The sequence below is a fragment of the Rhodococcus sp. 05-2255-3B1 genome (assembly GCF_002258545.1).
In the GTDB taxonomy this organism is placed as follows: Bacteria; Actinomycetota; Actinomycetes; order Mycobacteriales; family Mycobacteriaceae; genus Rhodococcoides.
This window is the reverse complement of record NZ_NOZC01000017.1, coordinates 1-217899: the sequence shown is the minus strand read 5'-3', so window position 1 is coordinate 217899 and position 217899 is coordinate 1. Positions and strand designations below refer to the sequence as shown.

The following is a 217899-nucleotide window of genomic DNA, read 5'->3' as shown; positions in this document are numbered from 1 at the left end:
CACAAGCGGATGGCTGATACATCGAATGCTTTCACCAAAATAAATTCGGCACTGACATTCATCGACACACTGTTGAGTTCTCAAAGAACACGCACACACCGTCGCTGCCGTTTGCACGGTAACTTCGGGGCTTACACGCTCGAACCCCAGGCATGGCTGATACCATCTCGCCTTGCCTGGGTTGTTCAGTGCACACTCCGTACAACCTCGTTGTCCCAGTCCGTGAAGACCGGGTCGGTGTCCGTGTCGCTCTGACTCGACAAAAGTTACGCGAAGACCAACGCTTACGCAAATCGCCTGGTCAGATGTAATTTTCGTGTGAACATCTGCCGCCGGACTCGGTCAGACGATCGCGACGGCGTCGATTTCGACCAACATCTCTTCTCGTGGCAGGCCCGTGAACACTGTCGTGCGGCTCGGTAGGACGTCGCCCGAGGTATGCGCCGACACGAACTGTCCGTAGGCGTCGTTCATGGTGGAGAAGTCTTCGCGCTTGGTCAGATAGACCCTCAGCATGACGACGTCGTCGAATGTCGCACCGCTGGCCTCGACGATGGCCTTGACGTTCTCGAGAGTGCGGGTCGTCTGTGCGGCAACATCGTCTGGGTACAGGTACTCGCTGGTGACCGGGTCGACCGGTCCCTGCCCCGAGACCTGAACGAACGGTCCCTTCCGGACTCCTTGAGAAAAGGTGTGAGCCGGTGCGGGCGCGTCTGTGGTGCGGATTTCGATCTTTTCACTCATTGTGTTCCTTCCGTCGAGCTCTCGTCCTGTGTCTTGCAGTCCTGGGTTTTTCACGGTCGCCAGCCCAATCCCTCGGAGATCGCGGCCGCGGCGCGCTGTACTTCGGGGAGTGTTGCGAGGACTTGTTGGTGATCGAGCACCATGTCGGGAACAGACATCGACACCGCTGCCACGACCTCGCCGGTTCCGTCGCGCACTGCGCAGCCGATGCAGTTGACGAACGACTCGTGCTCCTCGCGGTCCTCGGCGAACCCCTGCTCGCGCACGAGGTCGAGCTCGCGCAGATAGCGCTCGGCCGTCGTGATCGTTCGTTCGGTGAACGGTGTGTATGTGATGCCGTGTGCAATCTGCGCTCGTTCTGCCTCGGGACGGGCCGAGACCAGAACCTTCCCCACAGCTGTGCAGTGGAGTGGTGCGGGCTTTCCGATTCGCGAATACATCCGCACACTCTGTTGGGCGTCGAACTTGTCGATATAGATCACGACGCCTGCCTCGTAGGTGGCGAGATGGACGGTCTGACCGGTGATCGAGTTCAGTTCGGCCAGATGCGGCCGCGCGATGCTCCGAACGTCGCGCTGTTCGAGCGCTCGGTTGGCGAGCTCGAACAGCCTGGATCCGAGCTGATAGCGGTGATCCACGTCGTGCTGGACGAATCTGTCGGCTTCCAACGTGCGCAGCAGGCGCAGCACGGTCGTCTTGTGAACCTCGAGGACCGACGCCAACTCGTCGAGTGACCGCGGGCCGTCGCCGAGCAAGCCGAGGAGTGTCATCGCTCGCGCGAGACTTTGACTCACTGCGATACCCCCGAGTGACGCGCGGTGGTGACTGCGTAGTCCAGCCTCGCCCAGTCGGCGTCGTGCAGTTCGGCCAGTTCGATCAGCACCGCCAGGGGCAGCACCGAGGCGATGTCACCGTGCCCGGTCAAGGCACCCGCCGCGCAGAGATGCCCGAACCGAACGCGCTCGACGGAACTCCTACCCAACATCAGTCCGGTCAGATACCCGCCCGCGAACGCGTCTCCGGCACCGATCTTTTCGACTACGTCGAGCTTCAGCGCCGGTACGTCGACCCGAGAGGTTCCCTCGAACGCCGTCACGGTGTGCGCGTCGTTCTTGATCACCAGATGGCGTGGCTGCGGGAACATCTCGCGCAGCTCGGCGGGATCGGATGTGCCGAACACCAGCGCAGCTTCGTCGGCCCCCATGGACACCACATCGCTTCCCCGAACATGTTCCCCGAGCACATCTGCAGCTGCGTCCGGCCGAGACTTCCACAGCGCCGGCCGATAGTTCAGATCGAAGCTGACGACGGTGGGTAGATCCATCAGGGACCTCGTCAGGTCGGCCGCGGTATCGGAGATCGCCACGGTGATCCCGGTGAAGTGGATCAAGTCGGCACGATCGACCAAGGTCGCCGCACGCCCGTCGATGTCTCCCGGCGACAGGGCGCTCGCAGCCGAGCCGGTACGGAAGTACGTCATGGCACTGTCTCCGCACGCGAGGTCGTGTCGATCATCGGAACCCGAGCCGCGTTGCTTCACATACATGCCCGTGGGTCGCGCGTCGTCGACCGTCACACCGGAGGTGTCGACACCTGCCGCGTCCAATTGGCCGACGAGGTACCGGCCGAATCCGTCGTCGCCCACTCTCGAGATCCACGATGCATCGACGCCCAGTTGACCGAACACCCTTGCCACGTTGGCTTCAGCGCCACCGGCCGTGCGATGGAAGGTGTCCGAATTCTCCAGTGGGCCAGGCTCGGCGACCAGAACGACGAGGCCTTCGCCTACGCACACCGCTCGTGGTGCTTTCACGTCGATCTCCTCGAACTCTTGCGGGAACGCTGGCTTTCGTTGCAGACTACAAATCATAAACACATTGCGCAACTAGCGTTGCACAATACGCAACGCATTCGATCGAGACCCAGGAGACGACCGTGATCGACACCGATGCCGTCGAGGCACTCAGCCGGCGAGTGCTCGGACCCGAGCACAAGGCGCTGCCACCCAGGTCGTGGGGGCACACCATCGAGAGCTTTCTCGCCACGTCGCCACGACTCTCCGAGTTCACGACGCCAGTACTCACTCTCGACCGCGCACGCATCGCGTCGAACATCTCGGTCATGGCCGAGTGGTCGGCGCGCGCGGGAGTGCTGCTCGCGCCCCACGGCAAGACGTCGATGGCACCTCAACTGTGGAAACAGCAACTCGATGCGGGAAGCTGGGCGATCACCCTCGCAACGGGATGGCAGGTTCAGGCAGCGCGTGCGTTCGGGGTCGAACGGGTCGTTCTCGCCAATGCCGAGATCGATCCTGTCGCACTGACATGGATTGCGGCCGAACTGGATTCGCATCCGACATTCGAGTTCTATTGCTGGGCGGACAGCGTCGCGACGGTGCACGAGATGGACCGCATCCTGGCGGCGCAGGGAACACGCTCGATCCCGGTCATCGTCGAACTCGGTGGCCCGCACGGTCGCACCGGAGCGCGGACGACCGACGAGGCGATCGCGGTCGCTCGTGCCATCGCGTCGTCGCCGCGGCTGATCCTGGCCGGGGTCGGCGGCTACGAGGGCGCACTCAGCCACGACCGGACCGACAGCGGCCTCGCGGCGGTTCGGACCTACCTCGACAACGTCGCCACCCTTCATCGCGCGCTCGATGCCGAAGGGTTGTACGGCGACCATGCGATCGTGACTGCCGGCGGTAGCGCCTACCAGGACCTGGTTGTCGAGCGGTTGCACTCCCTCACCACCGGCGAGGGTGTACCTACCGACGTGGTGCTGCGCTCGGGTGCCTATGTGGTGCACGACGACGGCTTCTACTCGCAGATCTCACCACTGACTCCCGCCCGCACCGACGCGCCGCTGATGTCTGCGATGCACGGATGGGCTCGGACGGTATCCCGGCCGGAACCCGGTCTCGCGCTGCTCGATGCAGGCAAGCGGGACTTTCCGTTCGACGAAGGTCTGCCGGTCCCCCAGCTGGTTCGAGGAACCGAAACCCTCGATTCCGGTGCCGATGTCACAGCGCTGAACGATCAACACGCGTTCCTTCGCCTACCGGCCGAGGACGCCGCGGCGCTGCCGGTCGGATCGGTGGTGCGGTTGGGCCTGTCTCACCCGTGCACCGCCTTCGACAAATGGCGTCTGGTTCCCGTCGTCGACGACGCCGATGGCGATGATCCCCGCGTCGTCGATCTCGTGCACACATTCTTCTAGAAAGCCGAAACCCTTGTCCGATATCCTCATTCGAGGTGCCGACGTCATCGACGGCACCGGGTCACCGCGGCAGCGTCGTGACGTTCTCGTACGCGACGGTCTCATCGCCTCGGTCGCCGAACCCGGCACCGTTCACGGTGCCGACAGAATCGTCGACGCCACCGAGGGGCACGTCCTGTCCCCCGGGTTCATCGACATGCACGCCCATTCCGATCTGCGTCTGCTGACCGACCCCGACCACTTCCCGAAGATCAGTCAGGGCGTCACCACCGAAGTCATCGGACAGGACGGAATCGCCTACGCTCCGATCGACGACGCGACGCTCGATGTGGTGCGGCGTCAGATCGCCGGATGGAACGGCAATCCCGTCGACCTCGACTTCTCGTGGCGTTCGGTCTCGGAGTACCTCGCTCGCCTCGACCAGGGCATCACTCCGAACGCTGCCTATCTCGTTCCCCAGGGAACACTGCGATACCTCGCGGTCGGCCCTGATCAGCGACCTGCTTCGCCGTCCGAGATCGCCCACATGCAGCAGTTGTTGGCACAGGGGCTGCAGGAGGGTGCCGTCGGGATGTCGAGCGGTTTGACGTACACGCCCGGAATGTACGCGGACACAAGCGAATTACGAGCGTTGTGCGAGGTCGTCGCCGACTTCGGTGGGTTCTATGCGCCGCACACTCGGTCCTACGGCGCGGGCGCGCTCGACGCGTATCAGGAGATGCTCGATCTCTCCGAGCAGACGGGATGTGCGCTGCATCTGACTCACGCGACGATGAACTTCGGCGTCAATCGGGGCCGGGCACGCGAGTTCTTGGACCGCGTCGATTCGGCGATCGCGAACGGCTGCGACGTCACCCTCGACACGTATCCCTATCTGCCCGGAGCCACCACCTTGTCTGCGCTGCTTCCGAGTTGGGCGATGTCGGGTGGCCCGGACCGCGCGCTGGAACGACTCGACGATCCGGACATGCGTCGACGCATCGCACGAGATGTCGATGTCAACGGGTCCGACGGCTGCCATGGCGTCACCGTCGAGTGGGAGACCATCCAGCTCAGCGGGGTCGCGAACCCCGACCTCGATCGGTACGTCGGACGCACGATGTCCGACATCGCGTCCGAGGCGGGTAGGTCCCCGGTGGACGTGTTCTTCGACTTTCTTCGACGAGACGCGCTGGCCACCACCATCCTGCAGCACGTCGGACACGAGGAGAACGTGCGCGAGATCATGGCGCATCCACGCCATATGGGCGGCAGCGACGCGATCCTGGTCGGCGAGAAGCCGCACCCGCGCGCCTGGGGAACGTTCCCCCGCTACCTGGGTCACTACGCGCGAGACGAGCAGTTGCTGTCACTGGAGGACTGCGTCAATCACCTGACCGGCCGTCCCGCTGAGCGACTCCGCCTGCGCGCCCGCGGCACGATCGCCGAAGGGTACGCAGCCGATCTCGTCCTGTTCGACCCGGCCACCGTCCGCGACACCGCCACGTTCGAGAACCCGAAACAACAGGCCCAAGGCATCAGCCACGTCATGGTCAACGGCGCGTTCGCCATCGACGAGCATCGCCCCACTCATTCTCTGGCAGGCCACGCCCTGCGGATGAACCCCACCGGAAGGCAAACATCGTGAACGCCATGACGACCATTCTCGAGGATCGCACACTGTCGGTGGTGCGCGCCCCGCACATCTCGGATTCTGCTGCGTTGGCAGATGCGCTCGCGCGCGGAGGAATTCGCGCGCTCGAGCTGACCTTCACCACGCCCGGCGTCCTCGCGCTGATCCGCGCGGCATCGGACGCAGGTGCAGTCGTCGGGGCGGGCACGGTCCTGACCGCCGACCAAGCCCGGTCCGCGATCGACGCCGGGGCGCACTTCGTCGTGACACCCGGGCTGCGTCCCGACGTTGCCGCGATCGTCACCGACGCCGGAGTCCCGCTGATGATGGGCGCACTCACCCCGTCCGAGGTGATGACCGCCCTCGATCTCGGAGCCGATGCCGTGAAGATATTTCCGGCTCGGACCGTCGGGCCCGCGTATTTCAAGGATCTGCTCGGCCCCTTCCCCGACGCACAACTCGTTCCGTCCGGCGGAGTCAACGCGGGCAACGCTGCTCAGTTCCTGACATCAGGTGCCGTCGCAGTGACTGCAGGTACCGATGTGGTCCCACCGGCGTCGGTCGCGGCCGCCCAGTGGGACGACATCACCGTGCGAGCGCAGGCGTTCGTGGCGGCTATCAGTGCACACATCAAGGAAGGCTCGTCATGAATTCTGTCGTCGACTGGCTCAGGACCTCGACTCCTGGTCTACTCGTACTGTGCGGCATCGCAATTGCCGTACTGCTCGTAGTCATCATCAAGGTCAAGCTCGAACCGTTCATCGCACTTCTCATCGTCGGCCTCGGATTGGCTCTGGCTGCCGGTTTGCCCGTCAACGAGATAGTCGGCACCGCGATCAAGAGCAACGAGTCGCTTCTCGAAACCGGGTTCGGCGGCATCCTCGGGCACATCGCAGTCATCATCGGACTGGGAACGGTCCTGGGGGCGATTCTCGAAAAGTCGGGTGGTGCACAGGCTTTGACCGCCAAACTACTCGGGATCTTCGGCGAACGCGGAGCACCCATCGCAATGGGACTGCTGGGGCTGATCTTCGGTATCCCCGTCTTCTTCGACATCGGCATCTTCGTGCTGGCACCGCTGGTGTACGTGGCGGCGCGTCAAGGCGGAAAGTCGTTGGTGCTCTATGCGCTGCCGATGCTGGCCGGGTTGTCCATGACGCACGCCTTCCTGCCGCCACACCCAGGTCCGGTCGCCCTCGGCGGGTTGCTCGAGGTGAACCTGGGCTGGCTCATCCTGTTCGGATTCATTTGCGGGATACCAGGATTCATCGCCGCCGGCCTGGTCTGGGGTAACTGGATCGGTAAACGCGTCATCGTCGACGTCCCCGAGGACTTCATCAACGACGGCGACGACGCAAGCACCACCGAGAGTGGAGGCGCAGGCACGGTCGCAATTAAGCGCCCGGTCGTCACGACGCCGCCGTCGGTGGGCACGATCGGAGCGATCATTGCCGTTCCACTGGTCCTGATCCTCGGGGCCACGTTCGGCAGCATTCTGCTCGATCCCGGAAACCTCCTCGAAGTACTCACCTTCTTCGGCACACCGGCCGTCGCGCTGCTCATCGCAGTTCTGATCGCGTTCTACGTTCTGGGCATTCGACGCGGATCGACAGTCCAGGAACTCAGCAAGCTGACCGGAGAGTCACTTCGTCCGGTGGGCATGCTGTTGCTGGTCGTCGGAGCTGGTGCGTTCTTCGGGAAGGTCATCTCGGCCACGGGTATCGGCACGGCGTTGGCCGACACCATGGCAGCCGCGGGCCTACCGATCATCGTCTTGGCCTACATCATCAGCTGCGCCCTGCGCGTGGCGCAGGGCTCGGCCACAGTGGCCATCGTGACGACCGGCGGAATCGTCGGACCCCTGGTAGCGGCGCAGGACTACTCGGCTCCGGCCGTGGCGCTCATCGCCATGGCCATCGCGGCGGGCTCGATCATCGCCAGCCACGTCAACGACGGCGGATTCTGGATCATCGCGAAGTTCTTCAACCTCACCGTCAAGCAGACACTGCAGACGTGGACGGTCCTCGAGACCATTCTGTCCGTGGTCAGCTTCGCCGTCGCGGGGATTCTGTTCGCAATCATCGCCTAGAGCCGGTGGCGCGATTCAGTGGCCCGAACGGCAGTGAATCGCGCCTCTGCGCCGATGGTGTCATTCAGTCGCGCCACTGTGTCCGCACTTGATCACCGACGAAGTGCGTGTTCTCGGCAGACATCTCCCGGCTCCCCGACCGCCCGACGAGGTCGTCGATCCGATCGTCCAGGCTGTGCGCACGGGCCATCGCGTCGGAGGTGCGTGCCTCGGTCTCCGAGGACTCGACCACGTTCGCGAGCCGAACCAGCGCAGCCACCCGTCCGGTCAACTGTTTCCACACCACTTCCAGTGCGACACGGCGGGATTCGACCTGTGCTGCTGTCTCCTCGTCGACCATCGTTTCACCGATCCGATTCAACTCGGTCGCTACCGTATGCAACGAGGTGGCATCGACCGAGATCTCGGTGAGTTCGACGAAAAGGTCCAGCTGTTTGCGTTGGATCTCGAAGTACGTCGACTGCCATGCCGGCGACCGACGCACCCGATCGAACGCCGTGCCGGCAAGGAACAGCAGGGTGTCGTAACGATCGACGAAGCGGTCGTCCTTTCGATCCACGAACTGATCCACCACTCCTGTCGCCCACTCGACCCTGTCGGCCACCGGAGTTCTGCGCGCCAGCGTGCTCACCCGATCCGTGGCCGCGTCCACCAGCGAGAGGCCACGCTCGGCGATCGGGCCGAACTTCTGTGGTGCAGGCGTTTTCGTCAACGCATCGAAGATCGTGTCCCGCTGGTCCAGGTCCAGATGCACACCTTCCCTGCGCTCTTTGCGCGCCGCGCGTACCCCGGTGGCGTAGTGGCGATTCGACATCACCACGGTGGTGCGGTGGTGATTGACTCGTTTGGTCAACTCGGCAGCACGGAGTTTGTACACGAGCGCCGATCCGGGCTTGTTCGTCGTGTCCTTGCCGAGCCAGCGATCGCGCTCGTCCACCAGATTGCGCAGTGCGCCGAATCCTCCGATCGACGGCAGCGAGCGTCCGGCATGCCATCGGCCGACGAGGACTGCTCGAGTGGCCTCGTCCACTCGTCCGGCCGCGATGGCGACAGCCGCCGCGTCGGACAGCTGCTCGGAGCGACCGGGCAGCCGGCAGTCGGCACAGCGGCGATGGACCTCGTCGTCGAACCGGGCACGCTGATCGGCCGACTCACTGCGATCGAACTCGGACATCGTCTCTCCTAGGTCGCGCCGAATCGCCGGCGTCGTCGACGGATCGCTTGCCATCGAGTGTTGCAGAAGGTCAGATAAGTCCGCGCAACGATTGTTCGGTCTGCGGCTTCTTCTCCGCCAACAGGCTGCGCGCCACGTCGAGCCCCTCCCAGACGTTCCACATGAGCACGCCCCGGACGACGGCATCGTCGTCGAGGTAGTAGACGACGCCTTCCTTCCCCACCGATTTCCAGTCCTCGACGACGGTCAGCGTCGTGGACACCGTGCCGATCGCTTGATAGCCGTCGTCGTACACGTCGGAGTAGAAGTACGGGGTGTACGTGTAGGGATCTGCGGCACCGGCCATGTTGCGTCCGGCAGCCTTACCCATCTCGGTCGCATTGTCGACATGCTCTATGCGTCGGCGTCCGAGAATGGCGTCGGGGTAGTTCGCCACGTCACCGGCGGCGTAGACGCGTTCGTCCTCGGTGCGAAGAAACTCGTCGACGATCACGCCGTCGTCGACTGCCAGCCCCGCAGCCTCGGCCAGTTCGGTGTCGGGTCGCACGCCGAGTCCGAACACGACTCCGTCCGCCTCCACGGTCGAACCGTCGTCGAGTTGCAGTTGTACGCGCGCCGACGCCTCGGCTCCGGAAACGACCCTCGTTCTCCGGCGCACGGTCACACCGTGGCCGGCGAAACCCTTGTCGAAGCCGGCAGCCAGGCTCTGCGGAAACATGTGTCCACCGAGCACGGAGTCCGACGTGACCAGTGTGACCTTCACATCCTGGAGAGACAGCGCAGCTGCGATTTCGGTGCCGATGTACCCGCCGCCGACCACGGCGATGTGGTCGGCGGTCTTCGTCAGTTCACGCAGCGCCCGGTAGTCGGCGAAGGTGCGGAAGTACACCACGCGCGGGCTGGGGGTCAGTTCGATGCGCGTCGGCGTCGCCCCCGTTGCCAGGAGCAGCTTTCCGTACTCGTGGGTGTCTCCGGATTCCGTGGTGACCGACGAGTTCGAGCGGTCGACCGATAACACCCGAGTTCCGGTGTGCACCGATGCGTCGGTGTCGGACGCCGTGTCGAGCGAGACCTGATCGCGGCCGAATTCCGGGTCGGTCCACAGCTTCTTCGACAGCGCCGGCCGGGTGTACGGCGCGTCGGGGTCCGCGCCGAGTATTCCGATGGAGCCCGTCGCGTCCTGCTCGCGGATTCCGCGAGCTGCACTGTCCGCAACCATTCCCCCACCGATGATCAGGTAGTCGTAACGCATCGTTCACTCCTCGAAAGTCGACGTATCCGCTCCGCGGCTACCCGGAACATCGCGAGAAGAATCCTTCGAGCCGTTCCGTCCGAAGAACCCGCAGGTAGCGGAACCGACCGGACTGTATGCAGCATCACACCCCGAAGAGGTTGGCCCAGGCCCGTCGAGTGGGCATGTTGGTTTGGGCGACGAAACATCGTTTTTACTCGGATGGAGCTGTAACGGTTCCGGCCGACCGAACGACTCACACCTCAGGACGCGAACAAAAGGAGACGATGTGACTGTTCAGATCGATTCGCTCGCAATTGGCACCGACAGTGCCGACATCGCGACAGCTGACGTCGACCAGCTCTTCGACGAAGTTTCAACGCTGGACGCCACCATCCTCGACGCCATCGAGCGTCGCACCCGGCTGGCGCGCACGCTTGCTGCGGCAACGCCCGGCACCACCGAGTCGGACGAGGCATCCGACCCCTACGCAGATCTCGGCAACGACGGCCACGTCTTCTCGCGCATGCTGTCGCGCCTCGCGCAGATCACGCGATAGCCAGCAGATCACGCGATAGCTACACGCCCCCTTCAGCTTCGCAGTCCGCGACCCCGTCGAGCACCCGCTCGGCGGGGTCGCGTCGTGTCGGCACATCTTCACCCGATGACTTTTCGGATCGACAGCTGTCAGTACGAGCAGACCGTTGTTCGACGGTTCGACGCAGCAGGTCTTTACGGAAAAGGTGTGTACCCATGTCACGTTTGTTGTTCGCCAACATGCCCGTTCGCGACGTCGTCGCCACCCGCGCATTCTTCGAGGGTCTCGGCTTCGAGTTCAACGACATGTTCAGCGACGAGAACACCGCTTCCATGATCGTCAGCGACCGGGCGACGGTGATGTTCCTGGCCACCGCGCGATTCGAGGACTTCATCTCGGACTCGATCTGCGACACCGGCTCGGCCCGAGAGGTGCTGATGTGCATCTCTGCAGACAGCCGCCAAGAGGTCGATTCGCTCACCGACGCGGCGATCGCCGCGGGTGGATCGAAGTGGATGGAACCACAGGACCACGGGTTCATGTACGGAAGGGCGTTCCGAGATCTCGACAATCATGTGTGGGAAGTGATGTGGATGGACCCGTCCGCCGTCTCGGAGAGCTGACCGACCTTTGTTCTAGAGGCGGTCGGGCAATCCGAATCGATCGAACAGAGTCAGATCGAAGAAGCAGGCCACGTGTCCGACCCCTCTGGCATCGACATCGAGCACGTGCAGCTGGAACGGCCGGTGCACACCGTCCTCACCCAGCATGTACAACCCGTACGCCGGTTGTCCGTTGGCAGATGTCGACACCATCCGCATATCGCCTGCGCCGTTTGCCGGGCAGTTGTTGCGGATGAGCGATCCGATCGTCTCGCCGCCCTGGTACCACCCGACGAACGGCGGCATCTCCCACACCGCGTCGGTGGTGAACAACGTGACCAGCCGGTCGATGTCGTAGGCCTCGAAACAGTCCACGTACTGGGCGAGCAGTTGCTGCAGTTCTGCCGATTCGATCGGCTCGATGTCGTCCAAATCGGGCGCGATCTCGTCGAGACGCTCCCTGGCTCGCTGCAGGAGGCTGTTGACCGCGGTCGTCGTCGTGGCGAGAACCTCGGCAACCTCCGACGCTTTCCACTGCAACACTTCGCGCATCAGCAGCACCGCGCGTTGTCGCGACGACAGATGTTGCAAGGAGGCGACGAAGGCGAGCCGCACGGATTCCTTCGCCACCACGATCGATGCGGGATCACTCGCATCCGCCAGATCGGAATCTGCAATCGGCTCCAACCACGGAATCTCGTTGTTCTGCACGAGTTCGTCGGTGGGGCCTGAACTCGGTGCACCCAAGCCCGTCGGCAGGGGACGCTTCGCCCGGCCGTCCAGAGCGGTGAGACAGGTGTTGGTTGCGATTCGGTACAGCCATGTGCGCAGGGACGAACGGCCCTCGTACTTTGCGTACCCCCGCCAGGCGCGAATGTACGTCTCCTGCAACAGGTCCTCGGCATCGTGGATCGACCCGGTCATGCGATAGCAGTGCGCGAGCAACTCACGACGGAAGGGATCGAACTGCTCGACGAAGTCGTCCTTCTGTTCCGAAGCCACGGTCATGCGGTAGAGCGTAAACCGCACACAGTCACGCCACAGCTCAAATGCGCGCCGCCGACAGGATTGGCGGTACTTCTGCGTTAACCTCGGCATCGTGACATCGGCAACGAGTATCGACGACTTGGTCGAAGAGCTGTACCTGCAGCGTCGTCGAGCGTGGGAAGCCGCTCTCGTCACCGCGCAGAATTTCCTCGAGACCATCGCCGACGAGATTCTCGAGGACGTCGATCGAGACCGACTGAATGCGCAGACGGCACGCATCAAGGACCCGGGCAGATCGGCCGACAAACTGCGCCGCTATCTCTCCGAGGGCCGCATCACCGAGCCGACCGACGCCGATGCCGTCGCCGAGGCTCTGCCCGATCTCGTCGGCGTCAAGGTGCTCTGCAAGACCCCGCGCGATCAGCTGACGTTCGTCGCTGCTCTCGAGCGTGCGTGCAACGACCCGGAATGCTCTGTTCGGTTCGCGCAACCACCGACCGATTACGTCGCCTTTCCCAAGCCGAGTGGCTATCGCGCGTACCACGCGGTGCTGGTCGTCCGAGTCGCAACGCATCAGGGTGATCTCGATGTGAAAGTGGAAGTTCAGGTCAAGACGCGCTTGCAGGACGCCTGGGGCGAGCTGACCCACGAAGACATGTACAAGCCCGGTGAGGCGCTCAAGCCGACCAAGAAGCACACCGACTACGCCGCACACATGGCCCACCTGCTCGATCAGGTGGATGCGATGGCCGACGATCTGGCCGCGCAGCTCGACTCGTTGACGGCCGCGTCGAAGGACGGGGGTGTGCTCGCGGCCGACCCGATACCGAAGGACCCGGACTTCATCAGCGCCAGGGTCACCCGTACCGGTCCACGCTATGCACTCGCCGTCGGACCGGACGGCCGTAGGGGCCTCGTTCCCGCTCGATCGGTGAAAGCAGTCATCGGCTCGACCGACCGGATCGCCGTCGACGATTACCTCGAAGTCGGCGACTTCATCGATGTGGTGGTCGAGGACTCCGAGGATGCGCTCTACTACCACCTCACCTCGCAGCCGCCGCGCCGCAAACCAGCGAAGAAGCGCAAGCGCTGACCGGCGGTTCTCAGGAACATCTCACGTCGGTCCGGTAGACATGCCTTCTCGTGACCACTACCGAGAAATCCACGGTCGTCACCGATGCCGACAGTGTCGACACAGCGACCGACGAAACAGCCACCACAGACCGGCGCTCGGCGTTCCGTTCCGCCGAGACGCTGGTGCCGGTCGTCTCCTTCGCCGTGCTGGCGACCCTGTATTCGGTGATGTCCGTCCTCGGCCATCGCCAGCTCCGTACGTCCGGATTCGACCTGGGGATATTCGTCCAACAGATCGCGTCGTACTCGCAGTTTCGCGCGCCGACATCCGACCTGCTCGGCACCGGCTACAACACGCTCGGCGATCACTTCTCGCCCATCACCGCGTTGCTGGGGCCCCTCTACCGACTGTTCCCGCACGCCGAGACACTGCTGATCGCACAAGCGGTGCTGTTCGCGCTCGCAGTGATTCCGATCAGCCGACTGGCGGTACAGAAATTCGGCACGGTCGTGGGCATCGTGACGGCCGCGGCGTTCGGACTGTCGTGGGGCGTGCAGGCCGCGCTGAACTTCGATTTCCACGAGGTGGCGTTCGCGATGCCCCTGCTGGCCATGTCGATGGTCGCGCTGGTCCGACAGCATTGGCTGCCGGCCCTGGCCTGGGCTCTACCGTTGGTGTTCGTCAAAGAGGACATGGGCCTTACGGTGATCGTCATCGGGGCGTTGGTGGCGCTGTGGACGACCGGCCGAACGCGCCTTGCGGGGGCCCTGACTGCTGTGTGGGGATTGACCTGGGTAGTGCTCGCGGTCAAGGTGATCATCCCGGCCCTCAGCTCGGACAACTCGTACGATCAGGGCTCGAAGCTGCCTCCGCTCGGCGAGGGCATAGCCGACACCGCGCACGGTCTGGTTGCCGGCGATTCACGGGCGGCCACAGCATTTCTGCTTCTCGCGGTCACCGGCTTCTTCGCCCTGAGATCGCCACTGCTCCTGATCGCGGTCCCGACGGTCGCATGGCGCTTTCTCAGCGACAACACCAACTTCTGGAAACCGATCTACCACTACAACGCGATCCTGATGGTCATCGTGTTCGTCGCCCTGCTCGACGCGTTGGTGCGTAGCCACCGCCACGGTCAGCTCACCGAACGTGGCCGGAAGCTGATCGTCGCGTTCGTGGCAGCCTTCGCGGTCATCGCGCTGCCTTTCCTGCCCATGTCACGTGTGGTGCACGCGCAGGAATGGACGATCGATCCGCAGGCCGCGACCGCACGAGAGATCTCCGAGTGGATTCCCGCCGGTGATCGGGTTGCGGCGTCGAACAATCTCGTGGCTCAACTCGTCGCCGACCACGAGGTCTCGGTCTTTCCGCAGCGTACGACCGATTCGACCGTCCCGGATTGGATCGTCGTCAACCGGCAACGACCTGCGGGGTGGCCGACGGACGAGACCGGCGACCGTCAGGCGATCGACCGGGCGCTGGCGAGCGGATACGACGTCGTCTTCTCCGTCGACGGAATCGAGGTCCTGCACCGCGAGTGAGTGGCCCCGATTAGTGTTCGAACGAGTCGACCTCCCAGTCGGCTCACAAGACGACTACCGCAAGGCAGGTACAGGACATCGACGCTCGAACCGGCGATCTCGGCGCCACCAAGACCGCATCGAAGCGCTCACCGTGGAATCGGAAGAATCCCTATCGCGCGCAGATTCTGGGCAACCGACGTCTCTCCGGCCCCACGTCGGCCAAGGAAGTTCGACACTTCTCGATCGCGCTCGGCGAGAGCGGCATCGCCTACGAGGCCGGCGACGGATTCGGCGTCAAACCCGTCAACGACGCGGCGCTGGTCTCGGCCGTGATCGAGCGTCTCGGAGTGCCTGCCGACACCGCTGTCCACACCAAATCCGGTGAGATCACCCTGGCGGATGCCTTGACCACGGACTACGAGATCGGCATCCCGTCCATGGATCTGATCGAGGCCGTGGCCGAACGCGCCGGTGACGCCGAGCTCGATCACGTTCTGCAGAACGGCGACCGCGCGTCGTTCGACGCCTGGACGTGGGGTCGGGACGTCGTGGACGTTCTCGACCTCGATCGGTCGGGAGCGTTCGATCCAGCCGAGTTCCTCGGACTGCTGCGACCACTGCAACACCGGGTGTACTCGATTTCCTCGTCCCCGATCGCGCACGAGGGCACCGTGCATCTGACCGTGTCCACGGTCCGATATCGGTCCGCCGAGCGTGATCGCGGCGGCGTCTGCTCGACGTATCTGGCCGACCGCGTCGGGGAGCAACAGCAAGCCGGGGTGTTCCTGTCGGCCAACAAATCGTTCCGCCTTCCATCCGACGACACCCCGATCATCATGATCGGGCCGGGAACCGGAGTGGCACCGTTCCGAGCTTTTCTGCACGAGCGTCGAGCCCGGGGCGCAACAGGCGAGAATTGGCTGTTCTTCGGCGATCAGCATCGAGCGAGCGACTTCCTGTACGAGGACGAACTGGTCGATTTCGAGCGCGACGGTCTGCTGACTCGACTCGATCTGGCCTTCTCCCGCGACCAGCCCCAGAAGATCTACGTTCAGCACCGCATGCGTGCGGCAGGCAAGGAGCTGTACGGGTGGCTCGAAGCGGGTGCGCTGATCTACGTGTGCGGCGATGCGGCTCGGATGGCCAAGAGTGTCGACGAGGCACTGCACGAGATCGTCGCAGAGCACGGTGGCCGCTCCCCCGACGCCGCCGAGGACTACGTCAACGACCTCAAGCGATCCAAGCGCTACCTTCGCGACGTTTACTGACCCAGGTTCTTGTCGGACCCTCTCGCTACGGTCTCGGATACAGGCATCAGTTCTCGTCCGAGAAGAGGGTTCGCATCGTGACCGCATTGCAGAACGGCCATTTCGACTCCGCCACCGCGCTCGCGTGGGCCACGTTCACCGAAAACCTGCACGCCCGTCTTCGGACCCTGCCGAGACGGGACTACATCACGGTTTCCGCTGCCCAGGCGAGCCCCGGCGAGCGCGGATTGCGGCCGTACATCGACGTGGCAGCGACGGACGGCGGCGTGCTGGTGTCGGTGGCAGCGCTGCCGTCACTGCTGTACCCGGATGCCCCGGACGCAACGGCCATGGATGTGCAGCTCCTCGACTTCGGTTGGCTGGATCGAGGCAAGCCGGTCGCAGACGGGTCGATCATCGATCTCACGCGCACCGACACCCGAGCAGATGCAGCGCTCGTCGCGGAGATGATCACTCGCGCGTTCCGGGAGCTCTGGAACGTCCCACATCCATCGTTCCTGAGCGCGTGGAGCGTCGCGGCCGACGCTGCGTCGTCGGGACCGGTCGACCTGCAGCGCGGGTTCGTCGGTAGCACAACCGTCGCAACGACCGAAAGCCCGTCGGAGACATCCGAGGACGTGCCTGCCGAGCTGAGGTCACTGCAAGCGTTGTGCCAGTTGGTCGGTCGACGCGTCGATGCGCACACCGTTCGATCGGTGTGCGCCGACGGCGATATCGACGCGTTGAAAGCGCAAGCACTGTCGCTGCATCGATCGGCCGCCGTCCGGGCTCGCCCCTCCGCCGACGCGACTGGCAACAACTCGATCGGGGTATGGAAGAACCTGGCCCGCACGTGGCTTCTGGTCGCACACAGCATGGACGTCGTGACGAGGGCAGACCGGCATGCGTGCCGGTGACGAACACGATCGGACGAGCTACAGGATCTTTCGGCGCAGCCCGCTCGCCCGCAGCACCTGACGTTCGACGCCCGCGCGGATGGCCTCCTCGGTACCGATCACTCGAACGTGCGATCGTGCGCGGGTGATGGCGGTGTACAGCAGTTCTCGCGTCAGCAGTGTCGATGCCTCGGCCGGCAGCAGAACCGAGACCGTGTCGTACTGACTGCCTTGGCTGCGGTGGATCGTCATTGCGTACACGGTGTGTACCGAGGAGAGCACATTCGGGTGAATCAACACGTGGCCACGACCTCGAGCAAACGCCGCCATCGGAGTCCCGTTGTCTCCCAACACCACAACGCCGGTGTCTCCGTTGTAGATCCTCGCCTCGTGGTCGTTGGCCGTGACCAACAACGGCTGACCGGGATACCACAGCGAAGGGTCGAGAAATGTTCCGGTGCCTTCTCCTACCCACTCCATCGCTTGCCGATCCCACCGCGAGACTCCCCATCGCCCCTCGCGGTGCGCACACAGGAGGCGATGTTTCTCGAGCCCGAGCAGTGCTTCGGTGGCATCCCCGCGTACGGCGGCGGCGGTGACCTCGGCTGCGGTGTCGATCACGTCCGAACGTAGAGCGTCGACGTCGTCGGGGCTCTGAAACGAAATCTCCTCCGCGCCGGATTCGAGCAACGCCATCACGTCGTCGGCCCGGCCGTCCCTGACGGCCACGGCCAAGCGAGCGATGGCTCCGCCGAAGCGTCGGCCACGACTGAGCCGAACGACGCCGCCGCGCAATCGGTCTCGCTCGAACGCGCTCAGCGCCGCTTCTTCGGGATCCTCGGCGGCGGCGAAGTCCGCGTCGACGAGCTGAGCCAGAACCGGGTTCTCCCTGCCGGTGACGGGCCTGGCCACCAGATCGGCCAGCACCGCGCCTGCATCGACCGACGTCAGCTGGTCCGGGTCGCCGACGAGAATCAACCGAGACTCGGGACGTACGGCTTCGAGCAGCCGACACATCATCGTCAGAGACACCATCGAGGTTTCGTCGACGACGACGACGTCGTACGGCAGCCGATTCTCCGCATCGTGCCGAAACCGCGTCTTGCTTCCGGGCTTCCATCCCAGAAGTCGGTGCAGCGTCATTGCTTTCAGGTCCGCAGGAAGTCCGAGTAGCCCGGCTTGTTCGGACACGGATTCCTGCAGTCGGGCTGCGGCCTTACCGGTGGGTGCGGCCAGTCCGATGCGCAGATCGCTGCCGTGTTCGCGTACGAGGAGCGCCAGAATTCTCGCTACGGTGTGAGTCTTTCCGGTTCCGGGTCCGCCGGCGATGACCGTGGTCCATTGCGTCGCTGCCAGAGCCGCCGCTATTCGCTGCCGATCGGGGGCGGCCGTGGGTGCACCCGATCCATCCACGAACAGCGCGGCCAAGGCCCCGCCGATCTCGACGGCATCGGCGGGCGGGTGGGATTGCGAACGCACGTCGAGGAGATCCCGAACGGTGCTCTCCTGCAGATGGTATCGGTCCAGATACAGCAGCTCACCCTGATCGGTGTCGACCAGTTTCAGCGGCCTCAACGGCCCATTCGAGCTGCCGACCACCAGTGGACTCACCCTCAGCGCTCGGAGCACGTCGTCGAGCTCGGGCCACGGGAGTGCGCTCGGATCGACGTCCGAATCCTCGTCGACGGTGACGTCTTGCAGTCGTCGCAGATCCAGGCACACCGAGCCGGATCGCACCGAGCGCACCGTCAGAGCCGTGGCGAGCAGCACGTGCTCCGACGATTCCCCGGCCAGGGCACCGAGCCGCAACGCAACGTGCACGTCGGATGCCGACAGCACACCCACGTCGTTGAACGTACGTAGAATTCCACTGCCGCGCAGCGCAATCGAGACACCGGTCATCGGCTCGCCTTGCCCGCGAGCAGATCCGACAGCTCGACCACCAGAGCTGCGGGCGGATCCCAGTCGAACACTCCGCATCCCGCGGGAGTCTGCGGTCCGACCATGCCCCGCACGAACAGGTATCGGATGCCGCCGAGATGTAGTTGCGGGTCGTAGTTCGATTGACGCCACCGTAGATATCGATGCAGCGCAACGGCATACAGGATTGCCTGCAGCGGATAATGCGAGCGGATCATTTCCTGGGCCATCTTCTCGCGGGTGAAGTTGCCGGTGGTCAGATCGCCTCTCGCGATTCGATTCGTCTTGTAGTCCACCACGACGTATCGAGGTCCGGCCACGCGCAGAACCGAATCGATGCTCCCGGTGAGGAAGCCGCGAAGCGGTGTTGCCTCGAGATCGTCGAGCAGATCTGCGTAGGACGCGAGCACGTCCGTCGGTTCGAGATGGCGACGCAACAGGCGCGCCACGGACTTCAGCGTGACCGTGTCCGCCACCGGATCGTCTCCGCCGGCCAAGGGCAGCTCGAAGTCGAGCTCTGCCAGATGGTCGCACGGTGCTACGTCGGCCAGCGTCCCGAAACCCAACGGTGTCTGCATCACCGGTAACAGAGCCTGGGCCAACGCCATCGGATCGACCTCCGCCATTCGCGACGCGACCGCCGCAGCGCAGCGACCTTCGAGTTCCGCGAGCAGGTCCGGTGCGGACGTGTCGACGTGTTCGAGAGCCTCGTGGACAAGAGTTCCGAACGCCGCACCGGCAGGCATGCCGTTCATCGGTGACGCGATTCCGTCCAGCTGTTCGTCGATGTACTCGCTTCCTGGATAGTCGCCGCCGACCGACGTCTCGGCGGGCTCGTCCGTCTTCTCGGGATGCTCGGCCTCGCTGGTCACTCCTACTTCGAGCCGGCCGGGCGCGGCGTCGTGAGCATGAGCTGTCAACGCGGAGTAAGACGTCCGACGCCACAGTAGGTCGAGGGTTCGATCGAAGCGTGCGGCGGCAACGTCGAGGTGCGGTTGCTCGGGACGAATCCAGTGTGCAGTGGACGGCTCACCGGGCCCCACCGGTTCGACCGAGATGAGCCCGGCTGCCGACCCGACCCAGGATTGGAGCCGGTTCGCAGTCGTCGCGTCGTCGAGAACCTTGTACGACGGCTCGGGGAGAGCGATTCCGGGGATGCGTCCGAACAGCATGCGGTGCAGCGAGGAGGTCGCGGTGTTTCGGCCCGGTGCCCACCACAGCACGATCCGGCACTCGGCGCGGGTGAGACCGACGTAGAGCAATCGCAGTTCCTCGCCTGCCTCCTCCTGATCGTTGAGGATCTTCCTGGCCGCGTACCCCGCCCCGGACGGTCCGCCGACGTCTCGGATTCGCTTGCCGTTCTCGTGCAGCAACAGCGTCGACGGCTTGCTGAAGAACAACGTGTCCCAGGCGTAGGGCAGGTAGACGACAGGGAATTCAAGCCCTTTGCTTCCGTGTGTCGTCATGATCTGCACTGCTGCGGAATCACTGTCCAGTCGACGGCTCCGGTCGGTCGACCCGCCCGCTGCCGGTTCCTTGATGCGGTCGGTCAGCCAGCGAGTGAGGGCGGTGATTCCGTAGGACTCGGATACCGCTGCGCGATTGAGCAATTGGGCGATGTGTCGCAGATCGGTCATCGTGCGCTCACCGGATTCGACCGCGAGCAGCCTCGCATCGAGTCCGGACTGGGCCGACACGCGCTCGAAGACTGCTGCGAACCCGGCCTCGTCGAACAGCACCGAATACTCGCGCAGACGACTGCTGACCTGGGACAGCGCGTCCTCGGCTCCGGAGTCGAGTCGCGCGGCGGTCCACCCGAGCAGCGGAGTCAAGGCGGCCAGACGTACGCGATCGGTGCGATGAGGTTGCTCGATCGCCTGCAGCAACCACAGCCAGTGTCGTGCACTCTCGGTGCCGAACACGCTGGTGCTGCTCGATACGACGGACGGCACCCCGACCGCGTCGAGTGCGTCCCGAATCAACGCCACCTGCTTGGTCGTTCGGGTCAACACGGCAATGTCCCGCGGTTCGATCACCCGAGGGCCGTCGGGACGCTCGATCACGGCATGTCCGGACAGCAGCTCGACGATGTCCGCCGCAACGTCCGCCGCAACCCGGGATCGGAGGCGGTCGACCGTGGGAAAACCCTGTCGCAGTGGACCAGCGCCGGTTCGGGGAAGATATCGCAACCGCAGGGGAGGATGTCCGACCATGCGCGAGAGAGGGTTTCGAGCCTCGACTCGGTGCACCACGATGTCGTTGTGACCGAGGGCTGCGCCCCCGTACAGATGATGCAGGGCGTCGAGCAGCCCCGAATCACTACGCCAGTTGGCAGTGAGCTCGTAGAGGTGGTCCGCGGTCTGCACCGCGTCGAGGTAACTCAGTACCTCGGCTCCACGGAACGCGTAGATGGCCTGCTTCGGATCGCCGACGAGGATGAGCGTGGTGAATCCGTGAAACGCCCGCCGCAGAATGTCCCATTGCATGGGGTCGGTGTCCTGGAATTCGTCGATGAGCACGACGCGGAATCGGTCTCTCACTCGGGCGCAAGCGGCCTCGCCGTGGACGGGGTCGGACAACACCGAATGCAGAAGTCCCAGCAGATCGTTGTAGTCACGCACCCCGAGCAGGCGTTTGCGACGTTCGATTTCCCGGCGCGCTTCCCGGGCGAACCGCACACGCAGTCCAGGCTCGCGGTTGCTGTCGTCCAGGTCCTCGATGTCGGGGTACAGAATCGACTGCGGGTCACCCACGGCCGCCAACGCCAACTGCTGAGCGTCCCGCCTACCGAATGCCGGCGCCTCGTCGTCACCGCTGAACATCTGCAGATACAGGTCGTCCACGACCTGTTCGAGCAGGTCCGAGACCGATTCGACGAAGGCCGATTCCGGTTCGCGTTCGCCTGCGATGCCGAGCCCGTCGAGCATGCGCTGGCAGAAACTGTGAGTGGTGACGATGGTTCCGGCGTCGAAGTCCGACAGTGCCCGTCGCAACCGTCGACGCCGCCGGTCCACTTCGGCGTCGTCGACTTCTGCCAGAAACGCCACGAGTGGATCCCGAGATGCGCGAGCGGTGTCCGGATCTGCCAGGTCCCGGGCGATCGAGGCGAACCTGCTGCGGGTGCGGTCTCGGAGTTCCTGGGTCGCGGCCCGACTGAACGTCACCAGGAGCAGGTCCGAGATCTCGGCGATCCCTTCGGCGATGTAGCGCGCGGCCAATCCCACGATCGCGTACGTCTTGCCGGTCCCGGCGCTGGCTTCGAGGACGGTAGTTCCGGTCGGCATCGGACCGAGCAGGTCGAATCCGCGGGCGGCAGTCATGCGTTCCCCATGTTCTCGGCGGTCAGCAACGGGTCCCACAGCTTTCGAGCGAGAATTCCGAAACGGCTCTTCTCGTTCGACGGCTCGGTCTCGTCGGCATGCGGGGTCGCGGCGAGCAACGTCTGGAACGACAGTGTCGACCCATGGACGTAGCGCAGCGACCGGTCGGTCGCGTCGCCGAAGTCGCCCCGCCACGCCCACGTGGCCGATTCGTAGCCGTCCTCGATGGTTCCGCCACCGAAGCGCTTCTCCGCGTAGGCCGACGCGGTACCGGTCGATATCGGCAGCGGCGAGGTCATTCCGCGATCACGCAGGTCCACCAGGTCACGCAGCACGGCTGCGGGGTCCCGCGGGGCGATCAACCGGGAGCGACGAGGCGGGCGCATCCCGCTCGCTCGGCCGATGGTGACTGCGCTCCACTCCCCTGGCTGGGATGCGGCCACCGCCAGCAACCGCACCCACGCGGCCAGTCGATGTTTGGCGGCCAGGCGCGAGTAGGACGATCGCGTCAGCGTGCGGCCGTGAATTCCGGTGACGGTGCCGGTCAGGCGGCGTCCGTCGCCGAGATCGACCGCGACGTCGACGGTCTCGGCCGGACCCTCGTGGAAGGGAGCGGCCGCGTCGGCGATGATTCCGACGATCTGCCGAATGTCGGACATCTCTCTGCGGCCCTGATGGAACGGAGGAAGGGTGCCGCGCCGCCACTCGGCGTCCGCGAATTCCCCGATGTCCCCACCGGCGAGCACTGCCGCGAGCATTCGATCACCGATGTTCCACCGGGACAACGGGTCCAGCTCGATGTCCAGACTGTCCGCCAGGTCGTCCTCGAGCTCCGGAACTCGGAATCCGAGCCGTTGCCGCAGAAAGGCCTGCACCGGGTTCTCGACGAAGGCGATCAGTTCGGCGAGCTCGACGTCCCCGCGATCGGTCGGAGGTAGTGCGTGGAGCAGAAACGGTGCCACCGGATCGGGCGTCCGTTGCTGGGAGACCGCTCCGGCCAGGGCAACGGTGTCGAAGCTGAACGGGTGTTCGGCTTCGAAGTTGTGCGGATCGAACGGCTGCAGCGGATGCCGGTGTTCGACGCTTGCGCCCGCCGTCACCTCGAGCACGTCCATCAACTCTCGCAGCGGTATCGCGGGCGGCTTGGCGGACCCGTCGACGGGGTCTGCTCCGGTGTAGAACAAGAGCAGCTTCTCCTCGGCGGACATCACCGCGTCGAGGAGGAGTTGTCGGTCCTCACTGCGGATATCTCGTTCGCCGACGGCCGGATCACGGGCGAGGATGTCGTCTCCGTCGGTACTGCCCACTCGGGGGAACACCTCGTCGTCGAGCCCGAGCAACACCACCACTCGGTGCGGCACCGAGCGCATCGGCACCATGGTGCACACGGTCAGTTCGCCGGTGCGAAAGTTCGCACGGGTGGGTCGACCGGCCAGTCTGCCGGCCAACATGGCGCGCACGTCCGCGAGCCGTAGCTCGGCGGTGCCGCCGTGTTCGGTGGCGTCGGAGATCTCTCGATGTGCCTGTGCCAGTTGCCATTCGTCGGCGGTGGGCACGTCTGCGAGGAGATCGAGGGCGCGTCCCAGCTGCCGCGTCCATTCGGTCACCGATGCCGGACCGGCAAGTGCGCGGAGCACCGAGGCAAGCCGATCGACGAGCTCGGCGAAGCGGCCGGCGAGGGTGATGTCGTTGCTGTCGACGTCGTCGAGAGGCAGCGCGAGGTCGAGGTATTCGTTACGAGTCTCGTCCGCGGCCACTCCCAGCAGGATGCGGTCGAGCGCAGATTTGAATGTGTTCTGGCGAAAACCGTTCAAGCCGTATGCTTCTCGTTGCCGAACCGTCAGTCCCCAGCGAGCACCGGAGCTCGCCACCCACTCGCGCAGGCGCTCGAGATCGTCGTCGGTGAACGAGAACTTCTCCCGCACCGGGCCGCTCGCAGCGAAGTCCAACAGCTCGCTCGCCGTCACCCGCCCCTCCGAGAAATCCAGCACCGTGGCGATGACATCGAGGACGGGGTTGGTGCGGCGCAGGCCTCGATCGGCCAGGCGCACCCGCAACCGGTGTCCAGGATGCACCAGCGCCGCCTGCCCGAAGTTCGCACGGATCAGCGGCGCATAGGTCTCGACATCCGGACACATGACCAGCACGTCCCGTGGTTCGAGCGTCGGGTCGCCGGTGAACAGATGCAACAACGACTCGCGCAGCACTTCGACCTGTCGAGCAGGTCCGTGACAGGCGTGAATCTGCACCGATCCGTCGACGAACGTTGTGCCGTCGTCGAATTCGGGAGACGGAGGCGAATCGGCGGTGATGTCGTCTTGAATTCGACCGAGTAGGGTGTTCGCCGTTTCCGGGCCCTGGTGATGCACGGTGTTCGTCGCCACCGACGCGATGGTGGCCTGGAGTTCTCGCACGTCTCGCGAGAGGCCGGCCAGCAGTGGGTGCTCGACGGCCAGAGCCGTCGTATCGTCTCGTCGGCGCGTCACCGCCGGAATCTCGGCGAGGGTGCGCCACATCGACGGGCTGGGATGCGGAACCCAGACGTGCACATCCCGAGCCTGCGACAGTGCACTCAGTATCTCGAGCTGATCGGTGGTTAGCCGGGTCGGACCGAACACCGACAACCGGCTCGGTAGGTCCACCGACTCCGGTGTATCCCTGAGTCGCGCGCAGGTCTGCGGCAGTCGTTCGGCCGGGCTCGGGCTGCCGATCCGCTCGCGCATCGCGGCCCACACCCGCGGTTGCCACAGCAGGTCCTCGTCGAGATCGCCGCCGTGGCCGTCGGTGAAACGCCCGTCGAACCAGTCGCGCAGCATCTGAGGACGTTGTGATCCGTAAGTGCGAAACAGTTCTGCCACATGCGAAGCCGTCGACCAGCGGCGTCCCACCCGGTGATCCTCGGAACCGGCACCGAGGTGCTTGAACAGAACGGCCGCCCAGGGTTCGGTTCGGCACTCGTCGATCACCTCCAGCGCCGTCCAGAGAACCCGGCCAGGGGCCCACGGATCTTCGTCGGGGTCGATGTCGTCGACCGCCGCGATGGCGCGCGATACCAATCGCGTCGGGCTCGGGAAGTCGATGTTCGCGGCGATGCCGTCGCCGTGCGAACCGCCCAGGGTGCTCGACAGTCGCTGGGTGAGCCAACGCTCGACGCCCTTGGCCGGGACCGACACGATCTCGGGTACGAACGGATCGTCCAACGGAACGGACAGGATCTCGGCGAGTGCAGCCGCGAGTGTTCCGGCGCGTTCGGCGCGGTGGAGCGTCAACACCGTTGCGGTCCCCTGCCTGCTCGTATCGGTGCCCGATTTCGGACTCGTGACGACCCTACTCGAGCCACCGACAGATTCTGCGCGATGAGTCGGGCCGCCGGATCCGGTCCATATCTGCGAACCCGAACGATTGTGAGGAGAACGCAATGATCGAACATGTGCTTGCCGTGGTGGCGGTGCGCGATATCGACTCGGCACGACAGTGGTACGAGCAGCTGTTCGACCGCCGCCCCGACAACAATCCGATGCCGAGTCTGGTGGAGTGGCGGCTTGCTTCGGCTGCGTGGCTGCAGGTGACCGTAGATCCCGAGCGGGCAGGCTCGTCGTTGTTCAACGTTGCCGTCGGAGACATCGAGGTGTTCGTCGATGCCGCTCGTTCCCGCGGTATCGACTTCGGCACCATCGTCGACGCGAACAAGGGGGTCCGACTGTCGTCGGTCTCCGATCCCGACGGCAATTCCATCACTGCCATCGGCGGCTTTCGCGAGCTCTACTGATCGGGCGGTTGGCGTTCTCACACGGGATGTAACGAGGAGCCCGGTCGGTGCGACATGGTGAACGGAAATGCGACCGACCGGTTCGGACAGAACGAGACGGTAGCTTCCGGTCTCGCGGGTGACATCTCGGCCGCGGCATCGACACCCCTCGCGACCCGAACGGACCCTCGACATGACCAGTGCCTACCCACCACCCTTTCAGCGCCCGGCACCCGAGCCACAGACGCCTCGCCGCCCCCTGTTCGGGAAGATATTCGCTTGGGTCGCAATTGTTTTCGGTGCACTTTTTCTGATCGGGGCAGTGGTCTCGTTCGAGTTCGGTGCGCTACTCGTCGGCGCGTTGCTGGTCGGCAGCGGAGTCACGTACCTTCGCTCGTCGCCCGCGCGGGGTCGCAAGGTCTGGGCGGTACCGGCCATCGCCGTCCTCCCCGCCCTGTTCGTGATCGGGCTGACCACCACGACCGAAACCGAGACCCCGACCGCCATCGCACCGGTCGCGGCCGTGCCCGCGTTGCCGACCGTCACGACCACCACCGCACCGCCGTCGACCACAACACCGGCCCCGACCACGACGACCGCGGCTCCGACCACCGAGCCGGTGGCCGCCGCCGTCGAGATACCGACGACCACGGAATACATCCCGTTGCCCGAGCCCGAACCTGTGTACATCCCGGAGCCCGTCTACACGCCGGAACCGGTGTACACACCCGAGCCCGTCTACACCGCTCCCGCGCCGTTGGCCGCAGTGCCTTCCGCTGTCTCGTACGCCAATTGCGATGCGGTCCGTGCGGCGGGTGCAGCCCCGATCTACTCTGGGGATCCGGGCTACAGCATCAAACTGGACCGTGACGAAGATGGCGTCGGCTGCGAGAACTGATGACAGTCAACCCACCAACCGCCGCGTCAGGTCTACGGCTTCGTGGGAGTAGGCGACCAGCATGACGAGGTCGACCGACGGCCGGGCAGCTTTGACTGCCAGGACTTGTTGGGTGACTGCATCCTGCATCGGCCATCCATAGGAGCCGCCGGAAACCAGTGGAAATGCGATGGACTTCATGTTCATCGACGCTGCCAGCGCCAGACTCCGGGCATAGCACAGTCGCAGCAACTCCGATCTGTCCTCGTGCGGGGAGTAGCGCGGGCCGACGGTGTGGATGACACAGCCGGCTCGAAGTCGGCCCGCGGTGGTGGCGACGGCTGCCCCGATGTCGAGGCCGTGGGGCAGGGTGGTGGCCCGCAGCGCCTTGCATTCTGCGAGGATCTCGGGTCCACCGACTCGATGGATGGCACCGTCCACTCCCCCGCCGCCGAGCAATCGCGTGTTGGCAGCGTTGACGATCGCGTCTGCCGCCACGTCCGTGATGTCGCCCTGGACGACGTCGATGACTGTCATGAAAGCTCCTTCGCTGCAATGATGTTCGAGGTGATTCGGTCGAGGTCGTCGGCGCGCAACCCCGGGTAGCCGTGGACGATGTCGCGCCATTCGCTCGGCACCGCCGATGCGCCCCAACGCGCTCCGAGGAGTCCTCCGGCTATGGCCGCCGTGGTGTCGGTGTCGCCGCCGGCGCGGACGCACAGTTCGAGAGCGGCGGGCAGGGGCCGCTCCGCGTCGGCAGATCGGTGGATTGCCCACCACGCCGTTTGCAGAGCATGGACCACCCAGCCGTTGTTCGGGAAGTCGGACGGCTGCCCCTCCTGTGCCTGACGAAGCAGGGGCTGCCAGAACTCGCGGACGTCGGCTTCGGCCTCGTTCAAGAACTCGGTCACGCCGTCGTAGGTGGAGTTCACAATCGCGTATCGAATTGCGTGACTCCACAATTGACACGCTTGACCGGCACGGGGATCGGAGTGGGTGAGGGCACTGATCCGCGCCGCAGCATCTCGACAACCGGCCGGGTCGTCGACGTAGGCCAGGGCAATCGGTGCCGTTCGCATGAGTGATCCGTTGCCGCCGGTTCTACCGGCCAACGACGCTGCCGCCGCAGTCATATCGGCACCGTCGAGTGTCGGCTGCGACAGCACCAGCCGAGTCTGGTTCCCCACGTCCGGAGGGTTCTGGTCGAACCAGTCGCGAAAGTACCCGGCTATCTCGTCGACGTCACCGCCCTGCTCGAGTGCGCGCGCGATGCAAAGCGCCATCGAGGTGTCGTCGGTCCATTCGCCCGGAGCCCAGTCGAATGGTCCGCCACCGATCATGGCGATGGTCTCCTCGGACGTGGGATACCCGAATTCGTATCCTGCGCCCAACGCATCGCCCACCGCGGTTCCGAGCAGAACCCCTCGCGCCCGATCGTGCTGAATGTCGGTCAACCGCATCTCTACCCCTTAGATTGATATTGCGCTAACCATAGATCACATCGACGCTAAGATGCAAGGCATGACGTGGCGAGACAAAGACGGCAAGGCTCTGACCGACTATCCGCGCCCCTCGGTGGCCGTCGACGTCGCAGTACTGACCATCCGCGAACGCCGACTGCACGTCGTCGTCGTTCGGTCGGACCGCGGCCTCGCGTTACCGGGCACTTTCCTGCGGCCGTCGGAGACTCTCGCCGACGCGGCCGACCGCGCGTTGAGGACGAAGGCAGGCCTGATCGATCTCTCCTTTCATCAGCTGAGGATGTTCGACGGTCCTGATCGCGACGACCGCGGATGGGTACTGTCGATGGCGCACAGCGCAGCGATATCGGCTCGATCACTTGCTCCCACAACAGAATCGATGCCGATCGACGGCTCGGAACCGGTCTCGTCGCTGGCCTTCGATCACGGCGACATGGTGACCGAGGCGGTGCTCGACCTCCGTCATCGCTACGCGCGTGAGGTCGATCCCGCGCTGTTGACGGACGCTCGATTCACCCTTCTCGAACTCCGTGAGCTGTACGAGATCGTGTTCGATCGCCCGCTGCCGAAAGACACTTTCCGACGCCACGTCATCGGCTCGTTGCAAGGGACGGGCGCAACCTCGACCGCAGGTGGCGGCCGCCCCGCAGAGCTGTATCGCCGTGCCGCGGATCCAGCTCTTCCCGCGGCTGCGGGATCGTTCCTTCTTCGCTGAGGGCACGGATCGGCGAAACCGGACATGCCAACAGATAAGCTGGGAGTCATGGGATCGAAGCGGCCTGCCAACCGCGGACAGAAACGCGCAGAAAAGACCAAGGCCCGGCAACGGCGTCACCAGCAATCCCGACCGGCCCCGACCGGTGCCGTCACCGAACGCATCGCCGACCTGATCGACGGTTTCGTCGAATGGCTCGACGAGAGCGAGATGTCGGAACAGTCGGAGGCCATCTCTCGGCTCGTGTCGTCGACACTGACCCAACTGGCCGGGGCGCGTCAGGGATTCTCGCCCAGCGCATGGCTTCCCGCAGACGCGCACCTGCTGGTAGATGCGGCCGAACGGATCCTGCAGGAAGAGTCCGACACTGCGGAGGACACCGCGGTCAATCTCGTTCTCACCTCGCTGCAATACCTGACATTCCTCGACGAGACCGATCTCTGGGACGGCAGCCCCGAGGACTACTCGCACTGCATGGAAGACCTCTCGGACTTCCTCGAGGGCGACGAGCCCGACATGCTCGATGCCGACGACATCGACCTGCCAGACGTTTCCCTGGCCCAGGAACTCGCCGCGATCTCGGCGCTTCCGCTGCTGCCCGCCCTCGACGACATCGTCGCGCGTGTGGCCGACGGATTGGCGGTGGCCGACAACGCCGACCTGCAGGAGGCCGTCGGCTCGACCCTGATCGATCCCGCCCGGCTCGATGTGGGTGCCGCGGTCGATTACTGGTCGACGGCCATCGCCACCGAATTGATTCGCATCGACGGAGACACCGCCCGGCCGGGCGACAACGCCCATTCGCTGGCCGGCCGTGGAGCCGAGACCGTGCACGAGCTGGTTGCCGAACACGTTCGCGTGCAGCTGTCGGGAGACGCCGACGACCCCGACGTGTCACGGTCGCTGGCCAACACGTTCGCGGTGCAGACGCTGCTGGCTGCCATGACCGACGAGCTGCCGATCAACAACGAGGGCGAGGACTACGCCGAGCTCGAAGGTGAGGATCTGCGTACGGCGCAGCTGATCGACCACCGCGTTCGATCACTCATCGAGCAGGGCATCCTCGTCAGGATCGAGGAAGTACTCGCCGTTCCGCACGCGTTGCGTCCGGCAGTGCTGGACGGTGTGGCCGAGGCGCAGCCGTTCGGTGTGATCGACGAGGAGTCGCAGGACGACCCGCTCTACGGCTCGGTCGAGGATTCGGCATCGTCGTGACAGCCCACGCGAGCGCCGAGACCCTGTCGGTGGTCGCCGCTAGCGTCACAGACTGCGCGTTACGTCGACGCGATCTGGGTAAGGAGCCGACATGAGCGATTCACTCGAGTTCGACTTCGACGTCGATGCTGCCTGGATGCACTTCCAGCGCAAGCTCGGCGATTACGTCAGCGCGATGCGCGACGGCGATGCGCTGGTGATCGAGTCGCGTTACGACACCACCGACGGCGTGCCCGACACCGCCGCCTGTGTGCAGTTCTATGCCTGGGATCTGGATATGGTCCGCTGCGAAATTCCCGCGAACGAGCATCTGCACAGTAGCCGTGCCATCACCGTCGAGCAGCGAGATGCGCTCAGCCATATCGGATTTCGCACGTCGGTCGATTCGGAGCCCACGGCACCACACGTCGACCGAAATCGCTCGTGGTCCGATGATCTGGCGAAGAAGACCGTCGCAGTGTTTCGCGACATCTGGGGTCTTCCCCACCCGTCCTTCCTGGGCTCACGCGCCACCGGTCGCTACGACGTCCCGAGTTTCGACGCCACCACCGCCGAGACCGACACGGCCGTCGTCCCACTGTGCGTGCAACCGAAGGGCAAGGAGCACCTACAGCAACTCGTCGACCGCGCCCTCGAGCCATGGTTCGGCTTCCCGCCGGATCACGACCCCGACGGCGACATCCCCCTGCGGTTCGCGGGCGGTACCGCGTACGTGTCGGTCAAGCCCACCGAACCTGTGGTCGAGATCAATTCGACGCTTGTGCACGCCGTATCCGGACGAACCCGCGCAGCCGAGTTGCTGGTCGATCTCAATCTGCAACTCCCCGACGTGATGCTGCACCTGGTGCAGGACTGCATCGTCGCGCAGGTGCGAGTGAGCGGGTCCCCCTTCGTTGCCGATCACCTGCTGTGGGCGGTGCGAATGCTCAGCCACGTGTGGGAGCAGGTCGACGAGAAGTTCGCCGAGGATTTCGGCGGCGCACTCGGGGAACCGACTCCGCCGCCGATCGACGCGGACGACTTTCCGGACGGGCTGCTCGAACTGGTCGAGCTTCTCGACCGGTCCGACGAATCCCTCGACCTCGACACCGTCCTCGGTCGTTGCTCCTCCGATCGCGATGTCGTCGTCTCCTACCTGCGCATCAGCGCCGAGCAGGAGGCGTCGTGGCGGGGTATGGCCGTCGCTGCTGATCTCGGTGACGAACACTGCGATGTCGACGAGGCAGACCGAGAAGCCGGCAAGTGGGGCCGCGCGGTTACCGCTCTGCGCGAGGTACTGCGCAGCACACCCGAGCAGGTCACGCCGGTGGTCGATCCGTCGGCGATCCAGTTGCAGCTGTTCGAGACCGACGAGGTGGCAGAGATCTCCGACGAGCGTTCGGACGAACAGTAGGCGGCGACCCAACAGGATTTCTTCTACGCGCTTCCCTTTCGTGTTAACTGGGGTTACATTAACCCTATGTTCGCACCTCGTTTGGAGAAGCCATGACACTGACGACAGGCACCACGTCCGTTTCGGTCGATACCGACACCACGGACGAACAGCAGTACAACGAGACGCTCACTTTGCTGTCCGAGGGTTCTGTGCACAAGCACTTCGATCCGTACGTCGACATCGACTGGGAGTCCGAGAAGTTCGCGGTACCTGCGAACGATCCCCGCTGGGTACTCCCCGCCAAGACGGACCCGATCGGCGGCCACGACTGGTACCGCGCACTACCGCTCGAGAAGCAGATCGAGATCGGCATGTGGCGCCAGGCCAACGTGGCCAAGGTCGGTCTTCAGTTCGAGAACATCCTGATCCGCGGCATGATGCAGTACGTGTTCTCGCTGCCCAACGGCTCGGCCGAGGCACGCTACTGCACTCACGAATCCATCGAAGAATGCAACCACACCCTGATGTTCCAGGAGATGGTCAACCGCGTCGATTCCGACGCCCCCGGCATGAGTCGGCCCATGAAGATGCTCTCGCCGTTCATTCCCCTGTTCGCCACGCTGCTGCCCGAACTGTTCTTCGTCGGCGTTCTCGCAGGCGAGGAACCCATCGACCACATTCAGAAGTCGGTCCTGCGGTCCGGTGAAGACATTCATCCGATCATGCAGAGCGTCATGGCAATTCACGTCGCCGAGGAGGCACGACACATCTCGTTCGCGCACCAGTTGCTGCGACGTCGCGTTCCCAAGATGTCCAAGGCCGGGCGGTTCCTGCTCTCGCTGGCCTTCCCGGTCACGATGCGCATCCTGTGCGACGTCATCGTCATTCCGCCGAAGAAGTTCTGGACCAAGTTCGACATTCCCAAGCAGGTGAAGAAGGACCTGTTCTGGGGCACCGAGGAATCACAGCACGCGCTCCAGGACTACTTCGGAGATGTGCGCATGCTAGCCACCGACACCGGCATGATGAACCGCGCTGCTCGCCTGGTGTGGAAGCTGTGCGGAATCGACGGCAAAGCGTCGCGTTTCCGTAGCGAACCCGACCGCAGCTCGAGCCAGTTCGCCGCATAGCCCTCTCGCCGCTCAGCCATTCTTGCCTCTGCCGTCAGGAACCCCTCATGCCCCACGTCGTCACCCAGTCATGTTGCAGCGACGCGTCATGCGTCTACGCGTGTCCCGTCAACTGCATTCATCCCACTCCAGACGAGCCGGACTTCCTGACGGCGGAAATGTTGCACATCGACCCGCAATCGTGTGTCGACTGTGGCGCATGTGTCTCGGCCTGCCCAGTCGACGCCATTGTGCCGCAAGCAAAACTGACCGAGGCCCAACTGCCGTTCCTGACGATCAATGCGGATTTCTACAAGCAGGAGCGCCCACCGCGGCCCATCCTGGCACCGGTCACCCCTGCAGCCTCGGTATCGAGGGATCGTCAGCCGCTACGAGTCGCAATCGTCGGCTCAGGCCCGTCGGCCATGTACGCAGCGGACGAACTGCTCACCCAACCCGGCGTTCGCGTCGATGTCTACGATCGACTTCCGCGGCCTCACGGCCTCGCCCGACTCGGCGTCGCACCCGATCATCAGAAGACACGCCAGGTGTCCCGGTTGTTCGAAACCATCTCCGCGCAAGAGGGATTCACCTACCACCTCGGCGTGGAGGTGGGCAAGGACGTCACCCACGACGAGTTGATGGACACCCACCATGCCGTGATCTACGCCGTCGGGGCATCATCGGATCGCGAGCTCCGCATTCCGGGAGCCGAATTGCCCGGGCGCAGTTCGGCGACCGACTTCGTCGCCTGGTACAACGGCCACCCCGATCACGCGCACCGCACCTTCGACCTTTCGCACGAACGTGCCGTCATCATCGGTAATGGCAACGTTGCACTCGACGTCGCGCGCATTCTGACGATGAATCCGGATGCGCTCGCCCAGACCGACATCGCACCGTATGCCTTGGACGCCCTGCGCCACAGCGCAGTTCGTGAAGTTGTCGTCGTCGGCAGACGCGGAATTGCTCAGTCCGCCTTCACGGTGCCCGAGTTCGCCGGATTGTTGACCGTCCCCGATATCGACTTGGCCATCGATCGAAGCGAACTCGCACTCGATCCCGTCACCGTCCGACTCGCCGCGACCGACGACCTACCCCACGCCGTGGCACAGAAGCTGCAACTGCTTCGCCACGTCGACGAATCCCCCGAGCACAGCGACGGCCGCAAGCGAATCACTCTGCGCTACCTTCTCTCTCCCACCAGAATCCTGGGCACCGACCGCGTGACGGGAATCGAGTTCGACCGAATGGGCCTCTCCGCGGACGGCGACGACGTGGTTCGCAGCACTCCGACCGGCGACGTGGAGAGCATCGAGGCCGGACTCGTCCTCACCTCCATCGGCTACCGCGGTGTCGCGCTTCCCGGAGTTCCGTTCGACGACCGGGCGGGCATCATTCCCAACACCGGCGGCCGTGTGCTGGAGGAATCCGGCGGGCAGACTTCGGTCGGCAGCTACGTCACCGGGTGGATCAAGCGGGGTCCCTCGGGATTCATCGGCACCAACAAATCCTGCGCTCAGGAAACCGTCGGCCATTTGGTCGACGACTTCAACGCCGGTCGCCTGACGGATCCGATCGAGCTGCCCGACACCTGGCCGACCGGGGCGAACCGGGGCACGCTACGACGCTCGAAAGACAGGCTGCTGGCCCTGCGCCGCTCCTGATTGCTCACCTCGGTTGGGATCAATGCGCCTTTCGGTCACTCCAACTGCAAGAAAGCCACATTCATCCGGGTGACGAAGGCCGCAGAACCAGGGAAGCGGTGTCGAGGTTGAAGCGTCGACCATCGGGGTACACCGAAGCATCGGCCACCGATTCGCGGCGGGCCAACACCTCGAGGAGTACGAGATGACGGCCCTGCGACGCATCTTCACCAGGACTGCTGTCCCAATTGTCGGTATTGCCGTGGCGTTGGTGTGCGCGGTACCGGCCCAGGCTCTGCCGACGCCCGGTGACCTCGCAAATGTCCCGGCCCGAACCTCGATCTCGTACGAACACATCCCGACGGGGACCTACGTGGGCAGCGCGGAGGACAACTCGGCGCGCCCAGGACTGTCGACGGTAAAGCTCTACATGGCCGACTACGTCGTCCGCTTCGGCGACGGTTCGCCCAGAGACCTCGACCTGGCCGCCAGGATGGTCCAGGTCAGCGACGACGGTGCCGCTTCGACGCTCGACAACAAATACCCACAGGCGATTTCGGCAACCGCCGCGGAATACGGACTCACCTCTACCTCGCGGGGCGGTTTCTGGGGCAACTCGTCCACGAGCACAGCCGACACCGTGCGATTCCTGGCGGCGAAGAAGCGCACCGATCCCGCCAGCCCCGTCCTCGCATGGATGAACACCGCGGCTCCTGTGGCACGCGACGGAATGGTTCAGGACTGGGGCACCGAGCAATTGCCCGGCGTGACCGGAACCAAGTGGGGATGGGCCGACGACCGATCGAGTGTGGTGGCGTCCGCGTCGATCGGCGATGACTTCGTCATTGCATCCAATACATACGGACCGACCCGATCCAATACCGACGACGTCATGGCGGGCCTCGGCGGCATCGAATTGACGGCACCGCCCGCCGCCGCTACTGTTCCGAACCTTCCCGTGATACCCGGCCTGCCGTCCGTCGAGGAACTACTGCAGATGCTCGCTCCTCGCTGACACGTTCGAATAGTTTGTCGGACCCCTCCCTTACTCTGCGTCTCACCGAACAGTTCGGGGACCACACCGGGGGACGTGGAGGGGACGACGATGAGTCGTATCGATCTGGACAGTTTTTTCAAGTACACGCGCGCGACGAACGCGTGGGAGGATGCCGACCCGAGCGAATTGCTCGCCAGCGGAATCGGTTTCGCCCAACTCGGATCAGCCGGGAGAGACAGGGTCCGGCTGGTTGCAGAACGCTTGGCCGCTGTGGGCGAGCAACAGAGTCGTCCGGTGCACGACCGCGCAGCGCGAACACTCGACGAGGCTCTCGACGCTGCTTTCGAGAATGGTTGGCAGCCGGCCGAACTGGTGCACGTAACCCGCCAGTGCGCCGGAGGCGACGCCACAGTGGTCATGGTCGAGGCTATCGGCGCACACGCGGCGCGAAGCTCGGCGGGGCGCCTCGCTCCGGGTTCCTGGCGTGATCAATTGTCCGAGCTGCACATCGAGTACGCAGGGGGCACGACGGCCGAGCGCCTTCGGCGGTGGCGGTCGTACAACCGACGATCGTCGGCGCAGTCCTGGTACACGCTGTTGCTCGTACTCGGTTGCGCGACGTGGCTGTTGCCCCTCGAGAAGCTCCTGCCCCCTCCGGCTCGATGGACCTCACAGTCGGCTGCGAGCGGCCCCGGACAAGCCACGGACTCGAAGATGCTCGGCAGAATACGAGGGCTGCTGGCCAAAGCCGAGTCGACGCAATTCCCCGCTGAGGCCGAGGCATTATCGGCCAAGGCCCAGGATTTGATGACCCGCTACGCGATCGACAGTGCGCTTCTCGACGCGGGGAACCATCGCAGCCTGATCGACGATGTCGTCACCCGTCGCATCATGGTGAGCAATCCGTACTCGAAAGCCAAACTGCTTCTGCTGCACTGCGTATGTCATGCAAATGGCACCAGGACGCTATGGAAGAAGAAGTACTTGCTCGCCAGCGTCATCGGCATGCCCGTCGATCTCGATCTGTGCGAGCTGCTGTACACCTCGCTGCTGGTCCAGTCGGCACGTGCACTCGACGAGGTCGCCGGATCTCCGACTACGCGCACACGCAGCTTCCGCAACGCATTCTTGATCGCATACGCCCATCGAGTCGGCGAACGACTCCAGGACGCACGCAAGCGAGCCACGGCGGCGGCAACACAGCAACACGGTTCTGCACTGGTGCCCATCCTGGCGAAGCGATCCGATGCCGTGAATCGTGTGTACGCCGCCCGGTACCCGGCGACGAAAACGATCAGGTTCAGCAGCAACAATGCGGCGGGATCGTATGCCGGCCGCGCTGCCGCCGAACGCGCCGACCTTACCGGTGGGCGCGAACGTATCGACAAATCCGATCTGGCCTCGTAGTGCGCGCTACATTGACTGCCATGACCGGTCTCGATACTCCCTTGACGCCCCTGCGCTTTCTCGAACGCGCAACGGAGGTCCACCCCCACAAGACCGCCGTGGTGGACGGGCCGAGGACATTCACCTACGAGGAGTTCGCCGCCACTGTCACTCGGCTCGCGCACGCACTGCGCGCGTCGGGTGTCGGCCATGGAGATCGGGTGGCGTACATCGCATCGAACTCGGCGGAGCTACTGTTCGCGCACTATGCGGTACCGCTGGCCGGTGCCGTTCTGGTCGCGATCAACACACGACTCTCACCGGACGAGGTTCGCTATATCTGCGATCACTCCGGTTCGGTTCTGCTGGTAGGTGATTCGGAGCTGCTGACCGGACTCGGAACGGATCCGATCGCCGACTCGGTCCGTGAGATCGTCGAAACACCCGCCGTCGACGGCACGTACGCGAAGCTGCCGCACACCACTCGTTACGACGCTTTCCTGGAGCGAGGCTCGGACGATTCGCTGGAGTGGGAGGTCGACGACGAGACCTCGACGATCACGATCAACTACACCTCGGGCACCACCGGTCGGCCCAAGGGCGTGATGTACACCCACCGCGGCGCCTACCTCAATTCGCTGGGAGAACTGCACCACCAGGGGTTCGACATCGACACCCGTTACTTGTGGACACTGCCGATGTTCCACTGCAACGGATGGTGCACAACGTGGGCGGTCACTGCCGCGTCGGGCACGCACGTCTGTCTTCGCGGCGTCCGCGGCGATGCGATCTGGTCCGCCATCGACAACGGCGTCGATCACCTTGCCGGTGCGCCGACCGTGCTGACCACTCTTGCCACTGCAGCGCAGGCACATTCGCTGGATCGCCCCCTGACCATCGTCACGGCCGGTGCTCCCCCGAGCCCGACGATCATCGGCAAGATTCGTGCGTTGGGCGCAACGCTCGTGCACGTCTATGGACTCACCGAGACCTACGGTCCGTACTCAGTGTGCGAGGCGAAGCAGGAATGGCTCGAACTGGACGGCGACGAGCAGGCTCGACGCTTGGCTCGGCAGGGAGTCGGCATGCTCACGGCCGACCGTTTGCGTGTAGTACGCGACAAAGCTGGTGTCGGCGGAACGCTCATCGACGTGGAACCCGACGGCGTGGAGATGGGTGAGATCGTCATGCGCGGCAACAACGTCATGAAGGGGTACTACAACGACACCGCCGGCACGACAAAGGCTTTCGCCGGCGGCTGGTTCCATTCCGGCGACCTCGGGGTGATGCATCCGGACGGCTATGTTCAGTTACTCGATCGAGCCAAGGATGTCGTCATATCCGGCGGCGAGAACATTTCGACGATCGAGGTGGAACAGGCACTTGCCAGCCACCCCGCCGTCGCCGACGTCGCAGTGATCGGGGTACCCGACGACAAGTGGGGAGAGCGACCGAAGGCATTCGTGGTGCTGGCGCCGGGCGCGGACGCCTCCGAGGCCGAGCTCGTGGCACACGTGAAATCTGCCATCGCCTCGTACAAAGCCCCGCGCAACGTCGAATTCATCGTCGACCTGCCGAAGACATCGACCGGCAAGATCAGAAAAAAGGAGCTGCGCGACGCCGAGTGGGGCACGTCCGCGTCGAAGATCAACGGGTAGCCAACACCGTTACGCCATCTGCACGCCCGCGATTTCGGTGACGCCGCCCTTGCCGTCGAACGACAGCTGCCGGAACGCTACTTTTTCGACGAAGAATCTGTCGTGGCTCACCAGGATCACCGCGCCCGGAAACGCCATCAGGGCACGTTCGAGAACCTGGGTGCTCTGCAGGTCGAGGTGGTTGGTGGGCTCGTCGAGAACAATGACCCCTGCGCCGAACAGTAGGCACTGAGCCAGAGCCACTCGCGCCTTCTGGCCACCGGACAGAACGCCGATCTTCGATTTGAGGTCCATCTCGGAGAACTGCAGCAACGTGAGAAAGCGGTGGACTTCCTTCTTCGTCGCCGTCAGAGCGAGACTACCCGGCATCGCGTTCACCGAGTGCGACACCGTGTCATCGAGATCGAGATCGGCGAGCACCTGGTTGTAGTAGATGAACGAGGGCGCTTTGGTCTTCCATTTGATCTTGCCGCTGTCCGGTTGCTCGGCACCGACGAGGATGTCGACGAGGGTCGTCTTGCCGCATCCGTTCGGTCCGGTGATGGCGATACGGTCGCCGCGATGGACGGTGAACGAGATGTTCTCGAAAAGTCGTTGCTCGCCATAGCTTTTGGAGATGCCCGTGATCTCGGCCAGGTTGTCGTGGACGTGCAGTCCGCCGTAGATCGCAGTGACCACCGTATCGACCGGACGCGGACTCTTGCTCTTCTTGATGTTCGCGAGCCGACGCTTGAGCACCCCGCTGGGGTTCTTCACCGCTTCCTTGCGATCGCTGATCGCCTCCTGCTCGTAGGCCAGCAACTGTTGCTCGTTGCTGAACTCACGTTCGAGGTTCTTGAGTCGAAACTGTTTCTGCTGAACGTATTCCGAATAACTACCGTCGTACGTCTGCAGGTGATGGTTCTCGATTTCGACGATGCTGGTGACGACCTGCTCGAGGAATGCGCGGTCGTGCGAGACAACGAGAAGCGCGCCGCGGAAATCGCGCAGCCAGCGCTCGAGCCACGCGATTCCGGCAACATCGAGGAAGTTCGTCGGCTCGTCGAGTAGCAGAACGTCGGGCGCTTCGATGAGGATCTTGGCCAACGCTGCGCGGTTGCGCCAACCACCGGACAGTCGATCGACAGGAAGCTCACGTCGTTCGGCGTTGAATCCGAGCATCGACAGCACCGTGTCGATCTGCTGGTGGTAGGTCCAACCGCCGCTGTTCTCCATGGCGTCGAGCAGTTCGGCTTGGCGGTCGACGAGCTTGTACATCTGCTTCTCGTCCAGGTCACCGCCCAATGCGGCCTCGACCTCGGCCAATTCGGTCTCGATCGCGTGGACAGCGCCGAACAGCGATTCGAGCTCCGCTTGAATGCTGCGATCGCCGTCCAGTTCGGAGAACTGAGAGAAGTATCCGATTCGTGCGCCCTCGGTGACGTCGACGGTTCCGGAATCGGGTGTCTCACGCCCGAGAAGAAGCTGCAGCAGGGTGGTCTTGCCCGTTCCGTTGCGCCCGATCAGCCCGATGCGATCACCGTCGGCGAGACGAAAGAACACCTCGCGCAGCATCACCTTCTGGTCGTATCCCTTGGCAACGTCGTTCAAGCGAATCCAGCTCAAGCGTCCACTTCTCCTGAATACACGGGTCCGCTGAGTAGTCGAACCGGGCTCGCTCACTCTAGCCGCGCGCGGCTCCGTTCGATTCTGCTGCTCACGTGGACTCCCACAACCACAGGTAGTAAGCGAGGCGCTCACTGTCGAGGTCGATGCCGTACGCGTCCAAGAAGGCCGCGCAGTAGTCGCGTCCGAAGTTGTACTCGGTGCTCCAGATTGCCGGTGCCAGGTCTGCCCATCGATCGGCGACGCCCATGGTGCCCATGTCGACGTGTGCTGCCCAGGATCCGTCGTCCCTGATCAGGGTGTTGGGCATGCAAGCGTCACCGTGGCACACGACGAGTCGATCGATCGGCGGCGGTTCGACCGGCAGGTCGCGATCGCCGATGCGAGAGATCACCGACCAATCGAACGGGCATTGTGCGACGGGGACAGCATCATGAAACGCCCGAAGGCCGGTCGCCGCCCCTCGAACTGCGACAGCCGGGTCGGTCTTCCACCGATCGGCTACCGCGTTCCCCCACGGCAAGGCCCCGGTCACCATCCAGGAGCCCGAGTCATCGGAACCGGTGTCGAGGACCTCGGGCACCGGGCTGTATCGAATCACCCACTGCAGACGACGCCTCTCCTCCTCCAAGTCGATCGAGGCCGCGACCGGCGTCCACTTGACGTAGCGTCCTGTGCCGAGACGAAAAGTCAACCCGCCCAGTTCATTCGACCACACCGGCTCGATATCGTCAGGTCCCGCCAAGTCTCGCACCACGGTCGGGACTGTGATGTCGCCGTCGGGCACACTCATCGATCGGTGATGTTCGCAAGAGAATCGACGGGCGGAGACACCACCACGGGGTCGCGACCCGACCACAGATCCAGTACCGCTTTGGGGCGCGCCAGCAACTCTCGCGCGTAGTTACGCACCACCGCAAGGGTATTGCAGTCGATGCACTCGGCCGTGACTCCGTCGATGTCGAGGTCCATGTCCTCACACAACGCTACTGCTCGCGACACGTGGAGGGGTTGGCTGATGATCAGTCCCCGTTCGACGCCGAACGTCTCCTTTGCGCGGGCGCAGGTGTCGTAGGTGTCGATGCCGTGATCGTCTCCGATGATCACACTGGGGTCGATTCCGTGCTCGATCAGGTAGTCGGTCATGGCTTGAATCTCGTTGCCGGAGTTGCCGTCCGCGTCACCAGAGACCAGGATTGCCTTGATCTTCCCCGCTGCCATCAAGGCAATCGCCGTGTCTAGCCGTCCGGCCAGAAATCGCATCGGCTTGCCGTCGCGCACCTGTGCACCCAGGACGATGGCCACCGGCGCGTCCGGCGCATCGTCGACGTCGTAGACCTTCCCCGCCGTCGCATACGCCACCCAACCGGCCGATGCCAGAACGACGGCAACCAGGGCCGCGACGACCGCGCAGAAGGCACCGACGAGTCGCCGGCCCAATCCTCGGGGCTTCGATTCGGTACTCATGATCTCGTTTCGTCGTCGTCAGGAAACCTCAAGCTAACCCACGAATACGGCGACCGAGGGTCGCCGCAGCGCACCCATACCGATTCCACAGTGATCCCTCAGAGCCCGCCCCTGCTTGATTGCACAGTTCGGAGGCGGAGTACCGTTCGATCAGTGAATCCGCTGCTGACCTCTCGACGGTATGTCGACTTGCGTCTGCAAGCCAGCGCTACCTGTTGACGGTCCTCCAGACCGCAACCCCCTGAAGTTCGGCCCATCGGCCGAACAGCACTTCTGTCGCCCATCCCTGGCGATACCTCTCCTTTTCGAAAGGCATATCCATGTCTGCGCCCAGCGCTACCCGAACGCGCCGTGTCCCTACCTGGGCAACCGCATTCGGTCCACAGATCATTGCCGGACTCATTCTCGGAGTCGTATTCGGACTCATCGCCCGATCGATGCCCGACGCCGCCGACGGGAACGAGAACTGGTTGGTCGGCACCCTGTCGACCATCGGTTCGAGCTACGTCAAACTTCTCACCGTCGCGGTGATCCCGCTGGTGTTCACGGCGATCGTCAGTTCCATCGCCAACCTGCGCGAGGTCACCAATGCTGCCCGTCTGGCGATCCAGACGCTGTGGTGGTTCGCCATCACGGCATTCATCGCCGTCATCATCGGCATCGTGATCGGGTTGGTCGCGCAGCCCGGCTCGCGTACCAGCGCGGGCGCAGATTCGGCGGGCGATCCGTCGAGCGTCGGGTCGTGGTGGTCGTTCCTCACGGGGCTGGTGCCGAACAACTTCCTCGCGCTCGGTGCGAGGACCACGGTCGCCGACAGCGGCACCGCAACCACATCGCTGAGCTTCAACATCTTGCAGTTGCTGGTCATCTCTGCTGCCATCGGCATCGCTGCACTCAAGGTAGGCAAGAAGGCCGAGCCGTTCCTCGAGTTCAACGCGTCACTTTTGGCCATCGTGCAGAAGGTGCTGTGGTGGATCATCCGCTTGGCACCGATCGGCACCGCCGCTCTCATCGGCAACGCAGTGGCGACCTACGGCTGGGATGCCATCGGTTCACTCGGAGTCTTCACCGTGTCGATCTACGTCGGCCTCGCCGTGGTGTTCTTCGTGGTGTACCCGTTGATCGTTCGCGCGCACGGCCTTTCGGTGCGCAACTTCTATTCGGGAGTGTGGCCGGCCACCCAGCTGGGCTTCGTCTCGCGTTCGTCGATCGGAACCCTGCCACTCACCGAGCGCGTCACCGAACGCAACCTCGGAGTTCCGCGCGAGTACGCGTCGTTCGCGGTACCTCTCGGGGCGACGACCAAGATGGACGGTTGCGCGGCAATCTACCCCGCAATTGCAGCGCTCTTCGTCGCTCAGTTCTACGGCATCGATCTCACCATCACCGATTACCTGCTGATCATCGTGGTGTCCGTGATCGGTTCCGCCGCAACGGCAGGAACAACGGGTGCGACGGTCATGCTCACCCTCACGCTGTCGACACTCGGGTTGCCGTTGGCCGGCGTCGGTCTGTTGCTTGCGGTGGAACCGATCGTCGACATGGGACGCACCGCAGTCAACGTGACCGGTCAGGCATTGGTGCCGACCATCGTCGCCAAGCGTGAGGGAATTCTCGACCTCGAGCGCTACAACGCTCCGCGAAACGGTGACCCCTTCGTCGACGAGGAAGCGGACGTGGAACTCGCTCGCTGACAGAGCAATTCGATCTGCGATTCCCGACGACCCAGCACCTGGGTTGTCGGGAATCCGCGTCTATCGCGGTGGTGACAGAGCTTCGACCGCGGACGCGGTGTCTGTATCGGTCGCCTCGACACTGGCGAAATAGTGTCGAAAGAACTCCCGCATCGTCTTGATGATCTCGATCTGCTGCTTGATCGCGAAGCGCGCGGAGCGTTCTTCGCCGACCGCGAGACGATGGAACTTGGCACCGAGCATCTGGGCCGAAGGCAAGTCGCCGAATGCTTCGGGAGATGACAGCATCTGCGTGAACTCGAGTTGCTTGCTCAGATCCACAAGGTAGTCCGCGCAGACTTTGTCGCATTCCTGCGCAATTTCAGTCTCGACGTGCAGTTCACCCGCAGCAGCCTGGTCGCGCACCGATTGCCAGTAGAGGAGATTGTCCGTAAAGCCCTGCGTATTGCCAGTCACCAGAATCACCAACTCACTTCGGTAGAAACGCTTCGAGATCACTTGCGTGTCTGCTGACTTCCCTGCACGGGTCTCCCACGGTCTCTTCAGATCCGATTGTGTCGAGCTTGAAGATGATCAAGTTGCCGCCTGCGTCGAGCGCAATGTCGCACCCGTCAGGCAAGTCGCTCTGGTAAGGAGCGTGGTATCGAACGGCATCGCGTGAACCGACGCGTACGGGAACCTGTCGGTCGTTTTGCGGGCTGTTCAGGTACTCGTCGATTGAGTTCTTCGATGACATAACCGCCAAGTAGTACCAAGGTTTTCCAGACGGCCCGTCCCACGTGCAGTTCTTCCAGCCGGGGTAAGTCCCGATTCCCGCAAAGTCCGGTCTCTCGGTACTCACGTCCAATCCACTTGCCGTCACGGCAGATTTCGGAATGGTGCATGGATCGAATGGCTCCGGACCGGCCGCCACCGTCGTCGATTTCGTCGAGGCGTCTCCACTCGCGATCGGGCTGCCCTGCGTCGGGCCCCCACACCCTGTCAGCACCAGCGCCGGCGCACAGACCACCGCGAGCAGACGCCCACCCACCAGCCGCATTTGTTCAACCTCTCGACACAGACGTCACTGAACGGTTGGACGCGACGCGTGCTCGATCGGTTCCCTCAGACAGGCTGAGAGGCTCGCAGCTCCCGAGTCGCCTTCGAGGTGAGGCTCCTTCGTTCTGCCGCCCACACCCACAGCGCCAGCGATATCAATGCGATCACTTCGGCGACGACGAGCACCCGCTCCACGTAGCCGAGTGTGACTACGCGGTACCAAGGCCGCGAGCCGGTTGCTCCCACTGCCAGCGCGTAGGCGATGGGCATCAGAGTCACGAGGGAGAGCGCGCTGAGTCCCATGGTCACGCGGGCGCGCACTGCCCACACGGTGTCCCGAAGCCAGGGCCGCGAGAACGCGAACACCGCGACCGGGATGCTGACGAACGCCACGGCAGCCCCCAACCTGTGGATCGTCCCGCCGAGGCTCAGGGAGGCGTCGTTCGACCAGTCCTGCTTCGGCACAGCGACGACGGCAATGAGCCCCACGGTCCACAGCGTGAGGAAGATCGAGGCGGCTGCACCAGGCCGAGTGAGACGATGTCGAATCGCGGACGCGAGGGTGAGTGCAGAACCGAATGCGAGCAGTACGACGCCGATCGAGAACACCCACTGCTGCGCGCCGAGTCCGTATTCGCTGATCGTTCGGCGCAGATGGGAGGGCGTATGCCATGCAGTGTGGATATCGAGAACCAGCACCACGAGTGCGCCCAGCACCATCGTCAATGCGCCGATCATGGCCGGTCCAATCGGCACAACGCCTCCCCTCTCGCACGGCGTCGATCGCCGTCCCGCACTCCATGTTGCCTGAAGGTTCGGGCGTACCCCCTTGACCCGAGAGAAAGGCGGGCATAACCTACAACCAAATGGTTGTAGATGAGTTGAGTGACGACGAGGTCGATCGCCTGTTCCAGGCGTTCGCCGACAAGACCCGGCGTGACATCGTCGCGAGGGTCACTGTCGGCGAACAGTCGGTGTCGGAATTGGCGGCTCACTACGCCATGAGTTTTGCCGCTGTGCAGAAGCACGTCGCCGTTCTCGAACGCGCCGACGTGATCACGAAACACAAGCGTGGCAGGGAGCAGATCGTGCGAGTTCGATTGGACACCATCGCACGAGCCCGCGCACTGCTCGACGCATACGAAGAGATCTGGCGACGTCGAGTCGACCGGATCGACGAACTACTTTCCCACGACGAGAAAGGCTGAATCCATGCCGTTCATCAGCTCCCACAAGGATGCGGAGACGTTGACCATGACGATGGTCGCCGAGTTCGACGCAAAAGTCGAACGGGTGTGGCAGATCTGGGAGGACCCTCGACAACTCGAGCGCTGGTGGGGACCGCCGACGTGGCCCGCGACCTTCGAGAGCCACGACTTCGTTCCGGGCGGAAAAGCGTCGTACTACATGACCGGACCCGAGGGCGAAAAAGCCGCCGGCTGGTGGCTTTTCACCGAGATCTCCGCGCCGACCACACTGTCCTTCGACGACGGTTTCGCCGACGACTCCGGCAATCCGTTGTCGACGATGCCCGTCACCCACGCCACCGCGACCCTCGAAGACGTCGGTGGCACAACACGTATGACCATACGTTCGCGATTCGACAGCCTCAGCCAGCTCGAAGAACTCGTCGAGATGGGCATGGACGAGGGTATGGCCCTGGCACTCGGTCAGATCGACGCCATCGTCGCCGACTGATCGTTGTGCACGGAAACTCGGTCTCTGCTACGAACTTTCGTGCACGTGCGGCGCAGCCGCTCTACTCCGGAACCGAGCTGACGGTGAACGGCTCGACGGGCTCTCCCCCACGCTTGTCGAACTGACTGTTCACCACGTACAGCCGATCGTCCATCGCTGCAACGGTTGTCGGATACGCGAACGATGCGTCGGTGATCTCGCCGGTGACCGCGCCGGTTCTTCCGTCGTCGTCGAGATCCACCTTCGCGATGAGACCGTCGCGATTGCGAACGACGTACATCGTGTCGTCGTCCATCTCCATCCCGTCGCCGTTCATGAGTGTCGCTCCCCCGAGATCGACCTGTGTGACCTCCTTGGAAGTCTTGTCGATCCGATACAGGTTGCCGGTGCTCGACTGCACGACGATCAACGCAGATTCGTCGTCGTTCTCCACGATGCCGTTGGCGTTGAACCCCTCTCCGTACGCGAACGGAGTGCCGTCGAAGCTCACGAACGTTTCCAACGGTCCGTCCTGCGTTCCGGCGGTCATCTGTTCGGCGGGAATGCGGTACAACGCCGGGCTGCGCGAGTCGGTGACGTACGCATCGCCGTTGTCGGCAATGGCGACGTCGTTGAGGAATGTCGCGTCTGCACCGAGACCGTTGGTGAACGTGGCCACAAGGTCACCGGATTCGGCGTCGTACACCCACACCTTGCCGGTGGCTCCACCGGCGATCACCAGGTAGTCGGCGCGATCGTCGTCATCGGTCACATCGATACCCGCAGCACCGGTGCGTCCGTCCGCGCCGCCGGGTAGGAACACCGACACATCGGGAGATCCGACGGTTCCGCGGAACACCGCTCCGTCGGACGTCGACGTCACGTAGAACGTGTCGTCCGCGGCGGTGATGCCCTCGGGGAACACTCCGCTACCGGGCAGGTCGTAGACCGTTGCGGTGCTCGAACTCGATGACGTTGCCGCCGACGAGGAGGAACCGCTCGGGGTGCTCGGTGCCGGCTCGGCCGAATCCGAGGACCCGCAGGCACTCAGCAGGAGTGTGGCAACGGCAACAGCGGGGACTACTCGGGAGACTCGGTTCACACCGACGAGTGTTCCATATGTCTCAATTCTCGGGCATTTGTCCTGGTGAGCAGATTTTCCTGGCGTCGGTTTCGTACAGTCGTTGCCATGAGTGCCCTTTCCTCCCTTGCCGCAGCCGACAGCGACCTCGGAGGGATCGCCGGATGGGCAGTGAGTTTGATGGAGGCCATCGGCGGCCCTGGGGCCGGAATCGCCGTAGCCGCGGAGAACTTCTTCCCGCCCCTTCCCAGCGAGATCATCCTCCCTCTCGCCGGGTTCACCGCGTCGCAGGGCGGCATGACGCTGCTGAGTGCGTTGTTCTGGACGACGGCAGGCTCGGTGCTCGGCGCACTCGTCCTGTACTGGCTCGGCATCAAGCTCGGCCGCGATCGGATGTATGCCATCGTCGAGAAGATGCCGTTCGTCGGCACCGAGGATCTGACCAAGGCAGAGGACTGGTTCACCCGTCACGGTCGGTCGGCAGTGTTCTTCGGCCGCATGATCCCGGTCGTCCGTTCGGGCATATCCATCCCGGCCGGCGTGTCCCGGATGCCGATTCTGCAATTCACCCTGTACACCACTCTCGGCAGCCTGATCTGGAACTCGATCTTCGTACTCGCCGGCTACTTCCTCGGGGAGAACTGGCATTACGTGGAGAACTACGCCTCGGTGTTCCAGTACGTCGTCATCGGCATAGTCGTCGCGCTGATCGCCTGGTTCGTGGTGAAGAAGATCAAGTCCAGACGCGTCGAGGTGCAATAGCCGCTCACAGATCGTCGATGTCGATGAACCCGTCCTGCAGCGCACGCACCAGCAACGTCGCCTTGGTCGGTGCAGTTCGCCCCACCGCCGTGTATTTCGCTCTGATGCGAGTCAGATGTGTATTGACGGTTCCCATCGACAGATAGAGCGAACGCGACGCCTCCGCTTTGGAATCCGAGATGAGCCAGGCGGTGAGTACTTCGATTTCACGAGCGCTGAGCCGGGGGTCGGGTGCGTCGCCGACGCGGATATCGAGCACTGTCATGGAGGTCCTTGGTGTCGGGCACCGCCGCTGTCCCGGTGGCGCGAACACGGCCAATGACACCGCAACCGCTCCGCTGGGTCACTCCGAGGAATGACCGAGGTTGCTCTCACCTGAGAGTGAATACTGTCGCCCGCGACCTCGATCTTGGCCCCACCTGGGTAAAGTCCGCCTCTATGACCGAGCTCGACGCGACCGCCGCCCACTTCGTCGAGGCGGGTGTGTCATTGCTGATCGCACATCCGCGCAAGATCCTCGAACGCGGACTGCGCATCGAGGACGTCGTCCACGAGACCGACTCGTCGACGGCGACGTTCTTCCGCAAGTTCAAGACCAAATCCGACTTCCTCACCGCGGTCGTCGAACATTTGTCCCGTACTCCTCCACCGGTCGACATCCACGACATCGTTCGCGCGCAGATGACGAACAGCGGCGCGTCGATTCGCGCATCGGTGTCGGCGCTCGTCGCGGACCACTTCCCGGCAATCGTCGACCGGAAGAGCACCACCGCGTCTCTTCTCGACCATGTTTTCCGCGGACCCGCTTCCGCGGCACTCGCCGCTGAGTACCGCCTGCGTGACGACGCCGTGCTCGACGCATTCGAGGTTCTGTTCGCTCCCGACGGTGGAGCCTTTCGCCGTCCCTTCACGGCCCGATCGTTCGCCGTGACGGTCAATGCCGTCGTGGACGGCTTTCGCATCCGCAGTCAGGTCGACGCCGCTTCCGTATCGGCCGATGTGTTGTCCGATGCGCTGCTCGCCTTCCTAGGGGCCGTCGTCGACACGTCGGGGCATCATCAGCACCTCGATGACGTCGTGGGGGAAGTCGGTGTCTCGGGCGAGGAGCGGCCGCTGCCCCGCGATCCGCGTGCTGCGATCGTCACCGCTGCGCGCGACGAGTTCGGAAAGCGTGGCTACTTCATGACGCGAATGGACGACGTCGCCGATATCGCGGGAGTGCCGAGGGCGGCGTGCAAGACACTGTTTCCGACCAAACCGTCCGTCATCGTTGCAGCACTGCAGAGTCGAGTCGATCGTCTTCGCGAGTCGGTAGCCGACGACCAGTTGCTGGGCCTCGACGAGCTCACGATTCTGCGGAATCACATGCTGCGGTGCGCGCAACTCGCCGCCGACGAACTCGAGTTCATGGACGCTCTCCTCGTCGCCGTCGCACACGACACCTACGGCGAGCCGGAGGGACTGATCTCGATCAAGGAGAAGCTCAACCTGCCGGCGATCATTGCACCGGTCATCGCGCGAGGACAGGACACCGGCATTTTCCGAACGAGCTCGAGCCCAGTGGATCTCGCTGCCGGAATCACCAACACTCTGCTGATGCGATGCTTCACCCGACGACAGAACAGCCCGCAGGACAACGCGACGTTCGTCGGTGAACTTCTCCTCGACGGACTCGGTACGCACTGAACATCGACCGGCCGCGTGTCATCGAACGCCGGATCCCGCCGGCGAGGTGATCGGGGGCTGCCAGGATGTCATCTGGCTGCTACACCCGGCACAATTAGCAAAACGAATGGTATGAATATTGCGCGACATTCGTCGCGAATGCGGCGAACGAAGCGAGGGTCATGAACGGGGACACGCAGCCCACCGAACGCAATCGTTCCGCGCTGCTGAACACACTCGTCCTCGTATCGATAGTGGCACTCGGTGTAGTCGCAGCGGGACTGACCGCTCCGGCCGAGGAGCCCGAATTGACCTCGTTACCAACGACATCGGCGACACCCGTTCCGGAGCCTCCGCAGCAGGAATACGTGGTGGTCACCCCGGAGGTCGACGCGTCGGCAAGCATTCCGGGGTGCGACACCGTCGAGCCTCCGAGCGAATCCTCATCCCTCGCCTTCTTGACCACGGGCGATGAATCGTACGACAATCCTGCGGCCCCCTGGTACAGCGGACCCCGAGCGCACCTCATGTCCGAGGCGTTGATGGCAGCACTTCCCTCCGCGATCTCGTCGACCACGTCCATTTACTTCGGCCCGATACCCGCGTCGAGCGAATCCGAGGATTTCGTCCTCGACTCGGCGCACGCATCCACCCCACTGGCCTCGGGTAGCGAGTCCGACTATCTCAGTGTCGGTGTCGGCCCGGCAGACTCGGCCGAACCACCACCGTGCGTGGCCGGCCAAGTGGATGAGCGACGGAGTCTGCCGGACGGAACGGTGCTGGACACCGACGACACGTGGCGCGAAACCAACGGTCAGAGGTCCTACTCCCGGACGGCCACCGCGTACACGCCGGACGGGTCCGTCGTCTCCGCCTCGGTTTCCGGCGGTAACGACCCGGACACGTTGAAACTGACGCTCGACGACCTGGTCCGAATAGCCGCCGACCCTGCCCTCAGGATCACTGCTCCCATCCCTGCCGGAACACCGGGCAATGCTGCCGACTGCTACGCAGGCTGGGGTGTCGGCTGGGACGACTCATCGACGCCGTCGTTCTCCCGCGAAGAGATTCGAACGCTCAACGACGCTCTCCGGCGGGCAGACGCGGCGGCGCTCGCTCCGACACCACCGTTGGGTGCGTTGCACACCAGTGAATTCGGTTCGGGGCCTTGTCAGACGGTGCACAGCATTGCCGGGCAACTCATGATCAGCGTTGTCCGGGCCACGCCTGACATCCAATCCGATTCGACGACAACGGAGGAGCCCCAGCTCGTCTCACCGGACGAATATGGGCCGGGTTCCTCGGTCTCCGTCGTCACGTCGTCGGGGCTCGAGATCACGGTGTCTACGACACAACCGGTGCAGGATCCGGCACTGCTCGAGAACCTGGCGAACACAGCAGGATTGGACCTTCGATGATGCGATGGACCCAGGACACCACACTGGTCGTTGCGGCGATCGTCGCAACACTGTCGGTCGGTGCCGCGATAGCCGTTGTGACCCAGGACCGATCGACGACCATCAAGAAGATCACCGACGCCTCGGACGACGCACCGGGGTTGGCGTGGTCCGTCGATGCGGCGGACATCGGACTAGAGGGAGCCACCTTCGCCTCTCCGAGGACAGGTTCGATGTACACATGGCAGGCCGGCTCGATTCTGATCGGCCACACCGCTCTCACACTGGCCGTCGTGTCCTCGGAATCCGGCAACGACGAGGCAGTCATGGTCGGAATGGACACCGCGGACGGCAGCGTTCTGTGGAAGACCCCCGCTCCGGACGTGGCCGCGTGCGCCGACGAGCCGCTCGGCGGCCGACTCGTGTGCCACCAACCGATCTGGGGTGCGACGCCGGGCTACGTCACCTTCGATCCGATCACCGGCGAATCGCGGAACTACCCCACCGATCTCGACCTGTTCGCCGTCACGGTTGCGAACGATCGCGTGTACACGACATCGGGCGACCTCGAAGCCGGTGACATTCTGTTGCACCGCGGAACATTGGAGAATCCGAGCGCCGACTGGACGGTTCCGCTGCACGCGTCGGCCGGCTGGGAGGACGATTACGCCACCGCATTGAAGGTCGGTGACGACATCGGAACCTTCGACGTCGGGGGCGGTTTCTCCACGTTCGACGCCTCGACCGGACGGCAACTCTGGAAGACGGACAGCCTCGAGGATTGTCTGGGAGCCGTGGGACGCACCGCAGGCGACCTGGCCATTGCGTCGTTGAGAGATTGTGAGGGTACGAGTACGGAATCGAAAGGGTCCGCCGCCTTCCGTTCGGACGGCACGGTCCTCGCACGATCGGACAGCCCTGTCGTACAACAACCTTCGCTGGACGAGCCCACCGACACGGCGATACCGATCGTTCTCGGTGAAACGGCCTTCGACCGCAACACAGGCGAGGAACTGTGGCGCGACGACGCCCTGTCGTACGACTTTCCCGGCGACGAACTCAACGAGCCCCGCACGTACGCCACCCTGACGCATGTCATCGGCTATGTCGGGTTGCTGCAGGCATCCAATGGCACCACCGCGATCGACCTGCGAGACGGCGAGCACCTGTGGCAGGCCGAGCTGAACGGCAGCATCATCGGGCGCGACAACGATCTGGTGTTGACCTCGGCCGGAACCGATCTCTCCGCGGTCGACGTGACCACCGGTGGGACCGAGTGGACTGCATCGACGTCGATGATGTTTCCGGACGACGAGTCGATGAGCTTCGAGCTGTTGGTCGACGCAACCGAGGGCGGATATCTGGTGCAGTCCGGATCGAAATTGGCGATGCTGCAACCACTCCCCTGAGTCAGTTCTTCGGTACGCGGTACCGGCCGCCTTTGACGACGAACACCACGTATCCCAGAATGGCCAGCAGGTACAGCGCCGTCGGGACGGCGAGAACCCAGACGCCGACCGAGTCGCCCGTCGTTGCACCCGCAACGCCGGTGATCCAGGCGAACAGCAATGCCGTTGCCGCACCGATCCACTCGAGGTCCTCGGCCATCTTTCGGTTCAGCTCGGGTCGGTTCTCGGCGGCAGTCCAATACTCGTGCATCGTCCGACTCGGCAGATTCACCATGGACCCCGGAACCTTGGGGAACCACCACCCGATGCTCGCGAACAACCCGATGATCGCGAATCCGATGCCGCCCATCGTCAGCAGGAAGGACAGCTTCGAGTCCATGCGATCGACCTGACCGGACCCGTCGAAGTGCGCGGGCACTTGATCCCCCGCAGTGACGGCGACCCAGATCAGAGCGCCGATGAACGCCAGAGTTGACAGCAGTAGGGCCGCACGCGAAAGCTTCATCCCAGTCAACTTTAATGCCTTGGGCAGTGGTGTGGTTGAGTGCCGTAGAAGGAACTTGTTCGCACCACCGCCGGAGGCATCGATGCCCAACAACGAGTTCGGGGACTTCCAGACCCCGATCGAGTTGGCACGTGCGTTGGTGAACACCCTGCCTCGACGGCAGTGGACTCGTGTCCTGGAACCCACGTGTGGTGTCGGGAACTTCTTGTCGGTCATCGGTGAGGGTCACCCCGACACAGAACGGGTCGGAATCGAAGTGCAGCCCGAGTACGCCGCGGCAGCATCGATATTCGGCAGGGTGATCACAGCATCGATCTTCGATTTCGACCTGGCGCGCGACATCGCATGGACGTCGGAGTCGGGCCCGACCCTCGTCGTCGGCAACCCACCGTGGGTGACCAACTCACAGCTGTCGGTTCTGGGTTCCAGCAATAGACCGGCTCGTGCGAACACCGGGAACGTGCGCGGCATCGATGCGATCACCGGAAGCTCGAATTTCGATGTTGCGGAGTTCATCTGGGTCAAGTTGCTCACCGAGTTCGCAGATCGCCCGGTCACCGTTGCGATGATCTGCAAAACCCAGGTAGCTCGAAACGTCCTGTTGCACTGCGCTCGGCACGGCCTTCCGATCACCGGTTCGAGTCTGCGCCCCATCGACGCCAAGAAGTGGTTCGACGCGGGAGTCGATGCCTGCTGGTTCGTGGTCGAACTCGGAACCGGTGCAACCGACCACACCGCGCAGATGTATTCGAGCATGGACGCACTGCACCCCAGCAGCAGGATCGGAGTGGTCGACGGACAACTCGTCGCGGACGTCGACGCCTACGAGCGAAGCAAGCAGTTCGATGGCATCAGTCCACTGATGTGGCGTCAGGGCATCAAACACGATGCGTCTGCCGTCATGGAACTGGCCGAGAACGACGGCCCGCGAACCAAACTCGGAGCTACGGTCGACGTCGAGACAGACTTCCTGTTTCCCCTGTTCAAATGCACCGACGTCTATCGCGACAAGTTGAGCGTGGTCTCGCGATGGATGATCGTGCCGCAATCCCACACCGGTGACGACACCGCACAGTTGGCGGACAGCGCACCGAAGTTGTGGAAGTACCTGACCGACAACACGACAGCTCTCGATGGCCGGAAGTCGTCGATCTACCGAAATCGCGCCCGGTTCTGCATCTTCGGTGTCGGGCCGTACACGTTTGCGCCCTACAAGATCGCGATCTCCGGATTCCACAAGATTCCGCAGTTCAGGATGGTCGGCCCCTACGACGGAAAACCTGCGGTGTTCGACGACGCCACCTATCTACTGCCATTCGAGGACCCAGCGGCATGCGCCGTCGCCCATGCACTGTTGACCGGACCGGAAGCGACTGATCTCATCGCGGCCCTCGCATTCTGGGACAGCAAGCGACCGGTGACGAAGAAGCTGTTGCAGCGCATCGACCTACGGGCCATCGCACGTGCAACCGACCGGCACACACTGCGGGACCGGGCGCGAGATGTGCACACGGACAGCAACTCGATCGATCAGGCGATCGACGACTTCACAAATCGGACTTGATCGTCTCGGCCAGTCGGTCGAGGAATTCGTCGTTGCGTTTGTAGTGCACCCAGGGGCCGATCTTGGTGCTTGTCACCAGCTGCGCGCGTTGCAGCACGGCCATGTACTGCGAGGCTGTGGACTGCGAAACACCCGCCCGCGATCGAATGTGCTTGAGGCACACTCCCACGTCCTCGGCGGGCTCGAGCTGGGGCGGAAAGTCATTGGGATCCTTGAGCCACCGCATGATCGCCAATCGCGCGGGATTGCTCAGCGCACCGAACACCGCCGCGAGCTCTGCGGGGTCCAGTTCGTCAGCCACCCTCGAAGCCTACTCCAATATCGCAATATTCCGATATGTGGTCTACTAAAGACATCGCAATATCGCGATATCCAGATAGGAGAAGTTCATGTCTCGCGTAGCAGTGGTAGTGGGAGCCAACGGAGTGATCGGCGGTAACTTGGTCGATCACCTGCAGCGAACAGGTGATTGGGACATCGTCGGGCTCTCACGCCGCGGCGGTATCGACGACGGACGCGTCCGGCACATCGCGGTGGATCTGCTCGACGCCGACGAGACGCACAGCAGACTGGCCGAGCTCACCGACGTCACGCACATCTTCTACGCCGCGTATCAAGAGAGACCGAGCTGGGCCGAACTCGTCGCCCCCAATCTCTCGATGCTCGTCAACGTGGTCACGGCCATCGAGGACAGTTCACCGGACCTCGAGCACGTGAGTCTGATGCAGGGATACAAGGTGTACGGCGCACACCTGGGGCCCTTCAAAACCCCGGCGCGAGAATCCGATCCGCCCCACATGCCGCCCGAGTTCAACGTCGATCAGCAGAAGTTTCTCGAGGCGCGGCAATTCGGCAAGCGGTGGACCTGGTCGGCCATCCGGCCATCGGTGGTGTGCGGTGTCGCTCTCGGAAACCCGATGAACCTGGCTACCGTCATCGCCGTGTACGCCACCATGTGCGCGAAACTGGGCGTCCCCATGCGGTTTCCGGGAAAGCCCGGTGCCTTCGGCGCGCTGCTCGAGATGACCGACGCATCGTTGCTCGCCGAGGCGACGGTATGGGCGGCCACCACGCCGACCTGCGCCAATCAGGCGTTCAACATCACCAACGGCGACCTGTTTCGCTGGAGCGAGATGTGGCCGCGCATCGCGGGTCTGTTCGACCTCGACACCGCAACTCCGTTACCGATGTCCCTGGCGGACGTCATGGCAGACAAGGAGCCGCTGTGGGATTCCATCGTCGCCGAGCACGGACTGCAGTCGACTCCGTATTCCGACGTCTCTTCCTGGGCATTCGGTGATTTCGTGTTCTCCTGGGATTACGACGTCATCGCCGACGGTTCCAAGGCCCGTCGCATGGGATTTCACCGCTTCGTCGACACCGAGGCCATGTTCGCCGGGATCTTCGCCGAGCTACGCAGCCGGCAAATCATTCCGTGAGGAGCCACCCTGCGTGGCGTGTAGGTGAGCCGGATAGTTTGAATCGGCACCAACGCCGATCGAGACCTACGGGAGAACAATGCATCCGTTCGACACAGCAGTGGCACTCGAGACCGTTTCCGACGGCACTTACCGCGGTAGGACGTCGGCACCGTACAACAACATGGTCGGCCCGTTCGGTGGTCTCACCGCCGCAACGTTCGTCCGTGCCATCGAGCTGCATCCCGAATGTCTGGGTTCACCGGTCTCGCTGACGGTGAACTTCGCCGGCCCCGTCGCCGAGGGTGAGTTCGATATCTCGGCGCGTGCCGTGCGCACCAACCGAAGCAATCAACACTGGTATCTCGAACTGACTCAGGGTGGCGACGTCGCCACCACCGCAACAGCAGTGTTCGGTACGAGGCGCGAGACGTGGGACACCATCGAGGCAGTGGCACCGACCGTTCCCTCCCCCGCCGAGACGCCCCGAGGCACATTTCCCGATGCAATCGCCTGGGCACAGAACTACGAGATGCGCTTCGTGGCAGGCGCTCTGAGCGACCAGGAATCCGCGGACTCGACCGAAACCCTGTGGATTCGAGACACACCGCCGCGTCCGTTGGACTTCCCGGCACTGACATCGCTCAGCGATGTGTTCTATCCCAGGATCTTTCAGCGTCTCGGTCGCTACGTTCCGGCGGGCACCATCTCACTGACGACCCACTTCTTCGCGACGCCCGAGGATCTCGTCAGCCACTCCGACGGGTACATCCTCGGCACTGCCCGAGCGCGCCGCTTCCACCGAGGTTACTTCGACCAGACGGCCGAACTGTGGACCGGGGGCGGGACATTGCTGGCGACGAGTCACCAGGTTGTCTATTACAAGGCCTGACCGACCGACTGTTCCAGCACGCGCCGTACGGCTCCGCGCGCTCCGCTGTCCTGAAGCGACCGTTTGGCCCTCTGGTACGCGCCTCGCAGCCGAGGACTGGTCGAGAGACCCCCGAACACAGCAGGATTCGCCAGGAAGGCACCGGGGTTGTCGTGGTCTTCCCAGGACAGCCGCTGAAGATGTTCGGCATCCGCGTCGAGCATCGGCACGTCTCCGCGCTCGTAGACACCGCACCACGCTGCGAGTATCAACGCGCAGTGGTCGACGCATCGATCCCGGGCCAGCAGGTCGCGGATCACCGGCAGTACGAACTTCGGAATGCGGGCGGACGCGTCGACGATCTGCCGTTCGAGCGTGTCGCGAACGGCAAGGCTGGAAAAGCGTTGCAGCAGTTGGTCTATGTAGCCCTCGATGTCGATTCCCGGTACAGGGGCGAGGGTGGGTGCGGCCTCGTTCCGCATGTACGACGCCACGAATTCGTGCAGGTCGGGGCTGGCCATCACCTCGTGCACGTGGGTGTACTCGGCGAGTATGCCGAGGTAGCTCATCGCCTGATGGGAGCCGTTGAGCAGCCGCAGTTTCATGTGTTCGTACGGCGCGACGTCGGCGACGAGTTGCACTCCGACCTCGTCGAAGGGCGGCCGCCCGAACGAGAACGTGTCTTCGACCACCCACTGCGAGAACGATTCCGACCGTACCGGCCAGCCGTCGTCGATTCCGAAGTCGTTGTGCACGTCGTCGACGACGGCGGTCGTCGTAGCGGGGGTGATGCGGTCGACCATCGAGTTGGGAAACGCGACCGTGGTATCGATCCAGTCGGCGAGATCGGCGTCGTGATGGCGGGCGAACGAGGTCAATGCCGTTCGGGTCACCGACCCGTTGTGAACGATGTTGTCGCACGACATCACGGTGAAGGGCGGGATCCCGTGGCGTCTGCGGGTGGCGAGGGCAACGGTGAGGAAGCCGAATACACTCGACGGTACCGTGATATCCCGAAGGTCCTGCAGCACTCCGGGATCGGTGGGTGCGAACGCTCCGGTGGCGTCGTCGACGCCGTAACCGGACTCGGTGATGGTCAAGGACACGATCATCGTGGCGGGCGAGCTGAGCACATCGAGCACGCCCTGCGGATCGTCGGGCGCGTAGACGAAGTCGGCGACCGAGCCGATCACCCGGGCGTCCCGTCGACCGTCCGGATCCACTGTGACGAGGGTGTAGAGGTGGTCCTGCGAGTCGAGGACGTCCCCGATCTTCCTGTCTCCCGACAACACTCCCACTCCGCACAGAGCCCAGTCGAGATGTCCGGCCGCGAGCAGCCGATCGAAGTACACCGCCTGATGTGCGCGATGGAACGCGCCGACGCCGAAATGCACCACACCGCAATGCAGTTCGTCCAAGTCGTAGGCCGGCTTCGTGACGGTCGCGGGCAGCTCTTCCAACGTCGCGCGGCGAAGCATGGTCATGACAGGTTCCTCGGGTCGAACGATTCGGATGGAATTGGTGAGCGGTGGCGCTCCCGGGCATGTGCTGCCACCAGGAGCACCACCGCAGTTCGAGGTGCTACAGGTCAGCAGGACGACTTGTAGACGTACTGCGCACCGTCGCCGTCGATGTTGTCGGCGGTGATGACGTGGAAGCCGGTGGAGATCTCGGACGTGACCGGCTTGTTGTCGATCGCAGCCATGGCCTGCTCGACGCCGTCGGTGCCGATCGTGTCGGGCTGCTGGGCGATCAGTGCCTGCACTGTTCCTTCACGCAGCTGCTTGACCTGTGCGGGACCGGCATCGAATCCGACGATCTTGACCTGGTCCTGCTTGCCTGCCTGTCGGACGCCCGTCGCGGTGCCCTCGGCTGCGAAGGTATTGGCGGCGAAGATGCCGACGATGTCGGGGTCCTTGGCCAGAGCGGCCGAGACCAGACGGGCAGCTTCGGCCGGGTCGTTGTGGCTGTACTGCACTCCGAGGTAGTCGAATGCCGAATTGGCTCCTACGGCCTCTTCGAAGCCTTCGACACGCGCATCGGCGGTGGATATACCGGGGTCGGTGGAGATGACCAGAACCTTGCCGCCGGAGGGGTTGAGCTCCTGGATGGCGTTGAATGCTTCCGCTCCACCGCCCTTGTTGTCCGAGGAGATCGACGACACCGCGATGGACGGATCTTCGAGGGTGGTGTCGACGAGGACGACCTTGATGCCCGCGTTCGCCGCAGCCGCCAACGGTGCCTGCATCGCCGCGACGTCGGTGGGCGCGATCAGGATGGCCGACGGCCGCGATGCGACGACGGAATCGACGATCGGCTTCTGCAGCGTGGGATCGAACTTGACCGGGCCCTGAGTGTCGACGGTGACGCCGGCGGCCTCGGCTGCAGCTTCGATTCCGCACTGCATGCTGATGTAGAACTCGTCGCCGCTCACGCCCTGGATGAAGGCGATCTTGCCGCTGCCGTCACCGCTTCCGGAGTCGGACGAGCAGCCCGCCAGAAACATGGCGGAGACCGAAGCGACACTCAGTGCAACGACGGCGGTGCGTGATGTGATCATGGTCGACTTTCTTGTAAGGGATTGTGCGGGAGGGAGTTGTGGGCCGGCCCGAGCTACGGACTTCGGGACCAGAGTTTCTTGAGCGAGCTGGGCGACTGACCTCGACTCGCTGCGTCACGACGACGCTGATCGAAGTACACGGCGGCGATGAGGACGGCGCCGACGGCGACCTGCTGCCAGAACGGCTGAACGCCGACGATGACGAATCCGTTCTGCAGCACTGCGGGAATGAAGAGTCCGACGACGGTGCCGAACATCGTGCCGATGCCACCGAACAGGCTCGTTCCGCCGATGACAACGGCCGCAATGACATTGAGGTTGGTCTGCGACTGACCCGCGATGGCGGTGGTGCCGTACTGCGAGAGCGACAGAATTCCTGCGAGTCCGGCGAGGGTGCCCGAGAGTGCGTAGATCTTGACCAGGTGCATGTCCACCTTGATGCCGACTCGACGAGCGGACTGTTCCTTCGAGCCGACGGCGAACGTGTAGAGACCGAACTTGGTGCGATGCAGCACGATTCCGAAGATGACCACCAGCACCAGGGCGATGCTCGAGATCAGCGGGATGGTGGTGGCCGGTAGATTTCCGTACCCGATCGTGTCGACCAGTACCGGTGGAACGTCTCGGATGTCGACGCCGCCGGTGATGACCTGCGAGAGCCCGAGTGCGCCGCCCAGGGTACCGAGCGTGACGATCAGTGGAGGCACATTGGCCTTGCCGATCAGAAATCCGTTGAGCAATCCCCAGCAGAGGCCGCATCCCAGGGCCACCACGATCCCGACGGCGGCGACTCCCCATCCGTCGCCACCGATGGCTGCCATGGTCTTGGCCGAGACGACACCGGAGAAGACGAGAACCGACCCGACGGAAAGGTCGATGCCGCTGGTGACGATCACGAACGTCATGCCGATCCCGAGGACGGCCAGGATGGAGACGTTCTGGATGATCTGCCGAATGTTGCCCCACTCGGGGAAACTCCCGGGAGCCATGATCGAGAACACGATGCAGATGGCTGCCAACACCAGGACGATCTGGAAGACCTGGACGCGAGCGAGGTTACGGAGCGATTCGACGAGGTCGAACGTGTGCTTCGACGGCTTCTCGCTCGGCGGCAACGGTTCGATGGATGGGGTGATGATCTGATTGCTCATCGTGTGGCTCCGGTGGTCGCGCCGGTCATCGCACCGACGAGTTCTTCCATGGTCGTGTTCTTGGCGTCGAGAGTGGCGACGCGTCTGCCCATCCGCAGCACCTGCACGCGGTCTGCGACCTCGATGACGTGTGGCATCGAGTGACTGATGAAGACCACTGCCACTCCCCGATCTGCCACCCGACGAATGGTGTCGAGTACGTTGCGGGTCTGCACCACGCCGAGCGCAGCGGTCGGTTCGTCGAGGAACACAACCCCCTTGGCCCATGCGACGGCACGTGCGATGGCGATGGCCTGCTGCTGTCCACCGGACATCGAGCCGACCGGGACGGTCAGACTGCGAACGGTGGCTCCCAGTTCGTCGAGAGCGGCCTGCGATTGCTTACGCATAGTGGACACGTCGAGGAAACCGAGTCGGCCGAGCGGGCCTCTCGCCGGCAGCTCCCGGCCGAGGAACATGTTCTGCTGGGCGTTGAGGTGCGGCGCGAGCGCGAGATCCTGGAACACCGTCTCGATGCCGAGTTCCGCTGCCACCGTTGGGCTGTCGAGATCGACGGCGGTGCCGTCGAACAGGATCTCTCCGGTGTCGACGGCAAGGCTTCCCGAGAGCGCCTTGACCAACGTCGACTTGCCGGCACCGTTGTCGCCGATGAGGGCGACGACCTCGCCGGGGTAGATGTCGAAATCGGCGTCGTCGAGGGCGCGCACGTTTCCGAAGCTCCTCGACAATCCCCTCGCTTCGAGGATCGGTGTCGCAACAGGTGCAACGCTGGCCATGGATACTCCTAGGTCGGATCGAAAACCTTCGGGTGCGGGATGGACACCCCCACCGGTGCCCGTGCAGCTCGGTCGGTGAACGTGATCTGCGAGGCGGGTCGAGCTCCCCGCGGGGCTCGTTGTGTAAACGAGTGTGACCCACGCAACCCGCGTTGTCACGTGTTTCGCGAAAATTCATGTCACCGGTGACATGACACAAACGATGCACATGGATGGTGGCGCACTGTCGAACCACTATCGGACCGGACGGTACCGCCTCTCAGCTGCAGAAATAACCGATCTGTTCGATTTTCGAGCCGTCGGAGGTGTCCTGAGGTACCGTCCATGACACCGATGACATTGCGCCCGCTCAGCGAGCCGATGACATCGATGACATATCCATTCGGAACAGCAGAGGTAGACCCCATGGCGAAGTTCGACGGCCGGACGATCTTGGTGACCGGTGCCAGCGGAGGCATCGGCTCGGCGACGGTGCGACGACTCGTGGCCGACGGTGCCGATGTCGTTGCCGCGGGCCAGTCGGTGGATGCATTGGACAAGCTCGCCGACGAGACCGGCGCACAACCCCTGGCCTTCGACCTGACGTCGGAAGACAGCGTGCGTGACGCCGTCTCCGGCTTGGAGCTGTACGGGGTGGTGAACTGCGCGGGCTTCGGCGGCGAGATCGCGACGCCTCAGGACACCGACATCTCGATCTTCGACAAGGTCATCGCCATCAACGCGCGCGGCGCTCTGCTCGTCATCAAGTACACCGTCCCCGCGATGATCGCCGCCGGTGTCGGATCGATCGTCAACGTCTCGAGCCAGGCCAGTCTCGTCGCGCTGACAGGACACGTCTCATACGGTTCCTCGAAAGCAGCCCTGGACAACATCACTCGCGTCTCGGCCCTCGAACTCGGCCGCCACGGCATCCGGGTCAACGGAGTCAATCCGACCGTCGTGATGACGGAGATGTCCGCGTTCTACTGGGGTCGTCCGGAGATCGAGGAGCCGTTCCTGGCACAGATGCCGTTGGGTCGCTGGGCCACCGAGGACGAGATTGCCGCGCCGATTGCCTTCTTGTTGAGCGATGATGCTTCCATGGTGACGGGAGTGTCGTTGCCGGTGGACGGCGGCTACACCAGTCGATGACGAGCGGACGACGAGCAGACGGGGGTAGATCATGACCACGATGCAGGATGTCGCGGCGCTGGCCAGAGTCAGCGCCAAGACCGTCTCACGGGTGTACAACAACGACCCGCACGTCGACCCCGACACGCGCGCTCGCGTCACCGATGCCCTGAACTCGCTCAATTACGTTCCGAACACGATGGCGACGTCGTTTCGCAACGGTCAAGCCGCGGCAATCGGTGTGGCCGTGCCCGACATCGACGATCCGTTCTTCTCCTCCATCGCACGCGCGGTGGAGGAGCGCGCCCGTGAGGACGACATGGCCGTGCTGGTCACCAGCCTGGGCCACGACGGTGATCAGGAGCAGGCGCTGGTCGAGTCACTGTTGCGGAGGCAGTTGAGCGGCTTGATCATTGCACCCACGGGTGCCGACCACGGCTATCTGGAGCGGTGGATCGACAAGACTCCCACGGTCTTCGTCGATCGCGGACCCGATGGCCTCAAGGCCGACAGCTTCGTCGACGACGATCACGGTGGGGCGGTGCTGGCCACCGATCATCTGCTACGACTCGGCCACACTCGGATCGCGGTCATCGGCGACAGTGCCAACATTCCTACCAGCCGAAATCGGCTGAAGGGGTATCGAGAGTCGTTGCAGGCCCGAGGAATCGAGTTCGACGAATCCCTCGTTGCGCTCGGCGTCATGGGCCGCGACGATGCACGCAGCGCCCTGACCGCACTGACCGCGCTCGACGATCCACCGACAGCGCTGTTTCTCTCCAACGCACGCGTGGCCATGGCATGTGTCCCCGTTCTGCAGCAGATGAACTTGCTGCATCTGGCGTTCGTCGGATTCGGCGACTTTCCCCTTGCCGATGCCGTGATGCCACCGGTGACGGTGATCGACCAGAATCCTGCTCGGCTGGGCCGGTTGGCCATCGAGCGGCTACTGGGCCGAATCGAGAATCCCGGCAAGCGCTTCAAGCGGCGCAACATACTCGGGGTCGAGCTGATCGAACGTCGATCGTGCACGCCCGGAAGCGATCACCGCTGCACGTAGCCCTCGAGAGTTCCCGCGACCAGCTCTACCTGCTGCTCGGTGGACAGTTCGGCATCGACCCGTAGATGAGGAACACGCGGCTTCTCCGCCGGAGTATCCGACGGCCGATGTGCGTCGCGCTCTGCCCCACGGGCGGCCCGTCGACGCGCCAGCAGTTCCGGCGAGCCGTCCACGTGCACGACCGACGTTGCGGCCGGTGCTAATTGCGCGATCAGCTGCTCCCATTCCGCGCCACCGGTCAGCTCACGGGTGAACGGAGCCACGAGGACCGGCCGCTGACCGATGTCAACGAGATCGGTGGCAGCGGCCAGCAATACTGCATATCGGCCGGCTCGAATCTGCTCCGAGTGCGGCCCTGGACTGTTCCAGTGCGGGCCGACCGACACCGAATCCAGCTGATCGAGAAGCGGATTCGTCAGGGTGTCGAGGTCGAGCAAGGGGATGCGGAAACGGCGCGCCAGCTCGCGTCCCAGGGTGGTCTTTCCACTCCCGGCAGCACCCGCGACGAGCAGGACCGGCAGTCGATCCCGATCGATCACGGAAACGTCTTGACAGACATGAGGCATAGCGGCAATCATACAAGACAACGTTGTCTCGCACCTTGCTACAGCGAAACGCAATCCCTCCGATCGAGAGTTCACGTGACCGAGCGCGCAAGCATCAAAGACGTCGCCGCATTGGCAGGCGTCAGCTTCAAGACCGTCTCCCGCGTCGTCAACGGCGTGGACACCGTCTTGCCCGAGTTGCGCGAACGCGTCGAGGCCGCGGTGCAGACGCTGAACTACGTCCCCAATTCGGCTGCGCGCTCGTTGAAATCGGGATCGGGCAACACCATCGGCATCGTCGTCGACTCCATCGACGACGTGTTCTTCGCTTCCCTGGTCAGTGCCGTCGAGGATCGGGCACTCGAACACGGACTCGCCGTCATCGTCGGCAGCACCGGGTTCGACGCCCAGCGCGAACGCGACCAGCTGGCACTGCTGGCCGGTCAACACGTGCGCGGCATCATTCTCGCGCCGGTCGGCGATCACAGCGACTTTCTCGTGCCTCGGCGTCGAACATTGCCCACGGTGACCATCGACCGTTCCATCCCGGGATTCGATTCGGTCATCGTCGACGATTACGGCGCTGCCAAACGAGCCGTCGAGAAACTGGTCGAGGGCGGGCACACCCGAATTGCGTTGCTCGGCTTCGACGATCGACTGCAGACCGCGCAGTTGCGCCGTGAGGCGTATTTCGATGTTCTCGCGAACCTCGGCCAGAAGCCGGACGTGGCACTTGCTCCCCCGGTGTCGCACGCCGCCGATTCGGTACGGCCCGTGGTGAAGAAGCTATTGGCACTACGCAATCCGCCGACCGCCTTCTTCGTCGCCAACGCACGTCATGCGACGGCCGTGGTATCGGTGCTGCACGAAATGGATCGCACCGACGTGGCGATGGTCTCGTTCGGTAATTTCTCGCTCGCCGATGCCGTCAGTCCATCGGTGACGTGCATCGACCAAGACCCGTATCGCATCGGCACACTCGCGTTCGATCGGCTGGTGCAGCGTTTCGACGATCCCTACCTCGAACCGGAGCAACAGGTCGCGCCCACCACGTTGGTGGAAAGACTCTCGCACGCACTCCCCCTACCCGTACAGAAATGAGACCAACTCCGTGAACCCCAGACTTGTTGCGGGACTGGACCTCGGGAGCACCGGTGTCAAAGTACTCGTCACCGACGATGCCGGCACCGAAATGCTCATCGAGCAGAGTCCGACACCGTGGCGTCACGGCCCGGGCGGTACCACCGATCTCGCGGCCGAGGACTTGCTCGCCACCATCGCGAATCTGCTCGAGGCCGTCGCGCGCCGACTACCCGAGGTGACCGGCGATCCCGCGTCGCGCATCGATGCGATCGCAGTGTCCGGAATGGGTGAGACGGGCTTCCTTCTGGATCAAGACAACGTTGTCCGAGCGCCGGCATTCGCGTGGTTCGATCCCCGAGGGCAACAGCAGGTCGACGCACTACCCCAGGATCTACGTGACCGGTTCGCCGGGAAGACAGGCCTTCCCGTCGGTGTCCAGGTGTCGGTGGTCAAGATCGCGCACCTGCGCGACAACGGACTGAAGCTGGCCGGACTGCGATGGTTCAACCTTCCCGAGTTCGTCGTGCTGTCCCTCGGTGGCCGCGCGGTGGCCGATTACTCGCTCGGTTCCCGAACCGGCCTGCTCGATCAGGACACCGGCGAGCCGTGGTCGGAGATGTTGACGCACTTGGGCGTCGGGGCCGAATTCATCCCGCCTCTCGTCGATGCGGGCACGGATCTGGGAACGGCAACCGGACCCGCCCTCCCCGACGCCATCGCGGGGGCACGGTTGACCGTGGCCGGCCATGACCACCTCGTCTCCGCCGTATCGGGTGGGGCAATCCCCAACGACCGCTATCACGTGTCGATGGGAACCGCCGAGGTGCTGCTGCGAGTGCTCGACGCTCCGCTGACGCCCGATGCACGAAGCCGTCTGGCCGATCATCTGATCAATTCGGTGCGGCATGTGGTTCCGGGCCAACACGTACTCGTCGCCGGAGTCAAGACCGGGCTGTTGATGCGACGGGCGTTGCAGTTGTGCGACATCACCGACCGCGCCGGGCGTGACCTGCTCGATCAGCGGGTGTGCGCATTGCCTGCCGGCGGACCGTCCACCGACGGCGGTATCGACATCGCCGGAGCCCGCAACGACGACGGGGTTCTGTCGATCACCGTGCGGACGGACGGGGTGAACGCGGCGGAGTTGTTCCGTTCGATTCTGTTGCACGGCAACGACGAGATCGCGCGGCTCATCGCCGCCCTCGACGCGGAGGTTGCCCCGGCCCGTTCCACGCTGCTCACCGGCGGCTGGGCGAGCATGGCCAGCGTTCGAGATGCCCGCGCGCAAGTGCTCCCCGATGTCTCGGTCTCCACCCGCGCCCAGGACACCGCCTACGGCGCAGCGTTGTTCGCGGCGCGACTACTGACGCTCATAGAGATCTGAGCCCACATTTCTGCAGTGAGACAACGTTGTCTCGCTCGCTCTCGACCCCAACCCAGCACCAGGAGAAAACAATGAACGAACTGACCACACTCGAACGTCGCGGAATGGCCGCCATCTCCACCGCCGACGGCAACATGCTCATCGTCGCAGGAGATCAACGCAACGGCATGAAGGCGGTCATGACGGACGCTCCCGACGGGCCCGGTTCGGTCACGTTCGAGCAGCTCGCCGACGCCAAGTCCGATCTGGTTCGCTACCTCGGCAATCACGCCCCGGCGATCCTGCTCGACCCGGAGGTCGCACTGCCCAAGATCGTCGACGAGGGTGTGCTCTCGCGGGGCACCGCGCTGGTGGTCGGCATGGACGCCTCGGGCTTCGAGGAGACCGACGGCCTGCGCTACACCCGGTACGTCGACGGCGTCACCCCGCGCGTCGTACGCGACCTGGGTGGCGATGTCGCCAAGATGCTCTTCTACATGCGTCCCGAACGGCAGGGCGTCGATTCCCGTGTCGCCGAGGAGATTCGCGACCTCGTCAAGGCGTGCTCCGCCGAAGGCCTGCTGCTCATCGTCGAAATCCTGACCTACAAGCTCGAGGGCGAATCGGACGAGGACTACAAGGCAGGCTTCGGCAAGATCATCGCCGACTCCACCCGCATCTCGGTCGAATGCGGTGCCAAGGTCCTCAAGCTCCCCTACCCCGGCTCCGCCGAGGCCTGCGCCGCCGTTACCGAAGCGGCACAGGGTGTTCCGTGGGCAGTGCTCTCGGCAGGCGTCGACCACGAGACGTTCATCGAGCAGGTACGCGTCGCTGTAGCGAACGGCGCGCGCGGCGCGATGGCCGGCCGGTCACTGTGGAAGGACAGCATGGCCGTCTCCGCCGCGACCCGCGAGGACCTGCTCACCAACCGCGCACTCCCCCGCCTGCGCGAACTGAACGAGGCCGTCGACAACTGATCCGCATTCTTCGACTGCACGTTCTTCGACCGAGTCCGGACGCACCGTCCCGGGCTCGGTCGACGCCGTTCTGGGTAGCGTGAACCCATGACCGACGTTTCGAGACACATCCATATCGTTGCCGCTCCCGGAGTCTTCGCCGATCTAGCGACGGCGGAGGAACTGGCGAACCGGGCTCTCGCTGCTCGTGGCCTGACCGGTGACATCGTCGATGCCGCAACCAGTTCCGACGAGGCGATCGTCGTTCCAGGTGACGGAATCCCGATCGATACGTCGCCGTACAGCAGTGCAGTTCGGGTCGATCTGGGTCAGTGCACTCCGGACAGATCACCGGGCATACGCACTCATATTCGCGGCCGTGGACTCGACGGTCTGCGATTCGCGATCGACAGCGTGTATTTCCACCGCTTCCACCCCGGAACGATCCTGTCCTACGGGGATCACCCGGAACAACGCGTCGAGCTGCGGGTGCCCGAGAGCGACGGTCCGTTCCCTGTCGCCGTGCTGATCCACGGTGGGTATTGGCGTTCGCGATGGGAATTCGATCTGATGGACGCGATGGCCGTCGATCTGACGGCACGTGGCTATGCCACCTGGAACATCGAATATCGTCGACCCGACGAGCACGGCTGGGACACGATGGCCGGGGACGTGGCCGCGGCCCTCGCTGCGCTGAACACTGCGCCCGGTGATCTGGACCTGTCTCGAACAGTCCTCTTCGGCCACTCGGCCGGCGGCCAACTCGCGCTGCAGCTTGCGGCCGATTCCGCAGGAAAGCCAGGGACACCCGCTCTCGCAGTGAGTCTGGCCGGGGTACTCGATCTGCGGGTCGGGGACGAGCGGTGGCTCGGCGAAGGGGCAGTGTCGAACGCGATCGGCGCACGATTCGCCGGTGCGCAGGAGACGTACGAGAAATCGTCGCCCATCTCGAGGCTTCCGCTCGGCGTCCCGCAGCTTGTGGTGAGTGCACTCGACGACGACCCCAACCTGCTCGAGATCAGCCGGGCGTACTACGCCGCCGCGTCGGCCGGCCCGGATTCGGTCGCCTCGATCGAAGGACCTGGGGGCCATTTCGCCGTCATCGACCCCGCGTCGGAGATCTTTCAGGACATCGTTCGCGAGGTCGACGCACGAATCCGAGGTACCCGAGACCACGCGTCCGAGTAAGTCCGTATCGTGCACGGTGTGACGCGCAGCACAACGATGTGTATGCCGAGACTTCAGGAGCGAGATCGATGAAGAGCACCATGCAGGACACCCCATTGTCCATCGGCCAGCTGGTTCGATTCGGGACGTCCATTCACTCCTCGGCCGAGATCACCACCTGGACCGACACCGGTCCGACCACGGTGACCTTCGGGGAATTGGGCAGGCGGGCAGCGCAACTGGCGCACGGTCTGCGGTCGATCGGCATCGACGACGATCAGCGCGTCGGAACGTTCATGTGGAACAACGCCCCGCACATGGAGGCCTACATGGCGATTCCAGCGATGGGCGCTGTGCTGCACACACTGAACATTCGGCTCTTTCCCGAGCAGCTCACCTACATCGTCAACCATGCCGAGGACCAGGTCATCATCGCCGACGCAAGTCTGCTCCCCCTGTTGACGCCGTTGCTGCCGACGTTCGAGACCGTGCGGCACCTCATCGTCGTCGGCGTCGACCCGGCACAGGTCACCGCACCCGACGGCATCGAGGTGCTCGGCTACGAGGACCTGCTCGGAGGCAAGCCGGAGGAGTTCGACTGGCCGGAGCTCGACGAACGATCAGCTGCCGCAATGTGTTACACCTCGGGCACCACCGGTGATCCCAAGGGCGTGGTGTACTCGCACCGCTCCATCTACCTGCACTCGATGCAAGCGTGTATGACCGACGCGATGGCGATTGCACAGCCCGACAAGGTGTTGGCCATCGTGCCGATGTTCCACGCGATGTCGTGGGGCTTGCCGTATGCGGCGCTGATGGTCGGTGCGTCGCTGATCATGCCCGACAGGTTTCTGCAGCCGGCACCGCTGGCGGAGATGATGTCGACGCTGCGTCCAACGGCCGCAGCAGCGGTTCCGACCATCTGGCAGGCCCTGCTCGCTCATCTCGACGAGCACCCGGCGGATCTGTCGAGCCTGCGTGACGTGGTGGTCGGCGGTGCCGCGTGCCCCCCGAGCCTGATGCGGGCGTTCCACGAGAAGTACGGAGTGCACATCTCTCAGGCGTGGGGCATGACCGAAACCTCCCCACTGGGCACCTCGGGCAAGCCCGATGCGGGCCTGTCGCCGGAGGACGAATTCGACTTGCGCTGTACTCAAGGCAGATTCGTCGCCGGAGTCCGGGCGCGACTCGTCGACGATGCAGGCACGGTGTTGCCATGGGACGGTGCGACCGTCGGGGAACTCGAAGTGCGTGGCCCGTGGATCACCGGCAGCTACTACCGCGCCGACGCCGACGACAAGTTCGACGACGGTTGGCTGCGCACCGGTGACGTGGGAACGATCTCCGAGGGCGGGTACCTGCGCCTGACCGATCGCTCCAAGGACATCATCAAGTCCGGTGGCGAATGGATCTCCTCGGTCGAGCTCGAGAACCAGGTGATGGGACATCCGGCCGTGCGGGAGGCCGCGGTCATCGGTGTGCCCGACCCGAAGTGGGACGAGCGGCCCTTGGTAGCCGTCGTCGTTCGCGAGGGGGCATCGGTCACTGCCGAGGAACTCAAGGAATTCCTCGACAGCCGAGTGGCGCACTGGCAGCTGCCGGAACGGTGGACATTCATCGACGAGGTCCCGAAAACCAGTGTCGGCAAATACGACAAGAAGAGGCTGCGGAGTTCCCATGCCGACGGTGCATTGGAGGTCATCGAGCTGGTCTGATCCGTTCGGTGAGTTACACGTTCCTCACGCGAACTGCGAATACCAGTAATGGTCTACCCCTAGCGTCGTAACGGACAGCGACGGCGGGAAGTGGCGAACTGTGTTGATCAACCGTTGTGCATCGGCACTCGCGGTGATATCGGCCGTTCTGCATCTGAGAATGGGCGTCGGCGGCGCGTCGGGCATGTTGGTGACCGCCATGGCGGTGGTGTGCGTTGTGTGCGCCGCCGATCTGTGGCGGTCGACGAACAATCGTGCGTGGGTAGTGATGGCGGCATCGAGTGCCGTCATGCTGCTTGCACATGCGTCCAGTCCATCAGGGCACCATCAGCCTGTCGTGACCGACGCTGTCAGCGGTGCCTCCGCGGCCTCGATTCTCACGGCGGTCGAACTCACGCTCGCCGTCGTCGTGGTTTTCGTTCGCACGCGCGGGATTCCGCCGGAACTTCTCCATCACCGACTGCAGGAGCCTCGATGACCGATACCTTTGCGCCCGTTGTAGTTCATCCCCTCGAACCGCTGAGCCCGCAGGAGATTTCGAGGACGTCGGCGATAGTCGTTCGCGAGCGGAACCTGACCTCCGCTGCACGCTTCGTCTACATCGAACTGCTGGAGCCGACGAAAACTGATCTTCAGCATTCGGATACGGACCGTCGAGCATTCGTCGTCCTGCGTGACCGTGACGCCCATGCCACTTTCGAGGCCGTTGTCTCGCTCACCCACGACGTCCTGATCAGCTACACCGAGATATTCGACGCCCAGCCGCCCATCACGTTGGAGGAGTTCCTTCGCTGCGAGGAGGTCATCAAGGCGGACCCGCGTTGGCAGGCGGCAATGGTCAAACGCGGCGTCACCGATTTCTCGCTGGCGATGGTGGACAAGTGGGCCAGCGGCCACACAATGGCGGGCGACAACCCCGGCGGTCGACGCCTCGCCCGGCCACTGACGTTCGTACGAAGCGAAGCGCAGGAGAACGGCTACGCGCGGCCCGTCGAAAACCTCGTCGTGACGGTCGATATGGACACGATGGAGGTCGTCGACGTCGCAGACACCGGCGTCGTCCCCATCCCAGACACGCCCGGGAACTATCTGCCCGGATTCTTCGAACGTCCCGGCAACGTCCCGGAGTTCGCGCACCAGCGGGCACCGATGAAGAAGATCGACATCACTCAACCCGACGGTCCGTCGTTCACGGTGGACGGCCATTACGTCGAGTGGGCGAATTGGCGCTTGCGCGTTGGCTTCACGCCGCGGGAGGGTCTCGTGCTGCACGATGTCGGATACGTCGATCGGGGAACTCTACGCCCGGTCATCCATCGAGCATCCCTGTCGGAGATGTATGTACCCTACGGCGATCCGGGTGACAGCCAGTGGAACAAGAACGTGTTCGACGAGGGCGAGTACGGGCTCGGCGTTCTCGCCAATTCGCTTCAGCTGGGCTGTGATTGCCTCGGCGAGATCCATTATTTCGACGCGTACGTCAACGATCAGGACGGTCAGCCGATCGAACTTCCGAACGCGATCTGCATGCACGAGGAGGACTACAGCATCGGCTGGAAGCACACCGACTTTCGCGACAACGTGGGACAGGTCCGACGCAACCGTCGTCTCGTGGTGTCGTTCTTCGCCACCGTGGGCAACTACGACTACGGCTTCTACTGGCATCTGTATCTCGACGGGTCCATCGAGTTCGAGATCAAGCTGACCGGCATCATCTCCACCGGTGCCATCGAGCCGGGCCAGGTCCCCGAGTTCGGGACCCTCGTCGCTCCTGGTCTCTACGGACCGCATCATCAACACTTCTTCAGTGTTCGTTTGGACATGAACGTGGATGGGGCACGCAACAACCTGTACGAGCTCGAAGCCGAGGCAGTGCCCGCAGGCCCCGAGAACCCGCACGGCAACGCGTGGCGTCAGACCAAAAGACACCTCACCAGCGAGTCGGAAGCGCAACGCCTCGCCGATCCACTCCGGGCCCGCTCCTGGTTGATTGCAAACGCGGACAAGAAGAACAAGCTCGGTGGGCACATCGGGTACAAGATCGAACCGTCCGGTGCGGTCGCTCTGCCTCTCGCACAGCCCGGTTCGCAGCAGGCTCGCCGAGGCGGTTTTGCCACTAAGCACCTGTGGGCGACGCCGTACGCCGAACGTGAGCGCTATGCGGCCGGTGAGTACGTGGCCCAGAATCCGGGACCCGATGGGTTGGTGAAGTACACGAGCGGTGACCGTTCCCTGGAGAACGCCGACCTGGTCATCTGGCCCACGATCGCTGCACATCACGTGGTGCGCCCCGAGGATTGGCCGGTCATGCCGGTCAGTCATGTGAGTCTGCACCTCAAGCCCACGGGATTCTTCGACGGCAATCCGATGCTGGATCTGGCACCGGAGACGCCGAAGCCCGCCGGGCATTGCTGCGACGAGTAGCTGTCTGCGACCAGGCCCGGGGACCGCGGTCTCCGGGCCTACGCGTCTAGGTCGCAGTCTCGGTGACCGAGGCACTCACCAGCGACGAGGTGCGCACACTCAATCGCGTTCGATCGGCTCGGAACAGGTCCACGGAGTACTCGACGGGTCGTTCGGACTGGTCGTATCCGATGCGTTCGAGTTTCAGGATGGGTGTTCCCTCGGGTTGCCGAAGCAGCGAGCCCGCGGGCGCACTGATCGTCGCCAGTTCGATGGATTCGTCTGCCATACACACCGATACGCCGAGCCGTGTACGCAGAGCCTCGTACACCGAGTCCAACGGAGTCTCCAGAACTCGGCCACAGATGCTGTCGCTGAGATACATCTGCTCCAACGACAGCGTGTCGCCATCGGCGAAGCGCAGCCGTAGCAACGACACCACCGGTCCGTCTCCCAGGACCTGCGCCGCCTCCGGGCTCGGCTCGGCGATGCGCGCCGAGATGACCTTGGTCCCGTCTCGAAATCCCTGCTCGTGCAGCATCTGTGGGACGCCCTTGACGGTGTTGAGGCTTCGGAGCAGTCGCCGGCTCTGACAGAGGGACTGCGCACTTTCCGGCGAGGACGAACCCGGTGTCACCGAGGTCAGGAAGGCACCGCCTGCCCTGCCCTTCGTCCGTCGGATGACACCGTCGCGTTCGAGGAGATCCAGCGCTTTGCGCAGTGTCGTCCGCGACGTGCCGAGCCGCTCGGCCAGTTCGCGTTCGGGAGGCAACCGGGCAACGGAGCGCGATTCGAGCTCGGCCGCCAGCCGAAGAAGCGCCGCGTGCGTCTGTTCCATCAACAGCACCGGACCACCTCGATTTCTCCTGGAATGACTGCAGTGTCCATTCAATCTTCAATCAGGCCCGCGCAACACCCCTCGACCTGGGCATTAACGCACGATTAACACGGCGGGTGTCCTATGACCCGCAACCAGGTCATGCGTTACACGACGTTCACGTATCGACGAGAAAACCAGAAATGGTCTACGCCCATCGTTGCACCTACCCGAGAACGCAACATCTACCGAAGGGTGCAACACCGTGGAGGATTCCAGGTCGGCACGCGCCGCTCTCGGCGTGGAGCTCGCCCGCTCGGCGGGCGAGATCGCTCGTCGCTGGTTCGACACCTCAGGCCTCACCGTCGAACAGAAACAGGACGGTTCCCCTGTTACACAGGCGGATCGCGATATCGAGACGCACATCAGAGCCGGCGTCGCCGAGCACTTCCCCACCGACGGCTTTCTCGGAGAGGAGTTCGGTGAAACCGGCGGCACCTCCGACTACCGCTGGATAGTCGACCCGATCGACGGCACCAAATCGTTCGTGCACGGAGTTCCTCTGTACGCCAACCTGATTGCGATCGAGGAAGGCGACGAGATCGTCTTCGGTGCCATCAACCTACCCAGCGTCGACATCCTCATGCACGCCGAGCGCGGCAAAGGGTGCTGGAAAAATGGTGAGCAGGTGCATGTTTCGAGCAGGACCGATCTCGACGGGGCCTACGTGATGGCAACCTGGCTCGAGGACTGGCACCCGGATACCATCGTCGACCTCCACGCCACGGGTGCCGTACTACGCACCTGGGGCGACGCCTACGGCTACATGATGGTCGCGAGCGGCCAGGCCGATGCCGTGGTCGACTACACGACGCAGATCTACGATCTTGCCCCCATGCCGGTGATCATCGAGGAAGCCGGCGGCACCTTCACCTCGCTCGACGGCGCGCGAGACTTCGACAAAGGCAACGGGATTGCGACCAACGGCGTAATTCACGACTCGGTTCTCAAAATAGTCAACCAAGGATGACGCACATGAAAGAGTACATTCGCGGCCTGAGCCGAAAGAGCATCATGACGTTCTTCGGCGGCACCTACGCTCTCGCTCTGCTCTTCGCACTGTTCCCACCGCTCTACATGTGGGGCAGCGGAATTCGCTACGAAATCCTCGGTATCCCGTTCGCCATCATGTACTGGCTGATCAACGGGGTCGTGCTCGGACTGACCCTGTGGGGCCTCTACATCGTCGAGGACATCCGAGGCGAACTCGACGAGGACCTCCTCCCCGCTACCGCACCGCTGACTGGAGAATGACATGTTGATCATGCTGGGAATGCTCGGCGTCTTCTACGCCGTCGTCATCTTCATTCTGTACACCACCCAACAGAAGACCTCCCCGACGTTCGACGAGTACTCGGTGGGCGGTCGCAGCTACGGCCCCTGGTATGTCGCGATGAGCTACGTCAACTCGTGGTGGCCGGGTTCGGTGTTCATCGCGTTCTTCGGACTCGCCAGCGGCGCAGGCGTATTCGGCATGTACGGCCTCGCCTACTCCAGCCTCGGTGTTGCCATGATGTACTTCATGGCCACCCGCGCCTGGCGATGGGGAGCGAAGTACAACCTCCGCTCACAGCCCGACCTGCTCGGCCTGCGCTTCAACTCGCGCGGCACCAAGATCGTCGCCAGCGTCATCGGTATCGTCTCGCTCTTCCCCTGGGTGGTGCTCGGTATGCAGGCACTCGGCGAGGTCTTCCAGATCGCCAGTGCCGGAGCATGGTCGGTCACCACGTGCCTGTTCGTCGGCCTCGCCGTCATCGTCATCCGTCAGTACTGGACCGTCAAGATGGGCATGCGCGGGTTGATCATGACCGACATGTTCCAAGGCATCGTCGCGTATGTCTTCTCCGCGGCACTGTGCCTTATTCTGCTCTCCGGTGTCGCCGGCGGCCCGATCAGCTTCTCGACTCTGGGAGACGTCGCCGACCAGTATCTCCGCGTCCCCGGCGACGGCGACTCCTACGGCCCGTTCTACCTCTTCGCCCTCATCTTCACCGGTGTCGTCGGATCCCTCTGCTGGCCGACGAGCTTTCAGCGGATCTACACCGCATCCAGTGTCCGGGCAGTCAAGTCCGGCACCATCCGCACCGTGCTGATCTCCGGCGTCTTCTACTCACTGCTCATGCTCGTCGGAATCGCAGGCACGGTCATTCCCGCCGTCGCCGATTCACCGCAGACCGGCTGGTTCACCATTGCCGAGAGCTACGGTGGGACGTGGCTTCTGGGACTCGCCGCCACCATGGTGTTCGCCGCATCCATGGGCCACATCGACGGCAGCGTGCAGGTCTGCGGACTGCAGATCGCCAACGACATCGTCAACTCCGACAAGCGCAAACTCTCCGACAGCCAGCTCACCAAGGTGGCCAAGACGAGCATGCTCGCGTTCATGGCAGCGGCGGCCATCGTCGCCTACGCCACCTTCAACATGACGCGCCTGCAACTCCTCGCGCAGATCTCGTACCAAGGCGTTGTGCAGCTTGCCATTCCACTGTTCCTCGGCATCTTCTGGCGAGGCGGCAACGGTAAGGGCGCAGTCGCCGGAATGATCTCCGGCTTCACCGTCGCCCTGGTGCTCACCGCGATCTTCCCCGACGACATCGTCGGACTGGGCAGCCTCACCGGTGGAGTCGTCGGCATGGCCGTCAACCTGGCCGTCTTCCTCATCGTCTCCAAGGTCACCGGAATCACGGCCGAGGAGAAGGCACGCGTCGACGAGATGTTCGCGGTCGGCAAGCGTCCTACCCGCACAGCACCGGTCGACCTGTCCTTCGAGGACCGGATCGAAGAACTGGCCGCCAACCCCGCACCGGAGAAGATCTAGTGACCTTTCTCGACGATTTCGCCGCGATGTCGCAGTTCGGTGCCACCGCCGCCGGCGGCGTGCACCGCGAGGCAGCGACCGCGGACGACGGTCGAACCAGGCGGTTCCTTGCCGACTGGTTCGACCGGCACGGCTTCACCACCACCGTCGACGCGGTGGGAAACATGTACGGCACCGTCGAGTTGGTTCCCGGCGCACCGTACGTCCTCGTCGGCTCGCATCTCGACAGTCAGCCCACGGCCGGAAAGTACGACGGGGCCTACGGGGTCCTCGCCGCGGCACACGCCGCGTACGAGGTCTCGGAATGCGTCGAACGGGGCTCGGTCGCTCCACAATTCAACCTCGCGGTGGTGAACTGGTTCAACGAGGAAGGTTCCCGTTTCTCGCCCAGCCTCATGGGAAGCGGGGTCTTCATCGGCAAGTTCGACGCCGAGAACATCCTGAAGGTCACCGATCGCAATGGCGTCAGCGTGCGGGATGCTCTGTCCGATATCGGGTTTCACGGCAACGACGATGCACCCGAGGCCGCGTCCTACGCCGAAATCCACATCGAACAGGGCCCCATTCTCGCGGACACGGGCACGACGATCGGAATCGTCACCGCCAACTGGGCCGCACGGAAGTACTCGATCACCGTGCACGGCGAGCAGTCGCACACCGGCGCAACTCATATGGCCCTGCGTCACGACGCGTTGGTCGGCGCATCGCGCATCGTGCTCGCCACCCGCGAACTCACCAAGCAGTTCCCGCAGGAGGCGCTGCTGGCCTCGGTCGGCGAGTTCGATGTCGAACCCAACTCCCCCATCGTCGTGCCGTCGAAGGTCACCATGGCCATCGACATCCGGTCCTCCGATCCCGAGGTTCTTGAGCAGGCCCACGAGAAGCTCCTTGCAGCAATCGATTCCGTCAACACCGACGGGGAGGTGCGGGTCAGCGTCGACACCTCGGCGCTACGGCCGTCCACGAGCTACCAGATCGAGGGCGTCGAACTGGCGGAGGAGGCAGCCGAGGCACTCGGATTGTCGTCCCGACGGATGCTCACGATGGCCGGCCACGACTCGGTGAACCTCAAGGACGTCGTCCCGACGGTGATGCTGTTCGTCCCCAGCGTCGACGGAATCTCGCACAGCGAGAAAGAACTGACCCACGACAGCGACCTGCTCGACGGCGTGAAAATGCTCGCCGAGACGGTCGCGCGCATGGTCCGCGGCGATATCGGAGTCGGCCGATCTTCCGAACTCGCCGCCACCAGCCGCACTCGAGCATAGAAAGCAGAGCCAGATGATCGATTTGAGCGGCAAGACTGCAATGGTCACAGGCGGGTCCCGCGGCATCGGACGCGCAGTCGCGACCACTTTGGCGGCGGCCGGCGCGCACGTGGTGATCGCCGACCGCAGCGACGCACTCCGCACCGACGGCGCATCGACATCGAATCTGATCTGCGCTGCGGGAGACACCGCCGAGTCCGTCCTGCTGGACATCTCCGATTCCCGGCAGGTCGACGCGGTCTTCGCGGACGTCGCGGGCCGATCGGGCATCGACATCCTCGTCAACAACGCCGGAGTGCTCAGTGCCGGAACGGTCCTCGACACGACCGACGATGCGTGGCGGTCACTTTTCGCAGTGAACGTGGACGGGACGTTCTTCTGCACCCGAGCGGCGATACGGCACATGGTCGACGCCGGGCGGGGCGGCAAGGTCGTCAACGTCGCGTCGATCAGCGGCCTGCGGGCCAATCCAGGATTTGCCGGGTACTGCGCGGCGAAGGGAGCGATGGTCAACTTCACTCGGCAGGTCGGCATCGACTATGCACCGATGGGAATCAACGTCAACGGCGTTGCGCCCGGCTTCGTCGAGACCGACATGACCGCGATCTACGACGCGTCCATCCGCGCTGCTCTGGAGGGGCAGACGCCCAACGGCAAGTGGGCAGATCCGCAGCACATCGCCGACACCGTGCTGTTCCTGGCCTCGTCGCTCTCGGACCACATCTGCGGAGAGATCGTGGCCGTGGACGGCGGCTGGCTCGTCGGCACTCCGGTCGTACCGGCGGTAACCGCGGTATCGGCATGAAAGGCACGCGATGAATCCCCTGTTGACCAAAACCGTCGCCGAGATACGTGCGGCATTCGGCACCGGTGAGCTCACTCCCGTGCAGTTGCTCGACGCCACGCTGGAGCATCTGTCGGCGACCGACCCCGTGATCAATGCGATGGCGTACGTGGACGAGTCGGGTGCCCGTGCAGCCGCGGCGGCCGCGACCGACCGACTCGTATCCGGCCGTGCCCGAGGAGGCCTGGACGGGATTCCGGTGACGATCAAGGACAGCGTCCATGCGATCGGGATGCCGTGGCGGCACGGCGTCGCCGCGAATGCGGACCTGCCGATGTCCACGGTCGACGCGCCGCCGGCCGCCCGGCTGAAGGAAGCGGGTGCTGTCATCGTCGGCAAGACCACGATGCCGGACATGGGGATGATGGCAGCCGGCGTCAGCTCGCTGTACGGAATCACCCGCAATCCTTGGGACCCTTCGCGCAACACCGGTGGATCCAGTGCCGGTGCAGGTGCGTCGCTGGCGTCGGGCATCGGGTTCGGTTCTGTCGGTTCCGATATCGCCGGGTCGGTGCGGTTGCCTGCGGGACACTGCGGGCTCGTTGCATTGAAGCCGACGCAGGGCCGCATTCCGCACACTGCTCCGTCGACCATGCGATCGGCCGGTCCGATGGCGCGCACCGTCGACGATCTCATCGACCTCTACGGCGTTGTCTCGAGGCCCGATCCACGCGACACATGGAGTCTGCCGTACGAGGACACCTCCGACATACACGCGGTTCTCGCTCCTGCCGGGCTTCGCATCGGCATCATGCTCGACATGGGGTACGGTCCCACCGTTTCCGACGACGTACAGGCCGTGGTGCGTTCTGCCGCAATGCAACTGAGTGCAGCGGGTGCCGTGGTCACCGACATGCCGCCGATCTTCGGCGTGGATCCGTACCCGGCGTTGGATCGCCTGTTCCAGGTTCGTGCGCGCACGGAGTGGGAGGCCATTCCCGAGAGTCGTCGATCGCAGGTACTGCCCGCGGTCGCGGAGTGGGCCTCGGCGGCGGCGGAGTATTCGGCCGCTCAGTTCACGCGAGATACCGATGCGGTGATGCGCTCGCAGGAGTCTGTTCGGGCGCAGACGTCCGAATTCGACTTCGTCATTTCTCCGGTCGTTCCCACAGTGGGCTTCGGTGCCGAGGAAGTCGGGCTCGACCCGGCACAACCGTTGGGCCACTGCAGTTTCACCGCATGGTTCAACCAGACCGCGCAACCGGCCTCGGCGCTCTGTTTCGGCTTCGCCGGACACATGCCTGTCGGGATACAGGTCGTCGGACCTCGGTTCGCCGACCAGGCGGTGCTGAGGCTGACGAAATGGCTCGAAGGTGCACGGGGATTCGAGATGAACTGGCCGACGGCTGTGGCCGCTGACAAGATCGGAGTGCTGGGATGACTGTGCGGCAGACACTGAGCGAGTTGGGTATCTGGGCAACGGGCGACCTGACGTTGGACCCAGGTACCACCATGGCGAGCCCCAGTTGGTGGGGCGCGGACTCCGAGCGGTATTCGGCGCGGGCCGAGGTTGCGGACTCCGGCGCGGGCTCGGCCGCATACGTGAAAGTGACGGAACCGCACGCTCGCGACTACATCGATGTCGCAGCGACGTTCTCGGCGGCGACCGCGGCCGGCGACGCGGGCATCGGACCGAAAGTCTTCTTCTCCGACGCAGCCTCCGGTGTGCTGGTCATGGAGGACTTCACCGGACGGTGTTCGACCGCAACGCTCGATCTGTTCGACGAGGACGCGAATGTGGAGAAGCTGGTGGCGCTGCGGACATCCGTTCACCGGCTCAGCGGAATCACCAGACGTGCATCGGTGTTCGAGGACCTGGCGCACGTGATCGGTTTGGTCGAGAAGGTCGGGGGGTTGTTCCCGGCCGACTTCGATTGGATGCTGCGGACTCTCGCGCCTGCTCGAGTCCGCATCGACGGTGCCGGGTTCGACGCGGTCCCCTGCCACGGCGACGGCAACGTCTCCAATGTCCTGATGCTCGACGACGGCGGTATGCGGCTCGTCGACTGGGACGTTGCGGCGCTGATGGATCCGTTGCAGGACATCGGTGCCTTGCTCACGGAGATCCGTCCGTTCGACACCGACGCACGCGAGGTGTTCGAGATGATGTGGGGATCGTTCGACAGTGCGCTGTTCGATCGCGCCCGTGTATACGGCATCGCCGACTCCCTGCGGTGGGCCCTCATCGGCTCGTATGCCGACGCGATGAGGCCAGGCACGCAGGAGTATTCGAAGTTCTCCGACTGGCAGTTCCTGAGAGCGCGGGCTGGATTGCGCGACCCCCATTTCGACGACCGAGTACGGAATATCTGAGGTGGCCATGAACGAGATCGCACTGGGATCTGCCCGAACCGAGCCCGAACGGCAGGTGGAGAAGGCTCTGGCCGCCGTTGCGGAGTGGGAGGGCCTGAACATCACCTACGCTCCGGTACCCGGAGGGTTGATGAACAGCAATTGGCGCATCACCGTCGAAGGGAAACCCAAGCGCTACTTCATGAAACTCCCCGGCGCCGGGACGGATTCGTTCATCGACCGGTCACTGGCCAACGAAGCCGCTCGCCGGGCAGGCGCTCTGGACATCGGGCCGGAGGTGGTTCTGTTCGATCCGGTGACCGGAGTGGAGGTGATCGAATTCCTGGAAGGCTACCGGGCGTGTACCAACGGCGACCTCAAGCGTCCCGAGATCCCGATGGGCATGATCGATGTGTATCGCGTGCTTCATTCGGGAAGCAAGCTCAGCATCACGAAGACGATCTTCGACATGATCGACGAACACCTCGATCAGGTTGCCGAACTCGGTGTGCGGTTGCCGCGCGACGCAGAGCTGATCCTCGCCGAGTACGGGCAGGCGAAGAACGCGATGCTGGCGTCCGGCCTGGATCTGGTTGCATGTCACAACGACCCGATGCCAGGAAACATCCTCATCGGCGACGGCCTGCCGATGAAACTGGTGGACTACGAGTTCGCATCCAACAACGACCGCGCCTACGAGCTCGCCGTCATGATCACCGAGATGTTCTACGGCGAGCAGCAGACGATGGAATTGATCGAGGAGTTCTACGGCAAGGCCGAGTGGTCGATGATCTCTCGCGTGCAGGTGTGCAGCGCGCTCGCGGACGTGAAGTGGGGCCTGTGGGGTTGCATGAACCACAAGCTCAGCACCGCATGGGATTTCGACTACCACAAGTACGGAACCTGGAAGCTCGCCCGCGCCAGGATGAAGATGGCGGATCCGCGTTGGGCGTTCTGGCTGCAGGGGTTGTGAGGTGACCACTCTCGATCGCGTCGGAGCCCTGAGCGTCAACGGATTCGATGCGTCCTCGACCGTGGGGCTCAGCACTCGCACGCTCGATCTGGTCGAACGCCGGAGGCGCGTCCTTGGGCCCGCCTACCACCTGATGTACGAGTCTCCGCTCGAGCTGGTACGAGGCGAGGGTGTGTACGTCTACGACGCCGACGGCACTCGGTACCTCGACATGTACAACAACGTCGCCAGCGTGGGGCATTGCCATCCCCGGGTTGTCGACGCCGTCACCCGGCAGATGTCGAGGATCAACACGCACACGCGGTACCTGCACGAGGCCGTGATCGGCTACGCAGAAGATCTGGTCGGAACTTTCCCGGAAAACCTGAGCACGACGATGTTCACGTGTACCGGGTCCGAGGCGAACGACCTCGCTCTCCGGATCGCACGGCACGCGACCGGCCGTCAGGGCATCATCGTCACCGAAAGCGCATATCACGGTGGAACCGTGGATGTGGCGGCGTGTTCGCCGTCGATGGGTCCGGCGTCCGTCCGCGACGCGGAGTGGGTGCGGACGGTTCCGGCACCGGATGCGTACCGGGTGGACGGCGATCCGGGCACGTGGTTCGCCGAGAAGGTGCAGGCACAGATCGACGACTTAGTCTGCAGCGGTGTCGGTTTCGCTGCGCTGATGGTCGATTCGATCTTCGCCTCCGACGGGATCTTGCCGGAGCCGACACCGTTCCTGAAGCCTGCAGCGGACGTCGTTCACGCCGCAGGTGGGCTGTTGATCGCCGACGAGGTGCAGCCGGGATTCGGGCGCCTTGGCGCCTCGATGTGGGGCTTCGAGCGGCACGGCTTGCTGCCCGACATCGTGACGATGGGCAAACCGATGGGCAACGGTATGCCCATTGCCGGACTGGTCATGCAGAGTTCGTTGGCCGAGTCGTTCGGACGAGACCTGCGCTACTTCAACACCTTCGGTGGCAATCCGGTGACTGTCGCTGCGGCCCAGGCGGTTCTCGACGTGATCCGCGACGAGGACTTGGTCGCCAACTCCGCCTCGATGGGTTCGCGCATGCTGACGGGCCTGCGAGGACTTGCCCCTCGTATCGATTCCATCGGTGACATCCGTGGTGCGGGGTTGTTCGTCGGAGTCGAATTCATCGGACCAGCAGGTGAACCGGATCCGGCCGAGGCACTGCGTGTGGTCAACGGCATGAAGCAACGCGGGGTCTTGATCTCCGCCACCGGCTTGTACGGAAACACGTTGAAGATCAGACCGCCGTTGACCATCGAGGCGGCGGACGTCGACCTGTTCCTCGACATGTTCGCGGCGGTCGTGGCCTGATACGAATGTCCGTCAGGCGTCGGTCGGGCCCAGCGACGCCAAGGTTCTGTCGGCCACGCGTTCGAGTTGATGCCGCGTTGCGCCGTCCCGGGCGCGCTGGGACATGCCCTGAATGATCACACCGATCAATTCCGCTATATCGACGGGCTCCCATGACGGGGGCAGGATGCCGTCGGCGATGTTCTCCGAAATGCGCTCCGACAGCAGCGCGACGTTGGCATTGCGCATGTCCCGCAACCGATCTGCTATCCCTCGGTTGGCGTCGGTGACGCCGACGGCCGAGCTGATGATCAGACAGCCCCCCGGACACGAATCGTCGGTGTAGTGCACAGCCGCGTCGTACAGCAGCCGTGAGATGAGCTTGGCGGCCTGCGGCTCCTCGGCGAACGCCCGGGCCATGAAGTCCCCGCGCGTAGCGAGGTAGCGGTCCACCGCTGCGAAGAACAGCCCCTCCTTGCCGCCGAATGCACTGTAGAGACTGGGCGGGTTGATGCCCATGGCACCGGTCAGCATCGACACCGAGGTGCCCTCGTACCCGTGCTCCCAGAATGCGAACATCGCTTGATCCAGCGCAGAGTCGACATCGAACTTGCGCCCCTGTCCTCGCACGCCGGCCATAGGCCCTCCTGTGTCACATCGCAACAGTTCTGTTCAGCTGTGATCTACTCTACTCCTGTAGCGATCACTAAGCGAATCCCTTACGCTTCTGCAAGAACTTCGGTTCGGCGCCGCACGGAAGAGAGCGAATACAGCCCGAGAGTGCATATCACCGTCCAGGGGGATCGAAATGCGTAGTGCCGCTTCATTCAAACTCGGACTCAGTCACAGCGCAGACACCGACTCGGCGTGGAAGGTCGAGGCGGTGAAGCAGGTCGAGTACCACGTCATCGCCGCACGGAACCTGTTCGAGACGGAAAACGCCCAGCTGTTGACCGGCTGCAGCGCAGCACCGCTGACCCGGGGAGACAGACGCCTCGTCGTGATCGACTCCAATGTCGATCGCATCCACGGCGACCGCATCAGGAGATACTTCGAGCACCACGGGGTGGCCGCATCGTTCGTGCCGATGCGCGCCGACGAAACGGTGAAGGAATGGAGCTCGGTCATCCGCGTCGTCGACGCGATGAACGGATTCGGTATCGACCGACGACGCGAGCCGGTCATCGCCGTCGGCGGTGGCGTGCTGCTCGACGTCGTCGGATTCGCCGCGAGTGTCTATCGGCGCGGCACTCCGTACATCAGGATTCCCACCACCTTGATCGGTCTCGTCGACGCCGGAGTGGGCGTCAAGACGGGTGTCAACTACGGCATGGGCAAGAACCGCCTCGGAACGTACGCCCCCGCCATCGCCACCTACGTGGACCGCTCATTCCTGCGCACCCTCGACGACCGACACCTGTCCAACGGTCTCGCCGAGATCCTGAAGATGGCGTTGATCAAGTCGGTCGACCTGTTCGAGCTGCTCGAAACCTACGGTCAACGCCTGATCGCCGACAATTTTCAAGGTACGTCCAGCGAACTCGACACTGCTGCAACGCAGGTCATTGCCGAATCGATCCACCTCATGCTCGAGGAGCTTCAACCCAACCTGTGGGAGTCCTGCCTCGAACGGTGCGTGGACTACGGCCACACGTTCTCGCCCACACTCGAGATGGAGGCTCTGCCCGCTCTTCTGCACGGCGAGGCCGTCAGCATCGACATGGCGCTCACCTCCGCGCTGGGTTTCCTGCGCGGAAGCCTCAGCAGAGAGGATCTGGACCGAATTCTCGCGGTGATGAAACGGCTCGGCCTCCCCGTCTGGAACGACGTGTTGTCCACCGCAGGCGTGCTCGACGCCGCACTCGCAGACACCGTCCGCCATCGAGACGGACGTCAGCGACTGCCGCTGCCCGTCGGTATCGGCGGACACCATTTCGCCAACGATGTGACCAACGAGGAGATCGCGTCCGCGCTGACTCTTCTCGCGCGCAAGAACACCGGGCTGGCCAACGGTGAAGTCTCGGTGACGAAGGTCGCGTCATGAAGTGGGACAGCCTGTACATCGAGGGCTTCGGGTCCTATCTACCCGAAAGCCGAGTGCAGGCGGCCGATATGGTCGCGGCGGGGCGATTCGACTCGGTCGAGCACCAGAAGACCGGGCAGACGTCGGTCGCGGTCTCGAATCCCGACCTCGGCGAGTCCGCGCCGGACATGGCCGTCCTCGCGGGCCGAGCCGCGGTGCAGGACAGCGGAATCAACAGTGACGAGATCGATCTTCTGGTACACGCTGTCGTTCTGCACAACGGTCTGGAGGCCTGGAACTGCGGTGCGTACATCCAGAACGAACTCGGCATCGACGACTGTCTGCCCATCGAGATCCGCACCGCATGTGCCGGCGCGATCGTCGGCATAGAGATGATCGGTCGTTGGTTCGACGGACGCGGCAAGGGATTGGTGACCGCGTCCGACGCATGGCGAATGCCACTGTTCGACCGGTGGAAGTCCGACAGCGGACTCGTCTACGGCGACGGTGCGGCCGCCGCCGTCGTCGGCCCCGATCTCGGCCCGTTCCGCATCCTGTCGACATCCGTGGTCAGCGATGCGCACCTCGAACAGATGCACCGCGGCTTCGACAGCCTGGACATGCCGGTCTACGACACCGACGGGCCCATCGACCTGAGAGCACGCGTCGCGGGCTTCACCGCGACACACTCCATCGACGAGTTCTGGTCCCGCAACGCAGCGGCTCTGTCCCGTTGTGCCGAAACGGCACTGGGTGACTCGGCGACCCATCACGGCGAGATCGGCAGGTGGATCGTCCCGAACTTCGGCAACGTTCTGCTGCGCAAGCAGTGTTTCGAGCCTCTCAAGATCAAGCCCGACCAGACGCTGGTCGAACTCGGGCGCGAGATCGGCCACACCGGTGCTGCCGACCCGTTGCTCGGCCTCGACCTGCTCCGGCACACCGAAACCCTGCAGCCCGGTGACCGAATCATGCTCACCGGGATCGGCGTCGGGTTCACCTGGGGATGCGCAGTCGTCGAGTACACCGGCCACGACAACACCACGAAGGGATAGACCAATGGTCACCGAGACACGTCACGAAGCGCCCGCGGTCAACGCGAACGCGGCCATCATCTGGATGCTGCTCGCAGTGTTCGGGGTGGGAACCGTCGAATACCTCGTCGCCGGAGTTCTACAGGACATCTCCTCCGATGTCGGTGTGAGTAATTCGACTGCGGGCCTGCTGATCACGATCTACGCCGTCACGGTGGTCATCGGCGGCCCCCTTCTCACCATCGCCACCACCAAAGTCCCTCGCACCCCGCTCATCGCCGCTTTGATGGCCTTGTTCGTCATCGGCAACATCGGCACCGCACTGGCCCCGAACTTCGCGACCCTCGTGGTCTTCCGAATCATCACCGCACTCCCCCACGCGACGTTCTTCGCACTGTGCCTGGTGTTGGCAACATCGTTGGTGGAACCGGAATTTCAGGGCCGCGTCATCGCACGCGTGACACTGGGGCTCAACCTCGCCACCGTCCTCGGAGTTCCGTTGGGGACGCTGATCGGCTCGCAGCTCGGTTGGCGTTGGTCGTTCGCCATCGTCGCGCTCTTCCAATTGTTGGTCACCGCCGCCTTGATCGCCTCGACCCGACGAGCAGCACCGTCACATCAGACCGGCAGTGTCACTTCGGAACTGAGCGTGTTCACCCGCGGACCGGTGTTATGGGCAATCGGTCTCACGGCGCTGAGCCAGGCCGCGCTGTTCGTGGTGTTCACCTACATCGCGCCCTACCTGACCGATCACGCCGGCATCTCCGCATCGACCGTCACCATCGTGCTGTTCGTCTTCGGCGTCGGCTCGGTGGTCGGCAACCAGCTCGGCGGATACTTCGCAGACAAAGCACTGGACACGACGCTGTACACGGCGCTGACGGCACTCGCGGGCGCACTCGTCGTCCTGTTCCTCTTCGGCGGCACAGCATGGTTCGCGTTCGCGTGGATGTTCGTTCTCGGTGCCGCGGGCTTCTCGATCATCCCGCCACTGGCCTCGAAGTTGATCGGCGCGGCCAGTGAAGCGCCCCACCTCGCGGCCACCGTCAACATCGCCGGGTTCCAACTCGCCAACGCAGCGGGTGCCTGGATCGGTTCCATCGCCCTGTCGGGAGGCAGCAGCGTCTCGGTCCTGCCTGCCATCGGAGCGGTCCTCGCCGTCGGCGCGGTGGCGCTGCTGTTCGTCAGTCGTCGCGCGTCACAGGTGGCCGCATGAGAGCCGCGGTGATCGACGCGCCGCATTCCGTTTCGATCGTCGAGCTCGACGCACCGGTCTGCGGCCCGGACGACGTCGTGGTCGCTGTCTCGTATGTCGGGCTGTGCGGTACGGATCTGGAACTGTTGCACGGCACGTCCTCGTACCTGACCGACGGGAAGACGTCCTTTCCGCACCACTTCGGCCACGAGTGGGTCGGCGTGGTCGAACGGACGGGCAGCGGCGTCCGCGATCTCGATGCCGGTGACGCGGTCACCGGAAGCACCATGCTCTTCTGTCAGTCCTGCACGGCCTGCGGATCGGGTAAACGAAACCAGTGTTCGGATCTTCGCGAGGTCGGCCTCTACGAACACGGCGGTGCTGCAGCACAATTCCTCGTCATGCCGCGGCGCGCCGTGGTCTCGCTGGGACGGGTGACAGCCGAACCCGAACATGTCCTCATCGAACCGCTGGTGACCGTACTCGAAGCTGTCGACGCGGCATCGGTGTCGCCGGGCGATCGGGTCCTCGTCGTCGGGGCGGGAACCATCGGCAGTCTCGCGGTGGCCATGCTCTCCCGCTACCCCGTCACCGTCGACATTCTCGAACCACGATGCATCGAGCACCTCGACCCGAGCGCGGTGGCTCGGACCTTCACCGAGGCCGACGCTCTGACCGGGCCCTACGACATCGTCGTGGAGGCATCGGGCGGCGTCGGCGCACTGAGCACCGCAATCGGGGTACTGCGCCCCGGTGGAAAGTGCATTCTCGTCGGCGTGGCTGCGCACTGCGAGTCCATCGACCCCGGAGCGGTTGCGCTGGCGGGTATCTCGATCATCGGGATTCGTCACGGTGTCGATCACTATCGCCGTGCTGCGGCGCTCTTCCCGCTCATTCGTCCCGCCCTGGCGGCGCTCATCGACAGCGTGGTCCCGTTGTCCGACGCCAAGGCGGCCTTCGATCGTCTCGAAAGCCACAGGACACGCCCGAAGGTGGTGATCGCAGTTGAGTAGACCCGGCTACACCGTCGTCACCGGTGCCAGTAGCGGAATCGGACGCGCGATCGCCGTGGCCCTCGCACGCGAGGGACACAACCTGATCCTCGGATACGGCAACGGCACCGACCGAGTCAGTCGACTGATCGACGATATTCGAGCGTCGTATCCCGTCGACGCGACTGCGCTCCAGCTCGATCTGCGCGACGCGCGGGCCACGGTCGCCGCAGTCGAGGGCGCGATCGGCACGTTCGGCAAGATCCGATGCCTTGTCAACAACGCCGGCGTCAACGACCGGTCCTCGGCCGACGGTCTCGATGTCCAACGGATCGAGGATGTCCTGGCGATCAACACCGTCACGCCACTTACGTTGGCATCGGCTGTCGGTCGTCGCATGATCTCGGACGGCATCGCGGGCTCGATCGTCAACATCACCTCGGTTCACGATTCGGTGCCCATCACCGGCGGCGCGATCTACTGCGCCAGCAAGGCAGCGTTGGCTGCGTCGGGGAAGGTACTCGCGCTCGAGTTCGCGCGGCACGGTGTTCGCGTCAATTCGGTGGCTCCAGGGGAGACAGCAACCGCGATGAACGGAGTTGTCGACGAATCCGCCTACGCGGAGATTTCGAGGCCGGCCATTCCCCTCGGCAGGCCCGCCGGGGTGAACGAGGTTGCCGCAGCCGCAGTCTTTCTCGCCGGACCGGCATCGAGTTACCTCACCGGTACCACCATCACCGTCGACGGCGGCCTCGTGCTGACCGCGGCGGAGGAAAACGCACGGTACGCGGGCGAGTTGGTGCCCGCAGCCGAACGAGAGGAGATCGCATGAAGGCCGTTGTCATCACCGCCAAGGGTGAACCCGAAGTACTGACTGTCGCCGACGTGGACGAACCCGTCGCCGGACCGGGAGACATCACGGTGTCGGTGGCTGCGGCCGCCGTCAATCCGGTCGACCTCAAGACCCGCTCGGGATTTCTACCGATCGAACTGACGTACCCCGCGGTCCTCGGTTGGGATGTGTCGGGCACCGTCGTCGCCGTCGGACAATCGGTGACTCGATTTGCACCGGGCGACACCGTGATCGGGATGGTTGCGCAGCCGGCACATCGTTTCGGTACCTATGCCGAGCGTGTGGTCGCCGACGAATCTCTGTTCGCACACGCGCCCACCGGCGTCGGCCTGGCGCATGCGGCAGCGATCCCGCTCGCATCTCTCACCGCCGTGCAGCAACTCGACAAGATCACCCTCGCAGCGCACTCGACGGTCTTGGTGACCGGGGCTGCGGGCGCGGTGGGACGCATCGCGTCGGCGATTCTGATCGGCCGCGGCCACCGAGTGGACGCCCTCGCGCGAGAGTCCGACACCGAGGATCTGCTCGCGCTCGGCGCACGCCGAGTGTTCGCGAAACCCGTCGACCTGCAGGCCGGTGAGTACGACGCCGTCGTCGACACCGCAGGCGTGGTCGAGACCATCGACTCCGTGCGCGACGGCGGCGCGTACGTCTCGATCGAGGACGGCGACCAACCACAACCACAACGCGGGATCACCCCGGGCAAGAGCTATGTGAACGAGGACGGACCGGGACTGGCGGAGATCTCCGCGCTCGTCTCGGCGGGCACGCTCACTGTCCCCGTTGCCTGCGAATTCGGATTCGACGAGGCCCCGCAGGCGCATGCGCTCCTTGCGGCCGGTGGAACCCGAGGAAAGGTACTGCTGATCCCATGACCACGACCGAAAGAATCGAAACATCGCTCACCACAATAGGTATCACCGTCCCGGATGCCCACCAGGCCGCTGACTTCGTCGCGTCGCTCGTCGGCGCGACTGCCACCGACGGTGCCTCGGTGCCGGTCTCGGGCAGCGTCACCGTCGAGTTCACGTCCTCGGCTTCGGCCGAACAGACCCCGCCGCGAATAGTCGATGTGGGAACCAATCACCTGTGCTTCACCGTCGGAGACATCGACGCTGCAGCGGGTTACCTCGATGAACAGCAGGATGTTTCGTTGCTCGGCGATGTGATCACCGTCCCCGAGGGTCCGATTGCCGGCAACAAGTGGATCTACTTCAGATCGCCGTGGGGCACGTTGTTCGAGCTGCAGCAGTGGCCCGAGACCCCGGGCTACTTCGGCCACACCGACGCCCGGCTGCATCATCGACGCGACGATATCCCCTCGGCGCTGCTGCCGACCTGCCGAGGGCTCGACCATTCCGGGTACAGCGTGGCGGATCTCGATGCGACCATCGCGCAGCTGGTGGCCTCGCACTCCGCAACCGAGGTACTGCGCACCGAGATCGAAGCAGACCGCGGTTTCATGCGAGCGCAATTCGATCTCGATGTGGAAGGTACTTCCAGGATGGCAATGGTCTCGGTCGGTGAGCTCAATGTGGAACTGTTCGAGCATCACATCGGACGCAAGCACGGTGCCCGGCCGCTGACGGCCAACGGTGGCAATTTCCTCACCCTGCCCACCAGTGATCGGAACACCGGCGCACGTCGACTGTTTCCGGGTGCGCTGTGAAGTACGGACTCAATCTGCCGAACTTCGGGCCACAGATCGATCCGGACGGGCTCCTCGGGTGGGCACGCACTGCCGAATCGGCCGGATTCGACAACATCCTGCTCTCGGATCACGTGGTACTGACCGACGATGCGAATCGCCGCTCCCCCGCGCCGTTCTACGAATGCCTGACGACGCTGTCGTGGCTTGCCGGGCAGACCGCCTCGATCCGTCTCGGTAGCGGAGTGCTGATCGGAAGCCATCGCCATCCGGCATACCTCGCGCATGCCACCGCAACGATCGACCGGCTCAGCGCCGGACGACTCATCGTCGGAGTCGGCGTGGGTTGGACGGCGCAGGCGTTCGACGTTCTGGGTGTTCCGTTCCACCGCCGGGGCAGGCTGACCGACACCACACTCGACACCCTGGCAGCCGCCTGGGCGTCGGAGACCTACGAATCCCCCGGTGCCAGTGGCACATCCCGCCGTATCCACGGTGGGCCGATGCCGGTGCAGTCGCCACATCCGCCGCTGTGGATCGGTGGCAACGGCCCTGCGGCGATCGACCGGACCAATACCCGCGGCACCGGTTGGCATCCACTGCACCCGTCGAGACAACTGTGCATCGCAGGATCGCGAGCCCTGCACGAGGACAAGGAGTTCGTCCCGAGAATCTACTTTCTGCCCACCGACACTCCGGTGCAGTCGCCCAATCGTCCCCTCGGGTACGGGACCGTGGATCAGATCCGTACCGACATCGAATTTCTCAGCGAATTGGGTGCCGGCACCGTGGTTCTCGATACCGACCCGGGCGACCAACGACTACGCCGCTCCACCGCAGACGATCTCGAGCTCGTCCGCTACGCCGGCGACGCCTTGGGGATGCGAGCGGAGGCTACGGTATGAGTCTGCAGCCCGGCCCGCTTCGCGGATCCATCACGGCAGCTGCAGTCCTGTTCGACATGGACGGCACACTCGTCGATTCCCACGAGTCGATCGAGGCGGTGTGGTTCGAGTTCGCCGAACGCCACGGCGTCGACAAGGCCGTGATGGCCAAGGCCTTGCCGGGGCGACTGGCCGCCGACGCCGTTCTGCGTGTACTCGGCCCCACTGCAGACCTCCGTGCCGCGCTCCGATGGATTCGAGAACGCGAACACCAGAACCTGGTGCCGGTTCGGCCCATCGCCGGTGCGCAGAAGTTTCTCGACGCGGTGCCACCGGACCGATGGGCGGTGGTGACGTCGGCATCGCGTTCGATGATGGTGCGACGCCTCACCGCGGCCGGACTTCCGACGCCGCGTGTTGCCGTGTGCGCCGAGGACGTCGCCGTCGGCAAGCCTGACCCCGAGGGATTTCACTATGCCGCAGAGCAATTGGGTGTGCCGATCGAGTCGTGCATCGTTTTCGAGGATGCCGACGCCGGGATTGCCGCAGCTCATGCCGCCGGCGCGCGGTGCATCGCGATCGGCAACGCGTCCGGTCCACAGGTTGCCCGCGTACACGACTTCGAATCGATGCGGGTGGCGGTAAGCGACGGCGGTCTGGTGATCGACGTGGACGGGGTGACGTGAGCACCACCGTATCGGTCGATCTCGGCGGGACGTGGCTGCGCATCCGACACGGCGGTGCCACCGAGCGGCTGCCGTCTCCCAGCTCGATCAGGCAGCCCGGCACACCGTCCGACGAGCTGTTGGAGCAACTGGTGGATACCCTCGATCTCCATGTTCCACAGGGTGCTGCGGCCAACATTTCGTGTGGCGCTGCGCTCGACGAGCAGAACGGTGTTGCCCTCGGTTCCGGGCCCCTGTGGGGAGGCGCGCCGACCGGTGAGATTCCCCTGCTCGACGTCCTGAACTCTCGACGCCCCGATGTGCGATGGCGGCTTGTCAACGACGTGACGGCTGGGCTGGCGTCGTTCGCACTCGGGTTCGCTCGACCTACCGACCGTCACATCGCCTACCTCACGATCAGCAGCGGAATCGCCGCGCGCACTGCAGTTCTCACCGACAAAACCATCCCGGTCGATCACCGAGGTCTACAGGGTGAGATCGGCCATCTGCGGGCAACGAGTTCAGCCCCGGAGGCAGTGCGGACGTTGCCCTGCGCATGCGGCGGCATCGGGCACGTGTCGTCCATCTCGTCCGGCCCCGGAGTAGAGGCGGTGGCGGAGGTACTCGGCATTGGTTACGACGTCGATACCTTCGCGGCGTCGCTTACGGCCGGACACGCAGACGCGGCCAGGTTGCTACGGATTGTGGTGGAACCGATCGCCGAACTGATCAGGACCATGATCACCCTCGACCCGCGCCTGGACCGAATCGGCATCGGCGGTGGCGTCGCGGAGGGACTGTGCGAGTTCTACGGACGTGAGCTCGAGGAACAACTCGCGGAGACACGCTCGTACGCCGACTCCCTCACATCGGAGCGTGTCGCCGAGATCATCCACCTCTGCAAGCCCGGCGACATCGACACTCTGGCCGGAGCCGATGCCATCGCCGACGGCTATCTGCGCGCCACCAAGATCTGAAAGAGGCTCCATGACAACACAACCGACTCATCGCGCCATCGTTCGACAGGGTAGCCACTCGACCGCCGAAGTGCGTCGGACGCCGACGCCCGGGCCGGGAGAGCTGCTGATTGCCCCGGAGTCGGTGTCGTTGTGCGGGACGGACATTCAGATCGTGCGCGGTGATCGAGACGATCCGTCCCCGATCGTCGGGCACGAGGGAGCGGCTCGTGTTGTGGAGGTCGGTACCGGGGTGTCGGGGTTCGCCGTCGGCGATCGTGTTGTCGTCAATCCGACGCACCCACACGACTCGTCGTTCCTCCTCGGCCACAACGTCGAGGGGTTGTTCCAGCAGCGTGTCGTCATCGGCGCGTCCGCTGTCGGCGGCGGATTGGTGTCGCTACTTCCGACCGGTTTGTCCAGTGCCCGGGCGACTCTCGTCGAACCGTACGCCGTCGCGCGCTACGCGCTCTCGTGCCTGGCGAGGGAGTCCCCGGAGACACTGCTGATCTTCGGGGACGGCTTGATCGGCAATCTCGCCGCCACGCTCGCTCCATCCGTCCTGTTCCCCACCGTGGACATCGCGATGGTGCACCGTACCGAACTGGGTACGAAGTGGACTGCGAACCATCTCCCGTACGTGAAGAACTTCGCCGGCGATGACGAGTGGGAGCGATACCTCACCGGATCGGTCGCAGTACTCGTGGCCACCCATCGCGCCGGGACGGTGGCGTCCATCGACGCGGCTCTGCGACGTCTCGGCGATCGAGTGGTGGCGGTACACCCGATCGGCGGGGTGCCTGCCAAGGCCACCTCCGATCTGCTCCCCGGCGTGGATATCGCCGGCGTGCGGCAGGCCAATACCGGCGGCCCCACTCCGCCTGCGGTGACCACGTTCACGCGCGGCTCTCACCGCGTGGCGCTGACGGGCAACCGGGGCGTCACGAACGGTCAACTCACCGCAGCAGCAACGGCACTGACATTCGCCGAGGACTCGATCGATGGACTTCTCACCCACCGACGCGGAATAGACGAGGGCACGGCATTGATGAACACCATCTGCGAGCGACGAACGCGAATCGTCGACGGCGAACTCGTGATCCGATTGGTCGTGGACCTCAACAGCCACGACTGACCGCCGCTCGCTTCGGACTACTCGTCGACCTCCGCCCCTCAACGCGCGGCTGCTGCTTGCAGGCCCAAGTCCGTACCGCGTCCCTTGCTCATCCGTAAGATCATGCTTACGCATGAGAAAGCATGCATAAGCTCGGTAAAACGTGTCAGCAAGCTCGTCCAGCTGTTATATGCCTATGTTGACAAGCATAAAGACTGTTCACCGCGTGGTTCGCGATGTAAGCTCCGATATGCATGCTTTCGCAAGCACAAGGAGAGATGATGGCCGAACCACGACGACGAGTCAGGAAGCATCCCAGCGAGCTGGCCGAAGCCTTCGTCGCGCGTCGGCATCAGTTGCGCATGACTCAAGCCGAGCTAGCACTGCTTGCCGGCGTGGGGCGCTCGACAGTCCAGGCGCTCGAGGGGGGAAAATACACGGTGCAGCTCGACGGCGCGGTTGCTGTCGCGGAGGCGCTGGGCTGCGAAATCACATTGCTCACGCGCGCCGGATCGCCTGTGCCGCCACTGGACGCGACATGATTCCAGTATCCGAGCTGCGGGATGTCAATGCAGCCGATGTCTACAAGGGCGATCTCCTCGCCGGCTCACTGACGCGCGCGGGGAACGACGTCGTGTTTCTGTACGACAGCGATTACCTCGACAGCGCTTCTACGCCGGATCTCGCGTGGTCGATTCCGAAGTCGTCAGCCGAGACGCGGGCATCGGGCGGTAGCGTCCCTGCCTTTTTCGCGGGCCTGCTGCCGGAAGGCGTTCGTCTCACCGGAGTGGTAACAGCCACCAAGACGTCCGAGGACGATCACTTCACACTGCTGCTGGCGGTCGGATCGGACACCATCGGGGACGTTCGTGTGCTGCCACGCGGTCAACAGATTTCGTTGGCGGGCACTGCATTCGATTCGAGGCACCGAGTTCCCGATCTTCGTCGCCTCTTCGATTCCCTGTCCACAGGTGAGTCGGTGAGCCAGGACCCGTCCGCTCTGCCGGGCGTCCAGGGCAAAGTGTCCGCGCAGATGTACTCGACCCCGGTGTCGACTACGGCCGGGCCTGCCATTTTGAAACTCGCCCCGCCGGCGCGACTGCCGCGATTGGTCGAGAACGAGAGCTTCTTCATGAATCTGGCACGAAGATGCGCGCTCTCGGTGCCGGAACACCGCGTGATCGAAGACGACAACGGAATCAGCGGTCTACTGGTGGCGCGATTCGACCGGGTCGGTGAACAACGGATACCGCAAGAGGATGCGTGCCAAGTATCCGGACTCTATCCCGCGTCCAAGTACCGAATGAAGACCGAAGCGGTGATTGCGCTGCTCGCCGACAATGTCGAGCGCGGCGGCGGTTCCGCGCGCCAGGCCACTGCCGAACTTCTTCGCTTGACGGCCTATTCGTATGCGATCGGGAACGGCGATCTGCACGGAAAGAACTATTCGATACACAAGAACACTCAGGGAATTTGGTCGATCACACCCGCCTACGACCTTCTGTGCACGCAGCCCTACGCGTCGTGGAGCGATCCGATGGCGTTGAGCTTCTACGGGCGCGCGAACCGTTGGACACGTGGGCATTTCGTCGAGTCCGCCGGCCGGTTGGGCATGCCCGAGCGAGCGACTCGACGAATCCTCGACGACGTCTGCGCAGGTGTTCGAAGCGGAATCGATGAAGTCGACACGATCGGATTCGATGACAAGCAAACGCGGCAGTTGAAACGACTGCTCGATGAACGCTGCACAGAGCTGTCCTGACCTCGAGCACAATTCATGTTCGTCAGTGCTGCAACGGACTCGGCTACTCGGCAGCACTGACGGCGAGTATGACGCGCGGCTTGTGACGGCGGGCGATGACTCGCTCGATCAAAATCACCAGTCGGTACTGAAACCCGTACTTCTTCTTCAGTTTCGCAGTGGCGCGATCCGCAGCCGAGCCCGTGACGATTCGTGCCTCTGCAGCCACTGCTGTTGCGCCGTCGGGCACTTTCCCTCCCCTGTTGCACGGCCGTAACTCGACACGCCCCGAATTCTTGATGCGTTTGACCTTGCCACTCTCGGCGGGGGTGATGACGACCAGGTCATCTCCGTCACGAGCAATCCACACGGCCGTGGACACGGGTTCACCGGACCGGCGAAACGTGGTGAGCGAGACGAAGGCCTCGTCGCCCAGCGAGTGAATCGGTTTGTCCGAAGCAGTCATGGTCACCACGCTACTCACCCACTTGGCAATCTGTTCGATGCCTGGTCGACTGAAAGGATCACTCTTACAATTCATAGACGCCGAGGAGGACCCATGACCGATCCTGCACGCACCGACGAGTACTTCCTCGGACTTGCAATCGAACAGGCCCAGATCGGCTGGGATGAGGGCGGCGTTCCGATAGGCGCGGCACTCGTCCACGATGGCGAAGTTCTTGCGGTGGGTCGAAACCGCCGAGTCCAGATGGACAGCGCAATCCGTCACGGTGAAACCGACTGCATCGAACGAGCAGGCCGACTTCCCGCCTCGGTGTACCGAAAGTCGGTGCTCTACACCACGTTGTCTCCGTGCTTCATGTGCGCGGGAACCGCTCTGCTGTACGAGATTCCTCGGATCGTCGTAGGTGAGAACCGCTCCTTCGAGACATCGGAAAGCCTGCTGCGCGAGCACGGCGTGCAGGTCGACGTCGTCGACGACGCGGAATGCGTTCGACTGATGGAACGCATGCTCGCCGAGCGACCGAGCCTGTGGTTCGAGGACATCGGGGAGGACGCATAGGCGGCACCGACGAACCGGTCCTGTCCGAGCTCGAGTGAGTCATCGAGCCAACGCCTGCCAGGTCGCCTCGCCCGCTCGATACCCCGCCTCGAACAGCCATGGCCATTCGGAGAAGTCCTCGGGATCGACCACCACCGTCTCGACGCCGCCGTTACCGCGCCGCTTCGGCATGTTCTCGGGATGGAATGGGAACCGATCCTTCAGGTACGCGGGCTCGAGACTTTGCCGAAAGATCAGCCACGTCTGCGGCGTGAAGCCCACTGCTTCAGCACGTTTCGCAAGGTCGATCCAGGCTTCCGCATTGGCGTATCCGCCTTCGAGCACCCGCCTCCGAGTCTCGATCATCGGAAACACGCCGTACCAGATCGGCGGGTAACTCAGTAGCGTCTGGTACCAGGTACGACGGCGTTCCGGCGGAATGGGTTCCCACTTCGCCTGCGCTGCTTCGAGTTCGTCACTGCCGGACACTCTTCGCCTCATTCTGGAGGTGCAACCCTCCATCGACTTGCGCGCCTGCGATTGCGGGACGCGCCGGTTCTTCCCCTGGGGCACCCTGTCGATGGAGACGGGGTTGCCGAACAGCCGGCCAGGTACCTACGGCTGTTGCTCTTGAACCTTCTTCGACAATAGCCGAGGGGTACGGCTTGGACAATCCTGTGAATCGGCGGACTAACTCGACGAATTGCCAACGGAATCAGGAACCAACAGGTGAACCGGCAACACTCCGGCCGAAGTTCTCTACGCAGATCGGACATCCGTCATCATTGACGCGTGATCAAACAGGGAAGTGGTTTTGCTTTGCTCGGCGCAGTGATCGCGGTTCTGGCTCACTCGGCGACCGGAACCGCGGGGTATTCGGCGTACGTCTCCGGCGGGTCGTTCTATGGTCCGGACACCACTCTGGGGCCGTGGGTGCAGCTCATTGTCGCTACTTCAACCGGCGCAATAGTCGGCATGCTCGCAGGCCTGGTGCTGCACCTGTGCGGGTTTCGATTCGCCGTCGACCCCTCTCGGCGAGTGGGTCTCGTCGCCGTTGCCGGTCTGATCGGAGTCACGCTGGGAATGATGCCCATACTGATTCTCGTCGGAACGGGCTCTTCCGGTCTGAGTTCGGGCGTATCGACCGAGTACTTGCTGCTGACATACGCAGGCACCGGAGTTTTGGCCTACGTGCTCGGAGTCGCCTCGGTTCGGCTGCTGCTCAAAGTAAGTCACGATCCGTTGTCGTCCCGGACGACCAAGGTGGTGGCTGCCTTTCTCCCGATCGGGGGTGTCCTCGCCACCCTCGTCGGAACGGGGACTGCCTGGATTCTCGGATTCTCCACGACGGCATCCACTTTCGTCGCCGTGATCGTGGCGGTGCTGTGCGTACTCGTGGCAACCTTTGCGCTCGCGCGAGCGTGGGCGTTGCGTACGACAGCGTAGGAGCTCGAGGGTCGACCGCCGCGCCGCCTGGAGTGGTGCGCTCGACTTTCTCGGTCGACGCGGTGAGCAAAGATCTTTTTACTCAGACCAATTCATGAACGAGAGAGGAAGCAGATGATCATCACCGGGTTGTTCTTCGCCGAGTACGCACGAGCCGCCAACGACATGCTCGACATCCTCGGCGGCGTCTGGGATACCTGCACGGTCCCGCGTGAGACCCGCATGCTCGAATGCCGTCTGGTCGCACTACTACAGACCGGACCCGACGACATCGGCAAGGACTTCCCCGCGACGCTCGAAGTGCTGGACTCGAAAGGCGAACACATCGTCAATCAGCGGGGCCTCCAGATCCCCGGTGCCGGCTTCACCGGGGAGAATCGGTTCTGGTTCCTGCCGATGCAGATGGTCTTCCGCGACGAGGGACGACACAACTTCATCCTCAGCGCCGGTGGGGCCACAGCGGGTGTGGGGCTTCGCATCGCCTTCAGCTGACGTCGGGACGCGATGCTCATGGCCGCGCCGTTCCTAAGATGTGTGCGTGACTCCCAACCACACAGGCCGCGACCTCGCCAAAGTGATTCGACTGTTCGGTCGCACGGGATCTCGTACTACTGGCACTGCAACCGTGCCTTGAATGTTCGCTACCTCAGATGGAAGGGTAACTTTGCGTACAACAGCTGCCGCTTATCCAGGTCCGCCAGCACGTAGCCGCCTGCCCCGTCTGCTAATTGCTGCATGACGGTGAAACCCTGACTAACAGCGTCGCGCCAAATCCAATGCGGAAGGATCCCGACTTCCAAGTCCTCGACGACATTATTGACCAAGTCTAAGAGTTCATCCGGCACAAGGCTTGGCTCCACAAAATGCTTTGACTTAGACGACTGTTTCGCAAGAATCGCAGCTAACCCCTCTTCGGCAAAGATCGCCCGGGCACCGTCTTCGGTCTCTTCAACGACCGGTTCGCTCTTGCGTTTGACGTTAAGCAGTGCTCTCAGGTTCGGAGACCAGCCAAGCACGGCAAGAAATCCCAGGTGAATCGCATCGTGATAACGATAGGCATCATTACGTCGAGAATTATCCGTTACCTCATTCCCAAGTGCTTCACCGACCCTGAACCCCTGCACCTTTCCTTCACCCCGCCGCACAGGCCCATCTGGGAACGCATTCGGCCTCGCATCGAGCAAGGTTACTGACACAATCGATTGTCCTTCCGAAATTCGTTCACGAAAATGAAGGTGAATCTGTCGCGGAAATCGCTCGGTCCCAGGGAAGTCCTCGTCAAAGGCTTGTCCAATAGCTGAAACCTCGCCAACAGTAGGCTTAGCGGATCGTGCCAGATTCGACAAATCGCCCGAGGCGACCTCTGCTAGAGACAACCCACGGTGTCGCGCGACCGTGGCCACGTACCACAACAGGTCCCCAAGCTCCTCGGCTACAAAGTCTCCCCATTTATCGATCGAACTATCTCCACGGAAACGTTTTTTCATCTCGACCAGTAGGTTGCCGACCTCGCCGGCCAAGCCCAGCATGGGGATACTCAAGCTCAACGGATCTGACCCATCAGAGACCTGTTGATCGGTCTTCTCAGCCAGGCGTTGGTAGGTGTCCATGTCTAAGGAGTCACCGGCTTCAGGCAGTAGATTAATCGCCGGGGCCCCTGACCGTCGCGCGCGACGGTCGATCTTGACGAGGTTTTGATACGCAACATCGTCAAGTTTCAGGTCATTCAATCCGGCGAGTAACGCAGCCCATCGCAATATCAGGCCAAGTTCGCGCATCACCACGAGACGACTGGTCTGAGCGGCCAGCGAGTTCACGAGATACCGCTGATGAGTCAGGAGCACAGCACCGACGTGTGCACCTAAGCCGAGCATCGGTAACAGCTCATGCGACTCAGACGGGTTCCGCGCTGCAAGGCTATGCACACGGTCTTGGTACTGGGTGAAGTCCATTGCAACTCTCCTCAACCGGAGTCCCGCCACCGAGGCCCCGCGTAGTGCTTGAAAATCAAGCAACGCCAAGCGTACACTGATCTGACATCGAGCATAAGGCAGTACGAGATGGGGCGGAGCGATTGCATGCCTGACAAAAACGACATCAGACAGTGCATGATCGAAGCACTTGGGCTGACGAACGGCATGACTACCAGCGAGGTCGCCCAGGGACTGACGGAACTTGGCAGTGACTACATGTTCGAGCTGGACAGCAAAACTGCCGAATTTCTGCTGGTCTCAGCGGAGATTGTCGTAGGTCACGACCTTCCCTGCCCAGCAGACCTGGGCGAAGACCGATACGCCACCCTCGGGGACCTGATCGATATCGTAGTCAAGGAGTTATAATGGCGCTACATATATCTGGAGAAAACATCTCAGACTCTTGGGTGAAAGCATATGACGCCCTTTCCCGAGAAGCTGACTGCAGTGCCGTCAATATGACTATCACCGTTGAGGATCCATCCACGGAGATTAAAGCCATCCGAAGGGAGATCGACCTCGATGTTGCTGCGCGAAAATTTGCAGGAGAAAGAGCTTTCAACAAAAGCGTTCACACTGTTGCAAATACTATTTTTCCTATCTCGCTCTACAGACCTGGTCGGCCTGATGCGTTCTATCAGGCGGCAGCTACTGGACAGTCCGGCCGAAACGGTAATATAACATCATGGGGTCCGAATAGCGGCACCTATATTGGCCGTCTACTGCGCTACCCCACCTACGACAAGGGACACTTTAATCAACTAGAACGAGTATTGAAAAATCTCGACGCCGATTTAAACTATCAAGACTGTTACGAAATCTCGCTCGATAGCGATACACTTACGACATTGCCAGATAATAACCTACCAAGGTCGGCATCGGCCTCAACATACGTGCCTGCATATGATAATTACTATCGGGGTGGTCAGTGCCTCTCACACATAAGCTTGAATCTGTCAAAGGAGAAGCGTCTTTCTATGACGGCGCTGTACCGCCATCAGACTTACCTTTCGCGGGCGTATGGCAACTTTTTGGGCCTTTCGCGACTTCTACACTTTCTCGTACGTGAGTCCCGTAAAGACCTGCGAGTAGGCGAACTGATGATCGTCGCATCACACGCCGAGATTGAGAAGGAAGCGCGTTCCCGACGCCAAATCTTGGTGCGCTCATGTAATGCTCACCTCGGGGAGGACCCTCAGAAAATCGAGTGGCATTCAAGGGGTTTCGGACAGTCCTGGTCGGACCTGCGTTTGCCGACCGTCAGCGCATGATGCCCGTGCAGATCGCGACCCAGCTTGAGTCGCTTTGGTGCAAGTCGCCCACCCCATACGGGTTTAACGGACGGCTTCACATAGGGATAGATGTAGTCGACATCGAGACAATCGGGCGCCAGCTACGAGGATCGGCAGGCGATCGATTTTGCAAGACAGTGTTTTCGGAGAGTGAGATTGAGGACTGCAGAGGGCGACCGGATCGATTCGCTACACGCTGGGCCCTGAAGGAGGCGGTTGCAAAAGCCATAGGAAGCGGATTCAGGCTGGGACTCCGGCCCAAGGCGATCGAGGTCGTCACGAACTACACAGGTGCCATCAGCGTTCGCCCCTCCCTAGACGTTGTCTGGCCTCACGAAGCCGCAAAGTGGCAATGGACAGCATCCGCAAGTCACGAGGGGGGGATTGCCGCAGCGATAGTTGTGGCCGTCGAGCCTATCGAATCAACAGAAAAAGGTAGCACGCATGACTGATCAAGAGTCTTCCAAGGCGGGAGATGCCGATGCCCTCGCCATCAAGCTCGCCGACCGGTTGAAAGAAGAGCGCGAGTATCTCGGACTTAGCCAGGAGCAGGTGGCAAAGGCACTTGCTGTCTCGCGCGCCGCTGTGAGTGCCATTGAGACTGGGCGCCGTAAGGTAAGTGGTATCGAACTTGCGCAACTCTCCAAACTTTACGGCACTTCAGTGGATCGATTACTTGGAAGCTCCACTCCTGCAGACGAATCAGTGACGCAGCTGTTCCGGGCGACTAAGGAATTGTCAGAAAACGATAAAAGCCAAGTCCTTCGGTTCGCCGAGTTTCTGAGTAACACAAAGAACAATATCTCTGGCCCGTAGATTTATAACACGAGAGGAGATGACTGCAAGTGCCCACGCGCCAGCAGCTAAAACAGGCTCAATCCAAGGCGGCAATGGAAGCAACGCGGTTACATCGAGAGATGGGTACTAAGTTCGATAACCCCGTCGACGTACTGCAAATGACACGGGACCTAAATCTTGTTCTAATGATGCAACCTTTGGACAACCTGCTTGGTTTTTACGTGAGACGAAGCGAGGCCGCCGGAATCGTTATCAGTAGCCGCATCCCGGAAAGCTTGCAGCGCTTTACACTTGCACACGAGCTCGGCCATCACATCTTGGGGCACGATGGCAGTGTGGACGCTAGTCACGAACTCGATCGATTCGATGAAGACTCGATTTTAGAAGTTGAAGCGCAGGCATTCGCTGCCTCGCTTCTAATGCCTTTACCGCTGACAAATCGGGCTTTACGCGATTTGCCAGCGACGCGCAGTCACTCAAAAATTCAAGATTCAGACGCTTACCTATTCAGCCGGCAGCTAGGTGTAAGTTTCTCAGCGGGCGTATGGGCACTTCATCGTAAGAACCTCATTTCGTCACGCGAAGCAGGCCAGATGATCAAGCGAGGAGCCTTGGCTGCGAAATCCGCTTTAATCGGAGGTGCACCAGTCAGCGACGCGCGCGCCGACATATGGACTCTAACGGAGGAAAACAATGACCTGACGGTGCTATGCAGGGTGGGAGACGAGATTCAGGTCCGCCTAAATGAAGACACCAGCACTGGCAGAGTCTGGATCATCCAGAAACCTAAGGCCACAGACTTCGAATCATCTTCTACACAGCCTGAACTTTCATGGGACGGTCATGACTCAGTCTCAACGACTCAGTCCTCGGTCGCCGAGACTGTACCGTACGTGAAAGAAAGTTTACGAATTGCAAAAGATGAGCACCTCCTAACTCAACGGAGAGAGGGTGATGTAGCTCCTGTGGGCACCCATCTAGATTTGCGAGATGCAGCGTTCTTTCCCGGAGACGGCGGTGTTCGTGAGATCGTATTCATACCGCAAGAAGTAGGATCCAGCCGCGTCGAGATTAACCTGAAGCGACCATGGGTTACAGACGACCCCACCTCTTTGACCTATCAATTCAGCATTTCAACGCGCTCTCGCCAATTGGCCGGTGCCGGGCTGTTTGCACCCGACCCCGACACTTGGGTTGTCGACCGGTCCGCGACAGCATGAATCTCGATTGGATAGTGGACCGACGCGGTGACGCGGGCCCGGTCATTGATCAAGGGGCACGACCAACTTGCTTGTCCTGCGCGACGAGTTCGGCGCACCACGAGCGGTCAGGACAGGCGCGATCCATCGAATTTCTACATAACGCCACCCTGAGCAAGCCGAATGGCTCAGGGAATTTCAGCTCCGTTAAGCAGGCACTTCTGGCCGAAGGTCAACCACCCGAGTACCAGTGGCCGTATGATTCGACAATCGACGATGCCGACGCGAAAATCCCGAAGCACATACCAGGCCCCTTCGAGCGTGCCGACTACGATGTGAGCTCAGGCAATGACATTGATAGCCTCGTCATTAAACTGCAAGCTGGACTGCTACCAGTAATCGGGCTTGCCACAACGAGACCGTTTATTCAGATGCAAGGAGGGATTCTAATAGATCCTGCTGCACATCTGGACGGTCATGCCGTTCTTCTGGTGGGCGCCGCGCGGTATCAAGGTCCTGATACTCCCCAGGTGAAGAAATCAGATATATTCATGTGCATTCAGAACTCATGGGGTAAATCGTGGGGAGTATCCGGATTTGCCTTAATTGCCCCATCAGCCTGGATAGATATGGTGCTAGTTTCAGCTGTTTTGACCGATTCTTAGCATCTTGACAATGCCCGTATCCGTTACTGCCATATCAAGAAGTTCGAGTTTTCTGCTGCTTACAAGGACGGCTCAGCAAAACAGGGGAACGGATGCCCGCCGAAGCTCATTAATTCCCCATTTTGGCGGAAAAAAAGGCACATCGCAATCGCTAGTGGCTAGAAACTTTTGCTTTATCCGAGTACGATTTCCCTTCCCTGTGACATCCGGGTGCATAACTCGGGCGTACTTATCAGTCTCACAAAATAGATTTTGACAGTCTATCAACGTCAGGGGTCGACCGAATAGGTCCTCAAAGTCCAATTGATAGGTTGAGCATTGTTCGCGCTGAGAATTTACCATCCATTCGATTATGTTCGGGGCATCGTGCCGACTCGCCTCCGGAAAACACTTCTGAATCCCGCTGATTGCACCTGGACCCGCCACTACGAAGTCGTTCTCGTCGAAGTCGATAAGCGTTGTATAGTTGAAGTCCACAGTGAGTTGATATGCAAGAAATGGTCCAAGAGATGGATACGATTGGATTATCTCGAATACCGATCTTAGAGAATCCGCTTTTGCCAGCATCTTCGGTAGGCCCGATGCCAACATATGATCGATTAGCAGGAGGTGGTTTTTATGCTTCCGCACCGCCCCGAACGGCGGTGGTGGAATAATGTATGCTGCCGAATATACGCGAGCCTTACGGCTTAGCATATCATCCAATACATCACAGAATCGATCGACGTTGTACTCCCGTGCGTTCACCTCTCCGAACGCCTCTTCGAGTGCATTCCAGGTCGAAGTCTTGTTGAAAAACCTGAAGAGTAGAACCCTCAGGACGAGGTCCTCAGCATTCTGCGAACCTTCATAGGCAACACGGATCAAATCCTGCGAGACCCTGTCCGCTGCCCTGTATGCGTTGGTAAATCGAAACTGTGAGATCACCGGATCAGTACTCCAGGGACCGGGCTGGCCCGCAACGCGAGAGTGGTACACGCGCTGCCGCTCCGAGGCGAAGAACCAATACGATCGGAGGACTTCGGACGGGCGCCCCCATCGACTCATATAGCTCGTACGGATTCCACTTGTTGGCCCGATCGATTCTTGCATCGTGTGCATGTCGTCCAGTCTGTCGTAGCAACCCCAACATTGCACTGACCCACGCCGATTCACTCAGCTTGTTGAGTCAATGACGGCGTTCACCTGGCCTTACGCCCAAGTAGTTGCTGTGCCCGTCCCGCAAGCGTCACGAGTTGCGGAAATCATAGTTCCGCTAGGAGGACACCCTCCCTCGCCACACTTAGATAGTGCACGACCAACCAGCAGATCAGGCCGGGAAGGTGGTGAGCCAAGAGCCTGTTTCAGTCGGCGCGACGAGAACCCCGTCGCCAAGACCCTCGCTGTGGTCGATAGTTGCGTTCGCAACAGTAATGCCCGACCGTTCGACTCGACCAGCCCCGCTCACCTGATCGACCAACACGGTGTCTCGACACTCATCCACGAAGGGTGGCTCGAAGACCCGTCCGTCACCGGATTCACTCGTCGCCGGTACGACCGCTACGTCGAACTCATCACCGCATGGGCCACCGACATCGGCACCAGCCCCGAGCTCGTCGAAATGTGGCTCGTGCAGCGCTGGACCGCCCGCCTCAACGAAGCACGACACGGCCGCTACACCGCACCGACGCTGTTCTGAACGGTTCGATCCCCTGACGAGGGGTTGCCGCGCCGCACACCAGCTTCTATGGTTATTCCGTAATTACGGAATAGCAGATTAGGAGAGTTCGATGCGACGCTCGACCTGGATCTCGACGACCTGCGCAACTGTGCTGTTGGTAGGCGGATGCGCCACCGACCCCGACACAACTGCAGCGACCACCACAACCCCGACGCCGGAGAAGTGCGCTCCCGTCACGTCCACCGACCTCGCCACCGAGGACGGGTGGATCGGACTGATCGATCAGGCACCCGACACCGTCAGCCTCGTCATCGACGACGGTCGCGGCCGAACCGTCGAACATCGGGCCGACCAAGAGCAGGTACTCGCCTCTGCGATCAAAGTGGTGCATCTCGCCGCCTACGCGCAGGCCGTCGCGAACGGCACCATCGACCCCAACGAGCAAGTGGCCCTCTCGGATTGGGAACGGTGGTATGTGCCCGGCACCGACGCCAACGCACATCCGAAGGCCTTGACCAGGTTGGGTATTGCGAACGCCGGCACCAACGCCACCGACCCCAGCGCCACGGTCCGCATCGACGACATGGTCTCGGCCATGATCCAGGAAAGCGACAACTCGGTGCCCGACTACCTCCGCTACCGACTCGGAGATAAGGCACTCGTCGACGCCGCAGCCACCGGAGGTTGGCAGAACTTCGAGCTGCCGAGCATGGTGGCCGACATGCTGTCGGTCTTCGATCCTGAACTCGCGGATGCAGATCCCTGGGAGACCGCACAGAAGTGGGCATTCGACCCGCAGTTCCGGGTCCAGGCCGAGGCGTCCGTGCAAGTGCCGACCTACGAGGACCAGGTATCCAGGGTTCAGAGCAGTTTCCGCGGCGGTTCGGCCGAAGAATTGAACGGAATGTATCGCGCCTTCGCGGACGGGACTTACGGCGAAGCATCCGACACCATTCTGCGTCAACTGGAATGGCAACCTGCCGGCGACAGCGTCCGCGGTATCGGCTTCAAAGGGGGCAGCCTCCCCGGTGTGCTGACCCAGGGATTCGAGGTGCGCCGCAACGACGGAACGGTCGCGACGGCGGTGTGGCTCACCGACGGGCTTCCGGCCGACAGGTTCGAGCAGGCCATGACCCAATTCGGCGTACAGCAACAACTCATCGTCGAGGCGATGCTCTCGCCCGAGGTTCTCGACCGGATAGCCTGCGTGGTGTGAGCACAGAGTTCGAGTCGAGACTGGCAGAGCTGGAAGCCCGCGTCGCCGAGCTCGAACGACGCGACGCTCCCGAGCAGCCCGAGGCCGCCCCGTCGACGGGCGGCATGGTCGCCTACCAAGGCGACGTGCATCTGCACGGAACGGTCCGCTGGGACATCGGTTACTCCCCCGACGCCATCGTGGAGTTACCAGTTCCATCGGCATCGGAAGTGCTTGCTGCCCTGGGACATCCGGTGCGGTTGCAGATCGTGCGAACACTGCTGCGCGGCCCGGCGAATGCTGCAGAACTCCTTGCAGCAGTGGGACTCGGCTCGTCCGGTCAGATCTATCACCACCTCAAGACGCTCAGTTCGGCGAACATCGTCGAGCAGCACGGCCGCGGCGACTATCGAATTGCCGCCAAACGAGTTGTGCCGCTCTTGGTTTCGATGCTCGCCGCCGCCGATATCGCAGGCGATCTGGGTACCTGACCGCCTACAACACCGCGCGTCAGGGTACGAACAACACTCCCAATCCGGGGATGAGGGCGTTCGACGCATCGGGATTCTCGCGGTCGTGGGTGACGGTCACGAAGACCGGACCTGCACCCGTCTGAGCGGTCACCTCGGTCGGCAGGCGGTAGGCCTGCGGACCACCCTGATTGGCCGGCTGCGTCCGATCGATCTCGTCGTTCCAGTGCCGCAAGCCTGCGGAACCCGCCTCACCTGTAGACAGGTTGCGCCAGTCGACCGTCAGGTGCCGGTAGTTGAACTGGTAGTAGTACGGCCGGATGTCGGCGGCCGAGAAGCGCACCTCTCCTGGCTTCTCGCCGACCACAGCGCGAATCGGAATGGTCTGAACAAGTCCGCCGGGAACGCGCGCAGGGACGAACTCCGGCCCGGTCACGACAGGTACTTGAAGTACCGACTCTTGCGGAGCAGCAGTTGCAGTTCCGGCTCCAATGCCGAAGACCAGGGGTATCGAAACCGCAATTACTGCTGCGGCCCGTCGCATCGATGGCTGCATCGTGAAACCTTTCGTCGGGGTCCAATCAGGGAATGAGCACTACGCCCGCGCCGGGGAGAAGTGTGTCGAGGTACGGCGAGCCCCACTGACCGCCGTTCGAGTAGTCCTTCGTGTGCGTCACCGTTACGACCACAGGACCCGGCCCGGTGTTTGCGACTACCTCGAGGGGCAGATCTTCCCGTCCGTAGGGTCCACTCGGCGATGGTGTCGGATCGTCCTGCCAATGCCGTAGATCAGCTGCCCCCGTGGCACCTGTCGCCAGGTTTCGCCAGTTCAGGTTCAAGTACCTGTACGGATACTGATCGGCGAACGGCGCAATGGTCGATGCCGAGAAGCGCGCGACACCGGGCTCGCCGCCCACGGTGGCCTTCATCGGAATGGTCTGGAACAACCCTCCGGGCACGGCACCGGGTGCGATCTGGAAGCCGGTGACCACCGGAATCTGGAGCAGCGTGGTCTGCGGAGCTGCCACGGCCGTTCCCGTACCGATGCCGAGCATCAGGGGAACTACGAGTGCGATCGATACGACCACTCGCCGCAATGTCTTTCGCATACAGCACGCCTTTAGATCATGTCGCACAACGACATACCGGACCGTTTGTGGCCTCGCACCACGAACTCCAGCTTGAACCTGAAACATCAAGTGGTTCTTGAGTCTTTACCGAACCCACCCTCGCAGTCACAGCGACAAAAGGACCACCCGTATACCGATTCGTGATGGGGTCGTGACACGACTGACGTTAACAGACCACTTGGCCCGTTCGATTCATTGATCAGAGGTGACGCACTCCGCAGCCACCGGTGAGGACCATCGAATGAGGCAAGTCCGAAACATCGTGGCCATGAGCGCGTTGATCGCCGCTACTGCTCTCGCATCCACGGCCTGCGGCTCCGACGAGCCAGCGAGCAACCCACCCACGCCTGCCACCAGCGCAGCGGCTGCTCCGTCGGCAAACGGGTCCACCGAATCCGACGGTGGTAGCGGCGCAGGCGGAATCGCACAGGCTCCCGACATAGTCACCCCGGTACAAGCAGTACCCACCGCTGCGGACACACCAGCAGTACCGCCCGCCCCGAACCGCGACGACGTCAACGTCGATGCGCGCGACTACGAGCAGCCCGGCGGCCAGTACTTCTTCCAATCCCCCAGCGGAAATGTGTTCTGCGCATTCAATTCGTTCAACGCTCCCGGGACCATCGTGGGCTGCCAGGTCCGCTACTCGGTACCGGGCAACACCGGCCGAGAATGCGCGAACACGGCGAACAACACCTACGGGGTGCAGATCACCCAAGACGGCACCGTCGAACAGATCTGCACCAATCAGGGCATCTTCGTCGGCGATCCGAACAACGGCGACACCCAGGTTCTCCAATACGGTCAGGTCATCGGAGTCACCGGCAATTTCTGTCGCTCCACCGAAGCGGGCATCACCTGCTACGACGGCGATCGAGGCTTCATGATCTCCCGCGACGTCAACATCGCGTTCTGATGAGGGAGCTCCGAGTGTTCCGCAGAACCGCCCTCCTCGCTGCCGCCGCATCACTGACCGCTTTCGCGCTGACGGCCTGTGGCGGCGAGGACACCCCGGCTGCCGCGCCGACCCAGAGCACCAGCGTCACCGCACAGATGCCCACGCCACCACAGGTGACCATCGCAGCGCCGTCGAACACCGATGGTGCCGACGAATCGACGGACACGCCCTCGGCGACCGGTACGGAACCGACGGCCGACAATCCCGCGAACAACACCGCGCCCATCACACCGGTCGACCCGGCCAGCTACTCGGTGACCGACAATCAAGTTGCATGGAAGTCCCCGTCCGGCAACGTGTACTGCAAGATCGGATCGGGCCCTTTCTCCTCCGGCTGCCAGGCATCCGATGCGCCGGTACCCGATGGCGCAGGCACCGATTGCGCACCGAACACCACGTTCAGCGTCGACATGCTGTCGAAGGGCTTCTACCTCGACCCGGGACACGTCACCCCCACGTGTTTCAACCAGGGGGTGTTCGGAGCCGAGGGTCAGAAAGTGTTGGAGTACAACACTTCCATCGCCTTCAACGGCTTCACGTGCTTCTCCCGCGTCGAGGCGATGATCTGCGACGCGGGTGGCGGGCACGGCTTCGTACTCTCGATGCAGCAGGCGACGTCCAACTGATCAGCGAGCCTCATCCCGTCGAGGCTCCATGACGAAGTCGTCCAGATCGGCCCGACGCGTCATCTCCCAGTAGTCGACGATGCGCCACGGCAACGTCGAGACCACGCGTCCGGCGTCGTTGCGGTACCAGTTGTCCATGCCGCCGTGCGACCAGATCATCTTGGCGTGCGCCTCGTCGTGCTTCCGGACGTATTCCGCTTCCACGTCGGCCTTGCACTCGATGGCTCCGATTCGCTTGTCCACCATGTCGATCAAGACATCGACGATGTAGCGAACCTGGCATTCGGCGATGGTGATGTAGCTGCCCCCGTGGCCAAGTACGGTTCCGGGGCCGCAGGTGAGGAAGAAGTTCGGGAAGTCGGGAACAGTGATGCCTAGGTACGCGTGCGCATCCTCGGGGCCCCAGATATCCCGGATGGACTCACCCGATCGCCCGCGTACGTCGATCGGTGTCAACAGCTTGTGGGTCTCGAAGCCCGTCGCGAGAATCACCACATCGACCTCGGTCTCCGAACCATCGCGTGCCACAACCGAGTTGGCGGTGATGGACGAGACGGCATCGGCGACGAGGGTGATGTTGTCGCGCTTGAGCGCGGCGTACCAGCCGTTGTCGAGCAACATCCGCTTGCCGAAGGGCGGGTAATCGGGAAGCGACTTCTCGATCAGGTCGGGTCGGCCCTCGAGCTCGGCTTCGATGTAGCGGGTGAACACGCGTCGATGCGCATCGTTCACCGGGTTGATCGAGCGCGCCGGATGCTCCCACTCGGGATCGACCTGCAGCGAGCTGTGCACCCGATCGTTGAAGTTCCAGGCCAACCGCGTTCGGTACCACAGGCGATACAACGGAACGACATCCATGAGGTAGTTGGCGTCGTCGCTCATCTCGGTGAAATAGACGTCGCTCGACGCGACCCACTGAGGTGAGCGCTGGAAGACCGTCGCATGCCCCACCGTCGACGCGATGGCCGGCAGCACCTGCATGGCACTGGCCCCGGTTCCGACGATGGCGACACGCTTGCCGGTCAGATCCAGATCGGCCGGCCAGTTCGCGGTGTGGAAGATCGGGCCGTCGAACGACTCCAGGCCGGGGATATTCGGCACCTTCGGCCGATTGAGCTGACCGGTAGCGGTGATCACCACGTCTGCGGTCAGCGTCTCGCCGTCGAACGTCGTGACGGTCCATCCCTGCCTCTGCGCGTCGTACTCGGCGGTCGACACCTCGGTGTCGAAGCGAATGCGTTGCCGCAGATCGTGTTCGGACGCCACGTCGCTGAGGTACTCCCACACCTCGTCGCGCTTGCCGAAGTGAGTGCTCCAGGCCCGCGGCGCGAAGGAGTAGGAGTACAGGTGACTCGGTGTGTCGACGCCGGCACCGGGGTAAGTGTTCTCGAACCATCCACCGCCGACGTCGGAGTTCTTCTCCAGCACCGTGTGACTGATGCCCGCCTCGTGCAGCTTGATGGCGGCGAGCATCCCGGAGACACCGGCACCGATCACGATCACCGACAGATCGTTCGGTGCGGCCACCGGAGTCTCCGCAACCACGAAGCCCATGTCCTCGGCGACCATGACGCCGAACTCGGGAGGCACCTGTTCACCGACGGCCAGGCTGATCATCTCGACGAGGTGCTCCGAGTCGGGTGAGGGCACCGCCATGGGCTCGCCCTCGTGGAAGGCGCAGATTGCGTCGAGGGCCGCGGCACGGATGCGGTCGGCCACTGCGTCGTCGAATCCGCCCCTGTCGTTGTCGTCCATGCCCCGACTGCGCGTGGGGCGATACGGATCGGCGAGCCACGTGCGATCGCCGGTCAACTGATAGAGCACCGCCACCAGCGTGGGCAGGTTGGCCGCAGAGAGAGCCCGTGAGAGCCGGTCCCGATCCACCCGGTCCCGATCAACCCCACCCACGGTTTCCGCTGCCGTTGCTGCGTCTGTGGACACCGGTACCTCCTGTTGCGCGCTGCTCCATCCGACTCCGACAGCTCAACTAACCACGGTTAGGCCATTTCCCGCAAGGGATTCGCGATCTCGATATTCACAGCTTTTTGACCCTTGACAATGTGGCCCACGCCACACGATGCTTCAAGGCATTACCTAACAGCGGACAGGCGAAGGGATTCACCCATGGAACTCACCGAGGCGATGCGTACCACCGGCACCTGCAGGCGGTACCTCAGCGATCCCGTTCCCGACGAGGTGTTCAAGGCCGCGTTCGACGTCGCCCGCTTCGGCCCGCAGGGCGGCAATCGTCAGCCCGTGCGGTGGATCGTGGTTCGCGACGCCGCCCGCAAGCAGGCCCTCGCCGATCTCTACCTGCCGATGTGGGACGCGTATTTCGCCGGCATCACCGGCGGAACCGTCGCCGTCGGTGCATTGCCCAAGACCGTGCAGGACGCCGACTACTTCGCCCGCCACCTCGCCGAGGTGCCCGCCATCGTGGTGGTCTGCGCCGCGCTGGACGGACTGCACCCCACCGACCACGAACTCGGCCGACTCTCCGTCGTCGGCGGCGCATCCATCTACCCCACCGTGCAGAACCTGTGCCTGAGCCTGCGCGATCAGGGCGTCGCCACCGCGGTGACGACATTGCTGTGCCACGAGGAACCGGCCATCCGCGAACTGCTCGGCATCCCGGACGAATACATCACCGCCGCGCACATCGCCGTCGGCTATCCGGAGAAGTCGTTCCCGCGCAAGCTCACCCGCGATCCAGTGGAGCAGATCGTTGCGGCAGAGACGTTCTCGCAGCCGATGTTCGACTCCGCTGCCCTCTCGCCTGCACTGTAAAACCACAGCTTCTGAAGGAGTCTGCCGTGCCCGGTACTGCCACCCACCATCGCTCCCCCATCGGCCGCGCCACCATCGGCGATCAACTTCGTCGTCATGCGCGGACTCAGCCGAACAAGGTCGCATTCATCAGCTACGCGGCGGACGGCACCCGCGAGGTCACCACCTACGGCGAACTCGATTCTCGTGCAAACCGGTTCGCCAACCTGCTGGTCGATCTCGGAGTGACCACGGGCGACCGCGTCGCTTCTATGGCTCGCAACAGCGTCGACGTGGTGGTCGCGTACTACGGCACGCTCAAAGTCGGAGCAGCCTTCACCGGCATCAACGTGATGTACCGCGCGGCCGAGGTGAAGCACCAGCTCGAACATGCGGAACCGACTGTGGTGGTGGCCGATCCGGCCTATGCCGAGATCATCTCCTCGGTGAAGCCCGACGCCACCACCCTGGTGACATTCGGGTCCGAATACGAGACACTGACGGCGAACACCCCGTCCACCGAGCCGGACGTCGAGATGGACGAGAACGACGTTGCGATGGTCATCTACACCTCGGGAACCGAGGCAGCCCCCAAGGGCGTGATGATCCCGCACCGCAATTTCCTCATCTCTACCGCGCCCGCATGGAGCTGGGGCCTGCGTACCGGGCCGGAGGACACCTGGCTGTTCGTCATGCCGTTCCACACCATCGCCGGACTTGGCTCGATGACAACCCTCACGCTGATGGGTGCCACGCTCGTTCTGCCTGCGACAGTCGACCCGGCGCAATCCCTGCGCATCATCGCCGCCGAGAAGATCTCCGTCATCGCCCAGACGCCGACGTTCTACCTGGCCCTGGCCCGAGATGCGCAGTTCGGCCCCGAGACCGTGAGCCAGGTCAGACGCTGCCTCACCTACGGTGGCCAGGTGTCGCCACACACGATCAGCGCCTGGGCCGCCGCCGCCCCCGAGGCCATCTGGGGTACCTACTGGGGACAGTCGGAACTCTCGCAGCTCGGCTCGGTCGGCTGGTTCTCCACCCTCGACGACATCCCCGACGGCGACGCGTCGTGGATCGGCAAGCCCGTCACCCACCTCGAGATCAAGGTGGTCGACCCCGCGGGCACCGAGAGCGAGATCGGTGAATTGCTCTGCCGCACTCCGTCGGTGATGCTCGGCTACTTCAAGGACCCCGAACGCACCGCCGAGGTGTTCCGGGACGGCTGGGTACACACCGGCGACATGGTGCGCATCGACGCCGACGGCAACCTGTTCTTCTACGATCGAATGAAGGACATGATCAAGTCGGGAGGGATGAACGTGTCGTCGCAGGAAGTGGAACGCACCATCCACACGCACCCGGACGTGCTGCGCGCCGCCGTCGTCGGAGTACCCGACCCGTACTGGTCCGAGGCTGTCACCGCCTTCGTCATCGCCCGCGACGGAGTGACCGCCGACCCGGCGGCGATCATCGAGTACTGCCGCACCGAGTTGGCGTCGTACAAGGCCCCGAAGTCGGTACACATCGTGGCCGAACTGCCCGTCGACCCGCAGGGCAAGATCCTCAAGCGTGAACTACGACTGTTGGCGGCGGTCGAGGAAACCGTATGACGCAGCCCGATGCTGTGACTCCGCTACCCCGGCAGATTCGCACCAAACAACGACGAGACGACATCGTCGCCAACGCCGCGAATATCTTTGCGCGTGAGGGCTACTCGAACGTGGGGATGCGCGACATCGCCGACGCCGTCGGCATCAAGGGGGCCAGCCTCTACCACCACTTCCCGTCCAAGGAAGACATCCTCTTCGCGATCTGTCTGACGGTCACGCAGGAACCGGCCGAGGAGAACCTGCCGCTGCTCGACGCGGCCGGGACCCCCACCGAACGCCTGTCGTCTCTGGTGCGCGCGCACCTGGTGCATCTGAACCGGAGACGGGTCGAGTACATCGTCGGCCTGCACGAGCTGGCCTCGCTCACCCCCGAGCACCGCACCGTCATCGAGGACTACCGCCGCCAGTACCAACGACGCGTCCGCGACGTGATCACCGCCGGAATGCGCAGTGGTGAATTCACCGTCCCGGACGCGCGATTGGCGTCGTTCGCGCTGACCGACATGCTCAACGGCATCAGCAACTGGTTCCACGACGGCGGCGAGCTGAGCATCGAGGACGTCGCCGACGGATACGTCGAACTGGCTGTCCACCGCATTCTGGGAGCGGCACATGACGATTGACGGTCACTGCGACGCACGCTTCACCGCGGTACGAGACGCGTTGAGCGCCAACCTCGACAGCGGTGCAGAACTGGGCGCATCCATCGTGGTCGACATCGACGGCCACACCGCCGTCGACCTGTGGGGCGGCCATCGCGACACCGAACGTCGCTTGCCGTGGGAGTCGGACACGATCACCAACGTGTGGTCGACGACGAAAATGGTGACGTGTCTGGCGGCATTGATGCTGATCGACCGTGGGTTGGTCGATCCCGATGCGCCGGTGGCGTCGTACTGGCCCGAGTTCGCGGCCGCAGGTAAGGAAGACATCGCGATCCGGCACCTGTTGTCGCACACCTCCGGGGTCTCGGGCTGGGACCGACCGTTCAGCGAAGAGGACCTCTACGACTGGGAACTCTCCACCTCGCGGCTGGCGGCGCAGGCACCGTGGTGGGATTCCCGGACCACCTCGGGTTATCACGCGGCCAGCCAGGGCCACCTGATCGGAGAAGTCGTCCGACGCGTCACCGGAACATCGTTGCGGCAGTTCGTGGCCGACGAGATCGCCGGCCCCCTCGGTGCCGACTTCCAGATCGGTGCCGCCGAGTCCGACTGGGATCGGATCGCCGACGTCGTACCGCCACCACCGCCGACCGATGATGGCGTACCCGATCCGACGTTGGTGCGTCGCAGGACCTTTCTCGGTCCGTTGGTGCAGGCCTCGTCGGCGAACACCCCGGCGTGGCGCGCCGCGGACATGGGCGCACTGAACGGGCACGGCAATGCCCGATCGGTCGCGAGAATCCTGTCCGTCATCTCCCGAGGCGGAACCGTGGACGGCGTACGACTGCTGAGCCCGGACACGATCGACACGATCTTCGAGGAGCAATCCGACGGAGTCGATCTGGCCCTGGGCATTCCGTTGCGCTTCGGCCTGGGTTTCGCTCTGCCACAGCACGAATCGATGCCCTACATCCCCGACGGCAAGGTCTGCTTCTGGGGCGGCTGGGGCGGATCGCTGACCGTTCTGCACCCGGAATCGAAGCTCACCATCTCCTACGTGATGAACCGGATGGGTCCCGGAATCATCGGCTCCGACCGAGCCGAGCAGTACGTACGGGCGGTCTACGCCGCCCTCGCCTGACGGTCAGCTCTCAGCAGGCTTGAGAAATTCGAGCACTGCGGCCATGTCCTTCGCCCCGAGCCCGGAATCCAGCGCCCGGTCGAGAACGTTACCGACGGTCGTGGCCTGAGGCAGATCGAGGGCATGATCGCGGGCCAACGCAAGTCCGAGGCCCACGTCCTTGTGCAAGAGCGACAAGGGAAATGCCACACCCGCGGCGTCCGGATCGAGAAAGTGCTCCTTCTTGTAGCCGACGTACGGCGCAGCCACCGCACTCGAGCCCAGCACCTCGTACAGGGCGGACGGGGCCAAGCCTGCCGACTCACCGAGAATCAACGCCTCGGCGACGGCCTGATTCAGTGCTGCGAGAACCGAATTGACCGCGAGCTTGGCCACCGAGGCGGTGCCCGCCGGACCGGTGTGGAACTGCGCGCGCGTCACTGCCTCAAGGATCGGCTTCAGGTAGGTGAACTGTTCGTCGTCGCACCCGACCATGGTGGTGATCTGCCCGGTATCGGCCAGGCTCACGCTGCCCGAGACCGGGGCGTCGACCACCGCGGTGCCCGAACCTTCTGCGCGCTCGGCGAACTCGCGCACGGCCGTCGGACCGACCGTACCCATCACCACGTGAAGGTGCTCCGACGCACCGGCCGTGGCGATTCCGTGCTCACCGAACAGCACCTCCTCGGTCGCTGCAGCATCGGGCAACATGCTGAAGGAGATCTCGGCGCGGGCCAGATCGGCGGGCGTCGTGGTGATCGTCATTCCCCGATCGACCAGTTCGGCCGGCGCGGTCTCCGGCGTCAGGTAGATATCGTAGGCGGTGACCGTGTGGCCCGCCTCGAGGAGGCGGCGCACCATGTGGGTACCCATGCGGCCGACTCCGGCGAATCCGATGTGCATTGGTTCTCCTAGCGTGGGGGTAAATACTGCGGTATCGATCAGGACGCCGGTGCGTCGCCGACCCGCACCAGAAGCTTCTGGGCGTCACCGTTCGGGTCCAGCAGCCGCTCGAATCCGTCGGCGACGATGTTCTCGACGTCGATGATCTCGCTGACGACCTTCTCCACCGGGTAGCGTCCGGATGCGACCAGCGCGATGATGCGCGGCCAGTCGTACACCGGGTAGCACCAGGTACCCACCAGCGTCAGGTCCTTGTTGGACATGGCCATCGGATCGATCGTGGCCGGCTTGACGTGCAGACCGACCTGGGCGACGGTTCCGCCGGAGCGAACGCTGCCGAGTCCGGCCGTCAGTCCGTGCTGGTGACCCGAGCATTCCGCTGCGGCATCGACTCCGATACCGCCGGTCAGTGCGTGGACCGCGGCAGGCACGTCCTGCACGGTGGGGTCCAGTACCTCGGCGATGCCGAAGGCCTCGATCAGCGCTCGGCGCTTGGCATTCGGCTCGGACACGATGATCTTCGCCGCGCCCGATGCGTGTGCGTACAGAGCGGACAGGGCACCGATCGGTCCCGCACCGGTGATGAGAATGGTGTCGCCTGCTCTCAGGCCGGTGCAGTCGACACCGTAGGCGGCCACCGCTGCCGGCTCAATGAGAGCGCCCTGGACGTCACTGACGCTGTCCGGAAGCACCGATACCTGTTGTTCCTGCACCGCAACCAGTTCGGAGATTCCTCCGCCGCCCCAACTCAACCCGGTGCAGGCCATGATCACACACAGGTGGTTGAGCCCGCGGCGGCAGTAGTAGCACTTGCCGCAGGTGACGAGCGGCATGACCGACACGCGATCGCCCACCGCGACCGACGCCACGTCGGAGCCGATCTCGACCACGCGCGCCGAGAATTCGTGGCCGAACACCTGCGGGGCTTTCGCGCCGGTGAGTGCGTGGGGTTCGGTCGGAATGACGATCGGACCGAAGGCGTACTCGTGCAGGTCCGTTCCGCAGATCCCGCAGAAGAACGGACGAAGCAGAACCTCGCCGGGGCCGACCTTCGGGGCCGGAACGTCTTCTACCCGTACATCGTGTCGGTCGTGAAATACCGCGGCGCGCATAGCTTTCTCCTGTAGTCGATGTTCTGTGTGCAGGGGGTGTCCGCGTCAGACCGCGGTGATTCCACCGTCGATGGTGACCGCGGAACCGGTCTGATAGCCGACGTCCTCGCGGAGGAGGAAGACCACCAGCTCGGCGATCTCCTCGGGTGATCCGTACCGCCGAAGTGGTGTGCCTTCGATGAACCGGTCGCGCTCGAAGTTCGGATCGTCCGGGTTGACCAGACTTTCGGACCTCGACATCAACGGGGTGTCGACCGGCCCGGGGCAGATGCAGTTCACTCGAATGCCGTGAGCGGCGGACTCGGCTGCAGCACTGCGGGTCAGACCCAGAACGGCATGCTTGGTCACCACGTAGTCGGAGCGATCGGGAGCGCCCTTGAGGCTGAGAATCGAACCGGTGTTGACCACCGCTCCACCTCCGGACCGACGCAGCAGTGGGAGTACGTGCTTGAGCCCGAAGAACATTCCGTTGAGGTTGACGTCGACCACCGATCGCCATTCGCTCTCGGTGGTGTCGACGATGGACTTGTGCACTCCCTCGACCCCGGCGTTGTTGAAGAACAGTCGTGGTTCACCGATCAGCGAGGTCGCGGCATCCGCATAGGCCTTCACCTGATCGTGGACGGACACGTCTGCGGCGAACGGATGGATCTCGCCGTCCGACTCCGCTGCGGTGCGCTCCGCGGCCGCCATGTTCATGTCGACGGCGAGCACCCGCGCACCCAGCGACGCCAGCCGATGCGCGACCGCTCGACCGATACCGCTGCCGGCACCGGTGACGATGGCACCCTTGTTCGTGAACTGCGACTGCTCGTTCATCGCTGACTCCTCGGGAGTATCCCGGCCGCGCGGTAGCTCTCGGTCTTGTCCATGAAACTCTCGAACGTGGAACGGAAGCCGAGGAAGCCGGCCTTGCGGCTCTTGGTCATATCGGTCAGGCATTCGATGTCGCGGCCCAGGTCGCCGTCGGTATGCCACCAGGACGCCAGGCGGTCGACATCGGCTTCGACCAGATCGTGCTTCGCGGCGATCTCCGCCCATACCTTCGGGGCGTCTTCCATGCGGTCGTCGAGCGGCATGGGGGCGTCGGAGAATCCGACGGGTTCGACGCCGAACGCCTCCGCGATCTGCGGCCACATCCAGCGCCAGCGGAACACGTCACCGTTGGCGATGTTGAACGCTTCGTTCTCGCCCTCGACATGTTTTGCCGCCCAGATCATCTGCTCGGCCAGAAGGTCTGCGTCGGTGATGTCGGTCAGACCGTTCCACTGGGTGTCCGAGCCGGGGAACACGAACGGTGCTCCGGTCTCGCGGCAGATCTCGGCGTAGACCCCGAGGGTGAGTGCCATGTTCATCGCGTTGCCCACCGCGTAGCCGAAGACGGTGTGCGCTCGGTGCACGCTCCAGGTGAACCCCTGCTTCTCCGACGCTGCGAACAGCTCGTCCTCTTGGGTGTAGTAGAAGTTCGGGTTCGGCAGCCTGGGTTCGCTCTCGTGGAACGGGGTTTCGGCCATGACACCGGTCGCGTAGTCGTCGAACGGGCCGAGATAGTGCTTCAGGCCGGTCATCAGCGCGACGTGACGCAGCGCGGACTTGCCCTTCATGACACCGAGGACGTTGCGGACGATGCTCCCGTTGACCTCGATGTTCTCGGCCTCCGAGTCCTGCTTCATCCAGGCCGTGACGAACACGATCTCCGGGTCGACCCCGTCTAGTGCAGCAGCCAGCGACTCCGGATCGAGCAGATTCGCCGAGACCGGCACCACGCCCTCGACCGGATTGGTCGTGCCGCGGGCCAGACCGTAGGTGGTCCACCCTGCGTCGACGAGTTGACGCGAGATCGTCTGGCCGGCAATGCCGGTGGCACCGATGACGAGTGCCGCTCTGCTGGGCGCGCTCATCGGATCGCCGGATCGACGAGGACTTTGCCTTCGACCTTGCCGGTCGAGAGCCTGTCCAACTCCGAGGGCAGTGCCGCCAGTCCGACGGGCGTCTCGGCCAGCTCTCCGCCGAGCGGTCCGGTGTTCAGTATGTCCAGTGCGGCAGGCAGATCGGTGTCGCACACGTGGGCCAAGGTGGTTTCGAGAGTGATCTCTCGAAAGACGAGCGAATGCACATCCAGCTCCGGTTTCTCTTTGGGAATTCCTACTGCGAGCACGCGGCCACCATCGGCCACCATGGTCAACGCCGAGACCAGCTGGCCGGGCGCTCCGCTCGCTTCGATGACGACATCGGGTTTCTTTCCGCCCAGAGCCTCGACGATGTCCGCGCCGAGGTCGTCGGACGGGGTGATCGTGCGGTGTGCTCCGAGACGCGAGGCGCGATCCAGTCTCTTCCCCGGGAAGTCGACGACGGTGACCTCGACGTCGGCCAGGTGCTGCAGTCCGGCGAGAACGAAGGAGCCGATGGCACCGGCACCGATGACGACGACGTTGTCCCCGTCACGGGCACCCGAGCGCCGGGCAGCGTGAATCCCGACGGCCAAGGGCTGAGCGAGTCCGGCGTGATCGATGGACAGCCCCTCGGGCAGCGCGCGCAATGTCTTCGACGGGACACTTGCGTACTCCGCCATGCCGCCGTCGACGTTGAGTCCCAAGGTCTTGTAGGTCGCGCACTGGTTGGTGCGGCCTTCCCGGCAGCGTCGGCATGTGCCACACCAGATTCCGGCTCCGGTGGCCACCAGATCTCCGATCTTCGTCTCGGAGTCGGGGTCTGCTTCCACCACCTCGCCGACGAATTCGTGGCCGAGGATCAACGGGCCCTGATGCCCGCTGTTCGGATGCCGGCGCAGCACCGGGAAGGTCTTGGGTCCGGCCACCCATTCCGAGGCGTCGGTACCGCAGATACCCGAGCGTAGAACGCGTACGAGCGCCTCACCCGACCCGCGTCGGGGAACGGGAACCTCCTCGACGCGGATGTCGCGCGCGCCGTGGTACACGGCGGCCTGCATGGTGTCGGGCACGATTCCTCCTGGACGAACATTGAATGTGATGCACGCTACTTCTTGAGTGTAGAGTAACACTGCACATGTTCAGTGCCAAGCGTCACACCGTGAAAACGTTTGTACGAACGCGGAACAGCGGAATGACCGATCAATGAGACAATCGATGCACTACCGTCCGTCCAGTGGGTGCGTACACCCGGCAGCAGGGGGAGACGGTGAAGGCAGAGGTGGGAGGCGGCGAAAGAATGACCGAAGAAACTGTCCAGGTCGAATCGACCGAGACGGCCGTTCAGATGAACGCGCAGATGGGCCTGCGTCTACGCGGAGCGCGTGAGAAGGCGAACATGTCGCTGCGCGAGATGGCCCGTCGAGTTCACCTGTCCCCCAGCTTCATCTCCCAGGTCGAGCTCGGCCGAACTGCACCCTCGGTAGGGACGCTGTATGCCATGGTCACCGAGCTGGGTCTGTCCCTCGACTCCTTGATGGCCGAAGACGTGGCACCGCACGACCTCGAGACCCCACAGCCCACGCCCTCGGCACGGCCGACGCTCACGGACCGCACCGAGGTGGCGCATGCGAACGGCAGCTCGCGAACATCCTCGGTTCAGCCGCTCCCCGAAGTGGGCGCGCTCCCGGGTCTCCAGCGTGCCGACGAACGGCCCGAGTTGTACCTCGGCGGTGTCCGGTGGGAACGCCTGACCCCGGACGACGATCCGGACGTGGAGTTCCTCCGAGTCACCTACCCTGCCGGGACCGAATCCTGCCCCGCGGACAACCTGATGAACCACGGCGGCAAGGAGTACATCCATATCCTGTCCGGACGCTTGGAGATCCAGGTCGCCTTCGCTCGCCAGGTGCTCGGCCCGGGCGACAGTCTCCACTTCGACTCGTCCATTCCGCACCGGTTGAGCAACCCACACGACGAGACCTGCGTCGCAATCTGGTTCGTGGTCGGCCGACAGAAGTGATGTGGTCTCACACCGCCGTGTAACCGCCGTCGACCACCAGTGCCGCGCCGTGCACGAAACGCGCCTCGTCACTGGCCAGGAACAGCACCGCGTTGGCGACGTCCTCCGGCTCACCGACGTGACCGATCGGATGCTTGGGCTCCATGATGTCGAGATAGCCGCGCAATCCACCCTCGCTACGTTCGGCCAGCTCACGCACGAACGGAGTCAGAATGGTGCCGGGGTGCACCGAGTTGACCCTGATGCCGTCGCGTCCGTACGTCACCGCATCCTTCTTCGTCATGATCGTGACCGCGCCCTTGGCCGCGTGGTACGGGGCCATCTCGTGCGAGCCGACGAGCCCGTAGATCGACGAGATGTTGACGATGCTGCCACCGCCGTTGGCCCGCAGGTGCCCGATGGAGTGCTTGGTGCAGAAGAAGACGCCCTTCACATCGACCGCGAACACTGCGTCCCACTCGGCCTCGGTGACCTCGTGGGTTGGCTTGTCGACACCGGAGATGCCGGCGTTGTTGACGAGGATGTCGAGCTTTCCGAACGTCGCGGTCACCTGCTCGAACACCGAGGACACCTCGGCTTCGTCACTGACGTCCAATCGCCAGAACGCCGCCCGGCCACCCTGCTCCTCGATCAGCCGGACGGTCTCGAGTCCGTCGCTCTCGGAGACGTCGGTGACCGCGACGGCGGCTCCTTGGGCAGCGAACAGCGTCGCCATAGCGCGACCCATTCCCTTGCCGGATCCGGTGACGATGGCGACTTTGTCGGTCAGACGAGACATGAAGGGTCCTCGGTGTCGTATGGGTTCGGAAATCAGAGGCTTGCGTCGAAAGTGATGTGCACCTTGATGTTCTCGGCCGGCTTCTGTGCCTCGTCGAGAGCGGTCACGGCATCGTCGGCCGCTATTTCACGCGTCACGAGTCCACCGAGATCGAGCCCACTCCTGGCGATGAAGCGCAGGGTCGCAGGCCACACGCCCGGCGAGCCGATCGCACCGCGGATGTCGAGCTCCTTGGATTGGATGAGCCCCAGTTTCGCCGGTGCCGATCGTCCGACGTCGATGCCGATGTACACCACCCGTGCCCTGTGCCCGGCGAGTTCGAGTGCACTGGCCATCACCTCGGGTCGGCCGGTTGCCTCGACGACGACGTCGGCACCTCGGCCGCCGCTGACTCGGTCGAGTAGTTCGTCGACCTCCTCCGGGGTGACCGCGTGGGCGGCACCGAGTTTCAGCGCGGCCTGCCGACGTCCCTCGGATGGTTCCACCACGATGGTCGTCGCCCCCAGTGCTGCGCCTCCGGCCACTACCCCGAGGCCGATCGGTCCGGCTCCGAGTACGACGAGTACGTCGCTCGCGTTGACGTTTCCGGCGCGCATCAGTCCGTAGTAGCCGCAGCTGAACGGTTCGACGAGCGCGCCGCTGGTGAACGAGACCTCGTCGGGAAGCTTGTGCAGCCATGCGGGTTTGACGACGAAGAACTCTGCCGCGGCTCCGCTGATGGAGAACCCGAAGTGGTCATCGCCGATGACGCATTCTCCGACGACACGGTCGCCCACCTGGAAGCCGTCGACGTCGGCACCGACCTTCGCGACCTCACCGGACCATTCGTGTCCGGGAATGATCGGGTACTCGAACGGGATGATGTAGCGGCCCTCGAGCAGTTCGATGTCGGAATGGCAGACGCCGACCGATCGTGCGGCGATCAGAACCTCGTCCGCCGCTATGGTCGGGATGTCGAGGTCGGCGACCTCGGCCCGATTCTCTCCGACGAACCTGAGTGCTTTCACTGTTGTCTCCTCTGTAGGACGTTGATATGCGGGCGATCAGTGCTTGCGGGCCGAATTACGTTGCTGCAAAGCGACATACAGTACGGCGGCCACGATGACGATGGCGCCCTGCAACCAGTACTGCCATGCCGTGCCCAGACGCAGGAAGTTGGCGAGGGCCAGGATCACTTGCAGCAGAAGCGCGCCGAGCAGTACCGCTACCGGCGAACCGCTACCGCCGCGCAACAGTGTTCCGGCCACGACGACCGCGGTGATGGCCGACAGGGTGAAACCGATCCCCTGGTTGGGGTCACCGACGCCGACCTGACCGACCAACATGATCCCGCCGAGCATCGTCATCAACGAGCAGCCGATGTAGGCCGCGGTCACGGTGAGACCGTTGCGCACGCCCATCTTCTCGGCGATGCTGCTGTCGGATCCCGACGCGCGCAGGGCCATTCCGGGTCGCGTGTATCGCAGAACCGCGCCGAGCGCGACGGCGGCGAGTACCGCGATCAGGAACGCCACCGGAATCGGACCGATGCTGTAGTTGATCGCATCGAGAATCGCGAAGTCGACGTATCCGTCGATCTCCGGCCGAAGCAGCAGCGATATTCCTTGAATACCGATGTAGGTCACCAGAGTTGCTGCGACGGCGGTGAACCCCAGGCCTCGAATCAGTCCGCCGTTGATTGCACCCACGACGATCGCTGCCACCACCGCGACGGCGACACCGGCAAGCAGACTCGCCACCGAGGCCCCGTCGAACCAGAAGAACGACATGATGACCAGCACCAATCCGGTGAGCGGTCCCACCGACAGATCGATACCGCCGGTCATCACCACCAGCATCTGGCCGAGCGCGATGAAGCCGAGCGCCGTGGTGGTGAGCAGAACCGACACGATGTTGGCTTCACCGAGGAACCGCACGTTCTGCGTCGTGGCGATCAGTGACAGCAGGACGATGGCCCCGAGCAGGATGTACGCGGGCAACGATCGAACGAGCTTGTTGGGCGGCGTGTCCACCGCGCCGGCACCGGATGTCGCGGCACTGTTTCGGTGACCGGTCGCCGACACCATCGCCTGCATCATGTTGTGTTCGGTCACCGCATCACCACTGAGCGATTCGACCACGGTGCCGCGTGAGAGAACCAGAACCCTGTCGCACAGTCCTTCGAGTTCGACGGCGTCGGAGGACAGTACGACGATCGCCATGCCCGCGTCGGCGGCGTCGCGCAGCTCGCGGTAGATCTCGGCGCGCGCACCGGCGTCGACGCCCTGAGTCGGCTCCTCGGCCAGGATCAGCGCGGGCTTCGACAGCAGCGCTCGGGCCAACACCACTTTCTGCTGATTTCCGCCCGACAGATTTCCCACCGCCGTGTCGACGCTCGGTGCCTTCACCGTCAGCGAGTCGGCCATCGCCGACGTCAGTTTCCTTTCGCGGCTCTTGTCGATGATCCCGTGGCGGACGAAGCGACCGAACGCACCGAGCGCGGAGTTCTCTCGGATCGAGAAGTCCGGCAGCACCCCTTCTCCCGCGCGGTCGGCGGGCATGAAGGCGATGCCGGCCTTGTGGGCGTCCGCCGAGGACTTCAGCGTCAACCGATCACCGCCCAACCGCACGGTTCCGGTGGACTCGCTTAGGCCGGCTAGGGCTCGAAGCAGTGCCACCTGTCCGTTGCCCGCGACGCCTGCGAGTCCGACGATCTCACCTGCGCCGACCGTGAAGGAGACGTCGTCGAAATCCGGGCTCGACAGGTTCTCGACCACGAGACCGTCTGTGCTCGGCCCGGTTCCCTTGGGCGGGAACACGGCGTCGACGTCGCGGCCCGCGATGAGCGTGATGATCTCGTCGTCGGTGAGCGACTGCGGATCGTAGGAGCCGCGCACCCGGCCGTCGCGAAGAATGGTCATCGTGTCCGCCAGTTCCCGGACCTCGGGGATGCGGTGGGTGATGTAGACGACGGCCACCCCGGCTGCGGCGAACCGGCGCACCTGCTCGAACAGCAGATCCACCTTGTCCTGTACCAGCGGCGCAGTCGGCTCGTCGAGGATGAGCACCTTGGTGTCGGTCGCGAGCGCCTTGGCGATCTCGATCAGCTGACGCTCCGCGATGGGAAGGTCACCGCACTTGGTGTCGGGGTGGACGGTGCAGCCCACCACCGCCAACTTCTCGGTGACCCACGGGCCCATCTCGAACACCGAGGGACGCATGGTCCGAGGAATGGCCAGCACGAGGTTCTCGGCGACCGTCAGGTCCGGCAACAGGGCCGGAGTCTGGTGAACGATGGAGATGCCGAGAGCCAAGGCGTCGGCCGGGGTGAGAGCGGTCCGCTCGACGCCGTCGACGACGACGGATCCCGATGTGGGCGTCTGGGTTCCCGAGATGATCGACATCAGCGTCGACTTGCCCGCGCCGTTCTCGCCGAGAAGAGCGTGCACCTGTCCCGGTCTGATGTCGATGTCGACACCGGACAGTGCGGTGACGGGGCCGAAGGTCATGCCGATTCCGCGAACCTGAAGGTACGGCTCGGCGAGAACGGTTGTGGACGTGAATGTCTCGTTCATCGAAGCTCCTGACAGCACTGGCTGCGGTGTGATCGGACGTGTCATTGCAGAACCTCTCCGATGCGTTGCGGATCGAGGGTGCTGGACAGGAGGGCATCCTCGGGTAGAGCCGGGTTGCAGATCGGCGCGCTCGGTTCGGCGCTGATCGAATCCTCGAACGCCACCGGCACATCGACCTTGGACTCGGGTGCGATGCCCCCGGTTGCTTCGGCCACGACGTGCTGGACGGCGAGGCGCACCATGTAGGTCTGCGAGGTGACCGTGAACAACTCGAACCCGGGGTTGGCGTCCTTGAGCTGCGCGTACTGGCAGGACAGTCCGTTGGAGTCGGCCGACGCGATCAGCGGCAGCGGACGTCCGGCCTGCTGGAATGCCGTCATGATGCTGGTCGCGGCGAAGTCGGTCATCACCGCGTCGATCTGGGGGAAACGCGAGAGCATGGTCGAGGTGGCCTGCTGGGTTTCCGCGGGCGTCCAGTTGGTGACGGTGAACGGTTGGTCGCCGATCAACTTGATGCCCGGATGATCGACCAGGACTTCCTGCATGCCTTCGTACTCCGCGAGATCCTGGGAGTTCGCGGGCGGTCCGCCGAGGAACAGGACATTGCCTTCCCCGTTCGGCAGCGATCTTACCAGCCACTCGGCGTACAACCGGCCGATCGCGCCGAAGTCGGCGGCCACGAACGTGGTGTACTCCGAGCCCTCGGACCCACCGGGAGATATCCGGTAGGGAACGACGGCGACACCGGCCTTGTATTCGTAGCGCAGCGCCGGAAGAATCGCTTGTCCTGCGTCGGGGAACACCAGCATGCCGTCGACGCCCTGAGCGCCGAGGCTCTTGATGTCGGCGATCGCCTTCTGAGTGTCACCCTGGGCATCGGTGGTGATGAAGTCCGTGACGGACGAACACTTGGCGAGCTCGTCCTGCAACTCGGCGAAATTGGTTCGCTTCCAACTGTTTCCGCCGCTACCGTCGGCGAACCCGATGACGGCCTCGTTGGGGCCACACCAGTCCGGCCGTGGCTCGCTACTGGACACGGTCTCGAAGCCGCCCACCGAACAGCCCGCGATCAGGGCGGTAACGGGCAGCAGCGTGAGCATCCGCAGGGTGTAGGTCGTGAGCTTCATCGATGATGTCCTCGAGTCGCGGGGGGAAGAACGAATGTCGTAACGGGCCAGGTGCCGTGTGCCGGCGGTCATGCCACCTCGACCGGCTTTCTGGGTTCCTCGACGGCCGGGGCGCGACGCTTGCCGCCGGGCCGGAAACCGCTGTGGAAGGCGACACCGAGACCGAGCGCGAGAGCCTGGATGAGGATCTGCCAGCCGTAGGCGAGGCCCAGCGTCGAGGCCAACCGGTCGACCTGAGTGAAGAAGACCGCCGCGATCAACGAGGCGAGCACACTGCCCTTACCACCGAGCAGCGATGTGCCACCGAGAACGACGGCAGCCACCGACGGCAGCAGGTAGGTGTTTCCCTCACTGATTCCCGGGGTGTTCACGATGCCGGTCAGCAACACGCCGGCGACGGCATACAGCACTGCCGCAACGGAGTACGCGCCCAGTGTGTAGCGCAACGGTGCAATACCTGCCGCGACGGCGACCCGCGGATTGGCGCCGACGGCCTCGAAGATGCGTCCGGTCGGGGTGAGGCGAACGACGACCCCGACGACGACGGTCAGGACGATCGCGACGACCACGGTCACCGGAACTCCGAGCACCGTCGATCCGATGACATCGGACAGTCCGGTCGGAGTACGGCGGGCGGCACCCTCGGAGACCGCCCAGGTCGCACCGATCAGGAGCGCATTCATGCCGAGGGTCGCGACGATCGGTGCCACGTTCAACCGCGCGACGACGAAGCCCGAGACGGCTCCGGCCACCGCAGCGATGAGAAAGGCCGCGGCTACTGCCAGGAAGATCGCGCCGGGTGTGCCGCTGCTCGCGAGTTTGGTGACCACGACGACGGACAGGGAGAACACGCCCGGTACCGACAGATCGATACCGCCTTGCTGCACGACCAGGGTTTGCCCGATCGCGACGACCGCCAGGATTGCGGCGAACGGCAGCATCGCGGAGATCGCCCCACCGCTGACACTCTGTGGCGCGAGTACTGCGCTGATCAGGAACAGGACGACGGTGGCGATTCCGATGGCGACGGCACCTCTGGCTCGTCCGCTCAGGGCCGTGCGCAGTCCGCCTGCCGTCGATCGTTCGTTGCCGGGAGTGGGCCCGATTCCCGTCGAGGGCGCGGGTCCCCCAGCCGATTGACCATGTGATGTCACGAGAGTTCTCCGTTGATCGGGCGAGGAGGGTTGTGAATCCAGCGGGATGTTTCGCTGCGTGAAACTCGGCTGTGCACAAGCAGGCGAACATAGAGCTTCAGAATGTCCACCAGTGCTGCATGAATGTCCTGTCCTGATTGAACTGTGCAGTGGGTCACTTTGTCAAGCACGCAATGCTGTGGGCCACTTCTCCCGGGAATAGAGATGCCTCTAGCTGGACTTACTCGGCGAAAAATATGGCGATCTCGCACCGACCGAAGTACAGGAAGACCGTTTCGTCACGGTCGAGAGTGTTCTGTGACAGTTGACACTCACCGTCCGGCTGCCTACCGTCATCACCACCGGCACACCTGCAGCCGCTCGACTTTTCAGGAGAACCCATGACACAGGCCCAGGAACTCGACATCGACGCCATCAAGGCCACGATCTCCGAGCTCGAGAACAAGCGCTACACGGCGATCGTCGACGGCGACCTCGATGCCTTCACCAGCTGCTGCCACCCGAACCTCGTCTACACCCACTCCGACGGCAGCCGCGATACCGTCGAGTCGTACCTGAAGAAGGTCACCTCGGGCTTCTACGTCTACCACCGCATCGACCACCCCACCGACGACATTCTGGTCTCGGGCGACACCGCAGTGGTGGTCGGTGAGATGAACGCGAGTATCACCGCCAACGGCACCGAGAAGGAACTGGTGAACAACTCGATCGCCGTGTGGGTCAAGGAGAACGACCAGTGGCTGCTCCTCGCCTACCAGCCGACTCCGCGCCCCTCGCACTGACACTCACTCGGCTCACTGACACACCGGAGGCACGGATGCTCGAATTCGAGCACGATTCACTCGCACAACGCGTTCTGTTCGGAGCAGGCAAAGCAGCATCGAATCTCGCTGCCGAGGTCGCTCGACTCGGTGCCACCTCCGTCATGGTGATCGCCGGCCCCGCCGAGACCGATCTGGCCAACTCGGTATGCAGCGAGATCGAGCCGCGACTGATGTATTCCGAAGTGGTCCAGCATGTTCCGATCGAGACGGCGGAGAAGGCGCGAGCCGCAGCTCACGAGCACGACATCGATCTGCTGGTCAGCATCGGAGGCGGGTCGACCACCGGCCTGGCGAAAGCCGTCGCCCTCACCAGCGGTATCCCCATCGTCGCCGTTCCCACCACGTACGCGGGCTCGGAAGCCACGAACGTGTGGGGACTGACCGAGTCCTCGCGCAAGACCACCGGCGTCGACGCGCGGGTGCTCCCCACCACCGTGATCTACGACGTGCTCTCGCTGTTGACCCTGCCGGTGGAGTTGAGCGTGGCGTCGGGACTCAACGCTCTGGCGCATTCCGTCGACTCGATGTGGGCTCCGCGCGCGGATCCGATCAACTCGACGCTCGCGGTGGAGGCCATCACTGCACTGTCCAGCGGACTTCGAGACATCAAACGAGATTCCGCCAGCCAATCCGGCCATGAGCAAACCCTGTACGGCGCTTACCTTTCCGCGGTCGCCTTCGCGTCCGCAGGGTCCGGACTGCACCACAAGATCTGTCATGTGCTCGGCGGCACGTACAACATGCCGCATGCCCAAACCCATGCGATCGTGCTGCCACACGTACTCGAATACAACGCTCCGTATGCACCGACGGCCGAGCAGCGCATCGCGAGTGCCTTCGGGAGCAGCACTGCAGTCGAGGGACTGTGGTCGCTCCGAACCGAACTCGACGCACCTACCGCGCTGCGCGACTACGGGATGAACGAGTCCGATCTGGATGAGGCCGTCGCACTCGTTCTCGACGCGGCTCCCGCCTCCAATCCGCGGCCGGTCACTGTTGAATCGCTCATGATACTGCTCCGTAACGCCTGGGCCGGAACGACTTCCGAGAACGAGGGACGCTGACATGGGTATCGACAGTCGCACCGACATCTCCGCCGAGCAGAGCAGCCGGGAGCGGGCACTGACCGACAAGGTCGTCGCCAGTTTCGCCGACACCCCCGATCCGCGACTGCGAGAACTGCTCACGGGATTGACCGAGCATCTCCACGCGTTCATCCGAGAGGTCCGGCTGACGCAGGACGAATGGAACACGGCCATCGAGTTCCTCACCGAGGTCGGTCACATCACCGATGACCGACGTCAGGAATTCATTCTGCTCTCCGACGTTTTCGGGGCCTCGATGCAGACCGTGACCGTCAACAACGAAGCGATCGCAGGCGAGACGGAGGCGACGGTGTTCGGTCCGTTCTTCGTCGACGACGCCCCCGCCATCGAGTCGGGCGGGGACATCTCCCACGGCGCACCGGGCCAGGCCTGCTGGGTCGAGGGAACCGTCACCGATATCGCAGGCGATCCCGTTGCGAATGCTCGGATCGAAGTATGGGAGGCCGACGACGACGGCTTCTACGACGTCCAGTACTCCGACGGACGGGTCGCCGCCCGCGGTCACCTGCTCTCCGACGAGAACGGAAAGTTTGCGTTCTGGGGCCTCACCCCGACTCCGTACCCCATCCCGTTCGACGGACCCGTCGGGCGGATGCTCGACGCCGCAGGACGCTCGCCGATGCGGGCATCGCACCTGCATTTCATGGTCACCGCCGAGGGGCAGCGGACCCTGATCACCCACATCTTCGTACGCGGCGACGAACTGCTCGATCGCGACTCGGTGTTCGGCGTCAAGGACTCGCTCATCAAGGACTTCGTGGAACAGCCTGCCGGAACCCGCACCCCCGACGGTCGCGATCTCGGGGAAAACAACTGGTCGAGAGTGCAATTCGACATCGTTCTCGCGCCGGAGCAGTAGAGACCACGCAAACCCGGGTGGCGCTCGCCGCTCCGTGGGGAGACATCTCCTGCTGAATCGGAATTGCACGGATTTGTGCTGTCGAGCAGCGGGCGACCTGGAACCGACCCGACAGGATCAGGCCGGCATGAAATCCCGGAGCACGGGAAGTCTCGACGCCGAGCGATTCGCGAGCGTGGGCACGCAACCCAGCAGCCCCTTGGTGTACGGATGCGTCGCGGTCCCGACGATCTCCGCGGACGCCTTCTGCTCCACCAACTCACCCCGGTACATGACCAGCATCGTGTCGGAGAACTCGAGGCACAGCTTGATGTCGTGACTGACGATGAGCAGCGCAGTCCCCTGCTCCTGGGTCAGGTTCTGCAGCAGCTCCATCGTTCCGCGAGCAAGAGATGCATCGAGCGCGCTGGTCGGCTCGTCGGCAATCAGCAGTCGCGGAGACCCGCACAACGCCAGAGCCGTCATCACCCGCTGCCGCATTCCGCCGGACAACTCGTACGGCCGACTCCGCATCACCCGCTTCGTGTCGGAGAGCCCGACCTTGTTCAGCCAGTACGCGGTCGTATCCGCACGCTCACGCCTGCCCTTGATTCCCGCTCCCGCGAGCACGTGCTTGAACTGGCCCCCGATGGTCCACACCGGATCGAGTGCCGTCATGGCGTCCTGAAACACCATCGCAATTCCGTCGGTGCGCCGTGGCACGCTGCGACCGGTCTCCGGCCGGGCCGGGCTACCCTCGAATTCGAGACGCGTCGATTCGACTGTTGCGCCCGCCGATACGTCGAGCAATCCCGCGATCGTCATGGCCAAGGTCGACTTCCCCGAACCCGATTCACCCACCAGAGCAACTCGCTCACCGGGTGCAATCTCGAACGATGCCTTCCTCACCGCGACCACCGCAGAGTCACCGGTTCCGTACGTCACAGTGAGATCCTCGACACCGAGAACCGGCCGGTCGGTTACCAGCGAGTAGTCATCGGTGTCACGATCGCGCCTGGAAAGCGAAAGCGATTCTCGCTCTGCGGTTGTCGTCATAGGAAACTCCTGCCGATACGCCGTCGATTTGAGTACGGTGTCCATGGTCGCGGCACGGTGTTTCCCAGAGCCGCGTCGGCGGTAAACAGCGCATTACGCAGTACATGCGCCGCGCCCATACGTCCCTGAGCAGGTATTTGTTCGTAATTTTCTTCGTTAAGGCCGCAGCGCTGACAACGGGTCGAACGCCGATGTCCGATATGCTCGTAGTCATCATCGGTGATCTCGACGCTGCGGCCACCTCGGATCTCCCATGCGCATCCCCGAAAGGCGATGACAGATGACTCGCCCCTTCTTCGACGACCAATCCGGATCCGTTGCCGCCCATCTACGCAGACAGGCCGACGAGCAACGCGCCAGATACATTCGCGCGCAATCGAACCGCGGCGAGAAGTCCGTGACCTCCCCCCGCCGTGTGTACGAACTGATCCGCTCGGGAATCCGCCGCGGCACGATGCCGCACGACGAGGTTCTCTCCGAGCAGCATCTCATCGAAACGTTGGGAGCGACGAGAAATGCTGTGCGCAAGGCACTTCAGATGCTCGCCGACGATGGCGTCGTGCTGCGGGCGCGTCGAGCTGGGACGTCGATCGCTCACGACATCGTGGCCGTACGCGACGGCGAAGTGGGCCCGAGAGCGTGGGCGGGCATGCCGGATGCAGGCCGACTCACGGTGGAGACACTGGAATGCAGACGCATCACTGCACCTGCGGTCATTCAGGAGTTCATCGGTAGCGACGTGGAGTCGGTGATTCTGCTCGAACAGATCGGCCGGATGAACGCAAAACCGCTCTACCTCCGTGTCGGCTACTGCATCACGGACTTCGAGGTCGACGAATTCATCCAGCGCGTCGAGAGCAACCACGGCGAGTATCCACCCATCGCCGTGGCCCACCACCGAATCTTCGGAACCACCTACGGCGGAAGCAGCTCCGTCGTCGAGGCCATCTCCTGCCAGGAACGGGCGGCCGAGCTGCTCGAGATGCAGGTAGGATCACCGGTATTGTTGCGCGAGTTGATCACTCGCGATACCGCTGGCCGTCCGTCCGAGCTCAGTTTCACTCACTTCCGAGCCGATCGAGTGGCCATCATCGGGTCTACGGTCACTGCCGGTACCACCACCCTGAACTGACACCAGGGGGTCGTGCGAATACCGACCCCCTGGTGTCGATCAGTCAGAAGTCCAGCAGATTGTCGCGGAACTGCGTGTGTGCATACGTGTCTCGAACCAATCCTCGACGACGCAAGGCCGGAACCAAACCGTCGGTCACCTCGGTGTAGTACCGACGCCCGAGCCTACCGGTCATCAGGAAACCGTCTCCGCCGACAGCATCGATGACCTCCTCCATCTGCCCTGCCACGGTGTCGGGAGTACCCACCAGCGGAACCGAGGTGATCGACCACGTGGCAGCCAACTGGCGCAACGTCTTCGGAGTTCCGTCCTCGTTGAACTTGCTGCTGCCCGAACCCGCGAGGAAGTCCGCGAGCGTCGTGCGGTGCCCGTTGGTCGTCAGATCCGGCGGCGGTGCATCGATGTCCATCGTCGACAGATCGTTGCCGGTCACCGCGGAAATGTGCGCCAACGCAGCGTGCACACGCCCATCGGTCGCCTCACGGGACCGCGCATCCAGTTCGCGAGCCTCGCTGTCGGTGTCGCCCAGTACCGGGGAGACGATGTAGAGAATTTTGATCGAATCCGGATCGCGGCCTGCGTCCGACGCCATCGCCCGAACGTCGTCGCGATAGGCCTTCATCGCCTCGATGCCCTGAGCCTGGCAGATGATGGTGTCGGCATTGCGAGCGGCGAATGCGCGTCCGCGCGGTGATCCACCGGCCTGACAGATCACGGGCCTGCCCTGGGGCATCGGCAGCGTGTTGAGCGGGCCGCGCGTGCGGTGGAACTTGCCGACGTAATTCGCGTCGTGCACCTTGGTGTGATCGACGTAGGTGTTCGACGCCTTGTCCATCACCAGTGCGTCCGGATCCCACGACTTCCAGAGCGCGTCGACTGCCTCGACGAACTCCTCGGCGCGCTCGTACCGTTCGTCGTGTGGCGGCAGTGCGTCCATGCCGAAGTTCTGTGCGGCGCGGTCCTCGCTCGACGTCACCACGTTCCACCCGACCCGTCCGTGGGACATGTGATCGAGAGTCGACACCACCCGTGCCAGCAGGTACGGCGGGTAGAAGCTGGTGGACATCGTGGTCACGATCCCGAGCCTCGACGTTGCCGCGGCCAACATCGGCACCAGTGCGACCGGATCGTGCTTGGGCGCGTACTGCGCCTTCGCCAGATCGAACTCCGTGGTGCCGCCGTAGATGTCGGACACCATGGACGAGTCCTCGAGCATCAGATAGTCGAATCCTGCACGCTCGAGCGCCTGGGCCATCTCGACGTGGAACCGCCCGTCGGCCCAGGAATCGGAATCGGATCCGGTCCAGTGCGAGCTCCACACCGGTGGACGAAAGCTGGTGAACCAGCCCAGATGCATGCGCGGTGTACTCATCGCACACCTGCCAGGTGCTCGCGGAGATTGCGACCGCGGTATCCGGTGCCTGCGACGCCCCGTCGGGCGAGTTCGGGCATCAGCCCGTCGCACACGTCATCGACGTACCGACGATTGAGCACTCCACCGCCACCCCCGAAGAATAGGAAGCCGTCCCCGCCTACCTCGTCGATGACGCTTTCCATTTCGTCCGCCACACTGGCCGGCGTGCCGACCAGTCGCAACGATTCCGTCCGTTCGGTGGCCACGGTCTCGCGAATCGATCTGCCGTTCGCCCATTTCCGCAGGTTGTCGAGAATGCTGGTGCTCCCCTCGGTCTTCAGGTCGTCCGGAATCGGTTGGTCAACATCGAATGTCGAGAAGTCGATGTCCCCGGACAGCATGATCAGCCGGCGTGCGATGGCGGCATCGGTCGCCTCGTAGTAGCGCTCGGCCTTGCGCTTCGCGTCGTCCTCGGTCTCCCCCAGAATCGGCGTCACCATGTAGAGAACCTTGATGTCGTCGGGGTTGCGTCCGAATTCTGCGGCACGGGCCCGCACCGTGTTTCGGTACTCGCGCATTGCGTCTCGCCCCTTCGGCGCAGCCACCACGAGGTCGGCTACTCGCGCCGCGAGATCGATACCGGACTTCGACGCTCCCGCTTGGCACAGCACCGGCTTGCCCTGCGGACTCGGCAAGGTGTTGAGCGGGCCGCGGACCGAGAAGTGCTCGCCGACGTGATCGATGGTCCTGACCTTGGTGTGGTCGACATAGGACTCGAGGCCGGGGCCGATCGGGGATGCGGCATCGGCGTCCCAGGACGCCCACAGCTGGTTCGCGACGTCGACGAACTCCTCGGCGATCTCGTACCGGGCATCGTGGGTCGGCAGCGTGTCCTTGCCGAAGTTCTGTGCCGCTCGGTCCCCCGTCGAGGTGACGATGTTCCACCCCATCCGGCCGCGACTGAGATGGTCGAGGGTCGAGAGCAGCCGAGTGAGCAGGAACGGCGGGTAGAAACTCGTGGACGCGGTGACGACGATGCCGATTCGGTCGGTCTCGTATGCCAGGCGCGACGCCAGTGCCATCGGGTCGTGCTTCGGTGCCCGGGGCGTCCATTTCAGTTCGGACTCGAACGTGCCGCCGTAGATATCGGTCAGCGCGGTCGAATCTTCCAGCATCACGAAGTCGATTCCCGCTCGCTCAAGCGCGCGCACGACGTCGACAGCGAAAGTTCCGTCGGTCCAGTCTGTTCCACCGGTTCCGGCATAGGGTCCGGTCCAGTCGGGGACGAGGTAGTTGGTGAACCAACCGAGAGTGAACGGTTGTGACATCGGTCCTCTTTTCCAAAGTGGTGGTCGTGAATGGTCGGGGCAGGGACGGCGGATTCCTCGGTGACGACCACCTTCGATTCGGGGGTCGACACGGCGACGGTCCGCCACGGCCGAAGTGCCAGTAGGACGGCCAACGCCGCGACGGGGATGCAGGCGGTGAAGGCGAGAGAGTAGGACGCCTGAGCGACGACGGCACCGGCGACGAGCGGGCCGAGCATGGTGCCGACATCGAACGTGACCTGGTACACCGCAATGGGACTGCCGCCGCGCCCCGCCAGCACGTCGCCGACGGTCGCAGCGCTCGCCACCATGGCGCACGTGCCGCCCACTCCCCACAGCACCATGGTCAGCACCAGGATCGGCAGAGTCGGAACGAGGGCGAGAACGACGATCCCGAGCAGAATCAGACCGGATCCGAAGGCCAGCATGGGCCGTCGACCCCAGCTGTCGACGAGTTTGCCCGCAGGTTTGACGACGACGATCTGCACGACGGCGCCGACGACGAGAACCAACCCCGAGACGAAGGGGCTGCCGCCGATCACCGTCGCGACGAACAGCGGGATGAGGGTGAACCGCACCCCGTTGCCGACCCAGCCGTTGGCGAAGTTCGACGCGATCGACGCACGGAATCCACGGTGGCCGAGCGCACTTCGCAGCGTCATCGGCTCCGGTCGTGTTGTCGTATCGTGCACGACACCGTTTACGGCGTCCTTCTTGTCACTGGATCGGAACGCGAACCAGACGACGGCGACCCCGACGATCAGCGTCAGTGCGTGGGTGAGGAACGGGGCCCGAAGCGAGACGAGAGCGACCGTACCGCCGATCACCGGGCCCAGTACCCCGCCGATGAGGAAGCCGGACTGGAAGACGGACGCAGTTCTGCCTCCGGTTTCCGGGCTGCTGTAGCGGAAGAGTAGCTGCTGCCCGGCCACGGTGAACATCGCTGTTCCGACGCCGCCGACGGCCCGGAGCAACAACAGTGACAGAAACGTCGGAGCGAATGCTGCTGCCAGCGAGGATGTTGCGGCCAGCAGCAGTCCCGCGGTGAGGATCGTGCGTTCGTCGAACCTCATCAGCAGACGGGATGCACCGAACGAGGCCAACACTCGGGTGAACGCGTAGATGCTCACCACCGACGAGGCCGCCAGATCGGACACCCCGAAGTCTCTGGCGAAGACCGGAATGACCGGAGCCACAACGCCGTAGCCGAGACCGATGCACACGTTGACGAAGGCCAACGCGTACACCGGGCCCGGTACCACCGAGTCTCTGCGTAGCAACCGCATCAGAAGGACATGAGATTCTCACGAAACATGTCGTGCTCGTATTCGGTACGGACGAGGCCGCGTCGTTGCAGCGCAGGAACGAGGCCCTCGGTGATCTCGCCGACGTAGCGTCGGCCGATGCTCCCGGTGATCAGGAAACCGTCACCACCGACGAAGTCCATCGTCTCGCCCATCTGCTCGGCGACAGAGTCAGGGGTTCCGACGTAGTGCACGTTCTTCATGGACCAGCCGAGTGCCGCCTTGCGCGGGGTATTGCCGTACGACAGGAAGTCACCCAGTGTCGTCCGATGTCCATTGGTGGAGAGCTCGGGAAACTCCTCGTCCAGCTCGTACGTGGACAGATCGATTTCGGTCAGTGCCGAAATATGGCCCAGCGCAGACTCGATGCGTGAATCGACATCGGCGGTCATGCGCTCCACCTTGGCGCGCGCGTCGGATTCGGTATCCGCCAGCACGGGCTGAGTGATGAACATGATCTTGCAGCTGTCCGGATCGCGGCCTTCCTTCTCCATCCGCATCCTGATGTCGTCGCGGAACGCCTTCATCGCGGCTGGGTCCTTGGCCGCGCTGAGGATGGTTTCCGCGTTGCGGGCGGCGAATTCACGGCCCCGCGGTGAGCCGCCGGCCTGGCAGATCACCGGTTCGCCCTGCGGTGACCGCGGCAGATTCAGCGGTCCGCGAGATGCGTGGTACTTGCCGCGAAAGTTAGTGACATGGACCTTCGTGTGATCGACATACGTGCCGGTGTCCCGATCGAGGACCATCGCGTCTTCCTCCCACGATGCCCACAACTGCTTGACGAGATCGACGAACTCGTCGGCGCGCTCGTACCGCTGGTCGTGTTCGGCAAGCTTGTCCATGCCGTAGTTCTGCGCGGCGCGGTCCTCGCTGGAGGTCACGACGTTCCAGCCGACGCGCCCACCGCTGAGGTGATCGAGTGTGGAGAATCGTCGCGCGAGCAACCACGGCGGGTAGAAGGACGTCGAACAGGTTGCGATGATGCCGATGTGCTTCGTCGACGCAGTCAGCATCGGAACCAGCGTCACGGGATCGTGTTTGGGCGCATACAGTCCGTACTTCAAGTCCACCCTCGACGTCTGCTCGAAGGCGTCCGAGACCATCGACGAATCCTCGAGCATGATGTAGTCGAAGCAGGCTCGCTCGAGTGACCGCGCGAAGTCGACGTGCAATTCACCGTTGGCCCACGTCCTGCCTTCGTCGCCGGCCCAGGTGGTGTTCCACGGCGGGTTGGAGAAGTTGGTGAACCACCCCAGATGAAATTTGGTCATGCCGTGCTCCTTGCTCTCGATGTGGGTAGATCACTTCTGTGCAGCCGAGACAGCTCGGCAGGTTCCTTCGGATGGATTCCGCGCAGGCCCGACGCCACGCTCGCCAGTAGCGCTGCGAATGCCATGGAGGCCACGGCGATGACGAATCCCGTTGTCAGCGAATCCGATCCGCCGTCCGGCAACATCTCGCTGTCGCCGGAGTACACCAACTCGCGCAGCGCAGGCGGAAGTGCAGACACTGCGAGCACCAGGGCGAGCGCTGTGCTGAGGGTGACTGCAGTGTTGTCGAGGGACACCCTGAAGCCGTTGGCCATTCCCGAACGGTTCGGTGCCACTCCCACGTTGATCGCCGCCGCATTGGCCGTCTTGAAGATCCCGCCACTGAGACCGAGGGCGAACAGCAGGACCACAACGGGAACGCCTTGGGCCGGCCCCGCGATGTGGAGGGCGAGTACCGACAGCACCGTTGCGGTGCCGAGCGTGGACACTGTTGTCAACGTCCGCGTCGATACTCGGGTGGCCAGCGTGCCCGCGATCGGCGACATCACGGTGGTGCCGACGGCGAGTGCGGTGATCTGTAATCCGGCGTCGATGGGACTCGAGCCCACGACACTCTGGAGGTAGAGCGACATGGTCACCGCCACCGCGCCTTCCGCCATCGTCACCAGAAACGATGCGGTGTAAGCGCTTCCACGGAATCTGTCGATCAGTAACTTCGGATCCACGATCGGATCTGCGGCTCGCTTCTCCCACCACCAGAACAGCGGCACCACGATCACGACGAACGCGAGCGGTACGACGGACTGCCAGGCTCCGAAACCGTCACTGCCGGCGCGGTTCACCCCGTAGACCAAGCCACCGAGGATGACCATCGAACCCAGCGCACCGGCGTAGTCCAGGGGTGCACCGGTCTTCGGCCGTGGTGTCCGATGCAGAGTGAGCCAGGCCCACACCGTGCCGATAACGCCGAGGGGAACGACGATTCCGAATACCCCACGCCACCCGACGGTTTCGGTCAGCGCACCCCCGAGCAACGGCCCGATGGAGATGGCGAGCGACATGATCGTGATGTTCCAGCCGATGCCGATCGAGAGCTTCTGCGGCTCGAACGCCTCGACGAGCAGCGCAGTGGTGTTGGTGATCACTGCCGCCGCGCCGATGCCCTGCACGCCGCGTAAGCCGATCACGATATCGGGGTCCGTCGCCGACGCGATCACCGCGGCGCTGACGGTCAGACAGGCCAAGCCCGCGAGATACACCGGGCGGCGTCCGACGAGATCGGCGAGTTTGCCGAGCACCAGTATGAAGACAGCGGTGGTGAGCAGGTACGCGAGCATGAACCAATCGGTTTGCGCTGCAGAGGCTTCGAGTCCCGCGCTCATGTCCGGGAGAGCGACGGGGAGCATCGACACCGATACGAACGTGATGCTCATCCCGAGTCCGGTGACCGACAGCACGCGCCAGGGATACGACTCGGGTCGCACCTGCGTCGACGGGCCGACCCCTGCAGCGACGATCAGAAGTCCATCAGGTTGTCGCGGAACAGCTCGTGCGCATATCCGTCGCGAATCAGTCCACGCTTGCGCAGTTCGGGTGCCAGACCGTCGGTGATCTCGCTGATGTACCGCCGGTTCACGCTTCCCGCGATGAGGAAGCCGTCACCGCCCACCTCTGCCGCGATATCGCCCATCTGCTCCGCCACCGCGTCGGCTGTGCCGATCAGTTGGACGGACTTCCGGATGTCCGAGCTTGCTGCCTCGCGCAGCGTCATCCCGGTGGTGTTGGCACCGATCAGGGCCATCGTGCCCCGGCCTGCGTTGGTCTCGACGGTGGGGATCGGCGCGTCCAGATCGAATTTCGAGAAGTCGATGCCACTGGCATAGGACATCGAGGCCAGATTCACGTCGATGTTGTTCCGAAAGCCGTCGAGGATCCGCTCGTTCTTGTCCTGCGCTTCTCGATCGGTCTCACCGAGTACCGGACTGACGATGAACATGATCTTGCACGAATCCGGGTCTCGCCCCTCCACGATCATGCGGGCACGGACGTCGTCGCGGTACGTCTTCATGGCCTCGACGCTCTCTACCTGAGCCAGAATGGTCTCGGCGTGTTTGGCCGCGAAGCCGCGGCCTGCAGGCGAACCGCCGGCCTGGCAGATCACCGGTCGACCCTGCGGCGTCGGCGTGGTGTTGATCGGCCCGCGGGAGGAGTGGTACTTGCCCTTGAAGTCGATGTTGTGAACCTTCGCGAAATCCGCGAATACGCCCGCTTCTCGGTCGAGGCGCACCGCATCGGGCTCCCACGAGGACCACAATTGCTTGACGAGGTCGATCCATTCGTCGGCCATCTCGTACCGGTGGTCGTGCTCGAACATTTCCTCGTAGCCGAAGTTCTGTGCCGTCCGAACATTGTGCGAGGTCACCAGGTTGACCCCCGCGCGCCCGTTACTGAGGTGGTCCAGCGTGGCTGCGGTGCGGGCCGCCATGTACGGCGGATGGAAGGACGTCGTCATCGTGGCGATGAGGCCGAGACGCTCGGTGTGCTGACTCAGAATGGGGAGCAACGAGTTCGGGTCCTGCTTGGGCACCGACCGTGCATTGGCCAGCCACCACTGCGACGAGCCACCGAACGAGTCCGGGACGAACGAGCCGTCCTCGAACATGATGTAGTCGAAGCCGGCGCGTTCGAGCGACCGAGTCATGTCGATGTACAGCTCGGGGTGGTTCCATTCGGTGCCGCCCTCCCCCGACCACATCTGGTTCCACGACTGCACCTGCCAGCTCAAGAACCAACCAAGGTGGAACATGTCTTCTCCTCTTGTGTCGAGACCTACGGTCGGTCGATCAGAATGCGCGAAGATTCTCGCGGAAGTGGCTGTGCTCGTACGACGTTCGGGTCAGTCCTCGTCGCTTGAGTGCGGGCACCAACCCGTCGGTGATCTCGGCGACGTAGCGCCGGTTCATCGGAGCTCCCGCAATGAGAAAGCCGTCGCCGCCCACCTCCTGCATGACGCCGTCCATCATGTCGGCAACGTCGTCGGGAGTGCCCACGAATTCCAGGGTGTCGATGGCGCTGTGGCCGGTGATACGCTCGCGCAGGGTCTGCGTGCCGTCGCCCTTGAACTCGGCGAAACTGCTTCGGTGCCCGTTGCTTTCGAGATCTGCCGGCAACGGCTCGTCGAGGTCGAACTGGCTCAGATCGATACCGGACAGGTGCGAACGCCCGGCCAGGAGCCCATCGATGTTGCTCGCTGCGGCATCTGCTCGACGCTTCTGCTTGGCCTTGGCCTCGGCCGTCGTCTCACCGAGGATCGGGGAGATCAGGTACATCACCTTGACGTCGTCGGGGTTGCGGCCGGCCTCGACGGCACCCTGGCGGATGTCCTCGCGGTAGCGTCGCATCTTCTCGGTCCCATGGGGATTGGAGATGATGGCGTCGGCGTGCTTGGCGGCGAACTCCTTGCCTTTGTCCGAGCCACCGGCCTGGAGAAACACCGGCCGACGCTGCGGGCTGGGGATGGTGTTCAGTGGTCCCCTCGACTTGAAGAACTTGCCCTCGAAATCGATTCGATTGACCTTCTCGTGGTCGGCGTAGATGCCGCCCGCCGAGGTGTCCGCATGCACCGCTCCGTCTTCCCAGGAGTCCCACAGTTTGCAGGCGAGCTCGACGAACTCGTCGGCGATGTCGTAGCGCAGATCGTGCTCGGGCATGTCGAATCCGTAGTTTTGCGCGGCGCGAGTGTTGCTGCCGGTGACGATGTTCCAGCCGATGCGTCCCTCGGCGATATGGTCGAGCGTCGACATCAGACGCGCCACGGTGTACGGGTGGTAGAAGGTGGTGGTCAGGGTCGGAACGATGCCGAGGTGCTTGGTCGTGTACGACAGAATTCCGGCGAGGACGGCAGGATCGTGTTTCGGTGCCGCGGATGCCGTTGCCAGGTAGTACTCCATCGAACCCTTGTAGGTGTCCGAGACCTGCACCGAGTCCTCCATGATGAGGAAGTCGAAACATGCCCGCTCGAGCGAGTGTGCCAGGTCCACGTACTGATCGGGCATCATCCAGTCGGTCGCACCGGTCCCCGACCACGGCTGATTCCAGGACTGGACGCCGAAGCCGGCTCCGAGGAACCATCCGAGGTGAAATTTGTTGGCAATCATAGTTTTCTCCAGATACGAAACGAGTGAGAGGGTCAGAATTCGAGCAGGTTGTCGCGCAGATGATCGCTGCTGTACTCGGTCCGCATCAGACCTCGGCTCTGTAGAGCCGGCACGAGTCCGTCTGCGATCTCACCGATGTACCGCCGGTTGTGCGGCTGGCTCCAGATCAAGAACCCATCCCCGCCGACCTCTGCCATGGCGTCGCCCATCTGCGCGGCAACAGCATCCGGTGTACCGACCAGCTCCATCGATTCGGTTCGGTACGCAACACAGGCCTCGCGGAGCGTTCGGCCGTCGGCCCAGTTGCGGAAGTTCTCCAACGTGGACTGATGTCCGTTGGTGTGCACGTCCTCGGGCATCGGCTTGTCGAGGTCGAACGTGGAGAAGTCGATCTCCATGCTTGCCGACCAGCCGATGAGCACTCCCGCGGGATTGGCGCGTACCGCCGCAGCTTTGCGATCCTTCCGCGCGAGCGCATCCTCGTGGGTCTCACCGAGGATGGGAGAGACCACGTACATCACCTTCGCCGAATCGGGATCGCGGCCGTGCAGCGCCATCCGGCGCCTGATATCGGACCGGTACTCCTTCATCGCTGCAACACCTTTGGGCAGCGCCATGATCATGTCCGCATGCTTGGCAGCGAAGTCGCGGCCCGCCGGTGACCCGCCTGCCTGCGTGATGACCGGTCGCCCCTGCGGTGACGGCAGAGTATTGAGCGGTCCCCGAGAGGAGTAGTACTTGCCCTGGAAGTCGATGGTATGGACCTTGGTGTGGTCGACATAGGTGGACGTTGCGCGGTCCATCACCACAGCATCGGCATCCCACGAGTCCCAGAGCTTTTCGACCAGTTCCACGTACTCGTCTGCGCGTACGTAGCGCTCGTCGTGCGGAGGTAGCGCGTCCATACCGAAGTTCTGGGCTGCGCGATCCTCGCTGGACGTCACCACGTTCCACCCGATACGACCCGAGGACAGGTGATCGAGTGAGGAGATCGAGCGTGCGAGAAGATAGGGCGGATAGAAGGACGTCGATGCGGTCAAGGCGATACCGAGATGACTGGTGGCCCGGGTGAGCAAGGGAGCCAACGCCATCGGATCACCTTTCGGCGCCCACCCACCGGTCTTCAGTGTCGCTTCCGAGCTGCCACCGTACGTATCCGACACCATCGACGAATCCTCGAGTAGCAGAAAGTCGAAGCACGCGCGTTCGAGCGTCTTGGCGAAGTCGACGTAGAAGTCCCCGTTCAACCAGTCCCCACTGTCGGAACCCTCGAACGCGGTGTTCCAGGACGTCGGTACGAAGCTGCCGAACCAACCGAGATGAAATCTGTTGTCTGTCATGGTCACATTCGTTCCTCGCTGGTCGTTCTTCCTCGGTGTAGGTCAACTACACCGCGCGGATGTTTCGCCCGGCCACGTTCTCGGTAGCCGTCGGATTTCGCCGCGATTCACGGGCGTTTCCGCACGCAGTTCGGTCGGGAAGCCCGATATGACCACCGACCGAACTGCCTTCGGGAGTGCGCTCTACGAACCGAGCGTCAGATTGGAGTAGTCGATACGGAAATCGGTGCGCTGCACGAACCCGCCGATACCGGCCTCGAGCGCCACCGACGGCCGCACCCTGGCGATGAAGATGTAGGGAGCCTGCTCGGTCATGCGCAGCTCTGCCTGATTCCAGAACACCCCGGCCTCGGGGCTCAGTGCATCACCGGCATCGAGTCCTTGATCCACCATCGCGAGGAACTCGGGGTCGTTCCACAGCGCGATGTTGGAGCCACCACCCGGCTGCGTGAGCAACTGCAGCGAGTACGGCGGAGTCATCGTCACCGATGCACCGATACTGAGGCTGGCCTGGACCTTTCCGGCCAAGGTGTCGGCATTGAGCTGCGCTGCAGGCACTTCCGCGATCGTGACGTCGATGCCCGCTTCGGCCGCAAACGACTGGATCTGAATCGCCGTGTCCTGCGCCGCCGGAAGCTGATTGTTGACACTGAGGGTGAACTCGAGACCATCGGTCAAGCCGGCGTCCGCCAGCAGCGACTTGGCTCGCTCGGGGTCGCTGTCGTACTGGGGAAGATCGCTCCCGTCCCAGTTCGGTGCCTTGTCGTCGAGTACGTGGTTGTACTTGTAGGCCCTGCCGAAGAAGACGTCGGACATGATCTGGTCGTACGGGATCGCGTATGCCATCGCCTGGCGAACCCGCACATCGTCGAACGGCGCGGTGGTGGTGTTCATCGAGAACAACAGGTATTGATTCGAGGTCGTCGTCGGGACGGTCACCGCGTCGTTGCTCTCCAGCGTGGCCTGGTCCGACGAGCGCAACGCCAACGCGACATCTGCGTCGCCGCGGGTGACCATGTTCGCCCTGGTCGCGGGGTCCGCCACGACGCGTCGGGTCATGCGCTTCACCTCGGGCTCACCGAGAACGAAGTTGGGGTTCGCCGTCATGACGATCTCCTGGCCGGGAGTGACGGACTCCAACATGTATGCGCCGTAACCGAAGTTGCCGCGCATCATGTCCTCGGCACCCCACGCGACGGCGTACGGGTCCTCGGGAGTGGCGTTTTCGATGAGGTAGTTGCTGTCGTAGATCGACCCGATGTTCTCGGCCAGGTTGGCCAGCAGGGTCAGTCCATAGCCTGCTTTCTCCACCGTGAAGCTGACGGTGTAGTCGTCGACCTTCTCGATCTGGGTCGCCGGGTCGGTCAACATCGGCTTGTAGTAGCCGGCCATACCGCCGCCCGGGGTGGCGAACTTGCGCTCGAAGGACCACAGCACGTCATCGGCGTCGAGCTCGTTGCCGTGCGCACTCATCACACCCTGACGGAGCGTGAACGTGTAGACGAGCTGATCCGGGCTCACCTCGTAGCTGTCGGCCAGGTACGGCTCGAAGTTGTAGTAGTCCTGCACCAGTGCATCCGAGCCGTCCTCCTCGACGTACGGCTTGCGAATCAACTGCGCGTGCATGTTGTTGGTGACGTCCTGATTGTCGGTGCCTGCGGTGTAGCCGTAGTCGCGCACCACATTCGACGCCTGGTCCGGTGTCACGACGACGATCTCACCGGGAGTCGACGCCGAGGACTCTGATCCGCCGTCCGAGCAAGCGCTCAAGGCGAGGGCACCGACGAGCAGCGGGACCGTCCACCTGAGTCCGATGGAAAGACGATGAGAGGTCTTCACGAGAGTTTGTTCTCCTTCTTCGGTGCACGAGTGCAGGTGTCATCGCCGGTCGAGCCGGTGGCTTCGATCGCGTGAGATGAGGGACTAGAGAGGTTTTCGCGGACCGCACTGTCCGTTGTGGCAGATCGCCGCTGTCAGTGGGAGCGGCGGGTGCCCTTGGTCAGCCTGCGACCGACGATGGCCACCGAGGCGACGGTCAGACACAGCGCGAACGCGGGAGCGCCTGCCGACCAGAGCTTTCCGATGGCGGCGTCGCCTGCGCCGCGGGTGATCATCGAGCCCCATTCGGGGGTGGGCGGCGGCAGACCGACACCGAGAAAGCCGAGCGCTGCGGTGAGAATGATCGTCATGCCGAACACGACCGACGCGTTCTGCAGCGCCGGAACCGACGAATTGGGCAATACGTGTCGGAACACCAGTTGCGTCTCGGACAGTCCTGCCTGACGGGCGGCATCGAGATACGCGTCGCCGCGCACCCGCAGTACTTCGGTACGGACGAGCCTGGCCTGAATCGGCGCGAGAATGATCGACAGCGTGAAAATCATGGTGATCGAGGACGTTCCGAAGAACGACACGACAACCAGGGCGACGATCACTGTGGGAACGGCTTCGAGCAGATCGAGGAAGCGCGCCGCGCCGCGAGCCAGCAAGCCGCCCAGTCCGCGTCCGGCCTCGTTCATCCCGATGGTGAGTCCGATCAGAATTCCCGCCACGGTGGCGGCAACCGTGACGGCGAGGGCGATCGTCACGTCGATGCGGGCCCCGGCGATGGTGCGTGAGAACACGTCGAGTCCATTGGAGTCGGTGCCGAGAAGAAACTCGGAATCCGGTGACAGAGAGGGTGCACCGACGACCTTGGTCGGATCGAACGGGACGATCCACGGCCCGATCAGGGTGATCAGCAGAATCACGGCCAGCGGAACGAAGAGCAGGACGGTGCCGACCGAGACCGACCTTCGAGTCGGCCGCCTCGCACTGCGAGTATCGGACTCGACCTTCTTCGGTACCAGAGCAACCATCAGGAACCACCTCCTGCTCGGCCCGGCTTGCGGCGAGGGTCGAGCAACATGTTGACGAGATCGACACACAGGAACACGATCAGCGAGATTGCGGCGACGACGAGCAGGAATCCTTGCAGCGCAATCAGATCCGTCGCCGCGACCGCCTCGACGGCGTATCGGCCCATGCCGCCGAGGCCGAACAGGGTCTCGAGGATGACCGCACCACCGAGAAGAGAACCGAAGACCATGCCGAACAACGCGACGGTCGGCGGCAATGCTCGCCGGTACGCACTTGCATAGATGTACTTGCGGGCCGAACCGGTGGCGATCTTGAACATCGTCGGTTGCGCGGTGAGGCTCGAATCGAGAGCTGTCAGAAGTTGTTTGAGTAGAATCGGGGTGACCGAGAGCACCAGCACAGCAATCGGGAGCAGCAGGTGCGAGATCATCGAGGACACCACAACGGTGTCTCCACGAAGAATCGCGTCGAGCAGCGGGAACGAGGTGAGCGGCTCGGGTTCGGTCAATCCGGCCCGCACTCGGCCGGTAGGAGCGGGAACCACCTGCAGCGTGGCGTAGAACAGGAAGATTCCGACCACTCCGACGACGAATTCCGGAACGGCTCCGGCTGCTTGGGCGTAGCCGCGAACAGCCCGCGCAGCAATGGATCTGGGTCTGGAAACGACTACTCCCGACAGCAGCAAAGTGATCGCCAGGAGAAAGAAGAACGCAATTCCTGCGAGTTCGAGTGTGCCCGGTAGCCGGTCTGCGATATCGGTTGTCACCGGCCTACCGGTCATGATCGCGTTGCCGAGGTCGAAGTGCAGTAGGTCGCTCAGATACGACATCAACTGAGACCACAGACTGCCGTCGAGACCGAGCTCGGCCTTCGTCGCCAGATAATCGGCTTCGGTGGCTTCGGGGCCGACCACTTCACGGGCCGGGTCACCCGGGATAGCGCGTACCAGGAAGAACGCGGCGACCGCGAAGACCAACAGATGCAGCGGTAGGACGGCCACTCGGCCGAGCCACCACCGTTGACGTCCGAGAAATGTCTTCATCGCGCTGCCGCCACGGCGAGTTGCTCGACTGCTTCGTCACCGCGGTACGCGTCGAGCAACTCCGCCGTGTACGGGTCCTGTGGTCGCTCGACGACATCGTCGGTGCTGCCCTGCTCGACGATGACTCCGTTCCGCATCACAACGAGGTCGCGGGCGATGAACGCCGTAGCGGGAAGTCCGTGCGAGACGAAGACCAGCCCGCACTCCGATTCGATGCAGTACCGACGAAGCATGTTCAGGATCGCGCCTTGCACCGAGACGTCCAACGCGGACACCACCTCGTCGCACAGCAATATCCGGGGCCGAACGACCAACGCCCGGGCTATCGAAAAACGCTGTCGTTGACCTCCTGAGACCTCCGAGGGATATCGGTCGGCCATCGAGGGGTGGATTTCGAGGGACTCCAATGTCTCGTCCACTCGTGCGTCTGCGGCCGTGTTGTCCAAACCGAGAAGCCGGACGGCAGGTAGTCGTACCGCATCACGCAGTGTTCGGCGTGGATCGAAGGACGATGTCGTGTCCTGCGCGACATACTGCACCTTCGACCGGAATTCACGCCTGCCTGCCTTCGAGGACAGGACCCCGTTCAGTTCGGCTCCGTTGTATCGCACCGAACCCGTCGTGGGCGAGAGCAATCCACACATCATGCGAACCAATGTCGATTTACCGGAGCCGGACTCGCCGACGATTCCGATGGCCGAGCTCGACGTCACCTTCATGCTGATGTCGTCCACGGCCGGCGACCCGGACCCACGACGGTCGAAGCTCTTGCATACGTGTTCGGCGTCGATCTCGGCATACGCTGCGCGCAGGTTGCCACTCATCACGATCCTCCAAGCCGATTGTCTCCAGCAGAGCTATTGCTCGATGCGCACAGCATTCTCGGCACGCGTTACTGGAAGGGACGTTCGGCGTAACTGAAGTATTACGCCGTTCGAATCCCCTGGTCAGAGGGATCCGAAATTAATTAACGCCGGAGTGACATAGGTCTCGGTCCGCCTCTGCAGCGCTGCTCGGCGGCGTTATCGGAACCGACAAACCGCCCGAGCAGGTGATGTTTGCGGCGTAATAACTCATTTACGCCTGCGCCACGTTCGGTAATGCGTTTGCAGGAGGCTTCCTTCATCGGCAACCCGCACGTTGCCCAACCATCACGAGAGGGATTGGCATGAACAACCACGCTCCCGCCGACAGCGTCGTGTCGACGCAGTCGTCCACCGGTCGAATCGACGCAGGCGTCGCCGCATGATGCATCTCGGCTGGTTCTTCACGACGGGCTTCGGGGTCTACGGCTGGAACCAGCCGTGGTCGGGCAACGTGGCGTCCGACGTCGGTCGACCCGATCTCTTCGTCGATGCTGCGCGAAGCCTCGAGCGTGCAGGCTTCGACTACATCATGCTCGAGGATTCGTCGGTACTGTCCAACGTCTACCGTGGGACGTTCGAAAGCTCCGTACGCCGCGGCACCACGGTGCGTTTCGACCCGATGCCCCTCGTCCCGCTGATGGCGGACGCCACCGAGCGCATCGGCATCATCGCCACCGTCGCCACGACGTTCTACCCGCCGTTCCTGGCCGCCCGACTGATGTCGACTCTCGACCACCTGACCGAGGGGCGGGTCGGGATCAATCTCGTCACCGCGAGCGCCGACGGAGCCGCACAGAACTACGGACTGGCCAAGCAGATCGAACACGATCTCCGCTACGAGATGGCCGACGAATGGGTGGACGTCGTCACGCAACTGTGGGATTCGTGGGACGAGGACGCCCTGGTTCTGGACTCGGAATCCGGAGTGTTCGCCGATCACGAAAAGATTCACACGATCGATTTCGAGGGCAAGTACTACGCCTCGCGAGGTCCGCTGAACGTCCCGCGCGGCCCCCAGGGTCGTCCGGTCATCTGCCAAGCCGGAGGTTCTCCCGCCGGCCGCGCATTCGGTGCAAAACACGCCGACACCATCATCGCCAATGTCCGCGGACTCGATGCCATGAAGGAATACCGCGAGGACATCAGCCGCAGGCTCGTCGAGTACGGCCGCAAGCCCGACGATGTCAAAGTGCTGTTCCTGGTCAGCCCCATCATGGCCGATACCGACGAGGAAGCTCTGGTCAAACGCGATCGGATGCGTGAAGTGCAACGAAACAACATCGACGGCATCCTGTCGGCGATGTCGTACTTCAGCAGCACCGATTTCTCACAGTTCGACATCGACGCGCCGGTTCCCGATCTGACCCAGTACAACGGGCACCAGAGCACGCTCGCGGACATGGCGAAAACCGGCAAGACCCTGCGCGAGATCGTGGCGAACTATCCGACCACGGAATCGATGGAGCTCGTCGGAACGGTCGAGACAGTGGCCGAGAAAATGGAGGAGGCAATGGAATTCATCGGCGGAGACGGCTTCCTCATCGCATCTCCTGTCACACGCAAAGCCATCGCCGAAATCTCCGACGGTCTGGCTCCGGCGCTGCGTCGTCGCGGAGCGATTCGCGACGGTTATTCGCGAACCACGTTCCGAGAGAACCTCGCTGCCTTCTGATGCAGGTGGCGTTGTGCCCCATGGATTTCGGCGTTTCCCCAGCTCGACGGTCTGCATCGCCGAGCACGACACGGCGCAATCGACATGCAACCGGGAAGTCTCGAGGGTGCTACGCACGTGCTGTTTGCTGGTGTCATCGCCCCAACGAAAGGTTCACGTATGAAAATCACCGTAGTGGCGGGCAATCCGAAACCCCAGTCACGAACACTCGACGCCGCCCGCGTTCTCGCCACCGCATTGACGGGTGAGCCGGGCGGAACCGTCGACGTGATCACCCTCGGGCCCGGGCTCCTCGGATGGGGTGACGCCGCAGTTCGGGCTGCAGTGGACACCGTGTCGTCCTCCGATCTCGTCGTCTTCGCAAGTCCGACCTTCAAGGCGACGTACACCGGAGTGCTGAAGTTGTTCCTCGACCAGTTCGCAGGCGACACCGGACTGAAGAATGTCGTTGCCGTTCCGCTCATGTTGGGTGCCGGTCCCGCCCACGCCATGGCGCCCGATCTGTTTCTCAAACACGTTCTCGTCGAACTCGGCGCGGTCACACCGGCACCCGGCCTCTACCTCATCGATTCGACCTACACCACCGATTCCCGAATCACCGACTACGTAACTCGCTGGGGCGACACCATTCTCGCCGCTGCCCGAACCCGAACGGATGCATCATGACCCTGAGCACCACAAGCTTCGACCAGTCCGTGCTGCGAAACGCGTTCGGACAGTTCCCCAGCGGCGTCGTCGCCGTCTGCGCCGAGATCGACGGAGTACAGGTCGGGATGGCGGCAAGCAGCTTCGTCGCGGTGTCGATCGATCCACCTCTCGTTGCATTCTGTGTTCAGGACACCTCGACCACGTGGCCCAAGTTCGCGGCAGCACCGCGAATCGGGATCAGCGTGCTCGGCGAACTCCACGACGTCGCGGCGCGCACACTCGCGGCGAAGACGGGTAACCGCTTCGAGGGGCTGACGACCATGACGACGGAGGACGGTGCCCTGTTCATCGACGGTGCGAGCATGTGGTTGGACGCCTCGGTGACCGAGCAGGTCACAGCCGGTGACCACGACATCGTTCTGATGCGCATCAACGAACTGGAAATCAAGGACGGCGTCGCACCGATGGTGTTCCACGGCAGTAAGTTTCGCCGACTGGCGGTAGACCTCTGATGAGTACCGTCGAACATGCCCTCGATGCCCTCCGAGCCGGAAAGCCGGTGTTCGTCACCGATTCGGCCGATCGGGAGAACGAGGGCGACGTGATCTTGGCGGCGGACCGCGTCAGTCCCGCGTGGACGGCCTGGACCGTCCGCAACACCTCGGGGTTGCTGTGCGCTCCGATGAGCGACGCACGGGCAGATGCCCTGGAGCTACCCCCGATGGTGTCGAACAATCAGGACCCGAAGAAGACGGCCTACACCGTGACCGTCGACGCGGCCGCAGGGATCACCACCGGCATCAGCGCGGCCGACCGTGCGAAGACCTTGCAGGTGCTGGCAGATCCGGGCGCAGTGGCGTCGGACATCATCCGACCAGGGCACGTTCTCCCTCTGCGCGCTCGCCCGGGTGGGGTTCTGGAACGACCGGGACACACCGAGGCCGCCGTCGACCTGTGTGCTCTCGCCGGGTTGCCCGCCGTGGGAGTGATCGCCGAGCTGGTGGCCGACGACGGATCGATGATGCGCTTTCCCGAGATCGAGAACCTGGGCACCCGTCTGAACCTTCCGGTACTCACCATCGAGGAGCTCATCGCATACCGCCAACTTCGGGACCCTGCACCGGTTGCCGGGCCCGCTCGCGTCGGGCGGGTGGTGGAGACCGTCCTCACGACGCCACACGGCACGTTCGCGATGTTCGGCTACACCGATCACGAGACCGGGGCCGAGCACGTGGCGCTGGTCTCCGGAGACGTCACCGACAACGCGTTGGTGAGAGTGCATTCGGAGTGCCTCACCGGTGAATCGTTCCTCTCGCAGCGGTGCGAGTGTGGTCCGCAACTCGAGACTGCCCTCGAACGAATCGCTGCGGAGGGCGGCGTGCTGGTGTACCTCCGCGGCCACGAAGGTCGCGGCATCGGCTTGCTGAAAAAGCTTGCTGCATACCGACTTCAGGACGAGGGATTCGACACCGTACAAGCCAATCTCGAGCTCGACGAGCCGGCAGATGGACGCGAATACGGCGGCGCCGCAGCCATTCTGAAAGATCTCGGTCTGAGCACAGTCCGCCTGCTGACCAACAATCCGGACAAGATTCGTGGCCTCGAAGCGCACGGGGTCGACGTGAGTGCACGACTGCCGATCATCGTCGGTGCCGCGCGGGCCAACATCCGATACCTGGAAACGAAACGCTCCCAGATGGGTCACCTGCTCCCCCAGGGTATTGCGCAGGGGTGGTGAACCGCCACCTCGAACCGAGAGCTACACCCGACGAGCGGGCACCGTGATTCCGCGCGCATCGAGGATCGGACGCACGCCCTCGGCGAAGTGATACGCCTCTTCCAGGTGCGGGTAGCCCGAGAGGATGAACTCGTCGAAGCCGGCGTCGTGGTATTCGCCGATCAGGTCCGCGACCTCCTCGTGCGAACCGACCAGGGCCGTCCCGGCTCCGCCGCGAACGAGTCCGACACCCGCCCACAAGTTCGGGTAGATCTCGAGCGAATCCTTGCTGCCGCCGTGCAAAGCGGCCATCCGGCGCTGCCCCTCGGACTGCGAGGACGAGTGCAGTACGTGAGCCTGGGACACCTGATCCTCGGGAAGCTCGTCGAGAAGCTTCTGTGCGACGGCCCAGGCTTCCTCGGACGTGTCACGGCTGATGGTGTGCAGGCGAATGCCGTAAGTGAGCTTGCGGCCCACGGCATCCGCGAGCGCCTGCACCTTCTCGATCTTGGCGCGAGCGTCGACCGGCGGCTCGCCCCACGTCAGGTACGTCTGCACTCGCTTGGCCGCAACCTCGAGAGCCGGCTCGGACGAACCACCGAACCAGAACTCCGGCAACGGATCCGGTGCCTCGGACACCCGTGCATCGGCCACCTCGAAGAACTCGCCCTTATGATCGACCGACGGCTCGGTCCAGATGCGTTGAACGAGTTCGAGAAACTCGTCGGTGCGAGCGTAGCGACGATCGTGGTCTATCCAGTCCCCGAACCGACGCTGCTCGACGTCGTCGCCGCCGGTGACGATGTTGAACAACACCCGTCCCGCCGAGAAGCGCTGCAACGTCGCCGCCTGCTGCGCCGCCAACGTGGGCGGTGTGAGGCCGGGACGGAAGGCGACGAGGAACTTCAGCCGTCGGGTGCTCTGCAGTAGAGCAGCCGTGGTCAGCCACGCGTCCTCGCACCAGGTTCCCGTCGGAGTCAGCACGCCCTCGAAGTCGAGTCGGTCCGCAGCCTGCGCCACCTCGGTGAGGTAACGCAGCGACGGGCGACGAAACCCGGCGGGTTCGCGGAGGTTCCCGGATGCGTGGGAGGCGCCGACGATGGAACGGCCGTCGCCCGCGGTGGGAAGGAACCAGAAGATGCGTGCGGTCACGAGTGAACTCCTACGACGTGGTGGGTGATCAGTTGGTGGAGGCGGTGGCGTCGGCGATGGCGTCGGCGTACCGCGTGTCGACGAAGTCCGCGAACGTGTTGCCACCGGGAATGCTTCCGCTCTCGACGAAGGCATCGAAGAGTGCCTGCTCGGACTCGATCACCGTGTCGTCGAGCGCAATTGCGGGTCGCTGGCTTCGTCCCTGAGCCAATTCACCGGCGGCGGGGTCGATGCCGACGGCCGTGGAGTACGCCGCCGCCCACTCGGCCGGGTTGGCGTTCGCCCAGGCGGACGCCTTGGCCAGACGAACCACGAAGTCCTGCAGGGCAGTGTTCTTCGCGGGATCGTCGAGCGCCTGCTGCGAGGCGATGCCGAAGCCGTAGCCGTTGGCGACGCCCTCTGCGGTGGTGAGCGTTTTCGAGCCGTTCTGGACCTGCGCGATCGCGGTGAAGGGATCCCAGATCGCCCAGGCGTCGACCTCACCCGAGGTGAACGCCGTCAGCGCATCGGCTGGCTGAAGAAAGACCAGCTGAACGTCATCGGTGGTCAACCCTGCCTTCTGCAACTGCAGCAGGACATGGCCGTGCGCGGAACTTCCCTTGCCGACGGCGATCTTCTTGCCGCGCAGGTCGGCGAACGTGGCAAGAGTCGAATCGGGCGGCACGAGAATCTGATCCCCGCTCGCGTCGTTGCTGTAGGCGGAGACGACCTTGATGCGCGCATTGGCTGCGACTCCGAACACCGGGGGTGTGTTGCCGGTGACCGCGAAGTCGATCTGACCGGCCGTTGCGGCCTCCACCTGCGGCGGGCCGGAGGTGAAGGTGGAGAACGCGACATCGTACGGCGCAGAGTCCAACTCACCGGACGCACGAAGCAGGGCTTCGGTGCCACCCTTCTGGTCACCGACGTCGAGGGTGACGGTGGCGAGCTGATCGTTCGAGACGAGTTCGGGCGCTTCGGTGGAAGTGGTGTCGCTACCGCGGGAGACGCAGCCGGTGAGTCCGACAACCGTCAGGGACAGGGCAGCGAGTATCCCGACAGCGCGCAGCGATCGGGAACGAGCGTATGACGACATGCGTGAACGATCCTTCGTATCAGTGAAATCGATGAGTTCGGTGAAATCGATCGGTTCAGTGGACGCCGAGCGCCCCGAGCAGATGAGTGCGGATGCGAGAGAATCCGGCTGTTCCTCGGTCGCGTGGACGAGGCAGGTCGATGGTGACGGTCTCGGCCACGCCACCCCCGTCGAGCACCAACACCCGGTCTCCCAACGCAATTGCCTCGTCGACGTCGTGCGTGACCAGGAGGATGCCGAATCGGTGCCGACCCCACAGGTCGAGCAGCAGCGACTGCATGGACAGCCGGGTGAGCGCGTCGAGAGCGCCGAACGGTTCGTCGAGCAGCAGCAGCTCCGGCTCGCCCACCAATGCTCTGGCGAGTGCGGCGCGCTGAGCTTGGCCGCCGGACAACGTCATCGGCCATGCGTCGCGCTTGTCGGCGAGGCCGACTTCGTCGAGGGTCGCATCCGCAGCTGTCAACGCTTCGTTCCCCGTCACGCCGGCTGTGTTGAGCCCGTAGGAGACGTTCTGGCGGACCGAGCGCCACGGAAACAGCCGCGGTTCCTGGAACGCCACCGCGGGATGCCCGGCGACATGCCGCTCCCCGGTGTGGTCCGTCGACAGGCCGGCCAGAACACGCAGAATCGTTGACTTACCGGAGCCGGATCGTCCCACCAGCGAGACGATCTCGCCGCGTTCGATGGACAGGTCGACACCCTTCAACACGTGACTGGCACCGTAGAACTTGTCGATGCCGCGCAGCGTGGCGACCGAGGTCGTCGTCGAGGTCATGAATCAAGCATCCAATCGGTAACGGAGAGCTCGTTTTTCGAGGATTCGGACGATGCCGTCGGTGGCGATTCCCATCAGGGCGTAGACGACTAGCCCGAAGATGATGGTGTCCACCCGCAGGAAATCGCGCGCGTTGTTAATGATGTAGCCGAGCCCGGATTCGGCGTTGATCTGCTCGGCCACGATCAGCGACAACCACGCAATGGCCAACGACTGACGAAGTCCCACCAGCAGTTGCGGGGCGATGCTCGGCGCAATGATCGTGGTGAACCGCTGACGCCACGAGAAACCGAGTACGACGGCCGTGTCGAGGAAATTGCGATCGATCTGGCGGATCGCCGAGAACGTGTTCAGATACAACGGAAATGCGACTCCGAGAGCAACGAGCAGGATCTTGGGAGTCTCCCCGATTCCGAACCACAGGATGAACAGCGGGATGAGACCGAGGTGCGGTAGCGCGCGCAGCATCTGCAGCGGCGGGTCGACGGTTGCCTCGGCAAGTTTGGACAGTCCGACGAGCGCTCCGAGCGCCACCCCGATCACCCCACCGAGCACGAGCCCCTGGACTACGCGAGTTCCGGAAATGGCCAGGGCGTTCGCCAGTTCGCCGTTGCGCAGCAATTCCAGACCTGCATCGAAGATCAGTGACGGTGCAGGCAGCACGCGTTCGGAGAGAACTCCGGCAGCACTGGCGATCTGCCACAGGACGAGGAGGACGACCGGCGACAAAGCCCGCACGACGGTCCAGCGGTACCGCTGCCACACAGACCCTTTCGGCGAGACGGGTACGGAGCCGATGTCGGAGGCATCGCTGTCGCTCGCGTCCACGGGTCCCGCGGGAGCGGCATACGACGTCATGACCATGGGTACAGGCCTTCCGGTTGAGCGAGGGCAGGTTCGACTCACCACCATCCATCACACGTCGGGTCCTGGACCAGGGTTCGAATCAGCGTGAATACAAGTCGGGCAGAATCGGACATATGACCGTCGAGCCCATCCACACCGAGCGCCTGACCCTTCGTCTGTACGAACCCGCCGATGCGGACAGGATCCTCGCCTACTACAGCGACCCGGAAGTCTGCCGCTATCTGCTCCACGAAGCGTGGACACACACCGATGCGGTTGCTGCGGTGGGCAAACGGATGAAGCGAATCGGACTGCACACCCAAGCACTCGCGATGGTCGCCGAGCACGAGGGAACGGTGGTGGGAAACGTCGAGGCGTGGTTGGTCGACGGTTCCCCGGCTCTCGTCCAACTCGGCTGGACGTTCTCCCCCGACGTTGCGGGCCGCGGGTACGCCACCGAGGCGGTCACCGCCTTAATCGAGCACGTGTTCTCGTTACCCCAGATCCACCGCGTCAGCGCACAGCTGGACGGCCGGAACGACGCCTCTGCCCGACTGGCCGCGCGGGTCGGGATGTGTCAGGAAGCGCACTTCCGGCAGAACTGGCGGTGCAAGGGCGAATGGACCGACACCCTCGTCTACGCGATGTTGCGCGAGGATCGCTGACCGGCGCGCTGCGTTCACCTCTCGAACACCTCCGGTTCGGCTCTGCGACATCGACCGGTGACCCGCGGGCTGCACTCTCGGAGAACTTCACTCGAACTCAGAGGAGTTTCACCGAATGGTCTCGCGTCGTAGAGCAGCCCTGCTGGGCACGCTTGCATTGATCTCTGTCGTATCCGCGTCGATGACCAGCGTTGCCACGGCCGCGCCGGCACGCACGGCGTCGCCGCTGTGTCAGGTCGCAGACCTGCTTCCCACCGGATCGTCCGCGGGCCTCGGCTACCGATGTGCCGAAGCGGGTGAGCTTCTCGATCTGCCGATCGGTGAGGTGCGCGCGACGCAACCCTCGCTCGGGTACGACGAGGTGTATTACAAGCTCGGCCGATACACGCTCGGCAAAGACGAGATCAACAAGAAGTTCGACGACTGGTGCGAGGCCAACGGCCAGGAAGAGGCCGCGTCCGCGTTGCCCGATGCGCGACTGGACAATCCGTCGTCGTTCACCTGCACCGTCCCCGTCGGTCTGGAAACGCCCGACACCATCGCACCGATGAAGACTGTCGTCATCGGTCCGGGTGGCGTGCCGTACCTGACCGACGGTCACCACACGCTGACCTCGTTCTACGAAACGGCCGACGGTGGACCGAATCTGCACCTTCGCCTGCGGGTGGTCGCGAACCTCAGTGACCTGAGCACAGCCGATTTCTGGGCGCGGATGAAGGCCGAGAAGTGGGTGTGGAACTACGACGTCGACGGCAACGAGGTTCCGGTGGAACAACTCCCGTCGGGAGTCGGCCTCGCCAAGTTCCAGAACGACAGATACCGCAGCCTGACGTACTTCGCCCGCGACATCGGCTTCACCCCCGGAACCATCCCCTTCCAGGAATTCTATTGGGGTGCATGGGTTCGCGACTCGGGTGCCGTCGACACCAGCGGCTGGGACAGCAACAACCTGACGAGCTACCTCAGCACCGTCGAGGCGGTGTCGCGTGCACAGGTCGCGGCTCCCAAAGACGCGGTGATCGACAGTGGCCGCACCGCAGCGGAACTCGGCGCGCTGAACGCGTGGAACGACGGTAAGGCAGCCGGCAAGGGAGAATTCGGAAAGCTCTCGGCCCCGTACTCGGACGACAAACCAGGCAAGCTGGCCTACGCCCTGCAGTACAAGATGGGGCTGCCCAGGTAGTTGCCTTTCGACACTACCGGGATTGGGACGGGCTGCCCGTGGATCACCAGCGGTCGACGTGCAGCATAGTTTCGATCGGATCCCGCGGAGCGACTTTGAACGTCTCACCCGTGTAGTACGCCGTGGGAATCAGCGCACCCTGATGGAAGTCCTCGGGGATGCCGAGCAGCTCGGAGATCTCTCTTTCCTTGGCGAGATGGATTGTCGTCCAAGCCGTTCCGAGACCACGCGCCCGCGCAGCCAGGGCATAGTTCCATACCGCAGGCAGGAGTGAGCCCCACAGACCTGCTTGATTGCCGGCCGGGAGCGTCTTGCCGGCCTGGATGCACGGAATCAGCAGCACCGGCACCTCACCCATGTGCTCGCCGAGCCAGCTCGCACTGTCTCCGACGCGCTTCTGCACCGAGGCGCGTTCCGGGTCGTCTGCGAACAGCGCCGACGCGGAATGCTTGGACGCCTGATACGCGGTGAACAGTTCGCCGTAGATCGCACCGATGCGAGCCCGAAGATCAGGATCGGTGACGACGATCCACTGCCAACCCTGCTTGTTCGAGCCGGACGGTGCCTGCAGAGCGATCTCGAGACATTCCTTGATCAGCTCCATCGGCACCGGCCGCGTCAGGTCCAGGCGCTTGCGAACGGTGCGCGTCGTGGTCAGCAACTCGTCGGGAGTCAGGTCGATGATCGGGAAGGAAGTCACCTCTCGATCATGCACCATTCGGCTCCTGCAGGGCCCGGTTGGTCAATGCATCGTTCGCAGCGTCCCAGCGCGCCGCCATGAACCTGCCCCCATGCCCGTCCCCCTCATCGACGACGAGTGTCGACCCGGGCCAACGTCGATGCAGACGCCACGGCGTGACAGCGGGTCCCGAGATGTCCTTTCGGCCGTGGATCAGGACACCCGGGACATCACGCAAACCGTCGGCGCGATCGAGCAGAGGCGGATCGCAGAACCCGTCGTGCGACCAGTAATGCGCGGCCAGTCGCACGAATGCCAGACGAAACCGGTCATCCTCCCACCTGGGATCGCGTCTCATACCGCCGGTGCCGATCGATATGTGGACGTCCTCCCACAATGCCCACTCTCGGGATGCATTGTCGCGCAACGAGAGATCGGGCGAATTCATCAGTCGGTCGTAAGCGTCGACGATTCGGCCTCGGCCCCGTCGATAACCGAGGCCCGACTGCTCGGCGAAGGTTGCGAACCGATCCCAGGCTTCGGGGAAGATCGCGCCGACGCCCTCGGTGATCCAGTCGACCTCCGCACGGCCGGTCGTGGTGACTGCGAACAGGACGACACCGAGGACACGCGTCGGATGTTCGAGGGCGTAGGCAAGAGCGAGGGTCGATCCCCATGACGCGCCGTTGACGATCCACGCCTCGACGCCGAGGTGCTCGCGCAGGAGTTCGATATCGGCGATCAGGTGCGCAGTGGTGTTGGTGTCCAACGACGTCGAGGGGTCCGACGCGTGCGGAGTGGACCGCCCGCACCCACGCTGCTCGAATCCGACTGCGCGAACACGGGTCAGGTCGAAGTGGCGACGAAACTGACTGGCATTCAGGGTCCCGCCTGGTCCACCGTGCAGGTAGACCGCCGGCACGCCATCGGACGGACCCCATTGCTCCCAGTAGATGCGTTGACCGTCCCCGACATCCAACATCCCGTGCTGCGTCGGCTCGTCTTCCAGTGCCATACCGCCATCACATCATTCGAGAGGCAGCATCGGTCGGATCGACGCCCACGCGGACGCGTCGAGCCAGGACGGATTCGATTGCTGCGGCGATCGAAACACCTCGAGATTCGACAATGATGCGACGGACCGAATATCCGACGCGAGGATCGGCTCGTCGAACAAGGCGATGTTCGTCGAGATCTTCCACTGCGGGCCGGGGACCGGGGTGCCGGTCAACCGACCGGCACCCCAGATTCCGCGTCTCGGATGAGCACTGACCCAGAACAGCACCGGTTGACCAGGTGCCATCAGACGCGTTCGGTAGTTGTCAGCGACGCACCAGTGCTCGTGCGCACGTCCAGCTCGGACCATCGGTGCGAGATCGGTCTTGTGCGGATTGCACTTGATCACCCATGCACCGAGGGTCCGATCGGTAATCGCCCGCGCAGTCACGTGGAAAGTGTAGAAGCTCAGGCCACCGCGTCGTTGCCCTGAGCCGCGGAGACCACCAGATTGTTTGCGGTGAGCTCGTTTCCGTTCTTGACGGCGTCGATCCACTGATCCGTCGTCGCTACCGCCGCGAAGTTCGACTGCAAGAGCACCATCAAAGCCTTGTGCAGTTGTTCGGCCGACACAGTGCCCGCCTCGTTCGACAGATTGATCGCGCCGGTGGCGTCGGCCAGGATCTCGACGGTCAAATCAAGGACCTCGGCGTCGGCGCTGGAGGCGAGGTCGCAGTTGTTGGTCATGTATCCGACGATGGTGACGGTGTCGATGTTGTTGCCCTGCAGCCACTTCGTGATGCCGGTTCCGGCGAACACGCTGCTGTACTTCTTCTCGACCCGCTCGAAGGACGGCTGCACGAGCGCCTGAATGTCGGGGTGCAGCTCGTACGTCGGGGTGCCCTTGACGAATGCGGGCGCGCCTTCGGGCATCTCGTGCTGCACGATCGCGACGGGAAGATTCTGCGCCGCAGCCGCTTCGATCGCGCGAACGATGTTGGCCAACGACTCGTCACGGGGCGGGTACTGAATCTGCAAGACACCCTCGAAGTACTCCTGCTGGACGTCGATGACGATCAATGCTCTGCGCGGTGCGGTCATGGTGTTCTCCTTCGACTGGCGATCTCGGTCGCTTCTCATCCTGCGGTGGCGGCCTTGCCTGCACGAGTGGCACGGATGCATACTTTCGATGGATTTGCGCCAACGTACGAGATCGGAGTCAGCCATGCGCATCGCGCTCTACGCGTTCGATGGCATCACGATGTTCCATCTCGCGGCACCGTTGATGGTGTTCGGCGAGGTGACCCGACTCGGGCTCGCCCCGGACTGGGAGACGCGAGTGTGGTCCGACGAAGCCGGGTCGATCCGCACCGAAGAGGGGTTTCCTGTCGGCGGGATCGCTGGGCCCGATACCGTCGACTGGGCCGACATCGTCATCGTGACGTCCTGGCCGGAGTCGTTGCCTCACATCGGCAATGACCTCTCCTCGGCGCTTCGCGGAGCGCATATGCGAGGCGCGGAGATCGCAGGACTGTGTCTCGGGTCATTCGCCGTCGCCGATACCGGCCTGCTCGCCGGACGCCCCGCCGTCACACACTGGACGAAAATGCCCGAGCTGCGGGAGCGAAATGCACACGCCGGCGTCGACGAGTCCGTGCTCTACATCGACCACGGTGACGTGATGACCTCTGCGGGCACTGCGTCGTCGATCGATTCCTGCCTCCACATCGTCCGCAAGCACCTCGGTTCGGCTGCGGCGACGCGGGTGGCTCGCAGCCTGGTGGTCGCACCCCATCGCGACGGCGGGCAAGCGCAGTACATCGAACGTCCGGTCGTCGAAGCAGCCGGAGACACCACGATCGCCGACGTACAGAGCTGGGCACTCGAACGACTGGACGAGCCGTTGCCCATCGAGCGACTGGCCGAACGCGCGCGCATGAGCCGACGCAGCTTCATCCGCCAGTTTCAGCTCGCGACAGGGTCCACCCCCGCTCGCTGGGTGCTGGACAAACGACTCGAGGAAGCTCGGAGCCTGCTCGAAACCACCGATCGCAGTATCGAGAACATCGCGACGCTGTGCGGATTCGGTAGCCCCGTCACATTGCGTCAGAACTTCCGCTCGGCATTCGCGGTGACCCCGACGGCGTATCGACGGCACTTCGCGGTCGGTTGCGCACCCACGGATGCGGCCGACAGGCAAGGATGAGCGACGTGATCCTGTGGATAGTTGCCGGAGTCGAACTCGCCGCCATCATCGCTCTCGGCGTGGTCTTGATCGTCTCGCGTCGAAAGCTCGGCAGCACACGCCGTGCCCTGGACCGTGCGCTTGCCGAATCGCAACAACGGCGTAAGCGACGAGGCCTGGTCCCCTTCGCGATCAGAACCGCCTTTCACACGACGGACTTACTCATCAACAAGGGTTTCGGCGCAACGGTCCGCAACTCCGTCGAAGACCTCGCCGGCTGGGCCAAGGTCGAACGCCCTGACTTGGCGCGCATGACGGCCGACGGCGACATCGTCGTGATGTTCTCCGACATCGAAGGATCCACCGCACGCAACGAGGAACTCGGCGACCGCGGCTGGGTGAAGCTGCTCGAGAAGCACAACAAGCTGATCCGCAAACACGTCGACGACCACGGAGGTCACGTGGTCAAGAGCCAAGGCGACGGCTACATGATCGCCTTCTCCGACCCTGCCCAAGCGGTGCGCTGCGGGGTGAAAGTCCAAGAGGCGTTGCTGAAGAACCCCGACCGCTGGGACCGCATCCGCGTACGCATGGGCGTACACGTGGGCAGTTCCGTGCGACGCGGCGACGACCTCTTCGGACTCAACGTCGCTATGGCCGCACGCGTCGCCGGACAGGCCGACGGCGGTGAAATTCTGGTCAGCGAACCGGTGCGCAATGCAATCGGCGCGGCGCATGATCTGACTCTCGGAACGCCCCGCGACGTCGAACTCAAGGGAATGAGCGGAAGTTTCCAGTTGTATCCGGTTGCGCTGCCGGTGTTGCCCGACGCCGAGGTCGAGCAACTCGGCTAGATCTGCTCGCCCACAGCCATACTCAGCAGGTGGTAGCTCAGACACTTTCCGTGACCGTCGAGCACCGGGCTACCCGTCACTCCCCCACCGAGCACGCCGGGTAGCTCGAACACCAACCCGGAGACCAGAGGCATTGCAGTGCGGCGCACGTCTCCGGTGACCAGCGGTGCGAAATGCGTGGCGACGGCATCTACAGTCAGTTCGCGGGCCAGTAGCTCGTAGTGTTGGTCTGTCCGCGGGAAGACAGCGAGGATCAGGGTGTCGCCCTTGTCCCCGGTTCGCACGTCGGCGAGATCGTCGACAGTCGTCATACCGTCACCTCCGTGGTGTGTACAGCGGTCGTTACCTGTGCACGTGGAATGAGACACGATCTGATGGCAAGAACCTCGGCGCTGCTGCTCCGTGCGCCACCTCCCCCGGCCGGGCCGTTGGTGTACAGACTTTCGACTTCCCACCCCACCAACGAGGCTGTCTCCGCGTTGGGCACCTTTGCCGTGACGCGCAATCGCACTTCGGGGACATCGGTTGGGGCAGCAAGTCCGCGGAATGCCGCACCCGCCCCGATGTACTCGATGCCGACATTCTCTGCCGGAATGCCGTGCACCTCCCACAGTCGTTGCTGCACAATCTCTCCGGCGAGCTCGGCGCGTTGCAGCGCGTGCGGCCCGGCGTAGCTGAGTTGCCCCTCACCGAGCCAACCGCCGCGGAATCCGAGGGTCACTTTCAGCTCCTCGGGCCGGGTACTGCCCGTCGCCCCCGACACCGCCACCCGATCGGGTCCGACGGTCTCGAAGGAGACTCCGGTGAAATCGGCGGTCACGTCCGGCGTCAAATACCTGGCGGGATTGCCCACCTCGTAGAGCAGCTGCTCGGCGCACGTTCGACGCGTCAGCTCCCCGCCGGTGCCGTCGACTTTGCCGAATTCTGCTGTGCCATCGGCATATACGTCGCCGAACGGAAAACCCAGATTCGCCAAACCCTGCACCGGCTTGGTGACCGGGTCGGCGAAGTAGCCACCGGTCAGTTGGCCCGCGCATTCGAGAAGATGCCCGACGGCTGTCCCTGCACCGAGTGTCTCCCAATCCTGCCCGGCCCAACCGAATTCGTGCATCAGAGGTGCGAGATACAGCGCCGGATCGGCGAGACGGCCCGTGATGATCACGTCGGCACCGACGTCGAGTGCGGGCAGTACCGCATCGGTCCCGATATACGCGTTGGCCGACACCAGTTCCTCGGAATGCTCCGACAGCGGGCGTCCGGTCTCCCACACCACCGGATCGATGCGACGCACCGCGTCGAGCACGTCGTCGCCGGTGACAGCAGCGACGCGCACCGAACGCGAGCACACCTGCTCCGCCACCTGCGCGACGACCGCGGCTGCCGCAACAGGATTCGCGGCTCCGGAGTTGGTGACGACGGTGATGCCCTGCTCCGTCGTCGCCCCGAGAACTGCACGCATCCGCGCTGCCAACAAAGGGTCGTAGCCCGCTTTGGGATCGAGCAATTTTCGGGCTTGCCCGGTTGCAACCGTCCGCTCACCGAGGCACTCGAAGATGAGATAGTCGAGCTCACCGCGCTCAGCCAAGACCTGTGCCGGGTCGATGCGGTCGCCGGCGAAGCCTGCTCCGGCCCCGAGCCGGATCGTTCCGTCGCGACTCATGACGACCACAGGGGGATCGCGCCGGTGGCCATGGCAACGCCGAGCATGCCGAGACTGATCAGCCACGCCCACCCCAGCGTGTGCCGAATGTGCCTGCCGATGTCGACTTTCGCGAGACCCACCAGAAGGTAGAACGCGCCGGTCATCGGGCTGATCGGAAATCCGACCGTTTCCTCACCGATGATCGAGGCTTGCGCCAGATCGATTGCGCTGACGCCGAACTGGTCACCCACCTCGATGAGGACCGGCAGCACGCCGAAGTAGTAGGCGTCCGGTCCGAAGATCAGGCTCATCGGGACGGCGAACACGCCGACGATGAGCGGCAAGGCGGGGGCCATTGCGTCCGGAATGGCATTCGCTGCGCTGACCGCCATGGACTCGATCATGCCGCTGCCGTCGAGCACACCGAGTAGTACCCCTGCAGCCAACAACGTGCCGACCATCAGCATCGCGCCGACAGCGTGGGCCTCGATGCGGGCGGACTGTGCTTTCATTCCGCGGTAGTTGACGAGGAGCGCCACGATAGTGGCGATGATGAAGCAGGTTTCCGGAGGGGCGACGGCGGCGATCAACGCAGCCAACGTCGCGACTACCAGGAAGGCGTTGACCCAGAACAACTTCGGCCGCAGCAGCGCTCGGTCACTCGACGCGGTTGCCGGAACGTCCGAATCGTCCGCGCCGGTCGACGGGCTGCCGGGGTCCTCGTTCGCGTCACCGACCGCGGATCCGGTATCCCCGGATCCCACGGATACGCGTTCGGCGACTCGCGCCGTCGACTCCTCCACGACGGCCGACGCATCGCCCGCGGCAACCTTGGCCAGACGGGTCCGCTCACGCCGACCCAGGTAGTAGGCAGCACCCAGTGCCAACACGACCCCGGCGATCTGAGCAGGAATCAGCGGGACCCACAGTTCGTTGGCGTCGACACCCACAGTTGCTGCAGCGCGAGCAGTCGGACCACCCCAGGGGACCATGTTCATCACTCCGGCACCGAGACCGACGCAGGTGGCCAGAACGAGTCTGCTCATACCGAGACGTTCGTAGATCGGCAGCATGGCGGGGACTGCGATCAGGAACGTGGTTGCGCCGGCACCGTCGAGGTGAGCCACCACGGCGAGGGCAGTGGTCGCGACTGCGACGGTCGGCGGGGCGCTACCTGCCCAGCGCACGATGCGGGCGATGATGGGATCGAACAGACCTGCGTCGCGCATGATCCCGAAGAAGACAATCGCGAACAGGAACATGGCCGCGACGCCCACCACGCCACCCAGCCCGTCCTTGACGAACCCTGCCACCTCGGACGGTGAGTTGCCGGCCAGGAACGCAGCAGCGAGTGGGACACCCGCGAGCGCAACGATGGCCGCGACGCGTTGGGTGAACAACAGCAGCAGGATGACGGCAATCGTCCCGAAGCCGAGCAGCGACAGCATGTGATCTCCTTCATCGAATACGTCGAGTGTTGTGCAGATCACTTACGCAGTCCAACATCAGTTGGGTATAGATTCATTCGCTGTGAGCATCAATCTCGGCATCGCACACCTACGGGCCATCGTGGCGCTGGCCGATCTCGCGAGCTTCACCTCGGCGGCCGCGTCCCTCGGGGTTTCACAACCAAACCTCAGTCGCACGGTCGCCGAGGCGGAGCGCCGCCTGGGCGTGCGACTGTTCGTACGCACCACCCGCAGCGTCGACCTCACCGGTGATGGACACGACGTGACGGCCTATGCCCGTCGGGTCTTGCTCGAGTTCGATGACGGCCTGGAGCAGATCGGGCGCTTCGTCTCGGGCGACCGCGGAACCGTCACCATCGCGTGCCTACCGTCGATCGCGGCGACGTTCCTCCCGCCGTACATCGTCGGATTCCGCGACAGCCATCCCGATGTCTCAGTGCACATCAGGGACGGCCTGCGCGACGACGTAGTGGCCTCCGTACGTGACGGTTCCGTGGATTTCGCGGTGGTTGCTGCCTCGGGGCGAGCGAACGATTTGATGCGTACGACAGTCAGCACCGACGCATTCGTGTGCGCACTACCGCCGAATCACGCTCTGGCGCAGCGCAAGAGCCTGAGATGGACCGACCTCGCCGACGAGCCGTTCATAGCCTTCGGCCCGGAATCGAGCATCGCGTCGCACGTGCGACTGGCACTGGAAAACGCCGGAGTCGACGTCGGACCGTCGGTTCAGGCACACAACGTGGCCGCGGTGGCGGGCCTGACCGCGGCGGGACTCGGCATCACCGTCATCCCGGAATTGGTGGTGCCGATGATGTCGTTCGCGAGCCTCGTCTACCTGCCCATCGAGCCGACGATCCATCGCACGATCTCCGTTGTCCAACTGCCAGGGCGTCGCCACAGTGCGAGCTGTACGGCGTTTCTCGACATCTTGGTGCCGCCCCGTAACGCATGAATGGTCCATTCAGTACGTCTGAGCGCGTGAAAGTCACATTGATCCGAACGGGGTGGGCGGGGCCGGCTCCGAACGGGGTGGGTGGTGGACCGAATTCTGGTGCACCCCAATACGAATGAATGGCCCATTCACAACGTCTGAGCGCGTGAATGGACCATTCATTCGATGGGGGTGAGCCAGAGAAACTACAGCTTGAACGACTCCAGAGCCTCGTTGAAGGTCTTGGACGGACGCATCACTGCAGCGGTGGCTTCGGGGTCCGGGTAGTAGTAGCCGCCGATGTCGACTGCCTTGCCCTGGACCTCGTTGAGCTCGGAGACGATCTTGTCTTCGTTCTCCGACAGCGTCTTCGCCAGTGCGGCGAAGTGCTTGGCCAGTTCGGTGTCCTCGGTCTGTGCGGCCAACTCCTCGGCCCAGTAGAGGGCGAGGTAGAACTGGCTGCCGCGGTTGTCGAGTTCACCGGTCGAGCGCGACGGGCCCTTGCTGTTCTCGAGCAGCTTGCCGGTGGCGGCGTCGAGTGCCTTGGCGAGGATGGTCGCCTTGACGTCGCCGGTCTTGGTGCCGAGGTCTTCGAGGCTCACTGCCAGAGCCAGGAACTCGCCGAGCGAGTCCCAGCGCAGGTGGTTCTCCTCGATGAGCTGCTTGACGTGCTTGGGAGCCGAGCCACCCGCACCCGTTTCGTACAGTCCGCCGCCTGCCATCAGAGGAACGATGGAGAGCATCTTGGCGCTGGTGCCGAGCTCGAGGATCGGGAACAGGTCGGTGAGGTAGTCGCGCAGAATGTTGCCGGTCGCGGAGATGGTGTCGAGTCCGCGGACCAGACGCTCCATCGTGTACCGGATTGCGCGAACCTGCGACATGATCTGGATGTCGAGGCCCTCGGTGTCGTGATCCTTCAGGTACGTGCGCACCTTGCCGATGAGCTCGTTCTCGTGCGGGCGGTACGGGTCGAGCCAGAAGACGACCGGCATTCCGGACTCACGGGCGCGTGTCACGGCGAGCTTGACCCAGTCCTGGATCGGCGCGTCCTTGACGATGCACAGACGCCAGATGTCGCCCTCTTCGACGGTCTGCGTGAGCAGTACCTCGCCGGTGGCGATATCGGTGATGTTGGCGACGCCTGCCTTCGGTACCTCGAAGGTCTTGTCGTGCGAGCCGTACTCTTCGGCCTTCTGCGCCATCAGGCCGACGTTGGGGACGGTGCCCATCGTCGTCGGATCGAACTGTCCGTTGGTCTTGCAGAAGTTCACCATCTCCTGGTAGATCCGGGAGAACGTCGACTCGGGGTTGACGGCCTTGGTGTCCTTGGGACGACCGTCGGCTCCCCACATCTTGCCGCCGGCGCGGATCATCGCGGGCATCGATGCGTCGACGATGACGTCGCTGGGCGAGTGGAAGTTCGAGATTCCGCGGGCGGAGTCGACCATCGCGAGTTCCGGACGGGTCTCGTGACACTTGTGCAGGTCTTCGATGATTTCGTCACGCTTGGACGCCGGGAGTGTCTCGATCTTGGCGTACAGGTCCGACAGGCCGTTGTTGACGTTGACGCCCAGCTCTTCGAAGATCTCGTTGTGCTTGGCGAACGCGTCCTTGTAGAACACGCGAACGGCGTGGCCGAACACGATGGGGTGCGATACCCGCATCATCGTGGCCTTCACGTGGAGGGACAGCATGACGCCGGTCTCGTAGGCGTCCTGCATCTGCTCCTCGTAGAAGTCGAGGAGCGCCTTCTTGCTCATGAACATCGAGTCGATCACGTCACCGTCGGTGAGCGAGACCTTCTCCTTGAGCACGATCGGCTCGCCGTCCGCGGGCAGCAGTTCCATCTTGATCTCACGGTCTCCGTCGACGACCGTCGACTTCTCTCCGTGGTAGAAATCGCCCTCGCGCATGTGCGCGACGTGGGTGCGTGACGCCATCGACCATTCGGTCATGGAGTGCGGGTGCTTGCGGGCGAACTCCTTGACCGCCTTGGGTGCACGGCGGTCCGAGTTACCCTCACGCAGAACAGGATTGACCGCGCTGCCGAGGCACTTGGTGTACCGGTCGCGGATCTCGCGCTCTTCGTCGGTCTTCGGGTTGCCGGGGAAGTCGGGGATCGCGTAGCCCTTGTCCTGCAGTTCCTTGACGGCAGCGAGCAACTGCGGCACCGATGCGCTGATGTTCGGCAGCTTGATGATGTTGGTCTCGGGCAGCTGAGTCAGCTTGCCCAGCTCGGCGAGGTTGTCGGTCACTCGCTGGTCTTCGTTCAGGTAATCGGGGAACTCGGCGAGGATGCGGTTGGCAACGGAGATGTCACTCGACTCGACGTTGATCTCGGCCGCGCTGGCGAAAGAACGTATGACCGGCAGAAACGCGTGAGTCGCCAACATCGGCGCCTCGTCGGTCAGGGTATAGATGATGGTCGGCTTCTTCGCTGTCATGTTTCGCCTTTGCCTCAGTTTCAACGTCGTCTTTTGGATGCGTCCACCGTCGACTTTAATCTTTGAACCCGCCGATGTGCGGGGCAGTGGGGTATCACTCCACCTGCGATTCCAAGTTACCGACCAGTAGGGCGCTCATAGGTTTTCGCAGCGTTCCTCGATCCGCCCCTGACCACCGTCGGAGCATCCGATTTGCCCGAATTGGAACAACAGACCCCTCCCCGACCGTTGAACGAATCATGACGACCTACAAGACTGTCAATCCCGCCGACGGCACAACCGTCAAGGAATTCGAAACCCTCGACTCGGCCGGTGTCGAGCGCGCGCTCGCCGACGCAGACGCCGGATTCCGGACGTGGCGCAAGACCTCACCGAAGCATCGCGCCGAAATTCTGCACAAGGTCGCCGACCTCTACACCGAACGCTCCGACGAGCTGGCCAGGACCATCTCACTCGAAATGGGCAAGCCACTCACCGAATCCCAGGGTGAGGTGGAGCTGTCGTCGAACATCTACCGCTACTACGCCGACAACGGCCCCGCTCTGCTCGAGGACGAGAAGCTCGACGTACCCGGTGCGGAAGACACTGTGCTGCAGCGCAAGCCGGTCGGCGCGCTCGTCGGCGTGATGCCGTGGAACTTCCCCTACTACCAGGTGGCTCGGTTCGCCGGCCCGAACCTGATGGTGGGCAACACGATTCTGCTCAAGCACGCACCCAACTGCCCGCAGTCGGCGCTGCTGATGGAGGAGATCTTCCAGCAGGCCGGACTCCCCCAGGACGCGTACATCAACATCTTCGCGACCAACGAGCAGATCGCCGACATGATCGCCGATCCACGCGTGCAGGGCGTCTCGCTCACCGGTAGCGAGCGAGCCGGAACGTCCGTCGCCGAAACAGCAGGACGCAACCTCAAGAAGGTCGTCCTGGAGCTGGGCGGATCGGACGTGTTCATCATGCTCGACTCCGACGACATGGATGCAACAGTCGAGTCCGCGACCAGGGCGCGACTCTCCAACGCAGGTCAGGCCTGCAACGCCGCCAAGCGCATCCTCGTCGCCGAGGAGCACTACGACGACTTCGTCACCAAGCTCACCGCCTCGTTCGAGGCCGTGCAGACCGGCGACCCGCTGGACGCGAACACCACGCTCGGCCCACTGTCGTCACAGACAGCGGCCGACACGTTGATCGAGCAGATCGACGACGCCGTCGCCAAGGGCGCGACACTGCTCACCGGCGGCAAGAAGATCGACGGACCGGGTGCTTTCGTGCAGCCCACGCTGCTGACCGACGTCACCCCCGACATGCGTGCGTACAGCGAAGAGCTGTTCGGACCGGCCGCAGTGATCTACAAGGTCGAAAGCCCGCAGCAGGCAATCGAATTGGCGAACTCCTCCGCCTACGGCCTGAGCGGCTCGGTGTGGAGCGCCGATCTGGACAAGGCCCGCGACGTGGCCGAGCAGCTCGAGGTCGGTATGGCCTTCGTCAACGAGCACGGCACCACCCTGCCGGGCCTGCCGTTCGGCGGCGTCAAGCGCTCCGGCGTCGGCCGTGAGCTGGGACCGTGGGGCATGGACGAGTTCGTGAACAAGAAGTTGGTCCGCGTCTCCGCCAAGTAGGACCACCTCGACCGACGCTGCTCCCCGGCCCTGCGGCCGGGGAGCAGTTCGTCCGTGTGGGTTCGTCCGACCGATCAGGTCTGCCGAATTCGACCGTAGTTGACCACCTGATCGGTCACCACCAGTGCAGATGCGAGAAACACCGTGCCGAGCAGAATCCAGAACGCCAGGGTGACGTCGGGTGCCCACAGCGCCATGACGGACAGTGACGCACCGACGATCGTCGGCACCCCGATGTAGGCACCGATCAGCACCGACCCGCCCAACACCGTGGTGATCGCGATCCGAAGTGCGGCACCACCGAGCGAACGCTGTCGCACCTGCCCCGTGAACAGCCGAACGGTTACCCAGACGACGATGGCGAGCAGGACAGCCACGGCCGCGAAAATGGTACCCAGCACCATCGGAGCCGACGACGACGGTAGTCCTGTGGTCGACCCGTCGATGACGAGCGTGGTGAGATTTCTTCCTACCGCAGCGATATGTTCTGCTTCGATTTCACCGTATCGATTGGTGGCCAACACCATTGCTCTGTCCAGGGCGGGTACGAATGCAACGTAGGCGTAGTAGCCGGGGACGGCTCCGGAATGCCACCACACGTCCTGGCCTGCGATCTTCTCGTGAAACAGACCGTCGCCGTACTCGGTGCCCTCGCCGGTGTCGACCTCGGGAGCCGTGTCCTCGCCGCCCTGCAGCCGACTCAGTCGCCATGATGCGTACCGTCCGAGATCGCCCGTGGAGCCCGCGAGGTAGCCGTAGCCCAGACCCGCCGAATCCACTCCTACGTCGATGGGTCGCGCCGAGCCGAAAAACGGCACATGGCCCGGTGGAACGTCGTCGGTGAACTGTTCCGGATCGGTGATGGCGGAGGTGTCTGCGGGCGAGAGGACCTGGGCGTCGAGTGCATCGGCGAACGACTCACCGGTCACGGTCTCGACCACTGCCTGCAGGAGCATGTAGTTCAGGCTCGAATAGCGGAACGATCCACGTTCGGTCGTCCCCACCGGCTGCGGGATGGTCGCAATTGCGTCGACGGCCGAGCCACGCCGGGACCAATCGTCGGTGACGGTGATGTCGTGCGGCAAGCCACTGGTGTGGTGCATCAGGTCGCCGACTGACGTTGCCGGGTCGCCCAGCATGTTCCGTGCTCCCGGGACGATGTCCACGACGGGCGTCGACTCGTCGAGTACACCCTGCCGTTCCAGCCCGAGGACGGTGGCCGCCGTGAATTGTTTGGACACCGAGCCCCACACGAACGGTGTCGAGGCATCGACGGGCTCGCCGTTGCCGTCGACACCGTTCGATGCTTCCCCCACCACCGTGTCCGAGTCCAGAACCTGGACCGACATTCCCGGGGCTCCGATCTCGGCCGCCCACTCGTCCACTGCATTCTGCAGATCGGTGTTCGAGAGTGTTACTGCCGCAGCAGGACCGGGCGTGAGCCCGAGGAGGAAGGTCAGAGTCATGAGCAGTCCCACGGCGAGTCGTCGGGTACATGCCGCTACGGTCGCCATCCTTGTCGAGCTCCTGTCCGTGGTGCGATCGGCCGGTTTCGTGATCAGTGATGGCCCGCGCCGTCGAGTGAGCGCTTCCACACGCTCGCCCCCAGCAGGCGTAGGGCAGCAGGGACGAGAATGCCGCGAACAACGGTCGCGTCGAGAGCGATTGCCGCGGCGAGCCCGACACCGAGCTGCTTCATCTCCGGCGTCGGCAACAGCGTGAACATCGCGAAGATCACCACCATCACGGCCGCAGCCGCGGTGACCGGCGGTGCTGACCGGACCACACCCTGCCGGACGGCATCCTCGACGCCGAGGCCGCGACCGAACGCCTCTCGCACCCGAGTGAGGATGAAGACGTGGTAGTCCATCGACAACCCGATGAGGATCACCAGCATCATCACCGGCAGCAGAGTCACCACCGGACCGACGTACTCCGAACCGAACACCGTTGCACCCCAGCCGTACTGGAACAACAGCACCAGGATGCCGTAGGACGCGAGGACGGACAGCAGGTTCAGACCCACGCTCAGCGCGGCGAGCCCCACACTGCGGAAGGCGAGGTAGATCAGCGCGAAGGCGACCAGGAGGACGATCGGTATGACGATCAGAAGATCACGCGAGGTCGACTGCGAAACGTCGACGCTGACCGCGGTCTCACCACCGACGAGAATGTCACGACCGCCCGCGAACTCCGGAACAACGTTGCTTCGCAACTCGTTCAGAGAATCCTTCGCCGCCTGTGCATCGATACCGTCCGAGTCGGTGCCGATCTCGATGCGCGCCACCGACCTGTCCGTGGAGATCTGAACGTCACGTACCTGCCCGTCGAATCCGGGCAAGCCGGCCGCGGCCTCGGCGATGTCGGTGAGTACGGCCGAGGCACCGGCGACGTCACCGCCGGTCTCGGTGACCACGGTGTGGCTGACGCCGTACAGAGGGAACTGTTCGGAGACGTCGTCCAGCGTGCGCAGCGTCTCGAAGGTGCGCGGCATGCTGTCCGTTCCCGGGAACTGCAGCTTCATGGTCGCGACCGGTGCGGCCAACAAGACCATCACGGCCAGTCCGGCGAGCAGCGCAGGCATGGGGCGCCGAACGACATTGCCCGACAGACGACCCCAGAACCCTGTCTCCTCCGCTGCGTCGTCCGGAGTCTTGCCGAACAGCTGCCGAACCACTCGTCGACGTCCCAATGCCAGCAGCGCAGGCAGCAGCGTGATCGATGCAAGCATCGCGGCGACGACGACGAGAATGATGCCGAGTGTGAGCGAGTGGAAAATCGGCGATTCGGTCAGGAAGGCTGCGATCACCGAAACACCGGTCACCAGCCCCGCCACCAGAACAGAGCGCACCGTCATCGACACCGCGATCGTTGCGGCTGCGTCGGCGTCACCGGACCGGGCGAACTCCTCGCGGGCCCGCCTGACGAAGAACAACGAATAGTCCACGCCAAGAGCGAGACCCATCAGCAGAATGACACTCATCTGGTTGCTCTCCATGGGCACCAACAATGACGTCGGCCCGCTCCAGAGGATGGCCAGTGCCACCACGGCGAGGCCGGTGACAAGCGGAATCAAGGTGGCGATCAGACCGGCGAACACGAGAAACAGCACGACGGCCGTGACGGGGAGGCTGAGCATTTCCAGCAACACAAGTCGCTCACCGTAACTGGTGGTGACGTCGGCTTGCACCGAGATGGGCCCGGTAGCAGATATGGCAGCACCCGGGTTGGCTTCGCGGGCGCTCTCGATCGCAGAATCGATCCCCTGCACACGCTCGGACGGCGATGCCTGCTCGTCGGGCAACAGCACCTGCAGAACTCGCTGATCGCCGGTAGCGGCCGTCAACTTCTCCGGAGGCTCCTGCGCCGTCCCCATCAGCGCAGCCGACAACTCGTCTGCGATGCGATCGGAGTCCTCCGCCGAGCTACCCTGCACCAGAATGGTTTCGGTTCGCGAGGACAGGAAGTCCGAGCCCGTTTCCAGTTGCTCCGCCGCGCCGGACTCGCCGACGAACCCGTCCGCCGGAGACAACTCGGACATGCCGAGTCCGACGTATGCACCGGCCGACAACACCAGCGCCACAAGCCATCCCGCAAGCACTGCGAGACGATGACGGTAACTCCACCTGGCCACCGCCGCGAAACGCTCCAGAATGGAGCCATCCGCCGTCGCGTCCTCGATCGGGGGCCTCTCACTCGTGGTCACCATGACATCTCCTCCTGTCCACGGTTCGACGCCGATGCGCCGACCGACAGACGATTCGTTTCTCTGTCCACGACCGACGCGATCTCGCGCACGGTCAGTCCCTCCACTACGTCCGCCAACTGCAACCGCACCCCGAACTCGCGGGCGATGCCGTTGACCAAGCGCGCGACCAACAAGGAGTGGCCGCCCAGCGCGAAGAAGTGGTGATCGGTACCGATCTCCTCGATTCCCAACAGCCGTCGCCACAGCGTCAACAGCCTCTCCTCGGTTTCGGTCTCCGCCGCCCGGCCCGCGGTCGAACCGGCAACGAAGTCGGTGATCACCGGCGCCGGCAACTTCACAACATCCAACTTCTGCCCCACGGTCACGGGAACCTCGACCACCTTCACCAGAGCGGCAGGTACTGCGTGGCGCGGGAGCGTGCGGTAGAGGTGGGACCACAGCTCCGCACGATCGAGATCGCCATCGTCGAAGGTCGCGAAATACGCGACGAGAACATCGAGGTCGGTGCCGCCGACCGTGGCATGCGACCACCGGATTGCCGGGTGCTTCGCGATCGCTCGTTCCACCTCGCCGAGCTCGAGCCGGTACCCCCGCAACTGCACCTGGTCGTCGGCGCGGCCGTGATACACGAAACGGTCGCCTGCGTCTGTACCGACGATGTCCCCGGTGAGATACAACCGATCACCGTGGCCTTCAGGGTCCGGGACGAACGCTGCTGCGGTCGCACGCGGGTTCCCGAGGTATCCGTGTGCGAGCTGGTCGCCGCCCACTGCCAGCTGTCCGAGGCCGTCGGCGGAACCGACACCGTCAGCGGCCGGTAGTACCGCCGCTCTCACGCCCGACAGTGCGGGCCCGATGGGCGTCCTCGGCTCGGCGAGATCCTGTTCGACGAGTTCGCCGCCGGTGCAGGACACAGTGACCTCGGTCGGACCGTACCAATTGACCAGTCGACACCGGCCGAAGGACGGTGCGGCCATGACGTCGGCAAGCCTGCCGCCGTCGGAGGCTTCGCCGCCCACGAGCAGAGATCGCAGCGCCAGCCCGCCACCGATCGTCTCGTCGTACGCACCGAGTTGATATGCCGCGGACGGCGTGGTCGAGAGCACGGACGCACCTGTCTGCTCGAGCAACTCGTGCAGCCGGGCAGTATCGGCCGCAACAGCCTCCACGACGAGTACAGCGGTGGCACCCGCCCCCACCGATGCGAACAACTCCCACACCGACAGATCGAAGGCAGCCGACGACCGCGCCGCCACGACATCGCATTTCGACAGGGCGACGACCCCGCGGGCCGCGTCGAGAAAAGCAAGCACCGCTCGGTGCGGTACCAGAACGGCTTTCGGCCTACCCGACGTCCCGGACGTGCTGATGATGTAGGCGGGATCGTCGACGCTGCGCGGTGAGGGGGAAGTCGGCTCGAACGAACCGAACAGAAAGAAGACGGCGTCGCCGAGGGCAATCGAAGGCCGTCCGTGCCAGGACGCCGGGTGCAGGTCCTCCCACACCACCATGGCGGCCGGCTCGATGGTCTCGAGCAACTGCGCCTCGACTGCCTGGGGACTGTTGTACGGAATGACCGTGTACGCCGCGCCTGCACCGAGAATGCCCAGCAAGGTCGGGAACAACCAGGAGTCGCGGCGGCCCTTCACTGCGACGACGTGCCCGCGGCCGACCCCGGCGCGCGTCAAGGCCTCGCGGACCTGCGCGCTCCGCTCTTCGAGTGCGGTGACACCCAATTCACCGTCCACGCACAGCTGCACGGGCCGATCGCCGAAGCGCTCCGAGAGCCCGGTGAACGCGAGATCGTCGACGAAGGCTGTCACGAGCGAACCGCCGCGGTCAGTGACCGAGTCACTGCGTCGAACGAGAGCGCCAACTCTTGTTCGGTGACCAACAGGGACGGACGCCAACGGATCGACCTCGTCCCGCACGGCAGAAGCACCGTGTCGTACTCGTCCAATGCGATGCCGAGCACCGCGTCACGCAGTTCGCGCGATGACACTGTGACGGCCCCCCACAGGCCCCGTGACCGAGCCGACGTCACGTGACCATCCGAGGAACCGACCATCGCGTCGAGTCCGGCGCGCACGAAGGGACCCATCGCCGCCGCTCGCGCGATCACGTTCTCTCGCGCGATGTACTCGTAGAGCAGTGCGAAGCGCACCAGATCGACCAACGAACCACCCCAGGTCGAGCTGATCCGTCCCGGTACGGCGAACGCATTGGTGTCGAGATCGTCGACGCGACGGCCCCCGATGACCCCGCACACCTGCAGGCGCTTACCGAATGCCACCAAGTCGGGACGCAATCCCAGTGCCTCGTGCGCCCACCGAGCGCCGACCGTGCCGCCTCCGGTCTGGACCTCGTCCGCGACGGTGAGGACGTCGTGCTCGATGCACAGCGACTGCACGGCCCTGAGGAATGCAGCACCCAGGTGTCGGTCGCCGCCTTCCCCTTGAATCGGCTCGTAGACGAAGCACGCGATCCTGTCACCGTCGGCGACGAGGGTCGCTTCGATCTCCGCGAGTGCCCGACGTTCGGCCTCACTGAGACCGGCTCGGTCGGCGTCGTCACCGCCATCCTCACCGCGAGCCGGGGCGTCGATTCTGGGCCAGTCGAATTTGGGGAATCGCGCCGTCTTGGCCGGATCGGTGTTGGTCAGCGACATGGTGTAGCCGCTGCGGCCATGGAAGGCCCAACGAAGATGCAGCGCTTGAAGATTCGTTTCGTCGGTGCCTGCTCGCTGGGATTTCCAGTCGAAGGCGACCTTGAGTGCGTTCTCGACTGCAGCCGCACCACCGTCTATGAGGAACAGGTGCGGCATGTCCTCCGGCATGAGCAGACGACGAAAGGTCGAGACCGAATCGGCCAGGACTCGAGACGCGAAATCCGGGTTCGAGGGCTTCATCTTGGCTGCTGCCAACAATTTTCGCTCGGCTTCGATATGCGCGAGCGGTGTGGGGTTGTGGCCGAGCGGGGACGACGAGAAGAACATCCCCATGTCCAGGACCGGTCGTCCGGCAGCCTCGTCCCAGAGGTAGGAACCGGACGAACGCTCGATGTCGATGGTCATCGGCAGGAAGTCGCCCACGAGAGTCCGGGCCAGTGATGCGGGGACTCCCGACGCGGTGTCGACGACGGTCATCACGCCACCCCCAGCGCGCGACGTAGCGACAGTGGGCGAATGTCGGTCCACACCGATTCGATGTGGTCCAGGCACGCCTCACGGTCGCCGGTGAATCCGACCTCGTACCACCCCAGCGGCAGTGGTCGCTTCGCCGGCCAGATCGAATGCTGCTCCTCGTCGTTTCGTACGACGGTCCATTCGGAAATGTAGTCCTGCACTGTGATCCCCTGTTCCTTCGACTGGTCGAGTGATGGCTTGCGTCAGTTGTGTACGGGCTGATCGACGAACACCTGCGCGCCCCGCTCGAGTTTGACGAGGTGATCGCACAGGTCGAAGTAGCGATCGTCGTGGGTCACGACGATCACGATGCGGCCTTCGTCGCGGATGCGCGGAAGGATGTCGGTGTAGAAGCGGTGTCGGTTCTCCGGGTCCTGCTCTGCGGCCCACTCGTCGAGCACCACGACATCGCGCGGATCCGCCAGCGTTTCCACCAGAGCCAGCCGCTTGCGTTGTCCGCTCGAGAGTCCCTCGAAGATCAGACGTTCCCCGTCGAGTTCGACGACCGCGTCGAGCCCCAGCTCGTGCAGCCAGTAGCGGGCACGCGCAGCGACCTCGGGATCGGCCGACCGCAACCTACCGAAGACGTACGAGTCGGCGAAACACGCCGAGACGTTTTCCCGATAGGCGACGATCTCGTTCGGTGAGAGTGCGCTGCCGTCGACCTCGAGCGATCCCCCGTCCGGGGTGTACAACCCCGCCAGCACACGACCCAATGTGCTTTTGCCGCTGCCATTTCCGCCTACGAGGAAGGTGATCGTGCCGCGGGAGAAGCGCTGTGTCACCGGTCCGATCGCGAAGGCCTCTCCTGGTGAAGGAGCGTCGTACGCGAATGTCACACCCTCGACGCCGATCTCGTCGACAACGGCGGGCCGCCCGACGTCGACGACGACTTCGCTGTCCTCGCGCAGTGTCGCGACCTCGCCGATTCGGCGCAGTGCCACGACCGCACGCGACAGAACCGGTCCGATGTTGAGCACGGTGACGAGCGGGGTATTGAGGTAGAGAACCGCCAGTGCGACACCGACTCGATCCTGTGCCGGAATGCCGAGGGCGTCCCCACCGAAGGCGACCGCACCGACGCACGCCAGGAAGAGCATCTGCCCCCAGTACCCCGTGACGAGGCTGACGGTGGAACCCCTGACGACGCTGCGCGCGTAGTCGCCCGAGTGCCGACGCAGGTCCTGTTCCACCAGGGATGCCCGCAGCCGGGAGCTGAGCTTGACGTCCTTGAAGCCGTGCGTGATGGCCTGGTAGGTCTCGTGGAGTCCGTCCTGAGCCTGACGGGCTCGGTACATGTGCGCTCCGGCTCTGCCGTTCGCGAACGCGTACGCACCGCCGCCGACGACGATGACCAGCACCAACACTCCCAGCGCCACGGGCGAGAGTATGCCCACGTACCCCAGTGCACAGACGACGATCACCGAGTTGATGAGCAGCAACGGCAGAGACTGCACTGCCTGCCCCACGGCGGCGAGGTCGTCGGTGAGCACCGCCATCGCGCGAGAAGTACGCAGCGATTCGAATCCGCGCAGTGGCACCGACAGAAGGTCGTCGACGAGCCTCGTACGCAGTCGGTCGACGGACTTCTGTGTCACCCGCACCAGTGCGTTCGAGGCCAACGCACCGGACAGCAGTACCGCCACGGCCGCCGCCCCGAACGGTGCCAGCGCGTCGAGTCCGGTGTCGGAGGTCACCGCGCTGGTGATGGTCGCAACCATGGCGATGGTCGCAACACCGGTGACGATTCCTGCGACCACGGCCAGGGCCGAGATACCGCGACCGCCTCGAAGTAGAACTGCAAGCAGAGTTGTCATGACGGGGTGTCTCCTTCGGTGGCGTCGACCGCTGTCGCCGCGTCGGCCAGTGCTGCGCGGTACGCCTGGACGATCACTCGGTGCCGCGGCGGTGACACACGGGCTGTGTCGACGACGAGCATCAACGCGAGCCGATGCTCGGGTGGGTGTATCGAGAACGTCGCCATCAAGGCGAAGTCGGTGTCCTCCTGCGAGAAGTGGGAATCGTCGTCCTTCGAGCCGAAGGTGTGAGTCTTCTCGATGTCCGAAAGACGATGGAAGCGAACGAAATTGAATCCGTAGTCGAACAACGGTCCCCTGCCGACCGCCGTCGTGATGTCCACATTCGGCAGCCATCGATGCGGCATCAATGCAGCCTCCGTGCGAGCGCATTCCTCCGCCGTCGCGATCGGGTCGGACAGGGCACGCAACTGCAGCGGCAGCATGTTCAGAAACATCCCGCGGGCATCGACACCACCCTCGCGCTCCAGCCGACCGTTGGCAGTTGTACCGGTGACCAGTTCGCGATCGCCGAAGACCTCGGCCAGCGCATGAACGTGCACGGCCATCGCGAGGTGACGAACCGAAATACCCGCAGCCGCGGCACGTTCACGGAGAGCATCGGCGTCGATCTCGGTGCGTCGGACGTCTCTGCCACCGATGCTGCGAACATCGGCCACTCGGCGCGGCCGGACGCCGCGCAGGTGCTCGGCCCAGGCCTGCGATGTCGCTGCGGACGATTGCGCACGTCGTTCTGCTGCCACGAAATCGACGAACTTGACGGGTACGGGTGGGTAGAGGGTGTCGTACGCCTGATCTCGTCGGAGCAGAGCATTGTGCCGGTCGACGACCTCGGCCAGTGTCGAGGTCCAACTCCACCCGTCGAGTACGAGGTGGCTGTCGCTGATGATCAGCTGGTCCTCCCCCGGTGCGACGCGAACCAGTGTCAGACGAAACAGCGGTGCCCGGTCGAGGTCGAACGGGCGCACCCGTTCCGCGGAGACGATCTCGTCGATCACTGCATCGGCGTCCGAACCCAGGGGCACCGAGACCACCGACAGGGGTGTGGCCACGTGCCGATGCACCAGTTGCAGAGGCTCGGCTGCACTCCACTCGTCGACGGAGGTGCGCAACACCTCGTGTCTGCGCACGGTGTCGGCGAGTGCCACCCGGAACGCCAACGGATCGAGCCCACCACGAATGCGCAGGCTGACCGTGTTGTGGTACACCCCAACGACCGAATCGGAGCGGATGTGGAACAACATGCCCTCTTGCGCTGCCGACAACGGGTACGCATCGGCCACGTCGTAGGGCAGGCCATCACGAACGCCGGCGTCGATCAGCGAGAACGGCTGCAGCTCTTCGTCTTCGGGCTCGGCCCTGACCCCACGATCGGCCACGAGTGCGGCAAGTTCTCTCAGGCTCGATGCGCCGAGTACATCACCGATTCCGAGCTCTGTTCCACGCGAGCGGACATCGCTCACGAGGCGGACTGCGAGGATCGAATCGCCTCCGTTGGCCAGGAACGAGCGGTCTTCGTCGGGCTCCTCGAACCCCAGCGCATCGGCGAGTGCACGCTCGAACCACCCCGGGGCAGTATCCGGTTCATCATGCGGCCTCACCTCCGACGGGAGTGCCACAGCGGTCAGTGACTCCACTCGCCGATCGAGCTTGCCGTTGACCGTCACCGGGAACTCGTGCACGCGATGAATTCGGTCGGGTACCTCGTAGGCTGCCAGTCCGGTGGCAGCACCGGCGTACAGATCGACGCAGTCGTCGGCGGCGTCGACGAACGCGAGCAGACGATTCTCGTGTGCAACGACGCAGGCCCGCCGAACACCGGGGAGTTGCTCGAGTACGGCCTCGACCCCGGCCGTTTCGATACGGTGTCCGCGAACCTTCACCTGGGAGTCGATTCGACCGTCGACGTACAGTTCGCGTGGTGCGAGCCACCGCCCCTTGTCGCCGGTGAGGTAGAGCCTGGAACCGGGCAGAGCATCGGGAAACGGATCGGGAACGAAGCGCGACGCTGTCAACCGACCGCGCCCGAGATAGCCGAGAGCCAGACCTGCACCGCGAACGGTGATCTGGCCCTCGAAGCCTCTCGGCAGTGCCCGCCCGGCCGCGTCGATCACGACGACGTCGAGATGCTCGAGCGGTTCCCCCACCTGGACGGCGGGGGCCTCGAGATCGGTCCGGGTGACCACCCGCCGAGTGGTGTGCACCGTGGTCTCGGTGGCACCGAGCATGTTGACGACTTCGACACCCCCCGTTGGGTGTTGGACTGCATCGAGCCACTGCCGCACGTAGCCGGACGAGACCTGCTCCCCGCCGAGCACCACGCGTCGCAACGACGGGAGAACCGGCTGCGCCGCGATCAGCGACCCGAACGCCGAGTTCGTCAGCGATACAACGCTCACACTGTCCTCGTTCAGCCGTACGGCCAACTCGAAGGGGTCGCGGACAACGCCCTCCTCGTAGATCACGACGCGCGCCCCGCGAGAGAGCGCTGTCCATATCTCCCAGACACTGAAGTCGAAGGTGAACGCGTGCACGGCGGAGACGATGTCGCCCGGCTCGATGATCGAGGCGGTGGCATCGCGCAACGCCAGCAGGTTGGCGTGAGTGACCGGGACACCCTTGGGAGCGCCGGTGGTGCCCGAGGTGAAGATGATGTACGCGGGCAGGCCCGAAGCGACGGTCGGCAACTCGACCGCATCGACGTCGGAAACCACAGCTGCGCGGTCGATCGTGTGGAGACCGGGCGGAGCCTCGGCGACGTCCGAGAACACACCGGACTTGGCATTCGACTGTGCTGCAATGGAAGCGATGCGGACTGCTCCGTGCCGAGTGTCCACCGGAACATACGCCGCTCCGAGTGCCATGATCGCCGCAGCCCACACCACGAACTCGTGGTCTCGCTCGACCGACAACAGGACTGCGTCCCCGCTGACCACGCCGTGCTGCGTCAGAACTCCCGCACGCGCTCGAATTTCCCGAACCAGTTCCGCACGCGTGAGGGTGCGATCGGGTGCCACCAGTGCGACTCGCGAATCGTCGGCCGCAGACAGCAGCGGCGTGAGGATCGAGGCATCGAGCCTCGATCGAGACGCCGTGGTGCCGGTGAGTCCGACCGAGAGTTCCGCGACCGATACCGACGGATCCGCAGCGAGAACGGTGAGCAGAACGTCTCGGATGCCGTCGTGGGTCACTGTCGACCACCCCGGCAGCGCCGACTCGATCTGCACCTCCGGCGAATCGGTCGCCGAGATACTCACCGTCAGTGCGGCTTTCATCTCCCCTGTGTGTACTGCGACCGGCCGGGCTGTCGCGCCGCCCAGTGCGAAACAGGATCGGTCGGCGCTCTGGACGTTGACGAACACCTCGGTAGGCAGAAAGAAATCGGGGTCATCGCGGCGTAGGTCGGCGACCACGCCGGCCAGATCCACGTCGGCATGCGCGCTCGCAGCCTCCACCGAAGCTTCGATGCGGCCACGAACCTCGCAGAGAGTGTCGCTCTCGCACACCTCCACGACCAGCGGCACGGTGCTCACGAGTGGGCCGACCACGTCGAATTCCTCGACCTCCCGACGGTTGGCCAGTGGTATCGACATGCACACGACCTCCGAGCCGAGAAGCCTGGACAGCGTGACGGCCGCTGCGGTGAACCAGCTCGTGGCATCCTGGCGACCGGCCCTCACCGAGGCACGGCTGACGACGGCTGCGCCGGGCTCGGACGGTCGCCAGGCGCGGCGATACGGCACCGTGGCCAGGTGGTCTGTCCACCACGACCTCGACGAAAGCCGTACCCGAGCGACATCGCGATAGCGGGGACGAGGCCGAATCGAGGAGGCACCCGGTTCCGCGAGCTCGCGAGAGATGTCGGTGATCAGGAGCGACACCGAATGGCCGTCGATCACGGCATGGTGGAACACCATGGCGATGCGGTCCGAGCGTCCCTCTCTGCGAAACAGGGCGACTCGCACCAACGGTCCGCTCGCCCACCCACGTGCAAGCAGTTCCTCGGTCGCGGCGTCCATGTCGTCCACGACAGCGATCTCGGGAACGATCGGACCGACGGGTTCGAGCGCGAAGCTCGAGCCGTCGGCGTCGACGATGCGCGTGGCGAACACCTCGTGTGATGCCAGGACCTCGACGATCGCCGCGAGCACCCGTGCGCTGTCTTCGCCGTCCAGATCGAACACACACGGCACCGAATATGCGGTCGAGGGTGCAGCGCAGTGCGCTCTCCAGAGCCGTTCTTGATACGGGCTCGGTGCCCGCAGATCCACGGCACCCTCGGCCTCGATTCCCGTGTCCGCGGCAGCGAGAAGAACGTCGATGTCGCTCACCGTTTCGCCCCGTCCAACGATGCAGCCATTCGATCGAGGTGGGCGACGTCGACGCGCTCGAGGAGTAGATCCTCGTGTTCACCCAGGGTGTCTCGTTGCTTGAAATCGTGAAGCGACACATCCACTTTGAGAATGCGCCGGTACAGCGCGACGATCTTGAGCTGCTTCATCGAATCGCCGCCGAGCGCAACGATGGACGACGACCGAGTCGGCTCGGATCCGAGCACGGACGTCCAGATCGTCTCGAGCACGCGGTGCGGTGGTGCAGGCGATGCGGCCGTGGCCGTGTCGAGGCCTTCCGAGGCAGCCTGTCGGTCCACGTGCCGGGCGAGGGTCGAGACGTCGACCTTGCCCACCTCGGTACGGGGAATCTCGGCCACCCAGCGCACCCGGCTGGTGCGCAGTTCGCGTCGCCAGCTGGTTTCGACTCGTTCTCGCACCGATCCGAGCACGTCGTCCCGTTGTTGCAGTGGGCATTCGACGACGACCTCGATGCCACCGTGCACCACGACCACGGCGGCGCTCGTGACCCCTGGGACGACGGCGATGTCGTTGCGCAGAGCCTCGAGGTCGGTGCGGACTCCGTTGATCTTCACTTCGGCATCGGTACGGCCGAGATAGACCAGCCCGTCGGACGTGGCTCGCACGCGGTCGCCGGTCGCGTACATCCTGGTGCCCGATCCGGTTCCGCAGTCCACTGCCATCGGCAGGAACGAGGCCGCGGTGCGACGCGTGTCGCCGTGGTAACCCCGCGAAACGCTGTCGCCCGAGATGTGCAGGGTCCCGACGGCACCGACGGGAACAACGGTGAGCCGGTCATCGAGTACGACTGCGACCGAACCACGGATCGCGCTGCCGATGGGGGTGCGATCGCGGCGGCCGGTGACCTCTCGCAACCATGTTGCGTTGGAGGTGCATTCGGATGGTCCGTACAGGTTGACCACCCGTACACCGGGCCACAGGGACCGAGTGCGCTCGACCAGAATCGGATCGAGGGCCTCACCACCGAGCAGCAGAGTTCCCCGCGTCGTGATCGGACGGTGCGTCGCTACGTCCAGGAACTGATTCCACACGGCCGGCACCGTATTGATCGACACGTTGTCGATCGCAGTGGCCCGGTCGATCTCTCGTAGTACGTCGCCCGACTCGGGTAGCACCACCGTTCCCCCTGCGGTGAGCTGCCCCCAGATCTGCTTGACGATGGCGTCGAATTCGGGGGCGCTGAGGACCGGCATGGTCACTGTCGGGCCGCAGAGTTTCTCGGCCTCGAGAAATGCACAGTAAGCAGACAATTGGGCCCGTTCGACGACGATCGCCTTGGGCTCACCGGATGTTCCCGACGTGAATTGCACGTACGCGGCGGCAGAGGCCGACGCTCGATCGAACCCTCCTGAGGCCGATTCCCGGCTCGAGGCGATGGTCGATGCGGTGCGGGCGTAATCGGATTCGTCGTCCGAGGACACCATCAGATAGGCGCGCCCCGAGATCAGGGCTCCGAGCAGTGTCACCACCGAGCCGATCGACCGATCGAATCGCACCGCAACGACGTTTCCGGCTCGGGACGCATCGAGTTCGTCGGCCGCCACCTCGGCGGCACGGACCAGGTCCGCGTAGTCGAGCGTCGCGGCTGGGGAACGAATTGCAGTGCGGTCGGGTGTGAGTCGGGCGTGTGTGCGGATGCGCTCGACGACATCGACGTTCTCGAACCTTCTCGCCTCGGGCGCCGGCGCGTCACCGGCGATCCCCGCATCGAGTCGGCGAGCCGTTTCGGTCGCTATGGAGGACGCGACCAACGAATCGAGTGTCCACCCGGCCACCTGCCCCGAGACCTCGACCCGTTCGGGTGTCGCCCTGACGATGACGTCACCGGCGTCCACGACCCAACCGGCACCGGTGCGTATCGTGCGCAGCGAACCGATAGTGCCTTCCCCCAACAGAAACGGCGTCAACGCCGCACGGACGGCGGACTCGACGGTATCGACGGAGGCATCGGCCACATGTGCCGGCACTCCGTTCGTCCCGTGGCTCGCGCTGTCGTCGTCCACGACCCAGGCTCCGGCCAGACGCGCGAACAGGGTATCGGCGGTCATGCCCAACTCCCCTCTCCGGTCATGCACACCCGCACCTCGCGAGAGCCGGTGTACGGCTGCCGTCCGTGTGCAAAGCGGCGATTGTCGACGATGGTCAGATCCCCCGCCTCCCAGGGCACGGCGGTCGATGTCGCGTCCACCGCATCGCGCACCGCGCCGATGTCGGATTCGGGGAACGGCGAGCCGTCACCGAGCAGGGTGTTCTTGGGGATTCCGTCCTCTCCCACGACGTCGAGCAGGTCCTCGCGCACCCCGGACGGCAGCGTGCGTACGTTGAACGCGACCATCTGGTTGAACCACGACTCGATGCCGCCCTCGCAGTCTCGGTACGCAGGCAAGGTCCACGACGACGTGACGACGTCACCGTCGATCCGAACGTCCTCTCCACGTCGGGCAGCACAGTCGACGAGCTCCGCCTCGTCGTTCACGCCGTACGCACTGCGCCAGTCGGTACCGAGCAGGGGGTGGAAGGCGCGCCGGTACCTGATGCCGAACAGACGGAGCCGCTCGGCAAGCGCGACCGGAATGCGCTCGGCGATCTCGACCGTCGATGCAAGTGGCGTGGCCCCGCCGGAACGTGGTGGTTTCGCACAGCAGAATGCAAGGTAGAGCGGCCAGGTACGCGAATACGCCATCTCCGAGTGCAGATCTATCGCGTACTCGGACGGAAAATCCGTGGACGAATACACGTTTCGATCGATTCGGGTGCGCGGCGTTGCGCCGCCGTGATATTCGAGTGGCGCAGCGCCCGTCACGGTTTCGGTGATCGTGTCGAACTCGCGGACTGCCCCGCCCAGACCGCGCAGACGCAACACGCCCTCGGTCGCGAGAATCTCGCGAAGTTCTATCAGATGAGCATCGATCCATGCGGTCGCGTCGGCCCCGACGTCGATCGCCTGTCTGGTGGTGGTCAACGTGTACTCCTCGGTGCAGAGTCGGCTGTGGTGCTGATGGGCAGATCGGGAACCCGTCGGTCAATGTGATCGGCAGGCTCGGCGAGGTCGGCCAGGATCTCGAGGAGATCACTCAGGATGCGGTGTCCGTCCGGCTCCGTCACCTGCTCCAGATCGCAGTTGAGGGTCACCTCGATGCCGGACGCGCCGCCGAGGTCGATCACCGACGCGGTCAGCGCAAGACCCGTGCGTTCACGGGTCGACATCACTTCGACGGGGCGACCGAGAAACTCGTCGGCTGCGCCGGTTCCTCGTGCGTCGTCGACGATCACCGCGGTCTCGTACATCGCACCGACGCCCGCCGTGACGACACGGTCCGGATCGTGTTCGTGGACATCGGATTCGGGCTCTGCTCGCAATGCACGATGCATCGACTTCAGCAAAACGTCGATATCGGCGGGCAGTCGCACGTCGAGCGTGCGGGTCTCGATGTACATGCCGGGCGAATCGTCATGGCCCGCCGGACGGTGTTGTCCGACGCTGCCGAACCGCACGTGCCGACCGGACCGTCCGAGCAACAGCGCCCAGCCGGCGTGGACGAGAGATGCCACGGTGACACCGCGTCGGGCGGCGGCCCGCCGTACCTGCCGCGCAGCCGCCGGTTCGACCGAGCGGGTCAGGTCGATGTTCCCGTGGCCCGCCGCGGGTGCGTCCGGATCGAGCGGCGGAAGCAGCGTGGCCGGAGATCGGTCGAGAGAGGCAGGCCGTTGCCGATTCGCCGACACGACCATGTGCAGGAGCATCCGATGATCGGCTTCCGTCGGCACGGGACGGCCGAAGTAGTGATCGTCGATGTGCTGCAGCAGCATTCGGACGGTCCAGCCGTCAGCGACGAGATGGTGGAAGGTCAGGGCCAACGCACCGTTCGAGACGGTGGCCCGAAACAGCGCTGAACCTCGTGCAAGAGAATCGACGTCGATCCCGGCATCGAGAGTGTCCGACACCACGACCGATTCCGCGTGTGCCCGAACCACCAGAATCGGATCGGCAAGCCCCTCCCATACGATATCGCCGCGAAGCAGGGGCATCACCGTGACCGCGGATCGGACGGCTGCGCACAGTCGGCCGACCTCGACGCCGTCCGGCAGTCTCAGGACGATCTGCTCGATGTATGCAGCGCCGGGATCGGAACCGCTGCGCAGGTACATCGCTTCCTGAACTTCGGTGAGCGGTGCGACGGCCTCGACAGGCCCGGAAGCGAGTACGTCGTCGATCGTGTTGCCGCGCAGATCGATCGCACACAGTCCCGCCTCCACCGCGATCGACCGGGCCGAAGACGCGGCCGTGATCGCCGCGACCATCGCATCGGCGACCAGATCCGCCGACTCACCGTCCACGTGTTCGACTGCTACGACGAATTCCCCGCCTCTGAACCAGGCGTCGATCTGGACAGCGACCGGTCGTGTGGCATGAGCGGCACGCAGATGCCCCTGGCCGTACGCACGTGCCGAGCCCGTGCGATCGGCGTCGAGCCGCCCGACGTAGTTCACGCCGACGTGTGGACGCAATCCCGGACACGGGTCCGACCCGAGGATGTACCTCAGGACCGTGGGTAGCTGACCGGTTGCACCGAGAAACGTTCGCCTCGAACGTATCTCGGCGATCTGCTCACCTGGTGTCGCGGGGTGTACCGGAACCGCGGACAGTCCGGTGAACCACCCGACGGTTCGGGTCAGATCGATACCGTCCGCGTCGAGCTCACGTCCGTGCGTCTCGACCTCGATGACGACCGGCGATGCGTCTGCTGTCTCGGCATACGCTGTGACCGCCGCCGACTGCAGGATCTCCTCGACACTTGCACCGATGGCGGCCGTCGCCGCGTCGATCATCGCGGCGGGAACACTTCGCTGTACCGAGACCGCGGTGCCCTCGGTGCCCGGCTCGATACGTCCGGAATCTGCGCCCGTGAGGTCGAGCCCTCGATAGGCGGCGCGGCATCGCTCGGACGAACCGGGGGCGCTCGCGTCGGAGGCCAGCCACTGCACCCACTCGTGAACACTGGTGTGCTCGGACGGAAGACGAACGCCGTCGTCACCGTGAGAGACGGCCTCGATCAGGTCTCCTGCGACGATGTGCAGCGACACGACGTCCATGACGAGGTGATGGGCCAGCACGATGATCGTGGCCGCACCCGAGTCCATCGCTCGGACGACGCCGAAACCGATCGGTGTGCCGTTGTCGATGCCGACTCGACGGGTCAGCATGTTGAACACCCGCTTGCACGCGTTCGCCACTTCGTGGTCGACCGTGTCGAAGAAGAACAGGACAGGGCATGCCTCGGCGAGAACGAACTCCCGAACCGAGTCCGTTTCTTCGAGGCGCACCCGAAGCATGGGGTGTACGCGAAGCACCTCGGCTACCGCTGCGTCCACGCGGGCGCTGTCCGGCAGGAAATCCAGATCCAGGCGAATTGCCATGTTCCACTGCGCGATCGGCTCGGGCGATACACGATCTCCGAACCAGTGCACGGCCGGCGGTAGGAGCCGGCTTCGATGGGGCTGGGTACCGTCGGCCATGGCAGACGGGTCGACGGATGCGGTCGCCACCAGGGCATCGACGGTTCCGTCGGCGAGAGCCACCCGTACGTCGAGGACGACTCCGCTGCGCCGTACTATCGCCGACAGTTCCAGCGCACGCAGCGAATCGCCTCCGGCGGAGACGAATCCGATATTTCGATCGGTGACGCCGAGAACCTCCCGCACCGCCGAGGTGACGATGCCGTCGATGTCGGTGGCGTCGCCGGGGTCACCCACGGCCGGAGTACCGGCGAGAATCCGGGTCCGTAACGCGAGATCGTCGACTTTCCCGTTTCGGGTCAACGGCAGCTCGGAGACCACGTGCACACGCGCCGGAACCAGATGGGGAGGCAGGATCGCTCCCATTGCGGCGCGAACGGATCGAGCGTCCTTGTCTCGAACCACGACGACGCATTCGATGCGTACCGCCACACCGTCGCTGGGTGCTACGAGCAGTGCGCGGGCCGAAACAACGCCGTCCACTGCAACCGCCGCGGTCTCGATCTCGGCCGGATCGACGCGATACCCACGAACCTTGGCCTGACGGTCGACCCGGCCGACGAACGTCATCGAACCGTCGGCAGCCCTGAATCCCAGATCCGCAGTGCGATACATCCGCTCACCAGCCGATGCAACGGTGGCCACGTTCGGCCGGAACGCATCGGCCGTACTTCTGGGGTCTCCCGAATAGCCTGCTGCCAGAATGCCGGTCAGCCAGATCTCGCCGATCACGCCGTCGGCGACCGGCAGCAGGTCGGGGCCGAGGATCGCCGCACCACGACCCGGTGAAGACGTGCCTATCGGGAGTGGATCGAGTGCCCGACGCTCGACGCGGTGGGCGAGGGCCGTCACCACCGCCTCGGTCGGGCCGTACGCATTCCAGAGCGTCACTCCGTCCGGTACGCGAGTCGCCCACGCCGGCAACGCTTCTCCACCGACAATGACGGTGCGCACAGTCGGGGGCAGCGCAACGGAGCTGAATTGGGTCCAATAGCCTGTGGGCGGGTTGAACACGGTGACGGCGAACTCGTTCAGGAACTGCGCGAGTTCGGTGGGCGCAACGATGTTCTTCGGCCTGCCCACTGCGGTGGCACCGACATACAGTGCGCCCAAGAGCTGTTCGAGCGACGCGTCGAACGCCACCGACCCGAACACCAACACGACGTCGGTCGGCCGATAGTCGAAACGCGCGCACGTACCGGAAAGGTGGCGAGCAAGCGCGCCGTGCTCCACGGCGATCACCTTGGGCTCACCGGTGGTGCCGGACGTGAAGATCAGGTACGCGAGATGGTCGGCTGGGTTCGCCTCGGACCTCGGCAACGCGACGGTCGATCGCACGGCCTGCTCGCCCGGTACCAACGACCAATGCGCTCCGGATCGCGCGAGCATCGCCTCGACTCGCTGGGCCGGAAGATCGTCGTCGACGACCATCCAGGTGGCACCCACGGTTGCGATCGCAAGAAGCGTACTGGCCAGCGAAACCGACGCCGACGCACGGACGGCCACCACGTGCCCTGGCGCGACACCGACCGCGCGCAATCGAGCCGCGCCGTCTCGACGACGCTCGTCCAGCTCGGCGTAGGTCGAGCGGACGGAACCGTCGACCAGGGCGATCCGAGCGGGATGGTTTCGCGCGTTCTGCGCGACCCTCTCGACCACCGAAACCGACTGTTCGACAGCGTGATCGACCTCCCGATTCGCGAGGGCGGCAAGAATCGTCGTCACCGGAGTTTCACCCGTGGCGGAGGCCAGCCCCGACAGCACTGCTCGAATTCGTCGAGCCACGGCACCTGCGGCTGTCGGCGAGACCGTAGTGGTGTCGACGTGCAGATGGAGCGCGCTCGTCGGCCATGTCCGGTACTGCAGAACCAGTGCGAACTCGGTCTGTTCCACGAGCTCCACCGATGCCGTTTCGATCCCCGGTCCGAAGGAGAGAACCGACGGATCGAGGGGGTAGTTCTCGACGACGACGAGGGTCTCCGGTGCCCACCCGGTGGCAACAGGTCCGTCCATCGCGGCGGCCACCTGATCGGCGACACGAGCACCGAGGTCGGCTAGTTCCGTGACGTCGGTCCACGTCGAGGTGATCGGGTCGATCCGCACGAACATGCCCACCGCGCGATCCATCCCCGGTGTACCGATGTGACGGCCGCTGCCGACCGCGCCGTGCTCGACCGTCCGGACTCCGAAGACGCTACCGAGCACCAGTGCCCACACCGTGTTGACCAGTGCGGCCTCCGTGATGCCGAGCCTGTCGGCCACGACATCGAGATCGACTGGTGGAGTGATCGTGTGGGTCCGGGTCGCACCGAGTTCCACCTCTGTCGGCGAGGACAATCTCTCCACCAGAGGGCGTGCATTCGACCGATGTTCCGCGACGGACTCGTCCGCCGACGACTCGAATCCGGCTTGTCTGTCACCTACGTCGCCCGAGCGGTACGCGGCCGCGAGGCCCGCGACGATCACCGGCAGGGACCAGCCGTCGGCGATTGCGTGGTGATGGGTCCACAGAACCCGCACACCGTCGGCGCTCGGCACGATCAGCACCCGCGAGAGCGGATCGACCGGCAGAGTGAACCCACGCGCACGATCTTCGGCCAGCATGTCGGTCCAATTCACGACCTCGGGACGGATGTCGATCGGAACGGTGCCTGCTCGTCCGGTGTCGAGGGTGAGGTACGGGGCCGCGGTGGCGTGCGCTCCGAGGACAGGAAAGGCTTCGAACACTTTTCGCCACGCCGCAGTTAGACGCGCAACGTCGACATCACCCGACAGTTCGAGCACCAACTGTTCGACGTAGACCCCCGGTGACGACGCCTGCGCGGTCTGCAGCAGCATGGCTCGTTGAGCACGGCTGGTGGCGAGCGTATCCGTCCGAGCGCCGATGGGCCGCACGGAGGGAACGACCTCCCCTCCGGTGACGAGGGAGAGTTCGCGTAGCGGTACCGGTGCCAGAAGTCGGCGAGGTGAGAGCTGAACGTCCCGTCTGTGCAGGAAGCCCACGACCCGCATGGCGGCGATCGAGTCACCGCCGTGCTCGACGAAGGTACGGCTCCCGTCGACAGCACACGACAACGCATGCCGAACCGCGTCCAGGAGAAGGCCGTCGATGTCGGTCGAGGGTGCACCGGCCGCATTGTGCTCGGTCGTCGGGACAGCGACCTCGGACAACAATGCCGCAACCGCACGCCTGTCCACCTTGCCGTTCACACTGCGTGGGATGGACTCGACGACCTGCACAGCGCGCGGTGCGAGATGCGCGGGAACCTCCTGGCGAATACGGGTGAGCATCGATTCGACGTCCACGCTCGCGAACACGGCATCGTCGACGGCGATGACGAGGTCACGGCGCCCACCGGGCCCCGTCGCGACACCCGCGACACACTGATGCCCGGTGATCCGGCGGACCACCGCTTCGACCTCGCGGGGCTCGATACGGAATCCGGAGATCTTGAACTGCTCGTCGACTCGGCCGTCGAACACCAACCGACCGTCGGATGCGATTCGCACTCGATCCCCGGTTGCGTACACCCGCCGTCCGTCGGTCCCCCACGGATCGGGCCTGAACTTGTCGGCCGTGGCCCGCGGGTCGCCGTCGTATCCACATGCCAGCGTGCCGGTCAGGTGAAGTTCGCCGGGCGTTCCTGCCGGGACCGGGCGACCGGATTCGTCGACCACGCGAGTACCGATACCGGGTACTGCTCGCCCGATCGTGACCGGCTCGTTCGCTGCGACGTCATCGGAGGTCGACCAGATCGCACTTTCGGACGGGCCGTACTCGTTGGTCAGCGTGACATCGGGAAGCCTCGCATGATGTCGATCGACCAGAGCCTCGGTGCACTCCTCTCCCGCGACGATCACCTGTCGCAGAGAGAGCAAGCTGGCGGACTCGTCGAGCAGTGCCTCGTACAACGACGGGATGGCAAGTACGTGGGTGACACCACGATGGGCCACCACGTCGGCCAGTTCTGCGGTCGAGCGCGGCTCGCCGGTATCGACGAGCAACAGCTCACCGCCCCGCACCAACGTCCAGAACAGACCGGCGTATGCACTGTCGAACGACAGTGACGACAGGTGCAGAAAGCGCTGCGGCTCTTCGCCGTATACGACATCGCGTGCAGCCGTGGAATACGCCAGAGCTGTGCGATCCACGAGCACCCGCTTCGGCCGTCCGGTCGATCCCGAGGTGTGAACGGCGTAAGCAGCACGCACCGGAGGCGTGCGGTCGGGTATGGGAAGCCCGCCGGCCGCGGGACTCCCATCAGCACCACCGTATTCGATGACGGACCCTGCGAACGTCTTCGGAATCGCACCCCTCGTACCGGTCGCGACGACGGCCACGTCGATGCCGGCGAGCATGATGGCGCGACGCTGCTCGGGATACATCGGGTCCACGACAACGAACGCGTTGCCGGACAACATCACCCCGAGTATCGCCGCCACGGCGTCGGGCTCTTTCGGCATCGACACGGCCACGAGCTCGCCCCGTCGACCGCTCAGCGAACGTGCCACCCGACTCGCCGAACGCCACAGTTCGGCGTAGGTCAACCTGGCCGAACCGGTCGACACGGCGAAACGGTCGGGGTGCGAACGCGCGATGTCGCCGATTCGTGCGATCACATCGGCCGGTCGGTCGGTAGGCCCGCGATCGGCCGGATGCACCCAGCCCGAACCGGACCGACCCGGTTCGACGAAAGCGAAGGACGCCGGTCCTGATATGCGCTGGAGATCGTCTCGAATGTGCTCGGCGATCAGGACCGCAGCACGGTGATACCGCGGTCCGAAATGTACTGCGCAGACGTATCTTCCGCGCACGAGCCCGACCTGGAATCTCAAGTCGAATTGGCCGGTCTGCGAGGGCACCGGATACGGGTTCGCCCGGTAACCCGACAGGTCGAAGTCCCATCGATCACCGAGAACGAAGGCAGTACCGAACGCCAGATGCGACGGTTCGTAGAGAAAGGTGGTGCGAGTCAAGCACGAGGGTTCGTCTGCGTACTGTGCGTATTCCGAGAGCGGAAGGCGTCCGTGTCGCCTGGCACCTGCAATGGCCTCGCCCGCTGCGCGAAGGTCGTCGTCGAACGAGAGCCCGACACGCGAACGTGCCACTGCGAGTTGGGTGAAACTACCCAGCGTCGTCAGATGTCGTTCGTCGCGCCGCAGCACCGGCATCCCGACTGCTATGTCGGCGACGGTGGAGGTCGAGACAGCGGCGAGAGCGCGCTGGAAGGCCGCGAGGAACAATGCGGCCGGCGACACAGCGGCCGACTTCGCTTGTGCACGAAGAGCTTCGGCGACGTCGGGCTCGGCCTCGAACCGCACGAAGGGTTCGAGAGGGTCGGGGGCAGGATCGGTCGAGGTCGGCAGACCGGCCAATGGATCGTTCGAGTAGCCCTCGACTGTGGCACACCAGTACGCGCGATCGGCCTCCGCCTCGGACGAACGGAGGTAGGCCTGCTCGGCGTCGACGAACTGCTCGAAGTTCGCTCCAGGGTCGATTTTCGCACCCGACTCACCGAATTCGAGCGCTCGCAGGTTCGCGAAGAACTCGTTGAGAATCAACGGTGCGCTCGCAACGTCGATCAAGATGTGATGAACCACCAGCGACACCACCGCACGGCGCCCGTCACAGCGGACTGCTGCGCGGACGAGGGGCCCAGCGAACAGATCGAACGGTTGCATCACACGAAACGCGAGATCCTCTCGCACGCTCCGGTCACGCACATCGGGCACCTGAGCAACGTCGACCGACATCGATCTGTCGGTTGCCTGGAACCGGAAACCACTGTCGTGAGGGATAATTCGGCTCATCAGAACCGGGTGGCGCCGCAGCGCGTCCTCCCACGCCGATCGATGGTCGGACGCCGATGCCCCACTCGCAACGATCACGGACGCCACGACGTTGTTGCCGACATCGGTGGGTTCGGCGATCTGGTCGAACAGCATCGCCGACTGAGCGGCGGTCAATCGATTCATCTCGCAGATCTCCCATGGGCCGGCGTCGCGATCCCCGAATGCGCGACGCGCATCGGCTCCGACGGTGCAGTGCGGGCTACAGCTCGAATCCGGGGTTCTACTCCGCCGGGTCGTTCTCTGTCGGCAAGGTTCGGTGATCGGCCGAGCGGGGTGCCGTCTGGCGTCCGCGTACCAGGACCACCAGTGCAACCACGACCACCACGATGATGATCGCGATGAAAGCCATCCATCCCAAAGCCAACCAGACGTAGTCCGTGTTCACGTGCATTCCACCTTCGTAGGCCGATGAGAGTCGGCGACTGTCGTTCTCGTACGCCGGGTTCCGATTCCGTCGAATGCGGTGTTACGACTCGAAAGTTAAGTGGCAGAACACCGAAAGCCAATGGGGTCGCCGCGAAGGTGCACCTCCCACTACGACCAAGGTCGTAGTGGACTACGACCCTCGGGCAATGGACGTGAGCCACCCGGCCGTAGACGATCGACGCATGGCCACCGCTAGTGGAACAGTCGGTCCCCGCACTGCATCACCGCGTCATCTCGTCGCCGTCGGTGCGCCCGATCGGTCACTGCGGTCATCGATTCGATCTGCCTGGTCCGAAGCTCGACCCGCAGTGCAGATCATCTTTCAGCTTCGGCTGATCGCGGTGGTCGCCGTGGCGTCGCTCGACGCCGGAGCTGCTCCCCGGTGGACGGCCGCCGCACTGTGCTGTGCGGGATGGCTGTGCCTCACGTGGTCGATCTACCTGCTCAACGGTCTCGCCGACCGCATCGAGGACCGGGTGAACGGATCAATGCGACCGATTGCGCAGGGCACACTCGATGCGGGAGTGGCTCGCCGGTTCGTAACTGTTCTGGCGTGCGTGGGTATGGTTCTGTGCTTGTCGGCCGGCCGGCCGGTTCTGATGTCGGCGCTCGTCATGCTCGCCCTGGGCTTTCTGTATTCCGTCGGGCCCGCGCCGTTGAAGAACAGAGTGTGGGGGGTCCAGGTCGCGGTGTTCGGAGGCGGGCTCACAACTTACGCTGCCGGAGTGTGTGCGGCCGGCACCGAGGTCACGCCTGCCGTGATCGTATTCGCGATCGCGATGTCGGCGTGGATGGGTGTTGGCGGTCTGGCCAAGGACGTCTCCGACGTCGACGGCGACAGGGCCGCCGGACGGTCGACGCTGGCGATGTGGAGCGAACGTGGCACCTGCCTGGTCATCGCGTCGGCGGCCGGAGCCATCTGCGTCGGATTCGCCGTCTCGGCGTGGGCACTCGAGGAACGACTCATCGTCCCGGCACTGGTATTGGCCTGCGGGGCAGCGGCGATTGCGGCGTTCGCTGCGGTGGGGGGATCATCACGTCGAAGGCACGCGCGCACCCCGTACACCGCCTTCATGTACTCGCAATACGGTGCGCACACGGGCGCTCTGTGCATGCTGCTGTGAGAGACGCCCGAACAACACGATTCGATTGCCGACCCGACCACGCATCGAATCACCGGTGACCCACAGGTGAACTGCTTCGAACGAAGTCTCGAACGGAAGGGCCTCGACGTGCGTGTTCATGTGCACTCGGTACCAGTTGTGCTGTTTGTCCCGCTAATATGACGCGATCGGGATCGGCGTAGCGAATCAGGCTTTCCAGGGGTCTGATCCGTCCGGTTCTCCAGGGCGGGGGCGAACGAAGTGAGTGTCGAACCGAATCGACTCGTCGAGCGGGCGGTCACGGCGTACACAGCCCTCCTCGACGGTTCGGGGAGCCCGGTGCTGACCGATCGATCGTTGCAAGTGCAGCTGACGCGTCAGGCGGAAGCCGTGGTGCGCGTCATCGCTACAGCGTTCACCGCTGTCGGCACGCCGACATCGACGCCGCCCTCGCCCGATCCGAGCGAAGCCATCGGTGAGCAGCGCGCCCGATCAGGCATTCACCCGACCCAATCGCTGGCAGCGGCCACATTGATGTTCGAGGCCCTGTTTCCCGTACTCGTCGAGGCGGTCGACCCACCGACCTCGACCGATACCGTCGTCGCGCTGGGAACCGCTCTGCAACGGGAGATCCAGGAACGCCTGGCTGTCGGATCGATCCCGTACGTCAACTATCTGCTGACAAAGCTCCTGTCCTCGCAGCAGGACGAGCGCAGCCGGATCGCCCGCGACCTACACGACCGTATTGCGCACGGAATGGGTGCCGCCCTCCAACAACTCGACCTCTACGACCACTACCGCACGCGGGATCCGGTCCGAGCCGAAGCCCACCTTTCCACTGCACGAGAGTCGATCAAGTCGAGCTTCGACAGCACTCGGCAGGTATCGGCGGATCTGTGGGTCCGGTTGGGCGGCGAATCGCTGAGCCAGTCGTTGGCGTCCTACTTGGAATCGACCGTTCCAGAAGGAACGGTCTCCGAGGTGACGGTCGCCGGGGAGGAACCGGGTCTGGCGGACGAGGTTGCTCAGGAGCTCTACCTGCTACTCCGAGAGGCGATCCGTAACGCCATCATCCATGGGAAGCCAGACGCAATCACCGTCGAACTCGCCACCCAGCGAGACAGACTGCGCGCCGTCGTCCGCGACAACGGATGCGGCTTCGACGTCGGAGCGGTCACCGCGATCAAGATCGTGGGCGGACTGGCGTCGATCCGCGAACGCGCCGAGTTGCTCGGGGGGCGCGCTGTCATCACGGCCGATCCAGGATGCGGGACCACGGTCGAGGTTCAGCTGCCGTTGCTCGACCGCACCGCCGAATCGCTCGGGAGGACTCGGTGGTGACCGGGCACGCCATCCGTGTGATCCTCGCCGACGACCACACACTCTTTCGAGACGGTCTCGCAGCGTTGATCGAGACCGACCCCGCATTCAAGGTGGTCGCGCAGTGCCCGGACGGAACGACCGCCATCGAGGTCATCACCCGAGACGTTCCGGACATCGCCGTGGTCGACATCGAAATGCCGGGCCCAGGAGCACACGCGGTCGTCACGGCAATTCGCGCCGCAGCACCGACCGTCTCGATCGTCGTCCTGTCGATGCACCAGGATGCCGAACTGTTGCGCAGCCTCCTCGATGCCGGGGCATCGGCATTTCTGTCCAAGACCGTCGCGCGAGATCAGCTGATCGCCGGGCTCCACTCGGTCCAGCGCAGTCCGGACAACGTATTGCTGTCCACGTCTCGCGATTCGATCAGCTCCGCGCTCGACTCCGAGACGCCCGGACCGCCGAACCTGTTGTCGCCCAGAGAACTCGAAGTTCTCCACCTACTGGTCGAAGCACGTTCCAACTATCAGATCGGCCGAGAACTCGGAATCACGGAATCCACCGTCAAACGCCACCTGACCAACATCTATGCAAAGCTCGGTGCTGTCTCACGCGTGGACTGCGTCCGTAAGGCCTCGGCGTTCGGAATTCCGGGTGTCTAGAGCTCCAGACCCACCGAACCGGTTCCCGAGTCCGCCTCGCATACTGTCTCGATGATCATCGAACACGCCCTGCTGCACGTCATTCCCCACCGAACCGACGATTTCGAGGCCGCCTTCGCCGACGCGAAATCGATCATTTCCTCGATGCCGGGGTTCGTGAATCTGACACTGTCGCGGGGCATCGAGCAGCCCGATGTCTATCTTCTGCTGGTGGAATGGGAACGCCTCGAAGACCACACCGAGGGCTTCAGGAAGTCAGACCGGTACCAGGACTGGAAGACGCTGCTGCATCACTTCTACGAGCCGTTCCCCGTCGTCTCGCATTTCGACCCGATAGAGAACGCATAGGAGATAGGTTCGAGTCTCGTTCCCATCGCCGTTTCGAGGAGATAGTCGTGGCCAACGCTTCGTCGTTCGTATCCAAGCAGGACGACATCGAGATCAGCACCTACACCTGGACCACGTCCGTCGACCCGGCTCGCGGCGTCGTACAGATCGCACACGGACTCGCCGAACACGGCAGCCGCTACGCCCGATTCGCCGCCGCTCTGAACGACGCCGGATTCCACGTCGTCGCCTCCGATCATCGCGGCCACGGAGAGTCGATCGTCGACACACCGGGCGACTTCGGGGCTGCCGCGTTCGCCGGGTTGTGGGCCGACATCGAGCAACTCGGCGAATCGTTGCTGAACGAATACCCGGACCTGCCACTGTTCCTGTTCGCACATTCGATGGGATCCTTTGCCGCGCAGCATGTTCTGATCGAGCGCTCGGATCTCTACGAGGGCGTGGTGCTGTCGGGTTCGACCACGCTCGACATCCTCGCCGCCGGCATGGCCGACGCTCCAGCTGGTGACCTCAGTGTCTTCAACGCCGCCTTCGAGCACCGCACCGGGTACGAGTGGCTCTCGCGCGACGAGGCCGAAGTCGATGCCTACGTCGCCGACCCGCTGTGCGGCTTCGACCTCCCCGAGTCGACGGTCCCTGCCTTGTTCGGTGAGGCCGACAAGCTCGCCGATCCACACAACCTCGAGCAGATCCGCTCCGACCTGCCACTCCTGATCACGTCGGGAACCGACGACCCGCTCGCCGACGGCGGACAGTTGATCGAAACCCTCGCTGCCCGGTACCGCCAGGCCGGCATGAGCGACGTGACCGTCACTCTGTACCCCGGTGCCCGCCACGAGATTCTCAACGAGACGAACCGTGACGAGGTCACCGCGAACATCATCGGCTGGCTCACCGACCGCGCCGGAAAGATCTAGCGCTTTCGTAGCTGCACGGGCTGCCCGTCCTCCGGGAAGGGCAGCGACGTGAAGTTCAGCGGCGCAACGTAATCGGGATCGACCGACCAATCGAATCGCAGCAGCAGGTGGTGCATGATCGTCTTGATCTCGGCACCCGCGAAGAACATGCCGATGCACTTGTGCACTCCGCCGCCGAACGGCTCCCACGCGTAGCGGTGCACCTTGTCCTCTCGGCGGTCGTCGGCGAACCGGCCGGGGTCGAACTTCTCGGGTTCCGGCCAGTACTGCTCCATGTGGTGCGTGAAGTGCGGCGCGACCGACGCGTACGTCCCCGCGGGTACGAACCTCCCCTGCACCTCGGTGTCTTTGACAGCGCGTCGCGCCACCACCGGAGTGGGCGAGACCAACCGCAGGCATTCCTTCATCACCAGATCGACACTGTGCAGTTCGTCGAGTTGCGCGAGCGTCGGCGCATCGGTGCCGAGGGCCTCGGACTCCGCGCGGCACTTGTCCTGCCACTCGGGGTGTTGCCCGAGGTACTGCATCATCGTCGACAGCGTGATCGTCGACGTGTCGTGGGCGGCCATCAGCAGGAAGATCATGTGGTCGATCACTTCCTCGTCGGAGAATCGCTCGCCGTCGTTCCCCTCGATGTGGCACAGGACCGAGAACAGGTCGTCGGTTTCGGTGGCGCGCCGCGACGGAAGGTAGCGCCGGAAGAACTGCTCGAGCATGGCGCGGCCATCGAGGCCACGCTTCCACCGCGTTCCCGGAACTCGATAGCGCACGATCGACGTCGCAGCCTGAACGCACGCCACGAAACTCGAGTTGAGCTCGGCTATCTCGGCTTCAGTGCTGCCCTCGGCACCGCCCATGAAGATGCTCGTCGCCACCTCCAGGGTCAGCGCTTTGAGCGCCGGGTAGACCTGGACGTCGCGCCCGCCCTGCCACGCGTCCAAACCGGTTGCGGTGACAGGATTCAACGCCTCGACGGATTTGGTGAGCCGGTCCCTCGTGAAGGCCTGCTGCATGATTCGTCGGTGCTTCAGGTGCTCGTCGGAGTCCAGCAGCATCAACCCACCGTGGAAGAACGGGCCGATCAGCAGGGACCAGCCGTCACCGTTCGCAAACGCCTTGTCGGCGTTCTGCAACACCTCTTGGCATGCGTCCGGACCGAGAACGGTGATCCACTTCTGCCCGGCCATCGTCAGCCACGACACCTCGCCGTACTTCTCCCACCGACTCCCGAGCAGTTTCAGGGGGTCTCGGATGTATTCGAGTGTGTGCCCCACGACGGGTATGCCGCCGTCACCGTATACCGGTTGGAGCGCTGAATCAGCAGGTGGAGCAGCCAGAGCACGTGCCATTGTCGACCTCCGTCAATCTGACAGAGCGTCCTGTCAGATGAGATGTAGTCTGCGTCACACCCGCTTCCTCTGTCAAGATCTACCCATGGCTTCCCCGACGCGCAGGTACAACGGCATGAGTGCCGACGACCGCACCGCCGACCGTCGCGCGCGGTTGCTCGAAGCCGGACTCGAAGTGTTCTCCACGGCCGGTGCCCAGAACACGACCATGACCGCGATCTGCGCGGAGGCGAAACTGACCGAGCGCTACTTCTACCAAAGCTTCTCCGGCAAAGAGGATTTGCTCGAGAAGGTGGTCGAGTCGGTATCCGACGAGATCCGGGCAGCGGCTATGGACGCGTTGCACTCCCCGGCCCCCACCGTCGAGGAACAGGTGCGCAACGCCATAGCAGCGTTCGTCGGCGTGCTCACCGACGACCGCCGCAAGGGACGCGTCGCGATGATCGAGTCACTGGCCGTCGACTCACTGCGGGATTATCGACGAAAGTCCATGCGCGCGTTCGCCCACCTGGTGGCCGAGCAGTCACGCGAACTGTTCGGCGAACAGGCCTGGCCGCAGCCACAATCCGAGATCAACGGCCTGCTGTTCATCGGCGGACTCGCCGAACTGGTCATCGCGTGGTTGAACGACGAAATCGACATCGCCCCTGCCGACATCGTCGACGCCGCAACACGTCATTTCATCGCTACCGCGCACCGATGAGGCGCCTTCGGCAGTGGCGTGCTCAGGTGCCGCGGAGGGCACTTATTCGCACCACTGCGCCGAAGGCGCACTCCTACCGGTCGAAGTGCGCCTTCGAGATCTGGCCGTGCACGCCTACCGTCTTGTCGACCACCTGCGAAACGGTGAAGTTGGCGGCCGCGGAAAGGTAGGCATAGGCCGTCGCCCGGTCCATGCCGAGGTCGGTCTCGAGGAAGTCGAGCGCGTTGACCACTGCGCGACGCATGGCTGCGTTCAGGTCCGAACTCTGGCCGCCGACGGCACCGTCCGGATCGGACAGGCCGATCGGAATCCATGAATCCTCGTTCTCGGCAAAGGGATACGAGTACGCGACGGACGGCGCATCCCCGCTGCCCGCCTTGCACACCGTCAGGCGGAAGGTGCCGCGCAGGGAACCTTCCATCGCCGTCAGCGCGACCTCCCCGTCGCCCATAGCCATGTGCGGATCGCCGACGTAGAACAACGCACCCTCTGCGAACACCGGGAGGTAGAACGTCGACCCGACGCCGAGCAGGCCGACATCGATGTTGCCGCCGCCGAGCGTCGGGGGAATCGAATTCGCATTCGGTGATGTCAGGCCCGGGTCGCTGGCGAAGGCAACACCCATCATGCCCATGAAGGGACGCAGCGGAAAGCGCACGGCCGCATCGCCGTACCGCATCACACCCTGCCCGTCCTCGACGGCGGTGAACGTGGAGATGTTGCCGTACTGCGTCGGGTCACCCGAGGTCCTGCCGTCGCTCGCGATCGGAGGCATCACCTCGTCCAGGCTGATGCCCGCAGGAGCCTCACCGGACGCAGTGACCGCCAGGGAGCCCTTGCCGTGCCTGCTCGACACCACACCGTACGGAACGCGTGGGATCGCCTCGAGCGTCTCGATCTTGAGTACATCCCCGCGCTGCGCACCCTCGACGAACACCGGACCCGTCACCACATGAGGGCCGTCGACGTCGAAGTTGCGGACCGTGCGGTCGTATCCGCCGGCGATGTCGATGGCGTCCTGCAGCACGTCGGATTCCGATACGCCCTTGCCGCCGAAGAAGTCGACGGGATCGCGGCCCTGGTCTTCGAGAATTCCTTCGTGGCTGAGCGCGTCGATGGTCACCGTCTCGCCGGACTTCATCTGCAGCACCGACTCGGACTCGACCGTCGGGACGTACCCCCACAGGACCTTGTCGACTTCGGAACTCAGATAGTGATCGCCGGAGATGCCGCCTGATCCGGGCTGAAGAATGCCGACCGGTGCAGGTGCCGACGAACTCGCGGCGGCGGTGGACGACGACGACGACGAACACGCTGCCGTTCCGGCAATTCCGACGCCTGCGCCCAATGCCGCCACCGCCTGGATGAATCCACGTCGACCGATTCCCTTGGTGATCGTCTCCGCTGCCTGCTCCGCCATCGACCGCGCCATGATGCCTCCTGAATTGTCCGAATCTCGAACGTAGACCGAGGGTGTTTCTCGGCAGTTACGAACATGCGTCGGACGAAGCACTCGGCAGGACGGCTCAGCTGGGATCGCTTCCACCGATCGCCGACCACCAGAGCGCAGTGACCGCAGCCAGAACGGTGACGGCTACGAACTCGGCCAATCCCCCGCCGTCGACGACCAGCCACAGCAGACCGATGAACGGGCCGGCCACTGCGGCAGGGGCGTCGAGCATGATTCGGCGGCGTAGCGATCCGAATCTTTCACTGCGCGTACGCAGATCGACGTCGTTGAGGCGAGGGGCATCGAGGGGTGTGCCGGGAGGTAACGACGTGCGACGCCGCCCCGACGGCACGGCGAGAATCCCCGGTTCCACGACGAAAGCACGCCGACCGAAGATCGACCTGCTCACGCTCGCGGCGGCGTCGGGAACGATCGCCAGCAGCCCGGTGTGGAAGTAGACGGGGTACCAAGCCCGCCCTGTTTTCTCGTGGACCTCCAGGTAACCGCGCGACCGCATGCGGTGCTGAAACCGAACTCGCCGCACTGTGGTTCGGGCGGTCGATGTCTGTGCTGATCGCCCGGACAGGAGAGCGCACGCCACCGACCAACCCGTCCAGACGAGGACGACGAGCGCAACGAAGACACTCAGCGGTGCGATGACGACAACGGTCGATGCCGCGACAACCAACGTGGCTGCCGCGGCACCGACCGGATATCCGAGACCGTGAGCTATTTCAGGAACCCGACCTTCGACATATCGAGGTCACCGAATCCCGGAGCGCCGAAGTTGGCGAGATTCGACTTCGTCGCATAGGTGAACGGACGCTGGAACATCGTCAGGCTGTGGCCTTCGGCCCAGATCGCCTTGTCTGCCTCGTTGTAGTCGGCGATACGTGCGTCGTCGTCGAGCTCGCCCGCGGCCTTGTCGAGCAGCCCGTTGATCTCCTCGGACCCGACCTGGCCGTAGTTCTGCAATGTACTTCCGGGCGTCAAACGGAAGATGCCGTCACTGCTGGACGTGTACGGCGTTCCCTCCCAGGTGAAATGGGTGACGTCGAAAGCACCCACCAGGATGTACTTCTCGAAGAAGTCGTCCGACGGCACCGCATCGATGATGAGGTTGGCACCGACAGCCTTGAGGTTCTGCTGGATGATCTGCGCTTCCTGCGTCGCGTTCGGAGTGTCCGCCGGAATGATGTCGTGCAGATCGAGCTGCTGACCGTCCTTGGAGCGGAACTCGCCGTTCATCGTCCAACCGGCGGCCTCGAGCTCGGACTTCGCCTTCTCCGGGTCGAACGTGATGTCGCCGTTGTTCGCCTGGTAGCCCTTCTGTCCGTCGACGTAAATGTGACTGTTGAGCACCGTCGGGTTCGAGGTGATCTGGCCGAGCTGCGAGGTGGCCAGGTAATCGCGGTCGATCGCCTTCATCAGAGCCAACCGGACCGCCTTGTCCGACGTGATGCGCCCGGGAGCACCGTTGAAGTCGAAGTGGCGGTACTGAGACCCGAGGCTCTGCCGCAGGTCGACGTTCGGGATACCACGGGCGACCTTGAATGCATCTGCGCTGCTCCCCAGTTCGTAGTAGTCGATCTCGCCGCTCTGCAATGCGCCGACGGACGCTGTCGAATCGAGTGGGAGGTAAGTGATGGTGTCGAGCACTGCGGGATTTTCGCCCCACCAGTCCGGGTTGCGCTCGGCAACAATGCGCTTGCCACCGGGCTCGATGGTCCGGATCCGGAACGGGCCTGCGGTGGCAGGCATCGTGCTCACAGATCCGGTGTTGAATGCGTCGACACTGGCCATGGACTCAGCTGGCATCAGAGGCTCGTACAACGATCGCCAGTCACCGAACTTCTCGGCAAAGGTCAGGATGACCTGCTGGTCATTCTCGCCGCGGACGACGGACTCGACCTTGTCCCAGCCAGCGGTGCTGGACGCCTCGTACGCCGGATCCTTACCGTTGTTTGCAGTCCACGTTGCCACGAGGTCTGTGTAGTCCAACGGACGCCCGGTGCTCCACTTCGCCTTTGGGTTGATGTTGTAGGTGATGACCTGCTTGCCGTCGACCTCGGACTCGGTGATGTCGGTGAAGAAATCCGTCGCGACCGTCAGGCTTGCATCGGCTGCAGCATTGAATGCTCTCGGCATCAATGCCAGGTAGTACCGTGCCGCATCGACCGTCGTGCCATCGATTTGGTAGTAGTTGTAATTGGTCGGCACCTGCGAGAGCGGGAAGTTCATGTTTCCGCCCTGCTGGAGATCGCTGATGGGATGCGGGTTTATCTGCGCTCCGCTCTCGAACGACGCAGGCGCATCGGCGTTGGGCCCGGTGTCGCCGGAGCTGCACCCCGCCACCAGTCCGACGGTAGTCACGGCCACCGCGATCGGGACCAGTGCCCGAAATAGCTTGGCTCTCATCAATTCACCTTTCTCAGTGTGCACATAACCTGCAAGGTCAGATGGCGTCGGCCAGCTGTGCGGCCTCGGCGATTCGGGCTCGTTGGAGCACCGGATCGGGGATGGGGATGGCTTTCAGGAGTGCCCGTGTGTACGGGTCCTCGGGTGCGTCGAAGATCTGCGCCGTCGGGCCCTTCTCCACGAACACCCCGTTGCGCATCACCGCTACTTCGTCGGCAAGATGACGCACCACCGACAGGTCGTGCGAGACGAACAGATACGCCAGACCGAGCTCCTCCTGCAGATCCTGGAGCAGGTTCAGCACGCCCGCCTGGATCGACACGTCGAGCGCGGACACCGGCTCGTCGAGCACCAGGATCGACGGTTTGAGCGCCAAAGCCCGTGCAATGCCGACACGTTGACGCTGCCCGCCGGAGAACTGGGTGGGATACCGATCGGCGAGCTCGGGACGCATTCCGACGGTGTCCATCAGTTCCCGAACCCGGCGGGTGCGCTCGTCGACCGGCACGCCGTTGATCTTCAACGGCTCGGCGATGATCTCCCCCACCGGCATTCGCGGATCGAGCGAGCCCATCGGGTCCTGGAACACGATCTGGATGTGCGCGCGCAGCTTTCGTTGCTCGGCTCGGCTCAGGCCGTAAGGCTCGACTCCGTTGATTCTGATCGAGCCCTGCTGCGGCTTCACGAACTCCATGATCTCGAGCAGGGTCGTCGACTTGCCGCAGCCCGATTCGCCGACGATCGCCAAGGTGGACCCTGCGTGGACATCGAAGCTGATACCCTGCACCGCAGGCACTTCGCCCGCGCGTCGACGCAGTACCGAACCCTTGAACATGGGGTAGCTCTTGTGCAGATCGGTCACCGACAACACCGGAGCATCCTTCGGCACGGTCACCACCAATTCGGCCGGTGCCTCCGAACGTGGAGCACCCTCGAACTCCGCCTCCACCGACTCGGCCGTCGCCGCATCGATACGGATGCACGCCGCGCTGTGATTCGGGGCAACCTGAATCAACGGTGGTTCGCCTTCGTCGCAGGCCTCCGTGTGCAACGGGCATCGGGGCCCGAACGGGCAGCCCGTAGGGAGATTCACCAGAGCGGGCGGCGTGCCCTCGATGGGCACCAGGCGCTCCTGCGCGGGACGATCCGGGCGAGGGACCGAGCCGAGCAATCCGACGGTGTAGGGCATGGACGGGTGCGCGTACAGCTCGTCCACTGGAGCACTTTCGACGGCTCGCCCGGCGTACATGACCATGGCCCGATCGGCAACGCCGGCAACGACTCCCAGGTCGTGGGTGATGAACACGACGCCTGCCCCGGTCACGTCACGGGCCGTGCGCAGCAGGTCGAGGATCTGCGCCTGGATCGTCACGTCGAGGGCAGTGGTGGGCTCGTCGGCGATGATGAGGTCGGGATCGTTGGCGATGGCCATCGCGATGACGACGCGTTGCCGCATACCGCCGGAGAACTCGTGCGGATACGATTTCGCCCGTGTTCTCGGATCGGAGATGCCGACCAGATCGAGCAATTCCAGGGTCCGCTCCTGGACCTTCACCTTGTTCAGTGACGGATTGTGTACCGAGATCGCCTCGGCTATCTGATCACCGATCCGGTAGATGGGCGTCAGCGCAGTCAACGGGTCCTGCGAGATCATCGCCACCGAACGCCCACGCTCACGGGACATCTCACGGTCGGACAGTCCGAGTAGCTGACGGCCGTTCAGCTCGATGGACCCGGTGACACGTGCGCTCTGCGGAAGCAACCCCATAACGGCCAGGGACGACACCGACTTACCGGAGCCGGATTCGCCGACGATGGCCATGACCTCGCCCTTGTCGACCTGATAGTCCAGTCCGCGGACCGCGGTGACGCGGCCTTCCTCACTCGGGAAGCTGACTTCGAGTCCGCTGACCTTCAACACCGGCACAGTCTCAGCCACGTGCCTGTCCCCTCGTCGAGTTCGGATCGAATGCGTCGCGCAGGCCGTCGCCGACGAAGTTCGTTGCCAGCACGATCAATACCAGTGCGCCACAGCAGAACGCGAACAGCCACGGATACGTCAACGCGGACGACGTACCGTCCGCGATCAGGGTTCCGAGCGAGACGTCGGGCCGCTGGACACCGAAACCGAAATAGCTCAGCGACGCCTCACCGATGATGGCGATACCCACGTTGAGCGTGACGTCGACGATGAGGATCGACGCCATCGACGGCAGCACGTGCTTCCCGATGACACTCGTCGGCGTCGCACCCATGTACTTGGCGGCACGGATGAATTCGCGCTCACGCAACGACCGCGTCATCGCACGGATGATGCGGGACGTGATCATCCACGCGAACGCCGCGAGCAGCAACACCAGGATGAAGAAGCTCTTGTCGCGGAACAGCGGCGAGCAGATAGCGATGACCAGGAAGCTCGGGACGACGAGCAGAACATCGGCGACCCACATCAGCGCGCGGTCGGTCCAACCGCCGAAGTATCCCGCCACCGCGCCGACGACGCCGGCAAGCACCGTGGAAATGAGCGCGACGAGCATGCCGATGATCAGCGACTTCTGCAGTCCACGCAGCGTCTGAGCCAGAACATCCTGCCCGATCTGGTTGGTGCCGAACCAGTGTCGTGTGGTCGGCGGCGAGTTGAGCGCGTACGCGTCGAGTTCCTCGTAGGTGAAGGGAATGAAGTGCGGGAGTACGAATGCGCCGACGAACATCGCGAGCAGCACCACGATGCCCACCAACGCAGGCCGGTTGCGCAGGAACCGGCGCAGCACCAAGCGCCTGCGTGTGATCGGAGCCGTCGAGTCGCTCGGGCCCTCGACCGCAGCGATCTCGGGAACCACAGGTGTCGCCATCGCCGATCCTTTCCTTACTCGAAGTGGTGGGTCAGTCCGCGTAGCGAACGCGCGGATCCAATGCGGCCGTAAAGATGTCGGTCAACATTCCGGAGACGAGGACCGACAGCGCGGTGAACAGCGAGACCGCGAGCGTGATGTTGATGTCCTGACTGGTGATGCCGTAGATCAGCCAGTCCCCCATGCCGTACCACCCGAAAACTCGCTCGGTGAAGGTCGCGCCGGTGATCACCGCGCCCATCCCGAACGCGAAGAGCGTCGCCATCGGGATCAACGCAGTTCGGAAGCCATGCTTGAATATCGCGCGGCCGCGGGTGAGGCCCTTGCCGCGGGCCGTACGGATGTAGTCCATGTTCAGTTCGTCGAGCATGGAACTACGCATGTAGCGGCTGTAACCACCGATGGTGAACAACATCAGGACAACGGTCGGCAACAGCAAATGCTGAGCACGGTCGATGATTTCGTTCATCAGACCGGGAGCGAGTGTTGTCGACGTCTCACCGGTGTATTGGAAGAACTGGCTACCGGTGCTCTGATTGACCTGCACAGCAAGGTATTTGAGTACCGGCGCCAGAACCAGGATCGGGGTGCTGATGAGGATGAACGTCACGACAGTGGCGACGTGATCGAAGATCTTGTACTGCCGGACGGCACCGTACGCACCTACGAGTGTTCCCAGTACCGCGCCGAGGACGGTGCCGAGCACCACCAGACGCAGCGAGACGAGAATGCGTCGCCACAACTCGTCGTTGACGGAGCCGGCCGCGATGGTCTGACCGAAGTCACCATGAAGCACAGCCCACAGCCACTTCAGGTAGCGCAACACGGGATTATCGTCGAGATGCAGCGCCGCGCGTTTCGCGTCGAGTACAGCGCTCGACGGCGGCGGGTTGCGACTGAGGAGATTGGACAGCGGATCGAACGTGAGCGACGCCAGAAGGTAGGTCAGAAACGTCGCGATGAGCAGCAGGACGACGTAGTTCAGCAACCTCCGCGCAAGATAACCGCCCACGCGCAACCACCTTCCATCGAGCACCACGGCCGTGCCCGATGGCACTGCTCTCGGCATTGTTCACACCGCGTGTTACCTGCTTGTTTCGTTAGCGATGGAAACAGACATTCCACAAGATAGCACCACGAATTCAACTTTCGTTCACGGTAGCGGAAGTACTTCCGGTACATCGGACAATGCGGAACACGCGGTGCCAGAACAAGTCTGAACATCCAGTTTACGAAGGTTCACCTAAATCATTGGTTTCTGGAACGAATTCCCGACATTGCGGACACGGCCGAAAATAGGTGCTTTCGACTCACATCGGTAGATTCACAGCCATGCCGACAGCTTCCACATCCGACGGATTCACCTTCGAGCGATACGACGTCACCGACGCCGGATCCATCGCCACGGTCTTCGCGGCCAAGGAACACCGAGCCGGGCTCTACGTTCTGCACTTCGCCGACAACGAGGCCTACGTCGGGTACTCCGACTCGGTCGCGGCACAGTTCATCGCCGACCTCGACGTGTGGACCGACATCGAGGCACTCGACTTCACCTCTGGCACAGCAGACCAACTCGAGCAATTGCAGGATCTCGTGGCGCGCCTGACCCGCCTACGTGAACGCCCCTCGCAGCCCGGTGCGACCGGCGAGGCACCGAGCGCGAAATCCGCACTGCCGAAGGAAAGAGCCAAGCGGGCGACATTGCTCGACACGTCTGTCGGCAAGGCGCGCAAGCAGTTTTGGGAACTGTCCGACCACATCGCATACCCGGCCATCCGCAGCATCGTGGCCGACTACATCAACTCTTCGATCCCCGACCCGGCGAACACCGCGAAGTACCTGTGGCAGATCGCCGCCCTGTCCGACGAACACGTCGACACCGGGCCTCGGCGCTTGCTGACGCTGACGTGCGGCGGCTTCGAGACGCTGCGCGTCGACGAGATCGTGCACGACGACGACACGATCGAACTCGACCTGCGCATCAACACCAACGTTCCGCGCGACCGGACCGACGAGCAACTCGAGGTCTCCAACGAGACCGTCAGCGCCGGGCGCGGACCCTACCGGGACGAACGAGTGTGGTCGTGGTCGATCGACCTCGGCGCGCTGCTGGAAGAAGACGTGGACGTCGACCTCGGGATCGACGACGACACGTTCGACGACCTCGCCTACGGCCTCAACGCCAGGCTGATGCGATCCGGCAACTCGACGGGTGCAGCGTCACACAACCACGACCTCGCGGCCGACCTGCTCGCCGAGGCATACCGGCAGCTGTTCGAGACCGAGTGACCGGTCGGCTCTGGTACGTCTCGTACGGGTCGAATCTCCTGCGCGAGAGGTTTTTCAGCTACCTGACTGGATCCGACGAAAGCTCCGAATTCGGTGCGCACCCACCGGCACCCTCGACAGCATTGCCTGCAGGGGAAAAATGGCTGTGGATCGACTATCCGCTGTACTTCGCCGGAGTCTCGCGGCGCTGGACCGGAGCGTCCGCGTTCGTCTCGACGACGGCAGATGCCGCGAATCGGTCTGTAGCACATGGCTATCTACTCGACGGCGTCCAGTTCGCTCACCTGGCTGCCGTCGAGAACGTCGTCGCATCCATCGATGTCGGGGGGACGGAGACACTTGCCATCGGACAATGGTCGCAGCTGGCAGTGGATCGCGAAGGTGAGAGCTTCCGTGGGAAGTACGATGCACTACTCCGACTTCCGGACATCGACGGACGACCCGCGTTCACGCTGACAAGTTCGATCGCCCGAGAGCCCGGCGAACCGTCGAGCAGATATCTCTCGACGATCCGGCGCGGATTACTTTCCGCCCCGGAAGATCTCGAGGTGGATGCCTACCTGCAGGCGGCGATCGAACGCTCCGCGGAGATCACTTCAGCGCGTCGAGATTCGTCTTCAACAGCAGCACGTTGTAGTCCGACCACCGAGAAGCAGTGAAGTACAGGTCTTTTCCGCTCGACATCGGGTGAATGAACGGCGCGTAGATTCCGCCGGCGGTCTGATTGGCATCGAGGATGGTCCTCGGCGCACTCCAGGGCCCCTCGGGATTGTCGGCAGTGCGAGCGACCAATGTGCGTGTGTTCTCGTCCCCGTACATCATCACGTAGCGGCCGAGGTAGTCGTTCCATGCAACCGACATCTCACTGACCGGGCCCTTGACGATCGCAACGGTGTCGCCGATGTTCTTCGACCACTGCTTCGTCGGATCCGGATCCTGCGTCGAATACTCGTACGCGTCGAGGTTCTCGATCTCGCTCGGTGCCACCCGTGAGACGAAGGCATCGCCGAATCGTCCGTTGGGTGTGCCGAACTGATACAGGTACTTGCCGTCTCGACCCAGCACGTACGCGCTCTGCTGGAACTTGCCCTGGCTTTCGTGGACGTTGGTGAAGCCCGGAATGGTGACACCCTTGTTGACGCGGATCGTCTTGGGGTCGGTCGACCAATTCTGACCGTTGTCAGTGGATTTCGCCGTCGCCGAGTAGTTCGTGATCCAGCGCCCGGGGCTGCCCCAGCTCTGCACCGACATGTAGTTGATGTACTGGGTGTTGCCGATCGCTATGGCCGCCGTGGGAATCGTCGTGTCCTCGACGCTGGGCAGCTTTGCGCTGGAGATGATCTCGGCTGCATAGTTGGGACTACCGGCCCGCACGACGGCACCGGAGGTGTTGTCCGCGGGGTCGGCTGGACCGATCTCGACTCCCTGCGCCAGATTCGTCGACGCCTTGTCCGACCGGAAGAGCGCGTTGCTGCGCCACTGCGCATTGCCGGAGGAGCAGTCTCCGAAGGTGTCACCGAACGCCATCAGGATCTGGCCGGCCCCGTTGTCCCAACTGATTCCGAGGTCGGTGCCGGACATCGCGAGGTCGTTGTAGGTGTTGTTCACGCTCTGCGGACCGGTGACCCAGGCGATGCTTTGGGTGTTGCCGGTGATCCGAGGAAGCGGCCCCTGAGGGCCTTGCGGGTTCTTGCCCGACATCCCGGCGCTACCCGACGACCCGAACAGCGGAGACGAGCCCGGCCCACCGAGCCCACCGCACGGTTCGGCCGACACGGTGGGCGCGGTCAGAGCGCTGAGTCCGCTCACTGCCAGTGCCAGGACAGCCCCGACAGCAATCTGCCGACTACGTACACGCATGGACGAACCCACCGTTTCCCGTGTGACCCACGATACTGATGTGACTGATGGGACGAGTGTTACGCAAATCTACTGATCGCGCAACAAATCAGACGTGTCGGTACTTGACAAAACGCCAACGGCGAGAATGACACTCGTGTGATTACCCGGAAATCATGCGGGCGTGTGTCGTGTCCAATGCGAGAAGCGCAGCGCCCTGCACGACGACGGCAGAGCCGTGGCCCAGCGCCTGGTCAGCGGTGATCCGGCCGCCGAACCGAGGCTTTCTGACGGCGATGTGCGCGCCGGTCGCGACGTAGAGGACGTCGAGACCGGCATTGATCCACAGCAGCCGGCTCAAACTCGCGGCAGTCGGAGGCTTCGAGCTCAGCGCGCCTACACCCGCGATCGCCAGATCGATCGCACCCCACCCCGCAGTCTGCTGACCGAACGCCCGCCGGGCAGGCGACGACCCGCGCAACGCCAACACCGTTCCGACGAGCACACTTCCACCGCCCCACATCGCGAGACGACGGCCGAGCCGCTGGGCAACGATGGGCGCTTCGAGTGCTGTCATGGACTCCAGTGTGCCGCGTTCGAGGAAGGATCCGGTTCGTAACGCGCGGTCGGTTGCGGCCGATCCCATGAGCACTGAGTAGTCGTGCTCGAAACGAACGGAGCCACCATCGCCGAAGAAGATCCTCGCCGGAGTCGCGCTGGCGATCGGCGGCGCAGTGCTCGTCGCGCCGACAGCCTCCGCCGCTCCCGACGACAACCCGTTCGGGCCCAAGGACTCCACCTCGAGTTTCGTCGGCGCCTTCGACCCTGCGGCATACGGCGCGGCGAGCACAGAATTGTTGATCGTCAGCCCGTTCGGCACGAGTCGGCAGATCGATTGTTGGTCGTTTCACGCCCGCGGTTCGCGCTCCCAGAACGGTCGGGTCCTGACAGAGATCCGAATCCCGGCCGGATCCTCGGAGTGGGACTACCGGATGCTCTACGTCTACAACCCGTTCTGATGATCGTCGGTCGCGTGCTCTGCGGACTGGCTCTGGTCGTGCTCACCGGTTGTGCCGCAACGAAACCCGAGCCGGGCATCGACGCCGCGGTGAACGTTGCGCCGTCGTCGTTCCCGCCCCCTCCTCCCTGCGTCGCGCCCACAGCCATCCCTACCCCGGACGAAGCGACCGCCATCTTCCGTACCGTTTTCGACTGGACCGCAGAGCGGTCCGACCGCGCCGACGCGCTCGAAGGCACACTCGAGGAGAACGTAGCGTTGTTCGACAGCGGCGGGGTCATGTCGGACGTGACGTTCGCCCGCGTCGACGCCGTAGCACCCGGACGGGTGGAGGCGAGCGGCACGTCCGTCGGGCCGACGTCCTCGATCGGTTTCGTTGTCTCCGAGGGCCGTTGGAAGCTGGAACGCGCAGCGGCATGCGCACTCACCGGCGCGTGTTGATCGCCGGTTCGATTCACCAGCCGAACGGGTCCGCATCGGACCCGGGCAGCCAACTGTTGCCGGGGCCGACCCATCCTCGTGCCTTGATCATCTTCTTCGCAGCACGCTGATTGCGGCCGATCAGGCGGTCGAGGTACAGGTGACCGGCCAGATGGTCGGACTCGTGCTGCAGACACCGAGCCAGGTAACCGTGGCCCTCGACCGAGACGGGAGCGTTCTCCACATCGACACCGGTCACGCGGGCCCAGTCCGCGCGGCCGGTCGGGTACCGCTCCCCCGGTACCGACAGACACCCTTCACCGTCTCCGGGGTCCGGCATCGTCTCCGGGATCGCCGACGTCTCGAGCACTGGGTTGACCACGTGCCCGCGGTGACGGACCCCGCCGTCCCTGAGGTCGTAGACGAACACTGCACGCGGGTCGCCGACCTGGTTGGCAGCGAGTCCGGCCCCGTGCGCCGCGGTGTTGGTCTCGAACAGGTCCTTCACGAACGCCACCAAATCGGCGTCGAACACGGTGACGAGTTCGGCGACCGTCGTCAGCCGCGGGTCACCGGCAACGAGAATGGGTCGAATCGCCATGCAACGAGGTTACTGTCGAAGCATGGCTCATTCTCGTCGCTCCTCCACTGCGCAGCCCGCCGACAAGGTCTGCGCCTCCTGTGGGCGACGAATCGAGTGGCGCAAGAAGTGGGAGAAGAACTGGAATGACATCAAGTACTGCAGCGATGCGTGCCGGCGACACAAGGTGAGCGCCACCGACAAAGAACTCGAAGACAAGATCCGTTCTCTGCTCGACGCCCGGTCCCGCGACTCCACGATCTGCCCGTCCGACGTCGCACGAGCCCTGTCCGACGACGGTTGGCGGGAGTTGATGGAACCGGTCCGCCGCGCCGCCCGCCGGATGGTCGACGCGGGAGAAGTCGAGATCACCCAGAAGGGATCCGTGGTCGATCCCTCGACTGCGAAGGGCCCAATCCGTATTCGTTGGAAGCGTTGACCGGCGTCGCAGAAACGTGTCGGTGGGTGGGTATAGCTTTCGTGGGGTGAAGACATGGGGGGATGTGTTCGAGCTCGGGGATCAGGAATTGGCCTCCGAGCTCGCCGACGTGTCGTCCCACGAAAACGCTTTGGCTGCAGCGAGATTGGCACTGCTCGCCGAGATCGACCGGCGTGGCCTGGCGATGAAACTCGGGCACTCCTCCGTCACCCGCTGGTACGCGAAGTCGGTGCGCATCACCGACGGATCCGCGGCGCGTCAGATGGAACTCGGGCAATGGCTCACCCAGTGGCCGAGCGTGCTCGACGCCCTCGCAGGTGGTGACATCCACGCCGGCCACGCCTCGGCGATCGCCGACGGCTACGCCACCGTCGTGGTCGCCGACCCCACCCTCGACGAGCAGCGCCGCGACGCCGTCGTCGCGGAACTGCTCGCGCACGCGATGCGCAGCACCGCCGGGCAGGTCACCGCACGAGCGCAGGCCTTGGCACATTCCGCGGCAGAGGGCGCCCGAGCTCGACACGAGCAGGCCGAGAAGAAACGACTAGAGCAGGAACGAGCGCGCGAGCAAGAGCAGGCGGGCCGAGCCGATACCGGTGGTTCGAATGATGCCGGCGGCTCCGGTGACGCAGGTGGCCCGGGTGATGCAGGCGGCTTGGGTGATGCAGGGCCCGAACCTGCTGGGCCCGAACCTGTTCCGTCGGGGCCGCCGCCGGTACCGATGGCGGAGAACCCGAACCTGAACCGATTCGAAATCCATCCTCTGGCCAACGGGCGTTTTCGCGTCGGCGGCGACGTCGACCGGATGCTGGCCGAGAAGCTGCTCACCGCCCTGTCGCCGTTGACGGCTCCGCGGCCGGGCCCGGGCGGGGAACGCGACCCGCGGAGTCCGTCGAAACGCCGGGCCGATGCACTCGATCGGATTCTCGACCGGCACCTACGCGGTGGCAGCCGCGGGGCGTCGGGTGGGTCGCGGGCGTCGGTGCACCTGATCGTTCCGCTGCGCGACCTGCTCAGCGACCGCATAAACAAGGAAACTGCCAGCGCACCAACGGGTTCGACAACACACGCTACCGGTGCTGACGGCGGCCACCGCGCCAGCGAGAGTGCTGGTGCCCACGGCAACTCACGAACCAGTAACTCACGAACCAGTAATGCCGACGACGGTCCCGATGGTGGTGCTGACGGCGGTCACCGCGTCAGCGAGAGTGCTGGCGACGGCAACTCACGAACCAGTAATGCCGACGACGGTCCCGATGGTGGTGCTGACGGCGGTCACCGCGTCAGCGAGAGTGCTGGTATCGACGGCGGTTCAC

Annotated in this window: 196 protein-coding genes, 2 pseudogenes and 1 riboswitch; of the genes and pseudogenes, 107 read left to right on the top strand and 91 right to left on the bottom strand. The window is 63.9% G+C overall.

Features of this window, described 5'->3' with window-relative positions; genetic code table 11:
• Nucleotides 1–342 precede the first annotated feature (342 nt).
• From CH249_RS10450 to CH249_RS10440, 3 genes are read right to left on the bottom strand one after another with little or no spacing between them, the layout of a single operon-like run.
• Nucleotides 343–744 (bottom strand): RidA family protein, encoded by a 402-nt coding sequence (locus tag CH249_RS10450; RefSeq protein WP_094659235.1) that lies wholly within the window; start codon nucleotides 742–744, stop codon nucleotides 343–345.
• Nucleotides 745–794: 50 nt separating this feature from the next.
• Nucleotides 795–1538, bottom strand: coding sequence for an IclR family transcriptional regulator (locus tag CH249_RS10445; protein ID WP_094659234.1), 744 nt, complete (start codon nucleotides 1536–1538; stop codon nucleotides 795–797).
• A complete protein-coding gene (locus tag CH249_RS10440) occupies nucleotides 1535–2557 on the bottom strand; it encodes a sugar kinase (RefSeq protein WP_256980503.1) in 1023 nt (340 codons plus the stop codon). The genes CH249_RS10445 and CH249_RS10440 overlap by 4 nt, the downstream gene beginning before the upstream one ends.
• Nucleotides 2558–2679: 122 nt before the next feature.
• On the opposite strand from CH249_RS10440, the gene CH249_RS10435 reads away from it, so the two are divergent.
• From CH249_RS10435 to CH249_RS10420, 4 genes are read left to right on the top strand one after another with little or no spacing between them, the layout of a single operon-like run.
• Nucleotides 2680–3963, top strand: coding sequence for an amino acid deaminase (locus tag CH249_RS10435; RefSeq protein WP_094681839.1), 1284 nt, complete (start codon nucleotides 2680–2682; stop codon nucleotides 3961–3963).
• 13 nt (nucleotides 3964–3976) lie between these two features.
• Entirely contained in the window at nucleotides 3977–5590 is a 1614-nt protein-coding gene (locus CH249_RS10430; protein WP_256988257.1) for an amidohydrolase family protein, read from the top strand.
• 5 nt (nucleotides 5591–5595) lie between these two features.
• Entirely contained in the window at nucleotides 5596–6225 is a 630-nt protein-coding gene (locus tag CH249_RS10425; protein WP_094630839.1) for a bifunctional 4-hydroxy-2-oxoglutarate aldolase/2-dehydro-3-deoxy-phosphogluconate aldolase, read from the top strand.
• The gene (locus tag CH249_RS10420; protein WP_094630690.1) at nucleotides 6222–7664 is read left to right on the top strand and encodes a GntP family permease; all 1443 of its coding nucleotides are present in this window, start codon (nucleotides 6222–6224) and stop codon (nucleotides 7662–7664) included. The genes CH249_RS10425 and CH249_RS10420 overlap by 4 nt, the downstream gene beginning before the upstream one ends.
• A 64-nt stretch (nucleotides 7665–7728) precedes the next feature.
• On the opposite strand, the gene CH249_RS10415 is transcribed toward CH249_RS10420, so the two are convergent.
• Together CH249_RS10415 and CH249_RS10410 are read right to left on the bottom strand one after the other, a co-directional pair.
• Entirely contained in the window at nucleotides 7729–8838 is a 1110-nt protein-coding gene (locus tag CH249_RS10415) for a hypothetical protein (protein WP_094681852.1), read from the bottom strand.
• A 70-nt stretch (nucleotides 8839–8908) separates the two neighbouring features.
• Nucleotides 8909–10090 (bottom strand): NAD(P)/FAD-dependent oxidoreductase, encoded by a 1182-nt coding sequence (locus CH249_RS10410; protein ID WP_094681838.1) that lies wholly within the window; start codon nucleotides 10088–10090, stop codon nucleotides 8909–8911.
• A gap of 268 nt (nucleotides 10091–10358) precedes the next feature.
• Between CH249_RS10410 and CH249_RS10405 the strand changes: the two genes are divergently transcribed.
• Together CH249_RS10405 and CH249_RS10400 are read left to right on the top strand one after the other, a co-directional pair.
• A complete protein-coding gene (locus tag CH249_RS10405) occupies nucleotides 10359–10628 on the top strand; it encodes a hypothetical protein (protein ID WP_045194358.1) in 270 nt (89 codons plus the stop codon).
• Nucleotides 10629–10822: 194 nt separating this feature from the next.
• On the top strand, nucleotides 10823–11230 hold the full coding sequence (locus tag CH249_RS10400) for a VOC family protein (protein ID WP_032395081.1): 408 nt from the start codon (nucleotides 10823–10825) through the stop codon (nucleotides 11228–11230).
• A gap of 12 nt (nucleotides 11231–11242) precedes the next feature.
• On the opposite strand, the gene CH249_RS10395 is transcribed toward CH249_RS10400, so the two are convergent.
• Nucleotides 11243–12217 carry a sigma-70 family RNA polymerase sigma factor gene (locus CH249_RS10395; RefSeq protein WP_032395156.1) on the bottom strand — a complete coding sequence of 325 codons (975 nt, stop codon included), beginning with the start codon at nucleotides 12215–12217 and terminating at the stop codon, nucleotides 11243–11245.
• 91 nt (nucleotides 12218–12308) lie between these two features.
• Here CH249_RS10395 and CH249_RS10390 point away from each other — a divergent pair, with 91 nt between their 5' ends.
• The 4 genes and pseudogenes from CH249_RS10390 to CH249_RS10375 all read left to right on the top strand — a co-directional run bounded on the left by CH249_RS10390 (nucleotide 12309) and on the right by CH249_RS10375 (nucleotide 16955).
• On the top strand, nucleotides 12309–13289 hold the full coding sequence (locus CH249_RS10390) for a GTP pyrophosphokinase family protein (protein ID WP_032395080.1): 981 nt from the start codon (nucleotides 12309–12311) through the stop codon (nucleotides 13287–13289).
• 50 nt (nucleotides 13290–13339) lie between these two features.
• Entirely contained in the window at nucleotides 13340–14809 is a 1470-nt protein-coding gene (locus CH249_RS10385) for a DUF2079 domain-containing protein (protein WP_094681837.1), read from the top strand.
• Between the two features lie 56 nt (nucleotides 14810–14865).
• Nucleotides 14866–16059, top strand: a pseudogene (locus CH249_RS10380) (sulfite reductase subunit alpha); the annotation flags it as partial.
• 77 nt (nucleotides 16060–16136) lie between these two features.
• Entirely contained in the window at nucleotides 16137–16955 is an 819-nt protein-coding gene (locus CH249_RS10375; RefSeq protein WP_094681836.1) for a hypothetical protein, read from the top strand.
• 18 nt (nucleotides 16956–16973) lie between these two features.
• Here CH249_RS10375 and recD read toward each other — a convergent pair whose 3' ends face one another.
• Genes recD through recC form a run of 3 tightly spaced genes read right to left on the bottom strand, consistent with a single transcriptional unit; the run spans nucleotide 16974 to nucleotide 25446 of the window.
• Nucleotides 16974–18836 carry an exodeoxyribonuclease V subunit alpha gene (gene recD / locus CH249_RS10370; protein ID WP_094681835.1) on the bottom strand — a complete coding sequence of 621 codons (1863 nt, stop codon included), beginning with the start codon at nucleotides 18834–18836 and terminating at the stop codon, nucleotides 16974–16976.
• Nucleotides 18833–22174 carry a UvrD-helicase domain-containing protein gene (locus CH249_RS10365; RefSeq protein WP_094681834.1) on the bottom strand — a complete coding sequence of 1114 codons (3342 nt, stop codon included), beginning with the start codon at nucleotides 22172–22174 and terminating at the stop codon, nucleotides 18833–18835. The genes recD and CH249_RS10365 overlap by 4 nt, the downstream gene beginning before the upstream one ends.
• Nucleotides 22171–25446: an exodeoxyribonuclease V subunit gamma gene (gene recC / locus CH249_RS10360; protein ID WP_094681833.1), complete on the bottom strand. Its 3276-nt coding sequence runs from the start codon at nucleotides 25444–25446 to the stop codon at nucleotides 22171–22173. The genes CH249_RS10365 and recC overlap by 4 nt, the downstream gene beginning before the upstream one ends.
• Before the next feature lie 146 nt (nucleotides 25447–25592).
• On the opposite strand from recC, the gene CH249_RS10355 reads away from it, so the two are divergent.
• On the top strand, nucleotides 25593–25943 hold the full coding sequence (locus tag CH249_RS10355) for a VOC family protein (protein WP_032395074.1): 351 nt from the start codon (nucleotides 25593–25595) through the stop codon (nucleotides 25941–25943).
• A gap of 172 nt (nucleotides 25944–26115) precedes the next feature.
• Nucleotides 26116–26820, top strand: coding sequence for an excalibur calcium-binding domain-containing protein (locus CH249_RS10350; protein ID WP_094681832.1), 705 nt, complete (start codon nucleotides 26116–26118; stop codon nucleotides 26818–26820).
• 6 nt (nucleotides 26821–26826) lie between these two features.
• Here CH249_RS10350 and CH249_RS10345 read toward each other — a convergent pair whose 3' ends face one another.
• Together CH249_RS10345 and CH249_RS10340 are read right to left on the bottom strand one after the other, a co-directional pair.
• Complete coding sequence (locus CH249_RS10345; RefSeq protein WP_094681831.1) at nucleotides 26827–27336, bottom strand: O-acetyl-ADP-ribose deacetylase; 510 nt, start codon at nucleotides 27334–27336, stop codon at nucleotides 26827–26829.
• The gene (locus CH249_RS10340) at nucleotides 27333–28259 is read right to left on the bottom strand and encodes an ADP-ribosylglycohydrolase family protein (RefSeq protein WP_094681830.1); all 927 of its coding nucleotides are present in this window, start codon (nucleotides 28257–28259) and stop codon (nucleotides 27333–27335) included. The genes CH249_RS10345 and CH249_RS10340 overlap by 4 nt, the downstream gene beginning before the upstream one ends.
• Before the next feature lie 61 nt (nucleotides 28260–28320).
• Between CH249_RS10340 and CH249_RS10335 the strand changes: the two genes are divergently transcribed.
• The 8 genes from CH249_RS10335 to CH249_RS10300 all read left to right on the top strand — a co-directional run bounded on the left by CH249_RS10335 (nucleotide 28321) and on the right by CH249_RS10300 (nucleotide 38381).
• Nucleotides 28321–28995: an NUDIX domain-containing protein gene (locus CH249_RS10335; RefSeq protein ID WP_094647322.1), complete on the top strand. Its 675-nt coding sequence runs from the start codon at nucleotides 28321–28323 to the stop codon at nucleotides 28993–28995.
• A gap of 48 nt (nucleotides 28996–29043) precedes the next feature.
• Complete coding sequence (locus CH249_RS10330) at nucleotides 29044–30210, top strand: hypothetical protein (protein WP_094681829.1); 1167 nt, start codon at nucleotides 29044–29046, stop codon at nucleotides 30208–30210.
• 91 nt (nucleotides 30211–30301) lie between these two features.
• Nucleotides 30302–31603, top strand: coding sequence for a hypothetical protein (locus CH249_RS10325; protein ID WP_052049440.1), 1302 nt, complete (start codon nucleotides 30302–30304; stop codon nucleotides 31601–31603).
• Between the two features lie 92 nt (nucleotides 31604–31695).
• Nucleotides 31696–32715, top strand: coding sequence for a diiron oxygenase (locus tag CH249_RS10320; protein ID WP_094630705.1), 1020 nt, complete (start codon nucleotides 31696–31698; stop codon nucleotides 32713–32715).
• Nucleotides 32716–32762: 47 nt separating this feature from the next.
• Nucleotides 32763–34361: an FAD-dependent oxidoreductase gene (locus CH249_RS10315; protein ID WP_094681828.1), complete on the top strand. Its 1599-nt coding sequence runs from the start codon at nucleotides 32763–32765 to the stop codon at nucleotides 34359–34361.
• Between the two features lie 184 nt (nucleotides 34362–34545).
• A complete protein-coding gene (locus tag CH249_RS10310) occupies nucleotides 34546–35355 on the top strand; it encodes a hypothetical protein (protein WP_094681827.1) in 810 nt (269 codons plus the stop codon).
• A 90-nt stretch (nucleotides 35356–35445) separates the two neighbouring features.
• Complete coding sequence (locus CH249_RS10305; RefSeq protein ID WP_143544421.1) at nucleotides 35446–36744, top strand: DUF2786 domain-containing protein; 1299 nt, start codon at nucleotides 35446–35448, stop codon at nucleotides 36742–36744.
• A gap of 20 nt (nucleotides 36745–36764) precedes the next feature.
• On the top strand, nucleotides 36765–38381 hold the full coding sequence (locus tag CH249_RS10300) for an AMP-binding protein (RefSeq protein ID WP_094647310.1): 1617 nt from the start codon (nucleotides 36765–36767) through the stop codon (nucleotides 38379–38381).
• 9 nt (nucleotides 38382–38390) lie between these two features.
• Here CH249_RS10300 and CH249_RS10295 read toward each other — a convergent pair whose 3' ends face one another.
• The 3 genes from CH249_RS10295 to CH249_RS10285 form a co-directional block, all read right to left on the bottom strand.
• Nucleotides 38391–39986: an ABC-F family ATP-binding cassette domain-containing protein gene (locus CH249_RS10295; protein ID WP_179272878.1), complete on the bottom strand. Its 1596-nt coding sequence runs from the start codon at nucleotides 39984–39986 to the stop codon at nucleotides 38391–38393.
• A 91-nt stretch (nucleotides 39987–40077) separates the two neighbouring features.
• Complete coding sequence (locus CH249_RS10290) at nucleotides 40078–40779, bottom strand: aminoglycoside 3'-phosphotransferase (RefSeq protein WP_094681825.1); 702 nt, start codon at nucleotides 40777–40779, stop codon at nucleotides 40078–40080.
• Nucleotides 40776–41453 carry a vancomycin high temperature exclusion protein gene (locus tag CH249_RS10285; RefSeq protein ID WP_094647307.1) on the bottom strand — a complete coding sequence of 226 codons (678 nt, stop codon included), beginning with the start codon at nucleotides 41451–41453 and terminating at the stop codon, nucleotides 40776–40778. Before CH249_RS10285 ends, CH249_RS10290 begins: the two co-directional genes overlap by 4 nt.
• Before the next feature lie 320 nt (nucleotides 41454–41773).
• Between CH249_RS10285 and CH249_RS10280 the strand changes: the two genes are divergently transcribed.
• Nucleotides 41774–43147, top strand: coding sequence for a dicarboxylate/amino acid:cation symporter (locus tag CH249_RS10280; protein WP_094647305.1), 1374 nt, complete (start codon nucleotides 41774–41776; stop codon nucleotides 43145–43147).
• A gap of 60 nt (nucleotides 43148–43207) precedes the next feature.
• On the opposite strand, the gene CH249_RS10275 is transcribed toward CH249_RS10280, so the two are convergent.
• The 3 genes from CH249_RS10275 to CH249_RS10265 all read right to left on the bottom strand — a co-directional run bounded on the left by CH249_RS10275 (nucleotide 43208) and on the right by CH249_RS10265 (nucleotide 44941).
• Nucleotides 43208–43645 (bottom strand): hypothetical protein, encoded by a 438-nt coding sequence (locus CH249_RS10275; RefSeq protein WP_179272869.1) that lies wholly within the window; start codon nucleotides 43643–43645, stop codon nucleotides 43208–43210.
• Entirely contained in the window at nucleotides 43617–44186 is a 570-nt protein-coding gene (locus CH249_RS10270; protein WP_094647303.1) for a DUF3558 domain-containing protein, read from the bottom strand. The genes CH249_RS10275 and CH249_RS10270 overlap by 29 nt, the downstream gene beginning before the upstream one ends.
• A gap of 65 nt (nucleotides 44187–44251) precedes the next feature.
• Complete coding sequence (locus CH249_RS10265) at nucleotides 44252–44941, bottom strand: DUF998 domain-containing protein (RefSeq protein ID WP_256981192.1); 690 nt, start codon at nucleotides 44939–44941, stop codon at nucleotides 44252–44254.
• 110 nt (nucleotides 44942–45051) lie between these two features.
• Here CH249_RS10265 and CH249_RS10260 point away from each other — a divergent pair, with 110 nt between their 5' ends.
• On the top strand, nucleotides 45052–45393 hold the full coding sequence (locus tag CH249_RS10260) for a metalloregulator ArsR/SmtB family transcription factor (protein ID WP_032395060.1): 342 nt from the start codon (nucleotides 45052–45054) through the stop codon (nucleotides 45391–45393).
• Between the two features lie 4 nt (nucleotides 45394–45397).
• Nucleotides 45398–45883, top strand: coding sequence for an SRPBCC domain-containing protein (locus tag CH249_RS10255; RefSeq protein WP_094647301.1), 486 nt, complete (start codon nucleotides 45398–45400; stop codon nucleotides 45881–45883).
• 61 nt (nucleotides 45884–45944) lie between these two features.
• Here the strand turns inward: CH249_RS10255 and CH249_RS10250 are convergent, their stop codons facing one another.
• On the bottom strand, nucleotides 45945–46964 hold the full coding sequence (locus CH249_RS10250) for an SMP-30/gluconolactonase/LRE family protein (RefSeq protein ID WP_094681824.1): 1020 nt from the start codon (nucleotides 46962–46964) through the stop codon (nucleotides 45945–45947).
• An 87-nt stretch (nucleotides 46965–47051) separates the two neighbouring features.
• Here CH249_RS10250 and CH249_RS10245 point away from each other — a divergent pair, with 87 nt between their 5' ends.
• On the top strand, nucleotides 47052–47705 hold the full coding sequence (locus CH249_RS10245) for a DedA family protein (protein ID WP_032395057.1): 654 nt from the start codon (nucleotides 47052–47054) through the stop codon (nucleotides 47703–47705).
• A gap of 4 nt (nucleotides 47706–47709) precedes the next feature.
• On the opposite strand, the gene CH249_RS10240 is transcribed toward CH249_RS10245, so the two are convergent.
• Entirely contained in the window at nucleotides 47710–47970 is a 261-nt protein-coding gene (locus CH249_RS10240; protein ID WP_032395056.1) for a LuxR C-terminal-related transcriptional regulator, read from the bottom strand.
• A gap of 173 nt (nucleotides 47971–48143) precedes the next feature.
• On the opposite strand from CH249_RS10240, the gene CH249_RS10235 reads away from it, so the two are divergent.
• The 3 genes from CH249_RS10235 to CH249_RS10225 all read left to right on the top strand — a co-directional run bounded on the left by CH249_RS10235 (nucleotide 48144) and on the right by CH249_RS10225 (nucleotide 52176).
• Complete coding sequence (locus CH249_RS10235) at nucleotides 48144–49391, top strand: TetR family transcriptional regulator C-terminal domain-containing protein (RefSeq protein ID WP_032395055.1); 1248 nt, start codon at nucleotides 48144–48146, stop codon at nucleotides 49389–49391.
• A gap of 161 nt (nucleotides 49392–49552) precedes the next feature.
• On the top strand, nucleotides 49553–50788 hold the full coding sequence (locus CH249_RS10230) for a hypothetical protein (RefSeq protein WP_094681823.1): 1236 nt from the start codon (nucleotides 49553–49555) through the stop codon (nucleotides 50786–50788).
• Complete coding sequence (locus tag CH249_RS10225; RefSeq protein ID WP_094681822.1) at nucleotides 50785–52176, top strand: PQQ-binding-like beta-propeller repeat protein; 1392 nt, start codon at nucleotides 50785–50787, stop codon at nucleotides 52174–52176. Before CH249_RS10230 ends, CH249_RS10225 begins: the two co-directional genes overlap by 4 nt.
• Nucleotide 52177: 1 nt before the next feature.
• Here CH249_RS10225 and CH249_RS10220 read toward each other — a convergent pair whose 3' ends face one another.
• On the bottom strand, nucleotides 52178–52681 hold the full coding sequence (locus CH249_RS10220; RefSeq protein ID WP_032395053.1) for a DUF1648 domain-containing protein: 504 nt from the start codon (nucleotides 52679–52681) through the stop codon (nucleotides 52178–52180).
• A gap of 82 nt (nucleotides 52682–52763) precedes the next feature.
• Between CH249_RS10220 and CH249_RS10215 the strand changes: the two genes are divergently transcribed.
• Nucleotides 52764–54245, top strand: coding sequence for an SAM-dependent methyltransferase (locus tag CH249_RS10215; protein WP_179273233.1), 1482 nt, complete (start codon nucleotides 52764–52766; stop codon nucleotides 54243–54245).
• On the opposite strand, the gene CH249_RS10210 is transcribed toward CH249_RS10215, so the two are convergent.
• Nucleotides 54229–54546 (bottom strand): helix-turn-helix transcriptional regulator, encoded by a 318-nt coding sequence (locus CH249_RS10210; protein ID WP_032395051.1) that lies wholly within the window; start codon nucleotides 54544–54546, stop codon nucleotides 54229–54231. The genes CH249_RS10215 and CH249_RS10210 overlap by 17 nt on opposite strands.
• A gap of 88 nt (nucleotides 54547–54634) precedes the next feature.
• Here CH249_RS10210 and CH249_RS10205 point away from each other — a divergent pair, with 88 nt between their 5' ends.
• Together CH249_RS10205 and CH249_RS10200 are read left to right on the top strand one after the other, a co-directional pair.
• Nucleotides 54635–55684 (top strand): SDR family oxidoreductase, encoded by a 1050-nt coding sequence (locus CH249_RS10205; RefSeq protein WP_094681821.1) that lies wholly within the window; start codon nucleotides 54635–54637, stop codon nucleotides 55682–55684.
• A gap of 79 nt (nucleotides 55685–55763) precedes the next feature.
• Nucleotides 55764–56555, top strand: a complete 792-nt coding sequence (locus CH249_RS10200; protein ID WP_094658235.1) for an acyl-CoA thioesterase II — start codon at nucleotides 55764–55766, stop codon at nucleotides 56553–56555.
• Here CH249_RS10200 and CH249_RS10195 read toward each other — a convergent pair.
• The 4 genes from CH249_RS10195 to CH249_RS10180 all read right to left on the bottom strand — a co-directional run bounded on the left by CH249_RS10195 (nucleotide 56543) and on the right by CH249_RS10180 (nucleotide 61021).
• On the bottom strand, nucleotides 56543–58018 hold the full coding sequence (locus CH249_RS10195) for a mannitol dehydrogenase family protein (protein ID WP_094681820.1): 1476 nt from the start codon (nucleotides 58016–58018) through the stop codon (nucleotides 56543–56545). The two genes, CH249_RS10200 and CH249_RS10195, sit on opposite strands and share 13 nt — an antisense overlap.
• A 104-nt stretch (nucleotides 58019–58122) precedes the next feature.
• Nucleotides 58123–59094 (bottom strand): ABC transporter substrate-binding protein, encoded by a 972-nt coding sequence (locus CH249_RS10190; protein ID WP_032395047.1) that lies wholly within the window; start codon nucleotides 59092–59094, stop codon nucleotides 58123–58125.
• A 53-nt stretch (nucleotides 59095–59147) separates the two neighbouring features.
• Entirely contained in the window at nucleotides 59148–60245 is a 1098-nt protein-coding gene (locus CH249_RS10185) for an ABC transporter permease (protein ID WP_082073654.1), read from the bottom strand.
• The gene (locus CH249_RS10180; protein ID WP_032395046.1) at nucleotides 60242–61021 is read right to left on the bottom strand and encodes an ATP-binding cassette domain-containing protein; all 780 of its coding nucleotides are present in this window, start codon (nucleotides 61019–61021) and stop codon (nucleotides 60242–60244) included. Before CH249_RS10180 ends, CH249_RS10185 begins: the two co-directional genes overlap by 4 nt.
• A 405-nt stretch (nucleotides 61022–61426) precedes the next feature.
• On the opposite strand from CH249_RS10180, the gene CH249_RS10175 reads away from it, so the two are divergent.
• Together CH249_RS10175 and CH249_RS10170 are read left to right on the top strand one after the other, a co-directional pair.
• Entirely contained in the window at nucleotides 61427–62152 is a 726-nt protein-coding gene (locus CH249_RS10175; protein ID WP_032395045.1) for an SDR family oxidoreductase, read from the top strand.
• Between the two features lie 31 nt (nucleotides 62153–62183).
• Nucleotides 62184–63191: a LacI family DNA-binding transcriptional regulator gene (locus CH249_RS10170; RefSeq protein WP_032395044.1), complete on the top strand. Its 1008-nt coding sequence runs from the start codon at nucleotides 62184–62186 to the stop codon at nucleotides 63189–63191.
• On the opposite strand, the gene CH249_RS10165 is transcribed toward CH249_RS10170, so the two are convergent.
• On the bottom strand, nucleotides 63176–63730 hold the full coding sequence (locus CH249_RS10165) for an AAA family ATPase (protein WP_176459245.1): 555 nt from the start codon (nucleotides 63728–63730) through the stop codon (nucleotides 63176–63178). The genes CH249_RS10170 and CH249_RS10165 overlap by 16 nt on opposite strands.
• 102 nt (nucleotides 63731–63832) lie before the next feature.
• Here CH249_RS10165 and CH249_RS10160 point away from each other — a divergent pair, with 102 nt between their 5' ends.
• From CH249_RS10160 to CH249_RS10130, 7 genes are all read left to right on the top strand, one after another.
• Nucleotides 63833–64837 carry a LacI family DNA-binding transcriptional regulator gene (locus CH249_RS10160; protein WP_032395043.1) on the top strand — a complete coding sequence of 335 codons (1005 nt, stop codon included), beginning with the start codon at nucleotides 63833–63835 and terminating at the stop codon, nucleotides 64835–64837.
• Nucleotides 64838–64847: 10 nt separating this feature from the next.
• Nucleotides 64848–66203, top strand: a complete 1356-nt coding sequence (locus CH249_RS10155; protein ID WP_052683681.1) for an L-fuculokinase — start codon at nucleotides 64848–64850, stop codon at nucleotides 66201–66203.
• A 71-nt stretch (nucleotides 66204–66274) separates the two neighbouring features.
• Nucleotides 66275–67159: a tagatose-bisphosphate aldolase gene (locus tag CH249_RS10150; protein WP_094681819.1), complete on the top strand. Its 885-nt coding sequence runs from the start codon at nucleotides 66275–66277 to the stop codon at nucleotides 67157–67159.
• An 87-nt stretch (nucleotides 67160–67246) separates the two neighbouring features.
• Nucleotides 67247–68326 (top strand): alpha/beta hydrolase, encoded by a 1080-nt coding sequence (locus CH249_RS10145; protein WP_094681818.1) that lies wholly within the window; start codon nucleotides 67247–67249, stop codon nucleotides 68324–68326.
• Between the two features lie 68 nt (nucleotides 68327–68394).
• Entirely contained in the window at nucleotides 68395–70020 is a 1626-nt protein-coding gene (locus CH249_RS10140; RefSeq protein ID WP_094681817.1) for a long-chain fatty acid--CoA ligase, read from the top strand.
• A 100-nt stretch (nucleotides 70021–70120) separates the two neighbouring features.
• Nucleotides 70121–70498, top strand: a complete 378-nt coding sequence (locus tag CH249_RS10135) for a hypothetical protein (RefSeq protein WP_094681816.1) — start codon at nucleotides 70121–70123, stop codon at nucleotides 70496–70498.
• Nucleotides 70495–72444: a primary-amine oxidase gene (locus tag CH249_RS10130; RefSeq protein WP_094681815.1), complete on the top strand. Its 1950-nt coding sequence runs from the start codon at nucleotides 70495–70497 to the stop codon at nucleotides 72442–72444. Before CH249_RS10135 ends, CH249_RS10130 begins: the two co-directional genes overlap by 4 nt.
• 46 nt (nucleotides 72445–72490) lie before the next feature.
• Here the strand turns inward: CH249_RS10130 and CH249_RS10125 are convergent, their stop codons facing one another.
• Nucleotides 72491–73261 (bottom strand): GntR family transcriptional regulator, encoded by a 771-nt coding sequence (locus CH249_RS10125; RefSeq protein ID WP_045199458.1) that lies wholly within the window; start codon nucleotides 73259–73261, stop codon nucleotides 72491–72493.
• Nucleotides 73262–73505: 244 nt separating this feature from the next.
• Between CH249_RS10125 and CH249_RS10120 the strand changes: the two genes are divergently transcribed.
• Genes CH249_RS10120 through CH249_RS10080 form a run of 9 tightly spaced genes read left to right on the top strand, consistent with a single transcriptional unit; the run spans nucleotide 73506 to nucleotide 82825 of the window.
• A complete protein-coding gene (locus tag CH249_RS10120) occupies nucleotides 73506–74270 on the top strand; it encodes an inositol monophosphatase family protein (protein ID WP_052049432.1) in 765 nt (254 codons plus the stop codon).
• A gap of 5 nt (nucleotides 74271–74275) precedes the next feature.
• Nucleotides 74276–74554, top strand: a complete 279-nt coding sequence (locus CH249_RS10115) for a hypothetical protein (protein WP_045199456.1) — start codon at nucleotides 74276–74278, stop codon at nucleotides 74552–74554.
• Nucleotide 74555: 1 nt separating this feature from the next.
• Nucleotides 74556–76118: a sodium:solute symporter gene (locus CH249_RS10110; RefSeq protein WP_094630734.1), complete on the top strand. Its 1563-nt coding sequence runs from the start codon at nucleotides 74556–74558 to the stop codon at nucleotides 76116–76118.
• Complete coding sequence (locus tag CH249_RS10105) at nucleotides 76118–77386, top strand: M20 family metallo-hydrolase (protein WP_256988254.1); 1269 nt, start codon at nucleotides 76118–76120, stop codon at nucleotides 77384–77386. The genes CH249_RS10110 and CH249_RS10105 overlap by 1 nt, the downstream gene beginning before the upstream one ends.
• A gap of 13 nt (nucleotides 77387–77399) precedes the next feature.
• Nucleotides 77400–78191, top strand: coding sequence for an SDR family NAD(P)-dependent oxidoreductase (locus CH249_RS10100; RefSeq protein ID WP_094681814.1), 792 nt, complete (start codon nucleotides 77400–77402; stop codon nucleotides 78189–78191).
• 10 nt (nucleotides 78192–78201) lie between these two features.
• Nucleotides 78202–79611, top strand: a complete 1410-nt coding sequence (locus CH249_RS10095) for an amidase (RefSeq protein ID WP_094681813.1) — start codon at nucleotides 78202–78204, stop codon at nucleotides 79609–79611.
• Nucleotides 79608–80543 (top strand): phosphotransferase family protein, encoded by a 936-nt coding sequence (locus tag CH249_RS10090; protein WP_094681812.1) that lies wholly within the window; start codon nucleotides 79608–79610, stop codon nucleotides 80541–80543. Before CH249_RS10095 ends, CH249_RS10090 begins: the two co-directional genes overlap by 4 nt.
• A 7-nt stretch (nucleotides 80544–80550) precedes the next feature.
• A complete protein-coding gene (locus CH249_RS10085) occupies nucleotides 80551–81495 on the top strand; it encodes a choline kinase family protein (RefSeq protein ID WP_032395136.1) in 945 nt (314 codons plus the stop codon).
• A gap of 1 nt (nucleotide 81496) precedes the next feature.
• Nucleotides 81497–82825, top strand: coding sequence for an aspartate aminotransferase family protein (locus tag CH249_RS10080; RefSeq protein WP_256988252.1), 1329 nt, complete (start codon nucleotides 81497–81499; stop codon nucleotides 82823–82825).
• Between the two features lie 12 nt (nucleotides 82826–82837).
• Here the strand turns inward: CH249_RS10080 and CH249_RS10075 are convergent, their stop codons facing one another.
• Nucleotides 82838–83443 carry a TetR/AcrR family transcriptional regulator gene (locus CH249_RS10075; protein WP_094681811.1) on the bottom strand — a complete coding sequence of 202 codons (606 nt, stop codon included), beginning with the start codon at nucleotides 83441–83443 and terminating at the stop codon, nucleotides 82838–82840.
• Between the two features lie 169 nt (nucleotides 83444–83612).
• On the opposite strand from CH249_RS10075, the gene CH249_RS10070 reads away from it, so the two are divergent.
• The 13 genes from CH249_RS10070 to CH249_RS10010 all read left to right on the top strand — a co-directional run bounded on the left by CH249_RS10070 (nucleotide 83613) and on the right by CH249_RS10010 (nucleotide 95930).
• Complete coding sequence (locus CH249_RS10070) at nucleotides 83613–84848, top strand: sedoheptulose 7-phosphate cyclase (protein WP_094681810.1); 1236 nt, start codon at nucleotides 83613–83615, stop codon at nucleotides 84846–84848.
• Entirely contained in the window at nucleotides 84845–85882 is a 1038-nt protein-coding gene (locus CH249_RS10065) for a ketoacyl-ACP synthase III family protein (RefSeq protein WP_094658215.1), read from the top strand. Before CH249_RS10070 ends, CH249_RS10065 begins: the two co-directional genes overlap by 4 nt.
• A gap of 4 nt (nucleotides 85883–85886) precedes the next feature.
• Nucleotides 85887–87077: an MFS transporter gene (locus CH249_RS10060; protein ID WP_094681809.1), complete on the top strand. Its 1191-nt coding sequence runs from the start codon at nucleotides 85887–85889 to the stop codon at nucleotides 87075–87077.
• On the top strand, nucleotides 87074–88069 hold the full coding sequence (locus CH249_RS10055) for a zinc-binding dehydrogenase (protein WP_045194268.1): 996 nt from the start codon (nucleotides 87074–87076) through the stop codon (nucleotides 88067–88069). Before CH249_RS10060 ends, CH249_RS10055 begins: the two co-directional genes overlap by 4 nt.
• Nucleotides 88062–88880 (top strand): SDR family NAD(P)-dependent oxidoreductase, encoded by an 819-nt coding sequence (locus CH249_RS10050; RefSeq protein WP_094681808.1) that lies wholly within the window; start codon nucleotides 88062–88064, stop codon nucleotides 88878–88880. The genes CH249_RS10055 and CH249_RS10050 overlap by 8 nt, the downstream gene beginning before the upstream one ends.
• The gene (locus tag CH249_RS10045) at nucleotides 88877–89776 is read left to right on the top strand and encodes an NADP-dependent oxidoreductase (RefSeq protein WP_094681807.1); all 900 of its coding nucleotides are present in this window, start codon (nucleotides 88877–88879) and stop codon (nucleotides 89774–89776) included. Before CH249_RS10050 ends, CH249_RS10045 begins: the two co-directional genes overlap by 4 nt.
• A complete protein-coding gene (locus CH249_RS10040) occupies nucleotides 89773–90570 on the top strand; it encodes a VOC family protein (RefSeq protein ID WP_094681806.1) in 798 nt (265 codons plus the stop codon). The genes CH249_RS10045 and CH249_RS10040 overlap by 4 nt, the downstream gene beginning before the upstream one ends.
• On the top strand, nucleotides 90567–91454 hold the full coding sequence (locus CH249_RS10035; RefSeq protein ID WP_094681805.1) for a TIGR03619 family F420-dependent LLM class oxidoreductase: 888 nt from the start codon (nucleotides 90567–90569) through the stop codon (nucleotides 91452–91454). Before CH249_RS10040 ends, CH249_RS10035 begins: the two co-directional genes overlap by 4 nt.
• A complete protein-coding gene (locus CH249_RS10030; RefSeq protein ID WP_094681804.1) occupies nucleotides 91451–92119 on the top strand; it encodes an HAD-IA family hydrolase in 669 nt (222 codons plus the stop codon). Before CH249_RS10035 ends, CH249_RS10030 begins: the two co-directional genes overlap by 4 nt.
• Complete coding sequence (locus tag CH249_RS10025; protein ID WP_094681803.1) at nucleotides 92116–93075, top strand: ROK family protein; 960 nt, start codon at nucleotides 92116–92118, stop codon at nucleotides 93073–93075. The genes CH249_RS10030 and CH249_RS10025 overlap by 4 nt, the downstream gene beginning before the upstream one ends.
• A 10-nt stretch (nucleotides 93076–93085) precedes the next feature.
• On the top strand, nucleotides 93086–94189 hold the full coding sequence (locus CH249_RS10020) for an alcohol dehydrogenase catalytic domain-containing protein (RefSeq protein WP_094681802.1): 1104 nt from the start codon (nucleotides 93086–93088) through the stop codon (nucleotides 94187–94189).
• A gap of 233 nt (nucleotides 94190–94422) precedes the next feature.
• Nucleotides 94423–94710 carry a helix-turn-helix domain-containing protein gene (locus CH249_RS10015; protein WP_256988251.1) on the top strand — a complete coding sequence of 96 codons (288 nt, stop codon included), beginning with the start codon at nucleotides 94423–94425 and terminating at the stop codon, nucleotides 94708–94710.
• On the top strand, nucleotides 94707–95930 hold the full coding sequence (locus tag CH249_RS10010) for a type II toxin-antitoxin system HipA family toxin (RefSeq protein WP_094681801.1): 1224 nt from the start codon (nucleotides 94707–94709) through the stop codon (nucleotides 95928–95930). The genes CH249_RS10015 and CH249_RS10010 overlap by 4 nt, the downstream gene beginning before the upstream one ends.
• Before the next feature lie 43 nt (nucleotides 95931–95973).
• Here the strand turns inward: CH249_RS10010 and CH249_RS10005 are convergent, their stop codons facing one another.
• Nucleotides 95974–96375, bottom strand: coding sequence for a PPOX class F420-dependent oxidoreductase (locus CH249_RS10005; RefSeq protein ID WP_094681848.1), 402 nt, complete (start codon nucleotides 96373–96375; stop codon nucleotides 95974–95976).
• A gap of 93 nt (nucleotides 96376–96468) precedes the next feature.
• Here CH249_RS10005 and CH249_RS10000 point away from each other — a divergent pair, with 93 nt between their 5' ends.
• Entirely contained in the window at nucleotides 96469–96933 is a 465-nt protein-coding gene (locus tag CH249_RS10000; protein ID WP_094658188.1) for a nucleoside deaminase, read from the top strand.
• Nucleotides 96934–96972: 39 nt separating this feature from the next.
• On the opposite strand, the gene CH249_RS09995 is transcribed toward CH249_RS10000, so the two are convergent.
• The gene (locus tag CH249_RS09995; RefSeq protein WP_094681800.1) at nucleotides 96973–97401 is read right to left on the bottom strand and encodes a mandelate racemase/muconate lactonizing protein; all 429 of its coding nucleotides are present in this window, start codon (nucleotides 97399–97401) and stop codon (nucleotides 96973–96975) included.
• A 28-nt stretch (nucleotides 97402–97429) separates the two neighbouring features.
• Nucleotides 97430–97548: riboswitch (SAM riboswitch) on the bottom strand.
• 156 nt (nucleotides 97549–97704) lie between these two features.
• On the opposite strand from CH249_RS09995, the gene CH249_RS09990 reads away from it, so the two are divergent.
• Nucleotides 97705–98358, top strand: a complete 654-nt coding sequence (locus CH249_RS09990) for a hypothetical protein (RefSeq protein WP_094681799.1) — start codon at nucleotides 97705–97707, stop codon at nucleotides 98356–98358.
• 114 nt (nucleotides 98359–98472) lie between these two features.
• Nucleotides 98473–98850 carry a hypothetical protein gene (locus CH249_RS09985; RefSeq protein WP_094681798.1) on the top strand — a complete coding sequence of 126 codons (378 nt, stop codon included), beginning with the start codon at nucleotides 98473–98475 and terminating at the stop codon, nucleotides 98848–98850.
• 149 nt (nucleotides 98851–98999) lie between these two features.
• On the opposite strand, the gene CH249_RS09980 is transcribed toward CH249_RS09985, so the two are convergent.
• Nucleotides 99000–100310: a MazG nucleotide pyrophosphohydrolase domain-containing protein gene (locus CH249_RS09980; protein WP_094681797.1), complete on the bottom strand. Its 1311-nt coding sequence runs from the start codon at nucleotides 100308–100310 to the stop codon at nucleotides 99000–99002.
• 126 nt (nucleotides 100311–100436) lie between these two features.
• Between CH249_RS09980 and CH249_RS09975 the strand changes: the two genes are divergently transcribed.
• The 6 genes from CH249_RS09975 to CH249_RS09955 are packed head-to-tail and all read left to right on the top strand — an operon-like array spanning nucleotide 100437 to nucleotide 104285.
• Entirely contained in the window at nucleotides 100437–100697 is a 261-nt protein-coding gene (locus CH249_RS09975) for a hypothetical protein (protein ID WP_143544417.1), read from the top strand.
• Entirely contained in the window at nucleotides 100697–101602 is a 906-nt protein-coding gene (locus tag CH249_RS27550; protein ID WP_143544415.1) for a hypothetical protein, read from the top strand. Before CH249_RS09975 ends, CH249_RS27550 begins: the two co-directional genes overlap by 1 nt.
• Nucleotides 101599–102075: a holo-ACP synthase gene (locus CH249_RS28725; protein ID WP_094681795.1), complete on the top strand. Its 477-nt coding sequence runs from the start codon at nucleotides 101599–101601 to the stop codon at nucleotides 102073–102075. Before CH249_RS27550 ends, CH249_RS28725 begins: the two co-directional genes overlap by 4 nt.
• A complete protein-coding gene (locus CH249_RS09965) occupies nucleotides 102068–102439 on the top strand; it encodes a helix-turn-helix transcriptional regulator (protein ID WP_094681794.1) in 372 nt (123 codons plus the stop codon). Before CH249_RS28725 ends, CH249_RS09965 begins: the two co-directional genes overlap by 8 nt.
• A gap of 29 nt (nucleotides 102440–102468) precedes the next feature.
• Nucleotides 102469–103641 (top strand): ImmA/IrrE family metallo-endopeptidase, encoded by a 1173-nt coding sequence (locus CH249_RS09960; RefSeq protein ID WP_094681793.1) that lies wholly within the window; start codon nucleotides 102469–102471, stop codon nucleotides 103639–103641.
• The gene (locus CH249_RS09955; RefSeq protein ID WP_179273231.1) at nucleotides 103638–104285 is read left to right on the top strand and encodes a C1 family peptidase; all 648 of its coding nucleotides are present in this window, start codon (nucleotides 103638–103640) and stop codon (nucleotides 104283–104285) included. The genes CH249_RS09960 and CH249_RS09955 overlap by 4 nt, the downstream gene beginning before the upstream one ends.
• A gap of 72 nt (nucleotides 104286–104357) precedes the next feature.
• Here CH249_RS09955 and CH249_RS09950 read toward each other — a convergent pair whose 3' ends face one another.
• Complete coding sequence (locus tag CH249_RS09950) at nucleotides 104358–105332, bottom strand: nucleotide kinase domain-containing protein (protein ID WP_094681791.1); 975 nt, start codon at nucleotides 105330–105332, stop codon at nucleotides 104358–104360.
• 337 nt (nucleotides 105333–105669) lie between these two features.
• On the opposite strand from CH249_RS09950, the gene CH249_RS09945 reads away from it, so the two are divergent.
• From CH249_RS09945 to CH249_RS09935, 3 genes are all read left to right on the top strand, one after another.
• Nucleotides 105670–105963: a hypothetical protein gene (locus tag CH249_RS09945; protein ID WP_373453543.1), complete on the top strand. Its 294-nt coding sequence runs from the start codon at nucleotides 105670–105672 to the stop codon at nucleotides 105961–105963.
• A 91-nt stretch (nucleotides 105964–106054) separates the two neighbouring features.
• The gene (locus CH249_RS09940; protein WP_094681790.1) at nucleotides 106055–107161 is read left to right on the top strand and encodes a serine hydrolase; all 1107 of its coding nucleotides are present in this window, start codon (nucleotides 106055–106057) and stop codon (nucleotides 107159–107161) included.
• Nucleotides 107158–107631 carry a helix-turn-helix transcriptional regulator gene (locus CH249_RS09935; protein WP_094658134.1) on the top strand — a complete coding sequence of 158 codons (474 nt, stop codon included), beginning with the start codon at nucleotides 107158–107160 and terminating at the stop codon, nucleotides 107629–107631. Before CH249_RS09940 ends, CH249_RS09935 begins: the two co-directional genes overlap by 4 nt.
• 19 nt (nucleotides 107632–107650) lie before the next feature.
• Here the strand turns inward: CH249_RS09935 and CH249_RS09930 are convergent, their stop codons facing one another.
• Nucleotides 107651–108046: a hypothetical protein gene (locus CH249_RS09930; RefSeq protein ID WP_256988250.1), complete on the bottom strand. Its 396-nt coding sequence runs from the start codon at nucleotides 108044–108046 to the stop codon at nucleotides 107651–107653.
• Between the two features lie 145 nt (nucleotides 108047–108191).
• Nucleotides 108192–108719 (bottom strand): hypothetical protein, encoded by a 528-nt coding sequence (locus tag CH249_RS09925; RefSeq protein WP_256988249.1) that lies wholly within the window; start codon nucleotides 108717–108719, stop codon nucleotides 108192–108194.
• Between the two features lie 262 nt (nucleotides 108720–108981).
• On the opposite strand from CH249_RS09925, the gene CH249_RS09920 reads away from it, so the two are divergent.
• A complete protein-coding gene (locus tag CH249_RS09920) occupies nucleotides 108982–109656 on the top strand; it encodes a hypothetical protein (RefSeq protein WP_094647373.1) in 675 nt (224 codons plus the stop codon).
• Nucleotides 109657–109670: 14 nt separating this feature from the next.
• On the top strand, nucleotides 109671–110324 hold the full coding sequence (locus tag CH249_RS09915) for a hypothetical protein (protein ID WP_143544413.1): 654 nt from the start codon (nucleotides 109671–109673) through the stop codon (nucleotides 110322–110324).
• On the opposite strand, the gene CH249_RS09910 is transcribed toward CH249_RS09915, so the two are convergent.
• On the bottom strand, nucleotides 110325–112232 hold the full coding sequence (locus CH249_RS09910; RefSeq protein ID WP_094681847.1) for an NAD(P)/FAD-dependent oxidoreductase: 1908 nt from the start codon (nucleotides 112230–112232) through the stop codon (nucleotides 110325–110327).
• 216 nt (nucleotides 112233–112448) lie between these two features.
• On the opposite strand from CH249_RS09910, the gene CH249_RS09905 reads away from it, so the two are divergent.
• The 4 genes from CH249_RS09905 to CH249_RS09890 are packed head-to-tail and all read left to right on the top strand — an operon-like array spanning nucleotide 112449 to nucleotide 116446.
• The gene (locus CH249_RS09905) at nucleotides 112449–113111 is read left to right on the top strand and encodes a nitroreductase family protein (RefSeq protein ID WP_094647190.1); all 663 of its coding nucleotides are present in this window, start codon (nucleotides 112449–112451) and stop codon (nucleotides 113109–113111) included.
• A 26-nt stretch (nucleotides 113112–113137) separates the two neighbouring features.
• Nucleotides 113138–114700: a class I adenylate-forming enzyme family protein gene (locus CH249_RS09900; RefSeq protein WP_094681786.1), complete on the top strand. Its 1563-nt coding sequence runs from the start codon at nucleotides 113138–113140 to the stop codon at nucleotides 114698–114700.
• Nucleotides 114697–115323: a TetR/AcrR family transcriptional regulator gene (locus tag CH249_RS09895; RefSeq protein ID WP_094681785.1), complete on the top strand. Its 627-nt coding sequence runs from the start codon at nucleotides 114697–114699 to the stop codon at nucleotides 115321–115323. Before CH249_RS09900 ends, CH249_RS09895 begins: the two co-directional genes overlap by 4 nt.
• Nucleotides 115313–116446 carry a serine hydrolase gene (locus tag CH249_RS09890; protein WP_094681784.1) on the top strand — a complete coding sequence of 378 codons (1134 nt, stop codon included), beginning with the start codon at nucleotides 115313–115315 and terminating at the stop codon, nucleotides 116444–116446. Before CH249_RS09895 ends, CH249_RS09890 begins: the two co-directional genes overlap by 11 nt.
• Nucleotides 116447–116449: 3 nt before the next feature.
• Here the strand turns inward: CH249_RS09890 and CH249_RS09885 are convergent, their stop codons facing one another.
• Genes CH249_RS09885 through CH249_RS09865 form a run of 5 tightly spaced genes read right to left on the bottom strand, consistent with a single transcriptional unit; the run spans nucleotide 116450 to nucleotide 121402 of the window.
• Nucleotides 116450–117328: an NAD(P)-dependent oxidoreductase gene (locus CH249_RS09885; protein WP_094681783.1), complete on the bottom strand. Its 879-nt coding sequence runs from the start codon at nucleotides 117326–117328 to the stop codon at nucleotides 116450–116452.
• A gap of 38 nt (nucleotides 117329–117366) precedes the next feature.
• A complete protein-coding gene (locus CH249_RS09880) occupies nucleotides 117367–118440 on the bottom strand; it encodes a 2,3-butanediol dehydrogenase (protein WP_094681782.1) in 1074 nt (357 codons plus the stop codon).
• A gap of 45 nt (nucleotides 118441–118485) precedes the next feature.
• The gene (locus CH249_RS09875) at nucleotides 118486–119259 is read right to left on the bottom strand and encodes an SDR family NAD(P)-dependent oxidoreductase (protein WP_094647181.1); all 774 of its coding nucleotides are present in this window, start codon (nucleotides 119257–119259) and stop codon (nucleotides 118486–118488) included.
• Complete coding sequence (locus tag CH249_RS09870; protein WP_094681781.1) at nucleotides 119256–120341, bottom strand: SDR family oxidoreductase; 1086 nt, start codon at nucleotides 120339–120341, stop codon at nucleotides 119256–119258. Before CH249_RS09870 ends, CH249_RS09875 begins: the two co-directional genes overlap by 4 nt.
• The gene (locus tag CH249_RS09865; RefSeq protein ID WP_094619634.1) at nucleotides 120338–121402 is read right to left on the bottom strand and encodes a zinc-binding dehydrogenase; all 1065 of its coding nucleotides are present in this window, start codon (nucleotides 121400–121402) and stop codon (nucleotides 120338–120340) included. Before CH249_RS09865 ends, CH249_RS09870 begins: the two co-directional genes overlap by 4 nt.
• A 164-nt stretch (nucleotides 121403–121566) precedes the next feature.
• On the opposite strand from CH249_RS09865, the gene CH249_RS09860 reads away from it, so the two are divergent.
• On the top strand, nucleotides 121567–122352 hold the full coding sequence (locus CH249_RS09860; RefSeq protein WP_235387035.1) for a helix-turn-helix domain-containing protein: 786 nt from the start codon (nucleotides 121567–121569) through the stop codon (nucleotides 122350–122352).
• 7 nt (nucleotides 122353–122359) lie between these two features.
• Here CH249_RS09860 and CH249_RS09855 read toward each other — a convergent pair whose 3' ends face one another.
• From CH249_RS09855 to CH249_RS09835, 5 genes are all read right to left on the bottom strand, one after another.
• Nucleotides 122360–123130 carry an SDR family NAD(P)-dependent oxidoreductase gene (locus CH249_RS09855; RefSeq protein ID WP_094658123.1) on the bottom strand — a complete coding sequence of 257 codons (771 nt, stop codon included), beginning with the start codon at nucleotides 123128–123130 and terminating at the stop codon, nucleotides 122360–122362.
• Between the two features lie 32 nt (nucleotides 123131–123162).
• On the bottom strand, nucleotides 123163–124137 hold the full coding sequence (locus CH249_RS09850; RefSeq protein WP_094619632.1) for a zinc-binding dehydrogenase: 975 nt from the start codon (nucleotides 124135–124137) through the stop codon (nucleotides 123163–123165).
• A gap of 36 nt (nucleotides 124138–124173) precedes the next feature.
• A complete protein-coding gene (locus CH249_RS09845; RefSeq protein WP_094647367.1) occupies nucleotides 124174–126684 on the bottom strand; it encodes an ATP-binding cassette domain-containing protein in 2511 nt (836 codons plus the stop codon).
• A 41-nt stretch (nucleotides 126685–126725) separates the two neighbouring features.
• Nucleotides 126726–127811 carry an ABC transporter substrate-binding protein gene (locus CH249_RS09840; RefSeq protein ID WP_094681780.1) on the bottom strand — a complete coding sequence of 362 codons (1086 nt, stop codon included), beginning with the start codon at nucleotides 127809–127811 and terminating at the stop codon, nucleotides 126726–126728.
• Nucleotides 127812–127879: 68 nt separating this feature from the next.
• Nucleotides 127880–128965: an ABC transporter permease gene (locus CH249_RS09835; RefSeq protein WP_094681779.1), complete on the bottom strand. Its 1086-nt coding sequence runs from the start codon at nucleotides 128963–128965 to the stop codon at nucleotides 127880–127882.
• Nucleotides 128966–129345: 380 nt separating this feature from the next.
• Between CH249_RS09835 and CH249_RS09830 the strand changes: the two genes are divergently transcribed.
• The 3 genes from CH249_RS09830 to CH249_RS09820 are packed head-to-tail and all read left to right on the top strand — an operon-like array spanning nucleotide 129346 to nucleotide 131754.
• Nucleotides 129346–129747: a nuclear transport factor 2 family protein gene (locus tag CH249_RS09830; protein ID WP_094619629.1), complete on the top strand. Its 402-nt coding sequence runs from the start codon at nucleotides 129346–129348 to the stop codon at nucleotides 129745–129747.
• A gap of 35 nt (nucleotides 129748–129782) precedes the next feature.
• Complete coding sequence (locus CH249_RS09825; RefSeq protein ID WP_094681846.1) at nucleotides 129783–130853, top strand: maleylacetate reductase; 1071 nt, start codon at nucleotides 129783–129785, stop codon at nucleotides 130851–130853.
• Nucleotide 130854: 1 nt separating this feature from the next.
• Complete coding sequence (locus tag CH249_RS09820) at nucleotides 130855–131754, top strand: dioxygenase (protein WP_094681778.1); 900 nt, start codon at nucleotides 130855–130857, stop codon at nucleotides 131752–131754.
• A 117-nt stretch (nucleotides 131755–131871) separates the two neighbouring features.
• Here CH249_RS09820 and CH249_RS09815 read toward each other — a convergent pair whose 3' ends face one another.
• Nucleotides 131872–132789 carry an ABC transporter ATP-binding protein gene (locus CH249_RS09815; protein ID WP_094681777.1) on the bottom strand — a complete coding sequence of 306 codons (918 nt, stop codon included), beginning with the start codon at nucleotides 132787–132789 and terminating at the stop codon, nucleotides 131872–131874.
• A gap of 280 nt (nucleotides 132790–133069) precedes the next feature.
• On the opposite strand from CH249_RS09815, the gene CH249_RS09810 reads away from it, so the two are divergent.
• On the top strand, nucleotides 133070–133921 hold the full coding sequence (locus CH249_RS09810) for a GntR family transcriptional regulator (protein ID WP_094614969.1): 852 nt from the start codon (nucleotides 133070–133072) through the stop codon (nucleotides 133919–133921).
• A gap of 43 nt (nucleotides 133922–133964) precedes the next feature.
• Here the strand turns inward: CH249_RS09810 and CH249_RS09805 are convergent, their stop codons facing one another.
• From CH249_RS09805 to CH249_RS09750, 12 genes are all read right to left on the bottom strand, one after another.
• On the bottom strand, nucleotides 133965–135293 hold the full coding sequence (locus tag CH249_RS09805) for an NtaA/DmoA family FMN-dependent monooxygenase (protein WP_094681776.1): 1329 nt from the start codon (nucleotides 135291–135293) through the stop codon (nucleotides 133965–133967).
• Entirely contained in the window at nucleotides 135290–136486 is a 1197-nt protein-coding gene (locus CH249_RS09800; RefSeq protein WP_373453542.1) for an NtaA/DmoA family FMN-dependent monooxygenase, read from the bottom strand. Before CH249_RS09800 ends, CH249_RS09805 begins: the two co-directional genes overlap by 4 nt.
• The gene (locus CH249_RS28365; protein WP_094681774.1) at nucleotides 136450–137889 is read right to left on the bottom strand and encodes an MFS transporter; all 1440 of its coding nucleotides are present in this window, start codon (nucleotides 137887–137889) and stop codon (nucleotides 136450–136452) included. Before CH249_RS28365 ends, CH249_RS09800 begins: the two co-directional genes overlap by 37 nt.
• The gene (locus CH249_RS09790) at nucleotides 137889–139178 is read right to left on the bottom strand and encodes an NtaA/DmoA family FMN-dependent monooxygenase (RefSeq protein WP_037171260.1); all 1290 of its coding nucleotides are present in this window, start codon (nucleotides 139176–139178) and stop codon (nucleotides 137889–137891) included. The genes CH249_RS28365 and CH249_RS09790 overlap by 1 nt, the downstream gene beginning before the upstream one ends.
• Nucleotides 139175–140635 carry an MFS transporter gene (locus CH249_RS09785; protein ID WP_143544411.1) on the bottom strand — a complete coding sequence of 487 codons (1461 nt, stop codon included), beginning with the start codon at nucleotides 140633–140635 and terminating at the stop codon, nucleotides 139175–139177. Before CH249_RS09785 ends, CH249_RS09790 begins: the two co-directional genes overlap by 4 nt.
• Nucleotides 140636–140694: 59 nt before the next feature.
• Complete coding sequence (locus CH249_RS09780; protein ID WP_094681772.1) at nucleotides 140695–141984, bottom strand: NtaA/DmoA family FMN-dependent monooxygenase; 1290 nt, start codon at nucleotides 141982–141984, stop codon at nucleotides 140695–140697.
• Between the two features lie 37 nt (nucleotides 141985–142021).
• The gene (locus tag CH249_RS09775) at nucleotides 142022–143335 is read right to left on the bottom strand and encodes an NtaA/DmoA family FMN-dependent monooxygenase (RefSeq protein WP_094681771.1); all 1314 of its coding nucleotides are present in this window, start codon (nucleotides 143333–143335) and stop codon (nucleotides 142022–142024) included.
• 32 nt (nucleotides 143336–143367) lie between these two features.
• Nucleotides 143368–144675, bottom strand: coding sequence for an NtaA/DmoA family FMN-dependent monooxygenase (locus CH249_RS09770; protein ID WP_037148450.1), 1308 nt, complete (start codon nucleotides 144673–144675; stop codon nucleotides 143368–143370).
• A 183-nt stretch (nucleotides 144676–144858) separates the two neighbouring features.
• A complete protein-coding gene (locus CH249_RS09765) occupies nucleotides 144859–146514 on the bottom strand; it encodes an ABC transporter substrate-binding protein (protein WP_094681770.1) in 1656 nt (551 codons plus the stop codon).
• 134 nt (nucleotides 146515–146648) lie between these two features.
• A complete protein-coding gene (locus tag CH249_RS09760; RefSeq protein WP_052077540.1) occupies nucleotides 146649–147533 on the bottom strand; it encodes an ABC transporter permease in 885 nt (294 codons plus the stop codon).
• Entirely contained in the window at nucleotides 147533–148576 is a 1044-nt protein-coding gene (locus CH249_RS09755) for an ABC transporter permease (protein WP_094681769.1), read from the bottom strand. The genes CH249_RS09760 and CH249_RS09755 overlap by 1 nt, the downstream gene beginning before the upstream one ends.
• Nucleotides 148573–149400: an ABC transporter ATP-binding protein gene (locus CH249_RS09750; RefSeq protein ID WP_094681768.1), complete on the bottom strand. Its 828-nt coding sequence runs from the start codon at nucleotides 149398–149400 to the stop codon at nucleotides 148573–148575. Before CH249_RS09750 ends, CH249_RS09755 begins: the two co-directional genes overlap by 4 nt.
• A gap of 421 nt (nucleotides 149401–149821) precedes the next feature.
• Between CH249_RS09750 and CH249_RS09745 the strand changes: the two genes are divergently transcribed.
• The 4 genes from CH249_RS09745 to ribA all read left to right on the top strand — a co-directional run bounded on the left by CH249_RS09745 (nucleotide 149822) and on the right by ribA (nucleotide 153500).
• A complete protein-coding gene (locus tag CH249_RS09745) occupies nucleotides 149822–151114 on the top strand; it encodes an NtaA/DmoA family FMN-dependent monooxygenase (protein ID WP_094681767.1) in 1293 nt (430 codons plus the stop codon).
• Between the two features lie 159 nt (nucleotides 151115–151273).
• Entirely contained in the window at nucleotides 151274–151780 is a 507-nt protein-coding gene (locus tag CH249_RS09740; protein WP_094681766.1) for an NADPH-dependent FMN reductase, read from the top strand.
• Nucleotides 151777–152274: a flavin reductase family protein gene (locus CH249_RS09735; RefSeq protein WP_094647152.1), complete on the top strand. Its 498-nt coding sequence runs from the start codon at nucleotides 151777–151779 to the stop codon at nucleotides 152272–152274. The genes CH249_RS09740 and CH249_RS09735 overlap by 4 nt, the downstream gene beginning before the upstream one ends.
• Nucleotides 152274–153500, top strand: coding sequence for a GTP cyclohydrolase II (gene ribA / locus CH249_RS09730; protein ID WP_094658106.1), 1227 nt, complete (start codon nucleotides 152274–152276; stop codon nucleotides 153498–153500). The genes CH249_RS09735 and ribA overlap by 1 nt, the downstream gene beginning before the upstream one ends.
• Before the next feature lie 21 nt (nucleotides 153501–153521).
• On the opposite strand, the gene CH249_RS09725 is transcribed toward ribA, so the two are convergent.
• From CH249_RS09725 to CH249_RS09710, 4 genes are read right to left on the bottom strand one after another with little or no spacing between them, the layout of a single operon-like run.
• On the bottom strand, nucleotides 153522–154631 hold the full coding sequence (locus CH249_RS09725; RefSeq protein ID WP_094681765.1) for an LLM class flavin-dependent oxidoreductase: 1110 nt from the start codon (nucleotides 154629–154631) through the stop codon (nucleotides 153522–153524).
• A 28-nt stretch (nucleotides 154632–154659) separates the two neighbouring features.
• The gene (locus CH249_RS09720; RefSeq protein WP_094681764.1) at nucleotides 154660–155706 is read right to left on the bottom strand and encodes an ABC transporter substrate-binding protein; all 1047 of its coding nucleotides are present in this window, start codon (nucleotides 155704–155706) and stop codon (nucleotides 154660–154662) included.
• Nucleotides 155707–155761: 55 nt separating this feature from the next.
• Nucleotides 155762–156481 carry an ABC transporter ATP-binding protein gene (locus tag CH249_RS09715; RefSeq protein ID WP_032394980.1) on the bottom strand — a complete coding sequence of 240 codons (720 nt, stop codon included), beginning with the start codon at nucleotides 156479–156481 and terminating at the stop codon, nucleotides 155762–155764.
• A 3-nt stretch (nucleotides 156482–156484) separates the two neighbouring features.
• Nucleotides 156485–157339 carry an ABC transporter permease gene (locus CH249_RS09710; RefSeq protein WP_094681845.1) on the bottom strand — a complete coding sequence of 285 codons (855 nt, stop codon included), beginning with the start codon at nucleotides 157337–157339 and terminating at the stop codon, nucleotides 156485–156487.
• Between the two features lie 122 nt (nucleotides 157340–157461).
• Between CH249_RS09710 and CH249_RS09705 the strand changes: the two genes are divergently transcribed.
• Together CH249_RS09705 and CH249_RS09700 are read left to right on the top strand one after the other, a co-directional pair.
• Nucleotides 157462–157992 carry a GNAT family N-acetyltransferase gene (locus CH249_RS09705; protein ID WP_094681763.1) on the top strand — a complete coding sequence of 177 codons (531 nt, stop codon included), beginning with the start codon at nucleotides 157462–157464 and terminating at the stop codon, nucleotides 157990–157992.
• Between the two features lie 115 nt (nucleotides 157993–158107).
• Nucleotides 158108–159175, top strand: a complete 1068-nt coding sequence (locus CH249_RS09700) for a ParB/Srx family N-terminal domain-containing protein (RefSeq protein WP_094681762.1) — start codon at nucleotides 158108–158110, stop codon at nucleotides 159173–159175.
• Between the two features lie 43 nt (nucleotides 159176–159218).
• On the opposite strand, the gene CH249_RS09695 is transcribed toward CH249_RS09700, so the two are convergent.
• From CH249_RS09695 to CH249_RS09680, 4 genes are read right to left on the bottom strand one after another with little or no spacing between them, the layout of a single operon-like run.
• Nucleotides 159219–159875, bottom strand: coding sequence for a nitroreductase family protein (locus CH249_RS09695; RefSeq protein WP_094681844.1), 657 nt, complete (start codon nucleotides 159873–159875; stop codon nucleotides 159219–159221).
• A gap of 7 nt (nucleotides 159876–159882) precedes the next feature.
• Nucleotides 159883–160869 carry an alpha/beta fold hydrolase gene (locus CH249_RS09690; RefSeq protein WP_094681761.1) on the bottom strand — a complete coding sequence of 329 codons (987 nt, stop codon included), beginning with the start codon at nucleotides 160867–160869 and terminating at the stop codon, nucleotides 159883–159885.
• 12 nt (nucleotides 160870–160881) lie between these two features.
• Nucleotides 160882–161301 carry an EVE domain-containing protein gene (locus CH249_RS09685; RefSeq protein ID WP_256988248.1) on the bottom strand — a complete coding sequence of 140 codons (420 nt, stop codon included), beginning with the start codon at nucleotides 161299–161301 and terminating at the stop codon, nucleotides 160882–160884.
• 17 nt (nucleotides 161302–161318) lie between these two features.
• Nucleotides 161319–161951 carry an isochorismatase family protein gene (locus CH249_RS09680; RefSeq protein WP_094681842.1) on the bottom strand — a complete coding sequence of 211 codons (633 nt, stop codon included), beginning with the start codon at nucleotides 161949–161951 and terminating at the stop codon, nucleotides 161319–161321.
• Nucleotides 161952–162075: 124 nt separating this feature from the next.
• Here CH249_RS09680 and CH249_RS09675 point away from each other — a divergent pair, with 124 nt between their 5' ends.
• Together CH249_RS09675 and CH249_RS09670 are read left to right on the top strand one after the other, a co-directional pair.
• Nucleotides 162076–163056, top strand: a complete 981-nt coding sequence (locus CH249_RS09675) for a GlxA family transcriptional regulator (protein ID WP_094681760.1) — start codon at nucleotides 162076–162078, stop codon at nucleotides 163054–163056.
• Nucleotides 163053–163889 carry an adenylate/guanylate cyclase domain-containing protein gene (locus CH249_RS09670; RefSeq protein WP_176459238.1) on the top strand — a complete coding sequence of 279 codons (837 nt, stop codon included), beginning with the start codon at nucleotides 163053–163055 and terminating at the stop codon, nucleotides 163887–163889. The genes CH249_RS09675 and CH249_RS09670 overlap by 4 nt, the downstream gene beginning before the upstream one ends.
• Here CH249_RS09670 and CH249_RS09665 read toward each other — a convergent pair.
• From CH249_RS09665 to CH249_RS09655, 3 genes are read right to left on the bottom strand one after another with little or no spacing between them, the layout of a single operon-like run.
• Nucleotides 163886–164200 (bottom strand): hypothetical protein, encoded by a 315-nt coding sequence (locus CH249_RS09665; protein ID WP_094630793.1) that lies wholly within the window; start codon nucleotides 164198–164200, stop codon nucleotides 163886–163888. The two genes, CH249_RS09670 and CH249_RS09665, sit on opposite strands and share 4 nt — an antisense overlap.
• Nucleotides 164197–165549: an acyclic terpene utilization AtuA family protein gene (locus tag CH249_RS09660; protein WP_094630878.1), complete on the bottom strand. Its 1353-nt coding sequence runs from the start codon at nucleotides 165547–165549 to the stop codon at nucleotides 164197–164199. The genes CH249_RS09665 and CH249_RS09660 overlap by 4 nt, the downstream gene beginning before the upstream one ends.
• Entirely contained in the window at nucleotides 165546–166979 is a 1434-nt protein-coding gene (locus tag CH249_RS09655) for a CitMHS family transporter (protein WP_094681759.1), read from the bottom strand. Before CH249_RS09655 ends, CH249_RS09660 begins: the two co-directional genes overlap by 4 nt.
• 82 nt (nucleotides 166980–167061) lie before the next feature.
• Between CH249_RS09655 and CH249_RS09650 the strand changes: the two genes are divergently transcribed.
• A complete protein-coding gene (locus CH249_RS09650; protein ID WP_094681841.1) occupies nucleotides 167062–167955 on the top strand; it encodes a LysR family transcriptional regulator in 894 nt (297 codons plus the stop codon).
• Between the two features lie 185 nt (nucleotides 167956–168140).
• On the opposite strand, the gene CH249_RS09645 is transcribed toward CH249_RS09650, so the two are convergent.
• The gene (locus tag CH249_RS09645; RefSeq protein ID WP_032394973.1) at nucleotides 168141–170378 is read right to left on the bottom strand and encodes an NADP-dependent isocitrate dehydrogenase; all 2238 of its coding nucleotides are present in this window, start codon (nucleotides 170376–170378) and stop codon (nucleotides 168141–168143) included.
• Between the two features lie 239 nt (nucleotides 170379–170617).
• Between CH249_RS09645 and CH249_RS09640 the strand changes: the two genes are divergently transcribed.
• A complete protein-coding gene (locus tag CH249_RS09640; protein ID WP_032394972.1) occupies nucleotides 170618–171994 on the top strand; it encodes an NAD-dependent succinate-semialdehyde dehydrogenase in 1377 nt (458 codons plus the stop codon).
• A 74-nt stretch (nucleotides 171995–172068) separates the two neighbouring features.
• Here the strand turns inward: CH249_RS09640 and CH249_RS09635 are convergent, their stop codons facing one another.
• The 11 genes from CH249_RS09635 to CH249_RS27855 all read right to left on the bottom strand — a co-directional run bounded on the left by CH249_RS09635 (nucleotide 172069) and on the right by CH249_RS27855 (nucleotide 196832).
• Nucleotides 172069–173508 carry a serine hydrolase gene (locus CH249_RS09635; protein WP_254924234.1) on the bottom strand — a complete coding sequence of 480 codons (1440 nt, stop codon included), beginning with the start codon at nucleotides 173506–173508 and terminating at the stop codon, nucleotides 172069–172071.
• Nucleotides 173509–173552: 44 nt separating this feature from the next.
• A complete protein-coding gene (locus tag CH249_RS09630; protein ID WP_032394971.1) occupies nucleotides 173553–175703 on the bottom strand; it encodes an MMPL family transporter in 2151 nt (716 codons plus the stop codon).
• On the bottom strand, nucleotides 175697–177526 hold the full coding sequence (locus tag CH249_RS09625) for a non-ribosomal peptide synthetase (protein ID WP_176459237.1): 1830 nt from the start codon (nucleotides 177524–177526) through the stop codon (nucleotides 175697–175699). The genes CH249_RS09630 and CH249_RS09625 overlap by 7 nt, the downstream gene beginning before the upstream one ends.
• Nucleotides 177523–178848, bottom strand: a complete 1326-nt coding sequence (locus CH249_RS09620) for an aminotransferase class III-fold pyridoxal phosphate-dependent enzyme (protein WP_094630801.1) — start codon at nucleotides 178846–178848, stop codon at nucleotides 177523–177525. The genes CH249_RS09625 and CH249_RS09620 overlap by 4 nt, the downstream gene beginning before the upstream one ends.
• Entirely contained in the window at nucleotides 178848–179048 is a 201-nt protein-coding gene (locus tag CH249_RS09615; RefSeq protein ID WP_254924235.1) for an MbtH family NRPS accessory protein, read from the bottom strand. The genes CH249_RS09620 and CH249_RS09615 overlap by 1 nt, the downstream gene beginning before the upstream one ends.
• Before the next feature lie 42 nt (nucleotides 179049–179090).
• Nucleotides 179091–180704 (bottom strand): cyclic peptide export ABC transporter, encoded by a 1614-nt coding sequence (locus CH249_RS09610; RefSeq protein ID WP_094630805.1) that lies wholly within the window; start codon nucleotides 180702–180704, stop codon nucleotides 179091–179093.
• Complete coding sequence (locus tag CH249_RS09605) at nucleotides 180701–185035, bottom strand: condensation domain-containing protein (RefSeq protein ID WP_094681758.1); 4335 nt, start codon at nucleotides 185033–185035, stop codon at nucleotides 180701–180703. Before CH249_RS09605 ends, CH249_RS09610 begins: the two co-directional genes overlap by 4 nt.
• The gene (locus CH249_RS09600; protein ID WP_094681757.1) at nucleotides 185032–187125 is read right to left on the bottom strand and encodes a non-ribosomal peptide synthetase; all 2094 of its coding nucleotides are present in this window, start codon (nucleotides 187123–187125) and stop codon (nucleotides 185032–185034) included. The genes CH249_RS09605 and CH249_RS09600 overlap by 4 nt, the downstream gene beginning before the upstream one ends.
• Nucleotides 187122–188039, bottom strand: coding sequence for a TauD/TfdA family dioxygenase (locus CH249_RS09595; protein WP_052049417.1), 918 nt, complete (start codon nucleotides 188037–188039; stop codon nucleotides 187122–187124). Before CH249_RS09595 ends, CH249_RS09600 begins: the two co-directional genes overlap by 4 nt.
• Nucleotides 188036–196570, bottom strand: a complete 8535-nt coding sequence (locus CH249_RS09590) for a non-ribosomal peptide synthetase (RefSeq protein WP_094681756.1) — start codon at nucleotides 196568–196570, stop codon at nucleotides 188036–188038. Before CH249_RS09590 ends, CH249_RS09595 begins: the two co-directional genes overlap by 4 nt.
• Nucleotides 196571–196667: 97 nt before the next feature.
• The gene (locus tag CH249_RS27855) at nucleotides 196668–196832 is read right to left on the bottom strand and encodes a hypothetical protein (RefSeq protein ID WP_155290797.1); all 165 of its coding nucleotides are present in this window, start codon (nucleotides 196830–196832) and stop codon (nucleotides 196668–196670) included.
• Between the two features lie 223 nt (nucleotides 196833–197055).
• On the opposite strand from CH249_RS27855, the gene CH249_RS09585 reads away from it, so the two are divergent.
• From CH249_RS09585 to CH249_RS09565, 5 genes are all read left to right on the top strand, one after another.
• Nucleotides 197056–197997, top strand: coding sequence for a UbiA family prenyltransferase (locus tag CH249_RS09585; RefSeq protein ID WP_179272870.1), 942 nt, complete (start codon nucleotides 197056–197058; stop codon nucleotides 197995–197997).
• Between the two features lie 240 nt (nucleotides 197998–198237).
• On the top strand, nucleotides 198238–199317 hold the full coding sequence (locus CH249_RS09580) for a sensor histidine kinase (protein WP_094630816.1): 1080 nt from the start codon (nucleotides 198238–198240) through the stop codon (nucleotides 199315–199317).
• Nucleotides 199314–199961, top strand: a complete 648-nt coding sequence (locus CH249_RS09575; protein WP_032395107.1) for a response regulator transcription factor — start codon at nucleotides 199314–199316, stop codon at nucleotides 199959–199961. Before CH249_RS09580 ends, CH249_RS09575 begins: the two co-directional genes overlap by 4 nt.
• 51 nt (nucleotides 199962–200012) lie before the next feature.
• On the top strand, nucleotides 200013–200309 hold the full coding sequence (locus tag CH249_RS09570) for an antibiotic biosynthesis monooxygenase (protein ID WP_094647130.1): 297 nt from the start codon (nucleotides 200013–200015) through the stop codon (nucleotides 200307–200309).
• A gap of 47 nt (nucleotides 200310–200356) precedes the next feature.
• Entirely contained in the window at nucleotides 200357–201226 is an 870-nt protein-coding gene (locus tag CH249_RS09565; RefSeq protein ID WP_094630820.1) for an alpha/beta fold hydrolase, read from the top strand.
• Here the strand turns inward: CH249_RS09565 and CH249_RS09560 are convergent.
• Complete coding sequence (locus CH249_RS09560; protein ID WP_032394964.1) at nucleotides 201223–202575, bottom strand: cytochrome P450; 1353 nt, start codon at nucleotides 202573–202575, stop codon at nucleotides 201223–201225. The two genes, CH249_RS09565 and CH249_RS09560, sit on opposite strands and share 4 nt — an antisense overlap.
• Before the next feature lie 85 nt (nucleotides 202576–202660).
• Between CH249_RS09560 and CH249_RS09555 the strand changes: the two genes are divergently transcribed.
• A complete protein-coding gene (locus tag CH249_RS09555) occupies nucleotides 202661–203278 on the top strand; it encodes a TetR/AcrR family transcriptional regulator (RefSeq protein WP_032394963.1) in 618 nt (205 codons plus the stop codon).
• Between the two features lie 73 nt (nucleotides 203279–203351).
• Here CH249_RS09555 and CH249_RS09550 read toward each other — a convergent pair whose 3' ends face one another.
• The 6 genes from CH249_RS09550 to CH249_RS09525 form a co-directional block, all read right to left on the bottom strand.
• Nucleotides 203352–204710 (bottom strand): acetamidase/formamidase family protein, encoded by a 1359-nt coding sequence (locus CH249_RS09550; protein WP_094681755.1) that lies wholly within the window; start codon nucleotides 204708–204710, stop codon nucleotides 203352–203354.
• A 94-nt stretch (nucleotides 204711–204804) separates the two neighbouring features.
• Complete coding sequence (locus tag CH249_RS09545) at nucleotides 204805–205245, bottom strand: hypothetical protein (RefSeq protein WP_143544409.1); 441 nt, start codon at nucleotides 205243–205245, stop codon at nucleotides 204805–204807.
• Nucleotides 205246–205457: 212 nt separating this feature from the next.
• Complete coding sequence (locus tag CH249_RS09540; protein ID WP_141214702.1) at nucleotides 205458–207146, bottom strand: ABC transporter family substrate-binding protein; 1689 nt, start codon at nucleotides 207144–207146, stop codon at nucleotides 205458–205460.
• Nucleotides 207147–207183: 37 nt separating this feature from the next.
• Nucleotides 207184–209085, bottom strand: coding sequence for an ABC transporter ATP-binding protein (locus tag CH249_RS09535; protein WP_094681753.1), 1902 nt, complete (start codon nucleotides 209083–209085; stop codon nucleotides 207184–207186).
• Nucleotides 209078–209998 carry an ABC transporter permease gene (locus CH249_RS09530; RefSeq protein ID WP_045199361.1) on the bottom strand — a complete coding sequence of 307 codons (921 nt, stop codon included), beginning with the start codon at nucleotides 209996–209998 and terminating at the stop codon, nucleotides 209078–209080. Before CH249_RS09530 ends, CH249_RS09535 begins: the two co-directional genes overlap by 8 nt.
• A gap of 31 nt (nucleotides 209999–210029) precedes the next feature.
• Entirely contained in the window at nucleotides 210030–211010 is a 981-nt protein-coding gene (locus CH249_RS09525; RefSeq protein ID WP_032394960.1) for an ABC transporter permease, read from the bottom strand.
• A 320-nt stretch (nucleotides 211011–211330) separates the two neighbouring features.
• On the opposite strand from CH249_RS09525, the gene CH249_RS28360 reads away from it, so the two are divergent.
• Together CH249_RS28360 and CH249_RS09515 are read left to right on the top strand one after the other, a co-directional pair.
• Nucleotides 211331–212287 carry a hypothetical protein gene (locus tag CH249_RS28360; protein WP_256988247.1) on the top strand — a complete coding sequence of 319 codons (957 nt, stop codon included), beginning with the start codon at nucleotides 211331–211333 and terminating at the stop codon, nucleotides 212285–212287.
• Nucleotides 212284–212946 carry a hypothetical protein gene (locus CH249_RS09515; protein WP_094681752.1) on the top strand — a complete coding sequence of 221 codons (663 nt, stop codon included), beginning with the start codon at nucleotides 212284–212286 and terminating at the stop codon, nucleotides 212944–212946. The genes CH249_RS28360 and CH249_RS09515 overlap by 4 nt, the downstream gene beginning before the upstream one ends.
• On the opposite strand, the gene CH249_RS09510 is transcribed toward CH249_RS09515, so the two are convergent.
• Nucleotides 212879–214147, bottom strand: coding sequence for a DUF4185 domain-containing protein (locus CH249_RS09510; RefSeq protein WP_094630884.1), 1269 nt, complete (start codon nucleotides 214145–214147; stop codon nucleotides 212879–212881). The two genes, CH249_RS09515 and CH249_RS09510, sit on opposite strands and share 68 nt — an antisense overlap.
• A gap of 142 nt (nucleotides 214148–214289) precedes the next feature.
• The gene (locus CH249_RS09505; protein ID WP_218828413.1) at nucleotides 214290–214772 is read right to left on the bottom strand and encodes a hypothetical protein; all 483 of its coding nucleotides are present in this window, start codon (nucleotides 214770–214772) and stop codon (nucleotides 214290–214292) included.
• An 88-nt stretch (nucleotides 214773–214860) separates the two neighbouring features.
• On the opposite strand from CH249_RS09505, the gene CH249_RS09500 reads away from it, so the two are divergent.
• Together CH249_RS09500 and CH249_RS09495 are read left to right on the top strand one after the other, a co-directional pair.
• On the top strand, nucleotides 214861–215145 hold the full coding sequence (locus tag CH249_RS09500) for a hypothetical protein (RefSeq protein ID WP_256988246.1): 285 nt from the start codon (nucleotides 214861–214863) through the stop codon (nucleotides 215143–215145).
• Nucleotides 215145–215585: a hypothetical protein gene (locus CH249_RS09495; RefSeq protein ID WP_094681748.1), complete on the top strand. Its 441-nt coding sequence runs from the start codon at nucleotides 215145–215147 to the stop codon at nucleotides 215583–215585. Before CH249_RS09500 ends, CH249_RS09495 begins: the two co-directional genes overlap by 1 nt.
• Before the next feature lie 13 nt (nucleotides 215586–215598).
• Here CH249_RS09495 and CH249_RS09490 read toward each other — a convergent pair whose 3' ends face one another.
• Nucleotides 215599–216165: a peptide deformylase gene (locus CH249_RS09490; RefSeq protein WP_094630834.1), complete on the bottom strand. Its 567-nt coding sequence runs from the start codon at nucleotides 216163–216165 to the stop codon at nucleotides 215599–215601.
• Here CH249_RS09490 and CH249_RS28355 point away from each other — a divergent pair.
• From CH249_RS28355 to CH249_RS09480, 3 genes and pseudogenes are all read left to right on the top strand, one after another.
• Nucleotides 216149–216316 (top strand): annotated as a pseudogene (locus CH249_RS28355) (DUF2256 domain-containing protein); the annotation flags it as partial. The gene CH249_RS09490 and the pseudogene CH249_RS28355 sit on opposite strands and share 17 nt — an antisense overlap.
• A gap of 15 nt (nucleotides 216317–216331) precedes the next feature.
• Nucleotides 216332–216583 (top strand): DUF3253 domain-containing protein, encoded by a 252-nt coding sequence (locus tag CH249_RS28350; RefSeq protein WP_235387273.1) that lies wholly within the window; start codon nucleotides 216332–216334, stop codon nucleotides 216581–216583.
• Between the two features lie 46 nt (nucleotides 216584–216629).
• Nucleotides 216630–217899: 13E12 repeat family protein (locus CH249_RS09480; RefSeq protein ID WP_256988244.1), on the top strand; the 1270-nt coding region annotated here is incomplete at its 3' end.

What these genes read in the sequence shown, in the direction of transcription:
- CH249_RS10450 (WP_094659235.1), bottom strand. Translation starts at nt 744, where the DNA reads ATGAGTGAAAAGATCGAAATCCGCACCACAGACGCGCCCGCACCGGCT.
- CH249_RS10425 (WP_094630839.1), top strand. Translation starts at nt 5,596, where the DNA reads ATGACGACCATTCTCGAGGATCGCACACTGTCGGTGGTGCGCGCCCCG.
- CH249_RS10420 (WP_094630690.1), top strand. Translation starts at nt 6,222, where the DNA reads ATGAATTCTGTCGTCGACTGGCTCAGGACCTCGACTCCTGGTCTACTC.
- CH249_RS10415 (WP_094681852.1), bottom strand. Translation starts at nt 8,838, where the DNA reads ATGTCCGAGTTCGATCGCAGTGAGTCGGCCGATCAGCGTGCCCGGTTC.
- CH249_RS10410 (WP_094681838.1), bottom strand. Translation starts at nt 10,090, where the DNA reads ATGCGTTACGACTACCTGATCATCGGTGGGGGAATGGTTGCGGACAGT.
- CH249_RS10400 (WP_032395081.1), top strand. Translation starts at nt 10,823, where the DNA reads ATGTCACGTTTGTTGTTCGCCAACATGCCCGTTCGCGACGTCGTCGCC.
- CH249_RS10395 (WP_032395156.1), bottom strand. Translation starts at nt 12,217, where the DNA reads ATGACCGTGGCTTCGGAACAGAAGGACGACTTCGTCGAGCAGTTCGAT.
- recD (WP_094681835.1), bottom strand. Translation starts at nt 18,836, where the DNA reads ATGACCGGTGTCTCGATTGCGCTGCGCGGCAGTGGAATTCTACGTACG.
- CH249_RS10365 (WP_094681834.1), bottom strand. Translation starts at nt 22,174, where the DNA reads ATGACTGCCGCCCGCGGATTCGACCTGCTCGGTCCGATGCCGACCGGA.
- CH249_RS10355 (WP_032395074.1), top strand. Translation starts at nt 25,593, where the DNA reads ATGATCGAACATGTGCTTGCCGTGGTGGCGGTGCGCGATATCGACTCG.
- CH249_RS10350 (WP_094681832.1), top strand. Translation starts at nt 26,116, where the DNA reads ATGACCAGTGCCTACCCACCACCCTTTCAGCGCCCGGCACCCGAGCCA.
- CH249_RS10345 (WP_094681831.1), bottom strand. Translation starts at nt 27,336, where the DNA reads ATGACAGTCATCGACGTCGTCCAGGGCGACATCACGGACGTGGCGGCA.
- CH249_RS10340 (WP_094681830.1), bottom strand. Translation starts at nt 28,259, where the DNA reads ATGCGGTTGACCGACATTCAGCACGATCGGGCGCGAGGGGTTCTGCTC.
- CH249_RS10335 (WP_094647322.1), top strand. Translation starts at nt 28,321, where the DNA reads ATGACGTGGCGAGACAAAGACGGCAAGGCTCTGACCGACTATCCGCGC.
- CH249_RS10330 (WP_094681829.1), top strand. Translation starts at nt 29,044, where the DNA reads ATGGGATCGAAGCGGCCTGCCAACCGCGGACAGAAACGCGCAGAAAAG.
- CH249_RS10325 (WP_052049440.1), top strand. Translation starts at nt 30,302, where the DNA reads ATGAGCGATTCACTCGAGTTCGACTTCGACGTCGATGCTGCCTGGATG.
- CH249_RS10320 (WP_094630705.1), top strand. Translation starts at nt 31,696, where the DNA reads ATGACACTGACGACAGGCACCACGTCCGTTTCGGTCGATACCGACACC.
- CH249_RS10315 (WP_094681828.1), top strand. Translation starts at nt 32,763, where the DNA reads ATGCCCCACGTCGTCACCCAGTCATGTTGCAGCGACGCGTCATGCGTC.
- CH249_RS10310 (WP_094681827.1), top strand. Translation starts at nt 34,546, where the DNA reads ATGACGGCCCTGCGACGCATCTTCACCAGGACTGCTGTCCCAATTGTC.
- CH249_RS10305 (WP_143544421.1), top strand. Translation starts at nt 35,446, where the DNA reads ATGAGTCGTATCGATCTGGACAGTTTTTTCAAGTACACGCGCGCGACG.
- CH249_RS10300 (WP_094647310.1), top strand. Translation starts at nt 36,765, where the DNA reads ATGACCGGTCTCGATACTCCCTTGACGCCCCTGCGCTTTCTCGAACGC.
- CH249_RS10290 (WP_094681825.1), bottom strand. Translation starts at nt 40,779, where the DNA reads ATGAGTGTGCCCGACGGCGACATCACAGTCCCGACCGTGGTGCGAGAC.
- CH249_RS10285 (WP_094647307.1), bottom strand. Translation starts at nt 41,453, where the DNA reads ATGAGTACCGAATCGAAGCCCCGAGGATTGGGCCGGCGACTCGTCGGT.
- CH249_RS10280 (WP_094647305.1), top strand. Translation starts at nt 41,774, where the DNA reads ATGTCTGCGCCCAGCGCTACCCGAACGCGCCGTGTCCCTACCTGGGCA.
- CH249_RS10270 (WP_094647303.1), bottom strand. Translation starts at nt 44,186, where the DNA reads ATGCGGCTGGTGGGTGGGCGTCTGCTCGCGGTGGTCTGTGCGCCGGCG.
- CH249_RS10260 (WP_032395060.1), top strand. Translation starts at nt 45,052, where the DNA reads ATGGTTGTAGATGAGTTGAGTGACGACGAGGTCGATCGCCTGTTCCAG.
- CH249_RS10255 (WP_094647301.1), top strand. Translation starts at nt 45,398, where the DNA reads ATGCCGTTCATCAGCTCCCACAAGGATGCGGAGACGTTGACCATGACG.
- CH249_RS10245 (WP_032395057.1), top strand. Translation starts at nt 47,052, where the DNA reads ATGAGTGCCCTTTCCTCCCTTGCCGCAGCCGACAGCGACCTCGGAGGG.
- CH249_RS10240 (WP_032395056.1), bottom strand. Translation starts at nt 47,970, where the DNA reads ATGACAGTGCTCGATATCCGCGTCGGCGACGCACCCGACCCCCGGCTC.
- CH249_RS10235 (WP_032395055.1), top strand. Translation starts at nt 48,144, where the DNA reads ATGACCGAGCTCGACGCGACCGCCGCCCACTTCGTCGAGGCGGGTGTG.
- CH249_RS10230 (WP_094681823.1), top strand. Translation starts at nt 49,553, where the DNA reads ATGAACGGGGACACGCAGCCCACCGAACGCAATCGTTCCGCGCTGCTG.
- CH249_RS10225 (WP_094681822.1), top strand. Translation starts at nt 50,785, where the DNA reads ATGATGCGATGGACCCAGGACACCACACTGGTCGTTGCGGCGATCGTC.
- CH249_RS10220 (WP_032395053.1), bottom strand. Translation starts at nt 52,681, where the DNA reads ATGAAGCTTTCGCGTGCGGCCCTACTGCTGTCAACTCTGGCGTTCATC.
- CH249_RS10215 (WP_179273233.1), top strand. Translation starts at nt 52,764, where the DNA reads ATGCCCAACAACGAGTTCGGGGACTTCCAGACCCCGATCGAGTTGGCA.
- CH249_RS10205 (WP_094681821.1), top strand. Translation starts at nt 54,635, where the DNA reads ATGTCTCGCGTAGCAGTGGTAGTGGGAGCCAACGGAGTGATCGGCGGT.
- CH249_RS10200 (WP_094658235.1), top strand. Translation starts at nt 55,764, where the DNA reads ATGCATCCGTTCGACACAGCAGTGGCACTCGAGACCGTTTCCGACGGC.
- CH249_RS10195 (WP_094681820.1), bottom strand. Translation starts at nt 58,018, where the DNA reads ATGACCATGCTTCGCCGCGCGACGTTGGAAGAGCTGCCCGCGACCGTC.
- CH249_RS10190 (WP_032395047.1), bottom strand. Translation starts at nt 59,094, where the DNA reads ATGATCACATCACGCACCGCCGTCGTTGCACTGAGTGTCGCTTCGGTC.
- CH249_RS10185 (WP_082073654.1), bottom strand. Translation starts at nt 60,245, where the DNA reads ATGAGCAATCAGATCATCACCCCATCCATCGAACCGTTGCCGCCGAGC.
- CH249_RS10180 (WP_032395046.1), bottom strand. Translation starts at nt 61,021, where the DNA reads ATGGCCAGCGTTGCACCTGTTGCGACACCGATCCTCGAAGCGAGGGGA.
- CH249_RS10175 (WP_032395045.1), top strand. Translation starts at nt 61,427, where the DNA reads ATGGCGAAGTTCGACGGCCGGACGATCTTGGTGACCGGTGCCAGCGGA.
- CH249_RS10170 (WP_032395044.1), top strand. Translation starts at nt 62,184, where the DNA reads ATGACCACGATGCAGGATGTCGCGGCGCTGGCCAGAGTCAGCGCCAAG.
- CH249_RS10150 (WP_094681819.1), top strand. Translation starts at nt 66,275, where the DNA reads ATGAACGAACTGACCACACTCGAACGTCGCGGAATGGCCGCCATCTCC.
- CH249_RS10145 (WP_094681818.1), top strand. Translation starts at nt 67,247, where the DNA reads ATGACCGACGTTTCGAGACACATCCATATCGTTGCCGCTCCCGGAGTC.
- CH249_RS10140 (WP_094681817.1), top strand. Translation starts at nt 68,395, where the DNA reads ATGAAGAGCACCATGCAGGACACCCCATTGTCCATCGGCCAGCTGGTT.
- CH249_RS10130 (WP_094681815.1), top strand. Translation starts at nt 70,495, where the DNA reads ATGACCGATACCTTTGCGCCCGTTGTAGTTCATCCCCTCGAACCGCTG.
- CH249_RS10125 (WP_045199458.1), bottom strand. Translation starts at nt 73,261, where the DNA reads ATGGAACAGACGCACGCGGCGCTTCTTCGGCTGGCGGCCGAGCTCGAA.
- CH249_RS10115 (WP_045199456.1), top strand. Translation starts at nt 74,276, where the DNA reads ATGAAAGAGTACATTCGCGGCCTGAGCCGAAAGAGCATCATGACGTTC.
- CH249_RS10110 (WP_094630734.1), top strand. Translation starts at nt 74,556, where the DNA reads ATGTTGATCATGCTGGGAATGCTCGGCGTCTTCTACGCCGTCGTCATC.
- CH249_RS10100 (WP_094681814.1), top strand. Translation starts at nt 77,400, where the DNA reads ATGATCGATTTGAGCGGCAAGACTGCAATGGTCACAGGCGGGTCCCGC.
- CH249_RS10095 (WP_094681813.1), top strand. Translation starts at nt 78,202, where the DNA reads ATGAATCCCCTGTTGACCAAAACCGTCGCCGAGATACGTGCGGCATTC.
- CH249_RS10090 (WP_094681812.1), top strand. Translation starts at nt 79,608, where the DNA reads ATGACTGTGCGGCAGACACTGAGCGAGTTGGGTATCTGGGCAACGGGC.
- CH249_RS10085 (WP_032395136.1), top strand. Translation starts at nt 80,551, where the DNA reads ATGAACGAGATCGCACTGGGATCTGCCCGAACCGAGCCCGAACGGCAG.
- CH249_RS10075 (WP_094681811.1), bottom strand. Translation starts at nt 83,443, where the DNA reads ATGGCCGGCGTGCGAGGACAGGGGCGCAAGTTCGATGTCGACTCTGCG.
- CH249_RS10070 (WP_094681810.1), top strand. Translation starts at nt 83,613, where the DNA reads ATGCGTAGTGCCGCTTCATTCAAACTCGGACTCAGTCACAGCGCAGAC.
- CH249_RS10065 (WP_094658215.1), top strand. Translation starts at nt 84,845, where the DNA reads ATGAAGTGGGACAGCCTGTACATCGAGGGCTTCGGGTCCTATCTACCC.
- CH249_RS10060 (WP_094681809.1), top strand. Translation starts at nt 85,887, where the DNA reads ATGGTCACCGAGACACGTCACGAAGCGCCCGCGGTCAACGCGAACGCG.
- CH249_RS10055 (WP_045194268.1), top strand. Translation starts at nt 87,074, where the DNA reads ATGAGAGCCGCGGTGATCGACGCGCCGCATTCCGTTTCGATCGTCGAG.
- CH249_RS10045 (WP_094681807.1), top strand. Translation starts at nt 88,877, where the DNA reads ATGAAGGCCGTTGTCATCACCGCCAAGGGTGAACCCGAAGTACTGACT.
- CH249_RS10040 (WP_094681806.1), top strand. Translation starts at nt 89,773, where the DNA reads ATGACCACGACCGAAAGAATCGAAACATCGCTCACCACAATAGGTATC.
- CH249_RS10030 (WP_094681804.1), top strand. Translation starts at nt 91,451, where the DNA reads ATGAGTCTGCAGCCCGGCCCGCTTCGCGGATCCATCACGGCAGCTGCA.
- CH249_RS10020 (WP_094681802.1), top strand. Translation starts at nt 93,086, where the DNA reads ATGACAACACAACCGACTCATCGCGCCATCGTTCGACAGGGTAGCCAC.
- CH249_RS10015 (WP_256988251.1), top strand. Translation starts at nt 94,423, where the DNA reads ATGCTTTCGCAAGCACAAGGAGAGATGATGGCCGAACCACGACGACGA.
- CH249_RS10010 (WP_094681801.1), top strand. Translation starts at nt 94,707, where the DNA reads ATGATTCCAGTATCCGAGCTGCGGGATGTCAATGCAGCCGATGTCTAC.
- CH249_RS10005 (WP_094681848.1), bottom strand. Translation starts at nt 96,375, where the DNA reads ATGACTGCTTCGGACAAACCGATTCACTCGCTGGGCGACGAGGCCTTC.
- CH249_RS10000 (WP_094658188.1), top strand. Translation starts at nt 96,469, where the DNA reads ATGACCGATCCTGCACGCACCGACGAGTACTTCCTCGGACTTGCAATC.
- CH249_RS09985 (WP_094681798.1), top strand. Translation starts at nt 98,473, where the DNA reads ATGATCATCACCGGGTTGTTCTTCGCCGAGTACGCACGAGCCGCCAAC.
- CH249_RS09980 (WP_094681797.1), bottom strand. Translation starts at nt 100,310, where the DNA reads ATGGACTTCACCCAGTACCAAGACCGTGTGCATAGCCTTGCAGCGCGG.
- CH249_RS09975 (WP_143544417.1), top strand. Translation starts at nt 100,437, where the DNA reads ATGCCTGACAAAAACGACATCAGACAGTGCATGATCGAAGCACTTGGG.
- CH249_RS27550 (WP_143544415.1), top strand. Translation starts at nt 100,697, where the DNA reads ATGGCGCTACATATATCTGGAGAAAACATCTCAGACTCTTGGGTGAAA.
- CH249_RS28725 (WP_094681795.1), top strand. Translation starts at nt 101,599, where the DNA reads ATGATGCCCGTGCAGATCGCGACCCAGCTTGAGTCGCTTTGGTGCAAG.
- CH249_RS09965 (WP_094681794.1), top strand. Translation starts at nt 102,068, where the DNA reads ATGACTGATCAAGAGTCTTCCAAGGCGGGAGATGCCGATGCCCTCGCC.
- CH249_RS09955 (WP_179273231.1), top strand. Translation starts at nt 103,638, where the DNA reads ATGAATCTCGATTGGATAGTGGACCGACGCGGTGACGCGGGCCCGGTC.
- CH249_RS09950 (WP_094681791.1), bottom strand. Translation starts at nt 105,332, where the DNA reads ATGAGTCGATGGGGGCGCCCGTCCGAAGTCCTCCGATCGTATTGGTTC.
- CH249_RS09940 (WP_094681790.1), top strand. Translation starts at nt 106,055, where the DNA reads ATGCGACGCTCGACCTGGATCTCGACGACCTGCGCAACTGTGCTGTTG.
- CH249_RS09925 (WP_256988249.1), bottom strand. Translation starts at nt 108,719, where the DNA reads ATGCGAAAGACATTGCGGCGAGTGGTCGTATCGATCGCACTCGTAGTT.
- CH249_RS09920 (WP_094647373.1), top strand. Translation starts at nt 108,982, where the DNA reads ATGAGGCAAGTCCGAAACATCGTGGCCATGAGCGCGTTGATCGCCGCT.
- CH249_RS09905 (WP_094647190.1), top strand. Translation starts at nt 112,449, where the DNA reads ATGGAACTCACCGAGGCGATGCGTACCACCGGCACCTGCAGGCGGTAC.
- CH249_RS09895 (WP_094681785.1), top strand. Translation starts at nt 114,697, where the DNA reads ATGACGCAGCCCGATGCTGTGACTCCGCTACCCCGGCAGATTCGCACC.
- CH249_RS09890 (WP_094681784.1), top strand. Translation starts at nt 115,313, where the DNA reads ATGACGATTGACGGTCACTGCGACGCACGCTTCACCGCGGTACGAGAC.
- CH249_RS09885 (WP_094681783.1), bottom strand. Translation starts at nt 117,328, where the DNA reads ATGCACATCGGATTCGCCGGAGTCGGCCGCATGGGTACCCACATGGTG.
- CH249_RS09880 (WP_094681782.1), bottom strand. Translation starts at nt 118,440, where the DNA reads ATGCGCGCCGCGGTATTTCACGACCGACACGATGTACGGGTAGAAGAC.
- CH249_RS09875 (WP_094647181.1), bottom strand. Translation starts at nt 119,259, where the DNA reads ATGAACGAGCAGTCGCAGTTCACGAACAAGGGTGCCATCGTCACCGGT.
- CH249_RS09870 (WP_094681781.1), bottom strand. Translation starts at nt 120,341, where the DNA reads ATGAGCGCGCCCAGCAGAGCGGCACTCGTCATCGGTGCCACCGGCATT.
- CH249_RS09855 (WP_094658123.1), bottom strand. Translation starts at nt 123,130, where the DNA reads ATGTCTCGTCTGACCGACAAAGTCGCCATCGTCACCGGATCCGGCAAG.
- CH249_RS09845 (WP_094647367.1), bottom strand. Translation starts at nt 126,684, where the DNA reads ATGAACGAGACATTCACGTCCACAACCGTTCTCGCCGAGCCGTACCTT.
- CH249_RS09840 (WP_094681780.1), bottom strand. Translation starts at nt 127,811, where the DNA reads ATGAAGCTCACGACCTACACCCTGCGGATGCTCACGCTGCTGCCCGTT.
- CH249_RS09830 (WP_094619629.1), top strand. Translation starts at nt 129,346, where the DNA reads ATGACACAGGCCCAGGAACTCGACATCGACGCCATCAAGGCCACGATC.
- CH249_RS09825 (WP_094681846.1), top strand. Translation starts at nt 129,783, where the DNA reads ATGCTCGAATTCGAGCACGATTCACTCGCACAACGCGTTCTGTTCGGA.
- CH249_RS09820 (WP_094681778.1), top strand. Translation starts at nt 130,855, where the DNA reads ATGGGTATCGACAGTCGCACCGACATCTCCGCCGAGCAGAGCAGCCGG.
- CH249_RS09815 (WP_094681777.1), bottom strand. Translation starts at nt 132,789, where the DNA reads ATGACGACAACCGCAGAGCGAGAATCGCTTTCGCTTTCCAGGCGCGAT.
- CH249_RS09810 (WP_094614969.1), top strand. Translation starts at nt 133,070, where the DNA reads ATGACTCGCCCCTTCTTCGACGACCAATCCGGATCCGTTGCCGCCCAT.
- CH249_RS09805 (WP_094681776.1), bottom strand. Translation starts at nt 135,293, where the DNA reads ATGAGTACACCGCGCATGCATCTGGGCTGGTTCACCAGCTTTCGTCCA.
- CH249_RS28365 (WP_094681774.1), bottom strand. Translation starts at nt 137,889, where the DNA reads ATGCGGTTGCTACGCAGAGACTCGGTGGTACCGGGCCCGGTGTACGCG.
- CH249_RS09790 (WP_037171260.1), bottom strand. Translation starts at nt 139,178, where the DNA reads ATGACCAAATTTCATCTGGGGTGGTTCACCAACTTCTCCAACCCGCCG.
- CH249_RS09780 (WP_094681772.1), bottom strand. Translation starts at nt 141,984, where the DNA reads ATGTTCCACCTTGGTTGGTTCTTGAGCTGGCAGGTGCAGTCGTGGAAC.
- CH249_RS09775 (WP_094681771.1), bottom strand. Translation starts at nt 143,335, where the DNA reads ATGATTGCCAACAAATTTCACCTCGGATGGTTCCTCGGAGCCGGCTTC.
- CH249_RS09770 (WP_037148450.1), bottom strand. Translation starts at nt 144,675, where the DNA reads ATGACAGACAACAGATTTCATCTCGGTTGGTTCGGCAGCTTCGTACCG.
- CH249_RS09760 (WP_052077540.1), bottom strand. Translation starts at nt 147,533, where the DNA reads ATGGTTGCTCTGGTACCGAAGAAGGTCGAGTCCGATACTCGCAGTGCG.
- CH249_RS09755 (WP_094681769.1), bottom strand. Translation starts at nt 148,576, where the DNA reads ATGAAGACATTTCTCGGACGTCAACGGTGGTGGCTCGGCCGAGTGGCC.
- CH249_RS09750 (WP_094681768.1), bottom strand. Translation starts at nt 149,400, where the DNA reads ATGAGTGGCAACCTGCGCGCAGCGTATGCCGAGATCGACGCCGAACAC.
- CH249_RS09745 (WP_094681767.1), top strand. Translation starts at nt 149,822, where the DNA reads ATGATGCATCTCGGCTGGTTCTTCACGACGGGCTTCGGGGTCTACGGC.
- CH249_RS09740 (WP_094681766.1), top strand. Translation starts at nt 151,274, where the DNA reads ATGAAAATCACCGTAGTGGCGGGCAATCCGAAACCCCAGTCACGAACA.
- CH249_RS09735 (WP_094647152.1), top strand. Translation starts at nt 151,777, where the DNA reads ATGACCCTGAGCACCACAAGCTTCGACCAGTCCGTGCTGCGAAACGCG.
- ribA (WP_094658106.1), top strand. Translation starts at nt 152,274, where the DNA reads ATGAGTACCGTCGAACATGCCCTCGATGCCCTCCGAGCCGGAAAGCCG.
- CH249_RS09720 (WP_094681764.1), bottom strand. Translation starts at nt 155,706, where the DNA reads ATGTCGTCATACGCTCGTTCCCGATCGCTGCGCGCTGTCGGGATACTC.
- CH249_RS09715 (WP_032394980.1), bottom strand. Translation starts at nt 156,481, where the DNA reads ATGACCTCGACGACGACCTCGGTCGCCACGCTGCGCGGCATCGACAAG.
- CH249_RS09710 (WP_094681845.1), bottom strand. Translation starts at nt 157,339, where the DNA reads ATGACGTCGTATGCCGCTCCCGCGGGACCCGTGGACGCGAGCGACAGC.
- CH249_RS09705 (WP_094681763.1), top strand. Translation starts at nt 157,462, where the DNA reads ATGACCGTCGAGCCCATCCACACCGAGCGCCTGACCCTTCGTCTGTAC.
- CH249_RS09700 (WP_094681762.1), top strand. Translation starts at nt 158,108, where the DNA reads ATGGTCTCGCGTCGTAGAGCAGCCCTGCTGGGCACGCTTGCATTGATC.
- CH249_RS09690 (WP_094681761.1), bottom strand. Translation starts at nt 160,869, where the DNA reads ATGGCACTGGAAGACGAGCCGACGCAGCACGGGATGTTGGATGTCGGG.
- CH249_RS09680 (WP_094681842.1), bottom strand. Translation starts at nt 161,951, where the DNA reads ATGACCGCACCGCGCAGAGCATTGATCGTCATCGACGTCCAGCAGGAG.
- CH249_RS09675 (WP_094681760.1), top strand. Translation starts at nt 162,076, where the DNA reads ATGCGCATCGCGCTCTACGCGTTCGATGGCATCACGATGTTCCATCTC.
- CH249_RS09670 (WP_176459238.1), top strand. Translation starts at nt 163,053, where the DNA reads ATGAGCGACGTGATCCTGTGGATAGTTGCCGGAGTCGAACTCGCCGCC.
- CH249_RS09665 (WP_094630793.1), bottom strand. Translation starts at nt 164,200, where the DNA reads ATGACGACTGTCGACGATCTCGCCGACGTGCGAACCGGGGACAAGGGC.
- CH249_RS09660 (WP_094630878.1), bottom strand. Translation starts at nt 165,549, where the DNA reads ATGAGTCGCGACGGAACGATCCGGCTCGGGGCCGGAGCAGGCTTCGCC.
- CH249_RS09655 (WP_094681759.1), bottom strand. Translation starts at nt 166,979, where the DNA reads ATGCTGTCGCTGCTCGGCTTCGGGACGATTGCCGTCATCCTGCTGCTG.
- CH249_RS09645 (WP_032394973.1), bottom strand. Translation starts at nt 170,378, where the DNA reads ATGACAGCGAAGAAGCCGACCATCATCTATACCCTGACCGACGAGGCG.
- CH249_RS09640 (WP_032394972.1), top strand. Translation starts at nt 170,618, where the DNA reads ATGACGACCTACAAGACTGTCAATCCCGCCGACGGCACAACCGTCAAG.
- CH249_RS09635 (WP_254924234.1), bottom strand. Translation starts at nt 173,508, where the DNA reads ATGGCGACCGTAGCGGCATGTACCCGACGACTCGCCGTGGGACTGCTC.
- CH249_RS09630 (WP_032394971.1), bottom strand. Translation starts at nt 175,703, where the DNA reads ATGGTGACCACGAGTGAGAGGCCCCCGATCGAGGACGCGACGGCGGAT.
- CH249_RS09620 (WP_094630801.1), bottom strand. Translation starts at nt 178,848, where the DNA reads ATGACCGTCGTCGACACCGCGTCGGGAGTCCCCGCATCACTGGCCCGG.
- CH249_RS09610 (WP_094630805.1), bottom strand. Translation starts at nt 180,704, where the DNA reads ATGACAACTCTGCTTGCAGTTCTACTTCGAGGCGGTCGCGGTATCTCG.
- CH249_RS09600 (WP_094681757.1), bottom strand. Translation starts at nt 187,125, where the DNA reads ATGACCGCCGATACCCTGTTCGCGCGTCTGGCCGGAGCCTGGGTCGTG.
- CH249_RS09590 (WP_094681756.1), bottom strand. Translation starts at nt 196,570, where the DNA reads ATGAATCGATTGACCGCCGCTCAGTCGGCGATGCTGTTCGACCAGATC.
- CH249_RS09585 (WP_179272870.1), top strand. Translation starts at nt 197,056, where the DNA reads ATGGCCACCGCTAGTGGAACAGTCGGTCCCCGCACTGCATCACCGCGT.
- CH249_RS09570 (WP_094647130.1), top strand. Translation starts at nt 200,013, where the DNA reads ATGATCATCGAACACGCCCTGCTGCACGTCATTCCCCACCGAACCGAC.
- CH249_RS09560 (WP_032394964.1), bottom strand. Translation starts at nt 202,575, where the DNA reads ATGGCACGTGCTCTGGCTGCTCCACCTGCTGATTCAGCGCTCCAACCG.
- CH249_RS09555 (WP_032394963.1), top strand. Translation starts at nt 202,661, where the DNA reads ATGGCTTCCCCGACGCGCAGGTACAACGGCATGAGTGCCGACGACCGC.
- CH249_RS09550 (WP_094681755.1), bottom strand. Translation starts at nt 204,710, where the DNA reads ATGGCGCGGTCGATGGCGGAGCAGGCAGCGGAGACGATCACCAAGGGA.
- CH249_RS09545 (WP_143544409.1), bottom strand. Translation starts at nt 205,245, where the DNA reads ATGCGGTCGCGCGGTTACCTGGAGGTCCACGAGAAAACAGGGCGGGCT.
- CH249_RS09540 (WP_141214702.1), bottom strand. Translation starts at nt 207,146, where the DNA reads ATGAGAGCCAAGCTATTTCGGGCACTGGTCCCGATCGCGGTGGCCGTG.
- CH249_RS09530 (WP_045199361.1), bottom strand. Translation starts at nt 209,998, where the DNA reads ATGGCGACACCTGTGGTTCCCGAGATCGCTGCGGTCGAGGGCCCGAGC.
- CH249_RS28360 (WP_256988247.1), top strand. Translation starts at nt 211,331, where the DNA reads ATGCCGACAGCTTCCACATCCGACGGATTCACCTTCGAGCGATACGAC.
- CH249_RS09510 (WP_094630884.1), bottom strand. Translation starts at nt 214,147, where the DNA reads ATGCGTGTACGTAGTCGGCAGATTGCTGTCGGGGCTGTCCTGGCACTG.
- CH249_RS09505 (WP_218828413.1), bottom strand. Translation starts at nt 214,772, where the DNA reads ATGGGATCGGCCGCAACCGACCGCGCGTTACGAACCGGATCCTTCCTC.
- CH249_RS09495 (WP_094681748.1), top strand. Translation starts at nt 215,145, where the DNA reads ATGATCGTCGGTCGCGTGCTCTGCGGACTGGCTCTGGTCGTGCTCACC.
- CH249_RS09490 (WP_094630834.1), bottom strand. Translation starts at nt 216,165, where the DNA reads ATGGCGATTCGACCCATTCTCGTTGCCGGTGACCCGCGGCTGACGACG.